The following is a 227376-nucleotide window of genomic DNA, read 5'->3' as shown; positions in this document are numbered from 1 at the left end:
GCCCTCCGCGACCAGGATGATGCCGGGGCGCCCGATGACCCGGTGCACGGCGTCGAGGTGGGTGGTGCCGGCGACGGCATTCGTCACGCGCCAGCGGCCGCGGATGTTCTCCAGCGCCCAGCCGGCGGCACCCGGCTGCCCGTCCGCGCGCTGGTAGACGGTGCGCTGGACGCGGCGGCCGAACACGATGACCGCGGCGAGGGCGCCGAAGGCGATGCCGACCGGCAGGAAGAACCATTGCAGCCCCAGCAGCAAGCCCAGGCCGAAGACGACGAGCGCGGTGCCGAGGAAGGCGACCAGCATCCACGGGATGAGCCGCTTGTCCTCGCGGCGCTGCATCTTGAACGCCTCGAAGATCTGCTTGCGGCGTTCCCTCGATGCCTGCCGCCGGGCGCTCTTCGCCGCCTTGGACGCTTCCTTGGCGGCCGCCTTGTCCGGCTTTCCAGCCGCTTTCTCCTGCTTGGGGGCCATACGACCAGGATACGGGGGAGGTCGCGGCCGGCCGCCCGTGGGGAGACGGCCGAGCCGGGACCGGAGCCTCGCCCTCAGCCGGCCCGGAACGGGCCGCCCCCGTGCGGCACGGGGGCGGCCAGGGTTCTCACCGCGCCAGCAGGGCGCTGGCCTCCTGCGCGGCGGGGCTCTCACTGAGCAGGTGGCTCAGGTTCTCGGGCAGTTCCTCGCCTCGGCGGCGCACCGCGCCCGCGTACAGCCGACCGGCGCGGTAGGAGGAGCGGACCAGCGGGCCGGCCATGACCCCGGTGAAGCCGATCTCCTCGGCGGTCCTGCTGTGCGCCACGAACTCCTCGGGCTTGACCCACCGCTCCACGGGGTGGTGGCGGACGCTGGGACGCAGGTACTGCGTGATGGTGATGATCTCGCAACCCGCGTCGTACAGCGACTGGAGCGCCTCGGTCACCTCGTCGGGCTCCTCGCCCATGCCGAGGATCAGGTTCGACTTGGTCACCAGACCCGCGTTCCTCGCCTCCGTGATGACCCGCAGCGACCGCTCGTAGCGGAAGCCCGGCCGGATGCGCTTGAAGATCCGAGGAACGGTCTCCACGTTGTGCGCGAGGACCTCCGGACGACTGGAGAAGACCTCGGCGAGCTGGTCCGGGTCGGCGTTGAAGTCCGGGATCAACAGCTCGACACCCGTCCCCGGGTTGAGCTCGTGGATCTGGCGCACGGTCTCGGCGTACAGCCAGGCGCCGCCGTCGGGCAGGTCGTCCCTGGCCACTCCGGTGACCGTGGAGTACCGCAGGCCCATCGCCTGGACCGACTCGGCGACCTTGCGCGGTTCGGTGCGGTCCAGTGCCGCCGGCCGCCCGGTGTCGATCTGGCAGAAGTCACATCGGCGGGTGCACTGGTCACCGCCGATGAGGAACGTGGCCTCCCTGTCCTCCCAGCACTCGTAGATGTTGGGACAGCCGGCCTCCTCGCAGACCGTGTGCAGGCCCTCGCGCCGCACCAGGCCCTTCAGTTCGCGGTACTCCGGACCCATGCGCGCGCGCGTCTTGATCCAGGATGGCTTCTTCTCGATGGGCGTCTGGCTGTTGCGGACCTCAAGTCGCAACAGCTTGCGCCCCTCCGGTGCGACCGTCACACGCCCACCCTACGCGTCGTCGTGCTGTGGTCCACGCCATCCGGTCGGGCATCCCGGCGGAGGACGTGGACCCGGCACCAGGCGTGCGCTCAGCGTGGATCGGGCGTCACTCCGGTGAGCGTCGCCGTGAGGTCCCACAACTCGGCCGCGACCCGCGTGTCCTGGGCCGCCGCCGTGGAGGACACCTTCTTCGGACCGCCCCTGGCCTCGCCGGGGCCGTCGGGCCCGTAGTAGTCACCGGACCGCACGTCCGGCATCGTCGCCGCGTACAGCTGCGGGCTGGCCCCGTCGGCGACGGGCTGGGTCATCACGCGGTTGACCAGCCCCCACCCCTTCTCCATCCAGGAGCTGCCCCGGGCCCTGGCCATGTTCCCGCCGAGCTCGGTGGCCGTCATGCCGGGGTGCGCGGCCACGCTGAGCAGGTCCAGGCCAGCCGCCCTGGCACGGCGGTCCAGCTCGAAGGCGAAGAGGAGGTTGGCGAGCTTCGACTGCCCGTAGGCCCGGCCCGCGTTGTACTTGCGGTACTCGTAGTTCAGGTCGCTCAGATCGAGGGAACCGGCGCGGTGGGCGATGGAGCTGAGGGTCACGACCCGCGCCCCCGGCCGCATGAGGCTGGGCATCAGCAACCAGGTCAACGCGGCGTGGCCCAGGTGGTTCACCCCCATCTGGAGTTCGAACCCGTCGAGGGTCCGCGTCAACGGCGGCGCCATCACGCCCGCGTTGTTCATCAGGATGTCGATGCCCTCCGGGCAGAGCGCCCTGGCCGTGCTGGCGGCCTGCCGCACCGAGGACAGGTCCGCGAGGTCTAGCTCGACCAGTTCGGCCTCACCGCCGGCGGCGCGGATCTCGTCCACCACCGGCCGCCCGCGTTCGGCCGAGCGGCAGGCCAACAACACTCGTGCGCCACGGCTGGCGAGGGTGACCGCCGAGTAGCGCCCCAACCCGGAGTTCGCTCCGGTGATCAGGACGTTGCGGCCGGTCTGGTCGGGGATCTGGGTTGCGCTCCATCTGGACATAGCTCACAACTACCGTGTGGCGATCCGTGGTGCCACGGCGGCCCGGCACCGGAGACCACCGCCGTGCCGGGACCGCGCCCTCCGCCGTGTCGAGGCCCCCGGTTGGCCCTCGCTCCGGTCGCCCTGCACCCTTGGAGCCCGTGAACGATCGCATCGAACTCCGGGTGTTCACCGAACCCCAGCAGGGCGCCACCTACACCGACCTGCTCCGCGTCGCGCGGTGCGCCGAGTCGGCCGGTTACGGCGCCTTCTTCCGTTCCGACCACTACCTGAAGATGGGCTCGGTCTCCGGCCTGCCCGGCCCCACCGACGCCTGGGTGACCCTGGGCGGCATCGCGCGGGAGACCAGCACGATCCGGCTGGGCACCCTCGTGACCGCCGGGACCTTCCGCCTGCCCGGTCCGCTCGCCATCACCGTCGCCCAGGTCGACGAGATGTCCGGCGGCCGGGTGGACCTGGGCCTGGGCACCGGCTGGTACGCCGAGGAGCACGCCGCCTACGGTGTTCCGTTCCCGCCGCTGGCCGAACGGTTCGACCGCTTCGAGGAGCAGCTGGAGATCATCACCGGTCTCTGGGGCACGCCGGAGGGTGAGACCTTCGACTACGAGGGACGGCACTACCAGATCAGCGACTCGCCGGCGCTGCCCAAGCCGGTGCAGCGGCCACGGCCGCCACTCGTGCTCGGCGGGAAGGGCAAGAAGCGCACGCCGGAGCTGGCCGCCCGGTTCGCCGACGAGTTCAACCTGCCCTTCGTCGACATGGAGACGGCGGCGGAGCAGTTCGAACGGGTGGACCGGGCCGCCGTCGCGGCCGGGCGGCGCGCGGGCGACATCCTCCGGTCGGCCGCGCTGGTGCTGTGCGTCGGCCGGGACGAGCCGGAGGTGGCCCGCCGCGCCGCCGCGATCGGCCGGGAGGTGCCGGAACTGCGGGAGAACGGGCTCGCCGGCACGCCGGGCGAGATCGTCGACCGGATCGGGCAGTGGCGCGAGCGGACCGGTGTCCGTCGGCTCTACCTCCAGGTGCTCGACCTGGCTGACCTCGACCACCTGGAGCTGGTCGCCTCGGAGGTGGCGCCCCAGCTCGGGTGATGGCCCGCCTCAGCCGGCGGACTGGATCCGGGAGTCGAGGGCGAAGGTGACCGCTCCGGCCCCGGCCGGTTCCGCCGGCTCCGGCCGGGCGGGTCGGTGGGTCACCGGCAGCGCGCCCTCCAGCGCGTCGAGCACCGCCCGCTCGACGAGCGGCAGGACCTCGGCGACGGTCACGGTCCGCCCGAGCTCCGCGGTCAGGGACGTGGTGCCCGCGTCGCTGATCCCGCAGGGCACGATGCGGTCCCACGCCGACATGTCGGGATCGCAGTTGATCTCCAGGCCGTGCATGGTCACGCCCCGCTGCACCCGGATGCCGAGCGCGGCGATCTTGCGTTCGCCACCCCGCTCGTCGGCGGGCACCCAGACGCCGCTGCGGCCCTCGACCCGCCCGGTGCGCACGCCCAGCTGGTCGCACACCGAGATCAGCGCCTGCTCCAACCTCCGGACGTAGTCCACGACGTCGACCGGTTCGGCGAGTTCGACGATCGGGTAGCCGACCAGCTGACCGGGGCCGTGCCAGGTGATCATCCCGCCCCGGTCGACGTCGATGACCGGGGTGCCGTCCTGCGGTTTGTCCGCCGGCCGGGTCCGCTTGCCCGCCGTGTACACGGAGGGGTGTTCGAGCAGGAGGAGGGTGTCGGGCCCGTCACCGGCCTGCCTGGCAGCGACCAGTTCGCGCTGGAGGTCCCAGGCCCGCTGGTACTCGATGAGCCCGAGATGCCGCACGACCACCTGGTCGCTCGCCGACCGGCACGAGGTGGACGGGGCGGAGCGGAGGGGTTCGTCGTTGCTGCGCACGGACCTGACCCTACGCCCGGCCGCGCGCGGGTCGCCGGCGTGGCCGGCGTGGTGCGCCCGACGCCACAGGCGAGGACGTGCGACCGCGTTCCCGGCTCAGTCGTTCAACGCGGCCACGAGGGCGGAGTTCAGCGCGGGGTGGTGGAAGTGGAACCCGTGTTCGGAGAGGGCCTTCGGCACGGCTCGCTGGCCGGTGAGCACCAACTCGTCGGCGATCTGGCCCAGGAGGGCGCGCAGCGCCACCCCGGGAACGACCCAGGGCGCCGGGCGCCCCAACGCGGTCGACATCACGCGGGTGAACTCGGCGTTGGTCACCGGCGCGGGCGCGGTGAGGTTCACGGGGCCGTCGAGGCCGTCGGTCTCCAGTACGAACCGGAGCGCCGCCAGCTCGTCGTCCATGCCGATCCACGACAGGTACTGGCCGCCGCTGCCCAGCCGGCCCCCCAGCATCAGGGAGAAGAGCGGCCGCAGCGTGCCGAGCAGTCCACCTCCGGAGCTGAGCACGATGCCGTTCCTGGCCAGGACGACGCGGGCGCCGGCCTCCCGCGCGGGGCGCACCGCGTCCTCCCAGTCGCGGCACAGCTCCGCGAGGAACCCCGACCCGAGCGGGGCGGTCTCGTCCACGGCGCGGTCCCCGGTGTCGCCGTAGTAGCCCACGGCGGAGGCGTTGACGAGCACCGGGATCCGGTGTTCGGCGACGGCGGTGCTGAGGACCTCGGTGGGCACGAGCCGGCTGTCACGCAGCACCTGTTTCCTGGCGTGGTTCCACCGGCGCCCGAAGATCGACGCCCCGCACAGGTTCACCACCGCGTCGGCGCCCTCCAGCGCGTCGTGGGGCACGTGGCCGGCGGGCGGGTCCCAACTCCGTTCGCTGGCCGCCCTCGCCGGTCGGCGGACGAGGCGCACCACCTCGTGACCGGTGTCCTCGAGAGCGGAGACCAGGGCGGAGCCGACAAGACCTGAGGAACCAGCGACCACGACGCGCATTCCTTGATCGTGACGCATCGGCGTCGTCGACGCGACTCCGTCCCGCTCCGGTCGGTCGCCCCGCCGGCGGGCACGGAGGGAGCGACGGGATCGTGGTGGGCAGGCGAACCGGTCGACCGCTGTCGGAGCACAGCGTCGGGGTGGCCCTCCCGCCGTCCCGGCATCGAACGGCGCCGGGCCCCGCCACCGGTGGTGGCGGGGCCCGGGGTCAGCGGGGTGGCGGCGTCAGAGACCGAGGTCGGACTCGAACGCGCCCTCCTCCAGCCGCTGCTTGATGGTCGCCAGGAACCGGGCGGCGTCGGCGCCGTCCACCAGGCGGTGGTCGTAGGACAGCGCGAGGTAGACCATCGACCGGATGGCGATGGTGTCGCCGCCGGACTCGTCGCTCACCACGACGGGCCGCTTCACGACGGCCCCGGTGCCGAGGATGCCGACCTGCGGCTGGGCGAAGATCGGCGTATCGAACAGCGCGCCCCGGCTGCCCGTGTTGGTCAGCGTGAAGGTGCCACCGCTGAGCTCGTCGGGCGTGATCTTGTTCGTCCTGGTCCGCTCGGCGACGTCCGCGATCTTGCGGGCGAGCCCGGCGAGGTTCAGGTCACCAGCGTTGTGCACCACCGGGACCATCAGGCCGCGATCGGTGTCCACCGCGATCACCAGGTGCTCGGCACCGTGGTAGGTGACCTCCTTCTTCTCCAGGTTCATGGAGGCGTTCAGCTGCGGGTGCTGCTTGAGCGCCTCCACCGTGGCCTTGGCGAAGAACGGGAGGAAGGACAGGCCCACGCCCTCACGGGCGGCGAAGGCCGCCTTGGCCCTGGCCCGCAGCCGGGCGATCCGGGTGACGTCGACCTCGACGACGGTGGTGAGCTGCGCGGCGGTCTGCAACGACTCGACCATGCGGGTGGCGAGCACCTGCCGCAGCCGCGACAGCTTCTCGGTCCGGCCCCGGAGCTCGCTCTCCCGCACGGGCTCCGGCGTGGGCGCGGAGCCCGTGGCCGGAGCGGGCGCCTGCTGCGCGGGGGCCTTCTTGGCCTCGACGGCGGCGAGCACGTCCTGCTTGCGGATCCGGCCACCGACACCCGAGCCCTGGAGGGTGTTCAGGTCGATGCCGTTCTCGTTGGCGAGCTTGCGCACCAGCGGGGTGACGTAGGGGTTCCCCCCGCCGTCCGCGCTCGGCTGCGCCTGCTGCGGCGCGGCCGGAGCGGGCGCCGGAGCGGGTTCCTCCGACGGGGCCGAGGGCCGAGGGGCGGGAGCCGGTGCCTCGGCGGGGGCCTCCTGGGCGGGGCCTCCTGAACGGGCGCCGGGGCGGGCTCCGGGGCGGCGGCCTGGGCCGGCGCGCCGGAACCGATGACCGCGAGTCGTCCGCCCACCTCGACGGTCTCGTCCTCGCCCGCCACGATCTCCAGCAGCGTGCCGGCGACCGGGGAGGGGATCTCGGTGTCGACCTTGTCGGTGGAGACCTCGAGCAGGGGCTCGTCGACCTCGACGCTGTCCCCGACGTTCTTCAGCCACCGGGTGACGGTGCCCTCGGTGACGCTCTCACCCAGTGCGGGCATCTCCACCGATGTGCCCTCGGCGGAGCCGCCGCCGTTGCCGGCCCCGGACGCCGCCGGCTGCGGGGCCGGGGCGGGCTGCTCGGCGGGCTGGGGAGTCGGCGCTGGGGACTCGGCCGGCTGCTCCTGGGCGGCGGGGGCGGAAGCCGGCTCCTCACCCGAACCGTCGTCGAGCTGGGCCAGTTCGGCGCCGACCTCGACGGTCTCGTCCTCCTGGGCGATGATCCGCCGCAGTACTCCGGCGGCGGGGGAGGGGATCTCGGTGTCGACCTTGTCGGTGGAGACCTCGAGCAGGGGCTCGTCGACCTCGACCCGGTCGCCTTCCTTCTTCAACCACCGTGTGACGGTGCCCTCGGTGACACTCTCACCGAGCGCCGGCATCTGGACGGAGAAGGCCATCTTTTCGCTGACTCCTCGTGCTAGTCGCTCGTGGGACTTAGTTCCTCGCTCCGGCTTCAGCCGTGCGCGTGCAGGGGCTTACCGGCCAAGGCGAGATGTGCCTCCCCGAGAGCCTCGTTCTGGGTGGGGTGGGCGTGCACCAGCTCGGCGACCTCGCCGGGGAACGCCTCCCAGTTGTAGATCAGTTGTGCCTCGCCGATCAGTTCGCCGACCCGGGCGCCGATCATGTGCACGCCGACCACGGGACCGTCCTGGCCCTTGGCGCCGGCCTTGACCAGCTTCACGGCCCCGGAGGTTTTCAGGATCTGGCTCTTGCCGTTGCCGCCGAGGTCGTAGACGAGGGTCTGGACCTCGCCGTACTTCTCCTTCGCGGCGGTCTCGGTCAGCCCGACGGACGCGACCTCGGGCTCGCAGTAGGTGACCCGGGGGATGCCGGCCTCGTCGATGGTGGACGGGTTCAGCCCGGCGATCTCCTCCGCGACGAAGATGCCCTGCTGGAAGCCCCGGTGCGCGAGCTGGAGACCGGGGACCAGGTCGCCGACGGCGAAGACGCCCGGCACGCTGGTCCGCAGGCGCTCGTCGGTCACCACGAAGCCCCGGTCGGTCGCGACGCCGACCTCCTCGAAGCCGTGACCCGCGCTGTTGGGGCCACGCCCCACGGCGACCAGCAGCAGGTCCGCGTCCAGCTGCTCCCCGGACTCCAGGTTCACCGACACCGAGGTGTCGTCCTGGGTGACCCCGGTGAAGCGCACCCCGGTCTTGAAGGTGATCCCCCGGCGGCGGAACGCGCGCTCCAACTGCTTGGAGAGGTACTCGTCCTCGTTGGGCACCAGGCGGGGCAGGGCCTCGACCACGGTGACCTCGGCGCCGAAGGACCGCCACACGCTGGCGAACTCCACGCCGATGACCCCGCCACCGAGCACGACGACCCGCTCCGGCACGAAGTCCAGGTTCAGCGCCTGGTCGCTGGTGACCACGCGGCCGCCGATGTCCAGGCCGGGCAGGCTGCGCGCGTAGGAACCGGTGGCGAGCACGACGTGGCGGCCGGTGTAGGTGACGCCCTCCGCCTCGACGGTGGTCGGGGAGGTCAGCGTGCCGGCGGCGTTGACGTAGGTGATGCCCCTCGACTTCACCAGGCCCTGGAGGCCCTTGAAGAGGCGGTTGACGACACCGTCCTTGTACGAGTTGACCCCGGCGATGTCGATGCCCTCCAGGGAGCTCTTCACGCCGAACTGATCACCATCCCGGGCCGAGTCGGCCACCTCGGCGGCGTGCAGCAGCGCCTTGGTCGGGATGCAGCCGCGGTGCAGGCAGGTTCCTCCGAGTTTGTCCTTCTCGACCAGGACAACGGACAGACCCAGCTCTGCCGCGCGCAGCGCGCACGCGTAGCCGCCGGAGCCGCCGCCGAGGATCACCAGATCGGCGGAGGTGTCAGTCACGGGATCTCCTTGACAGGCAGGTTGGCGAATCGCTTACGGATACACCCTAGGCCGGTCGGCGGGGTACCCGGTGCCATCTTGTCACCACGTATCGCCAGTTGGCGAAGGGGTCCGGCTGGGCGGCCCCCTCGGCGGGGTCAGATCACCCAGGGTGCACGCGCCGGGTCGTGCGCGTGGTGGTCGACGGGAACGGGCCGTCCGCCGAAACCGTTGCGGAGGAGGGACCCGTGGCCCGAGCCCTGCTGGCAGGATCGGGACAAGCGAACAGGAGGTGTCCGTTGTGGGTCTTTTCGATCGGTTCCGACGTCGTCGCCAGCGTCCCGGGACGCTGCGTACCTCGTCCAAAGCCGACACCAGCCACCTGGAGGAGTGGGCGGCGTCCCGGCGCGGCGTCGAGGCGTACGTGGAGCCGAGGACGGCGGTGACCGAGACGACCGTGGTCCTGATCGCGCACGACGGGGAGTGGACGCGGAGACGCATCGACGGCCCCGAGGGCGCGAAGCAGTTCGCCAGGAAGCTGAGCATGCCGGTCTACGACGTGGCCCTCGTCGGGTATCCGCAGCGGATGCGCGACTACACGGCCCGGCAGCGCGCCTTACGCAAGCGATCCGAGCGGGAGGGGCGGACCGACTGAACGCCCGGTCCGCCCTCCCGAACCCCGAGGGGACGACCACGCGGCGGGTGGCGGGGGTCGCGAAGTGATCTGGCTCAACTTCGCGACCCCGGGCGTGCCGCCGGCGGGTCGGGTCAGCCGTGTTCGGCGATGTCGGCGAGCACGGCGGCGATGGTGCGCACCGGCAGCCCGGTGCCGCCCTTGGGCGTGTAGCCCCAGGGGCCCTTGTCGTTGAAGGCCGGGCCGGCGATGTCGATGTGCGCCCAGGGCAGGCCGTCCTTCACGAACTCCCGGAGGAAGTGGCCGGCGGACAGCATCCCGCCCCAGCGGTGGCCGGTGACGTTCGCCAGGTCCGCGAGCTTGGAGTCGAGGTCCCCGCGCAGCTCCTCCGGCAGCGGCATCGCCCACCCGCCCTCACCGGTGGCCCTGGCGATCTCCGCGACCCGGTCGCGGAACTCGTCCTCGCCCATGACGCCCGGGGTGCGCTTGCCGAGGGCCACGACCTGCGCGCCGGTCAGGGTGGAGGTCTCGATCAGGTAGTCGGGGTCGTCCTCGGCGGCCCGGGTGATGGCGTCGGCGAGGACAAGGCGTCCCTCCGCGTCGGTGTTGAGCACCTCGACGGTCTTGCCGCCGTACATGGTGAGCACGTCACCGGGCCGGTAGGCGGTGCCGGAGGGGAGGTTCTCGGCGAGCGGGACGTGCGCGATGACCTCCAGCGGGTACCTCAACCGCGCCGCGAGCACGACGCTGGCCACCACGGCGGCGGCGCCGGACATGTCCGAGGTCATCTGGTCCATGTCCGCCGGCGGCTTGAGGGAGATGCCGCCGCTGTCGAAGGTGATGCCCTTCCCGACCAGCGCGACCTTCTTCACGGCCCGAGGGTGGGCGTAGCGCAGGCGCAGCAGCCTCGGCCCGCGCGTCGAGCCGCCGCCCACGCCGAGGATGCCGCCGTACCCGCCCTTGCGCAGGCCCTTCTCGTCGAGGACCTCGATGTCGACCCCGGCTTCCTTGGCCAGGTCGGCGGCCCGCTCGGCGAACGACTCGGGGAACAGGTCGTTCGGCGGGGTGTTCACCAGGTCCCTGGCGGTGTTCACGGCGGAGGCGATGGCGGTGGCCGCCTTCAGCGTGGCCTGCGGGTCACCCTCGACGCCCGGGGGGAGCGCGAACTCCACCCGCCCGACCGGGCCATCACCCGGTTCGGTGCGGTACCGGGTGAAGCGGTAGGCGCCGAGCAGCGTGCCCTGCGCCGCCGCCCCGAGGTCCAGCAGCGACAGCAGGCTGACCGCGTGGCCGGTGCCGGCCAGCGCGCGGGCGGCCGCCCCGGCCGCCCGCCGCACCTGCTCGGCGGTGACCTGCTCCTCGGGCCCCGACGACGACCCGAGACCGGTCGCCACCACCACCGTGGCCGGCACCGCGCCGCGCGCGGGGATCTTGACGACCTCGTCGGCCTTGCCCTTGGCGCCGACCGCGGCCAACAGGTCCACCAGTCCACCGCCGAAGGCCGAGTCCACCTCGGCGGAACCCGGGGCGAGCGTGAGCCCGTCCGGTCCGGCGAGCGTCCCGATGATCAGGGCGTCGGCACTGGCACCGATAGGGTCACTGTCGGTGATGGCGAGCGTGGGTGCGGTCACGGCGGCTCCTTCGCTTGTCGTCTTGGTCATCCGCCGTCGGCGCCGTGGGCGCCGGCCGGCGGATCTGCGAATGTTAGCGCCGGACCAGCCGTGAGCTGGTGAGACCGTTGCCGACGAGAACGGTGGGGGAGTGGGGAACATGGACCGCGAGGCGCGAGGGGGTGGGGCCGTGGACGCGGGGACGAGGTCGCGGCGTCGCTCCGGCCGGCGGTGGGGCTCGCCCGGAGTGGTCGCCGACCTCGTGGCGGCGTCGGTCGGGGCCGGTGCCCTGCTCGGTGTCGCCTCGCTGGCCGGCGCGGCCGGGTGGTGGGCGCTGGCCGGTCTGCCCGTCGCGTTCCTGGTGGCCCTGTGCTGCGCTTCCTCCGCCCTGGTCATGCGGGCCTCGGTGGCCCACTCCTCGGGGGACTACCTGTCGACCCGGGACCAGCTGGGGGAGGTGCCGTCCCGGCTGGGCAACGTCGCCTTCCTGGTCGGGTACGGCCTCGCCGGAGCCGCGGTGGCCGGCGCGGCGGGCCGGTACGTCTGGCCGGAGCGGCCGCTGATCGCGTCGGCGGGCCTCGTGGTGGCGGCCCTGTCGGGAGTCGCGGCCCGGCTCGAACGGCCCCGGGGGGTGCGTTGGGGTCTCCCGCTGTTCGTGGTCGGCGTCCTCGGCCTGGTGGTGGCCGCCGCCGTGGGGGTGGACCCGGTGGCGTCCGGTTCGGCCACGGTGGTCGGGAGGGACTACGACTCGCTGCTCGGCGGGGTGGCGGGCGCGGCGGGGCTGTGGTTCTTCGCCATCGCCGGCTTCGACCGGGTGGTTCCCTCCACCGAGCGGCGGGACGACGGCCCGTCCGGCCCCGAGGACGAGGGATCCGTCCTCGGCGGCGGGATGCCGGGCAGGGGCGCGGTCGCCCTCGGGTTGGGGGTGGTCGGGCTGGTCCAGGCGGCGGTGCTGGCCGGGGCGCTGCACCAGCTCGGCGCGGACCGGTTGGCGTTGGCGCCCGCTCCGCTGCTCGACCTGCTGGTCGCGTCCGACGCCACGCCCCTGTCCCGTCTCGTGCGGTTGGCCGCCGCGTTGGCGGCACTGGCCGTCCTGGTCCCGGTGCTGCGCCGGCTCCGGGACGGGGTGCGGGTGCTGGCCATCGAACGGGACCTCCCCCTGGTCCTGGCGGGGCGGGGGCGGGGTGGCGCCGCTCGGCCTCCCGAACTCGCCGTGGCGGTCCTGGTGTTACCGCCGCTGCTGGTCCTCGACCCGGCCATCTCGATGGCGGTGGCCGCGTGCCTCCTGCTCGTCCACTACGCCTTCGTCAACGCCGCGGCACGGGTGCTCATGGCCGATGAGCGGAACTGGCCGATGCGTCTCGCCTGCACCGGCATGTTCGGTTCGGTCATCCTCGCGCTGAGCCTTCCGGTGGTGGCGCTGGTGACGAGCGGGCTGGTGCTGCTGGGGGGATCGGCCGTCCTCGCCCTGTGGGCGAGGTGGCGGCACCGGAGCCCGTGACGCACCTCCGCGGTCACACGACCTTCGACTTTCCGGGGGAGGCGCCGCGTGGCGCGCCACGGGTAGCGTTCGGCCCGTGACTTCGCCAACACCATCGCCCGAGTCCCGTTCCGACGACACCGGCCAGCCCGCCGGGACGCACTCAGCGCGGGGGCCCAGGAGGGGGCCGCTGCACGCCAACCACGAGCGGCGGGGCGCGACCTTCGCCCCGTTCGGCGGATGGGAGATGCCCATCCAGTACGCCGACGGAGGGGTGGTCGCCGAACACACGGCGGTCCGCGAGGCGGTGGGCGTGTTCGACGTCTCCCACCTGGGCAAGGCCACCGTGGCCGGCGCGGGGGCCTCGGACTTCGTCAACGCGTGCCTGACCAACGACCTCGGCCGGATCGGACCGGGGCAGGCCCAGTACACCCTGTGCTGCGCCGAGGACGGCGGGGTCGTCGACGACCTGATCGCCTACCTGGTGAACGACGACGAGGTGTTCCTGGTGCCCAACGCCGCCAACACCGCCGAGGTCGCCGACCGGCTGCGCCGGGTCGCCCCCGACGGGATCAGCGTGACCGACCAGCACACCGACCTCGCCGTCCTCGCGGTGCAGGGGCCCCGTTCGCGGGCGGTGCTGGAGGCGACCGGCCTGCCGGCCGACCTGGACTACATGGCCTTCGTCGACGTCGAGCACGGGGGCCGGCGACTGCGGATCTGCCGCACCGGCTACACCGGGGAGCACGGCTACGAGCTGGTCGTCGACAGCGACGGGGCCTCCGACCTCTTCGAGGCCCTGCTGGCCGCCGCCGGCGAGGAGGGCGGCCGGGCCTGCGGGTTGGGCGCGCGGGACACGCTGCGGACCGAGATGGGCTACCCGCTGCACGGCCAGGACCTGTCCCGGGAGATCAGCCCGCTGCAGGGCGGTGCCCGGTGGGCGGTGGGCTGGCGGAAGGACGCGTTCTGGGGGCGGGAGGCGTTGCTCGGGGAGAAGGCCGAGGGGCCGAGGCGCCGGCTGCGGGCACTCCGGGCCACCGGTCGGGGCATCCCCCGCTCGGGGATGCCGGTGCTGGACGGGCAGGGCGCGGTGATCGGCCGCACGACGTCGGGGACCTTCTCCCCGTCCCTGCGGGTCGGTATCGCCCTGGCGTTGGTGGACTCCGCCGCCGGTGTCGACCTCGGTGCCGAGGTCGTGGTCGACGTTCGGGGCCGCCCGCTGCCGTGTGAGGTGGTCAAGCCTCCGTTCGTGCCGTCCCACGTCCGATGAGGACGAACGAGGGACGACCGGGGCCGGGTACGCGCTGGGCCGCCGGCGCGGAGATCCTGTTCCGTTTCCTGCGCCCCGACGGCACCGTCAGCGCGGTGCACCCGGCCCGGGTCGTCTCCGACGACGGTGCCGCCGTGCTCTGCTGGGTCCTCGGCGGCACCGAGATCGTCGCGACCCGCCTGCCGGACGGCCGGCTGGTGCGGGAGGCGCCGCTCGAGCAGCGCTTCGTGTTGGGTCGGCGTCCCTGCCGGTCGCACTGGACGGGCAGTTCCACCCTCCGCTGGGTACCGGAGGGCCAGTGGGCCTCGGTGTGGTGGTTCTTCGGCCCTGACGGCGACTTCCTCGGCTGGTACGTGAACCTGGAGATCCCGTGTGGTCGGACGCCGTTCGGCGTGGACCGCCTCGACGGGGTGCTCGACGTCTTCGTCCGACCGGATCGGACGTGGGAGTGGAAGGACGAGGACGAGCTGGTCGCCGCCCTCGCGGCGGGGCGGGTGACCGAGGAGCAGGCGGTGCTGCTGCGGGCGGAGGGCGAACGCATGATCGCGCTCGCCGAGGCCGGTGCGTTCCCCTTCGACGGCAGCCACCTCGATCCGCCCGACCCGGACTGGCCCCGTCCCGAGCTGCCGGCGTGGACGTGCCCCCCGGAGGTGGACCCGCTGCCGAGTTGAGCCGCACCAGGGCTGTGACCAGCGCCTTCGGGGCATGACGGGATACTCGGACCTCCGACACTCCGAGACTCGATTCTCGGAGAGGGGAGAAAGTACTAGTCTGCACGCCATGACGCCCGAGACGCCCTTCACCAGGACCCTCACCGACCGACCGGCCTCTGCCGCCGAGCGGGCGAAGGTACTGGAGAACCCGGGTTTCGGTCGGTTCTTCACCGATCACATGGTGCGCGTCGACTGGGACGAGGACCTCGGGTGGCACGACGCGGCGCTGCTGCCCTACCAGGACCTGGCCCTGGACCCCGCGAGCATGGTGCTGCACTACGGGCAGGCGGTCTTCGAGGGGCTCAAGGCCTACCACCAGCCCGACGGTTCGGTCGCCACCTTCCGCCCCGGGTTGAACGCCGAGCGGTTCCGGGCCTCGGCCCGCCGGCTCGCGATGCCCGAACTCCCCGACGAGCTGTTCCTCGGGTCGCTCACCGAACTCGTCACCGTGGACCGCGACTGGGTTCCCCTCGGCGGGGAGGAGTCGCTGTACCTGCGGCCGTTCATGATCTCCACCGAGGTGGGGCTCGGCGTGCGACCGGCGAACCGCTACTCCTACCTGCTGATCGCCTCGCCGGCGGGGGCGTACTTCACGGGTGGGGTGAAACCGGTCAGCGTCTGGTTGTCCACCGAGTACGTGCGGGCCGCCCCCGGGGGGACGGGCGCCGCGAAGTTCGCGGGGAACTACGCGGCCTCGCTGCTCGCGCAGGCCGAGGCGGCCGCGCAGGGCTGCGACCAGGTCGTCTGGTTGGACGCCGTGGAGCGCCGCTGGATCGAGGAGATGGGCGGCATGAACCTCGCCTTCGTCTTCGGCGAGGGGGCGGGGGCGCGACTCGTGACGCCGGCGCTGACCGGCACCCTGCTGCCGGGGATCACCCGCCGCTCGCTCCTCGAACTCGCCTCCGACCTGGGCCTTCCCGTCGAGGAGCGGCGGATCTCCACCGAGGAGTGGGAGGCAGGGGCGGCGTCGGGGGAGATCACCGAGGTCTTCGCGTGCGGCACCGCCGCTGTGATCACCCCGGTGGGCCGGGTGCGGCACGCTGGCGGTGAGTTCCTGGTCGGTGACGGGGGACCGGTCCGGTGACGGCTCGCCTGCGGGACCGGCTGACGTCGTTGCAGCGGGGGTTGTCGCCCGACCCGCACGGCTGGATGCGCACGCTGGCCTGACTTCGGGGAGCCAGGCTTCGGCCCCGCCTTGGACGGGTGGCGCGCGGACGACCGGCTGACGGCGGGTACCTCGTCGACGCGTTCTCCGCCGGTGTGGTCCTGGTCGTGGCCGGTCCCGGCGATCCCGCCGGACTCTGCGCGGTGCCGCCCTCCCGCCGGTCGAGGGGGCGTCACCGCCACGGCGACGCCGGCTGCGGGGACGTTCCCGGCGCGGCCGGCCCCGCGCCGTGCGGTCCTCGCCCCGCGACCCGCACCATGACGCGGTGGACTCTGGACAGTGGTTGGCGATCACCGGTCTCGTTCTCGCTACCGCGGCCGCCCTGGGGACGGGTGGCTGGTTGCTGGTCGACCAGCGGCCTCGGCGGCGGTGGCAGCCGCTGCTGGTCCTCTGCGGCCTCGGGTGGTTGGTGGCGGCGGTGCTGCTCCTGTCGACCGTCGACGGGCTGTGAGCGCGCGGCGCGGGGTCCGGCTGGGCCGGCCCCGCGCGGTCACGGGGAGGAACGCCTTGACGACCTCAGTCGCGGACGGCCCCCGGCAGTGGCGGGGGAGCGATGACGGGACCGGACACCCCGGCCTCCTCGTAGGTCGCCATCTCGCCGAGCGCCCGCCCGGCGAGGGTCAGCAGGGGTAACGCGGCCAACGCGCCGGTGCCCTCACCCAGCCGGAGACCCAGGTCGACCAGCGGTTCCTTGCCGAGCTGTCGGAGGACGGCGTCGTGCGCCGGTTCGGCCGACCGGTGCCCGGCGACCCACCACCGGGCCGCGCCGGGAGCGAGGTCCTCGGCGAGCAGGGCGGCCACGCCGGTGAGCAGGCCGTCCAGCACCACGGGGGTGCGGCGGACGGCGGCCTGGGCGAGGAATCCGGTCAGGGCCGCGACATCGGCCCCGCCGGAGACGCGCAGCAGGTTGAGCGGATCGTGGGCCACCGGGCGACCCCGGCGGAGCGCGTCGCGGATCGAGGTGGTCTTGCGCATCCATCCCCGGTCGTCGACGCCGCTGCCCCGGCCGACGGCCGCGACGGGCTCGATGCCGGTGAGCGCGGCGGCCAGGGTGGCGGCGACGGTGGTGTTGGCGATCCCCATGTCGCCGACGACCAGCAGGTCGGCGCCGCCGTCCACCTCCTCGTCGGCGATGGTCCGCCCCGCCTGGACCGCCGCCACGACCTCGGCTTCGGTCAGCGCGTCCTCCCGCCCGATCACCCCGGAGCCGCGACGGACCTTGTGGCCGGCGATGGGGCCCGGCGTGTCGGCGTCGACGGCGATGTCGGCCACCCGGACCCCGACGCCGGCGTTGGCCGCCGCCACGTTGGCCGCGGCTCCGCCGGTGAGGAGGTTGGTGACCATCTGCGCGGTGACCTCCGGCGGGTAGGCGGAGACCCCGTTGGCGGCCACGCCGTGGTCGGCGGCGAAGACCACGAGGCGGGGGCGGGCGAACGGCCGTGTCGGGCAGGTGCCCTGGCAGGCGGCGATCCACACTCCCAGCTCCTCGAGACGGCCGAGGGAACCGACGGGCTTGGTCAGGCTCTCCTGTCGTGCGACCGCCTGTCGCCGGGCCTGCTCGTCGGGCCGGGGGACCTCCGGGAACTCGACGTCCCGCATGCTGGGCTCCGCACTGGACACGTGTTTCCTCCGTTGGCCTCGACGCGTCGGCTGACCTGTCCGCGCCAAGCCTGCCAGAGGGGCGGGCGGGCCCGGACCAACGGGGACGGCCACCACCTCGCCGGGCGGCCAGCCGGCGCGGAGTAGCGGGCGGGAACTCCTCCCGGCGTCCGGACGGCGGGACGACCTGGTCCGGCCGGGGGTGTCCTGGCTACGGTCGCACCGTTCGCACGGGCGAGTGAGGGAGACGAGAGTGAGCTACCGCTGGCGCTACCAGGATGCGACGGGCTCCGAGGTGGCGGGCCCGGAGATGGTCTTCGGCGAGCAGGAGGACGCCGAGGAGTGGTTCCAGGACGAGTGGCCGGCGCTGCGCACGGCCGGGGTCGCCTCGGTCACGCTGCTCCGGGACGACGCCGAGGTCTACGGCCCGATGAGCCTGAGCCCGGAGTCCTGAGCGGGCGGGCCGGCCGGCGCCCCGGACGGCGCCGGTCGTTCCTCGGTCGGTGGCCGGGCGGCCTGGCCGGAGCGCCCGACCGTCCGGCGGGCTGCCGGTGCCTCAGGGCTGGCGGGGCGGGTCGGGCGCCAGCGAGCCGTCCGGTGCGATGTGTTCGAAGATCTGTTCGACCAGGGTGAGGACGTGCGGGTCCTCCACGGTGTAGATGTGCCGGCGGCCCTCGCGTCGTGAGGTGACGATGCCGGCCAGCCGGAGTTTGCCGAGCTGCTGGCTGACCGTGGCGATGTTCACCCCGACGCGCGCCGCGAGGGTTCCGACGTCGTGTTCTCCCTGGGACATCAGCCACACCAGGTGGAGCCTGGTCGGCGTGGACAGCAGGTCGAAGGTGCCGGCCGCCGAGGCGAGCTGAGCCGTCGTGGGTCCGGTGGACGCTTCTGGCGGTCTCGTGCGCGCCGCGGTCTTGTCGTTCATGGTCCTTCCCATTGTCCTCGTCGCGAGGTGGCGGCGCCTGGGCCGGTCGTGTCCGGTTTCGGATCGATGCCGGATCAAAACTTCCACACTTGCGAAAACGTCTAAACGTGTGCCAGGCTGTGGGCCTCCGAAGGGGAGTAGTTCGCAAGCTCGTCGTCGACAGACTGGGGCCCAGGCCTCCGGCGGCGAGGCCCTGACCAGGTCAGGGTGAACGAGACCTTCGGCCATGACTCACGTCTGGCCGGAGTTCTGTCCCCGTGGCGAACCGGCCGGACCCGCTGAGGGGAAGGGTTCGATGTTTGCCAGGTTGTTCCGGCCGCTGGGGATCTGCCTGTTGCTGGCGCTGCCCGCGCTCGTGGTGCGCTTCGGTGGTGTCGAGACACCCCCGGTGCTGTCCCTCGCGGTGTTCGGCGCCGCGGTCGTCGCGTCGGCCTTCGTGCTCGCCTGGGCCGCCGAGGCCGCCGAGGTCGACATCTCCGGTGGTCTCGCGATCGCCCTGCTGGCGCTCATCGCGGTGCTCCCGGAGTACGCCGTCGACCTCTACTTCGCCTACACCGCGGCCGAGAACCCCGAGCACGTCGCCTACGCGGCGGCGAACATGACCGGGTCCAACCGGCTGCTGCTCGGGCTCGGGTGGTCGGTGGTGGTGCTGGTGGCCCTGTTCGTCGCGCGCCGCAGGTCCGGGAAGCCGATCCGGGAACTCGTCCTCCACCCCGGCTACCGGGTGGAGCTGGGCTTCCTCGCGATCGCCTCGGTCGTCGCCCTCGTGATCCCGCTGACCGGGCAGATCCACCTCGTGCTGGGGATCGCGCTCCTGGCGTTCTTCCTCTTCTACCTCTGGCGGGTGTCCCGGGTGGACACCCCGGAGGCGGAGCTGGTCGGGCCGGCCGCGGTCATCGGCGCGCTCCCGGCCCGTCGACGCCGTCCGCTGGTGGTCAGCCTGTTCGTCGTGTCGGCGGCCGTCATCCTGCTGTGCGCGGAACCCTTCGCGAACGCCCTGGTCGCGACCGGTTCCGTTCTGGGGATCGACGAGTTCCTCCTGGTGCAGTGGCTCGCCCCCCTGGCCTCGGAGGCGCCGGAGTTCATCGTCGCCATCCTCTTCGCGCTCCGGGGCAAGGGGGCGATCGCGATCGGCACCCTGGTCTCGGCGAAGGTCAACCAGTGGACCCTCCTGGTGGGGAGCCTGCCCATCGCCTACCTGATCGGCGGCGGTCCCGCCGCGCTCCAGCTCGACGGGCGCCAGATCGAGGAGTTCGTGCTCACCGCGACGCAGACGATGCTCGGTGTCGCGGTGCTGTTGGCCCTCCGCTTCCCCCGGTGGGCGGCGTGGACGCTGCTCGGGCTCTTCCTGGTGCAGTTCCTCTTCCCCGGCCAGGAGGCCAGGTACGTGATCTCCGGGGTGTACGCGGTCCTCGCGACCATCGCCGTGGTCCGCAACCGGGCGCACCTGGTGGCCACCCTCCGGGCACCGTTCGTCCGGCGGCCCACGCCGGAACGGGAACTCGAGGACGCCAGGAACTGACGGCGCCCACGGCTGGTCAGCGGCGGTCCGCCTCGCTGACCAGCCGCCGGACCCGCTCGAGCACCGGGGCGACCTCCGAGGGGTGCTGGGCGTCGATCGCCAGGTTGAAGTAGAGGCCGTCCCCGACCAGCTGGACGATCCTGGCCAGCTCCGGGTCGTCGATCTCGGTGAGGAGCGCCCGCAGGTAGCGCTCGTTCAGTTCGACGATGACATCCCTGGCCTGCCCCCCGGTGGACTGGGCGAGGAGGGTGGCCGCGACGAAGGAGCGGTGCAGCGGATCGCCCTGCTCCACCATCGAGGTCTCCAGGTGGTAGCGGGTGGGGCCGCCCGGGGCCTGGAGCATGAGCTGGACGTCCTCGACGCCCCGCGCCCGCAGCCGCTCCAACATCCCGGTGAACAGGGCCTCCTTGCTGCCGAAGTGGTACAGCAGCCCGCCCTTGGACACCCCGGCCTCCGAAGCGACCGCGTCGAGCGTCGCGGCCAGCACCCCCTTGTCGATGAGGAGGCTCTCCAGGGCGTCGAGGATGCGGTCGCGGGCGGCGCTCATGGGCAGCACCTTACTCAGTGGCACGGCTCCCCCTTCGGGGTGTACCGTCCGGACGGTACAGTTGATGAGGAGGGAATCATGTCAGGCGCGGTGGAGCCGGCGATCCGCGAGGGCGGACCCGCCCCCAGGGCGGGGACCCGCCAGTGGGCGGCACTGGCGGTGCTGATGCTGCCCGTTCTGCTCGTCGCGGTGGACAACACCGTTCTCAGCTTCGCGGTGCCCGCGCTCAGCCTGGAACTCGCCCCCTCGGGCACCCAGTTGCTCTGGATCGTCGACATCTACTCCCTCATGCTGGCCGGGCTCCTGGTCACGATGGGCGGGCTCGGCGACCGGCTCGGCCGTCGCCGGCTCCTGCTCGTCGGCGGCGCCGGCTTCGGCCTGGTGTCGATCCTCGCCGCCTACGCGACCAGCCCGGAACTGCTGGTGGCGGCCAGGGCCCTGCTCGGCGTGTTCGGCGCGATGCTGATGCCCTCGACCCTCTCCCTGCTGCGGAGCATCTTCCTCGACCCCGGCCAGCGCAGGCTGGCCATCGCGGTCTGGTCCTCCGCCTTCGCCGGCGGCGCCGCGCTCGGCCCGATCCTCGGCGGCTGGCTGCTCGAGCACTTCTGGTGGGGCTCGGTGTTCCTGGTCAACGTGCCGGTCATGGTCCTGCTGCTCGTGTTCGGCCCGCTGCTGCTCCCCGAGTCCCGCGATCCCGCGCCCGGTCCCTTCGACCTCGTCAGCGTGGGGCTCTCCCTCGCGGCGATGCTGCCGGTCGTCTACGGCGTCAAGGCACTGGCCAAGTCCGGCGCCTCGCCGGAGGCCCTGCTCTGCCTCGCGGCGGGTGTGCTCTTCGCGGTGCTGTTCACGCGGCGGCAGCTGCGGCGGCCCACCCCGCTGCTCGACCTGAGGCTGTTCCGGGACCGGATGTTCAGCGTCGCGGTGGCCAGCAACCTCCTCAGCGTCTTCGCGCTGGTCGGATTCCTGTTCTTCGTCTCGCAGTACCTCCAGCTGGTGCTCGGTCTGAGCCCGGTCGAGGCCGGCGTCCGCCTGCTGCCAGGGCTGCTGGCCCAGGTGGCGGCGGCCCTGCTGGCCGTCCTGCTCGCCCGCCACATCCGGGTGCCGATCCTGATCAGCGCCGGACTCCTCGCCGCCGCGTTCGGCTACGTCATCGCCGTCGGGCTGCCGGTCGACGGCGGAGCCGCCCGGCTGGTGCTCGCCTTCGCGGTGCTGGGCGCCGGTGTCGGCCTGGCCGAGACGCTGACCAACGACGCCATCGTCGGCGCGGTACCGCCCGCCAGGGCGGGCGGCGCGGCGGCGATCTCGGAGACGGCCTACGAACTCGGTGCCGCCCTCGGCACGGCGGTGTTGGGCAGCGTGCTCATCGCCGTCTACCAACGCGACCTCGTCGTGCCGACCGGTGTGCCGGGGGAGGATGCCGAGTCCGCCCGCGAGACCATCGCCGGTGCCCAGAGCGCCGCGGCCGGCCTGCCCACCGAGCTGGCCACCACGCTGATGGACAACGCGAGGGCGGCCTTCGTGCACGGGATGTCGGTGACCTCGGCCATCGGCGTCGCGATCATGGCGATCACCGGGATCAGCGCGGCCGTGCTGCTGCGTCGCCGCCGGGGCTGACGTTCCGACGGGACTGGCCTCGGCGGCCGCGCCGTGCGGGTGGGGCCGGGCCTCAACGCGGTCCCGGCGGCGGCCGATAACTCGTCTGGTTGACGGCGGGCCGGCCCGCCGGATTAGCCGAGCGGGATCGGGGGAACCCGGCGACTGGTCAGGGCGCCCAGAGCGCGACCACGCCGCCCCGCGCGGCGCGTCCGCCGCTCCGCCCGTCGGCCGAAGCTGACTCCTGGGAGGGGACACGTCCGTGCGCGCGGCCCGAATGATGTTCGTGACCGGAATGATCAGCGTGCTCGCCAGCTCGCTCACCGGCGCGTGTGCCGAGCCGTCCGACCGGTGCCAGGAGGTGCCGGACGGGGTGATGGACCGCATCCGGTCCGTTCTCACCGAGGAGGCCTTCGTCGCCGGGCCGGGAGCCGCGGTGAAGTCCTCCTCCTACCGGCACGTCTACCTGGTCGCGGTGCCGATCGGGGTTCGCGGTGTGGGCAACGAGACGGGGATGTGGGCCACCACCAGCCTCGACGGCCGCGGAACGCTGACGGCGGCCGGCGAGGTCGCCGCCAGGCTCAGTTCGGTGAGCTGGGGGCCGGAGGACCCCAGGGAGGGGGACGACGGCTGGCAGGAGGCGGCGTCCTGCGTCTGAGGCGGTCCACTCGCCCCCGCCGTGGCGCCAGGCCGGGGGCGGGTGAACCGCGCGGCTGATCAGGGGGAGACGGTCAGCATCGGGTCGCGCTCGACGACGTCACCCAGGATCTCGTCGATCCGGTCGAGCAGTTCCCGCTCGAGGGTCACGCCGGCCGCCTTGACGTTCTCCGTCACCTGCTCGGGACGGGAAGCGCCGATGATGGCCGAGGCCACGTTCGTGTTCTGCAACACCCAGGCCACGGCCAGCTGGGCGAGGGACAGCCCCGCCTCCTCGGCCACCGGCCTGAGCCGCTGCACCCGCTCCAACACGTCGTCCCGCAGCCAGCGGGAGACCATGCTCTTGGTCGACTCGTGCGACCCGCGCGAGTCGGCGGGCGGCTGCTGCCCCGGCAGGTACTTGCCGGTCAGCACGCCCTGCGCGATCGGGGACCAGACGATCTGGCTGATGCCCTCCCGCTCGCAGGTCGGCACGACCTGCGACTCGATGACCCGGTAGAGCGCCGAGTACTGGGGCTGGTTGGAGATGAGCGGGACCCCGAGCTCGCGGGCGAGCTCGGCACCCCTGGCGATCTGCTCCGCGGTCCACTCGGACACCCCGACGTAGAGGACCTTGCCCTGGCGGACCAGGTCCGCGAACGCGAGGAAGGTCTCCTCCAGCGGCACCGTCCGGTCGAAGCGGTGGGCCTGGTACAGGTCGACGTAGTCCACCCGCAACCGGCGGAGCGACGCGTTCGCCGACTCGATGATGTGCTTGCGGCCGAGGCCGCGGTCGTTGGGGCCGTCCCCGGTCGGCCAGAAGACCTTGGTGAAGATCTCCAGGCCCTCGCGGCGCTGCCCGGCCAGCGCGCGCCCCAGGACGGACTCGGCCTTGGTGCCGGCGTAGACGTCGGCGGTGTCGAATGTCGTGATCCCGGCGTCCAGCGCCGCGTGCACGCAGGCCTTGGCCTGCTCCTCCTCGATCTGCGAGCCGTGGGTCAGCCAGTTGCCGTACGAGATCTCACTGACGGACAGGCCGCTTCGGCCCAGGCGACGGAACTCCATGCCGGGATCGTACCCGGGTCTTTTGCCTCGTTAACGAGTTCGTGGTCGCAACGGCTGGCCGGTGTCGGTCGCCCTCGACCGGCGCCGCGTCGTCAGCTCCAGATGCGCTTGGCGTCCTTGGGCGTGACCCGAGGGCGGGGCACCCGCAGCTTGCGGATCTGGGTCGCCCGGGTGAAGGCGTACCAACCGAGGCCGAACCCGCGGGCGGTGGAGTCGGGGAACTTCAGCCGGACCCGCTTGACGATCATCCGGCCCAGGCTCACGCCCTCGACGATCATCACGATCAGCATGGCGGAGGTGACCAGGCCGGAGTACTGCTGGACCTCCATCGGCATCGCGACCAGCGAGACGAACACCAGCAGGGCCAGTGGCATGAACAGGCCCATCAGGTTGCGGCGCGAGTCGACCAGGTCGCGCACGTAGGCGCGCACCGGCCCCCGGTCCCGGGGCAGCAGGTAGCGGTCGTCCCCCGACATCATCCGCTCCCGCCGCTCGGCGGTGGCGCGACGCCGTTCCTCCTTGTTGCCCCGCATCCTGCGGATCGCCTCGCGCTGGGTCTTCGGGGGAGGGGCCACCGGACCCCGGCGGCGTGCCTCCGCCTCCCGGCGCTTGGGAGTGGGCCGCCCCTTGCCCGGCGTGTAGCCGGCGGGCGTCGTCTCGGCAGCCTCCTCCGCCACCAGAACCGTCTGGCTGTCCTCGGTGGGGCTGTCAGCGTTCGTCTTGCGGCGAAGGAACCTCACACACACCAGCCTAAATGAGGCCGCGATGTCGCGGACGGGAGTGTCGGTCCCGTCCGCATCCTGCCGGAACGGGCCATCCGCCGTCGCCGGCGCTCCCCGGCCCCGTCGACCTTCGTAGGCTGGCCGCCATGCGGATCCTGGTTGCACCTGACTGCTTCGGCGGCACCCTCACCGCCCCGGAGGCCGCCGAGGCGATCGCCGAGGGATGGCGGCGCGGCAGCCCCGGCGACGAGCTGGTGGCCCGCCCGGTCGCGGACGGCGGCCCCGGCTTCGTCGACGTCCTGCGCGCCGCGCTCGGCGGCACCGTGCACCGGAGGCGGGTGAGCGGGCCACTCGGCGACCCGGTCGAGGCGGAGTGGCTCGAGGTGCGCTCGGAGCGGGCGACCACCGGCCGCCGCTCCGGCACCGCCTACCTGGAGTCGGCCCAGGCCTGCGGCCTGCACCTGGTGCCGCGGCGCACCCCGGAGAACGCGGGACGCGCCGGTACGAGAGGAGTCGGGGAGCTCCTCGCGGCCGCGAGGGACGCCGGCGTGGCCACGGCCGTGGTCGGCCTCGGAGGTTCGGGGAGCACCGACGGCGGCGCCGGGATGCTGTCCGCCCTCGGCGCCGTCCCGGTGGGGGACGACGGCGCTCCCCTCGAACCCGGTGGGCTCGCCCTCACCGGCTGCGCCGGGATCAGGGGCACCGCGGACCTGGACGGGATGCGCGTGGTCCTCGCCTCGGACGTCGAGCACACGCTGGTCGGCGAGCACGGCGCCGCCGCCGTCTTCGGCCCGCAGAAGGGCGCCGACGCCGGGACCGTCACCGCCCTGGACACCGCGCTGACCCGCTGGGCCGACGCCCTCACCGCCGCCACCGGGCTGGACGTCCGCGATGTCCCCGGCTCGGGTGCCGCCGGCGGGTTGGGAGCCGGGCTGCTGGCGCTCGGTGGGACGACCGAGTCTGGCGCCGGTCTGGTCCGAACGCTCACGGGCCTCGACGAGGCCCTCGACACCGCCGACCTGGTGCTCACCGGCGAGGGGAGCTTCGACTGGCAGTCCCTGCGCGGCAAGCTGGTCACCGTCGTCGCCCGGGCCGCCGCCGACCGGGGCGTCCCCTGCCTCGTCCTCGCCGGCCAGGTGGCCGTCGGCCGCCGTGAGGCGGCGGCCGTGGGAGTGGAACGCGCCTTCTCCGTCGCCGAGCACGCCGGATCGGTCGACGCCGCCCTCGCCGAGCCGGCGCCCACCCTCACGGCGCTGGCCGCCGACGTCGCCCGCCAGTGGGGAGGGCGCTGACGCCCCGAGCGGGTGCGCGCACGTGTCCCCCTCCCGCCCTCCTGTGTCAGTATGGACGCGGGAGCCCGATCGGCTCCCGCACGAGACACGGGGCCGAGCTCGCCCCGACCAGCAGGACTTTGAGGGAGAGCCATGACCGCCCAGGAGACTGCCACCCAGGAGCCCGCCACCCACGGCGTCACGCTGAGCGACTCGGCAGCCACGAAGGCCAAGGCGCTGCTGGCCCAGGAGGGCCGCGATGACATGCACCTGCGGATCGCCGTCCAGCCGGGTGGCTGCGCAGGGTTGCGCTACCAGCTGTTCTTCGACGAGCGGATGCTCGACGGCGACGCGAGCCGCGACTTCGACGGGCTCAAGGTGGTCGTCGACAGGATGAGCGCGCCCTACGTGCAGGAGGCGGTGATCGACTTCGTCGACACCATCGAGAAGCAGGGCTTCACCATCGACAACCCGAACGCGACCGGTTCCTGCGCCTGCGGCGACTCGTTCCACTGACGGGCGCCAGCGCGGGGCACCCAGGTAGCGGGAGGATTCGGCCCGTGTCCGGCTCGACCGGGCACGGGCCGTTCGTCGTCCCCTGGCGCGGTCCCCCCGGCGTCGGGCCAGGGGTGCGGCTCCGCGACACCTGACCGCCACCCCGCCTGACGTCCCGCCCCTGCCCGGCCCGTCCTCGTCCGGTCGGGGGCCTCACCCCAGCGCTCGTGAGGTGCCGGTGGCACCGGAACGGGAGTGCGCCGCCGCCCAGGCCGCCGCCAGTTCCGACAGCGCGGTGGGTTCGTACCAGCGCGCGGCCGGCGTGGGAATCGTCGCCAACCAACTGGCCTGGTCGTGCCCCGCCGTCTCGCCCGGTCGGTCCTGCACGGGGAACTGGCGGGAGTGCACCTGGATCACGGTGCTCCCCTCGTCGACGTAACCCCTCTTGACCACGACGAAGCCGTCGTTCTCGACCCAGCGGAAGGTCAGGCCGAAGGCCCAGTACCGGCGCACCGGTCGGCGGGAGGGATCGGTCATCGTCACCACGCCCGGCACGCCCGCCGCGCCGAAGGCTCGTCATCACCGGCCATCAGCCGGCCCGCCGCGTCGAACCAGCCGTTCCCGCCAGCCGGCGGGCCCGGGCCACCGGGCGCGATGCCAGGTCAACCCGAACCCTGCCCAACTCCCCGCCCAGCGGCGCCGCGGCATCCGTGATCCCGGCCAGCAGCGGAGGCCACCCCGTCAGGCCGAGCGGACCCGCCGCCCGCTCCCGGGCGCTCCTCGGCGGCGCGCTGCCCACCGGTCGTACCTCCTGGCACCGGTCCAGGATCGCCTGCACCGAGTAGCGCTCGCGGCGGAGCCGGACCCGACTCGCCCGCATCCGGTCCATCTCCCTGGCCGAGGGGTGCCGTGGTCGGGGGGACCGCCTGGTGTTCCACATCGTCCAGCCGCCGCTGACCACCCCGAGGACGCCCAGCACAGTCATGATCGACAACGGGTTACTCCACATGGCCTTGACCTTCCGTGCGAGGCGGGCGTCGGCTGACACGGGTCTGCGGTCGCACTTTCTCGTCGTTTCACCACCGTAGGGCGCGGAAAATGACCAAGGAAGTCGCACGAAGGGGTAGGTGAACCAGCCGCTCCGGCAGGCGCGCCGACGTCCACCGCCACCTCCGGTGCCCCGGAGCGCCCGACCGCGTCCGGTCGGTGGCCGGACGGCGACGGTCGCGAGGGGCGCGGGAACGCGAGCGAAGCTCCCCGCCCGACCGGGGCGGTTCCGCCCCTCGGGGGCGGCGGGCTGGCGTGGTGGGTCAGGGCGCCCGGTGGGGCGGCCGCTGGCTTCCGGGTGCCAGCGAGGCGGCACCAGCGGAGCGTGGCAGGCCCCAGCGCCACGGGGGACACGGGAACCAGGTCGTGGGTTCGTGCCGGAGCGCCGGTCGGGTCGTGCTCGCGGACGGGACCGTCCCTGCCACCCGGCCGGGGCCGGTGGCGGCTCGGCTGGGGAGCGGCGCGGGTCGCCGCGCGGTGGCACCCGGAGCACGAGGGACGGGTGGAGCGCGCCCGACCACCCCACCGGCGGTGCCGTCCGCCGCCCGGCCGGTGGCCCCTCGTCGTGGTGGTGGGGGCCGCGCGTACGGGTGGCTGGGCGGGACCAGGTGGTGCCCGTGGGGCCCCTGCCGGGCGTGGTGTTCCTCATCCGGGCGGTGAAGGCGTGCCGCTGCGTGGTCGCAGCCGGCCCGCCACCGCCTTCGGTCAGCCGCAGTCGCCCACGCTGGGGAACCCACCGACCTGGTCAACGCACTCGTCGTCGACCTCCCAGACGGGGGCGGGCCGTGGAGCGGGCACCTCCGCCTCGGATCTCAGCAGGTCAACGGGGACCTGGCCGCCGTCGACGATGAGTTCGCGCAGCGAGGCCGGATCAATCCTGCCTGGTGTGTCCACACCGCAGACGGTAGGCAGCCGCACGGGCCGTTCCCACTGCTACTGGCCAGTAACATCGCCCGCGAGGCCCCCCTGACCGGGTTTCACTCGACTGGGTGGGGTGCCGGTTATGGAGCGTGACCGACACCCCGCTCGCGGCCGGGGTCGCCCTACACCCGGACGGGGTAGTGCGGCTCGGGGATCTCGGGGTTGATCCGCCCCTCCACGAAGATGCCGTGCCACAGCATGAACACGACCAGCGCCCAGATCCGCCTGCTGTGGTCGATGGAGCCGTTCCGGTGCTCCTCCATCATGGCGAGCACCGCGTTCTTGTCGATCAGCTTGTCGGTGTCCGAACGCTGGACGACATCCCGCGACCAGGCGTACATCTCGTCCCGCAGCCAGTGCCGGAGGGGCACCGGGAAGCCCAGCTTGCGCCGGTTGAGCACGTGCGCCGGGACGATGTCCCGCAGGGCCTGCCGCAGCGCGTGCTTCGTGGTCTCGCGGGTGATCTTCTCCTCCAGCGGGATGCGGGAGGCCACCCGGAACACCTCGGGGTCGAGGAAGGGCACCCGCAGCTCCAGCGAGTTGGCCATCGTCACCTTGTCGGCCTTGACCAGGATGTCGCCCCGCAGCCAGGTGAACATGTCGACGTACTGCATCCTCGTGACCGGGTCCCAGCTCTCGGACTCCCGGTAGGCACGCGCGGTGATGTCACGATGGGAGAGCACCGGGTCGAAGGTGCGCAGCACCCGCCGCAACTGGTCGTCGCGGAAGATCCGGGCGTTGCCGTAGTAGCGCTCCTCCAACGACAGGGCACCCCGGCGCAGCAGGTCCTTGCCCCGGACGCCCTCCGGGATCTTCGCCGAGACCCGACCCATGACCTTGCGCAGCGTGCCGGGCACCTTCTCGAACGGCGCCAGCGACAGCGGTTCCCGGTAGATCGTGTAGCCGCCGAAGAGCTCGTCGCTGCCCTCGCCGGACAGCACGACCTTCACGTGCTGGCGAGCCTCCCTGGCGATGAACCACAGCGGGACGAGCGCCGGGTCGGCCACCGGGTCGTCGAGGTACCAGACGACCGAGGGCAGGTGCTCCATCATCTCGTCCGCCGACACCGTGCGGACGACGTGCTTGACGCCGATCGCCGCCGCGGACTCGGCCGCCACGTCGACCTCCGAGTAGCCCTGCCGCTCGAAGCCCGTCGTGAAGGTGATCAGCTGGGGGTTGTGCTGCTTGGCCAGCGCCGCGATGGCGGTGGAGTCGATGCCCCCCGAAAGGAAGGAACCCACCGTCACGTCCGCCCGCATGTGCTTGGCCACCGAGTCGCGCATCACGTCGGCGATCTCGTTGTACAGCCGGTTCGAGTCCGCCGGCCCCTTCGTCGGGCGGGGGGCGAAGGTGGGGGTGAAGTACCGCTCGGTCACCGGCTGGCTGCCCGGCTCGATCGTGAACGAGGTGCCGGACTCGATCCGCCGGATGCCGTGGTGCAGTGACGCGGGCTCGGGGACGTACTGGAGCGTCAGGTAGTACTGCAGCGCGCTCTGGTTCAGCGCGGGCTGGAGGCCCAGGGACGGCGCCAGGTGCAGCAGGCTCTTCTTCTCACTGGAGAAGGCCACCCCGTGCGGCCCGGTGATGTAGTACAGCGGCTTGATCCCGAACGGGTCACGGCCACCGAAGACGACCTGCCGTTCGGAGTCCCAGATCAGGAAGGCGAACATGCCGCGCAGGCGACCCACCGCCGACGGGCCGAGGTAGTGGTAGGCGGCCACGATCGACTCGGTGTCGCCGTCCGTGCCGAACCGGGCACCGAACTGCTCGACCAGCTCCGCGCGGAGCTCGAGGTAGTTGTAGATCTCGCCGTTGAAGATGATGGTGTAGCGCTCGGGGGACTCGGGTGGCCCCCAGGTGAGCGGTTGGTGTGAGCGCTCGACGTCGATGATCGACAGCCGGTTGAAGCCGAAGACCACCTCGTCCCGCTGGAGCGTCGCGGTCTCATCGGGACCGCGGTGACGCTGGCAGCGCATCGCTTCCGCGACGGAGGCGCGAGCCGCCGTGGCGTCGTTCTCAGTGGGGCAGACCAGACCCAGTAGGCCACACACGCCGTTCCGCACCTTCCCGCATCGGGTTGCAGTTCTGACGTCCGTCGGGACGTCTGGCCAGTATGCCGGGGGCGGCGGCCGTCCGTCGCGGCTCACCCCGGGACGGCGGTGCACAAGTTGCTGGGCTACGCTTCCGCACGAGATCCGGCGGCGTTGCTCGCGCGCTGGACGTGGCGGCGACGCGGTACCGCCACGGCGGAAAGTCTGAGCGAGGAGGCGTCGAGTAGTGGGTCCGAAGGCAGCACGGCTGACCAAGCTGAGCGGTTTGTTCGGCCTGGTCGCCATCGCGACCACCGGATGCTCAGCCGGGGACGTACTTCGTTTCGGGTGGCCCGAGGGCATCACCCCGCAGGCGACCGACATGCGCCAGCTCTGGACCTGGTCGGTGATCGCCGCCCTGGTCGTCGGTGTCATCGTCTGGGCCCTGATCCTGTGGCCCGTCATCTTCCACCGCAAGCGCGGTGACGAGATGCCGAGGCAGACGCAGTACAACGTTCCGCTGGAGATCGTCTACACGGTCATCCCGGTGGTCATGATCTCCGTGCTCTTCTACTTCACGGCGGTGACGCAGAACTACGTCACCAACACCGAGGATGATCCGGACGTCACCGTCGACGTGGTGGCCTTCCAGTGGAACTGGGAGTTCCGCTACCAGGGCTACACCACCCCGGACGGCGACGAGGTCAGCACGATCGGCACGAGCGACGAGATCCCGCTGCTGGTGTTGCCCACCGACCAGGTGATCCAGTACGAGCTGTACTCGAACGACGTGATCCACTCCTTCTGGGTTCCCGAGTTCCTCTTCAAGAGGGACAACATCCCGAACCCCGAGGCGAACAACCAGGACAACGTCTTCCAGAACACCATCGACCGCTCCGGTTCGTTCGTCGGGCGGTGCGCGGAGCTGTGCGGCTCGTACCACGCGATGATGAACTTCGAGGTCCGCGCGCTGCCGACCGACCTCTTCGACCAGTACATGGGTCTGCGGACGCAGGACAACCCGACCACGGGTGCGCCCTACACGGCCGCCGAGGCGCTGACCGAGATGGACTGCGGTGAGCTCTGCGCCCCGCAGGCAGTCACCACCTACCCGTTCGAGACCGACCGCACGGCCCGCGAGGCCAGCACGCGGGACGGCAACTGACCGCGTCGGCGCAGCGGAGTTTGGGAGCGAGGACTCGATGAAGGTCGAAGCCAGGATCTTCGAGCTGACGGCGGTGTTCTGCATCGTCGTGGCGGTTGTCTACCTGTTCTGGGCGGGCGAGCCCGTCGGCGTCACGGCGTTGTTCCTGACCGGACTGCTGTCGCTGATGATCGGCGTCTACTTCCGGTTCATCGCGCGGCGGCTGGACGAGCGCCCCGAGGACAACCCGGACGGCGAGATCAGCGACGGCGCCGGTGAGCTGGGCTTCTTCAGCCCCGGGAGCTACTGGCCGCTCGGCCTGGCCGGGGCGTGCGCCCTGACCGGCGTCGGGCTGGCGATGTTCCACATGTACCTGATCGTGGCCGGGACCGTCGCGGTGCTGCTGACGGTGGGCGGTCTGCTCTTCGAGTACCACCGGGGTCCCGAGCACGAGTGACGGTACCGCCCGCGACGCGCGGGCCCAGGTAGTCGATGGAGGCCCGGATCACCGATCCGGGCCTTCGTCGTGTTCTCGGTGCCGGTCCGTCCTCCCGCCTCCCACGGCGGGATGGTCGGGCCACGGGAACCGAGCGGCGCGCGAAGCCCCCTGGGGTCCAGCCCGAGGTGCCTCGCCCGTCCTCGGCACCACCTCGACGGACACGGGCCGAGCGCGGACCTCGGGCCGCGCCGGGGACGACGCGGCGGTGCCGGTCCCACCGGCGCGGTGGGGGATGCCAGGGGACGGGGGCCGAGGTCGGTTCGCTCGGCGCCGGCGCGGCTCCCTCGCGACGCGGATCCCGACGGGGGTGAGGATCCCCCTGGGGCCGGCCCGCGCGGCGCGCAGCGATCAGCTCAGCGGCGGTACGGGGTCGGTGAGGAACGCGTGAGGTCTCGATGGGCGCCGCCCGGCGGGCCCCCTGTGCGCCGCCCTCGGTCGGGAGCCGTCGCCGGGATGGCGGGCCGTCAGCGTCCGGCCGTCACCGGAACCGGGAGCGCAGCGCGGTCGAGTGGTCGATCCACCGGGACAGCAGTTCGGCGGCGGCACCGGAGTCGATCGCCGCGGCCGCGCGCTCGAGATTGCCCCGGATGCCGGACGCCAACGGCCCCCGGAAGCCGTCGTGCGCGGTCAGCGCGCCGGCGGCGTTGAGCAGGACGGCGTCGCGCACCGGCCCGGCGCGCCCCGCGACCAGTTCACGCACCACCTCGGCGTTGAAGTCGGCCTCACCGCCGCGCAGCGCCTCGGCCGTGCCCAGTGGCACGCCGAGCGCGTCCGGGTCGACGACGTCCTGCCGGACCTGGCCGTCGTGGATGACCCACACCGTCGAGGTGGTGGTCGTGGTCAACTCGTCGAGACCGTCGTCACCCCTGACCAGCAGCACCGAGTTCCCCCGGCCCGCCAGCACACGGGCGATCACCGGCGCCATCCTCGGGTCGGCGCAGCCGATGAGCCCGGCCGACGGCTGGGCGGGGTTGGTCAACGGACCGAGGACGTTGAAGGCGGTGGGGATGCCCAGTTCCCGACGGGCCGCGCCGGTGTACCGCATCGCCGGGTGGAAGGTCGGCGCGAAGCAGAAGCCGATGCCCAGGTCGCGGACGCACTGCTCGACGGCCTCGGGTGTGAGGTCGATCGCGACGCCGAGCCTCTCCAGCACGTCGGCGGTCCCGCACTTGGACGAGGCCGCCCGGTTGCCGTGCTTGACCACGCGGAGCCCGGCCGCGGCCACCACGATCGAGGTCATGGTGGAGATGTTGACGGTGTGCGCGCCGTCCCCGCCGGTGCCGACGACGTCGACCGCCCCGGCACCGACCTCGATCCGGCGGGCGTGCCCGAGCATGGCCTCGGCCAGCCCCTCGATCTCCTCGGCGACCTCGCCCTTGGCGCGCAACGCGGCGACGAAGCCGCCGATCTGCGCTCCGGTTGCCGTGCCGCTCATGATCTGGTCCATCGCCCACGCGGTGTCCGCTCGGGACAGGTCGACGCGCGCGGTCAGCCTCGACAGCAGACCGGGCCAGGTCTGGACGGTGTCGGACACGGCGGCTCCGTTCAGCCGTGCACGACCGGCAACGCCGTCGTGCGGAGGACTTCGGCGACCGTCTCGGCCGCCGCCAGCGGGTCGAGCGGGTGCACCAGCACCGCGTCAGCCTGGGACCAGGTGGCCAACCACCGGTCGTCCCGCCGGCGGACCACGATCACGACAGGGGGACAGGCCGCGATCTCGTTCTTGAGCTGCCGCGAGATGCCCATCCCACCGGTCGGCTGGGCCTCACCGTCGAGGATCAGCAGGTCGGCGCCACCCTCGTCGACGACGGACACGACCTCGTCGATGGTGGCCGCCTCCACGTACCTGACCCGGCCCAGGTCCGGGGCGGGGCGCCGGCCGACGGCGGTCATGATCGCGTCCCGCACCTCGGGGCGGTGGCTGAACACCAGGACGTTGGTGATGTTCGTGCTCATCTGCGCCTGAACCTCCAGCGGGATCGCGAGCGATGCCCGCTGATGCTATCCGTTAACCGACCTCGGGTTGGAGGGCCTCCCAGCCCCGGGCGTCGCCGCCGAGCCGCTGCGCGAGGCCCGCCATCCGCGACCGCTCCTGGGAGCAGTGCAGCGCGTCGAGCAGCTGGGTGCGCGTGGCGGTGAGCGTGACCCGCCCGTCCGGACCGGCCTCGGTCCCCGTGCGCGCCGCGTAGCCCTCGGCCGTCACCGACTCCACCGCGCGCGCGACGCGATCGGGTGGCAGCACGAGGTGGTGCCGGAGCAACGCGGGCTCGGTGGGCCGCCACCTCGTCCCCCTGGCGAGGCTCGCCGAGGCGGCCTCGGTGTCGTCGAAAGCCGTGACGACCACCACGAGCCGGGGGTCGTCGGGATCGAGGTCAGGGCTCGGACGACGGCGGCCGAACCCCAACCGCCGCCAGAACCCGCCGCGTTCGGTGGTCATGTCCCGGTGTCCTCTCCCCCCGCCGACCCCGGCCGGTGGCCGTGGCCGGTGCTGGCCCTTCGGCAGGTCACGCCCGAGATCGTCTCCCCGGGGGGCGACGGGCGTGAACCTGGTCCGCTCGCGGCAACCTCATGACCCGAACGGGGCCGCCCGAGCGGCTCGGCCGTCCACGATGGCGACCCGTCGCCGCGCCGGACCCGGGACCCGACCGGGCGAGCGGAGTTCCTCCAAGTAATAATGCGTCGCGTGACAACGGCATCGCCCTCCATCAGCCAACGCGTGCACACGCTGAACCGACCCAACATGGTCAGTGTCGGCACCATCGTCTGGTTGTCCAGCGAGCTGATGTTCTTCGCTGGGCTCTTCGCCATGTTCTTCACGGTGAAGGCACAGAACGATGGGCCGTGGCCGCCGCCTCCGGCGGAGTTGAACCTCGCCTACGCGGCGCCGTTCACCATCATCCTGATCCTGTCGTCGGTGACATGCCAGCTCGGTGTGTTCGCGGCGGAGCGGGGCGACGTCTTCGGACTGCGTCGGTGGTACATGGTGACCCTGATCATGGGCGCCATCTTCGTCGCGGGTCAGGCCGGCGAGTACTACACGATGATCGTCCACCACGACACCACGATCGCCTCCTCGGCCTACGGCACGGTCTTCTACATGACGACCGGCTTCCACGGGCTGCACGTGATCGGTGGACTCGTGGCGTTCGTGTACCTGCTCATGCGGACGAGGATGAGCAAGTTCACGCCTGCCCAGGCGACCTCGGCGATCGTCGTGTCGTACTACTGGCACTTCGTGGACATCGTGTGGATCGGGCTGTTCGCCTGCATCTACCTGGTCCCCTGATCTCTTCCGTCCGTGCCTGAACTCGACAGCAAGGGTTGCCGCACACATGACCACCACCGCTAAGCGGCGGAGCGGGTTCCGTTCCAAGCTGCGCCGCCGGATCTCCGGCGTACTCGTGCTGGGCGCCGCGCTGTTCGGAGCGGGTGCGCTCTACAGCGCCCTCGTGCCCACTCCGCACGTCGCGACCGCCAGCGAGCAGGCCTCACTGGTGGCCGAAGGCGAGCGGCTGTACAACAACGCGTGCATCACCTGCCACGGGAGCAACCTGGAGGGCGTCACCGACCGGGGGCCGAGCCTGATCGGCGTCGGTGAGGCCGCCGTCCACTTCCAGGTCTCCACCGGCCGGATGCCGATGGCGCGCCAGGAGGCGCAGGCCCAGCGCAAGCCGTCGAAGTACTCCCCGCAGGAGGTCGACGCCCTCGGCGCGTACATCCAGGCGAACGGGGGCGGCCCCGAGACGCCGGAGGCCACCGGCGAGGCGCTGCGAGGTGAGAACCCGGCTCGCGGTGGCGAGCTGTTCCGCCTGAACTGCGCGTCCTGCCACAACTTCACCGGTCGTGGTGGAGCGCTGTCCTCGGGCAAGTTCGCCCCCGCGTTGGACGGGGTGACCGAGGACGAGATCTACACCGCGATGCTCACGGGGCCGCAGAACATGCCGGTCTTCTCCGACCGGCAGCTCACCCCGGAGGAGAAGCAGGACATCATCGCGTACGTCAAGTCCGTGTCGGACGGCAACAACAGCCCGGGCGGACTCACCGCGCTCGGCGGCTTCGGCCCGGCGGTGGAGGGCGTCATCATCTTCGTCGTCGGAATCGGCGCGTTGGTGGGCATCACCATGTGGATCGGAGCCAAGCAATGAGCGGGCAGGAGAAGGGCGTCCCGAGCGACGCCGAGCTCGCGGACATGAGCCAGGACGAGCTGGTGCGCCTCGGCGTCCAACTGGACGACGTCGAGCTGGTCAAGTACAAGGACCGGTGGCCGGTCAAGGGGACCAGGGCGGAGAAGCGCGCCGAGCGGCAGGTGGCGGCGTGGTTCATCCTCGCCGCGGTCTCGGGCCTGGCCTTCATCGTCCTGTACGTCGTCTGGCCGTGGCAGTACGAGAGCCCCTTCTCCGAAGGGCACTTCCTGTACTCGCTGTACACGCCCCTGATCGGCATCACCCTCGGCCTGTCCATCCTCGCGGTCGGCATCGGCGTCATCTCCTACGCCAAGAAGTTCGTGCCCGAGGAGATGGCGGTGCAGCAGCGCCACGACGGCGGGTCCTCGGAGGTCGACAAGCGGACGACCGCCGCCCTGCTCGCGGACTCCGGTCAGCGCAGCGGCCTCGCCCGGCGTTCGCTGATCAAGCGCACCGGGCTCGCCGGGGCCGGCGTGTTCGGCGTCGGTCTGGGGGTCTTCGCCCTCGGCGGGCTGGTCAGGAACCCGTGGGCGCACAGCGACAGCCCCGACTCCCTCTGGCACACCGGGTGGCGCTCCTACGACGGCGAGAAGGTCTACCTCCGCCGGGACACCGGAGATCCGCACGAGATCTCGCTGGTCCGCCCCGAGGACCTCAAGGCCGGTGGTTTCGAGACGGTCTTCCCGTTCCGCGAGTCCGAGCGGGGTGACGACCACGCGCTCTTCAAGGCGCTGCGCAAGTCGGACAACCCGGTCATGCTGATCCGGCTGCGGCCGGGCTCGGAACCGACCAAGCGCAAGGGTCAGGAGACCTTCAACTACGGCGACTACTACGCCTACTCGAAGATCTGCACCCACCTCGGCTGCCCGACCTCGCTGTTCGAGCAGCAGACCGGCCGGCTGCTGTGCCCCTGCCACCAGTCGCAGTTCGACGTGGTGCACAGCTACGCCAAGCCCATCTTCGGCCCCGCGACCCGGTCGTTGCCCCAGCTGCCGATCATGGTCGACGAGGACGGGTTCCTGGTGACCAACCAGGACACGTCCAACCAGGGCGACTTCATCGAACCCGTCGGCCCCGGCTTCTGGGAGCGCAAGTCATGACGACGCTGAACACCAAGCCGACCCGTCCCCAGGGGGCAGCGGCTCGGGCGGCGGCAGCGGGCGCCACCTGGGCGGACGACCGCTTCCACATGGCCAAGGGCATGCGGCGGCAGCTGAACAAGGTCTTCCCGACGCACTGGTCGTTCATGCTCGGTGAGATCGCCCTCTACAGCTTCATCGTGCTGCTGCTGACGGGCACCTACCTGGCGCTGTTCTTCGACCCGTCGATGGAGCACGTCGAGTACCAGGGCGTGCTGGAGAACATGCGGGGCATCGAGATGTCCCGCGCCTACGCCTCGTCGCTGGACATCTCGTTCGAGGTGCGCGGTGGCCTCTTCGCCCGGCAGGTCCACCACTGGGCGGCCCTGCTGTTCATGGCGGCGATCGTGGTGCACATGCTCCGCGTGTTCTTCACCGGGGCGTTCCGGAAGCCGCGTGAGCTGAACTGGGTGATCGGCATCCTGCTGTTCGTCCTCGGCATGTTCGAGGGCTTCACCGGCTACTCGCTGCCGGACGACCTGCTCTCCGGCACCGGCCTCCGGATCGCCTCCGGGATCGTGCTGTCGATCCCCGTGATCGGTACCTGGGTCCACTGGGCGCTGTTCGGCGGGGAGTTCCCCGGCTACGAGATCATCCCGCGCTTCTACACCATCCACATCCTGGTGCTGCCCGGCATCATCCTCGCGTTGATCGCCATCCACCTCGGTCTGGTCTGGTACCAGAAGCACACCCAGTTCCCGGGCGTGGGGCGCAAGGAGACCAACGTCGTCGGCGTCCGCATCATGCCGGTGTTCGCGGTCAAGGCCGGTGGCTTCTTCGCGGTGGTCTTCGGTGTGCTGGCGCTGATGGGCGGCATCTTCCAGATCAACGCGATCTGGAACATCGGTCCGTACAACGCGTCGCAGGTGTCCGCGGGGTCCCAACCGGACTGGTACATGATCTGGACCGACGGCATGACGCGACTATGGCCGTCGTGGGAGATCTACCTCGGGAACTACATGATCCCGGCGGTGTTCTGGCCGACGGTCGTGGGCATGGGGCTGATCTTCACGGTGGCCGGGGCCTATCCCTGGATCGAGAAGAAGTTCACCAAGGACGACGCGCACCACAACCTGTTGCAGCGTCCGAGGGACGCCCCGGTCCGCACCGGGCTCGGGATGATGGCCATCACCTTCTTCATGGTGCTGCTCATCTCCGGTGCCAACGACATCGTCGCCGAGCAGTTCGACATCTCGTTGAACGCGATGACCTGGGCCGGTCGGATCGGGTTGCTGCTGCTGCCGCCGCTGGCCTACCTGATCACCTACCGGGTCTGCCTCGGCCTGCAGCACCACGACCGCGAGGTGTTGGAGCACGGCATCGAGACCGGCATCATCCGGCGGCTGCCGCACGGTGAGTTCATCGAGGTCCACCAGCCCCTGGGTGGGGTGGACGACCACGGTCACGCGGTCCCGCTGCCCTACCAGGGCGCCGCGGTTCCGAAGCGGATGAACCAGCTGGGCTCGGCGGGCCACCCGGTCGAGGGGAGCCTGCTGACCCCGGACCCGCCGGAGGAGACCCGGTCGTTGCGGGACGCGCACGGCGAGAACGTCAACCTGCTCGGCGGGGAGAACCGTCGGGCCGACGAGTCGGGCCAGGGCGAGGGCGACGACGAGGGCATCGGCGGCGCCACGAACGAGGAGTCGCCGAAGAAGCGGTGACGACGTGGCACCACGTCGGACGGGGGCGGTCACCCACGGGTGACCGCCCCCGTCGTCGTCTCCGGGCTGGCGGGGGAGCCGGGGGTGGGGCACCGGCGCGGTCCGGTGGGTTGGCGGCTCCTAGACTGCGGGACAGCAGTGGGGTGTGTCTCCGGGAGGTTCCGTGATTACCGCGATCGTGCTCATCCAGGCCGAGGCCGACCGGATCCCCGAGGCCGCGCAGGCCATCGCGGACCTCGACGGGGTGACCGAGGTGTACTCGTGCGCCGGGGACGTGGACCTGATCGCCATGATCCGCGTCGGGGAGCACGAGCGGCTCGCCGAGATCATCCCGGGTGGGATCGGCCGGGTTCCTGGCGTGGTCGACACGGACACGCACATCGCGTTCCGCAGCTACTCGCGCCAGGACATCGAGGCCACCTTCTCCCTTGGCCTCGAGAACGGCGACTGAGGGAGGCTCGCGCCCTGGCCTGGTCAGTCGGGCTGCGCCTGGGCGGCCCGGCCGGCGGCGGCCCTGCCGACCCACTCGCGCCACGCCCCCGCTGACCAGGCCGGTTCGGTCCACGGCCGGGAGCAGCGCACCATCCGGGTTCCCGGGGTGGACAACCACCGCCAGAGGGCGGCGACCTCCTCCGCGGGTGCTCCCCGCAGCGGGCCGTCCTCCGGGATGACCGTCTCAGCCGAGCGGACGAGCAGGTCGACCACCGGCATCGGTGGCACGCCCCGCGGTGCGGAGCCGGCCGAGGTGAGCCGACCGTGGCGCACGACGGCGAAGTGCCACCCGCCCGCTCCGTCCGGCGCCGCCGCGACGAGCTCCTCGACCTCGGCCAGCGCGGCGAACCGCTGGCCCCGGTCCAGTGACTCCGCCAACCGCGCGGTGAGGTCCCGGGCGCGTGCGGCGTCCTCGAAGCGCCGTTCCCCGGCGAGGTGGTCGATGCGTTCGGAGAGGGTGTCGAGGAGCCGCCGGTCCCGGCCGGCGAAGAGCTCCCGCAGCTCGTCGACGGCGGGGCGGTAGGCGTCGACGTCCTGGCGGCCGACGCAGGGTGCCGCGCACCGGCCGAGGTCGAGGAGCGGGCAGGCCTGTCCTCCTGGTTGCCCACCGGCGGGGATGCGTCGGGTGCACTGCCGCACGGGGGACACCCGCCACAGGGTCTCGACCGCCGTGACGGCGGCCCGGCGCGAGGGGAACGGGCCGAACGCCAGGGGTCTCGGCTGTCGGACGACGCTGAGCCGGGGGTAGGCCTCGTCGGTCAGCGCCAACCACCATGTGCTGTCCGGCCTGGTGGACCTCCGGTTGTACCGGGGGCGGTGTGCCGCGAGCAGCCGGAGTTCCCGGACCCTGGCCTCGAGGGGGTGGGAGCACTCCACGTGGTCCACCCTGGTCGCGAGTGCCGCCATCTCCCGGATCGGGGTCCTGGTCTCGGACGCGGTGAAGTACTGCCGGACCCGCCGGCGCAGGTCGCTCGCGGTCCCGACGTACAGGACCTCGTCGCGGGGGCCCCGGAAGAGGTAGACACCGGGCGCGTGCGGCAGGTGGGCGGCGAGTTCCCGGTTCCGCCGTCGCGCCGGGCTCACCTCGGGGGTGTAGTCGAGCAGTTCCTCCAGGGACCGCACCCCCAGTCCCCCGACCCGCTCCAGGAGTCCGTGCAACACGTCCACGGTGGCCCGCGCGTCGTCCAGGGCGCGGTGCGTGGGTGTGGTGGCGGCGTGGAAGTGCGCGGCGAGCGTGCCGAGCTTGTGGTCGCGGGTCTCGCCTCGGGTGAGCACCCGTCGAGCCAGGCGCAGGGTGCACACGACGGTGGGCCTCGGCCAGTCGTAGCCCTGGCGGCGGCACGCCGCCCGCAGGAAGCCGACGTCGAAGGAGGCGTTGTGGGCGACCAGGACGGCCCCCGACGCGAACTCGAGGAACGCGGGCAGCACCGTTCCCAGGCTCGGCGCGCCGGTCACCATGGCCTGGGTGATGCCGGTCAACACCGTGATGGCGGGCGGGATGGGATGTCCGGGGTCGACCAGCGTCCCGAACTCACCGAGCACCTCGCCGCCCCGCACCTTCACGGCCCCGATCTCGGTGACGTGGTCGGCCTCCGCGTTCCCCCCGGTCGTCTCGAAGTCGAGGACGACGAAGGTGACCTCGCGCAGCGGCGTCCCCAGTTCGTCGAAGGACAGTTGCGGGGCGGTGTTCGCCCCGGGGCCGGTGGGGGGTGCGCCGAGGAGCGGGTGCCTGGTGCTCACCGGCAGGAGGCTAACCGCCGCCCCTGATAGGGCGCGTCGGTCCGGTCAGGAGTTCCCCACCACCTCCTCGGGATTCCGGCGGACCTGACCGAGGTCCGGCGCACCCGGAGCCCGCCGCGACACCCCGGGAGGCGCGACCCGCCGTACGGCCGGTCACAAGGGGGCCGTGGAATTGGGGTGACTGGCCGGACGCCTTAGCCTGGTGTGATGCCGGCCGACACCGCAGGGACCGATCCACGCGATCCGTCCGACCCCGAGCAGCCCGCCGAGGCCGGCGCGCGTCAGCACGAGGACGGTGACGGGACAGCCGCCGAGGAGAACGGGGAGCCGGAGGTCGACTGGGAGGGTCTGCCCGAACCGGTGCGGCTCCGCCTCGCCGAGATCTCCGCATCGGCGCTCGGCGGGCTCTCCCTCGCCGATGTCCCCCACCAGCTCCGTCCGGTGGCGAGGTTCACCCCGGCCAAACGGGCGCGGCTGGGCGCCGTGCCCCTGCTCGCGACGGTGCGGGCCAGCCCCGCGTTCCGGGCGGCGGTCGCGAACTGGGCCCGCCGCAACCAACCCGAGTTGTTGGACGTGGGCCCGGAGGAACCAGCGGCCGCGGCCGCGGCCGGCCTGCTGGTGGGGGATCCCTCGGCGACCAGGCATGTCGAGGAGGTCGCGCGGCGGGTCGAGGACGCCCAGCTGCGGACCGAACGCGACGCGGCGTTGAACCAGATCGAACGTCTCACCGCCGAACTGGAGAGGGTGCGGGCAGCTCTCGACGAGGCGGAGGAAGCGGTTCGCGCGGCGCGGGCGACGAGCGAGTCGGATCTGGACCGGCTGCGTCGGCGGCTGCGGGAGCAGGGAACGCACCTGCGCGCGGCGAGGGACGAGGCCCTCGTGGCGCGGGAGGAGGCCGACCAGGCCCGCCGGGACGCCTCCGCGGCCGTGGAGCGGATGTCCGCGGAGCTGGAACGGGAACGGGAACGGACGGCGGCGGAACGGGTCCGCGCCGACCGGGCGGTGACCGACGCGGAGACCGCTCGTCAGGCCGCGCGGGAGGCCCGCCAGGCCGACGAGGTCCGACTGGCGCTCCTGGTGGACACCCTGGACGGTGCGGTCACCGGGTTGCGCAGGGAACTCGCGTTGGGTGGCAGCGGGCCGCGCCCCGCTGACCTGGTCGGCGGCGCGAGCCAGGCCCAGGGCGTCGGCCGGGTCGAGAACCCCGCCGCCCTGGACCGGCTCCTGGCGTTGCCGAGCGTGCACGTCGTGGTCGACGGCTACAACGTGACCAAGACCGGCTACCCCGACATCTCCCTGGCGCAACAACGGGATCGGCTCAACGGCCAGCTGGGGGCGCTGGCGGCCAGGACGGGAGCGGAGGTCACCGTCGTCTTCGACGGCGCGGGTGTGGTGGCGGTGCCGGTCGCCTCGGCGCGCGGGGTGCGGGTCCTCTTCAGCGACCCCGGTGTCCTGGCCGATGACGTGATCCGGGCACTGGTGGCGGCTGAGCCGGAGGGGCGCCCGGTGGTCGTGGTCACCTCCGACCGGGCCGTCGCCGACTCGGTGCGGCGTCGGGGCGCCCACCCGGTGCCCTCCTCGGTCCTGCTGGCCCGGTTGAACCGGATCTGACCCGCCCGCTCCGCCCACCCGTCCCAGGTGGACCGACCGACCGAGGGTTCGGCACCCGGCGGGGGTGGGCCGGTCGACCGGCACCGGGTTCCGGCGATCGGGTCGACGTGTCCGGAGCTGTCGTGCGTGGACGCGGGGGCCGGTGCCGTGAGGTGGCCGGCGTGGCCACCACACTCGCCGTACCCGTGGTCACCACGCTCGCCACGGTCCGTGTCGGGCGCGCGGGTTGCGTGCCGGTGACAATGCACACAGGGCGATCCGTCGTGGTCGTCGCCTGATGTGTGGAGCGACGCGGACGCCCAGGTCACGCTTCCAAGATCATCGGAACGGACCGTGGTCGATCTTCACCCGTTCCGGATCTTGTGCATGTTTTCACGATTTCCCTTGTCCGATGGTGGACTCAGGGCGCGGGGCCTCGTAGCCTATCCGAGACCTAGCGGCGGGCAGCCGCCCAGAAGGGCGGCTCTGCTGGTCACCGCCACATCAGCGAGTCGGGGAGCTGAGCCGGTCTCGCGCGTCGGCGGGTCCGACCGGGCATCGAGTGCCGGTCCGGGCCGGATGAGGACCGATGCCGCGGACATCTCCGGTCGGCGGTCAGACAACGTAAAGGAGTTGCGTGCGACGTGGCTTCGCATCGACGGAACCGCACGATGCGCGGTGCCTTAGCCGCCACCGCGGTCGCGGTGGCTCTGAGCCTCTTCCCCACGCCCGCTCTCGCCCAGGACTTCGACACCAAGGACGAGGCGGTAGCCAGGCTCCAGGAACTCCACGAGGAAGCGGTCGCCGTCACGGAGGAGCTGCACCAGGCCAACGACGAGTTGGAGGCCCGGCGCGAGGAGCTGCGTGAGGCGACCGAGGACGCCGAGCAGGCGACCCGGACGGCCGAGCAGGCGCTGGCCGAACAGGAGACCTTCCGCGACGAGGTGGACCAGCTGGCGAGCGCCTCCTACCAGGGCGCCCGGTTCAACAAGCTGTCGGCCCTGCTGGTGGCCGACGACCCGGAGGTCTTCCTCCAGCAGCTCTCCGCGCTCGACGTCCTCGCCAACGGCAACCGCAGGGCGATGGACCGCCTCTCCGCCGTGGTGACCCAGGCCAGCGACGCCGAGCAGGCGGCCGACGAAGCCAGGGCCGCCGCGGAGGAGGCCGAGGCCGAGGCGGTCCGGATCGAGTCAGAGCTGGGCGCCAAGCAGGAGGCGATGGACGCCAAGATCGCCGAGGTCCAGTCCTTCATCGACCAGAAGGAAGCCGAGGAGCTCCAGGTCCAGATGCCTGGCGTCGGCGAGGGCCAGACCGACTACGGGCAGGTGCCGCCGGGAAGCGGCACCGGGGCGCAGGCGGCGAACGTCGCGCTGGGCAAGCAGGGCACGCCGTACGTGTACGGCGCGACCGGCCCGGGCACCTTCGACTGCTCCGGTCTCGTCCAGTGGGCCTACGCCCAGGTGGGCATCGGCGTCCCCCGCAACAGCAGGGCGCAGGCGGCGGCCGGTGTTCCGGTGTCGCGGGCCCAGCTGGCCCCGGGCGACATCATCGCCTACGGCAGCCCCGTGCACCACGTCTCCATGTACGTGGGCGGCGGCAACGTCGTGCACGCCCCCACCACGGGCGACGTGGTGAAGGTCGTGCCGATCGACCGCGCGTCGAGCAGTCCCGTCACCGCGATGCGACGGGTCGCCTGAGCGCGAGCCGCTCCCGGCGGAGCGGCGGTGGAGTCCGGTGGGGCGCGGGAGGTCTTCCTCCCGCGCCCCACCGCCGTGCGGGGGCTGGGCATCCGGGGTGAGGTGGTCCTGGCCGCCCTCGAACCGCTGGGTCGGTAGGGAGTCGTGCCGGCCGGGGCCGGCGCTCCCGCCGGGCCGTCCCTCCTCCGGCGCCGTGCCCGCCCGCCCACGGGTCGGTTCGCTCCCGCGTCGTGCGCCCCCACGCCGTCCCTGGCGCGCGGCCGAACCCCTGATGATTCGGAGCCGAACGGAGCAGGGTTTGGTCCTACTGATCGACTGGGGAAGCACTTCGTCGCGCCAGATCGGCCGCCCACCGACAACCGGGCCGAAGTGACAGCGCAGAGGTACCTCAGTGTCACTGAGAGTCGCTACTCTCGGGGCGGCCTCGGCGTGGTCGGAGCGTTCCCCGGCGGCAGCGCGACCGGGGGTAGGGAGGGGCGCTGATGCTGATGTCGATGCTGCTCGCGATCATGTGCGGTCCGTGCAACGGTTCCGGCGTGATCCACACCAGGGAGGGCGCGGTCACGTGTCCCTGGTGCAAGGGTGACGGCGACCGGTGAGCCCGGGACGTCCCGCCGGGCGAGCCGCGAGGACTCAGTCGTCGTCCGCGTCGTCACCGAGGTACGGGGCCTGCGGCGGCGTCTCGTCCGCGTGGGCCAGTGCCCACCGCACGCAGGCGGCGCAGCGGGGGACGTGGGGACTGGCGTCCGATGGGGCGGGCCAGACCACGTCGCCGCACATCGCGCGGTAGCCCTCTGGCTCGGTCGGGCGTCCGATGTGGTGTGGCAGGATCCCGTGCCGCACCGGGCGGTCGTGCGGCCGTAGCCACCACAACGGGTACTCCCGCCTGGTTCGGCTCGGGGCGGTCCGCTCCGGCTTCCCCCACAGCCTCCGAAGCGCTCCCATGCACCAACGGTAGCCGATCTTCGCGGCGTGGCCTGGCGTTGTCACGCGGGTGAGGGGTGGGAGCGCGCGAACGTGGCGTGGCCCGGGCCGCTCCCGGACGTCCCGCCCGCCTTCCGCGCGCCGGCCCTGGCCGCCCGGCCCGCCGTGTACCCTCGCCCGGTGCGCCGCACGTTGCTGGTCACCAACGACTTCCCGCCCCGCCCCGGTGGCATCCAGGCCTACCTGCACGCCCTCGCCAGCGCGCTCCCCCCGGACGACCTCGTCGTCTACGCACCGGCGTGGCGCGGCCCGGGGGAGTCCGCCACCGAGTTCGACGCCCGCCAGCCCTTCGAGGTGGTGCGCCACCCCGGCGGGCTGATGTTGCCCACGCCGGACGTGTCGCGTCGGGCCAGGGACATCGCTCGTGCGCGGGGCTGCGAGGTGGCCTGGTTCGGAGCGGCGGCCCCGCTCGCCCTGTTGGGGCCGTCGTTGCGGGAGGCCGGGGTGCACCGTGTCCTGGCCAGCACGCACGGGCACGAGGTCGGCTGGTCCATGCTCCCGGGGAGCCGGCAGGCGCTCCGCCGCATCGGCGACGGCGCGGACGTGATCACCTATGTCAGCCGGTACACCAGGTCCCGGTTCGCCGCCGCGTTCGGGAGGTGGGCCGCGCTCGAACACCTCCCGTCCGGTGTGGACTCGACGGTGTTCCGCCCCGACCCGGCGGCCCGGGCCGAGATCCGCTCCCGTTACGGCCTGGGGGACCGCCCGGTCGTCGTCTGCGTCTCCCGCCTGGTGCGGCGCAAGGGGCAGGACGTGCTCGTCGGCGCGCTGCGCGGAATCCGGCGGCGCGTTCCCGGTGCGGCGTTGCTGATCGTCGGGGGTGGCCCCGACGAGGCCCGGCTGCGCGGGCTCGCCGCGCGGCACGGGGTGGACGAGCACGTGGTGCTGACCGGTTCGGTGCCCTGGGCGGAACTGCCCGCGCACTACGCGGCCGGCGACGTCTTCGCCATGCCCTGCCGCACCCGAGGTCGCGGCCTGGACGTCGAGGGGCTGGGCATCGTGTACCTGGAGGCGTCGGCGACCGGGCTGCCCGTGGTGGCCGGCGACTCCGGCGGCGCGCCCGAGACCGTGCGGGACGGAGTCACCGGGCACGTCGTCGACGGGCGCGACCTGGCGGCCGTCGAGGGCAGGGTCGGGGACCTGCTCGCCGACCCGGAGCGGGCCAGGGCGATGGGGGAGGCCGGTAGGCGGTGGACGGTCACCCACTGGCGGTGGGAGGCCCTGGCGGGACGGCTGACCTCGCTCATCCGGGGGTGATCGACCGTGACCGAGGCGGTCGCCGAGCTGTCGTGGCGCGGCGGGCGCGGTGCGCGGACGGGCACCGCCGGCCGGGGGAGCGCCGGGCGTCGACCCGCGGTGGGTGTCAGCGCCGGTACAGCTCCTCGATCTCGGCCGCGTAGCGTTCCGCCACCACGGCCCGCCGGACCTTGAGGCTCGGGGTGAGCTCACCGCCCTCCTCGGAGAAGTCGACGTCGAGCAGCGTGAACTTCTTGACGGACTCCGCGGCCGAGACCGCGCGGTTCGCCTCGTCCACCGCGCGTCCCACCTCCGCCCGCACCTTCGGGTCGGTGATGAGCCCGGCCCGGTCCTCCCCGGCCACGCCGTGCTCCTCGCACCAGGCGCGGAGCGCCTCGACGTCCAGGGTGAGCAGCGCTCCGACGAACGGGCGTCCCTCCCCGACCACCAGCGCCTCCGCGATGAGCGGGTGGGCGCGCAACCGGTCCTCCAGGACGGCGGGGGCCACGTTCTTGCCCGCGGCGGTGACGATGATGTCCTTCTTGCGGTCGGTGATCCGCAGGAACCCGTCCTGGTCCAGTTCGCCGAGATCCCCGGTGTGGAACCAGCCGTCGCCGAACGCCGTCCGCGTCGCCTCGGGGTCGTTCCAGTAGCGCTCGGCGACGATCTCGCCGCGCACCAGGATCTCGCCGGAGTCGTCCACCCGGATGGTCGTGCCAGGAAGCGGGCGGCCCACCGAGCCGACCCGGGTCGCCCCGAAGGTGTTGACGCTGGCCGCGGCCGAGGTCTCCGTCAGCCCGTAACCCTCCAACACGGGAAGGCCGACACCCCGGAAGAAGTGGACCAGCCGCTCGTTGAGGGGGGCTCCTCCCGAGATCGCGGCCAGGCACCGCCCCCCGGGGGCGGCGCGCAGCCTCCGGTACACCAGCCGGTCGAACACCGCGTGCCGCAGCCGGAGCCCCAGCGGGACCCCCGCGCGGTCCCGGGCCCGACTGTGGGCGACGGCCGTCTCCGCGGCCAGGTCGAAGATCCTGGTGCGGCCCGCCGCCCTGGCCCGCTCGCGGGCGCCCTGGTAGATCTTCTCGAAGACACGGGGGACCCCGACCATCACCGTCGGGCGGAAGGTGCGCAGGTCGCTCATGAGGTCCCTGGTGTCCGGGCTGTGCCCGAGCGTGGTCCTGGAGTGGATGGCGGCGATCGAGGTCGCTCGGGCCAGGACATGGGCGAGGGGGAGGAACATCAGCAGCGAGTTGCCCGGTCGCAGCAGTTCGGGAGCGCAGGCCATCTCGGCCCTGGCCTGGGCCAACAGGTTGCGGTGCGAGAGCACGGCCCCCTTCGGCCGCCCGGTCGTGCCCGAGGTGTAGATCACGGTGGCCGGGTCGTCGGCCCGCACCGCCCGAGCGCGGGCGTGGACCTCCGCCTCGGGGACCGCCCCGCCGCCGTCGACGAGGGCGGTGACGAGGCCGTCCACGCCGACCGCGGCCGTCGGAGATGGCGGGGCGGGGGCGTCGCCGGCCGCCGCCGGGTCATCGAACCGCCACACGGACACCAGCTGGGGCAGGTCGGCCCGTACCTCCTCCAACCGGTCCAGGTGGTCGTCGGACTCGACCACCACCAGTCGAGCCCCCGAGTCGGAGAGGATCCACCGGATCTGCTCGGGGGACGAGGTCTCGTACACGGGGACCACCACGCCCCGGCAGCCCACACCGCGAAGTCGAAGAGGGTCCACTCGTACCGGGTGCGGGACATCAGCGCGACCCGGTCACCGGGCTGGATGCCGGTGGCGACCAGCCCCCTCGCGGCGGCGAGCACCTCGGCCGCGAACTCGGCGGCGGTCACGTCCACCCACGCCCCCCGCACCCTGCGGCGCAGGCTGACCGCGCCGGCGAACCGGTCCGCGTTGGCCCACACCACGTCGGTGAGGTTCTCCTCCTCCTGCACGGTGGAGCTGGCGGGGACGGTGAACTCACGCACAGGTGCCTCCTCGCGGGCTCGTGCTCTCGCCCGTCAACCGCGACCCGACGGGAGTCGGCTCGCCCGGTTCCCCGCTCCGACCGAGGTCACCTCGTCCGGCGGGTGGGCCGCACGGCCATTCTGCCGTTCCGCCGAGGAGGGCCGATGCCGGGGCGAACCCCGCACCGGGCCCGCTTCTGCCACGCTGTCCGACTATGCCCGTGGTCGATATCGCCGACGACACCTTCCTCGCCGTGCCGCCCGAGGTGGCCGCCTCGACGCTCGGTGACGAGCGGCGCTGGGCCGGTTGGTGGCCCGGTCTCCTGCTGCGGGTGGAGGAGGACAGGGGGGCGGAGGGGGTGCGGTGGCGGGTCGACGGGCCGTTGGTCGGCACGATGGAGGTGTGGCTGGAACCCGTGCTCGACGGCACCGTGCTGCACTACTTCCTGCGGGCCGACCCGGTGGTGCCGTCCTGGTGGCCCACCGCACTGCTCCCACTGGCGCACGCCGTCGCCCGGAACCGGTGGCGGACCCGGGGGCGCGCGGTGGCCCTCGCCGTACGCGGTGAGCTCGACGGCACCCGGCCGCCCGGGGTCGACCCGGCCCGCCGGACCGGGGGCGGCGCCCAGCGGGAGCGGGGCTGAACGCGGGGGCGTTCCCACCGCCGGGACACCGAGGGTCGACGACATCCCGGGGTCACCCGACCAGCCAGTGGGTACCTTCGGGGCGTGCGGGTTCACGTGGTTTCGGACGTACACGGCAACGCCGAGGCACTCGCCAGGGCGAGTGCGGGGGCCGACGCGGTGGTCGTGCTCGGTGATCTGCTCGACATCGTCGACTACCACGACCACGAGCGTGGCGTGCTGGGCCGCCTCTTCGGACCGGACCGGGTCCGGACGTTCGCGCGCCTGCGGCGTGAGGACGGGCGCCGGGCCGCCGCCTACGTCCGTTCGCTGTGGGGGGAGCTGGCCGACCCGGCGGGGTCGGTCGACGAGCTGGTCCGGGAGCAGTACGACGTGCTCTTCGGCGCGCTGGACGCGCCCACCTACGCGACCCCGGGCAACGTCGACTCCCCCCGTCTCTGGCCCGAGTACGCCAGGGAGGGCCTGGTGATGCTCGACGGGCAGAGCGTGGACCTCGGCGGACTGCGGTTCGGGTTCGCCGGCGGCGCGGTGCTGCCCCCCGGGGTCCCGCCACTGACGGGGCCGGCCCCCTGGCGTGCCTACCTGCGCACCCCCGAGGACTTCGCCCTCGCCCTCGACGCCCTGGGCGAGGTGGACGTCTGGTGCACCCACGTGCCCCCCGCGCTCGACGAACTCTGCTACGACGTCGTGGCGCGCCGCGTCGAGATCGGTTCGGAGGGGCTGCTGGACCGGATCCGCGCCCAGCGGGCCCGGTGGGCGCTGTTCGGCCACGTGCACCAACCGTGGTCCGCCAGGGCGCGCATCGGCGTCACCGACTGCGTCAACGTGGGGCACTTCCAGCGCACGGCCAGCCCCTACGTCTTGCACTGGTGACCTCGGCTGGCACGGTAACCTGCCGAGCATGGCCGACCAGTCCACCCAGTCCATCCACATCGAGGCGGCGCCAGCCGAGGTCATGGCGGTGATCGCCGACTTCGCGGCGTACCCGGAGTGGGCCGGTGGGCTGAAGGAGACCAGTGTCCTGGCCGCCCGGGACGACGGGCGAGCCGAGCGGGTCCGGTTCACCCTGGACGCCGGGATCGTGAAGGACACCTACGTCCTCCAGTACGACTGGGCGGCCGACGGCCTGTCCGTCAGCTGGGAGCTGGTGGAGGGGCAGACCCAGAAGTCGCAGCGCGGGAGCTACCAGCTGCGGGCGGTGCCCGGTGGGACGGAGGTCGTCTACACGCTCGCCGTCGACCTGACCATCCCCATGATCGGGCTGTTCAAGCGGAAGGCCGAACGTGTCGTGATGGACACCGCCCTCAAGGGGCTCAGGCGCCGCGTGGAGGGCCGGGACTGACCGCGGCCCGGCCCCCCGGCACCCACCCGCTCCTTCTTCCCTGACGAGGTCCCCGTGCGACTCCTGCTGTTCACCGGCAAGGGCGGGGTGGGCAAGACCACCCTCGCCGCGGCCAGCGCCGCCCGCCTCGCCGCGCTCGGCGGCAAGGTGCTGGTGGTGTCGACCGACCCGGCCCACTCGCTCGGTGACGCGCTGGGCGTCCCGGTCGGGGACGGGGTGGCCGAACTCGACGACGGCCTCTCCGCCGCCCACATCGAGACCCGCTCGCTGGTCGACGGTGCGTGGGCCGGACTGCGCGAGCACCTGCGGACCCTGCTCTCCGGTGCCGGCCTCGACGAGTTCGACGCCGAGGAGCTGACCGTCCTGCCCGGGGTGGAGGAGATCCTGGCGTTGACCGAGGTCGCGAGGCTGGCCGCCTCCGGTCCGTGGGACACCGTCGTGGTGGACTGCGCGCCGACGGCGGAGACCCTCCGGCTGGTCGCCCTGCCGGAGGCGCTGGCCGGGTACCTCGAGCGGCTGTTCCCGGCGCACCGCCGAGCCGTCCGGGGCTGCTCGGCGGACTCGCGGGTGGCGGCCTGGAGCGCTGGGACAGCCTCGGGCGCGAGCTGGGGGCGCTGGCCGACCGGCTCGCCGAACTGCGGGAGTTGCTGCTCGACCAGGAACGGACGAGCGTGCGGCTCGTGCTCACCCCGGAGCGGGTGGTCGCGGCCGAGACCCGTCGGACACTGACGGCACTGGCCCTCCAGGGGGTGCGCGTCGACGGTGTCGTCGTGAACCGGCTCGTGCCCGACGTCGGCGACGAGACCGGAACGGCCGCCGACTGGTTGCGGCGGCGGCGTGCCGAGCAGGAGGCGGTCCTGACCGAGGTGCGCGAGTCGACGGACGTACCGGTGCGGGTGGTGCCGCACGTCGCCGACGAGCCGGTCGGCCTGCCCAGACTGGGTGAGCTGGCGCTCGCCCTGTACGGGGCGGACGACCCGCTGGCCGGCGCTCCACCGACCAGGCTGATCTCGGTGTGGCGTGAGGATGACGAGGGGGACTACCTGCTCCGCCTCGCCGTTCCCCTCGCCGCCGAGGCGGCGCTGGACCTCGCGAGGGTCGGAGACGAGCTGGTGGTCACCGTCGATGGTCGTCGTCGGCTCGTCGACCTGCCATCGGTGCTGCGGCGCTGCCAGGTGGTGTCGGCCTCGGCGGGGCCCGGTGGGCTGACCGTGCGTTTCCGCCCCGACCCCCGACTGTGGATGCGGTGAGAGATGAGTGACCCACGGCCGGACGACGGTCTTCCGGAGGCTGGCAGGCGGCTCCTCGACGAGCTCGGGCAGCTCCTCGACACCGTCCACCGGCGGGCGGAACCCTGGGCCGCTCAGCTGCGCGGGCGCGCGGAGGAGGGGGAGCGGCACGGCCCCTCCTGCGTGGGGTGCCCGGTCTGCGCCGTTTCCGGGCTGGTGCGCGGGGACCGCCCCGATCTCGGGGTGAAGGTGGCCGACCAGCTGCTCGGTCTGCTCGCGGTGGTGCGGAGCGCGCTGGACGAGACCAGCCCGGCCCCGGGCGCGACGGCCGGTGCCCGGGAGAACCGGACCGGGGACCGAACCGCCCAGGAACCGTCGACGGGCGGGCGGGACCGCGAGGACCCGCCAGCGGCACCGGACGGGCACGAGGACGTCCTGGACGTCGACCACGCCGACCCGGTGCCCGAGTCGGCGTGGACCAGTGGCGCCGTTCCGCGTCCCGACGAGGCGACGGCGGGCGACCCGGTCGCTCCCAGCCCCTCCCCGCCGGCGGACGCGCCACGCGTGCGCCCCATCGCCGTCCGCTGGGAGGACGGGTGCTGACCGTCGGTATCGACATCGGGGGTACCAGCATCCGCGCGGGCGTGGTCAACCCGACGGGCCGGGTGGTGGACCTCGCGACCACCCCGACTCCCCGGACCGAGGCGGAGCTGGACGCCGCGGTGGTCCGGGTGGTGCGCGAGCTGGGCGAACGGCACCCCGTCTCCGCCGTGGGACTCGCCGTGGCCGGGTTCATCAGCGAGGACCGCCGCCTCGTGCGCTTCTCCCCGCACCTCCCGTGGCAGGGGGCGGCGGTGGGGGACCGGCTGTCCGTCGCCCTGGGGACCCCCGTCGTGTTGGAGCACGACGTCAACGCGGCGGCACTGGCCGAGTACCGCTTCGGCTCGGCCCGGGACCGAGGGGTCGTCGCGATGGTCGCGGTCGGCACGGGTATCGGGGCCGCGCTGCTGGTCGACGGGCGGCTCTACCGGGGAGCGCACGGCGTCGCCCCCGAGCTCGGGCACCTCTCCCTGGTGCCGGGTGGGCGCCCCTGCCCGTGCGGCAAGACCGGGTGCTGGGAGCGCTACTGCAGCGGTACCGCACTCGTGGACACCGTCGTCGAGCTGGCCACCGACCGGTCGTGGCCCGGTTCCGGTCTCGCGGCCGAACTCGCGGCCGGGCGGGAACTGACCGGCGAGGGGGTGGCCGAGGCCGCCGTCGCCGGTGACCCGTTGGGGGCGGCCGGGCTCGACGAGTTCGCCGGGTGGCTCGGACGAGGCCTCGCCCTGGTGTCGGACGTCCTCGACCCGGAACTGATCGTCCTCGGCGGGGGTGTCGCCGCGTCGTCCGAGCTGTACCTGGCCTCGGCGGTCGACCACTACACCCGCGCGGCGACCGGGACCGGGCACCGCCCGCTGGCCAGCGTCGGGGTGAGCGCCCTGGGTGGTCGGGGAGGCATCGTGGGAGCGGCCGAGCTGGCCCGCGACGACCTGGTGGGGCGGGAGAGCACCCTCAGGGCGGCTCCGACCCGGTGAGCCGGGCGGGTCCGGGGGTGGTCCCCGTGCGCACCTCCGCCGGGCAGCCGCACCCGGCCGGACCGGTACGTGCCGGGTGCCACCGTCGTCCCGGCCGGGAGGCGCGCCCCTGGAGGGCCCGGTTCGGCAGGTCGGTCAGCGCGGCACGGGAGGCGTGGGCCGAGGGCGCCCGATGATCTCGGCATGCGGCCTACCGACGACCGGCTCCGTGGTCGACCGGCTCCGTGGTCGTGGAGCCCGGAGCCTCAGAGCCGGGCCCCGTCGTCCCAGCCCGAGTCCGGGGGCGGTCCCTGCCGCAGTTTGAGCAGGAGCAGCCCGACCGCTCCGCTGATCACCAGCAGCCCGAGGGGCAGCGCCACATCCCGGCTCAGGCCGAGCAGCGAGGGGAAGATCAGCAGCAACAGGCCCAGGCCCATCAGGGCGAGCGCCCCCACCGTGCTCCGCTTCGGGCGGGGCAGCGGCGGCGGTTCGGGGGGCTCGAAGTGCCCCTCGTCCTCCTCCGCCGCCTGGCGAGCGGCCCGTTCCCGTTCCTCCTCGGCGAGCGCTGCCGCGGCGGACTCCTCCCGGTCCTCCCGATCGCGGCGTTCGCGTTCCCGCTCCTCCTCGTCCGAGGTGGCGTCCCGGCGGCGCTGGCGGCCGTCCTCCTCCCCTGGCCAGGGTGGGCTGCCACCGGTGTCCCGGCGCAGCCCCTCGATGATCTCGGCGAACGCCGCGTCGATGTCCTCCGGGTTGTCCGCCCCACCCGGGCTTCGGGTCATGGCCGGTCTCCTGCCTGAGCTGCGTGCACCCGCCGCACGAAGTCGACACTCCGGTTGAAGATGATGTCCGCGTCGTAGTCGAGGGTGGCCACGTGGCCGCTGTCGGTCAGCACGACGTCGGTGACGTCGGTGCTCCGCACCGAGTCAAGCACGATTCGCGAGTTGACCGGTTCGACGACCTCGTCGACCACTGAGTGGAACAGTAGGACGGGTTGCCGAACTCTGCCGAGGTCCGCGCGGACGAGCCGCCACAGCTCGGCGAGGGTGGCCACCGACCGCAGCGGCAGGCGGTCGTAGCCCACCTCGCGCACCCCCGGTTTGGCGATGCCGCCCGCGATACCCCGGGTCGTGGGCATGACGTGCGCCAACCAGGGGGTGAGGGCCGCGAGCCGGCGCCGGGTCATCACCGACGGGTTGACCAGCATGAGCCCCGCGATGTCGGACTGGCGGAGCTCCGCCAGCCGCAGGGCCAGCGTGCCGCCCATCGACAGGCCGGCCACGAACACGGTGCGGCAGCGATCCCGCAACTCGTCCAGGGACCGTTCGACGCACTCGTACCAGTCCTGCCAGCGCGTCCTGGCGACCTCCCGCCAGTGGGTGCCGTGACCGGGCAACCGGGGGCAGCGCACCGAGTAGTCCTCGGCCGCCAACCGTTCGCCCCAGGGGCGGAGGCTGTGCGGGGAACCGGTCAGGCCGTGGCACAGCAGGACACCGACGTCGGCCGAGCCGTCGTGTTCGAACGGTTCGGCGCCGGGCAGCACGGGCACTGCGGCCTCCTCCGGGAGATCGGTCACGGGCGCACCCGGCACATCGTCGCACGCGGGACGGGCCACTGGCGGGGGGTGCGTCGCGGCCCGACTGGCTACGCTGGTGCTTGCTCCGGCCGCCGGTTCCCGGTCGCCGAGGGGGTTCCGGGTTCGTAGCTGAGGGAGGCGCAAGCCACAGTGATGTACTGGCTGATGAAGAATATCTTCATGGGCCCGCTGATGCGGTTGTTCTTCTGGCCGCGCATCGAGGGCGCGGAGAACATCCCCCGCACCGGCGGCGCCATCCTGGCCGGCAACCACGTCGCGGTGGCCGACTCCTTCTTCATGCCCCTCCGGGTACCGAGACGGGTCACCTTCCTCGCCAAGCGGGAGTACTTCACGGGGAAGGGCGTCAAGGGGTGGCTGAAGAAGGTGTTCTTCACCGGAGTCGGCCAGGTGCCCGTCGACCGTTCCGGTGGTTCGGCCGCGCAGGCGGCCCTGGACACCGCGGTGCGCCTGCTCAACGAGGGGAAGTTGCTCGGGGTCTACCCGGAGGGCACCCGGTCACCCGACGGGCGCCTGTACAAGGGCAAGACCGGTGTGGCCAGGATGGCGTTGGAGGCGAAGGTCCCGGTCATCCCGGTCGTGGTCTTCGGCACCGACAAGGCCAACCCCATCGGCTCCAAGATGTGGCGGCCGCACCCGATCCGCATCAAGGTCGGGAAGCCCCTCGACTTCTCCCGGTACGACGGACTGGCGGGTGACCGGTTCGTCGAACGGGCCATCACCGACGAGATCATGTACGCGCTCATGGAGCTGTCGGGGCAGGAGTACGTGGACATCTACGCGACCAAGGCGAAGGAGGAGCTGGCCAGCGGCACGCTCCCGGTTCCGCCCCGCGTCCCCGCGACCGAGGTCGACAGGCTCCCCCAGTCGAAGGCGAGCTGACCAGCCCGCCGCTGGTGCGCGGGCGGACGTCCCCGGCCCCCTCCACGCCTCGGGGTGGACCCCGAACCCGGCGTTCGAGGGGGCCCGGGCGTCTCCGCCCCCTCGCCCCGATCGGGTAAGGGCCCGCCTAGGGTGGGCGGGTGCGGTACTTCTACGACTGCGAGTTCATCGAGGACGGGGTCACCATCGACCTGGTGTCGATCGGGGTGGTCGATGAGAACGGTCGTGAGTTCTACGCCGTCTCCACCGAGTTCGACCCAGGACGGGCCGGTACCTGGGTCCGGAACAACGTCCTGTCGAAGCTGCCGCCTCCCGCCAGCCCGGTGTGGCGCGACCGCTCCCGCATCCGGGCCGAGCTGCTGGAGTTCCTGACCGGCCCGGAGTCCGGGCCGGGTGAGGTGGAGCTGTGGGCCTGGTACGCGGCCTACGACCACGTCGTCCTCGCCCAGCTCTGGGGTGCGATGCCGGCCCTGCCCCCTCAGCTCCCCCGTTTCACGAGGGACCTGCGGCAGCGGTGGGAGGACGTCGGCCGTCCCCGGCTGCCCGCACCCCCGGACGACGCGCACGACGCCCTCGCCGACGCCCGGCACAACCGGGAGCGGTGGCGGGTCATCGACGAGCGGTGGCGTTCGTTCGTGGGCCGCCGCGCGAGCTGACCGAGCCCCGGCCCACCCCTGACGGTCCGAAACCGACCAGGCACCGCCCGACACCGCCGTCCCCGCCCTGGGAGGCGGGCGTCCCGGCTCGCCGCCCGGGAGCGGGCGGTGTCCCCGTTGCGGCCCCGGTGGGCCCCGAGGACGTCGGCGGGGACCGGGAAGATCCCCAAGCCCCGTTGCTGCACCGATCCAGCGCATGGCAGTCTCTCTCCCGTAGTGATGTCAGCCACGCGGTAGCAGCGTGGCCGCACAGCTTCCGGCGACGGGCGTTCGAGCAGGAGACCGGGCGGGCCCGTCGCCGGGTCTTCAAGGGAGGCGAGTCGAGCAAATGCGCATCGGGGTGCTCACCGGAGGCGGCGACTGTCCGGGCCTGAACGCGGTCATCCGGGCCGTCGTCCGCAAGGGCGTCGAGGTCCACGGGCACGACTTCGTGGGCTTCCGCAACGGGTGGAAGGGTCCGATCGAGGGGCTGACCAAACCGCTCGGGCTGGACGAGGTCGAGGACATCCTCACGAGGGGCGGCACCATCCTCGGGTCGTCCAGGACCAACCCCTACAAGGTCGACGGCGGCGTCGAGGCGATCAAGCGCACCCTGGCCGAGGAGGGGGTGGACGCGTTGATCGCCATCGGGGGCGAGGACACCCTCGGGGTCGCCAAGAAGCTCACCGACGACGGTGTGGGCGTGGTCGGCGTGCCGAAGACGATCGACAACGACCTGAACGCCACGGATTACACCTTCGGTTTCGACACCGCCGTGCACATCGCGACCGAGGCGATCGACCGGCTCCGCACCACGGCCGAGTCCCACCACCGGGCGCTCGTCGTCGAGGTGATGGGCCGGCACGCCGGGTGGATCGCCCTGCACTCGGGGCTCGCCGGCGGGGCCAACGTCATCCTGGTGCCGGAGAAGCCGTTCAACGTCGACCAGGTCGTCGGCTGGGTCGAGCGCCGCTTCGAGCGGGAGTACGCGCCCATCATCGTGGTCGCCGAGGGCGCGATGCCCGAGGGCGGCGCCGAGGTGCTCCAGACCGGCGAGAAGGACGCCTTCGGGCACGTCCGGCTCGGCGGCGTCGGTACCTGGTTGGCCGACGAGATCGCGGCCAGGACCGGTAAGGAGTCCCGGGCGGTCGTGCTGGGCCACGTCCAGCGCGGCGGCACCCCGACGGCCTACGACCGGGTGCTCGCCACCCGGTTCGGCCTCCAGGCGGTGGACGCCGCCACCGACGGCGAGTTCGGCGTGATGGTCGCGCTGCGCGGGACCGACATCGTCAGGGTGAAGCTGTCTGAGGCGACCGAGAGCCTGAAGACGGTGCCCTCGGAGCGCTACGCCGAGGCCGAGGTGTTCTTCGGCTGATCCTGAAGGGCAACTAGCCCTTTCGGGTGGTATCGCCGAGCACGGGTGGGAGAGGCGACGTGGTCGTCCGGCTTCCGCCCGTGCTCGTGGTGCCTCCCGGGCCGGTTGGGCGTGGCCGGGCTCACCGACCGTTCCCCCCACCGCCGTCTCGGTCCGGACGGGCCACCGTCGGTAGCCGCTAAGCTGGCTGCCGTGAATTGGACCGTTGACGTGCCGGTGGAGACCCTGCCCGAGCTCCCGCCGCTGTCGGCCGAGCTGCGCGACCAGCTGGACGCCGCGTTGGCCAGGCCGGCCGCCCAGCAGCCGGAGTGGCCGGATCCCGAGGCCGTCCGCCAGGTGCGGGCGGTGCTGGAGAGTGTGCCGCCCATCACGGTTGCCGCCGAGGTCGACCTGTTGCACCAGCGCCTGGCCGAGGTGGCCAGGGGCGAGGCGTTCCTGCTCCAGGGCGGCGACTGCGCCGAGACCTTCGCGGACAACACCGAACCACACATCAAGGCCAACATCCGCACCCTGCTGCAGATGGCCGTCGTCCTCACCTACGGCGCGAGCCTGCCGGTCGTGAAGGTCGGCCGCATCGCCGGCCAGTACGCCAAGCCCAGGTCCTCGCCGACCGACGCGTTGGGCCTGCCCTCCTACCGGGGTGACATCGTCAACTCGCTCCGGGCCACGCCCGAGGCCCGGGTACCCGACCCGTCCAGGATGATCCGCGCCTACGCCAACGCCGGGGCGACGATGAACCTGGTCCGCGCCCTCACCTCCGCCGGAATGGGTGACCTGCACCGGGTGCACGACTGGAACAAGGACTTCGTGCTGAACTCCCCGGCCGGCGAGCGCTACGAGGCGCTGGCCGGCGAGATCGACCGGGGACTCCGGTTCATGTCCGCCTGCGGCGTCCGGGACACCAACCTGCACACGGTGGAGGTGTTCTCCAGCCACGAGGCGCTCCTGCTGGACTACGAGCGGGCGTTGCTCCGGCTGGACAACGGCAAGCTCTACGACCTGTCCTCCCACTTCCTCTGGATCGGTGAGCGCACCCGGCAGCTCGACGGCGCGCACATCGCCCTGGCCGAGCTGCTGGCGAACCCGATCGGCCTCAAGATCGGGCCGTCCACCACGCCGGAGATGGCGGTCGAGTACGTGGAGCGGCTCGACCCGGAGAACCAGCCCGGCCGGCTCACCCTGATCAGCAGGATGGGCAGCACGAAGGTGCGGGAGGTGCTGCCCGCGATCGTGGAGAAGGTCACCGCCACCGGTCACCAGGTGATCTGGCAGTGCGACCCGATGCACGGCAACACCGTCGAGTCCGTGACCGGGTACAAGACCCGGCACTTCGATCGGGTGGTCGACGAGGTGCAGGGCTTCTTCGAGGTGCACCGCGCGCTGGGCACCTACCCCGGGGGCGTCCACATCGAGCTGACCGGCGAGGACGTGACGGAATGCCTGGGCGGTGCCCAGGACATCTCCGACTCCGACCTGGCGGGCCGGTACGAGACGGCGTGCGACCCGCGCCTGAACACCCAGCAGTCACTGGAACTCGCGTTCCTGATCGCCGAGATGCTGCGCGCCTGATCCCGTGCCCTGGCGCCGGCGGTGCGGACGCCGGCGCGGCACCGCGAGGGGTGGGCACGTCGGTCCGACACGGACCGACGTCCCATCCCTCTTTCGTGTCTAAGCCCGTCGTGGCGCGTTTGCGGGAGCCCGCCGCTCGTCGTTGACTCTGATACCCGGGGTTCGGGACTGCTCGCCCGGACGAACGCCGTCCTGAGGAGAGTCATGGCCACACGACGTGATCTGCTGACCGGTGTGCTGCTCGGAGCGGGCGCGATGGCGCTGGGGGTACCGCGTGCCCTGGGCGCCACCGGTGGGGACGCGGCCCCACCACCCACGGCCCTGGCCGGGGTGGGTGACGGGCAGCGGGTGCCCCTCACCGAGGGCACGAGCCGGGTGGGCCTGCTCTTCGACAGGCCGTTGACCGGCACGGACGCCGGGGCCGTTCGCCCGCTCCCCTCGGGGGACTGGCGCCAGCTGGCCGTGGTGGAGGACGGGCGGGACGAGCTGCCACCCCGCACCTCCACGCTGGTGGCGGTGCCCCCGACGACCCGGTCGGTGGAGGTGCGGTTGCCCGCCGGTCACCACGCCGCGACGGTGCTGGCCTTCGAGGGTGGCGTCGAGGGGCGTGACGATCCGGTCGAGGACCTGACGCTGTCCGGGGAGGCGGGCCCGAGCCTGGGCGTGGTCAGCCGTGCCGGGTGGGGAGCGGACGAGAGCCTGCGGTTCGGCGCCGGCGGGGAGGAACTGTGGCAGCAGGAGTTCACCCGCCCGCAGGTGCTCACCGTGCACCACACCGCCATCGCGCCCTCCGCCGACCACGCCGCCGACATCCGGCACGTCTACCGGCTGCACGCCGTCAGCAACGGGTGGGGCGACATCGGCTACCACCTGTTGATCGACCCGAAGGGCCGGATCTACGAGGGACGGGTGTCCGGTACCGACGGCTTCCCCGTCTTCGACCGGGACCCCCAGCTCGGCGCGCCCCTGGCGGTGACGGCGGGCCACGTCGCCAGCTACAACAGGGGCAACGTCGGGGTCTGCCTGGTCGGGGACTTCTCCGCCTCGGCTCCCGCGCGCGACGCCGTCGACAGCCTCGTGCGGGTGCTCGCCGCCCTGTGCTCCTGGTGCGCGTTGGACCCGCTGGGCACCACGAACTGGACGGACCCGGTGACCGGCGCGGTGCGCGGGATGCCGGTGATCTCGGGTCACCGTGACTGGAAGGTGACGCAGTGCCCGGGAGATGCCTTCCTCCCGAGCTTCGACGAGTTGCGCCGCCTGGTCGCCGAGGCCTGAGACCGCCGCGCGGGAGCTCCCGCCCGGCGCGCCCTTCCGCCCGCCGAGTCCCCTCCGGCGAGTCCTGGACCGGCGTGCCCGATCCCGCCGACGGGCACGGCCAGACCCGACCACGCCCGAACGGCGCCGAGTTCGGTCCCCCGGCCGGGGGCCGGGTCCCCGTCGGGACCAGCCGGCCGGGTGCCGCCCGTGGGAGGGCGCACCCACCCGGCTCGGCGAGCACCCGCTGGAGGTGGGAGGCGATGGTCAACTGCCGGTAGGGTCGCGATCACTTTCCGGTTACCCCGGACGGTGACCATCCACCGAGACCACCGCACTCCTGGAGGGATCGCATGGCGTACTGGCTGTCCGAAGGCGACGACACCCGGCGGGACCGGGACTCCGCCGCGCCACGCCGCTCGACGGCGGGCCGTGGCGGGTTGGTCGCGGTCGCCGCGCTGGTCGGCGCGGCACTGCTCGCCCCCACCTCGGCCGCGGCGGCCGACCCGGCCCACCTCCCCGGCGGGACCGTGCCCGGCACGGCTGGCCCGGAGGTCGTCGCGCACCGGGGAGCGTCCGGGACGGCACCGGAGAACACCCTGGCCGCGATCCGCGCGGCCGACGAGATCGGCGCCGACCACGTGGAGATCGACGTCCAGCGCACCGCCGACGGGGAGATCGTGCTCATGCACGACTGCACGCTCGACCGCACCACCGACGCGGCGGACGTCTTCCCGGACCGCGACTCCTACGCCGTCGCCGACCTCACCCTGGCCGAGCTGTCCAGGCTCGACGCCGGCTCGTGGTTCGGGCCCGAGTTCGCGGGGAGCCGGTGCCCACACTGCGGGAGGCCGTCCGCGAACTGGACCCGGGCACCGGCCTGCTGCTGGAGGTCAAGGTCTGCGAGGGAGTGGAGGGGCTGGGCGCGGACATCGCCCGCGAGCTGCGGTCGATGCCCGACTACCTGTGGAGTGCGGTGCGCGGGGACACCCTGGTCGTGCAGTCCTTCGACCACGAGCAGATGCGGGCCTTCCACCAGCGGCTCGGTGTCGTCCCGGTGGGGCTGCTCTTCGGCTCGCGTCCCAGCGAGGCCGAGCTGGTCGCGGCCAGCAGGTGGGCCGAGCAGGCCAACCCCCGCTTCCGGGACACCGATCCCGCGTTGGTCGACCGGGTCCACGAACTGGGTATGGCGATCAACGTGTGGACCGTCAACGACGAGGCGGACATGCGCACCGCCGTCTCCCACGGGGTCGACGGCGTGATCACCGACCACCCCGAGGTGCTGCTCGAGGTGCTGGGCCGGAACTGAGCCCTGACACCACACCGGCTGGCGGCCGCTGGCCGCCAGCCGGTGCCCGGGGAGCCCGTCAGCTCGGCATGATCTCCCCACCGAGCGGCGCCAGGACCTCCCCCGTGTAGAACGAGGACAGCGCGGGGGCGGCGAAGAACACGTAGGACGGCGCGATCTCGTCAGGCTGCGCGGGTCGCCCCATCGGCACCTGCCCCCCGAAGGATCCCGTGCGCTCCGAACCGAGCGTGGCCGGGATCAGCGGCGTCCACACCGGGCCGGGCGCCACGCAGTTCACCCGGATGCCCCGGTCGACCAAGGACTGGGCCATCGACCGGGTCCAGGCGTGGATGGCCCCCTTGGTGGCGGCGTAGTCGATGAGCGTCGCGTTCCCCCGCAGCCCGTTGACCGACCCGGTGTTGATGATCGCGCTGCCCTCACGCAGGTGCGGTAGCGCCGCCTTCGTGACGTGGAAGTAGCTGTGCATGTTCGTGGCGAAGGTGCGCAGCCACGCCTCGTCCGAGATCTCCTCCAGGGAGTCCACCGGCTCCTGCTCGGCCACGTTGTTCACGAGCAGGTCGAGGCCACCCAGGTGCTGGACCGTCTGCTCGACGGTCTCCCGGCAGTGCGCCGGGTCGGCCAGATCCCCGGGGAACAGCACGCAGCGGCGTCCCTCGTCGGCGACGAGCTGGCGGGTCACCTCGGCGTCCTCGTGTTCCGAGAGGTAGGCCACCGCCACGTCGGCGCCCTCCTTGGCGAAGGCCACGGCGGTCGCCCGGCCGATCCCCGAGTCGCCGCCGGTGATCAGCGCCTTGCGCCCGGCGAGCAGGCCTCGTCCCACGTAGTCGGCCATGCGGTCCCTCGGCCCGGGCTCCATCGCCTCCGAGCTGCCGGGGAAGTCCTGTTCCTGCTCTGGCTGTCCGAGTCGGCTCACCTGCCACTCCCTCCCGGTCCTCACCCGCATCGCGCGCCACACCCGTCCGGGGGCGCCCGCCACGCCGGAGGACACTCGCGATGCGTTCCTCCACTTGTCCTTTCCTCGTACCCAGCGCGCCCACACCCACACCAGGGGCCCGGGGACGGGGCGCGCCTGGCCCTACTCCTCGGGCTCGACCCGGATGGCGCCCTCCTCGGTGGCGTCCGTCCGCTGCGCGGTCCGTCCGGTGACGTCCTCGGCGGCGAACCCGTTGTCGTCGACGACGTCCCCCTGGAGCACCACGCCTTCCCGCTGGGCGGGCTCGTCCGGGAACTCGTCGTCAGGGGGGAGCTCGTCCACCTCCTCCGCCGGTGTCTCCGCGCGGCCGCGGTCGGGCGCGTCGACCGGTTCGACGTCCGGCACCTCCTCGTTGAGCCGGGCGTCCAACCCCTCCCCGGCCCGCTGCTCACTCGGCGTCGTGCCGAAGCGGTTCGCCTCCGACCAGTCCTCCGGCGGTTCCACGCCCTCCTCCAGCGGGTCGACGTCGAGGTCGTCCTCGTCGAGTTGCTCGCTGACGCTCAGCGGCTCGTCGTTGTCCGGGCCCGGTTGGTGGACGTCGGGGATCTCCTGCCACGGCTCCTCCGAAGCGCTGGCGCTCATCATGTCTCCCTCTCGTGGTTCGTCAGGTCCGCCGGGCGCGACGAGTGGTGTCCTCCCGTCCAGCCGCGTCGGCCCGTTCGCCAGCGGGGTACCCAGCGGGCGGAACTGGCACGCTCCGCGACGGCTGGCCGGGCTCGGCACCGCCGTTCGGTCGGTTCTCCCCTGCTCAGGGCCCTCCCCTCGGGGCGGGGTGTCCCGGTGGCGCGGCAACCGGGCGTGTGAGTGGCGGCCGGACGGGGTAGGCGTCGGGAAAGGGGTGTGGGTCGGACCGGCGCGGTGTCGCACCGCGAACGGACCACCCCACTCGGCAGGACGAACGGACGCCCGCGCCGAGGAGGTTGTGAACATGGAGACAGGCCTGGTTCGCGAGTTGGCACAGGCCGAGGGGCCGGTCGCGTCGGTGTACCTGGACGTCACCAGGAGCACCGAGAACGCACGTCAGGAGATCGAACTGCGGTGGCGGGAGGCCCGGGAGGAGCTGGAGGACCAACTGGCCGACAGGCCCACGATCGACGCGTTGGAGGAGGCGCTGCGCACCGCCCAGCCGGCGGTCGGCGCCGCGGGCAGGGTGCTCGTGGCGGCGGACGGCGAGGTGCTGCTGGACGAGGAGGTCAGTGAGCCGCCGGCGTTGCCCTACGCGCGGTGGTCCCCGCTGCCCCAGGTGCTGCCCGTGCTCGCCGACTCCGCCCCCGGGGCCCCGCTCGTGGTGGCGGTGGTCGACCGGATCGGCGCGGACCTGCGGCTCTACGAGCGCAACGCGACGCTGCGGGCGGAGCACACGGTGGAGGGCGAGACCCATCCCGTGCACAAGGTGCGGGGCCTGGGGTGGTCGCACCACCGGGCCCAACAGCGGGTCGAGGACACCGCCGCCCGCAACGCCGGTGAGATCGCCGAGGAGATCGACCGCCTCGTGCGCCGGAGCGGCGCCGGGCTGGTCCTCGTCGCCGGCGAGGTGCGGGCCAGGAACGAGGTCCTCGCCGCGCTGCCCCCCAACAGCCAACAGCGCGCCGTCAGCACCGAGGTCGGCGGCCGAGCGGAGGGCACGGACACCGAGGCCCTGGAGGACGAGATCCGCGCACTGCTGCGGGAAAAGGTCGCCCAGGACACCCGGGACGCCCTGGAGGAGTTCCGCGCCGAGCTGGGCCGGGGGAGCGGCCGGGCGCTGTCCGGCCTCCGTCCCGTGCTCACCGCGTTGCGCGAGGGCCGGATGGACACGGTCCTGCTCCGGGCCACCGGGCTGGAGCAGCGGGTGTACGTGGGCCCCGAGCACAGCCAGGTCGCGGTGGACCGGGAGGAGCTCGGTCTGCCGGAGGAGGAGGTCACCACCGAACGCGCCGACGCGGCGCTGGTCGCGGCGGCGGCGTTGACCGGCGCCCACGTGCACCTGTTCGACGAGGACGAGACGGTACCGACGGAGGTGGGAGGACTGCTTCGCTACGCGGCGCGGTGAACGACCAGCGCCCGTCTCGCTCACCGACGTGGTGAGCGACCCCGACAAGGAGGACCACTGATGCAACGGGGCAGTGACCGGCACGGACCGAAGCGGGACGAGGAGTTGAAGGCGGAGACCAGGAGCATGATGCAGGCGAACCGCCCGACGAGGGCCGAGGAGGCACTGGAGGCGGAGCCGCCCGCCGACGACGACCCCGATGCCCTGACCGAGGTGCAGCGGACCGAGCGTCCCCGGCGGGACACGTCGGAGTGAGGACCGTCGACAACGGCGACGGGCGCCCCCGGGAGGTTCCGGGGGCGCCCGCGTGTGCTGCCCAGGTGGGACCGGCCGCGCCGGCCGACCCGGGAGGCCGACCCGCCGCTCGGGCCGGTGGCTGGGGCCACCGCCGGTGCGGGACGACCGGTGTGCTCAGGAGTCGGTGTGCCGAACCGGGCTCCGGTCCACCGGGATGTTCTGCACCGAACCGCCCGCCGTCGCGCCGTCGGAACCGACAACGGGGGTCTCGGCCTTGCCGTCCTCGTCCTGCATGGCGCGCATCAGCGTGCGGGCGAGCCCGAGACCGGTGCCGCCCAGCGACAGCGCCTTCCCGAACATGTCGCCGACGCCCTCGGCGCCGTTGAGCACCACCATGTGGTCCACGTTGCCGAAGGCGGTCGCCCCGGCCTGGACGATCTCCGGCCAGTTCTCCGCGAGCTGCTGCGCGACCACGGCTTCCTGGTTCTCCGCCAGGGCGGCGGCGCGTGCCTTGATCGCCTCGGCCTCCGCGAGCCCCTTGGCCTGCGCGGCCTCGGCGTCCGCGAGGCCCTTGGCGCGGGCGGCGGCCGCCTCCGCCTCACCGGTCGCCTTCGTCGCGGCGGCCTCCGCCTCACCCCGGGCCCTGGTCGCCTCGGCCTGCGCGGCGGCGGCGGTCTTCACCCTGGTGGCGTCCGCCGCGGCGCGGAGTTCGGTCTCCTTCGCCTCGGCCTGGGCCCGCGCGATCCGCGCGTCCCGCTCGGCGTCGGCGATCGTCCTGGTCTCGTAGGCCTTGGCGTCGGCCGGCTTGCTGATCTCGGAGAGCAACCGCTGCTCGGAGAGGTTCGCCTCCAGCTCGGCCGCCCGGGTCTCCTGGACGACGACCTCCTGGCGGGCGGTGGCCTCGGCCAGCGGGCCGGACTGCCCCGACTTCGCCCTCGCCTGGTCGACCTCCGCCTGGTACCCAGCCTGCTGGATCTGGCTTTCCCGCACGGCGGCGGCCTTGCGGGCCTGGGCGGCCTGCTCCGCCTCGGTGGCCTCCTGGTCCCGCTGCGCCTCGGCGATCCTCGCGGACGCCGCGACGGCCGCGGCGTGCGGCTTGCCCAGGTTCAGGATGTAGCCCGACTCGTCGTCGATCTCCTGGATCTGGAGGGAGTCGACCACGAGGCCGAGCTTGCTCATCTCGTCCGCGGAGGACTGGCGGACGGCTCCGGTGAGCGCGTCGCGGTTGTGGATCAGGTCCTCGATGGTGAGGCCGCCGCAGATGGAACGCAGGTGACCGGCGAACAGCTCGTGGATGGTGTTGTTCATCCCGCTCTGCTGGTCCAGGAACCGCCGCGCCGCGTTGGCGATCGAGACGAAGTCGTCACCCACCTTGTAGATGACGACCGCGCGCACGGTCACCGGGAGCCCCTGCTGGGTCACGCAGGACACCTGGAGGTTGGCGCCGTGGGTGTCCAGTGACAACCGGCGCGCGGTCTGGAAACCGGGGATGACCAGGGTCCCCTTGCCCGTGATGATCTTGAATCCCATGCTGTCCGGGCGCGACTTGGTGTTCCCCCCGGTCCCGAGGCCAGAGATGATCAGCGCCTCGTTCGGCTCCGCCACCTTCCACAGCACCCGGAACAGCACGAACAGCAGCAGCAGACCGATGACGACCGCGGCCACCGAATACAGGACCTGTTCCTGCACGACTGGCTCACCCCCATGTCTCGAACGACGATTCCCTGCCAAGCGGAGCACGGCGTGGATGAGACGTGGAGGCGCGGCGATCGGTTGCCGACATCGTGGGGTGGCCGGCAGGTCACCCTCAGCCGATCGACTGCCAGGGTTCCACGTACACGTTGCGTGGTGGCTGGAAGTCGACCACGAGGACCTGGTTCCCCGGCTCGATCACCGCGTCTGGCCGCGCGGGGTAGGCGTAGAAGGCCTCCACGCCACCCCGGACGTGGATCATGACCTCACCGACCAGTCCGGGACCGATCCTGCCCGTCACCCGACCACGGTTACCGATCATGCGCTCCCTGCCTCGAAACGCCGTGTGCTCTCGGTGAGCATACGGGGTGTACCTCCTGTCAACTGCCGTTTTCCACACCGATCCGGTCTCGATCAGAAGATCGGGAAGTTGTTCAGCGTGACGGTCGACCCGGGCTCGACCCACGCCCCACCGGGCGGGGACTGCCCGAAGACCCGGCCCCGTTCCTCGCCGAACCACGAGTCGACCTCCACCGCGAAGTCGGCGTCCTCCAGGTCCCGCCGTGCCTCGTCGACACGGCGCCCGGTCACGTCCGGTACCTGGACGGCGTTGGAGACCACCACCTCGACCCGGTTGTCCTCGCCCAACAGCATCTCGGTGCCCGGGTCCGGACTGGTGCGGATGACGCGCCCGGCCTCCACGCCCTCGGCGAACTCCTCCCGCACGTCCGGTTCGAAACCGGCCGAGGTGAGGGTGTCCACGGCTTCGTCCCTGGTCTGGCCGGTGACGTCGGGGACGGGCACCGGCGGGGGACCCTTGCTCAGCACGACCCGGACCTCGCCGCCGATCGCCATCTCGGTGCCCGCCTCGGGATCGAGGCCGAGGACATCCCCGGCGGCGATCTCCTCGCTGAACTGGTCGAGGCCCTCGTCCCTCACCGGTGTCAGCCGGGCGTCCTCCACCAGCTCGTTGGCCTCGTCGAGGGAGATCCCCACCGCCACCTCGGGAACCACCGGCAGCCCCTTGGACACCAGCACCCGCACCCGGCTGCCGCGCAACGCCTCGGCGCCGCCCTCCGGACCGGTGTCGAAGACCTGGCCCAACTCCACCGAGTCGTGGAACTGGTGGTCGAGACTGGGCACGAGATCGGCTTCCTCCAGGGCAGCGACCGCGTCGGCGTGGGACATCCCTCGCAGGTCGGGAACGCTGGTCCACCGCCCGCTCCCGAACCACCACGCCGTGACGCCGATGACGAGCGCCAGGACCGTGACGATCGCCATCCAGATCACGAAGGACCGCCGGGACCGGCGGCGCTGGGTCGAGTACGGGTCCTGGACCGGGCCGCGGCGCTGACCGCCGGGGGGAGTCGGTGGGGCGGTGGGGTGGCCGGCGTGCTCCGCGCCGTGCGGACGGCCGTACTGGCCGCTCGCGTACTCGTCCCGGCTCAGCGCCCGGGTCCCCTGGGGGCCGATCGGACCGCCGCCAGCCGGCCCGGGATGCGGCGGGGGAGGCGGGCCGGGCTGGGTGTGCTGACCGGCGGGAGGGGTGACGGGGATGCGTTCCGTGGGCGGGCCGTCGGGTGAGGGGGGCGCGCCACCGTCCGAGGAGGGGGTCGCCGTCGAGGTCGTCGGCGGGGGCGTCCACACGGCGGTGGGCACGGGCACGGGTACCCGCCGCACGCCCAGCGCGTCCCGCACCCGGAGCAGCTCGTCCCGGAACGCCGTCGCGTCCGCCGGTCGGCGGGCGGGATCCCGGCTGGTGGCCCGCAGGACCAGCTCGTCGAGCGCGGGAGGGATCCCGGGCACGGCCTCGCTCGGAGGTGGAACGTCGCTGTTGACGTGCCGGTAGGCCACCGACAGCGGACTGTCGCCGGTGTAGGGGGGCCGCCCCGTCAGCATCTCGTAGAGCACGATGCCCGCCGAGTAGACATCCCCCCGGGAGTCGGTGACCCCGGTCTCCACCTGTTCCGGCGAGAGGTAGGCGACGGTGCCGAGGATGGTGCTGTCGCTGGTGAGCTTCGCGTCCGACACGGCTCGCACCAGACCGAAGTCCGCGACCTTCACCGCGTCGTTCGGTCCGATGAGGATGTTCTCCGGCTTGACGTCCCGGTGCACCATCCCGGCCCCGTGGGCCGCTCCCAACGCGCTCAGCACGGGTTCCAGGACGCTCAACGCGAGGGGGACCGGGAGCTCCCCGTCCTGGCGGAGGAGTTCCCGCAGGGTGCCACCGTCGACCAGTTCCATCACGAGGAACACGTGGTCCTCGGTGGGGCTGTGGTCCACCCCCTGGTCGTGCACCGAGACGATGGCGGGGTGGTGCAGCCGCGCGGCCGCCCGCGCCTCCCGCACGAAGCGTTCGACGAAGGTCCGGTCCGCCGAGAAGCGGTGGTCCATGACCTTGATCGCCACCGGCCGCTCCAGCCGGGTGTCCACACCGCGGTAGACCACGGACATGCCACCGCGGGCCAGCACGCTCTCCACCCGGTAACGGCCCTCCAGGGTCGCCCCGGTGAGATCCACCCCCCGTTGGTTCACAACTCCCGATCGTACGGAGGGGACGGGAGCAACCAACGCAGGGCATCACGGTGGGGGTATGGCAGGGTTGCTCCCGTGAGTGAGTTCCCCACCGCCTCCGACGTTCTCGCGCCGGAGGTCGAAGCACTGCCGCTGCCCGACATCGCGGAGCGGCTGGGCGTACCGGTGACCCGGGTGCACCAGCTCCTGCGCGACGGTCACCTGCTCGCCCTGCGCCGAGACCGGATCGCCGTGGTACCCGCCGCCCTCGTCGACGACCAGGGCGTGGTGAAGGGGCTGCCCGGCACTGTCACGGTGCTCCGGGACGGCGGCTACTCCTCGGAGGAGATCCTCCGCTGGTTGTTCACCGAGGACGACACCCTGCCCGGCACCCCGATCGAGGCGTTGCGCGGCAACCGGGGCCGCGAGGTCAAGCGCCGGGCGCAGGCCATGGCGTTCTGACCGGTCCGCACCGCACCGGTGACCGGCCCCGCCACCCTGGCGGGGCTCCGGTCCGGTCAGGGGGTCCTGGGCATCGCGTCCGGCCGCTTCGTCGACAGCCGCAGGGGGTCGGGCCGTACCAGCGACACCGCGGCCAACACCGACACCGCCAGCGCTCCCAGCAGGTAGAGCCACGAGTACAGCGCGGTGTCACCGTCGGGGAAGGTCACGAGCAGCAGCCACACCGAGGCGCAGACCATGGCGACCATCCCCGCCCCGGTCCACGCCAGGCCCGCCGCCAGCACGAGTGGCCAGCTGAAGTACCACGGCAGGGTCGCCGGGGACAGCACCGCGACCGCCAGCATCGTCAGGGCCGCCCGGCGGATGGCCTCCGACCCGCCGACCCGCGCCTTCCACCACTGCCACACGACGACCGCCAACAGGGTCACCATGCCCACCGTCCGGGTGACGGCCAGGAACGGTCCCAGCGGCACCGAGACGAACCACCCCGTCACCAGGTGGGCGAGCTGCGCCACCGCCGTGGGGATCGACAACCAGTTCACGATGATCGACGAGGTCTGGAGCGCGCTGATCCAGCCCAGGTCCACCCCGGCGACCAGGGTGCAGACCGTGAACGTCGCGATCGAGGCGCTCGCGCCGGCCAGGGCGGTCTTGACGAAGTTGACCCGCAACGACCCCGACAGCCGCTGGGCCCAGACCCAGACGAGGAAGGGCAGCGCCATCGCCGCGGTGGCCTTGACCGCGGCCGCCAGCGTCACCACCACGATCCCGGTCAGGTGGCGCCGGTCGAGTACCAGCAGCACACCCGCCGCCAGGAGACCCACCATCAACAGGTCGTTGTGGGGTCCACCGACCAGGTGCACCAGCATGAGCGGGTTGGCCGCCACGATCCACAGCGCCACGGCGGTCCGCCCACCGAGGTGGCGGGACAACCCCGGGACCGCCCAACAGATCATGGCCAGGCCGACGATCATCGCGAGCCTCGTCGCGATGACACCCAGGATCAGGTTCCCGCCCGTGATGATGACGATGATCTTCGCGAGGAGGATGAACAGCGGACCGTAGGGCGCGGGCGTGTTCTGCCAGACCCAGCTGACGTTCTCCGCGAGTGGACCCGGCAGCGCGGAGGGGCCCTCCTGGTAGGGGTCGAGGCCGTGCGCGGCCAGGTTGCCCTGCGCCAGGTAGCTGTAGGCGTCGCGGCTGAACAGCGGTGGCGCGAAGACCAGCGGAAGTGTCCAGGCGATCACCGCCGCCAGGACACCGTGCGAGCCGACCCGTTCGATGCGGACCTCGCGGCCCAACCGGACCCAGGCCCACACCGCGAGGCCCAGGCCCACGTACAGGAGGGCGTTCGCCAGGTCCTGGCCGTGACCGAAGCGGACCCAGCTCCATCCGGAGTTGGCCAGCAGCGGGTCGTGGTGCAGCACGCCGGCCGCGCCGACGGCGCCGAGCGCCATCGCCACGGAGCCGAGCACTCCCAGGAGCACGATGCGCAGCGGCAGCAGCTTGCGGAAGGCGCGGAGCCGCCGACCCAGCGAACGCCGTTCGGGCCGGTCAGGGGAGTCACGCGTGGCCTCGGGATCCGGGCTCCGGCGCCGGAGTAGGGGAGGCTGGGCAGCCGCCGCGGAGGTGTCGGGCGCGGGGCTGGATCGGGGCAACGATGGCGTGGACATTTCGGCTTATGTTCCCACAGCGGGGTATCGCTCCGTTGCGCGATCTGACCGATATGTGATCGTTCCTGGTCGGCTCGCACGCACGCCCCCGAGGCAGGCCGCCGGGGCGCGGTGCCCGGGCGGTGCGGGCGCCGGCCTCCCGGGAAGGGCTCAGCCCCGGGTGACGAGCGGCGAACGGCCGGCCTCGTCCGGCCGTTCGCACTGGCAGTGCGGCTCCAGTTGGGTGATCATCCGGTCCACCGCGTGCAGCAGCGCTCCGGTGCCGGCCCACACCCGGGGCCGTGGCGGCTGGTCGTCGAGCCGCTCGGCCAGGGCGTGCGCGCGGTCCACCGCTCGCCGCACCGCGCACTCCTCGGTCCGGGTCCCGCAGGAGCCCCCGTCCGCGAGGTGGCGCACCGCCTCGGCGACACCCGCGACGGCGTCGCCCCACGGTTCCGCGAGCGCCGAACCGGGGCCCGGGTCCGCGTCCCGGTCCCCGACGGACGGGGCGATGTCCGCCAGCTCGCTCAGGGGGTACTCCAGGTGGCGGAGGGTGGACAGCACGGAGGTGAGGTCCGGTGGGACGGGCTCGGAGCGCCGTCGCCGACCGATCCTCGGCCGGGGGTTGAACCGGGTGCTCTCCCGTTGCCAGGAGACGGCCCGTTCGGCCCGGCGGATGCGGCGGTCCAGGCCGTCCACCCGGTGGCACCAGTCGTCCACCTGGCCGGACCGCCACCCGCCCTCGTGGAGGGTTCCGGCGAACTCCTCCAGGAGGTCGGCCATCGCGGAGGCGAGGGACTCGATGGCGGTCCTGGCGTCCCTGAGGTGGACGGGTGGGAGGATCAGTATGTTGATGAGCGCCCCCAGCGCGGCCCCGCCCGCCGTCTCCGCCAGCCGGATCCCCAACATCGTCGGGTCGGCGGCCATGCCGTAGGTGAAGACCAGGAGCGCGGTCGCCGCGACCCACTGGCCGTTCTCCCCGAACCCGCGCCAGCGGCCGAGCAGGACGCCGACGGCGACCATCACCGCGAGGGCCGCGAGTTCGGGGCCGACGAGCCGCACGACGACGAAGGCCAGGACCAGGCCGAGGCCCACGGCGGCCACCTGTTGGAGCGCGCCGGTCACCGAGCGGTAGACGGTGGCCGACACCATGAACATCGCGGCGTACGGGGCCAGGAACGACTGGGGGAGGTTCAGCCAGTGCTCGGCGATCACCCAGGCGAGGGTGGCGGCGAGCGCGGTCTTCGCCGCCTGGACGAGCACGTCCCGTTCCGGACCCGCCCCCCGGAGCGCGGCCCCCAGCCAGGTGGGCACCGCGCGGAGACGTCGCCGGATCCCGTACTGGCCCAGCCTGCTCGGCCGTCGGCCCGCGCCCATCGACTCCCTCCCCGTCGCGGTGTCCCCGGTGAGGGCGTCCCGGCGGCGGCCGGCCCGCCGACCACGGCAGGGGTGCCGCCGGCCGCACCAGCCGTGCCGGGTGCTCCTCACGTGCGGCGACGACGGTAGGCACCTCCCCTCGGCGCCGCAACCGTGCGGGCGAGGACCAGCCGCGTGGCGTTCCCCACGGCACCCCCGGGTGCGGGCCGAGCGAGCGGGAGCGGGGGCCGGCTACTGGTCCCGTTTGGTCACCGACACCGCCAGTTCCGTCAGCCGACCCCTGGCCTCCTCGGTGACGGAGGTGTCCGTCAGCGCCCGCAGGGCGGAGTCGGTGTACTGGTCGATGCGGGCCTCCACCTCGTCGACCGCGCCGAGTTCGAGGAGGAGGGCGCGGGTCGCCGCGACCCGGTCCGCGTCCAGTTCGGGGTCGCCGATGACGCCCCGCAGTTCGGCCAGCGCGTCCGTCCGCCCCTGTTCCTCCGCCAGCCGGAGGCCGGCGGAGGCGAGCAGGGTCCGCTTGCCCTCGCGGAGGTCGTCCCCGGCTGGTTTGCCGGTCACCTCGGGGTCCCCGAAGACCCCGAGCAGGTCGTCCCGCAGCTGGAAGGCGATGCCGATGTCGGCTCCGAACCGCCGCAACCCGTCCACGACCGGCTGCTCCGCGCCCGCGATCGCCGCGCCGAGGTGCAACGGCCGCTCGACCGTGTAAGCGGCGCACTTGAGCCGGTTGACGTGCAGGGCCGTCTCCGCGTCCTCGTCGCCGCGCACCTGGCTGAGCATGTCCAGGTACTGGCCGGCCAGCATCTCGCTGCGCATCGCGTGCCACACCGGCAGCGATCGGGCCAGGGCCTCCGCCGACAGGCCCGATCCGAAGAACATGTCGTCGGCCCAGGCGAGGGCGACGTCCCCCAGCAGCACGGCGCTGGCCATCCCGAACCGCTCGGGAGCCCCTCGCCAGCCCTCCCGGCGGTGGTGGTCGGCGAAGGACACGTGCACGGTCGGCCGGCCGCGACGCAGGGGGGAGTCGTCCATCAGGTCGTCGTGCACCAGCGCGCAGCCCTGGATGAGTTCGAGGCTGCTCACCGCCCTCACCACGGCCTCGGTGCCCGGTGAGGTGAGGTCGCCGCCCGCCGCCCGCCAGCCCCACCAGGCGAAGGTGGGGCGGACCCGTTTCCCGCCTCCGAGCACCAGCCCGGACAGCGCGTCCACCGCCTGGGCGAACTCCGCGGACGCCAGCGCGACCGTGGCCCTCCTGTCGTGGAGGAACTCCTCCAGCGCGCCGTGGACGGCGGTGATCAGGTCTCGACCGGACTCGTCCCGTCCGTTTCTGAAGTGCTGCACCCGGTCATCCTCCGCGAGGGGCCACGACGGTGACGAACCTGGGGGGTGGACCCGGGCGGCGCGTTCACCGCGCGCGGTGGCGGTGGGGCAGGGGAGTCCACGTACTGGTACGCGAGGGCCGTTCCCTCGTTCCACCGATCAGGGCCTTCGTGGCCCGCCAACAGGGCGCTCCCACCATGCGGACGAGCGCGACGACGGGTACCACGCCTAGTCGTGAATCCGTAACCTGAGAGTCATGACGGCGGTGGTGGATCGGCTCCGTACGGACAGGCCGGTGTTCTCGGTGGAGTTTTTCCCCCCAAGGGATGATGCCAGCGAGCGGCAGCTGTGGCGCGCCGTCCGGGAGCTGGAGCCACTCGACCCGGCGTTCGTGTCCATCACCTACGGGGCGGGCGGGTCCAGCAGGGACCGGACCATCCGCACCACCGGCCGCATCGCGCAGGAGACGACGCTGGTCCCGATGGCGCACCTCACCGGCGTCAACCACTCGCTGGCCGAGTTGCGGAACGTGGTCGGCTGGTACGCGGCGGTGGGGGTGCACAACGTCCTCGCCGTCCGAGGTGACCCGCCCGGTGATCCCCTCGGCGAGTGGGTCGCGCACCCGGAGGGCATCACCTACGCCTCGGAGCTGGTGCGGCTGGTGCGTTCGCTCGGCCCTTTCTGCGTCGGCGTCGCCGCCTTCCCCTACGGGCACCCGAGGTCCGGTGACCTCGACACCGACACCGACCACCTCGTGGGCAAGATCAGGGCGGGCGCCGACTTCGCCATCGCCCAGTTGTTCTTCGAGGCCGACGACTTCCTCCGGCTCCGCGACCGGCTGGCCAGCCGGGGCTGCGACGCCCCGCTGCTGCCGGGTGTCATGCCCCTGACCACCGTCCGGACCCTGGACAAGACCGTGGAGCTGTCCGGTGCGGGAGTCCCGCCGTCCCTGGAACGCCGGTTGGCCCCCCACCGGGATGACCCGAAGGCGTTCCGCGCCGCCGGGATCGACGTGGTGACGGAGCTGTCCGAACGACTGCTGGCCGAGGGGGTGCGGGGTCTGCACTTCTACACCCTGAACAGGTCCACGGCCACCCGTGAGGTGATCGGCCGACTCGGACTGGCGCCCACCCGGGTCTGAGGCGAAGTGCGCGCGAACCCGAACGGCCCGGGAGGGACGCCCCGGAGCCGGGGGCGGATCAGAACGGTGTCTCGCCGGCCGGGAGCATCCTGCTGCGGCGCCGGGAGATCAACGCCATCATCAGCACGAACACCGTCGCGCTCCCCGTGAGCCCGCCGATCATCACCACACCCTGGGTCCACACCGAGTCCTGGCCGGAGGAGCGCACTGAAGCGTTCAGGTTGTAGACGCGACCTGGTTCCGGCGACCAGCTGACCCGGGTGCCCTCCACGTCACCGTCGGTGCGGCCCACCTCGTAGGGGAACTCGGCGACCACCGCGAGGTCCGCCTCCTCCCGGGGGATCTGCGTCAGGTCGAGGGAGCCGTGCACGGAGAGGGTCTCGTTCACCTGCCGGACGGTCAGCCGGTACCGGTCGGCCCACGGGCCCCCTTCCACCAGTTGGCGGAACTCTTCGGTGGTCAGCTCGGAGAAGGTCAGTCGGGTTCCGACGTAACCGTCCGCGTCGTAGGGCTCCGACTCCACCTTGGCGTCCAGCTTGGCGGGCGCCTGGAGTTGCGGCCCGACGTCGCCGACCTGCACGGGACGCACGGCCACCACGGCGTGCCCAGAGACCCTGGCGTTCTCGGAGACCTCCAACGACACGTCAACCCGGAGACAACCGGTGAGAACCAGGCCAACCAGCGCCAACACCGCGGCGGTCAGCAGCCGTCCCGATCGGGCAAGCGAGGATCGAGGCACCGGGTTCATTGCGTCATCGTGCCAGCTACCCCCGGGGGTCCGCGCGCTGTGGACCGTCCCCCACAGGGTGCCGGCGGCGCGTCTCCCAATCCCGCCAGGGTGTCGCCTGAACGATGCTCGCCGCTCGCGGAGGGTGTTCGTCACGTGCAAACCGGATGGGGGAACGCCGGGGTCGCGCGGTAGCGTGCCAGCCATGTCTTCCAGCCCGCAGGGTGTGCACCGGCTCAGTGACAGGTACGTCGAGGACCACGCCGCGCTCGAACCGATCGAGGCGACCTTCATGGGCGTCGGCGGCCACGACGACAGGTTGACGGACTTCTCCCCCGAGGGCTACGAGCGGCGGGGCGAGCTGGCCAGGGCGGCGCTGGCCTCGGTGCGGGCGGCGGAACCGGTCGACGCGGGGGAACGGGTCGCCAAGGAGGCGTTCGAGGAGCGGGTCGGCCTCCAGGTCGAACTGCACGACGCCGGGCTGGACCTGTCCGCCCTCAACGTCACCGCGAGCCCGGTGCAGGACGTGCGGCAGGTGTTCGACCTGATGCCGACCGCGACGGCGGAGGACTGGGCGATGATCTCGGCGCGGCTGAGCGCGGTGCCGGAGACGCTGTCCGGGTTGCGGGCCTCGTTGACGAAGGCCGCCCAGGACGGCAGGGTGTCGGCGCTCCGGCAGGTGACCAGGACCGCCGAGCAGTGCGAGACCTGGGCCGGCCAGCGGGGAACGCCCTCCTTCTTCGGCTCGCTGGTGGCGGGTGCCGACGCGGTGCCGGGCACGAGCGACGCGCTGCGGTCCGACCTCGCCGAGGGAGCCCGCGCGGCCTCGGAGGCCTACGGCGAGCTGGCCCGCTTCCTGCGTGAGGACCTCGCCCCGCTCGCCCCGAGGAAGGACGCGGTGGGGCGGGACGTCTACCAGTTGTGGTCCCGCTACTTCATCGGAGCGGAGCTCGACCTGCTGGAGGCCTACCAGTGGGGCTGGGAGGAGTTCATCCGCATCGAGTCCGAGATGAAGGAGGTCGCTGGCCGCATCAAGGCGGGCGGCACCCTCGCCGAGGTGGCCGGGGCACTGGACAACGACCCCCGGTACCGGGTGCACGGGCAGGACGCGTTCCAGCGGTGGATGCAGCAGCTGTCGGACGCCGCGCTCGCGGAGCTGCGGGGCAAGCACTTCCACATCCCGGACCGGTTGATGGACCTCGAGTGCCGGATCGCTCCCCCCGGCGGGGGGAACGGCGCCTACTACACCGGTCCGAACGAGGACTTCAGCCGGCCAGGCCGGATGTGGTGGTCGGTTCCCGCCGACAAGGAGGAGTTCTCCACCTGGCGTGAGGTGACGACCGTCTACCACGAGGGCGTCCCCGGCCACCACCTCCAGGTCGCGACGGCGGTGGACCAGTCGGAGAACCTCAACCAGTGGCAGCGGTTGATGTGCTGGACCTCCGGCCACGGGGAGGGCTGGGCGCTGTACGCGGAGCGCCTGATGCGGGAGCTCGGCTACCTGTCCGACGACGGGGATCTGCTGGGGATGCTCAACGCGCAGCTGTTCCGGGCCGCCCGGGTCATCGTCGACATCGGGATGCACCTGGAGCTGGAGATCCCCGCCGGTCACGGCTTCCACGACGGCGAGCGGTGGACCCCGGAGCTGGGCCTGGAGTTCATGCTCACCCGGACCATCGAGGACCCGACGAACGTGCGGGACGAGATCGACCGTTACCTGGGGTGGCCGGGGCAGGCGCCCGCCTACAAGCTCGGTGAGCGGCTGTGGCTGCGGGCCAGGGACGAGGTCCGCCAGCGGCAGGGAGACCAGTTCGACCTCCAGGCCTTCCACCGCCGCGCGCTGGAGCTCGGAGGGCTGGGGCTGGACGTGCTCCGCCGGCAGCTGAGCTCGTTCTGACGCGGACGGCGGGCGCACCGGACCCGCGACGGGTCCGGTGCCTCGAACCGGGTGGTGCCTCAGATCGGCAGTGCGCGTCCCAGCACGGCGAAGGGACGCGGGTCGCCGGCGAACCGGTGGTGGCGCAACACGTCCTCGAAGCCCATCCGCCGGTAGAGCCGCCACGCGCGACTCGGCCCCTCTGGCGTGGACAGCAGGACGCGTGAGCAGGGCAGGTCGCCGAGCAGTGCCCGCAACAGACGTTCCCCGGTGCCCCGCCCCTGTGCCGCCGGGGACACGTGGAGTTCGGTGAGTTCGAAGTAGTCGGCCAGCCACTCGGCGGCCGCCTGGTGCTCCCCGGTCCCGGTGAGTCCGCGCAACACCTGCTCGTACCACCACTGGCCCGAACCACCCAGGTAGCCGTAGGCGACGCCCACCATGTCCTCGCCCCGCAGCGCGGCGACCGCCCGCCAGCCCGGCCGGCTGATGTGGGACATCCAGGTCGACGCCCGCTGGTGCACGGCGCTGGGCGGGTACCGCATGGCGGACACGTAGATGCCGAGGGCCTCGGTCAGCCTGGCCCGCATCCCCTCCGGGTCGAGGGCGACGATCCGATCCGGCCCGGAGGCCTCCGGGAGCACGGTCACCTCGGGGCGTCCTCCTGTTCGGGAGTCGGGGCGGCACTCGCCCGCGTGACGCTGACCTCCCTCCCCCCGGTGACCGCGACGAGTTGGTCGACCGTGATGGGGAACAGCGAACGGGGGTGCCCCGCCGCGGCCCAGACGACCGGGTGGCGGCGGAGGGACGTGTCGACGAGGGTGGCGACGCGGGTCGGGTGGCCGACGGGGGCGACCCCGCCGATGGCCTGACCGGTGTGACGTCGGACGAAGTCGGGCGTGGCGCGGCCCACCCGGGTGGCGCCGACGAGACCGGCCAACGTGGCCACGTCCGCGCGGTGCGCTCCGGAGGTCATCACCAGCAGCGGTGCCCCGTCGGCGTCGAACACGAGGCTGTTGGCGATCGCTCCCACCTCGACACCCACCTGGGCAGCGGCCTGGGCGGCCGTCCGGACGTCGGAGTCCAGGAACCGGAGCCCGTCGGCACAGCCGCTCATGCCGGTGGACCGGAGGATGTCGACCACGGCCATGACCCCTGGGTGCGTCACCGAGTTCACGGGGACCATCAGACCACGACTTGAGCGAGGGGGATCTGGCGGGCTAGGGTGGCCCTGTTCGAACATCTGTTCGATCAAGGGTTGGGGTCCGCCCCGGCCCTCTCCGTCCGCCCGGTGGTCGGGGTGGGGGAAGCACCCCGACCACCGGGACGGCGTTCTCGGAAGCCGTCACGGCACCACCCGGGAGGAGTCCGATGTCCACCTCTCCGCACCGGCCTACCGACCTCGTACCAGGATCGGCGCCGGGCACGTCGTCCGAGCGGGGCCTCCGGTCCGCCTCGCTCCCGGACACCCCGACCCCGTCCGAAGCCCCGACCTCCCTCGCGGCGGAGCAGCTCCTGCGCCGCGCGAGGTCCGCGCTGGGCGAGGCCGCCCGCGCGTCCGCTGCCGACCGCAGGTATTCCTCGGCGTACCTGGCGGCGGTGCAGGGCGCCGCGGCGCTGGTGGCGGCTCGGGCGCGGCCGTCGGCCGCACGAGGCCCCACCAGCGTCTGGGTGCTGCTCGCCGACGCGGCCCCCGAACTCGGGGAGTGGGCCACGTTCTTTCAGTCGTGCTCGGACCGGCGGGCGGCGGTGGACGCCGGCGTGCACCGCCTGGCCCACCAACGGGTCGCCGACGAACTCCTCCGCCGCACCGACCAGTTCCTCACCCTGATCGATTCCACACTGCGGCTTCGGCCGGGCACGGGGAAGGTGGGAGCGTGACGACGGCTCCACTCGTGGACTACGAGAACCTGTTCACCACCGTGGGCGCGGAGGGCGCCGCGCTGGTTCGCGCGCTGCCCGCCGCCGACCCGGGCGGGGAGGTCCCTGGCTGCCCGGGCCGCACCCTGGGGGACACGGCGCGGCACGTCGGCAGGGTGCACCGGGAGGTGGCCCGCTGCCTGCGCGGCGCCGGCGGCGACGGCGCCGCGCATCCGGTCCCCACCCGAGGTCCCGAGCTCGCCGAGTACGTCCACGGCGGCCTGGCCGAACTGATGGCGGTGCTCGCCACCAGGGAACCGGCGGAACCCTGCCCCACCCTGTGGCCCGCCGACCCGCGCTGCGGCTTCTGGTACCGGAGGATGGCCCACGAGACCACGGTGCACCGGGTCGACGTGGAGGCGGCCTCCCTCGTCGACGTCGGGCCCGTCGAGTCCCCGATCGCCGTGGACGGCATCGACGAGATCCTCTTCCTGTACTTCGGTCACCGGCTCGCCGAACTCGCGATCACGGCCTCCCGCGAGGCGGTGGTCGCGGTCCGCGCCGGCGGACGGACCTGGCACGCCTCGGCCGGGGCCCGAGGATCGAGGGTCCGCCGGGTCGGGCCTGGTCCGGGAGGCGCCGTGGACGCCACGGTGTCCGGTGACCCCTCCTCGGTCCTGCTCTGGCTGTGGGGCCGGCTCCCCGACCGGGCGGTCACGGTCGACGGGGACTTCGACGCCATCGCGCAACTGTGGGCGTTGCTGCGCGTCTGCACCCGCTGACCTCGGGCCTGGGCACGCGCGCCGCCGCCCTCCGAGCCGTGCCGGTGACCGTGGCCCGTCGAGTCGGGACCGGATCGAGGGCGGCATCGGCGGGGTGAACGCGGGGGCGCCACCCTGCGGGACCACCCGATGCGTGCCACGGTCGTCGGGTGGTTGACTTCGGGTACACGCTCTTCACCGAGCAGGCAGATCCTCGGCAGTTGGTCCGCGACTCGGTCGCGGCCGAACGAGCCGGCTTCGACTTCGCCGTCAGCAGTGACCACTACTTCCCGTGGCTGGACGAGCTGGGGCACTCCGCGTACTGCTGGGCCGTGCTCGGGGCGGTCGCGCACGCCACCGAGCGGATGCGGCTGATGACGTACGTGACCTGCCCGACCATCCGGTACCACCCGGCGGTCGTCGCGCAGAAGGCCGCGACCCTGCAACTGCTCTCCGAGGGCCGGTTCACCCTCGGGCTGGGAGCGGGGGAGAACCTCAACGAGCACGTGGTGGGCCTGGACTGGCCGCCGGTGAACGTGCGGCACGAGATGCTCGCCGAGGCCTGCGAGATCATCTCGGCGCTGTTCGACGGCGGTTACGTCAACTACGTCGGCGAGCACTACCGGGTCGACTCGGCCAAGCTGTGGGACCTGCCCGAGGAGCGGGTCCCGCTGGCGATGGCGGTGTCCGGCCCCCAGTCGTGCACCGTCTTCGGCCCGCTCGGTGACCACCTCGTGGCCACCGAGCCCAAGGCCGAGCTGGTGCGGATGTGGGACGAGGCCCGACCCGGGCGGGCCACGAGCCGCAAGATCGGCCAGCAGCCGCTCGCCTACGGGCCGGACCGCGAGGAGGCGGTGCGGCGGGCGCACCGGCTGTTCCGCTGGTTCGGCGGTGGGTGGAAGGTCAACTCGGAGATCCCCTCCACCGCCGGCTTCGCCGCGGCGAGCCAGTTCGTCCGCCCCGAGGACGTCGCGGCGACCATCCCCTGCGGGCCGGACGTCGCACGCCACGTGGACGCCGTCCGACCGTTCGTCGAGGCGGGCTTCACCGACGTCGCGCTCGTGCAGGCGGGCGCGGACCGGCAGGACGAGTTCTTCCGGTTCGCCGAGGGCGAGCTGTTGCCGGCGCTGCGCGCGGAGTTCGGCTGATCCCCTCCGGGAGGGAGCCGATCAGACGACGACCAGCGGGGAGTGCGGGGCGGTGGGCAGCTCGACGGTGATGGTGTCCCCAGGCCTGATCTCCCCGCCCTGGACGACCACACCCATGATCCCCGCCCGCCGCACCACCTCGCCGCGGTCGTCCCTGCCGATCACCTGGCCCAGCAGACCGGGGCGGAAGCGGTTGATCTGGTGGCAGGGGTTGCGGAGACCGGTCACCCGCACTGCGGCGCCCCCTGGGAAGACGAGCAGGGTGTCGGTCGGTAACGCCACCAGGTCGAGCCCTGAGGTGGTCACGTTCTCCCCGAGCTCGCCGGGCCCGACCCGGTAGCCGAGCTCCCCCAACTCCCCCAACAACTCCTGGCTGATCAGGTGGACCTGCCGCAGGTTCGGCCGGGTCGGGTCCTTCGCGACCCTCGACCGGTGGCGGACGGTGGTTCCGGCGTGCGCGTCGCCCTCCACCCCCAATCCGGTGAGGAGGCGGATGCTCCGCTGCGCGGGTTTGGTGAAGGTGTGGGTCGCACTGCGGCTGACGGCCACGACGGCGCTCATGGCGAAGTCCTCTCGACCAAGCCACCGCCGGGCGGCGGCGTCCTCTGTTCGGCCCCCGCACACTAGCCGGTGCGCCGTGCGGGCGGAGGTGGTCAGAACTCTCGTCGGCGGGGGTCGACGCCGCCGGGCGGCATCCCCGTGGCCCGAGCGCGGCGACGAGCCAGGCCCCGCCCCCCCCGGCGACGGTCACGGCCAACGGCGCGGCTCCCTCTCTGACCGGGTGCGCCGTCCTCAGGGCGGCGACGGGACGCGTGCGGGCGGGGGCTGGCCGCGGCCGGCACCAGCGGTGACCCCGCTGCCCGTCCACTCAGTCCTCGGTCAGCTGGGAGCCGCTGATCCGCAACCAGCCGCTCGGCGAGAAGCGCGACCCCTCCGGCAGTGCGAGGCTCACGGTCTCGGGGTCCCCGTGCGTCCACGCGCAGAGCTGGTAGGGCCGGTCGACCGTGAAGCGGTGCGCGTGGGCCTCCCGCTGCCAGCTCTCCACCGTCAGGTCACGCCCCACCGCGCCGAGGAAGGCGGCGAGCTCCGCCTCGGCCTGGTCCGGGGTGCTGACGGCGCAGCGCAGGACCCGGTTCACCGTGACGAGTTGCCGAATCCGCCGGGTGCGCGCCCGGTGGCCGTCGCACACCCCGTACCGGGTTCCTGGTGCCAGGGTCGCGAAGGGGGAGCCCGCCGGTACGGCGTCCAGCCACAGCTGCCAGCAGCGTTCCTCGGTGTGGTGCCTCGGCGGTAGCCACCGGCCGTGCCGGCGCACCCACAGCAGGTCGTCCCCCACGGGGGCCGCCCGGTGAGCGCGGTGGGAGACGATCGAGCCGGCGACGCGTTCCAGCGCGTCCGCCAGCAGACCGGCCTGGCTGCGTTCGACGCCGATCGGCTCCTCGTTCGTGTAAGGGCCGCGTACCGCCAGGCCCGTCAACATCCGCCATCGGGTGTGCTCGATCGTCAACCACCGTCGTCCGGTGAGGCAGGTGCCCTCCAACTCGGTGGTGGAGCCCAACCTGATCGCGTCCGCGGCCCTCCGCGCCAGTTCCGGCGTGAGCTGGATGAGGCCGGCGTGCGGAGTGGTCCCCACGTGCAGCAACACCCGGCTCCCCGCGCGGTCGGGGCGCACGGTCACCAGTCGCGAACGTTCGCACAGCAGTTCCCTGCCGTGGACGCGGACGTCCGGTTCGCCGGTCATGACCGCTCCGCCCGGAGACGACCGGCCCGATCGGGCGCCGGGATGGGCTGGGGGGTTGGGTTCCTGGTGGGGGAGGCCGGCTGCGGGGGGCAGGCGGTCGGTGTTCCGGCGACGGGGAGATGGTCGGTCGTCGGTGGGGCCATCACGTGTCTCCTGGTTCGTGGTCCTCGCGGGTGGGAGCGCCGGTCCGCTCCCCGCCGAGGAGCGCTGCTGACAACCACCTCATCGGCGGGAGACGACGTAAGGAGCAGCGGCGTCACTCCGGCGAGGGGGCCCGAGCGGAAGGCTTCGCGCCGACCTGTGTTCCCCCTGCGACGAGCGGCGCCTGAGTCCTCCGAACGGGGGACATTTGGCGGCGGGCACCGGGTGAGGGGCGCCGTACGGCGGGGCGGAGCCCAGACCGGGCTTCCGGGGCTTCGGAGCGGGCGGGCGCGGCACTCGGGGCGGAGTCCGGGGGCGACAACGGCGGGACGCCCGACGTGAGCGGGTGGCGGGCGTCCGTACCCGCCGCCGCCCCGGCATGACGGGCGGTGCGGCGCGCGTGCCGGGGCGGGGCCGAGGAGCGGGAGCCGCGGCCAGGGAGAGGGATCTCCACCGCCGGTCCCTCGGGGCGGGAGATCGGGCGGGTGGCCGTCAGCCGCCGGCGGGGTTCGTCCGGCCGGAGGTGTGCCAGCCCGCTGTCGGTTGACTAACGTCGGTGGCACTTCCCCGGACGGCCAGGAGGACAGGTGGGCGCGCTCGACGGTAGGACCGCGCTGGTGACGGGCGGGTCCCGGGGAATCGGTCGGGGCGTGGTGGAACGGCTGGCGGTGGACGGTGCGGAGGTCGTCCTCAGCTACCGGTCCGACGCCGCCGCGGCCGCCGACGTGGTCGACGGTGTGCGCTCCCAGGGGGGCCTGGCCCACGCCCTCCGCGCGGACCAGGCCAGGGTCACCGAGGTCCGCCTGCTCTTCGAACAGGCGGAGGAACGGCTCGGCGGACTGGACATCGTCGTGCTCAACGCCGCGACGATCCGCGCGCCGATCTTCGCTGACGCGACCGAGGACGACTACGAGCACGTGTTCGACACCAACGTGCGGGGCCCGTTCTTCGCCATCCAGGAAGCCGGCCGACGCCTGCGGGACGGCGGGCGGATCGTCACGGTGTCCTCGGTGAACACCGTGGTGCGATCACCGACCGTGGCCCTCTACGCCGGGAGCAAGGCGGCACTCGAACAGTTCACCGTGGTGGCGGCCAAGGAATTCGGCGAACGGGGCATCACCGTCAACACAGTCTCGCCGGGGGCCACCGAGACGGACATGCTCCGCCAGGCCAACTCGGCGGAGGCGCTGGGAGCCCTGGCCGCCTCCACGCCGCTGGGTCGGCTCGGCCGGCCCGAGGACATCGCCAACGTCGTCGCCTTCCTGGTGGGACCGGACGCCGCCTGGGTCACGGGGCAGAACCTGCGCGCCGAGGGCGGCATCATCCCCTGATCGTGGAACACGAGCAGGGTCAGCCCCGTGCCCACGACATCAGTCCCGGGCGCGGGCGGAGAAACGCACCATGTTCCCGGCCGGGTCCCGGAAGGCGCAGTCGCGCACGCCGTAGGCCTGGTCGGTCGGCTCCTGCATCACGTCGGCTCCCGAGGCGCGCACGCGCTCGAACGTGGCGTCGAGGTCGTCGGTGAGGAAGATGACCCCCGGCATCGCTCCCTTGGCCGTCAGGTCCTGGAGGACGCGGTTGTCCTCCTCGGAGACGAGGGCACTGCCGGCGTAGAGGTTGATCTCCAGGTCGGGCTGCCCGGCCGGGCCGACCGTCAGCCAGCGCATGTTGTCGAACTCGTCGTCGAAGGTGTGGTCCGAGCGCACCTCCAGGCCCAGGACGTCGCGGTAGAAGGCCAGCGCCGCGTCCTGGTCGTCGACGAAGAGGAAGGTGTGGGACAAGGTCAGATTCATACCGAGGACGGTAGGGCGAGGCGCCTCCGACGTGCTTCTCGGTTTCTGCTCGGCCTGGCGAGGGCGCGGAGGTGGCAGCCGGGGAGCACGAGGGCTGGACGTGGCCGTGCCCGGTAGGCGCTCGGGCTCTCCCCGACGAGTTCGGTGAACCTGCTGCTGAACGAGCCGAGTGAGGTGCAGCCGACGGCCACGCACACCTCGGTCACGGACAGGGCGCCCGTGCGGAGCAGCGCCTTCGCGCGTTCGATACGACGTGTCATCAGGTACTGGTACGGCGTTTCCCCGTAGACCTGCCGGAAGCGTCGGGAGAAGTGCGACGTGGACATCAGGGCGGTGCGGGCGAGCACGGGGACGTTCAGCGGCAGCCAGTACTCGCGGTCCATCCTGTCCCGAGCCCGCCGCAACAAGGTGAGATCAGTGGTCGTCACCGGCCGAGCCTGACAGCGACCGCCGACGGTTCCCCGGCCGCCGGGCCGCCCGTCTCACCGGCCGGCCAGCCCCGCCTCCTGGGCGGCGATCGCGGCCTGGACGCGGGACCGCAGCTCGAGCTTCGCCAGGACGCGGGACACGTGGGTCTTCACCGTGGTCTCCCCGATGTGCAGTCGGCGCGCGATCTCCTGGTTCGACATGCCCTCGCCCAGGCAAGCCAGCACGTCCCGTTCGCGGTCCGTGAGCTGGTCCAGGTTCCGGGTGGGGGGCGGTGCCGGGGCGGCGTCGGCGAAGGCGGTGAGCAACCGGCGGGTGACCTGGGGCGCCAGCACCGCCTCTCCCGCCGCGACCAGGCGCACCGCCTCGATCAGCGCCGGAGCCTCGACCGACTTGAGCAGGAAACCGGCCGCGCCGGCACGCAGCGCACCGTAGACGTACTCGTCCAGGTCGAAGGTGGTCAGGACCACCACCTCGCAGGTCCCGGCGCCGACCAGCCGCCTGGTCGCCTCGATGCCGTCGGTGCCCGGCATCCGGATGTCCATGAGCACGACGTCGGGCCGCAGGTCGACGGCCCGGCGGACGGCCGTGGCTCCGTCGCCGGCCTCTCCCACCACCTCGATCCCCGGTGCCCCGGAGAGGATGAGGACCAGTCCCGCCCGGATGGCGGCGTGGTCGTCGGCCACCAGAACCCTGATGCTCACCTGTCGTCTCCCCTCACCGGCAACGCCGCGCGCACCCGCCACCGGCCGTCGACCACCCCGGCCGTCACGGTGCCGCCCGTCGCCCTCGCTCGTTCTCGCATGCCCGTCAGGCCGTGCCCGGTTCCACCACTCGGTGGGAGGCGGTCGGGCAGGGTGTTGGTGACGGTCACCAGCACACCGTCCACCGTCCGCTCCAGCACCAGGTCGACCCGGCTCCCGGGGGCGTGCCGGACGGCGTTGGTCAACGCCTCCTGGATGATGCGGTAGGCGGCGAGTTCCACCGCCGCGGGCGGTCCAGCCGGGGGCCCGGGATCCCCCTCGCCCACGGCGGCCCCCAGGGCGTTCCGGACCGCCACCCGGAGACCGGAGGCCCGCGCCGAGTCCACCAGGCCATCGACCTCGGCCAGCCGGGGCGGGGCGGCGACCTCGCGGACGCCCTCCTCGTCGCCGCGCAACATGTCGATCATCGCCCGCATCTCCGTGAGGGAACGGACGCTGTTCTCCCTGATCGATCCGAGCACGGTGCGCACGGTGGCCTGGTCACCCCCGCCGGCCATCGACAGCACGGCCTCGGACTGGATCGCGATCGCCGAGAGGTGGCCGGCGACGACATCGTGCAGGTCCCTGGCCATCCTCGCGCGTTCGTTCGCGATCACCGCTCGCCGGTCGAGCTCGGCGATCCTGGTGGCCTGCTCCGCGCGCTCGCGTTCGGCCGCGGCCGCGTCCCGGTGTTGGCGCACGTTCATGCCCCACCACACGGGGATCAGGACGACCGCGGCCACCTGGACCGCGGTGAGGAACGCGAGGGCGAGCAGCCCGGTCGTGGCCACGGTGACCACGAGGGAACCCACCAACGCCACCGGGACCAACGCGACCATCGCGCGAGCCAACCGGCGGGATCCGTAGTGCACGGCGGCGAACATCAGGTCCGCGAGGACGAACAGGACCGGCGCGCTGAACCCGAGCACGAAGTCCACTCCGGCACCGGCCAGACCGATGGCCAGCGCCAGCGGGGGCCGGCGGGCGCGCAGGAGGGTCCCGGAGCAGCAGACCCCCAGCACCAGGAGGCGAGCCCACTGCTGCGGCTGGTCGACGACCCCCGGCAGTGCCGTCGGGTCCTGGAGTTCGTAGAGCACCGCACCGAAGGTGAACAGCGCCACCGCGATCAGCGGGTCGCGCCAGGGCGGGCGGGCCCAGGCGGCGAGGGAACGGAGCGGACCGGACACCGCCACATCACAGCACGGCGGGCCGCCCGGCACGTCATCCCGACGACGGACCCCGGCGCGGCGGAAGTCCTCCCCCGGGAGGACGAGGACCGGACCAGATCGCCGACGCGCGGCTGGGACCGCCTCGGCCAGGCTGGGTGCCGTGACCGACCTCTGGCAAGCGCTGCGGGAGAATCCGCTGGTCGCGGCGATCGCGGCCGCTGAGATCCTCTTCTGGTTGTTGATCCTGGCCGGCCTCGCGGTGCGGTACGTGCTGCGCCGACGACGTCTCAGCTGGCTGATGTTGTCGTCCGTCCCGCTGGTGGACGTCGTGATCCTCGTCCTGACCGTCGTGGACCTGCGGGGAGGCGGCGATCCCGGGGCGGTGCACGGCCTGGCGGCGGTGTACCTCGGCGTGAGCGTCGCCTTCGGTCCGAGCATGGTGCGGTGGGCGGACCAGCGCTTCGCCCACCGCTTCGCGGGTGGTCCCCCGCCGGTGCGTCCGCCGCGCCGTGGCCCGCTGCGGGTGCGGCACGAGTGGCGGGAGTGGCGGAAGCTCGTGCTCGCCTGGGGGATCTCCTGCCTGGTGCTGCTCCTGCTGATCGCGCTGTCCCCGCCGGGGGGCGATGTCGGCGCCCTGTGGGGGTGGGCCATCCGGTTCACCGTGGTGCTCGTGATCTGGTTGGTCGCCGGCCCGCTGTACTCCACCCTGTTCCAGTCCGAGCCCTCCGACGAGGACGTGCCCTCGGCCCGGCCGGCCGTCGGGGCACGGGGTGCGGAGACGGCCCCGGTGTCCCGGCCGGACGCGCCGAGTCCGGCCGGGCCGCGCGACGCACCCCCGTCGTCCGTGGGGAAGGCGGCACGGGAGATCGCCAGGGTGGTGGGGTTCCTGCTGCTGCTCCCCCAGGGCGCGGTGGCGCTGTTCCTGGTGGCACGTGGTGAGCCGTCCGGCTGGGTGCTCGTCAGCCACCTGCCGGCCCCGTTCCAGGCGCCGGCGGCGGTCGTGGTGGCGCTGGCCGGGGTGGCTCTGCTCCTGGCGCTCCGCCGTCAGGAGCACCGGGTGGGCAGGCCCTGACCGCTCCACCCCGGCCGGAACGGAGGCGAGGGCCGCCAACGGTGGCGGGACCTCAGAGGACCGGGCGGTGTTGTTCGCCCGGTCCTCCGGGCGGCACGTCCGCCCGGCCCCGCTCGGCCCACCCGGGCGCGGCGGAGGCCTACCGCGGGCCAGCCGCCGGGGGCTCGTCATCCCCGGCTGCGTGCGGGATCACTCCAGGAGGCTGATGACCCCGCACGGGCAGATCGCGGCGGCCTCGGCCACGGAGGCCCGCTCACCCTCGGGAGGGCGGTCCTCGAGTACCACCACCCTGCCGTCCTCGTCGTCCTGGGAGAAGGTCGCGGGGGCGACCAGCGCGCACATGCCCGCCGCGCAACACCGTTCCCGGTCGACCGCCACTCGCACGGGGCTCACCAGGCCACGGGGAGCTGGTGGACGCCGTAGATCCCCATGTCCGACCGCAGGGGGACCGCGTCGGGTTCGACCGCGAGCCGGAGGCCGGGGAACCTGCCGAGCAGGGAGCCGAACCCGATCCGCATCTCCACCCGGGCGAGTTGCTGGCCGAGGCACTGGTGGATCCCGTGGCCGAAGGCGAGGTGGCTGGTCGACCGCCGCGTGATGTCGAGCCGGTCCGGCTCGGGGAACCGGGTGGGGTCCCAGTTCGCGGCCGGTACCGAGACGGTGACGCTGTCGCCGGCTCGGATGAGCTGGCCGTTCAGCTCGATGTCGTCCAGGGCGGTTCGGATCGGACCCACGTGGATCACGCTCAGGTAGCGCAGCAGCTCCTCCACCGCGTTGGGCAGCAGGGCGGGGTCGGAGCGGAGGAGGGCGAGCTGGTCCGGGTGCCGGAGCAGCGCGAAGACGCCGTGGGCGAGCATGTTCGCCGTGGTCTCGTGGCCCGCGACCAGCAGCACCATGCCCATCGTCGCCAGCTCCTCGTCGTCGAGCTGGCCTCCCGCCACCAGGTCGCTGAGCAGGTCGTCCTCCGGGTTCGCGCGCTTGTCCGCCACGAGCCGGCCCAGGTAGGCGCCCAGGCTCCGGAGCGCGTCGTTGCGGTCCTCGACGGGGGTGTCGAGGCTGAACAGCGTCCTCGTCTCCCGTTCGAACAGGGGCCGGTCGGTGGTGGGGACCCCGAGCAGCGCGCAGATGACGAGGGAGGGGACGGGAAGCGCGAAGTCGGCGACCAGGTCGGCTGGTTGGTCACCGCCGGCCATCAGGTCCAACTGGTGGTCGACGATCCCCTGGATCATCGGCTCCAACAGGCGCATCCGGCGCACCGTGAACTCCCCGGTCAGCAAGCGGCGGTACCGGGTGTGCTCGGGAGGGTCCATCCGGGTGAGAGCTCCCCGGGGGATGAAGCGCCTCGTTCCCTCGGCCATCGGTCCCGTGGGGATCGGGGCCCTGGCGAGGTCGCCTCGGGAGCTGAACCGGGGGTTGGCCAGCACCTCCCTCGCCTGGGCGTGACCGGTGACCAGCCACCCCTCGTGGCCGTCGGGGTAGGTCATCCGGCTCACCGGTCGTTGGTCGCGCAGCTCGACCAGGCCGCGCGGTGGGCTGAAGGGGCACTGCCGTTCCATGGGGAGGCCCTGGGGGACGGGTGTCGCATCGGTCATCTCTCGGTCCCTTCCGAACGGGTGGATTCGGGGCGGAGCGTGCCGGGTCGGTGACGTGGGGGTGATCGTACCCAATTTTCACGAATTTCGTGAATTTTAAGAAGTGTTTTAGTGTCGTTAGGCTGTGCCGACCATCGGTGGCGGAAGGGTGTGCGGATGTCCCGGATCAACGAGCGCGGCGCCGAGTTCGACCGGTACGTCGAGCGGTTCGCGCGCCAGATGGGGGACCTCGGGATGCCCCGGATGGCCGCCCGGGTGTTGATCGTCCTGCTGGTGGCCGACCGGAGCCGGACCGCGGCGGAACTCGGGGAGGAGCTGGGGGCCAGCGCGCCGGCGATCTCCGGCGCGGTCAGCTACCTGGGGCGGGTCGGCATCCTCGAACGCGAGCGGGAGCCCGGTCAGCGCCGGGACCGCTACTGGGTCGACGAGAACGTCTGGTACCTGACCCTCGTGCGCCGGACCGATCTCCTGCGGCAGCTCGAGGACCTCCTCAACGAGGGCGTTCACGTGGTCGGGGACGGCACGCGAGCCGGGGGGCGGTTGCGGGAGAGCGCCCGCTTCTGGGAGTTCCTGCGCGGTGAGCTCCCGCAGATCACCAAGAAGTGGCAGGAGTCGGACACCCCGACCAGTCCCGGCGGCGAGGCGGCAACCGGGAGGTGACCCACCGGCCGCCGCCGCCGACCTCCCCGCCGCCGCGCCAGCGGACGGGCCCGGGCCGCTCGGCACGAGGCCGATGCGGACCCGTGTCCCGCCCTGACCTGGCGGCCCGTGCCCCTGCCGTCGCATCCCTGGCTAACCCGGCTCGGAGGGCGCACCATCGGGGAATGCCGGAGAACACGTTCGGGGACTTCCTGCGGCACCGTCGGGAACAGCTGCGTCCGGCCGACGTCGGCCTGACCTCCAGCGCTCGGCGCCGCACGCCCGGGCTGCGTCGTGAGGAGGTGGCCGGCCGAGCCGGCATCTCCGTCGACCACTACGCCCGACTGGAACAGGGCCGGGGACGACGACCCACCGTGGCCGTGCTGGCCGCGCTGGCCAGGGCGCTGCTGCTCACGGAGGCGGAGCACGGCTACCTGCACCGCCTGGTCCTCAAGGCCTCCGACGAGCCGGCGGAGAGCGAACCCCTCGACGACCGCGCCCGGCTGCTGCTCGGCACGATGGACCGGGCTCCCGCCGTCGTGGTCGACCGGCGCTACGACCTGCTGGCGTGGAACGGGCCGGCCGACACGCTCTTCGGCGGGTTGGTCGACCGTCCCGGCGAACAGCGCAACCTGCTCTGGCTGCTCTTCTGCGACCCCGGTCTGCGTCAGCTCCTGGACCCCGTCGACGCGGACCGGATGGGCACCGAACTCGTCGGAAGTCTGCGGGCCCACGCGGAACGGCTCGATCCGGCCCTCGAACGGGTGATTCGTCGGCTGGCGGGTTCGAGTGCGGTCTTCCGGAAGATCTGGCCGCGCCACCGCTTCGTCGAACCTGGGTGGGGATCGGTGCGGATCCGCCACCAGGGAGTGGAACGGCGTGGCGTGGGCGAGGTCGTCAGGCTCGCCGAGTCCGAGTCCGAGTTCGGCGAGCCGGGGGCTCGGCCCGACCCGCCTCCGGCCGCTCCCGACGAGCTGTTCGCCGATCTGGACCTGGAGGAGGGGGCGGACGACTTCGAGGTGGCCCCGGAGGATCCCGACGCCCCACCGCCTCCTCCCGACTCGGCACCGCCCCGGGAGCTGCTGGCGGAGGCGGGCCGGGTGAGTTACGCCGTCCTGGGCCTGCCCGAGTCCGGCCAGCGGATGATCACGTTCCTCGCTCCACCCGGCTGCCTCGCCCGCCGTGCCTTCGCCGCGATGACGGCCGGCTGTGATCCGCGCGTCGAGTCGTGGATCGGGGAGAGCGGACTGCTGCGCTGACGACCGTCCCCGCCTCGACGCGGGGACGGCTGGCGGCGGAAGTGCCGGCGGCGGGGCCGGTGGCTGGCTCGACCGGGGCGCCTGGCTGAGCCGAGGGCCGAACCGGTCCCCGGAGCGGTCCACGGCCTGCGGATCCGGGGCGCCGGACAGGCGTCCAGCGGTGCCGGTGGGCGGGGAAGCGGGCCGGCGGGGCCAGGGAAGGGCACCACTCTCGGGCGGGGAATGGGCGGGATGACCTGGGCTTCTCGGCGGCGTGGGTGATGCGCCACGGCGGGATCCGGTCGCTGGCCGGTTCTCCTCGGGTCGTCGTGGTGGGTGGCGCGGGCACCTCGTCCCGGCCGTTGCCCGGGGCGCCGTCGCGGGACCTGCCTGGAGCCGGGTGCTCGCCGGCGCCCTTGTCGTCGGGAAGTCACGTACGTGAATTCGGGGCTTTCCCCCGAGCGGACGAAAATGCTGCTCCCGGAATGCCCCGTTGACGGCGGTGCGCGGCGCTGACGGCCAGCGGAAGTCCTTCGTCGGCGTGATCCGCCGTGCCCCGGGGAGGGTTTCCGATCGGCGGTGTCGAATGCTCCGAACCAGTGCCTCCGATTGCTGATGGGCATTGGCGCGTCGCACGGCGGTAATGGCGCATCCCCGTACCTCGCATTCCGGTCGCACCGCGGGGGAGGGGTGTGGCACCACCGTTTCCCGGGTCGCCGGCGGGCGGTGGGGGTCGTGGCGGTCCGGCGTGCCGGGGGGTGCGACGAGCATGGCGACGGGGTGAATCCTACCTGGTCAGGGGCCTCGTGCCCTGGAGTGGGCTCCAGGATTCCGGCTCGGGGTCGGATCGGCCCCGAGCGTTCCAGGACGAGGCGGCACGGGGGCCTCGCGGGCCGCGCGGAAACGGTCGCGCGGAACCGCTCTCCAGGGTGTCCGCGTGACGATCGGCTGGCTCCGGTGGGCGAGAGGAATTCGTGTTCTCCTTGCCGACCCGTGCTCCCGCGCTCGCGATCGCTGGGGCGACGACGACGTCCACGTTTGTCGTTGAATTGTCCACTTGCGCTTCGGTGACCGCTCGCGGCCGAATCCTCACCCCGATGTGAACCAGGAATGGGGTACGGCACATGATGTGGGGCGTTCGGTGGGCACCACGACGAGCGCCGCCCGTTTCGCTCGGGCCCATGCGAACCGCGACCGTGATGCCGGTCCGGTGGGAGGTCCACGCGGGTCCCCGTCGGGCGCCGGCGACCGGTGTCCGCACACCTGGAGGTATCCCGTCGTGAGGTTCGAGGACATGCTCGCGGGCACGGAATGGGAGGAGAAGGGACTGCACTGGCACGCCTACCTCGGTGCGGGGTCCCTGTGCCTCGACCGTTCCGACCTGCCGCCCCGGGAGGTGCTCCGCAGCCCCGAGCAGGTGGCCGAGTGGATCCGGGATCGGGCGGCGGAGGGCGAACCCCAACTCGTCCGGTTCGGCGAACGGTGGGTTCGCACGACCGACACCGAGTTCCTCGACGTCGCGTGGTTCCGCGATCTCAAGGTCGCCGAGCGGGGGGACTCGATCATCTGCTCCTGGCCGGCGGTCGGAGGCGGGCGCACCACGGTGTACGTGGACGCGGTCGCCGCGGACCAGTGCCCCTTCGACCACTGAGGAGTGAGATGGATTCCGCTGAGCGCACCCCCTGCCCGTGCCCCGGCGGCGGTCACTGCCGCTGGCACGGCGACAGCCTCTGCCCCACCTGCGGTGGACCCATGATCCCCGTGCAGGGTGGCGGGGGCATGATCTGCCCTCGGTGCTGACCCGAGCGGGGCCGACGGCCTCCGGTGGGCTCCACGGTCGGCCCTGGCGCGGGTCCGGTGCCGCCCGCCTCAGCGGACCCCTCAGCGGACCGCGCTGCCCAGCCGCCGGGACAACTCGGTCGCACCGTCGCGGATCAGCTTCTCCCACCGCTGCCAGGCGGCCTCGCCGTGGCGGATGGTCGGCACCGACATGCTCATCGCGGCCACCCACTCGCCCGAGTAGTCGGTCACCGGCGCTGCCACGCATCCGACATCGGGGTTGGACTCGCACATCTCGTAGGCGACGCCGGTCCGGCGCACCTCGCCGAGCTGGGCGCGGAGCGCGGCGGCCGAGGTGATGCTCCTCGGCGTCAGGGCGACCAGCTCCTGCTCCCGCAGGAGCTGGTCGAGCCGGTCGGCCGGCAGTCCCGCGAGCAGCACCTTGCCGACGGCGGTGCAGTGCGCGGGCAGCCGCCGCCCGACGGCGGAGATCATCCGGACCGAGTGGGTCGAGTCGATCTTGCACACGTACACGACCTCCGCGCCGTCCAGCACGGCGACGTGCACGGTCTCGTCGCACTCCGCGGCGACGCGCCGGGTGACGGCCTCGCCTTCCACGGCCAGGTCCAGGTCCTGTTGGTAGCGGGCACCCAGTTCCAACAGTCGGGGCCCCAGCTTGTACACCCCGTCCTTGCCCGGTCGCCTGGCCAGGTAGCCACGGCTGACCAGGGTGTTGAGCAGTTCGTGCGCGGTGGACCTCGGCAGGCCGAGCCGGGCGGCGATGTCCGGCGCGGACAGCGAGCTTCGTTCTCCGAGGAACAGTTCGAGGACATCGGCGGCGCGCATGACCGCCGGTACGAGTCGGGGCATCGCCGCTGGTCTCCTCGTGGCTGTGGGGTGGGCCGGAGCGGGACCGCTCCGCCGGCGACCCGGGATCGAACGGTGGGCGGACCGGGGGTCCGGTGCCCGGACCGTCGGACCTCGGCCGCCGCCGGCCCCGGCACGGAACGGTTCGAGTGCCGGGAGCCAGCGGTGTTCGCGCGGGACAGGCTACTCGGCGGTCACCGGGTCCGTGGTGACCCGCCCGTTGACCAGCCGGACGATGCCGTCCGGGTTCTCGTTCCGCAGGGCGGAGGGGAGCACCGCCGCCGGCGCGGCCTGGTAGGCGACCGGTCGTTGGAAACGGCGGATGGCCGAGGTGCCGACCGAGGTCGACCAGGCGGCGGTCGTCGACGGGTACGGCCCGCCGTGCTGCTGGGCGAAGCTGACCGCCACTCCGGTGGGGAACCCGTTCCAGACCAGGCGACCGCTGAGCGCCACCAGCCGGGCGATCGGCTCGGCGAGCCGGTCCTCCTCGCCGGGTTCGGCGTGCACCGTCGCGGTGAGGCTGCCGGGCACCTCGGCCAGCGCGGCGAGGACGTCCTCCGTGGAGCCGTACTCCACGAGGACGACGACGGGCCCGAAGTGCTCCTCGCGCAGCTGCTCGTGGCGCAGGTAGCCGGCGACGTCGGTGCGCAGCACCACCACCGGGGAGCGCAGGCCCCCTCCGTCGGCGACCACCTCCGTCAGCACGTCCACCCCGTCGAGGTCCCGGGTCTCGGCGAGCTGGGCCGCCAGCCCCCGCTGGATCTGCGGGGAGAGCAGGGTGCCGGGGCTGACCTGCTGGGCGGCGGAGGTGAAGGCCGACTCGAACTCCGCCGCACCGGCGGGGAGCAGCACGATCCCCGGCTTGGTGCAGAACTGCCCGTTGCCCATCGTGAAGGACTGCGCCAGCCCGGCCGCGATCTCCTCGGCCCTCGCGGCGACGGCCGCCTCGCTGAGGAGGACGGGGTTGGTGCTGCCCATCTCGGCGTACACCGGGATCGGCTCCGGTCGCGCCGCCGCCGCGTCGTGCAGTGCCCGGCCGGCCCGGAGCGACCCGGTGAACCCGACGGCCTTGACGGCCGGATCGATGACCAGGGCCTGCCCGACCTCGGGACCCGCACCGTGCAGCAGGGCGAAGACACCGGCGGGGAGACCCGAGTCCGCGACGGCCTCGACGACGATCCGCCCGGTCAGCTCGGAGGTCGCCGGGTGCGCGGGATGCGCCTTGAGCACGACGGGGGAGCCCGCCGCCAACGCCGAGGCGGTGTCACCGCCGGCGACCGAGAAGGCGAACGGGAAGTTGCTGGCGCTGAAGACGGCCACCGGCCCGAGCGGGACCTGGAGGCGGCGCAGGTCGGGGCGCGGCGGGATCGCGGAGGGGTCAGGGGTGTCGATGGTGGCGTCCAGGTGGGCGCCGCTGGCGATCAGGTCAGCGAACATGCGGAGCTGGGCGTTCGTCCTGGCCAGTTCGCCGCGCAACCGGGTCTCGCCCAGCGCGGTCTCCTCGTCCGCCGCGGCGACCAGCTCGTCGGCGGCCCCCTCGATCCCGGTCGCGATCCGCCGCAGCAGCTCGGCCCGGGTCGTCGCCGGGGTCGCGGCGTACACCGGGGCGGCCAGGGCCGCGGCCGCGGTCGCGGCACGCACCTCGGCCACCGTCGCCTGGTGGAAGGCGGGGCCCTGCTCACCGGTGGCCGGGCGGGTCTGCCGCAGATCGGCCGGCCCCTCGGTGCTCTCCTCACCGGCGATGAGGTTGGCACCGGTGAGCGCGCGGGTGCTCGGCATCGTCGTCCTCCTCAGTTCGTGCGCTGTCGACATGGGTGCTCCGTGGCGGCTGTCCGGTCAGCCTGGAGTCGCCCGGCGCGGGGTTCCGCTCCGGGGCGGTGCGTCTGGTCGCGGATCAGGCCGTGGCGTCCGGCACGAGCAGGATCTTGCCCAGGCCCGGCGGTCGTCGTTGCAGCAGGTCCAGCGCGCGTTCGTATCCGCTGAGCGGCACGCGGTGCGAGACGAGGGGGGCCAGGTCGAGCACACCCGCCGCCAACAGGCCGATCGTGTGGGCCCAGGCTGCCGGGCTCGCACCGAACACGCCCAGGACCGTCAGCTGTTTCAACGCGAACACGTCCGGGTCCATCGCGATCTCGCCCGTGCCGGCGATGCCCTCCAACACCACGGTGCCGCCCCGACGAGCGAGGTCGAAGGCCGTCGGGACGACGCTCGCGGCCCCGGTGGCCTCGAAGACGAGGTCGGCGGTGCCGGCGGCGGAGGACACCTCCTCGCCCAGGAGGCAGCGGGTCGCGCCGAACCGCTCCGCGAGGGGGAACTGGTGGGCGCGGCGGCCGACGACGGTCAGCGAGGCCGGCCGGTGGGCGGCGAGCATCTGCACCGCCAGCAGGCTGAGGGTGCCGGTGCCCAGCACGGCGAAGTGGCCGCCGGCGAGCGGAGGTGCGGCGAGCAGCCCGGCGGCCACGCAGGCGGCGGGCTCCAGCAGCGCGCAGTGCTCGAGTTCGGTTCCCGGCGGCAAGGGGTCGGGCAGGCGGTGGACGAGCCGCGCGGGCACGAGCACCCGGTGACTGAAGGCGCCCGGGTGGGTGAAACCCGTCTCCGCGTACTCCGCGGTGCACAGGGTGGGTTCCGCCGCCCTGCACCGGGCGCAGACACCGCAGGACCTGAACCCCTCGGCGATCACCGGGTCGCCGGGGCGGACGTGCCGCACGTCGGGGCCGACCGCCAACACCGAACCGGCCCACTCGTGGCCGGGGATGACGGGGTAACGCACGATCTCGGCCGGTCGGCGGCCTTCGAAGAGTTCCACGTCGGATCCGCAGATGCCCGCGGCCGCCACCTCGACGAGCGCCTCCCCCGGCCCGGGCTCGGGCGGCGCGTGTTCGATCAGCCGGTGTTGGCCGGGCCCGAGCACCTCCACCGCGACGGTGGGGGGCCTCCCTCCTGGCCAGGTCGCCGACTCCGCCGTACTCGCCTCGGTCACCTCGGACTTCCTCCCTGCCGAGTCTGGCCACATCGTGTCGTTTCCCGCCGGACGATATCCGAAATGCTGGACGCTATCGGGAATCTCCGTTCACCCTAACACCGGGAGAGGGGGTGGAGGAGGGGGATCGACCGGCCACTTCCTGCCGAAATATCTGCTCGAACTCGCGAACTTCCCGACCCGGGCCACTCTTGACGGTACTGATAACGAGGCCGTAGTTTTTGTTCGTAGATACGGAGTGTGTACGTGATTTCGGACAACCGTCGAGTGTGGGCCGCCCGAAGAGGTCTCCCCGACGGGTCCGACGGGCGCCGGATCCTGCGGCGCGACCCGGCGTGCGAGGACGGCACAAGACCGACGGGATGGTGTGGTGGCAGCGAACGAGGGACAACCGGCAGATCACGGTTCGGCGGGGCGAGCGCTGGTCGCGGGGCTGGGTTTCGGTGCGGGTGAACCCGCACCGCCCGCCTCCCCGGTGCGGTTCCCCGATGGCGGCGCGTTCCGCGTGGAGATTCCCTCGGTGGAGGGACCGGGGCCGCTTGCCGCCGTGCTCGACGAGATCGAGGCACGAGGGCTGCTCGTCCACCGCGTCAGCCAGGGCAGCGGCGTGATGATGCTCAGCGACAACGAGATCACCGAGATGCTGGACATGTGCGACCGCGCCCAGGTCGAACTGTGCCTCTTCCTCGGCCCGAGGGCCAGTTGGGACACCGGAGCCGGCCGGTACACCTCGGCCGGAGGGCTGGGAACCCGGGCGCGCGGCGGCGACCAGCTCCGCTACTGCGTGGACGACGCCCTGCGAGCCGTGGAGCTCGGCGTCCGCTCGCTCCTGGTCGGCGACGAGGGGGTGTTGTGGACGCTGCACCGGCTGCGCCTGGCTGGCAGCCTCCCCGCCGACACCCGGTTCAAGGTGTCCGCCCTGATCGGACCGGCCAACCCGGCGTCCTTCGCCCTGTTCGAGGGCATCGGGGCCGACTCCATCAACGTGCCAGGTGACCTGAGCCTGGCGCAGCTGGCGTCGATCCGGGCCGCCGGACGCGCCGCCATCGACCTCTACGTGGAGTCCCCGGACAACCTCGGCGGCTTCGTCCGCCACTTCGAGGCGCCGGAACTCGTCCGCACCGTGGCGCCGGTGTACCTGAAGTTCGGGCTCCGCAACGCGCCCGACATCTACCCGGTCGGCGAACACCTGCGGGACGTGGCGGTGCGCAGCGGCAGGGAACGGGTCCGACGCGCGGAGCTCGGCATGGCCCTGCTGGACCGCCACGGGCTCCTGGCCGAGGCGTCACCGCGCGGCGCCCGCGACATCGGCCCGTTGACCCGTCTGCCCGCGCCCGAGTGATCCCGCGAGCAGGCGCGGACGGCGGGGTGAACCCCATGACAAGGACGGCAAGGATGACAGGGACGGCACAGTGAAGATCTCCAACATTCGCACCGTGGTACTGGGCACGCCGTGGCGGAACCTCACCTACGTGGTGGTCGAGACCGACGAGGGCCTCACCGGCGTCGGCGAGGCCCGGATGCTCAACCACACCGACGCGCTCATCGGCTACCTCACCGAGGCCGCGCCGAACCACGTGGTGGGCTCCGACCCCTTCGACATCGAGTCCCTGGTCCACCGGATGTACAACCTGGACTACGGGCGGGCCGGCGAGATCGTGATGTCCGGTATCGCCTGCGTCGAGATGGCGTGCTGGGACATCGTCGGCAAGGCCCTCGGCCAGCCCGTCTACCGGTTGCTGGGTGGAGCCGTGCGCGACCGGATCAAGGCCTACGCCAACGGCTGGTACACCGTCGAGCGTTCCCCCGAGGAGTTCCACGCCGCGGCGAGGACCGTGGTGGAGCGCGGGTACCGGGCGCTCAAGTTCGACCCGTTCGGCCCCGGGACCATGGAACTCGACCACGCCGAGACGATGCGGTCGGTCTCCCTGGTCGAGGCCGTCCGCGACGCAGTCGGCCCGGACGTGGAACTGCTGGTCGAGATGCACGGCCGCTTCACGGCGGCCACCGCCTCCCGGCTCGCCCGGCTCCTCGAGCCCTACGACCCGGCCTGGTTGGAGGAGCCGGTCCCGCCGGACGACATCGAGTCGCTCGCCAAGTTCGCCGCGCGGGCCAACGCCCCGGTGGCCACGGGCGAGCGGTTGCACACCCGCCACGAGTTCCGCCAGCTGTTCGCGCTCCAGGCCGCCGACATCGTGCAGCCGGACATCTCCCACTTCGGCGGGATCCTGGAGACCAAGAAGCTCGCCGCCACCGCGGAGACGCACCACGTGCTCATCGCCCCGCACAACGTCGGTGGAGCGGTGCTCACCGCCGCGAACCTGCACCTGGCGGCCTGCACCACCAACTTCAAGATCCAGGAACACTTCAACGACTTCGCCGACTCCTTCGTCAAGCAGGTCGCGCCGGGCAACCCCGAGGTGGTGGACGGCTACTTCGCCCTGCCCACCGGGCCCGGTCTCGGCGTGGAACTGGATCTGGACGCGGTGGCCGAACACCCGCGCCAGCAGGCCAACTTCAACCTGTTCAAGGAGGGCTGGGAGAAGCGGGACACCGCTGGCTGAGCGGGAGGCGTGGGCGGTGCCCCTCCTGGCCACCGCCCACGCGCCCCGGGTGCCGACCGCCCTCAGCCCGGCAGGACACCCTCGTCGAGGCCCGCGAAGGAGTGGACGGGCAGGCCTCGGACCCCGGTGTCGGCGAGGTGGAGCGCGCCAGCGGCCGGTTCCGGGTCCGCCAGCCCGTCGCGGGAGGTGGTGACGTACAACTGGTCGAGGTCCGGGCCGCCGAAGGCGCAGGCCGTCACCTGGCGGACCGGGACCTCGACGACGGCCTCCAGCTCGCCCTCCGGCGAGTAGCAACGCACCGCCGACCCGCCCCACATCGCCACCCACAACCGGCCGTGGGCGTCGATCGCCATGCCGTCCGGCGACCCGTGCTCCTCCGGGATCTCGACCAGCGGCCGGCGGTTCAGGAACTCACCTCGGGCGGCGTCGAAGTCGAAGACGTCGACCCGGCCGGTGGGCGTGTCGACGTAGTACACGAGCTGGCCGTCCGGGCTCCACACCAACCCGTTCGAGATCGTCACCGGGGTGAGCACCCGGTGCGTGCCGCCGTCCGGGTCCAGACGCCACAGCGTGCCCCGTTCCGGTGTGGCGTCGAAGGCCATCGAGCCGGCGTAGAAACGCCCCTGCGGGTCACAGCCCCCCTCGTTCATCCGCACTCCCGGGTCCGACCACAGCTCGGGCAGGCGCGACGGTTCGTCCGCCCCTTCGGGCAGCACGGCGAACCCCCGGTCGATGGCCAGCACGAGACCACCCGACCGGTTCGGGCGGACCACCGCCGCGACCGAGCCCACCCTCGTCCGGGTGATCCCGCCGTCGGCCGCCAGGGTCAGGACGTCGCCGGCGAGCATGTCCACGAAGTGGAGTCGGCCTGTCGCGGGGTTCCAGACGGGCCCCTCGCCGTGGTGGGTCACGGGGTCGGAGACGGCTTCGGCTCTCATCGGCACCCTTCGATCGTCAAGTGGGACAACGGGGGGACCGTAACCCGGGGCCGACGGTCGGACAACGCTCACCGGCCCGGCCTGCCAGTGCCCGGTCGCTCCTCGCCCCCGGGGGAGGCCCGAGGCCGCCGACCGGTCCCCGGCTCCAGCGGCGGGCGGTGCGTGGTGTGGCACCGCGCCGGTCGTGTCCCGGCACCGGGCGAGGGCCCTCGTGGCGGGAAGGGGTCAGCCCACCGACCGGGGTGGGGTGCTGTCCCGCAGGACGACCTCGCCACGTACCCGTCGAACCCGCGGCCGGTCCGTCTGCTGCTCGTCGAGCACCAGGTCCACGGCCGTGGCGCCGAGCCGCTCCAGGGGCACCCGGACGGTGGTCAGCGCCGGGGTCACGTCGCGGAGGGTGGCGATGTCGTCGAAACCGGCCACCCCGACCTCGATCGGGAGGCGCACACCGTGGTCCCGGAGCGCGACCATCGCGCCGACGGCCATCACGTCGTTGACCGCGAAGACGCAGTCGACCTCTGCCCTGGTGGCGAGGAGTTCCTCGGCTGCCGAGTACCCGCCGTCGCGGGTGAAGTCGCCGTGGATCACGTGGTCGGGAGCGAGCGGCGCCCCGACCCTGGTGAGGCCTTCCCGGAACCCGGTCAGCCTGTCGCGGGCCGTGACGAGGTTGCGAGGACCGGCGAGCACCGCGAACCGGCGGTAACCGCGTTCGTGCAGCGCCCCGGCCAGCGAGCGAGCACCCGCGCGGTTCTCCAACACCACGGTGTCGACCTGGAGGCGGGGCTGGCTGACCAGCGCGACGCGCCCACCGATGGCCTGGAACTTCTCCAGCTCGGCGGAGAGCCGCTCCACCAGGCCCCGGTCGGTCACCCGGCTGCCGGCCAGGACCACCGCCCTGGCGCGTTGGCCCCGGAGCGCGGAGAGGTACTGGATCTCCCGTTCCGGGCGCCGCATCGTGCTCGACATCGTCACGATCAGCTGATTCTCCTCCGCGCTGCGCATCACCCCGGCGGCGATGGAGGAGAAGTAGGGGTCGGCGATGTCGTGCACGATCAACCCGACGACGTCGGTGCGTCCTCGGGCCATCGCCTGGGCCTGGGCGTTCGCCGTGTAGTTCAGCTCGTGGGCGGCGCGCACCACGCTCTCCCGCAGGTCCTCCCGGACCTTGCGGGGGCTTCCGCTGAGGACCCTGGACGCGGTCGCCAAGGACACGCCCGCCGCCTTCGCGACGTCGACCAGGGTTGCCGACACGACGGCACGCTGCGACATGTGATGACCCCCTGTGGCCGCGTCGCGCTCGACAGCGCCACCCAAGGAACGGAACCGTATCCCGCGACCAGCGTACGGGCGCGAGTCTTGGCCGGTCAAGGCGGTGCCGGTGGACCGGGATGTCCAGGGTGGACGCTGGTCGACCGCCACCGTCCCCTGTGCCCGGTGCACGGAGGGTGGTGGTGACCCCTCCGTCCGCCGGCGGTGACCGCCACGGTGACCGACCACCGCCCCCGCCCCACCGGCCGCCGACCCTCCCGGAGGGCCGCGGCGTGCTTCCCCCGCCCGGCGGGGCCACACCCGGGGAGGCGTGCCGGCCGCCCCAGCGTCCGCCGGGTCCGCCACCGGGTCCGGCGGACGCCTTGCCGGTTCCCGTCGGGCCTCCCTAGGCTCGGTCGCGTTCCGGCCCCGGGCCGTCGCCGGAGGGCAGGGGGCGAACCGGAACCGACAACGATGTCAACGGCCTTCCCGAGGGCGACGGGGCGTGTCCGGAGGCCGCGAGCGAGGAGGCGACAACGGTGGGGGACACGCTGCTCGTCGCGGACGGGGACCGGCACGGCGGCGGGGAGGTGGCGCTGGCGCTCGACGTCGGAGGGACCAAGATCGCCGGTGGCCTGGTGACCGGCGACGGCGCGGTACTCGCCACCGACCGGGAGGACACCCCGGGGGCCAGGGCCGACGCCGACGACGTCTTCCAGGCGGTGGAGCGACTGGTGCGGCGGCTGCTCGCGCTTCCGGACGCCGACAGGGTGGAGGTCGTCGGAATCGGCAGCGCCGCGCCGGTCCACCTGGCGGAGGGAGCGGTCAGCCCGGTCAACATCCCGGCCTGGCGGCGGTTCCCCCTGGTCGACCGGGTGCGGTCACTGCTCGGCGGCCGCCGCCCGGTCCTGCTGTGCGGGGACGGCCCGGCCTACGCGGCCGCGGAGCACTGGCTCGGGGCCGCTCGAGGGTTCGACGACGCGATCTGCCTGGTGGTGTCGACCGGAGTCGGCGGCGGGCTGGTCTCGGGAGGGCGACTGCTCCCCGGCCCCTCGGGCAATGCCGGCCACCTGGGGCACGTCGTGGTGGACGTGGACGGCGACCCCTGTGCCTGCGGCTCGGTCGGCTGCGTCGAGTCGATCGCCAGTGGGCCGTCCATGGTGCGTTGGGCCCGGGACCAGGGGTGGTCCGGACCGGGGACGGCCACCGCCCAGGACCTCGCCGGAGCGGCGCGGTCCGGCGAGCCGATCCCGGTCGCGGCCTTCGACCGAGCCGCTCGCGCCCTCGCCGCCGGCATCGTGTCCGCCGCCGCGTTGACGGAGGTACGGGTCGCGGTGGTGGGAGGCGGCGTGGCCCAGGCCGGGCCGCTGCTGTTCGCCCCGCTGCGCGAGCACCTGGCGGGCTACGCCCGCCTGCCCTTCCTCCGGGGACTCCTGGTGCGTGCGGGTGAGGTCTCGCGCGACGGCGGCCTCCTCGGCGCCGCCCGGGTGGCCTTCGCCGCGCGGGGGGACGCCGATCCGCGTCGGAGGTCCGGTTCGGGCGAAATCCGGTCGCGGGAGCCGCGCCGGGGCGGTTAGGGTTCGCCCGTGCCAGCACACCTGCGCCTGAACCGCTCGTCCACCCTCTCCGACGTGGCCGAGTACGCCTACTCCACGACCGTCGCTCCAGGAACCGAACTGATCTACACGGCGGGCGCCTGCCCGCTCGACGCCGAGGGCCGCACCGTGGCCGTCGGCGACTACGCCGGGCAGGCCCGGCGGGTGATGGCGAACCTCGCCACCGCCCTCGGCGAGGCCGGAGCCGGGCTCGCCGACGTCGTGCGCACCACCGTCTACGTGGCCTCCACTCGGCAGGAGGACCTGGTGACCGCCTGGGAGGTGGTGCGGGACTCCTTCGCCGAACACCAGCACGACCCGCCGAGCACGCTGCTCGGGGTGGCGGTCCTGGGCTACGACGACCAACTCGTGGAGGTCGAGGCGGTCGCCGCAGTTCCTGCCGCCGAGTAGTCCGAACCGGGCCGTGACCACGACCAGCCCCGGGTTCCGCCGCGACCTCCGGGGGAGCGGGTCAGCGGGCGCGCTTGCGGAGGCCCCGGTCCACCTCACTGCGTTGCTTCCCCCGTTCGGGGGACCGCTGCCGCTCCGCGTGCCCGGTGTGGTGCGGCAGGTGCTCCGATGCCTTGGACGCCCCCAAGGTGACCTGGGCATGACTCGGCGTGGTGCCCTCGGCCCTGGCCTGGCGGGCCCGGTTCCGGCGTTGGGTGTTGTCGCCTTCCATCTGTTTGCCCATGCCCTCGGGGTTCCCGCCGCCCACCCCGGCTAATCGCCGGACACCGGGGGTGGCGTCCGCCCAGGGCGGGAACGCGCCCCGGCGGTGGCCACCGGGACCTCCCTCGCCCGTCACGGGCCGCCCGAGGCCGGGCAGGGGCGACCTCGGCGGGCCGGCCCCGGGCCGAGGGCCCCGGTGGTCCTCCCGCCCGACTCCCGGGTGCCCCTCCTGGTGGCGCGGTTCCGTCCGAGCAGGGGTCCGGGCGGAACCAGACGTGGTCCTGGTCCGTTGCCCCCGCAGGAGCGGCACGTCACGTGACGCGAGGACGTGGGACGGAGCGGACCATGATCGGTTTCCTGGTGGCGGGCCTCATCATCGGAGCCCTCGCCCGGCTCGTGAAGCCGGGCAGGCAGAACCTCGGGTTGTTGGCCACCCTCGGACTCGGACTGGTGGGCTCGGTCATCGGCGGCACCATCGCCAGCCTGCTGGGCACCGGCGACATCTTCGAACTCAACATCCTCGGCTTCATCGCCGCGGTCGTCGCGTCGGTGCTGCTGATCGGCGTGGCGGAGGCACTCGTCGGCAGGCGGAGCGGCTGAGGGGCCCCGCGCTCAGGGCGGTCAGCCCACGACGGTGGGGCTCGGGTTGCGGAGCAGGTGACGTGCCGCCGCGACGACGGCGTCCGCGTCGATGCCCGCGGCGTGCGTCAGCTCCGCCGGACTGCCTGAGACCGGCATGTCGCGCACACCGAGAACGCGGACCGGTGGCCGGTCGGCCACTCCCGCCAGTGCGCTGAGGACCGCCTCGCCCAGCCCGCCTTCCGGCCAGTGGTCCTCCACCGTGATCACCGCCCTGCTCTCCGATGCCGCCGCGGCCAGGGTGACCGTGTCGATCGGCTTCACCGAGTAGCAGTCGATGACCTTGGCGAGCACGCCCTCGGCTTCCAGCACGTCGGCGGCCCGTTCGGCCTCGTCGACGGTGATACCGCAGGCGACGATCGTCAGATCGTCGTGGTCGGTGGCCCTGACCACCCGACTACCGCCGATGCTGACCTCCTCGTCCGGCGGCGTCCGCACCGGTGTCTTCCCACGCAGGGTGCGCAGGTAGCTGATGCCGGGGCGGTCGGCCATCGCCTCCACCAGGCGGGCTGCCTGGTTGGCGTCGGAGGGGTGGAGGACGGCGCTCCCGTGGACGGCTCGCAGCGCGGCCATGTCCTCCAGCGCCATCTGCGAGGGACCGTCCTCCCCGATGGAGACGCCGGCGTGCGAGCCGCAGAGCCGCAGGTCGGCCCGTGAGACCGCGGCCATGCGGACGAAGTCGTACGCCCGGCTGAGGAAAGCGCCGAAGGTGGAGGCGAACGGCACCCAGTTCCGAGCCTGCATCCCCACGGCGGCGGCGATCATCTGCTGCTCGGCGATGAACATCTCGAAGTAGCGGTCGGGATGCGCGCGGGCGAACAGCTCGGAATGGGTGGAGTTGGAGACCTCGCCGTCGAGCGCGACGACGTCGCCCCTGGCCGCGCCGAGAGCCGTCAGCGCCTCCCCGTAGGCGAGCCTCGTCGCGACCTCCTCCCCCACCTCCCACCGAGGTGGGGTCGCCTCCCCGACGGGGAAGCGGTGCGGAGTCCCGGTGTTCTCCGGGGCCGCGACCCGGACGCCGAGGTTCCGCTCACCGCCCAGTTCCCGCACGGCACCCTCCGGATCGTCGAGGGGCTTGCCGTGCCGTCCGGGCTGGTCAGCCACCGCCCGGACGCCGTGGCCCTTCTCCGTGCGCGCGAGGACGGCGGTGGGACGCCCGGTGGTGGCCACCGCCTCGGCGAACGCCTCGTCCACGGCCGCGAGATCGTGGCCGTCCACGACGACGGCGTGCCAGCCGAAGGCGCGAGCGCGGGCCGCGTACCCGTCCATGTCCCAGCCGAGCATCGTCTCCCCGGTCTGCCCCAGCCGGTTGACGTCGACCAGCACGGTCAGGTTGTCGAGGCCGTACCAGGCGGCGTGCTGGAACGCCTCCCACACCGAGCCCTCCGCCATCTCCGAGTCACCGCACAGCGCCCACACGCGGTAGGGCAGCCGGTCCAACCGCGCCCCCGCCAGGGCGAGTCCCACCGCGACCGGGAGCCCCTGGCCCAGGGAGCCGGTGGCCACGTCGGTCGGCGGGATGCGCGGTGTCGGGTGGCCCTCGAGCCTGCTCCCGAACTCCCGGAAGGACAGCAGCTCCTCGTCGTCGATGGCTCCGGCGGCCTTGAGCAGCGAGTAGTACAGCGGGGACGCGTGGCCCTTGGAGAAGACGAGGTGGTCGTTGTGGGGGTTGCCGGGGTCGGTGAAGTCGAGCCGCAGGTAGCCGTCGAGCAGGACGGCCATCAGGTCGGCCGCCGACATGGACGAGGTCGGGTGGCCAGACCCGGCGGCGGCGCTGGAACGCACCGAGTCAACCCGGAGCTGTTGGGCGAGTTCGTGGCGGAATGTCTGGTCTGCCATGTCGGGTGCACCCTCCTGACGGGTCGTCACGGTCGTGTCTGGTGCCGGCCCGCGCGCCGCGCGGTGGTCAGGCCCGGGACGTGGCGTCGAGCGTCCAGGTGGTCGCCAGGCCGAAGGCCAGGTGCGGGAGCACGTCGCTCGCCCAGTCGCGCGGGCGCCAGCGGCGGGGATCGGACACCCCAAGGGCGGCCATCGGGACGTCCGAGGCGGTCATGGCCGCCGCCGTGGTCGTCAGGACGGCGGTCGTGCGGGATGGTCGCCAGCCGAACCGGCGCGCCGCGCCGGCGGCGGCACCCACCGCGACTCCGGTCAGGATCCCCAGCAGGGCGCCGGCACCGCTGAGGCGGTCGCGGCGGTTCGCCGGCCTCCCTGGCACGGCCACCCCGGCGTGGCCGAGCAGCCTTTCCGCCGTCTCCTCAGGCGCCGAGCTGGGGCCGCGTCCACGCAGGACCATGTCCAGGTACGTGACGCCGTTCAGCGCGGTCGTCCCGGCAGCGCCGGCCGCCGCGCCCCGCAGTACCGAAACCATCATCCCGTCGGGGTTCCCCGGCGAGGAGCCGGGAAACCGAGGGACGGGGCCGAGGTGCTCGCGCGTTTCACCAGGCAGGTGGACAGTTCGATGCGGTCCGCCTCGGCGGTCTCGCCCCGCATCAGGCGCACCAGCAGGCCGATGGCCGCCGAGGCCATCTCGTTCAGCGGCTGGCGCACGGTGGTCAGCGCCGGTCGTGCCCACCTGGCCTCGGGCAGGTCGTCGAAACCCACCACGCTGAGGTCCTCGGGTACGGTCAGTCCCCGTTCCCGGGCCGCGTCGCAGACGCCCAACGCCATCTGGTCCGTGCAGGCGAACACGGCGGTCGGTGGTTCGGGGAGGTCGAGCAGGTCGCCGGCCCGCCGTCGCCCGCTCTCCAGGGTGAAGTCCCCCACAGCGATCAGCTCGGGGAGGACGGGCAACCCCGCCGCCGCCATCGCCGACCGGTAGCCCGCCAGCCTGGCCTGGCCGCACAGCCTGTCCTCGGGCCCGCTGACCACGGCGATGCGCCGGTGACCGGCCCGCAGCAGGTGTTCGGTCGCGCTGACACCACCAGCCCAGTTGGTCGCTCCCACGGAGGGGACACCCGGTGGCGGTACGGACACGGGGTCGAGCACGACGTAGGGGATGCGGTGGTGGCGCAGCCACTCCCGTTGCGAGGGCGTGGGTTCGACGAGGACGAGCAGCACACCGGCGGTCCCCCGGTCGGCCACCCGGTCCAACCAGCCCCGGCCGGTATGCCCGGTGCCGGTCCGGGCGGCCGAGACGACGATGTCCAGCCCCACCCGGTAGGCGGCGTCCTCCACCCCGCTCAGGATCGTCGTCGCCCACGAGGCGCCCAGGCCGTGGATGACCACGTCGATGGGACCTCCGACCCGGTCCCGGGGAGCGCGGACCACCGGACGGCGCATGTAGCCGCGACGTTCCAGTACCTCGCTGACCCGCCGCCGGGTGTGCGGGGCGACGTCCTCGCGCCCGTTGACGACCTTCGAGACCGTGGGTACGGAGACCCCTGCCTCCCTGGCGATCACCGCGAGGGTGGGGCCTCCGTGTGCTGTGCCGGGCATGCGAGGTGCCACCTCCGTCGACGTTGACCTCGAGCTGGCGGAGCCGGGGGAGGGAGGTCCCGCCGGCGGTGTTGGAGCGGAACGGGGAGCGTCGGTATCCGAGTTGATGCGGAGTTTCTACGGACGTCATACGATATTTCGGATACGGTAATCAGGCTCGTTTCCCTGGTCAACGTCCCGGTGTCTCCCTCGCGTACCTGGTTCACCAGCCGAGGGCCCGCCCTTGACCAGCCCGCTGAAAACGCTTACCGTAGATGGTCGCCAAGCGCGGTGTCCGATATTTCGGACTACTCGTGGGTCGCTGTTCGCGACTCGTCGGTGGCGGCCCGACGACGCGGGCGAACGAACCAGCCCGCCTCCGCACCCGGCTCCTCGGCGGACACTGGAGGTCGGGAGGTGGTTCCGCCGCCCCCCTTCCACCGCATGGTTGGAGGCGAGAACGATGAGTGCGAACAGAGCGGTCGCCTACGTCGGACCCGGCCAGGTCGAGGTGCAGGACATCGACTTCCCCGCTCTCGAACTGCGTGACGGCCCCGGGGTGGACCCCGCGAACGTGGGCCGCCAGTGCCAGCACGGCGTGGTGCTCAAGGTCCTGGCGACCAACATCTGCGGCAGCGACCAGCACATGGTCCGAGGTCGGACCACCGCCCCCCGTGACCTGGTGCTCGGTCACGAGATCACGGGCGAGGTGATCGAGGCCGGCCGGGACGTGGAGTTCGTCCAACCGGGCGACATCGTCTCGGTCCCCTTCAACATCGCCTGCGGACGGTGCCGCAACTGCAAGGAACGCCAGACGGGCATCTGCCTGAACGTCAACCCCGCCCGCCCTGGAGGCGCCTACGGCTACGTGGACATGGGGGGATGGGTCGGGGGGCAGGCCGAGTACGTGATGGTGCCCTACGCCGACTTCAACCTGCTGCGTTTCCGCGACCGGGACCAGGCCCTGGCGAAGCTCCTGGACCTGACCATGCTCTCCGACATCTTCCCCACGGGTTTCCACGGAGCGGTGACCGCGGGCGTGGGTGTGGGCAGCACGGTGTACGTCGCCGGTGCGGGTCCGGTCGGCCTCGCCGCCGCCGCGTCCGCGCGGTTGCTGGGCGCGGCCGTCGTCATCGTCGGGGACCTCAACGCCGAGCGCCTGGCGCAGGCCCGCGGCTTCGGGTGCGAGACCGTGGACCTCACCCAGGGTGGACTCGGCGAAAGGATCGCCGAGCTCCTCGGCGTCCCCGAGGTCGACTCGGCGATCGACGCGGTGGGCTTCGAGGCGAAGGCGCAGGAAGCGGGAGCGGGTGAGGCACCGGCCACCGTGCTGAACTCGGTCATGGAGGTCACGAGGGCGGGCGGCAGCCTCGGCATCCCGGGTCTCTACGTCACCGAGGACCCCGGCGGCGTCGACAGCGAGGCACGGCACGGCTCGCTGCGCATCCGCCTCGGGCTCGGCTGGGCCAAGAGCCACACCCTGCACACCGGGCAGTGCCCGGTCATGAGGTACCACCGCCAACTGGCGATGGCGATCTTGCACGACCGGGTGCACATCGCGAAGGCGGTGAACGCCACCCCGATCCCGCTGGACGACGCACCGCGCGGCTACGCCGAGTTCGACCGGGGCGCCAGCCGCAAGTACGTGCTGGACCCGCACGGTGCCCTCGACGGGGTGCGGGCGGTCTGACCCCGCCGCGGCGCCCTCGGAGTCCCACCGAGGGACGCCGCCGAGGCGGTGGCCCCGCGAGGTGGTCGGTCAGCTCACCGTTCGGTGGGACGGGCGTCCCCGGCGAACTCGTCCTGGAGCCGGGTGGCCGCGTGGCCGACGATCTCGTCGAGCTCGGGGAGCGGAACGACGTCCGCGTTGAAGCACTGGTCCCCGCGAACCTCGATCGCTCGGATCGGATGCGAGCGGGACAGGTTGACGGCCGCGTGGGGCACGCCGGGAGCGATGAACAGGGTGTCGCCGGGGTCGTGGAAGACCACCCGTTCGAGGCGTTCGCCCAGCAGTGTCACGGCGTTGCCCTCGATCACGTGGACGATCAACTCCGCGTCCCGGTGCAGGTGGGCCCGCGAGTGGTGCCCGGGGGGCATGTGCACGAGGCCGGCGCCGAGCTGGCTGGCTCCGCAGATCTCCTGGCTGATCGTGGTCGTGAGCAGTTGACCCTGTGGACCCTGGGCGGCATCTCCGGTGCCCGCCCTGGCGAGGTGCCAACCGTCGTCGCCGATGACGCTCATCGTCTCCCCCAGATGCGGCTCCCGGTGCCGGCGACGCGCCGCGACCGATCACTCCCGGTGCCCGGGTTCGTCATCGGGGCGACCCTGCTGGGGGAGCGCTGGATCGTTGCGTGAAAAAGTGTCGTGAGCTGCTGTTTCCGTGGGTGCAGCGTAGCGTTCCGCTGTGTGGGCACGTTCGTGACCTCCTGGGTCGGACAGGACGGGAACGGGACGGGAACTGCGCTGTGTGACCACCGCGACCGCCGGGGCGCGTCGTCGCGCCGGGCGGCCCCCGCCGGGCCGGCGCGGGCCGCCCGGCGGCCGGTCCCGGATGTCGCGGGTAGCGGCATCAACCATGCGCCGGGGGCAGGGGGGCAGGACAGGGCCGTCCGGAGCAACGTGGTGCGCCGCTCCCGACGCTGGCCGGAACCGGCCGGGTGGCAGCGCCGGAACGGCCACTCCCACTGGCCACCACGCTCCCGGCGCGGAACGCCCGCCGGTCAGCCCCGCAACCGCATCCCCTGGGGCGTGGCCCGGAAACCGGCCTCCCCGAGGAGATCGGCGAGCCGGGTACCCCAGGGGGCCTCACCTCCCGCCCGTGACACGGTCACCTGGTCCAACCAGCCGGCGCGGACCGCCCCGGCCAGGCCACCCGCCGCGGCCCGCAGCGGGAACTCGTCCTCGGTGAAGGCCAACAGCGACCGCCCACCCCGCTCCAGGTAGAGCGTGGCCACCCCGTCGACGAGCACGACCAGGGCCCCGGCCTTGCGCCCTGGCCGGTGCCTGCCCTCCCCGACGACGGACGGCCACGGAAGAGCCGCGCCGTGCGGCTGCGCCGGGTCCGTGGCGGCGAGCACGACGACGGACCGGTCGGCGGGCTCCTCCCCGGCAGGACGGGAGAAGGAGCGCAACCGGTCGATGGCGCCGGGAACCGCGAACTGCGCCGCTCCCAGCCCTTCCACCACGTAACCCCGCCGGCACCGGCCCGCCTCCTCCATCGCGCGCAGCACCCGGTAGATGCCCCCGAAACCGCCCGGCATCCGCTCGGTGTCCAGCGCCCCCCTGGTCAGGACGCCGTGGCGTTCCAACAGCACCTCCGCCCTCGCATGGGCCCGACGAGTCGGATCGGCCTCCCTGACCGGCACCGGTGCCCACCGGCCCCCCACCGAAGGGGGCCCCGAGCGGGAGGGCAGTCCGGGCCTGGCCGGCACCGAGGAGCCGGCCAGGCCGGCCCGGAGGGAGGCGTACCGGCCACGGGGAGCCCGTCGCCGCTGCCGGTGCCGGGCCCCGCCACCGGACACCAGGGCGCGCACCGGCGCCAGGGTGTCGTTGCCCACCAACCCCGCCCACACCAGGTCCCACAGGGCCGAGACCAGGGTGGCCTCGTCGGGCAGCGGTTCTCCCTCGGCGAGCAGGATCTCCGCCGCCCGGTCCGCCACCTGCCGGAAGAACAACCCGCCCCCCGACAGGGCGGACAGCAGCGCCCGGTGCGCCGGAGCGTCGGGCGGTTCCTCGGCGACCGGTGGCAACACCAGGTCCGCGATCTCAGTGGGTGCCAACGCGACCCAGCCGTCACCACCAGCCAACGCACCGGCGCCACACCACGTGACCTCGCCCGAGGCCGTCAGCTCGTCCAACAGGGCGGGGACGTAACCGGGCAGCCGCGCGGGCAGGATCAGGGACTCCACGGCGCTGGCCGGCACCGGCACCCCCGCCAGCTGCTCCACGACGGCCAGCACGTCCTCGGCGCCGGCTGGCCGCCGACCCGGTCGGCTGGAGATGCCGTGCCAGTGCGGGAGGAAGCGCCCCAACGCGGCCGGTTCCACCGGCTCGACCTCCGCGCGCAGCCGCGCCAGCGACGCCCTGCGCAACCGGCGGAGCACCTCAGCGTCGCAGTACTCGGTTGGTTGGCCGTAGCCGCCCGCGTCCGGCGGTTCGAGCGAGACCGGGCGCAGCTCGCCCCGCACCAGGCGGCCCGTGCCGACCAGGCGCTCCAACACCCCCGTCACCACCGCCACCCCCAGCCCGAACCGGGTCGCGGCCGCGAGCGCGGTGAACGGACCCCTGGTCCGCGCGTAGCGGGACAACAGGTCGCCGACCGGATCGGCCACCGGTTCGGTGAAGGCGGTCGGGATCCCGACGGGAAGCGCGACACCCAGGCCGTCCCGGAGGCGGCCCGCGTCCTCCACCGGGGCGAACCGTTCCTCCCCGGCGAGGCGCACCCGGATCACCCGCCGCTGCTCCTCCAACTCCCGCAGCCACTCGGGCCGGGCACCCCGGGCGGCGGCCTCCGCCTCCGTCAGGTCGCCCAACGCCCGCACCAGGTCGGCGGTCTGCTCGACGTCGCGCACGTGGCGGTCCGGCGCGGTGCGCGCCAGGGTCGCCTCGACCTCGGCCAGGACGTCCGGGTCCAGCAGCTCCCGGATCGCCTCCGACCCGAGGAGCTCCGCGAGCAGACCGGAGTCCAGGCTCAACGCGGCGGCGCGCCGGTCCGCCAGCGGGGCGTCCGTCTCGTACAGGAACATGCCGACGTACCCGAAGAGGAGGCTGCGGGCGAACGGCGACGCCGAGGGCGTCTCCACCTCCACGACCCGGATCCGCCGGTCGCGCACACCCGTCAGCAGATCGGTCAGCCCCGGCAGGTCGTAGACGTCCCGCAGGCACTCCCGCATGGTCTCCAGCACGACGGGGAACCGCTCGTACGCCGACGCCACCCCCAGCAGCTGGGCGGCCCGCTGGCGTTGCTGCCACAAGGGGGTGCGGCGACGGGGGTCACGGCGCGGCAGCAACAGCGACCGCGCGGCGCACTCCCGGAACCGGGCGGCGAACAGGGCCGAACCACTTACCTCCGTCCGGACGACGTCGTCGATCTCGGCCGGGTCGAACAGGACGTCCTCCGCGGTGGGCAGGACCTCGGCGCCGTCCTCGGTGACCGCGTCCACGACCCGGAGCACGATGCCGTCGTCGGAGTGCGCGATCTGGGCGTCCGTGCCGTACCTCTCCCGCAGTCGGGCGCCGATCGCCAGTGCCCAGGGCGCGTTGACCTGACCTCCGAAGGGGGAGTGCACCACCAGCTGCCAGTCGCCGAGCTCGGTGCGGAACCGTTCCACGACGACGGTGCGGTCGTCCGGTACGTGCCCGGTGGCCTCCCGCTGTTCACGGAGGTAGGCGAGCAAGTTGTCCACGGCCCACCCGTCCAGCCCCGCCTCGGTGGCCCGCCGCCTGGCCCCCACCTCTCCGGCCGCCCCGAGTTCCCGGACGAAGGAGCCGATCGCCCGCCCCAGCTCCAGGGGGCGACCGGGCGTGTCGCCCTTCCAGAACGGCATCCGGGCCGGCTGGCCCGGCGCGGGCACCACGATCACCCGGTCGTGGGTGATGTCCTCCACCCGCCACGCGGAGGTCCCGAGCAGGAACGTGTCGCCCACCCGGGACTCGTAGACCATCTCCTCGTCCAGTTCGCCCACCCTCGACCCGCTGCCGTCCTCGCTGGGCGGGGTGGTGACGGTGAACAGCCCCCGATCGGGGATCGTGCCGCCGGAGGTCACGGCCAGCCTCCCCGCGCCGGGCCGTCCCCGGAGCTCGCCGTGGACGCGGTCCCACACGATCCGCGGCCGCAACTCGCCGAACTCCTCGCTCGGGTACCGGCCGGCGAGCATGTCCAGCACGGCGTGCAGGGCGGAGTCCGGGAGCGCGGAGAACGGGGCGGCACGGCGCACCACACCGGCCAGCGCCTCGACGGTCCACGGCTCCATCGCCACCATCGCCACCACCTGCTGGGCCAGCACGTCCAGCGGGTTGCGCGGATACCGCAGAGCCTCGATCAGCCCCGCCCGCATCCGCTCGGCGACCACCGCGCACGAGACCAGGTCACCCCGGAACTTCGGGAACACCACGCCCTCGGAGACGGCCCCCACCTGGTGGCCGGCCCGCCCCACCCGCTGCATGCCGGACGCGACGCTCGGCGGCGCCTCCACCTGGACGACCAGATCGACGGCGCCCATGTCGATGCCCAACTCCAACGAGCTGGTGGCCACCACGCACGGCAGCCGCCCCGCCTTCAGGTCCTCCTCCACCCCGGCCCGCTGCTCCTTCGACATCGACCCGTGGTGCGCGCGGGCCACCGTCGGTGGTGCCCCGCCGGTGATCCCGGACCCGCCCACCGCCTCGGCGGGGAACACCGGGGTCGTGGGCTGGGGCTCGACCGGACCGCCCGCCTCCGCCGCGCGGTCCGCCGCGAGTTCGTTGAGCCGCGCCGTCAACCTCTCGGCGAGCCGTCGGGAGTTCGTGAACACGATCGTCGATCGGTGCTCCTCCACCAGGTCCAGGACCCGCCGTTCCACCGAGGGCCAGATGGAGGTGCCGCGGACCGGCCCTGCGGCCCGGACGTCACCGGCGCCGGGGTAGTCGTCCCCCAGCCCGGGAAAACCCTCCACCGGGCCGGCTTCCCCCGCCTCGGGGGTGGAGCGGCCAGCCGGGGCTGGTCCGCCGCCGTCGAGCTCGGTCATGTCGGCGACCGGCACCTCGACCGTCACCGTGATCCGTTTCGGGTCGCCGGGCGTGACCACCTGGACCGGCCGCCCGCCCGCCAGGAAGGCCGCCACCTCCTCGGTGGGCCGGACCGTCGCGGAGAGGCCGATGCGCTGCGCCGGTTCCGGGAGCAGCTCGTCGAGGCGTTCCAGGGACAGCGCCAGGTGGGCGCCGCGCTTCGAACCAGCCAGGGCGTGCACCTCGTCGAGGATGACCGTGGTGACGCCGCGCAGCGACTCCCGGGCCTGCGAGGTGAGCAGCAGGAACAGGGACTCCGGGGTGGTGACCAGCACGTCGGGGGGACGGCGCGCGAAGGCCCGCCGCTCCGCCTGCGGCGTGTCCCCGGTCCGGATGCCCACCCTGATCTCCGGTGGGTCCTGACCCAACCGGCGGGCCGTCTGCCCGATCCCGGCCAGCGGGGTGCGCAGGTTGCGTTCCACGTCCACGGCCAGCGCCTTCAGCGGCGACACGTAGAGCACCCGGCAGGCCGCCCCCTCGTCGGCGGTGCCAGGCGAGGTGGCCAGCGTGTCCAATGCCCACAGGAAGGCGGCCAGGGTCTTCCCGGAACCGGTCGGGGCGACGACGAGCGTGTGCTCCCCCCGGGAGATCGCCGTCCACGCTTCCCGTTGCGCCGAGGTGGGGGTGGCGAACGCGGCGCGGAACCAGCCGGCCGTCGCCGGGGAGAAGACGTCCAGCACGTCCGCCCTCCCGCCCGGTCCGCCGCTGGCCCCCGGGTCGTTCCGTCCTCGCCGTCGCGCACGCTGCCATCCTGACCGACCCGACCGACACCAGCACCCCTGGACCGGGGGTCCGGCGCGGGGAGCGGGCACGGCACCCGTGGAGCGCGAATCCCGGCCACCAGCCCCGGGGACGGCTCGTGACATGGCAGCATGAGCCCGATCCGTCCCCTGGTCGAGTGATCTCAGGGGGTGGGTGACCAGACGCGGACCAGCCCGCGCTGGACCGGCTGGAACCCCGAGGAGAGTCGCAGTGCGAGTCCTGTCCGTGGACCTCGGCACCTCGAACACGGTCGCCGTGCTCTCGGCGCACGGCCGGGAACCGAGGGTCGTCGAACTCGACGGTTCCGCCACCATGCCCTCCGCCGTGTACGCGGACGAGGACGGGGCACTCGTGGTCGGACGGGACGCCGAGCGCCGCGCCCGGCTCGACCCGGCCCGGTTCGAACCCAACCCCAAACGGCGGGTCGACGAGGGCACCCTCCTGCTGGGCACGACCGTCGTCACCGTCACCGACGCGTTGGCCGCGGTGCTGCGCAGGGTGGCGGAGGAGGCCAGCCGCCAACTCGGCGGGGAGGAGCTCGACGAGGTGCGGCTCACGCATCCGGCGAGGTGGGGCACCAACCGGCGGACGGTGTTGCTCTCGGCGGCCCGGCTCGCCGGCTTCACGTGCCGGCTGGTGCTGGTCCCGGAGCCCGTGGCCGCCGCCGCGCACTTCACCTCGTTCCCCGGTCGTTCGCTCGCATCGGGGCAGGCGCTCGCCGTCTACGACCTGGGGGCGGGGACCTTCGACTGCGCGGTGGTGGCGGCGACCGAGGACGGGTTCGTCGTCCTCGCCGAGAACGGGCTGCCCAACCTCGGTGGTCTCGACGTGGACCAGGTGCTGCTCGACCACGTCGGGAGCCAGGTCTCCCATCAGGAACCGGCGCGGTGGCAGCGGCTGCTGCGCCCCGGGACGACGTCCGACCGACGAGCCCAGCGGATGCTCCGGGAGGACGTCCGGGCGGCGAAGGAGGCGCTGTCGCGGCATTCCCAGACCGAGGTCCCGCTCCCGGAGCCCTTCCCGGACGTCCTCGTCACCAGGGCGGAACTCGACGCGTTGATGCGGGCCAACCTCCTGCGCAGCGCGACCGTGCTCGTCGACACCGTGACAGCCAGCGGGCACACCGCCGGTGAGCTCGCCGGGATCTACCTGGTCGGAGGATCCAGCCGTATCCCGCTCGTCGCCACCCTCATCACCGAGCGGACCGGCGTCCTGCCGGTCAGCCTCGACCAGCCGGAGACAGCCGTCGCCCTCGGTGCCCGGGACGTGCCGGGCACCGAGGCACCAGCCCTCCGCGTCCGCCCCGCCGGGCAGGCCTCCGCGCCCCCACCCGTCGCCCCACCCGCCAGCACGGGTCTCCCGACCGCTCCCCACCCGGCCCCGGGACTGGGCCCGCCCACCGGTGGCTTCCCCGTCCCACCGCCGGCCGGTCCCGTCGGTCCCGTCGGGCCGGGACTCCCCGGGCCGCCCCCTCCGTTGGGCGCACCACCGCCCCCGAGACGTCGTGGCCGGGGCACCGTCCTCCTCGCGCTGGGTGCCGTGGTGGCCGTGGTCGGCGGAGCCACCGCCGCCGTCGTCCTCACCAGGGGCGAGGACCTGCCCTCGGCCGCCGACTGCCACCAGCCCGGTCCCGTTGACGACGACGGGTTCACCGAGTGCATGCGCCAACTGGCGGGCTCCGTACCCGACGACCACCCGGGCCGGTGCGAACCCGGGAGCGGGACCGACGAGGGCCAGCCGGACGGGGTCCTGGTGACCTGCCGGTTCGCCGAGGGGACGCGGAGCCACACCCTCGCCTACAACCACGCGCCCTCCACCGAGGACGCCGAGAACACCGCCACGCTCTGGCTCGGCGGCTCCGACGGGGACCTGGTCCAGGCGGACTGGACGGGCAACGGCCTGAGCGGGCGCTACCGGGCCACCGTCGAGGAGTCGGTCGGTCGGCTCGTGTTCACCGTCGACGACCGCCCGGTGGTCGGTGTGCTGCTCACCTCCAGCGCCGACCCGGGAACACTGTCGGCGGACGTGCTCGCCGACTACTTCGAGGACCACGTTCAACCAGGGTTGGAGCCCTGACCCGCCGGTCCGCCGGCAGTGGTCCCCACCATCGACGGTCGTGGTCGCTCGGAGTAGTCGCCGCCGCTCCGGGTGATCCCTCGGCTGGCCCCACCGCTTCGCACAGCCGGACGTGTTCCCAGCTCACGGCCGCTGACACGATCGAGTAGTACCACCTCATCCCCCGGGTGCGGTCGGTAGTCGTGTGTCGGTCGATGGCGGGTGGTGCGGGCTGATGAGCTGTCATCAGGGTTTTTCGCTCGGCGGCGACGAAGGAGGAGCCGTGCCCGCCGATCGGCGGATTCTGGTCGTGCTCGTGGTCACCCAGATCCTCTCCGGGGTCGGGGTCGCCATCGGGGTGACCACGAGTGGCGTCGCCACGCTGCGGCTCGCCGAGTCCGAGGCGTTGGCGGGGCTGGCGCAGGCCACCACCCTGCTGGGGGCAGCGCTCATCGCGTTGCCGTTGGGGCGGATGGCGACGCGGCGCGGACGCCGGTGGTCGCTGTCCACCGGGTACGGGGTGGGAACGCTCGGGGCGGTGGTGGCCGCGCTCGCCGTCGGAGTGGGCAGTTGGCCGCTCCTGGTGGGGGCCATGCTCCTGCTCGGGGCGGGAACGGCGGCGAACTTCGCCGCCCGCTACGCGGTCGTCGACCCCGGCGGTACCGCGTCACCCGGCAGCGGAGGTCGGCGACTGTCCGTCATGGTCTTCGCGACCGCGGGCGGCGTGGTGGTGGGACCCAACCTCGCCGTCCTCGGCGAGAACGCGGCCGCCGCCGGCGGCCTGCCCAGTGACGCCGGCCCCTTCCTGCTGGTCGCCGTGACCTTCGCCCTGGCGGGGCTCGGAGTGCTCCGCTGGCTGCGGCCCGACTCCCTCCCGGCGGGGGTGCGTCCCCTACCCGAGGGTGGGGGACAGGGGAGCGGAGGGGTGCGCGTCAGCTCGCGGCCACGCGCGGCGGACTGGGTGGTCGAGCTCCGGAGGCTGCCCACCGAAGGGTTGTTGGCCCTCGGCGCCGTCGTCGCGGCGCACGGCGCGATGACCGCGATGATGACGATGACCCCGGTGCACCTCTACCACGGCGGTGCCTCCCTGAGCGGGGTCGGAGCGGTGTTGAGCTCCCACTTCCTGGGGATGTACGCGTTCAGCCCGCTCTTCGGCTGGCTGGTGGACCGGCACGGCGCGGTGCCGGTGCTGGGGCTGGGGGCGGCGATGCTGGTCGCCGGGGTGGGCCTGTCGGGCATGGCACCGGACCACGAGGCGCCCCAGCTCGCGGCGGGGCTGACCGTGCTCGGGATGGGCTGGTCGGCGCTGCTGGTGTCGGCGTCGCTCGCGCTGACCCAGGCCACCAGGCGCGAGTTCCGCCCCCTGCTCCAGGGGCTGTCCGACACGATGATGAACATGTCGGGGGTGGTGGGTGCCGTCGTCGCGGGTCTGGTCGTGAGCGCGGCGTCCTTCGCGATGCTCGGCGTCCTCGTCGGGATCGCCACGCTGCCGCTGCTGGTCACGGCCGTCGTCGTCTCGTTGCGGCACACCTGAGGCTCGGTGGCGCGCCACACCCGGCGTTGGGGGTGGGATCCCCGGCGGTGGGTCAGCGCTTGCGCTGCTGCCACCACCACCGGGCGGCGAGCGTGATCGAGGTGACGAGCGCCCCGATGAGGAGCAACTGCGTCACCGGAGAGGACAGGCCGGTCGGGTCTCCCTGGAACAGTGCCAACACGGCCTCCAGGCTAGCCGCCGCCGGGCGGGAAGTCAGATCCGTCGTGTTCGTCCGGTCCGTCACCCGGTCCCGGGGGGAGGACCTGGCCCGGCGGTAACCTGGGCTGGATGAGACACACCGTCTTCCGCAGGCAGATGGCCGAGGAGTTCGGCCGGATCCGTGCCGAGATGCTGGCCCGCGACCACGTCCTGTCGGCCCTCGGGGGCCGCACCGTCGACGACGCGCTCGAAGCCGGCGTCAACCCCCGTGAGGCGTGGCGGGCGGTGTGCGACGCCTTCGACGTGCCGCCGGAGCGCCGTTGACCGCTCCGGCGGACCTCCGTCAGGTCAGCCCGGCCCGGTGTCGGCCGGTGCGGTGCGGCCCGTATCGGAGCAACCGCTGCCGTTCGACCCGTTCGTGTTCGAGGTAGTGCGAGTAGGCCTCCCGTCGGGCCTCCTCGGCCCGGTGCCGCGAGTCCTCGCGCACCATCGCCTCCTGCTCGGGGGAGGCGTGCCCGTTGGCCAGGGCGGCCTCGGCCCTGGCGATCTCGTCGATCTGGGCGAGGCGGTGGCGATCGGCCGCGATCTCGCTCGAGTGGTCGGCGTTCGGCGGCTCGTGGTGGCGGGCGCGGACGTACGGGTTGTCCTCGGGGAGACCGCCGCTGAGCCGACCGTAGAGCCCGAGCGAGAGCAGCAGGATCCCGCACACGACGCTGAAGAGGACGTTCGGGATCTTGAACGCCAGCAGGTTCAGCGAGGTGTTGAGCACCGCCAGGTTCAACAGCCCGGACAGCAGGAACAGGGCCCCGATGACCGCCGTGGTCGTGGACGCCACCGCTCCGCCGCGCACCGCGGCGCCGATGAGCACGGCGCCCACCACGAGGGAGATCAGCGACAACAGCCCGTTGTTGGACAGTCCCAGGAAGTCCTGGCCCTCCGTGGTGAACAGCGGTAGTCGGTTCACCAGGCCGAGGACACCGAACACGATGATCACCACTCCGACGAGCGCGGCCCCGAGCCGGTACACCTTGCTCAGGGGGTGGTTGGCCGGAAGGTACTGGCTCATTCTCACGGCGGCCTCCTCATGACGTGCGCGGACAGCGCCAGGCAGTGGTGGCTGCCCCCAGTGTCCGCCCGTCCGGGTGACGACGCATCCCGTGGGGGACGCGGGCGGGAGGCGGTGGCCGGCCGAGCGCACCGGGCCGGCGGGTTCGGGAGCGGCGGCGCGGTCCACGATCACTCGATGGCGTGTTCCTGTGGTTGATCGAACACCTGTTCGGCTAGGCTGGGCCGTGCTGGTCGGGCCGCTCGCCTCCACCGCGACCGTCACGGTTGTCGGACCCGGGAGCTAGCGTGGAACCCGCTCGGCCGCCGCTCGGCGCGACGCGGAGCGGAGCCGTCCAGCCGACCGCTGACCCATCCTGGCCGCCGACCGGCGGACAGCGGCGGCGCCAGCCTGGGACACGCCAGCCGGAAGCACGGAGGTTGGTTCCGGCAGCCGTGGCACGCCCCCAAGACGACCCCACGCACGACTCGACCCGAGGTGGATTCCCGATGGCACCAGCAGCACCCGACAGGGAGAAGGCGCTCGAGCTGGCCCTGGCGCAGATCGACAAGCAGTTCGGCAAGGGGTCGGTGATGCGTCTCGGGGACGAGGGCCGGGCCCCGATGGAGGTCATCCCCACCGGTTCCATCGCCCTCGACGTCGCCCTCGGCATCGGCGGCCTGCCCCGGGGCAGGGTCGTCGAGATCTACGGCCCGGAGAGCTCCGGTAAGACCACGGTCGCCCTGCACTCGGTGGCCAACGCCCAGCGGGCCGGCGGGGTCGCGGCCTTCATCGACGCCGAGCACGCCCTCGACCCCGAGTACGCCAAGGCCCTCGGCGTCGACACCGACTCGCTGCTGGTGTCCCAGCCGGACACCGGCGAGCAGGCGCTGGAGATCGCGGACATGCTGATCCGCTCCGGCGCGTTGGACATCCTGGTCATCGACTCGGTCGCGGCCCTGGTCCCCCGCGCCGAGATCGAGGGCGAGATGGGGGACAGCCACGTCGGCCTCCAGGCGCGCCTGATGAGCCAGGCCCTGCGGAAGTTGACCTCCGCGCTGCACACCGCCAAGACCACCGCCATCTTCATCAACCAGCTCCGGGAGAAGGTCGGCGTGATGTTCGGCTCCCCGGAGACCACCACCGGTGGGCGGGCGTTGAAGTTCTACTCCTCCGTCCGGTTGGACGTCCGGCGGATCGAGACCCTCAAGGACGGGTCCGACGCGGTCGGCAACCGCACCCGGGTCAAGGTCGTGAAGAACAAGGTCGCGCCTCCGTTCAAGCAGGCCGAGTTCGACATCCTCTACGGGCACGGCATCAGCCGGGAGGGCTCGCTCATCGACATGGGGGTGGAGCACGGCATCCTGCGGAAGTCGGGGGCCTGGTACACCTACGAGGGTGACCAGCTCGGCCAGGGCAAGGAGAACGCCCGCCGGTACCTGCGGGAGAACGGTGACGTCGCCAACGAGCTGGAGAAGCGCATCAAGGAGAAGCTGGGGATCGGTCCCAAGCTCGACGACCCTGAGGAAGCCCCCGTCTCGGCCGACTTCTGAGCATGGGTGGTCCCACGGTCGGCGGTCCCGACGCCGCTGACGAACCACCTACCGATCGCCAGGCCGAACCTCCCCCGGACGAGGCCCAGGCGCGGGAACTCTGCCTCCGGTTGCTCACGTCCAGGCCGCACAGCAAGGCCGAGCTCAGGAGCCGGCTCCTCCGGCGTGCCGTGCCGGAGGAGGTCGCGGACGCTGTCCTGGACAGGTTCGACGAGGTTGGCCTGGTGGACGACGCGGCCTTCGCCGAAGCCTGGGTGCACTCCCGGCACACCCAACGCGGGTTGGGCCGGCGGGCACTGCTCAGCGAGTTGCGGCGCAAGGGGGTCAACCCCGAGGTCGCCGAGGAGGCGCTGGTCACCGTGGACGGCGAGGCGGAGGAGGAGCGCGCCCGCCAGCTGGTGCGTCGGAAGATGCGATCCACGGGTGGCGTCGACGTCCAGGCCCGGGTCCGGAGGTTGGTCGGGATGCTGGCCAGGAAGGGCTACTCCCAGGGGCTGGCCTTCCGCGTGGTGCGCGAGGAGCTGGCTGAGGAGGGAACGGAGGAGGAGGCGCTCGACGAGCTGCGTGACCGCTTCTGATCGCCGCTCGTCCGGCTCCGCCCGGTGCTCCCGTCGTCCCGAGCACGGGCCACGAGGCCATGCCCCCGCTGCCGGGCATTTCCGGGCACGGCCAGCGGGCCGGCCAGGGCCGACGCGGCGGACGTCCCCCTCGTGGCTCGGCCTGGCCGGCGGCTCCGCGCCGTCGGAAGTCGGCGACGGCGAGAACACCGGCCCGGGGGGCGGCGAGCCGGACCGGTGGCGCTGCCCGCCGGCCGGCCGTCCCGGTGCCCTCCCCGGAGCCGGACGCGCCGAGCTCCGGTGACCCAGCGAGACGTGCCAGGTCGGCGGCCCGGACGAGCGGGCAGCCAGCTGCCTGGGTCGGGGCCGCCGGCGGGCGCTGTGAGACCGAACACCGGAACTGCTGGGGAGGGCCCGCGACCTGGCAGCGGCGCCGGCCAGCCCGGTAGCGTGCGGCCCGGCGCGTGGAACGCGGCTGGAACGCGCCTCGGCCGGGTCGCGTTCCGGGACAGCAGCAGGACGACGCCACGAGGAGGGCGGCAGTGACGCGGACGGTGGAGACGACCGGCACCCGGCACATCGTGTGGGACTGGAACGGCACCCTGCTCGACGACAACCACGCGGTGATGGCCGGCGTCAACGCGGTCTGCCGGCTCTACGGCCGGGACGAGATCGAACTGGACTACTGGCGTGACGTCTTCTCCCGGCCCCTCCAGGAGTGCTACGCGCGTCTGCTCGGTCGTGAGCTGTCGCCGGTGGAGTGGGCGGAACTCGACGCCCTCTACCACCGCTCCTACGACGAGTTGCTGCACACCTGCGAACTCGGTGCCGGAGCCCGGGACGTGCTCCGCTCCTGGGGTGACGCCGGGCGGAGCCAGTCGCTGCTGTCCATGTGGTTCCACACCGACCTGGTCCCGCTGATCACGAAGCTGGGGCTGGTCGAGCACTTCAGCCGGGTCGACGGGCTGCGGGTCGACGTCGGCGGCGGTTCGAAGGCCGAACACCTCGAACGCCACCTGCGGGAACTCGACCTGCCGCCTTCCGAGGTGGTGCTCGTCGGCGACGTCCTGGACGACGCGGCGGCCGCCGGGCAGGTGGGAACGGGGTGCGTGCTCGTGACCACCGGGATGACGGCGCCCGACCGGCTCCTGGCCACCGGCTACCCGGTCGCCGACACACTGGCGGAGGCCGCCGCGCTCGCGCGTACCCCGGGCGTGCGGCTCGTCCCCAGCTGAGCCGGCGGGGGAGGCCACCGAGAGCCGAGCGCTCGGCCAGCACCCTTCGCGACCTCTCCCTTCCGGGAAACCGGGTGCGCGTTCCGCGATCTCCCGGCTACCGTCCTACCGGCCCGGGTGCCCCGCGCAGCGCCGGTCCGGCTCCCCGTGGTGCCACCCCTGACGCCAGCCGTCTCCCGACGGCACGCGTCCCCGAGAGGAGATGGGTGATCCCTGGTGGAAGCCGCACCGGTGGCCAGCGCGATCCGCGCCCCGCGCCTCGACCTGGAACCGCTCACCAGCCGCCACGCGGACGAGCTGGCCGAGGCGCTCGCCGATGACCGGCTGCACGGAGTACACCGGGGGACAGCCCGCCGACGCCGCTCGGTGGCGACAACGGTGCCTCCGGATGAACGCCGGGCCGGAGGAACCGGGGGAGGCCTGGTGCAACTGGGCGGCCCGCCACCGGGGCACCGGGCGGATCGTCGGCTGGGCGCAGGCGACGGTGCGGTGGGAGACGGGTGGACCGGCGACCGCGCTGCTCGCCTGGACCACCGCCGTCCCCTGGCAGGGCCGGGGGCTGGCCACCGAGGCCGCCCGCGCGATGACCGGCTGGCTCGCCCGGCAGGGGGTGCCGCGCTTCTCCGCGACGATCCACCCCGCCCACCGCGCCTCCGAACGGGTGGCGATGGCGGCCGGTCTCACCCCCACCGAGGATGTCGTCGACGGTGAACGGGTGTGGACGGGGGCGGCGGAAGTCGACTGACCAGGGCTCCGGCGGGCGGGCACCGTCACCTGTCCTCGCGTCCGAACCAGGAGGCCGACCCGGAGGCGCCGGCGACGGTCAGCCGCCGCGAGCACGTCCGGCACCTGACCACGAGCGCGAGGACGGCCCGGCACGGTCGGGCGCGTTCCGCGCCCGGACCCCCGTTGCGGGACGGCCACCCCAACGGCCCGCGAGGTCCTGCCGGAGCCGGGGCGTCACCAGGGGCGTGGGCGTACCCAGCTCCGTACCACCGGACCCGGAGGCGGTGCGGGTCCGGTGGTCGGTTCCGTTCGTTCGTCGCCCGTCTAGGCGGTGCGCAGGCTGGCCGCGGCCCTGGCGAGGTCGGCGACGCCAGTCCAGTCGCCGGCGGCCAGCAGGTCCCTGGGCGTCAACCAGGAGCCTCCGACACACCCGACGTTGGGGAGGGCGAGGTAGTCGGCGGCCGTCCGCGTCGTGATGCCCCCGGTGGGGCAGAAGCGGAGTTCCGGGAGCGGCCCACCAAGGGACTTCAGGTAGGCGGCACCGCCGGCCGCCTCCGCCGGGAAGAACTTCATCGCCCGGTGCCCACGTTCCGCGAGGCGGAGGGCCTCCGACACGGTGCTCACCCCCGCGAGGAAGGGCAGCCCGGTGTCCTCGACGGCGTCGAGCAACCGTTCGGTGCCGCCGGGCGTGACGAGGAACCCGGCGCCCGACTCGGCGGCGAGCCGAGCCTGCTCCGGCGTGGTGACGGTGCCGACTCCGAGGGCGATCTCGGGTACCTCGTCGGCGATCCGCCGCACGCCCTCCAGCGCCGCCGGGGTGCGCAGCGTCAGCTCGATGACCGGCAACCCGCCCGCGAGCAGCGCGCGGGCCAGGGGAACGGCGTGCTCCACGTCCTCGAGCACCACGACGGGGACGACGGGCGCGACGGTCAGCAGGTCGGTCGCGGTGCCGGGCTGGCTCACTGGTGTGCCTCCACTTCGCTCGGAGCGGGGCTGGCCGCCTCCGCTCCCCACGGCGCGAAGACGCTCGCGCCGTGCTCGGCCTGGCCCACGGAACCCCGCAACGCGCCGAACAGTTCCCGTCCGGTGCCGGCCCATTCTGCCTGGGTCGGCGGCAGGTCGGTGACGGCCCTGGCCGCCAGCTCCTCGTCGGGGACGAGGACTTCGAGGCTGCCTCGTTCGCTGTCCACCCGCACCAGGTCACCGTCCCGGATCCGACCGAGCGGACCGCCGACGGCGGCCTCCGGGGACACCTGGATGGCGGCCGGGACCTTCCCGGAGGCACCGGACATGCGGCCGTCGGTGACCAGGGCGACCCGGTGGCCGTGGTCGAGCAGCGACCCGAGCGCGGGGGTCAGGCCGTGCAGTTCGGGCATGCCCTTGGCCCTCGGACCCTGGTTGGGCAGGACGGCCACCAGGTCGGTGTTGAGTTCGCCCGCGCGGAACGCCGAGGTGAACGCCTCCTGGCTGGCGAAGACCCTGGCCGGGGCGATGACGGTGCGGTGTTCGGCCGCCACGGCGGACACCTTGATGACGGCCCGACCGAGGTTGCCGCGCAGCACGCGGAGGCCTCCGTCGCCGGCGAAGGGATCCGTCGCCGGGCGGAGCACCTCGGGGTCCAGGCTGGTGTCGGTGCCGTCCCGCCAGACGAGTTCGCCGTCGACGAGGAACGGTTCCTGGCGGTAGCGCTCGAGGCCGTGCCCGGCCACGGTGGGAACGTCGGCGTGGAGCAGACCGGCCGCGAGGAGTTCGCGCACGAGGAAGGGGACGCCGCCCGCCGCGCTGAAGTGGTTGATGTCGGCCGGACCGTTGGGGTAGACCCGGGCGAGCAGCGGGACCACGGAGGACAGCTCGTCGAAGTCGTCCCAGGTGAGGGTGATCCCCGCGGCCGCCGCCATGGCGACCAGGTGCATGGTGTGGTTGGTGGACCCGCCCGTCGCCAGCAGGGCCACGACGCCGTTGACGATCGTGCGTTCGTTGACGACCTCGGCCATCGGTGTGTACTCGTCGCCCAGGGCGCTGAGCGCGACGGCGCGCCGGCCCGCGTACTCGGTCAGCGCCTGTCGCAGGGGGGTGCCGGGCTGCACGAAGCTGGACCCCGGGAGGTGGAGGCCCATGACCTCCATGAGCAGCTGGTTGGAGTTCGCGGTGCCGTAGAAGGTGCAGGTGCCGGGCGAGTGGTAGGACGCTGCCTCGGCGGCCAGCAGGTCATCGCGGCTGGCCTGCCCCTCCGCGTAGAGCTGGCGGACCCGTGCCTTCTCCTTGTTCGGGAGCCCGGAGGGCATGGGGCCCGCCGGTACCAGGATCACCGGCAGGTGTCCGAAGGACAACGCCCCGATGACCAGACCGGGGACGATCTTGTCGCACACCCCCAACAGCAGAGCGGCGTCGAACATGTCGTGGGAGAGCGCGATGCCGGTCGACATCGCGATGACGTCCCGGCTGAACAGCGACAGCTCCATGCCGTCCCTGCCCTGGGTGATGCCGTCGCACATGGCCGGCACCCCACCGGCGAACTGCGCCACCCCGCCGGCCTGGCGCACCGAGTCCTTGATCCACGCGGGGAACTCGTCCAGGGGCTGGTGGGCCGAGAGCATGTCGTTGTAGGCCGACACGATCGCCACGCCGGGCTTGACCGCACCGCGCAACGCCAGCAGGTCCGAGCCCGAGCACGCGGCGAAGCCGTGTGCCAGGTTGCTGCACGGCAACCCCATCCTGACCGGGCCCTGGCTCGCGGCCGCCCGCGTTCGGGCCAGGTAGGCGGCCCGGGACTGGCTGCTGCGTTCGACGATGCGGCGGGTCACCGCGGCGACCACGGGATGCGGAGTGGTGGTCCGATCGGCGGCTGCGCTGTCCACGCTGCTGGCTCCTTCTCCTAGTCGACGGCCACCCGTCCGACGTGGGCGCCCGCGTCGCTGAATTCGGGTGCAGCGTATGCGAAAGAAGCTCGGGAATCCATTATCGATCCAGGAATCGATTCAGAACCCGAATGGTTGATAACCGGGATCGGGCAGGTCAGGCCGGGTGGCGGTGCTCGTCCCCGGCCCGGTGTGCGTGCCCCGCCACCGCGAGGCCAGGAGGGGGTGAGTGCCGAGCCAGCCGCCCTGGCCCGGTGAGCGAGGCGCTCGGTCGCCGTCTCGTCCGGATCGTCGCGCGCGCACCCGCCTGCCGAGGGGATCACCCCGGCTGGGGTGGTGGTGCCGGCGCCCGAGCCGGCGACCGGGGGACGAACGCCGTACCGGGGAGCACGTCGCCGCGGCCGGGGTAGCTCGCGGGCTTCGGGGGCCAGCGGACTCCGGACCGCGCGGTGGGAACCCGATCCCGACGGGCGGACGGGGGCCTAGGGTGGCGGAATGCCCGACACCGCCTGGAACGCCGCCCTCTACGACGAGCGGCACGGGTTCGTCTCCTCTCACGGGAGGGAGCTGCTCGACCTGGTGGACCCCCAGCCAGGCGAGCACGTCCTCGACGTCGGCTGCGGTACGGGTGACCATGTCGCCGCGCTGACCGGGCGGGGAGCGCACGCGGTCGGTCTCGACAGCAGCCCCGAGATGGTCGGGCGTGCCAGGCGCAAGTACCCGGCCCTCCACTTCGTCACCGGGGACCTGCTCGGCGTCCGGCCCGAGGACCTCGCCCCGCTGCCGGGCTCCGGAGCGGAAGCGATCCTGAGCAACGCCACCCTGCACTGGATTCCCCAGGCCCCCCAGGCCGCGGCGGCGTTGTTCCGACTGCTGCGCCCGGCGGGACGGCTGGTGGCCGAGCTCGGAGGCGCCGGCAACGTCGCCACCATCGTGTCCGAGGCGGAACGCCTCCGCGCCGACGAACGACTGCCGCCCGCCGACTCCCCCTGGTACTTCCCCACGCTCGCGGGGTGGGCCCTCGTGCTGGAGACGGCCGGCTTCGAGGTCAGGGCCGCCTGGCACTTCGAGCGACCGACCCCCCTCGACGGGGACGACGGGCTCGCCACCTGGGTCCGCATGTTCGGCGGCCACCTGCTCGCCGGCGTGCCCGATCCCGACGCGTTCCTCCACGCCCTCCAGGGCCGCCTGCGGGGCACCCTGGGCCGCGAGGGCCGCTGGTACGCCGACTACCGGCGGCTGCGGGTGGTCGCGGTGCGCCCCTCCTGACCGCCATCCGCCGACGAGCGTCCCGTCGGTCGCCCGCGAGTGGCCGGGGCCGGGCACGGGAGTCGCTCGGCCGCCCGATCCAGCCGTCCCGCCGCCGGTGTCTCCGCCGGTGCCCGGCGCCGAACGGACGAAGGGGCACCCCGCGTGGCGGGATGCCCCTTCGTCGTCCCCGGTCCGTGGTCAGTCGCCCACGGCGCCGAGTTTCCCTGGACGGTCACCCGGTGCGGTTGGGCCAGCCAGCCCGTCCGGTTCCGCTTCGCCGTCCGCCTTCCCGGTCGCCGCCGGCATGGCGGCCTCCGGGCGCAGCTTGCTGCGCTGCTGGCGGCGGCCGAGGTAGTTGGCCAGCCAGGACAGCAGCAGGCACAGGGCGATGTAGATGATCGCCACGACGATCGCGGTCGGGATCTGCGGACGCCCGAAGTTCGGGTCACTCCCCATCACCCGCGCGTAGCGCAGCAGCTCGTTGTAGGTGATGAGGAAGCCCAGCGAGGTGTCCTTCAGCAACACCACGAGCTGGCTGACGATGGTCGGCAGCATCGCGCGCAACGACTGCGGGAGCAGCACGTTCGTCATCGCCTGCGTCTTGCGCATCCCGATCGCGTAGGCCGCCTCCGACTGCCCCTTGGGCAGCGCGAGCACCCCGGCCCTGAAGACCTCGGCCAACACCGAGCCGTTGTAGAGGGTCAGGCCGACCACCACCGCCACCAGGGAGCTCACCCCGGTGCCGAAGTAGAAGACGAACATCAGGATGACCAGCGGGATCGCCCGGAAGAACTCCACGACCACCGTCGCCGGGACCCGCAACCAGGCGTGCTCGGAGAGCCGCCCGGCGGCGAAGACGGCCCCGAACAGCAGGGCGCCCACCGCGCCCAGCGCGAAGGCCTGCATCGTGAACTGGAAGGCCTGCAACAGGTCCAGCTGGACCTGCTTGTACAGCAGCCACTCCCAGCGCCTCGGGTCGAACTGGCCGGTGTCGTAGAACCGGTACAGGACGTACCCGACCGCGGCGACCAGCGCCGCCACCCCGACGACGCCGAGGATGCGGTTGCGGGCCCTGGCGCGCGGGCCCGGGACGTCGAACAGGACAGAACTCATCGGGCCACGCTCCAGCGCTTCTCCAACGCGCGTTGCAGCAGCGTCAGCGGGATCACCAGCAGCACGAAGATGGCCGCCACCCAGAGCAGGCCCTCGAGGACCGGTTCACCCCGTTCGGACAGGTTCTGCCGGATGCCACCGGCCTCGAAGACGGAGAAGCCGGCCGCGATCGTGGTGTTCTTCAGCAATGCGATCAGGGTGCTGACCATCGGGGGGAACACCGAGCGGGTCGCCTGCGGGAGGATGATCTGCCCCAGCGTCTGCCCGAAGGTCAGCCCGATGGCCCGCGCGGCCTCGGCCTGGCCGACCGGAACGGTGTTGATGCCGGAGCGGAACACCTCGCAGACGAAGGCGGCCGTGTAGACGGTCAACGCGGTGACCGCCGCCGTGAAGAAGGAGATGCGCACGATCTCCAACAGGTTCCACGCGAACGCGAAGAACAGGAACACCAGGGTCAGCGGGGTGTTCCGCACGACCGTCACGTACAGCGACCCGGCCGACCGGAACACCGGGACGGGGCTCACCCGCAGCATCGCCAGGAACGCACCCAACACCAGCGACCCCACCGCGGAGAGCGCGAAGAGTTGGAGCGTGGTGACGAAGCCGCGAACGTAGAGATCGGAGTTGTCCAGCAGGACGTCCATACGATTCCTTACCAGCCTGTGACGACGGCCGGCGGCCCCGGAGCTGGGTGCCGCCGGCCGTCAGTCCCTGCTCAGTACCGGTCGACCTCGGGCTGCTCGGCCTCGTTGCCGCTCTTGCCCAGGGTGGCGTCGTAGATCTCCTGCCAGCCGCCGTTGTCCCGCGCCTCGTCCAGGATGTCGTTCACCCGCTCGCGGAGCGCGTCGTCGCCCTTGGGCAGGCCGATGCCGTAGGGCTCGTCGGAGAACGTCTCGCCGACGACCCGCAGCGAGCCCTCCTCCTCGACGGAGGCGTAGCCGAGCAGGATCGCGTCGTCGGTGGTGACCGCGTCGACGGAACCCTGGAGCAGCTGCGTCACGCAGTCGGAGTAGCCCTGGAACTCGACGATGTTGCTCTCCTCGGTCAGGCCCTCCTCCCGAACCCGCTGGATCGGGGTGGAGCCCTGCGCGGAGCAGACCTTCTTGCCCTCGAGGTCCTCCGGCCCGTTGATCGAGTCGTCGTCCCCGCGCACCAGCAGGTCCTGGCCGGCGATGTAGTACGGGCCGGCGAAGTCGATCTGCTCCTTGCGGCCGTCGTTGATCGTGTACGTGCCGACGTAGTAGTCGATGTTGCCGTTCGCGATCTCCTGCTCGCGGGCGGCGGAGGCGATCGGCTTGTACTCGATGTCCGACGCGGGGTCGAAACCGAGCTGGGCCGCGATCAACCGAGCGATCTCGATGTCGAAGCCGGAGTACTCGTCGGTCGTCGGGTCGCGGTAGCCCAGGCCGGGCTGGTCGTCCTTGACCCCGATGATCACGTTGCCGCGCTCGGTCATGCGGTCGAAGGTCGGCGAGCCCTCCAGCTCGACGTCGGCCTGCACCGACTGCTCGACCGAGTCCGGCTCGGCGTTCTCGTCGGCCGGGCCGCCCTCGCGTCCACACGCGGTCAGCGCGAGCGCGCCGACGAGCAGACTCGCGGCGAGGGAGCGGTTCCTCATCGTCGTCTCCTGTGTTCTGTTCGGTGCGGCGCCGCACGCGCCGCGGGCTGGTGCCGGCGGGCCGGTCAGTGGGTGAGGATCTTGCCGAGGAAGTCCCGGGCCCGGTCGGACTTCGGAGCCTTGAAGAAGTCCTCGGGCGTGGAGTCCTCCACGACCTCGCCGTCCGCCATGAAGATGACCCGGTCGGCGGCCTTGCGGGCGAAGCCCATCTCGTGGGTGACCACGAGCATGGTCATGCCCTCCTTGGCCAGGTCCGTCATCGTGTCCAGGACCTCCTGGACCATCTCCGGGTCCAGCGCCGAGGTCGGCTCGTCGAAGAGCATGACCTTCGGCTTCATCGCCAGTGCTCGGGCGATGGCCGCGCGCTGCTGCTGACCACCCGAGAGCTGGGCCGGGTACTTGTCTGCCTGGTTGGCGATGCCAACCCGCTCCAGCAGTTGCCGGGCGCGTTGCTCCGCCTCCGCCTTCTCGGTCCTCCTCACCTTGAGGGGGCCGAGCGTGACGTTCTCCAGGATCGTCTTGTGGGCGAACAGGTTGAACTGCTGGAACACCATGCCCACGTCGGCGCGCAGCCCGGCGAGGGCCTTGCCCTCGGCGGGCAGGTCCTTGCCGTCGATGGCGATGACACCGGAGTTGATCGGCTCCAGCCTGTTGATGGTCCGGCAGAGGGTCGACTTGCCGGAACCCGACGGCCCGAGGACGACAACCACCTGGCCCCGGGGGACCTCGAGATTGATGTCCTTGAGCACGTGCAGCGGACCGAAGAACTTGTCCACCGAGGACATCCTGATCATCGGTGGCTGCCCGGACGTTGCGCTCATGGCCGCACACCATAACCGCACGGAGGAGTGGCGTCCCCACCTCGGCGAGGTCTGTAACCGCACCGGTACCTGGGGGTATCAACCCGGTCATCACCGCCGGTGGCCCCGCCCCGATGAACCGGCCACGGACCAGCTCGTACCCTGGTCAGCGGAAAGGGGTGCAGGGTGCAGCGAAGCTACGAGGTCCGCACGTACGGATGTCAGATGAACGTGCACGACTCCGAGCGGCTCGCCGGGTTGCTGGAGGACGCCGGGTACGTGCGGTCGGGGGCCGAGGCCACGCCGGACGTCGTCGTGTTCAACACGTGCGCGGTCCGGGAGAACGCCGACAACCGCCTCTACGGCAACCTCGGCCGGCTGCGTCCCGTCAAGGACTCCCACCCGGGCATGCAGATCGCCGTGGGTGGGTGCCTCGCGCAGAAGGACCGGGGCGAGATCGTCCGCCGGGCCCCCTGGGTCGACGTCGTCTTCGGTACCCACAACATCGGCTCGTTGCCGACGCTGCTCGAACGGTCCCGGCACAACCGGGAGGCCCAGGTGGAGATCGAGGAGGCCCTGGAGGTCTTCCCCTCGACGCTGCCCGCCCGCCGGGACTCCGCCCACTCCGGCTGGGTGTCGATCTCGGTCGGCTGCAACAACACCTGCACGTTCTGCATCGTCCCGGCCCTGCGAGGCAAGGAACGGGACCGCCGTCCCGGTGAGATCCTCGCGGAGGTGTCGGCGCTCGTCGCGGAGGGTGTCAGCGAGGTGACGCTGCTGGGGCAGAACGTGAACGCCTACGGAGTCGAGTTCGGCGACCGGCACGCCTTCGGGAAGCTGCTGCGCGCCTGCGGCTCCGTCGAGGGCCTGGAGCGGGTGCGCTTCACCTCACCCCACCCGAGGGAGTTCACCGACGACGTCATCGAGGCGATGGCCGAGACCCCCAACGTCTGCCCCCAGCTGCACATGCCCCTCCAGTCCGGCTCCGACCGGGTGCTGCGGGCGATGCGGCGGTCCTACCGGGCCGAGCGGTTCCTGGGCATCGTGGAGCGGGTGCGGGCGGCCATCCCGGACGCCGCGATCACCACCGACATCATCGTCGGCTTCCCCGGGGAGACCGAGGAGGACTTCCAGGAGACGCTGGAGGTGGTGCGGCGGTCCCGGTTCTCCCAGGCGTTCACCTTCCAGTACTCCAAGCGTCCCGGTACCCCGGCCGCGGAGATGGACGACCAGGTGCCCAAGGAGGTCGTGCAGGAGCGGTACGACCGGTTGGTGCGGCTCCAGGACGACATCTCCTGGGACCTCAACAAGGAGCTGGTGGGCACCGAGGTCGAGGTGCTGGTCACCGAGGGAGCAGGGCGCAAGGACGCCGAGACCCGTCGCCTCAGCGGGCGGGCCAGGGACGGCCGGCTCGTCCATTTCTCCCCGGTCGGGGGAGGAGTGGACGGGGAGGTCCGGCCGGGCGACCTGGTGCGGACGCTCGTCACGCACGCGGCCCCGCACCACCTCGTCGCCGATGGTGAGCCGCTGGCGCACCGCCGCACTCGCGCCGGTGACCACTGGGAAGCGGGTGTGCGTCCCAAAACCTCTGGTGTGAGCCTCGGCCTGCCGTCCTTCGGCAGGCCAGCGACCGAGCCGGCCCCGGTCGGCGGATGTGAGGTCCGATGAGCGAGTCGAGCCCGACCGACCAGGAGAGCCCCGAGGTGGCCGCGCTCCGGACGGAGATCGACGAGGCCGGTCACCGGGCTCGTCGCAGTTTCGAGCCGGGGCACCGGGCGGCCGTGATCGGCGCCGGCATGTTGCTGCTGGTCCTGGGCGTGGTGTTGCCCTGGGCCGGTGACTCCAACGGCATCGACGTCCTGCTGAGCCGGGTGCCACCCGAGCTCGGGGTCGGGATCCTGCCGCAGGTCTTCGCCGTGACCGTGCTGCTGTTCGGCCTGGTCGTCAGCGGTGTGGCCCTGGCCGTGCGTCGCTGGGGGCTGGCGTGGCTCAGCCTCATCGGGTGCGGGCACTCGATCTTCGAGGGGATGCTGGCGATCTGGACCCGCCAGACCGCGCCGGGCGCCCCCGGCCCGGGGATCGGTCTGCTGATCACCGTGCTCGCGATCTTCGTCATCACCCTCCAGTGGGTGAAGATCGCCTGGTCGAGGGACTGATCGAGCCCGACCCCGCGACGCGGGCGGCAGGGCTGGCGTCCCACGACCCCCGGGTGCCCTGCGAGGGACCGGGGGCTGCCGCGCCCCGAATCGCGTGGCGGATGAACGGGCGACTCTCGGAGTTCGGACCGGGCGTGGCGGGACCCGGCGCGGAACGGATCAGAACGGATCCTCCCCTCCCGTGGCTGGACCCGGCTGCCGCCAGCGGGCGCGGAACACCCGGGACGGGGACGTGGGCCGGGCGCGCCGCCCGAGGGGGCGTCGGCCGGCCGGACACCTGATCCGGGTCAACGCCGGTGCGTGGCAGCCTGGTGGCCGCCACGCACCGACGGGTCCTCTCAGCGGGTGGCCAGCGCCTGCTCCGCGGCCGTCAGCCACTCCCGCCACTGCGCCGCCTGCCGGTCCGCCTCCTGCGCCTTGCGCTTGTCACCCGAGGCCCTGGCCTTCTCCGCCTGCGCCTCGAACTGGGAGACCCGGTCCCGGAACTGGGCGACCCTGGCCTCCGCCTCCGGGTCGGTGCGCCGCCACTTCGCGTCCGCCGCGTTGCGCACCCGCTCCTCCACGGCCCGCAGCCGCGACTCCAGGTCGCGGATGCGGTTGCGGGGCACCTTCCCGATCTCGTCCCACCGGTCCTGGATGCGGGACAGGTGCGCCCGAGCCGCCTTCAGGTTCGTGGCTGGATCGATCTGCTCGGCCTCCGCCAGCAGTTCCTCCTTCTTGACGGCGTTCTCGGCGAACTCGGCGTCCCGCTCCTCGAAGGCCTCGGACCGACGTCCGAAGAACGAGTCCTGCGCCGCCCGGAACTGCTGCCACAGCTTGTCGTCCGCGTCGCGGGGGGCACGACCCGCGGCCTTCCACTCCGCCATCAGGTGGCGGTACCGCTCGGCGGTACCGGACCAGTCGGTCGAGTCGGCCAACTTCTCCGCCTCGGCGACCAGCTCCTGCTTCCGCGACTTGGCGGTCAGCCGCTGCCGGTCCAGCTCCGCGAAGTGCGCACCGCGCCGGCGGTTGAACGAGTCCCGTGCCCTGGCGAAGCGTCGCCACAGCTGTTCGTCCGTCTTCCGGTCGACGCCACGGATCTGCTTCCACTCGTCGACGATGGCCCGGAGCCGGTCACCGGCCGGCTTCCACTGGGTGGACTCCTCGGCGATCTTCTCCGCCTCGGCCGCCAGCGCCTCCTTCTTGGCCACGGAGTCCGCTCTGGCCTGCTCGCGGTCGGCCTTGGACCGTTCCACCGCCCGTTCCGCGACCTCCACCAGGTGGTCGATCCGCGCGCCCAGCGCCGCCAGGTCCCCGACGACGGCGGCCTCGGCCAGGCCGTCCCGCAGCTGGGTGGCACTCCCCAGGCTCTGCCTCGGGTCGCCGGCCCGGGAGGCCACCCGTGCCTCCAACAGCTCGACCTCGGTCACGATGTCGTCGAACCGGCGGGCGTAGTGCGCCAGGCCGTCCCGCGCGGCCCCCGCCTGCCAGGAGCCCACGGCACGTTCGCCGTCCGCCGTCACCACGTAGACGGTGCCCTCGTCGTCGACCCGTCCCCACCGACCAGGATCGGCCGAGGCCGCCGGAACCGAAGGTCGCGGGCGCGGTTCCGGCTCGCCGGCGGGGCGCTCCGCTGCCACGGTCTCCGGTGTTGTCTCGTGCTCGGTCATCGCCGGCTCCTCCTTGAATGCCCGCCTGATGCCCGTGAAGGTCACGGGCGCCCCGGGTACTTCCGGGGCCGAAGCAACGCGAGCGTCCACCCCACGGTGAACACCCGTGGGCGCATTCAAACAGGTGAACGTGCCCAGTGGTACCGCGAGTGCCGTCCTGAGCGGAAGGATCTGCCAATCGGTAGGCGCTAACCTGGGCCGGATGATCGTCGCCGCCGCTGTCCTGCCGACACCCCCGTTGCTGGTCCCGGAGCTGGTGGGTGGTGCGGTGCGACGAACGGAGGAACTCCGGGCCACCTGCCAGTCGATCGCCGCCGGACTCGCCGGGATCACCCCGATCTGGTGGGCGGTGGCCGCTGATCCCACCGGCCCCCGCACGGTGCCGGCCGCCGCCACCGGGACCTTCGCGTCCTACGGCGTCGACGTCCCGGTCTCGCTCTCCTCACGACCCCCGAGGGATCCGGCCGACCCGATGCTGCCGCTCCCCGCGCTGATCGCCGGGTGGCTGCGCGGGGCCGTCGACGCGGAGGAGGCGGAAACCCTGCTGCTGCCGCCCGACCTGAGCCCGGAACGGAGCCGTGCCTTCGGCGTCGACCTGTGGCACGGGAGCCCGACGAACCCGGCCCCCTCGGAGGCGGCGGGGGACCGACCGGTGGGGTTGGTGGTCCTGGGGGACGGCTCCATCCGCCACGGTGAGCATTCGCCCGCGCCGCCCCACCCCGCCGCCTCCGACTTCGACGCCACCGTCGCCGCCGCGTTCGCGGCGGGCGACCACGAGGCGCTGCTCCGGATGACCTCCAGGGCGGCGGACGAGCAACAGGCCACCGGCAGGGTCGGCTGGCAGGTCCTGGCCGGGGTGGTGGCCGCCTCCGAGCGGCGCTGGCATGTGCTGGAGAGCCACACGGATCGTGGGTTGGGCGTGGGCTACCACCTGGCCCTGTGGCGCTCGGAGGACGCGAACCCCGGCCCGGCCCCGGCCCCGGCGCGGAACGGTGGGGGCGCACCAGCCGGTGGTCGGGCGTCCTAGGGTTGGCCGGTGACCACCTCCAGGCCCCGCCTCCTCGTCGTGGCGGGCCCGACCGCCACGGGAAAGTCGGATCTCGCGCTCGGGCTCGCGACCGCCCTCGACGGCGAGGTGATCAACGCCGACGCGATGCAGCTCTACCGGGGCATGGACATCGGAACGGCCAAACTTCCCGTCACCGAACGGGCCGGAGTCCCCCACCACCTCCTCGACGTGCTGGACGTGACGGAGACGGCCTCGGTGGCCGCCTACCAGCGGCGGGCCAGGGCGATCGTGGAGACGCTGCTCGCGGCGGGTCGCACCCCGATCCTGGTCGGGGGGTCAGGGCTCTACGTCAGTTCGGTGATCGACGACCTGGAGTTCCCCGGCACCGACCCCGCGATCCGCGGTCGACTGGAGACCGAGCTGGCCACGGCCGGCTCCTCGGTCCTCCACGAGCGCCTCGCCGCCCTCGACCCGGCGGCGGCTTCCTCGATCCTGCCCAGCAACGGCCGTCGCGTCGTCCGCGCGCTGGAGGTGATCGAACTGACCGGCCGCCCCTTCTCGGCGTCCATGCCCGTACCGGGCCCGGCCCGGTACGGGGCGGTCCTCGTCGGGCTCGACCGCGACCCGGCCGCACTGGACGAGCGGGTGAACCGGCGGGTGGACCACATGTTCGCCGCCGGCCTCGTCGACGAGGTCCGCGCCCTGGACGCGGTCGGCCTGCGCGAGGGGCGCACCGCCGCGCGCGCTCTCGGCTACCAGCAGGTCCTGGCGGCGCTGGACGCCGGCGGCGGTCGGGAAGCCCTGTCCAGGGCCGCCGAGGACACCGCACGGGCCACCCGGCGTTTCGTCCGACGTCAACGGTCCTGGTTCCGCCGCGACCGCCGCACGCACTGGGTCGACGCGGGGCGTTCCGACCCGCTGCCCGAGGTGCTCGCCCTGCTGCGCTGACCGCGGTCGTCGACCAGCGACGGGCCGCCAGGTCGAGGGGCGTTCCGATGGCTGGCGGGGCGGCCGAGGACGGCACCGCGTCGAGGCCCCCGGCTGCCGCTGGCCTAGGCTGGATGGGTGAGTGGAGTGGAGTTCACCAAGGGGCACGGCACCCAGAACGACTTCGTCGTGCTGCCCGACCGAGGTGACGCGCTGGAACTGACCTCCGCCCGGGTCCGCGCGCTGTGCGACCGACGCGAAGGGCTGGGCGCCGACGGCGTGCTACGGGTCGTCCGCTCCTCCCGAACCGACCAGCTCGTCCCCGCCGACACCGCGGACTCCTGCTGGTTCATGGACTACCGCAACGCCGACGGGTCCGCCGTGGAGATGTGCGGCAACGGGGTCCGAGTCTTCGCGAGCTACCTGGTCCACCACGGCCTCCAACCGCCCGGTGAGTTCGTCGTCGGCACTCGCGCCGGTGGCCGTCGCGTCGTCGTGCACGACGACGCGACGGTGACGGTCGACATGGGCCGCGCGGTGGTGACCGGGCGGTCGAGCGCGGTCGTCGGCGACGCCGTCTTCGACGGGGTCTGCGTGGACATGGGCAACCCGCACCTGGCGTGCGTGCTGGACGCGTCGGCCGGCGACCTGCTCGACGAGTTCGACCTGGGCGTCGCCCCCGGGTACGACGCCCAGGTCTTCCCCAACGGGGTGAACGTCGAGTTCGTCCGCACCCTCGCTCCGGGGCGGGTGCGGATGCGGGTCCACGAGCGGGGGGTCGGCGAGACCCGCTCGTGCGGGACGGGGACCGTCGCCGCCGTCGCGGCGGCACTGGGAGAGTCCCACCAGCGGACCGGAACGGTGCTGGTCGAGACGCCCGGGGGGCTGCTCACGGTGACCATCGAGGAGATGACGAGCACCCTCACCGGCCCCACCGTGCTCGTCGCGTCCGGCCGCCTGGCCGAGTCCTGGTGGCGGGAGGCGGGCCGGGAGCCGGCAGTGGCACGTTCCTCCTGACCCGCCTCCCAAGACAGACCTGCCGCGTCTCAGGACACCGGCCGGGGGTTGCCGGCCGGGCCCTGGGGGGAGTTGTCGTCCGACGTCCCTGGCCGGTCCTCCTCCACCGCGTCCCGACGCAGTTCCTGACCGACGAACTCCTCCGGGGCCTCCCGCAGGAGGCGCATCGGCGCCACCAGCAGGAACGACGTCGACAGGACCATCCCCACCCCGGCGACCCACATCGTCGGCCGCAGCCCGACCAGCTCCCCGAGCGCCCCGCCCGCGAGGGAGCCGAGGGGGATGACGCCCCAGGTCAGGAACCGGGCGGACGCGTTGACCCTGCCGAGCAGGTCGTCCGGGCACACGGTCTGCCGCAGGCTCACGGCCAGGACCTGGAACGCGATCGTGCCGTAACCGCCGCCGAGGACACCCAGCACGAACAGGGACAGCGCCCACCCGGTGTCCGCGAAGGGGACCAGCAGGCGGAAGGGCGTCGTCACCACCATGATGAGGATCAGCGCCCGCACCTTGCCGAAGCGGGTCGCCCAGCGCCGCACCGTCAGGCCGCCGAGGATCCCACCGGCGCCGGTGACGCTGATGAGCAGACCCACCACCCCCTCGGGGAGCTGGAGGTCGCGGACGAGGAACAGCACGCTGACGGCCACGTAGACGTTCAGGAAGAAGTTGTGCACCGTGACGCACAGCGAGGTCGGTCTGAGCAACCAGTGCTGGAAGAGGAACCGGAGCCCGGCCGCCACCTCGACGGACAACCGGCCGCCCCGAGCACGTTCCGGTGGCACCTCCTCGTCCCTGATCCTGCCGAGCAGGGTGGTGGACCCCACGAAGCCCAGCACGCACACCACCACGGCGTTGGTGGCGCCGAGGATCTGGGCGAGCAGCCCGCCGAGCGGACGACCCGAGAACTGGATGACCTGGCGGGTGGTCTGGAGTCGCGAGTTGGCGTCCGGCAGGAGGCGTCGGCCCACGAGAGCGGGCAGGTACGACTGGCTGGCCACCTCGAACAGGGTGAACAGGGCACCGCTGAGGACGGCCACCACGTACAGCTGGGCCATCGTCAGCATCTCGGCCCACCAGGCGAGGGGGACCGAGGCGAGCACCAGCGCCTGGCCGCGCTCGGTCCACCGCAGCAGGGGGCGGCGCCGCAGGCGATCGACCCAGACACCGGCCGGCAGGCCGATGACCAGGTTGGGCACCGTGCCAGCCGCGGCGAGGAGACCCATCTCCAGTGGGCCCGCCCCGAACACCGTCGCCGCGATCAGGGGTAAGGCGACGAACTGCACCGCGTTGCCGAGCTGGCTGGAGAAGTCCGCCGACCACAGCAGGCGGAAGTCCCTCGACAGTGCCGGCTTCGGGGCACCGGGTTCGACGATCACGAGGGAACGCTTTCCGAACCGCCGAGCACCGGTCAACGGTTCGCGCGGCGCAAGGACGGTGAGCGGTCAGATCGCACGTCGGAAGGTGGGGCTGCTTCGGCTGGGCTGATCGGTGCCGCCGATCGGCGTGGCGCGGCGTGGCGAACGGCCGGCCGCCTCAGCGCCCGGACCAGCGGAACCCCTGGGGACCAGGGCCCGGCCGGCCCATGCCCGGCGCGGGCGTCAGGTACGGGACGGCACACCCGGATCGCCGTCAGGCGGCTCGGTCGCGGTCAACTCGACCATCGCGCGCACCGACGCCGGGTCCCGGTAGAGGGGCGACAGGACCACCCAGGCGATCGCGAGGCACTGCCCGACCGCCGCGACCACGAGTGCCTCCCGCACGCCCAGCCATTCCCCGAGGACCCCGCCGAGGAGCCCGCCGAGGGGGATGAGCCCCCAGGCGAGGAACCGGAGCGAGGCGTTCATGCGGCCGAGGAGGTGGTCCGGGGTGATGGACTGCCGGAGGCTCACCTGGGCGACGTTGTAGACGATGACGCCGAAGCTGAAGACGAATTCGCCCAGGGCGAAGAGCCCGAGCCGCCAGTCCTTCTCGGCGAACGCGCACAGCAGCCCGAACGGAGTGGTCAGCAGCAGCGACAGCCAGCAGGTCCGGATCTGTCCGACCCGTGCCACCCACCAGCCCGCGCTGAGCGCGCCGAGGACACCGCCGAGGCTGCCCGCCGCCATCAGCAGTCCGAGGGGGCCAGGGGCGAGACCGACCTCCCGGACCAGGAACAGCATGACGACCGCCTGGAAGACCCCGCCGAAGAGGTTCGCGGTCCCGGTGCACAGGGCGAGCGCGCGCAGCACGGGATGCGCGAACACGAAGCGCACCCCCTCCATGACCTCGGTGCGCAGCCGTTGCCCCTGGGGCCGGGGACGAGGTTCCTCCACGACGCGCATCCTGCTCAGCGAGACCGCCGAGACCAGGTAGCAGGCCGCCGTCACGACCACCCCGCCGCCGGCCCCCACGAGGTGGGCGAGGCCGCCGGCCGCCGGTCTGCCGGAGACCTGGGCGACCGACTCACTCGCCTGGAGCTTGGTGTTGCCCTCCACGAGCCTGCTCCTGCCCACCAACGAGGGCAGGATCGACTGGTAGGAGACGTCGAAGAAGACCGTGCACACCCCGACGAGCAGCGCGACCACCAGCAGGTGACCGAAGGTCAGCGCGTCCCACCACCAGGCCAACGGCACGGTGGCCAGGAGCGCGGCCCGAGCGAGGTCGCAGCGGATCATCAGTGGCCGTCGCCGTACCCGGTCCACGATCGCACCAGCCGGGAGACCGAGCACGAGGAAGGCACTGGTGCTCGCCGCCGTCAGCAGGCCCATCTCGAAGGGGCTGGCTCCCAGGGCCGTGGCCGCGACCAGGGGTATCAGGACTGTCCCGATGACCTTGCCGAAGTGGGCCGTGGTCTCCCCGGCCCAGAGGAGCCGGAAGTCGTGGTGGTGCCGGAGGCTGCTCCCCTTCACGCGGGGCGATCTTTCCCCTCCTCCGGGTGACGGTCAACCACCTGTCCTCGCCTGGCACCTCGTCCGTTGGGCGGAGCGGCGGCTCCGTGGACGCGAGGTCGCGGCCAGGCTGTCGACAGGGCGGGCCGGCCGAGGTGGGCGCGGAATGCGCGGCGGGCGGGAAGCGGGCGGCCGCTCGCCCGCTCGGCGCCGCCGCACCGTCGGACCGCCCGCACGGGCGCGAGCTCACCGACGAGGAGCAGGCGGGAACGGCCCGTCGAGGACCCGACCTCGCTGCTCCACCCGCCCGGAGTCCCGCCGAGGCGGGTTCCCTGGTGCCGGCCTCGGCCGGGGGCGAGCGCGCCCGAGGCGGTGCCCACCGGCGTCCGCCCGGCCGTCGTGGGCCCGGAGCCGGGTCTTGGGGACCGGGAGCGGCTGTCGACATCGAGGTCGGCGGCCTTCCACTCGAAGGGCTGCGGGGAGGGGCTCCTCGGACTGGTTGACGAGTTCGCCCAGCGCCGACAGGGACCCGGTTCGCGCCGCCGCGACGGCTGCGTCGCCCGGGACGAGGACGACCGACCGACTGGCGGCGGCGAGGCCGGGCCGGGGCTGGTGTCGGCTGGGCCGCCGCCCGTCCGTCCCCGGCCCTGGGGCGCCGGCCCCCGAGCCCCTGCCGCGCCCTCCGGAGCCGTCCTCCCCGCGCCCGGTGGCACCAACCCTCCTCGGGAGCGGAAAAAGGGTGGCCAACCGTGGGATGATGGACGCGTATGACGAACTTCGAGTCCGACCCAGAACTGGTCGAAGAAGAGACTCCGTCGACGGGTGACCTGGCCCTCGCCGACCGGGTGGCCCTCCGCAGGGTCGCCGGCCTCTCCACGGAACTCACCGACGTCACCGAGGTCGAGTACCGGCAGCTCCGCCTGGAGCGGGTGGTGCTCGTCGGCGTGTGGACCGACGGTGACAGCGCCTACGCGGAGGCCTCGCTGGCCGAGCTGGCCCGGCTCGCCGAGACAGCCGGCTCCGAGGTGCTGGACGGGTTGGTGCAGCGGCGCCCCCGTCCCGACCCCGCCACCTACATCGGTTCGGGCAAGGTGCGCGAACTGCGCGACCTGGCGGTGTCGCAGGGCGCCGACACGATCATCTGCGACGGTGAGCTGTCCCCCAGCCAGCTGCGCCAGCTGGAGGAGCGCGTCAAGCTCAAGGTGATCGACCGCACCGCGCTGATCCTGGACATCTTCGCCCAGCACGCGAGTTCGCGGGAGGGCAAGGCGCAGGTCGAGCTCGCGCAGCTCCAGTACATGCTGCCCCGCCTGCGGGGCTGGGGTGAGGCGATGTCGCGGCAGGCCGGTGGACGGCTGGCGGGCGGCGGTATCGGCGGCAGGGGTCCGGGTGAGACCAAGCTGGAGACCGACCGGCGACGGATCCACAAGCGGATCGCCAAGCTGCGCCGGGAGATCAACCTGATGGGACAGGCCCGGCAGACGAAGCGGAGCAGGCGCCTGGGCAGCACCACCCCCAACGTGGCGATCGCCGGTTACACCAACGCCGGCAAGTCCAGCCTGCTCAACGCGGTCACCGACGCCGGGGTGCTGGTGGAGGACGCGCTGTTCGCGACCCTCGACCCGGCCACCCGTCGTGGTGTGACGCCCGATGGCCGGCCCCTGACCTTCACCGACACCGTCGGCTTCGTCCGCCACCTCCCGCACCAGCTGGTGGAGGCCTTCCGGTCGACGCTGGAGGAGGTGGCCGACGCCGACCTCCTGGTGCACGTGGTGGACGGTTCCGACGCGGTGCCCACCCGGCAGGTGTCCTCGGTTCGGGACGTGCTGCGGGAGATCACCGAGGACCGCGAGAACCCGATGCCACCCGAGCTGCTCGTCGTCAACAAGATCGACCAGGCGAGCGAGGTCGTGCTGGCGGAACTGCGGCACCTCTTCCCCGACGCGGTCTTCGTGTCAGCCCACACCCGAGAGGGCATCGAGGACCTGCGCCAGCGCATCTCCGACGCCCTGCCCCGCCCGGGCGACGTGGTGGACGCCCTGGTGCCCTACTCGCGTGGTGAGCTGGTCGCTCGCGTGCACGAGGAGGGGGAGGTGCTGGAGGAGGAGCACACCGACACCGGTACCCGGTTGCGGGCCCGCGTGTGGCCGAACCTCGCCGCCGCGCTGCGGGAGTTCGCCGTGGACGTGCCGGCGCGCCACTGATGGCCGTCTCGTCGGCCGTGCTGGGGGTCGTGGCGCTCACCGTCCTCGGTTCGGTTCCGGCGGCGGCGGAGGCGCGACCGCCGGAGCCGGTGGAGTTGTGCAGGATGAGCGACCCCCGGCTGACGATGGTCTCCGGCATCGCCTCGGACGGCACGCACTGGTACGTGGTCAACGACCACGACCCGCAGGTCCAGGTGTTCGTCCTCAACCGGGACTGCTCGGTGGCGAGGGTGATCACCACCGGCATCGACCACTACGACGTCGGGGACGTCGCGGTCGCCCCGGACGGCACGATCTGGGTGGCCGAGACCGGCGACAACCGCCGGCGGCGGGAGCACGTCGCCTTCGTCCGCATCACCCCGGACGGGGTGGCGTCGCTGCACCGGATGACCTACCCGCGTGGTCCGCACGACGCCGAGGCACTGCTGCTGGACCGCGACGGCGTACCCCACATCGTGACGAAGGAGATCTTCGGAACCGCCTACGTGTACCGACCGGCGGAGCCGCTGCGCACCCCGGGGCCGGTGCCCCTGGAGGAGGTGGGCTCGGTGCGGTTCCGGAGCACCACCACGCCAGGGGGGCCGATCCCGGAGATGGTGGGGTCGGTGGCGGTCACGGGCGGCTCGGTCAGCGCGGACGGCACCGTGGTCGCGCTGCGCACCTACACCGAGGCCTACCTGTTCAGCGCCCCCGACGGCGACGTGGTGGAGGCCCTGGCCGGAGAACCGGTCAACATCCCGATCCCGGACGAGCCGCAGGGGGAGGCCGTCGCCCTCGAGCCGGATGGCACCTTGCTCTCGACCTCGGAGGGTGAGAACCAGCCGATCCGGGCCTACCCGGGCGCCGTCGAGCTGCTCGCCGAGGCGGAACGTTCCCGGGGGTCCACGGCGAGCGGCGAGGTCCCGTCCGAGGAGGAGGACCGCGGCGAAGCCGGGCGGGACCACGGGGAGGACGCCGCCCTCAGTGCTGACGACGAGGGGATGCCGGGTTGGCAGGCCCTGGGGATCGCCGGCCTGCTCGCGGCGCTCCTGACCTGGGTCGTGAGCCGTTCGCGGCGGGCCACCTAGACCCCGGGGCGGCCGGGCGGGAGGCCGAGGGGCGCTGGAGCGGGACGGACAGGGCGCCCCAGCCGACCCGTCCGTTCCCAGTGCCGCGCGTCCGGGGGTCTCACCTCCTGCGGGATGCCCACACCCTGGCCGGGGAGTGGTGACCCGGCCCTGGCGCCCGTCGCCATGCCGAACTCCGGCCGAGGGCGGACGAGGGCCGTGGGGACCGGCGCGGGTGGGTGGTCCGCACTCCCGGCGCAGCCAGCGCCAGCTCCCGCCACTGCCGCTCCTCGCTCGGCACGGCCCGTCGTGGTGGCGGCCCCCCGCGCGGCGGTCCCAGCTCCGCGACCGGGGCGGGAGCCGAAGGGCACCCCCACGTCCTTCCGAGGCGACGTGCGGCCCCGCCTCCCTCCCCAGCGCGGCGGCGGGGTGGTCAGAGCCGGCGGAGGACCGCCACCACCTTGCCGAGGATGGTCGCGTCATCACCGAGGATCGGTTCGAAGGCGGGGTTGTGCGGCATCAACCAGACGTGGTCCTCGCGCCGGCGGAAGGTCTTGACCGTCGCCTCGCCCTCCAGCATCGCGGCGACGACGTCGCCGTTCTCGGCGTCGGGCTGCTGCCGGACCACCACCCAGTCGCCGTCGGTGATCGCCGCCTCCACCATCGAGTCACCCGTGACTCGGAGCAGGAACAGGGAACCCTCACCGACGATCTCCCTGGGGAGGGGGAAGACGTCCTCCACCGCCTCCTCCGCGAGAACGGGACCTCCCGCCGCGATGCGGCCCAGCAGGGGTACGTAGGCGGGCGCCGAGGGAGTGGGCTCCTCCGTGGCTGGCACGACCACGTCGACCGGGAGCACGCCGACCGCGCGCGGCCGGTTGGGATCCCGGCGCAGGTACCCCTTCCGCTCCAGTGTGCGCAGCTGGTGCGCCACCGAGGAGGTGGAGGTCAGCCCGACCGCCTCTCCGATCTCCCGGATGCTGGGTGGGTAGCCGTGCTCGTCCAACCACTGCCTGATGACCTCGAGCACCCGTTGTTGGCGGCTGGTCAGCGCGCCGTTCGGAGGGGACGCGGCGCCCGTCGAGGGCACCTCGGACACGGCCGCCGCGCGGTCGGGGCCCAGATCCGGCTCGGTCCTGCGTGCCATCTCCTGTCCTCCTGGGCTGTCGCCCTCGTCGCACCGACGTCGTGACGACGTTCGGCTCCGGTCACCGTCGTGATTCCCGCGCAACCAGATGATCCGTGATCATCGTGCCGTCCACGCGTGGATCACCCGGGACTGCCGCGGAGGGAGTGGCGGTATCGACATCGCGCCGACCGTCGTCCGCCCCACTCCGCCGGGACTGTCGAGATGTCCACGGTAACGCGAACATACGTGAAGATCAAACACCTGTTCGAATGGGCGAGTCCCCCCGTCGCCCCGGTTCCCCGAGTGCCGGAAAGGACGAAGGAAATCGAACGTCTGTTCGGTTCGGAACGCGTCGCAATTCCTTGTTCGACGTCCACCGCACGCCTCGTCCGCCCATTCCGATCGCCCCGTGGGCGGCTGCGCTCGGCGCGCGCTCGGGCCGGGTGTCGGGTGGGGTGCCCGCTCGGGGTGGGGGTGGTTCGGGCGGGGGCGGGTGGCACGTCACCTGGGGTGCGCGCGCCGTGACGGAGCGGCGTACGGCCAGGTCGGGCCCACCCGTCAGGGCGAAGTCGGGGTTCACCCGTGTCGTTGCTTGCACCCGCTTCGGCCGCGTGTCTAGGTTTGGACCCCAACATCTAGTGTCGGAGTGCCGGGAACGCTCTACAGATTGGGGTTCGGGTGAGCTTGGTGAACGATGCCCGAGTATCCTGGTCACCGGGCGCGGCGATGCCGGTCCCACCAGTGCGTACCGAGTTAAGGGGTGGATCGTGCGGTGTCCGTTCTGTCGACACTCTGACTCCCGCGTCGTCGACTCGCGGGAGGTCGACGAGGGACAGGCCATCCGGCGTCGGAGGTCGTGCACGGGCTGTGGTCGCCGGTTCACCACGGTTGAGGAAGCAGTGCTCGCCGTCGTGAAACGCTCCGGAGTGACGGAGCCGTTCAGCCGGAACAAGGTCGTCCGAGGCGTCCAGCGCGCCTGCCAGGGACGGCCGGTGGACGAGGACGCGCTGCAACAGCTCGCGCACCGCGTCGAGGAGGTCGTCCGGTCCACGGGCTCCGCCGAGATCGCCAGCCACGAGGTCGGTCTGGCCATCCTGGGACCACTCCGGGACCTCGACGAGGTCGCGTACCTGCGCTTCGCCAGCGTCTACCGGGCGTTCTCCTCCGTGGAGGACTTCGAAAAGGAGATCGCCGAGTTGCGGACCGTCCAGGCGGACGGGGAGGAGCCAGCCGAGGCCCCCTGAGGGCGTCAGCGGATCCGACTTCGGGGCCACGACGGCCCACACCCACACCCGGCAACGTGACGGGGCTGACGGCTGCCCGGAGGGCAGCCCCACCGCGGGTTGACCACGACCGGAACCGCCCGAGTGGCGGACGAACCACACCAGCAGGACGAGGAGAGAGCGGCATGACTGAAACCGTCGGGAGCGCCACCGGACGAGCCAGGGGCAAGGCGAAGTCCACCACTGGCGGATCCCGGTCGGCGGGAGCGAAGCTCCGGGTGGGCCGAGTGCACACCACGGAGGGCGTCCACCCCTACGACGCCGTGAACTGGCAGCACCGCGACGTGGTCATGACCAACTGGCGGGACGGGTCGGTCAACTTCGAGCAGCGGGGCGTCGAGTTCCCCGACTTCTGGTCGGTCAACGCCGTGAACATCGTCACCAGCAAGTACTTCCGGGGAGCGGTCGGTTCGGAGCACCGGGAGAACAGCCTCCGCCAGCTCATCGACCGGGTCGTGGGCACCTACGTCGCGGCCGGGGTCGAGCACGGCTACTTCGAGACCGACGCCGACGCGGAGATCTTCGAGCACGAGCTCACCCACATGCTGCTCCACCAGGTGTTCAGCTTCAACTCCCCGGTGTGGTTCAACGTCGGCACCTCCTCCCCGCAGCAGGTCAGCGCGTGCTTCATCCTGGCGGTCGACGACACGATGGAGTCGATCCTGAACTGGTACCGCGAGGAGGGGCTGATCTTCAAGGGCGGCTCCGGTGCGGGGCTGAACCTGTCCCGCATCCGGTCCTCCAAGGAGTTGTTGTCCTCCGGCGGCACCGCCTCGGGCCCGGTCTCGTTCATGCGCGGCGCGGACGCCTCCGCCGGCACCATCAAGTCCGGCGGCGCGACCAGGCGCGCGGCGAAGATGGTCGTCCTCGACGTCGACCACCCCGACATCGAGGAGTTCGTCGAGACCAAGGCCCGGGAGGAGCAGAAGATCCGGGCGCTGCGCGACGCCGGATTCGACATGGACCTGGGCGGCGACGACATCGTCAGCGTGCAGTACCAGAACGCCAACAACTCGGTCCGCGTCTCCGACGAGTTCATGCGGGCCGTGGAGTCGGGCACGAACTTCGGCCTGCGGTCCCGCACCACCGGCGAGACCGTGGAGGAGGTCGACGCGCGCCGGCTCTTCGACCGCATCGCCAGGGCAGCCTGGGAGTGCGCCGACCCCGGGATCCAGTACGACACGACCATCAACGACTGGCACACCTGCCCGGAGTCCGGCCGCATCACGGCCTCCAACCCGTGCTCCGAGTACATGCACCTCGACAACTCCAGCTGCAACCTGGCGTCGCTGAACCTGATGCGCTTCCTCGGCGAGGACGGTGTCTTCGACGCCGACCTGTTCGAGCGGTCGGTCGAGCTGGTCATCACCGCGATGGACATCTCCATCTGCTTCGCGGACTTCCCGACACCCGAGATCGGCGACACCACCAGGAAGTTCCGCCAGCTGGGCATCGGCTACGCCAACCTCGGCGCGCTGCTGATGGCGACGGGACACGCGTACAACTCCGACGGCGGACGTTCGCTCGCCGCGTCGATCACCTCGTTGATGACCGCGGTGTCCTACCGGCGGTCCGCCGAGCTCGCCGGCATCGTCGGCCCCTACGAGGGGTACGCGCGCAACGCGGACGCCCACCAGCGCGTCATGCGCAAGCACGCCGCGGCCAACGACCTGATCCGCACCCACAACCAGAACGACTCCGCCATCCAGGCCCGCGCCACCACCGCCTGGCAGCGCGGCCTGGAGGTCGGTGCCCGCCACGGGTGGCGGAACGCGCAGGCCAGCGTCCTCGCGCCGACCGGCACGATCGGCCTGATGATGGACTGCGACACCACGGGCATCGAACCCGACCTCGCCCTGGTGAAGTTCAAGAAGCTGGTCGGCGGCGGGTCCATGCAGATCGTCAACCAGACCGTTCCCCGCGCCCTGCGGGCGCTGGGCTACCAGCAGGAGCAGAGCGAGGCGATCGTCGAGTACATCGCCGAGCACGGGCACGTGGTGGACGCTCCCGGGCTGCGCCCGGAGCACTACGAGGTCTTCGACTGCGCCATGGGGGAGCGGGCCATCGCCCCGATGGGCCACGTCCGCATGATGGCCGCCGTCCAGCCCTTCATCTCCGGTGCCATCTCCAAGACCGTCAACCTGCCGGAACGGGCCACCGTCGAGGACGTCGCCGAGATCTACCGGGAGGGCTGGCGGCTGGGTCTGAAGGCCCTGGCCATCTACCGCGACAACTGCAAGGTCGGCCAGCCGCTGTCGGCGGGGAAGTCGAAGTCCGCCGCCGAGGAGGCCCCGGAACCGGTCGTCGAGTACCGGCCCGTCCGGAAGCGGCTGCCGAAGAAGCGGCCGAGTCAGACCGTGTCCTTCACGGTGGGAGGCGCCGAGGGCTACCTGCACGCCGGTTCCTACCCGGACGACGGCCTCGGCGAGATCTTCGTGAAACTGGGCAAGCAGGGTTCGACCCTGGCCGGCGTGATGGACGCTTTCTCCATGTCCATCTCGGTGGGCCTCCAGTACGGCATCCCCCTCGAGTTCTACGTGTCCAAGTTCCAGAACCTCCGCTTCGAACCGGCGGGGATGACCGACGACCCGGACGTGCGGATCGCCACCAGCGTCCTCGACTACCTGTTCCGCCGCCTCGCCCTGGACTACCTGCCGTTGGAGAAGCGCGCCGAGCTGGGCATCTTCAGCGTGGCCGAGCGGTCTGCGCAGGTCGCCGGGGAGAGCGGTGACGGGACCGAGCCGGTCGATCTGGAGGGGATGCGTTCCACCGTGGAGGCCGGGCAGGCCCCGGAGCGCCCGACGAGCGGTGCGGGCAGTTCGACCGAGCTCCTCGAACTGCGGCAGGGCAAGGAGGCGGACGCGCCGTTGTGCTTCACCTGCGGCACCAAGATGCGCCCCGCCGGGTCCTGCTACGTCTGCGAGGGCTGCGGCTCCACCTCCGGCTGCAGCTGACCAAGGGCACGAGCGGGCTCTCCCACCGGCCGTCGGCGGCAGGTGGGAGAGCCCGGTCCGCCGCGGACTCGGAACCCAGAAGTGCCGGGAGAAGTAGTCGTCAGGAACGGCACCCCTCCTGCCTCCTTTTCGACCTCGTCAGGTGCCGGTGGTGACGAGCTGGAAAAAGCGGTTGTTCATATGCCGCTCCGATGAGGCCGGTAGCGCCACGCCGTGCTGTGACGCGATCGCCCGTTCTATCTCCGCGATGAGGCAGGCGAGTGTGGCTGGGTTGAGGCGTCCTTGGCCGAAATGGGTGACAACGCGGTCGTATTCGCTTCGGAACAGGGTGCGGTACTGATCGTGCAACTCTTCCTCGTCGAGAGTGCTGGTGCCAACGACCCAGGAGAAGGGTTTTCTCCCGAACATCGTCTCGAATTCCTCGTAAGCTCGGTAGGTCCAGTAGGTGTCGTAGAACGACACGCAGGTTGCCCGGAGTCAGGCCCACAGGTACTGCGGATCCTGGTGGTTGGGCGCCTCGTGGTGGCAGCGTCCGCACAGCAGAACCAGGTTTTCAGCCGTGTTGGGGCCGCCGAGTGCGCCGGGGATGACATGGCATTTCTGCAACTTCGACCGGTAGCCGCAGCGCCAACAGCGTTCGTGCGCTTCACTCCAATCCACCGCGAGGTCGCTTTCGTCTTTCCGTGCCGACCAGTAGTCGACGATTTCGCGGATGGATGGGTTCGCTCTCGCTCTGTCCCTCATACGAGGGTTCCTCCTTCGTCGTGGGAGGGCGACAACGCCTGCGTTCATTCAGGATGCGGCCAGCTCAGTAGCCCCGGTCTGGCTTTCGAAGATCAATATAGACGTCTGTCGGTCGCCCGGCGGTGGTTCGGTGTGCTGATCCTTGTGCCTCGTCACACGTTCAGGGTGGCCGTCTGACGATGTTCCCCTGAATCAAGATGCCGGGCAAGGGGTTCGCCGACTGCCTGGCCGCGCCGGGCCGGCCCTGGTCGGCGAGGACTAAGCTCCGCTGAACGGGTGAGGCTGGGGGCGGCATGGGACGGCGACGGGCGAGTGGGGCACTGTTCGGCCTGGCGTACGGGGACGCGCTCGGAGCGGCAACCGAGTTCAGGACGGTCGCGGAGATCGTCGCGGAGCACGGCCCCGGCGGGCCGCGTGACCTGCGGGGCGACCCGGCCCTCGTCACCGACGACACCCAGATGACGCTGCCGGTGGGGGAGGCCCTGCTGCGCGTGACGACTCCTCCCGCCCTGAGCGCGGAGCGGGTGGAACCGCTGTTGCGGTCCGGGTTCGTGGAGTGGTCGCGCAGCCCCGAGAACAACAGGGCACCCGGGATGACCTGCCTGGAGGCGTGCGGGAGGTTGGCGGACGGGCTCCCGTGGCGTGAGGCCACCAACGACTGGTCCAAGGGGTGCGGCGCGAACATGCGCGTCGTGCCCGCGGGTCTCGCACCGGGACTGGCCGACCAGGAGCGAGCCGCTTTCGCCCAGTTCCAGGCGGCGCTGACCCACGGCCACCCCACCGCACTGGCGGCGAGTGAGCTCACCGCGCTGGCCGTGCGCTGGTTGGCCGACGGAATGCCGCCGGCCGACCTCCCGGCGGCACTGCGGGAACACTGCCGTCTCCAGCGGTCCGTCTACCACCACGACTGGCTCGGCGACCTCTGGGACCGGCCGGGCGTGCCCGACCCCGCGACGTACATGGCCCTCGGCTGGGACGAGTGCCGCTCGGCGATCGACCGGCTCGTCGAGGCGGTGGCCGCGCCGGATCCGTCTCGTGACCCCTGTGAGCGGACCGGGGCCGGTTGGGTGGCGGAGGAGGCACTGGCGACGGCCGTGCACTGCCTGTTGCTCCACCAGGGAAGTCCGGTGGACGCGTTGGCCAGGGCGGCCACGACCAGCGGGGACTCCGACTCGATCGCGTGCCTGACGGGTGCCTTCGCCGGTGCGGCGCTCGGGATGGACGCCTGGCCGGCGGACTGGGCCGGGCGCATCGAGTACCGGGACGAGCTGGCGCGCCTCGCCGCTGCCTGGGACTGAGGGCGCGGGCGCGTCCCCCGACCCGGGAGGTCCGCACCGCTCCTCCAGGCGGGTTCAGCGCCGAGGACCTCCTCCCGTGGTCGGTCGCTGGAAAAGGAGGTGCGGGGCGGTGCCGCCCCTTGCTACGGTCACCCTCGTGATCTGAGAGCGAGACCCGAGTGACCCGCTGTTCCAGCGTGGTACCGCCGCTTCGGTCGCCCTTCTGACGGGCGGCTTCCCCGCGCACCGTTGACGACCCCGTTCCCCGCCGGAACGTGGATCGGTCACCGTGCCGCGCACACCTTCCCGTGCGACGGGGTTCCGTCGCGCCCGCGTCCCCGAACCGCTCGCACGGTTCCCACCGGCGCGCCGGCGCCCCGTGACATCCCAGGAACGGAGGCCCCCCACATGGCCGCTTCCCACGACCAACCCGACCTGAGCGATACGGACCGAGACCGGGCGGTGCTGCCCGCCCGCCCGTCCGCACCCCTGGCCCTCCCCCCGGAGACGACCAACACCAGCTCGGAGGAACCCGTGACCGACGCCGACCAGCCCCGCAACCGCGCCGAGCGTCGACGTTCGGCGAAGAACCCGACCGAACGCGCTCAGCGAGGGGGGCAGGCGATGACCCGCCAGCCCCGGCGGTTCGAGGCCGCCAACCCCCGACAGCACGCTTTCCGCCGCCGGGGCTGACCTGGAGGTCAACGGTTCCACCTCGACATGGCCCACGAACCCGGATGCCGTTCAGCCATTCGGTCGGGTGAGTCGGGCTGGCCGCCCTGCCGGGAAGATGAACACGGGCCGAGCTCGTTGACGGCCCCACCGGCACGCATCAGGAGGGGCGGCATGGACGAGGGGACTCTGGTGATGACCGACATGGTCGCGGTTCGGGACGCTCTGGTGGACCAGTTGTCCCGGGTCGTGCAGAGCGCTCTTCTCGATCCGCTGGCCGCCCTCCTCGGCCGCCAGGAGGTCGACGAGCGGTTGGCGCCCCGGATGCGGGAGGAGGTGGACAGGTGGGCGGATGACTTACTCGGGGAGGACCAGCACACGGCGAGGTCCACGGCGGTGCGGCTGGTGTTCGCGCTGTACCCGGGGGCTGGCCCCTTCGACCCGCCCGCCACGTGGTGGCGGACGCCCTTCGGGCAGGCGGTGGCTCGCACGGTGGGGCACCCGACCGCGCTCGCCGTCTCCTACCCCGTGGCCGCGGCGATGATGGGCCTGGGGCGCCGGGAGGTGCACGACCTGGCGCTGCGGGGGGTACTCGACCGCCACCCGGACGGCGGGATCACGACCGCGTCGGTCCGGGCGATGCTCAACAGGCAGTCGCGGCGCTCCTCCTGACCCACCCGGTGCCCGGTCGATGCCCTGTCCCGCGCGCCCGCGCGGGAGGTGGCCGCCGCGGCATCGGTGCGCGTCCGGGGCCGGAGGGGGCCTCCGGCCCCGGTTCACCCCGCCGTGACGGATGCGGTACCGACCGGGCGACCCTGAGGTCAGGCCGTCGTCCGGGCCTCCCGCCCATGCACCGCGAGGGCGTAGATGACGAGGATGTCGAACGCGATGATCAGCGTCGTCCACAACGGGTAGGCGGCGAGGAACGCCAGGTTGACCAGCACGCTGAGACCGGCCAACACGATGCCGGTGATCCTCGCCCACTGGGCTCCGGTCATGATGCCGAGCCCGGCGAGGACGGCCACCACGCCGAGCACGAGGTGGATCCAGCCCCACGCGGTGAAGTTGAACTGGACCAGCAGGCCGTTCTCGGTGACCAGGAAGTAGTCGGACCGCAGTAGTGCCACCAGCCCCTGGATCACGTGGAACGCGCCGAGCAGGATCATGAAGATCCCCGCGAAGAGAACCCAGCCCTGGCCCGTGCCCTCCCGGCCGTCCCGGTGCAACACGGCGCCGCCGGCGGGCCGCCCGGCCGGCTGGTGTGACATGTGTGCCTCAGCCATAGCTCCTCCTCTCTCCGATGCCTTGGTGGTACCCCCGGGATCCCGCCTGAACCTCCCCCGCGCTGGGCGAACGGGGAATCCAGTGCGGCGCGGCGGGGAGCGCCGCCGGGCTTGGCGCGGTGCCCGCACCCACCCGGCGAAGTGAGCCGGAACACACTCGTTCGGCCGCTGGTGGTTGCGTGCCGTGATGGGTGCAAGCTGTCAGGATGACTGCTTCCCGGGGTGGCCTCTCCGTCTTCCTCAACGCCGTGGTCCGGCGGCCGGCCGTGATTGGCGCCCTCGTCCCCAGCTCCCCGCTGCTCGCCCGGCGGCTGGCCGCCGTCGTGCCTGGTCAGGGCGAGCCCGTCGTGGTGGAGCTCGGCCCGGGAACGGGGCCCGTGACCGAGACGATCAGCCGGCGGCTCGGGGACCGCGGTCGCCACCTCGCGATCGAGGTCGACACCCAGCTCGCCGACCACCTCGCACGCCGGTTCCCCCGCGTGGAGGTGGTCAACGCGGACGCGGCCCGACTGGACGAACTGCTCGCCGAGCGTGACATCGACCGGGTGGACGCGGTCGTCGGAGGACTGCCCTGGTCGCTCATCCCGCTCTCCGCGCAACGGGCGATCCTGCGACGCAGCGCGGAGAGCCTCGGGCAGCACGGAGTCTTCACGACCTTCGCCTACCTGCACGCCCTCCCGCTGGGGGGCGCCCGCCGGTTCCGGGCCCTGCTGGAGGCCACCTTCGACGAGGTGATGCCCACGCGCGTGGTGTGGCGCAACTTCCCGCCGGCGCTCACCTACGTCTGCCGGCGTCCCCGCGCCGGGCGCTGACGCCGCCCACCGGTTCCCGGGCGAGTCGCCGCCGACGCTCCGATCTTGACAGTGGCCACACCACTGGTGAAGGTTCTCCTGACAGGGAGCGCCGGCGTCGACACCGCACGTGATCGCACCGGCCGAGGTTCGGGAACGGGGAGCGCGCGTGGGGCTGGGAACATCGAGAACACTCGTTCGGCGTGGACGCGCCGTGCTGCTCGCGACGGCGGTCGCGCTTCCCCTGGCGGGAGCGTTACCAGCCAACGCGGGGCAGCGCCCGGACGCGGACGTCCCGGTCGCGGCGGGTGACGGGATCGTCCCGGTGTTCCGCGACGGCGTCGCCCAGCCGGTGTTCGACCCCGCGGACGCCCTTCGGGAGAGCCTCCACGTGCGGGCTCCGGTGGACAGCGACCGCGACGGGGTCGACGACGAGATGTACGTCGAGGTGGTGCGACCGGCTGGCACCGCCGACGGTCTCCAGGTCCCCGTCGTCTACTTCGTCAGCCCCTACTTCTCCGGCGGCAACCCGATGGAGTTCCACGACGTGGACGTGGAGCTGTACGTGCCGGACGCCGACGGCGCGGAGTCGGCGGGGGTGGCGCCGCGGACCGGTGGCGCCGCGCGCACCGCGGCCACCACTCCGAGGATCCGCTCGGCCTACGAGGATTTCCTGTTGGCCAGGGGGTACGGCGTGGTCTACGCGGAGTCCCTCGGCACGGGCCAGTCGACGGGGTGCCCCACCAGCGGGGGTGAGAACGAGACGGTGGGGGCGCGGGCGGTCGTCGACTGGCTGAACGGACGGGCCGAGGGTGTCGACGCCGGCGGGAACGCGGTGACGGCGGACTGGGCGACCGGGAGCGTCGGGATGATGGGCGTGTCCTACAACGGCACCCTGCCCAACGCGGTCGCGGCGACCGGGGTCGAGGGGCTCGACGCCATCGTCCCCATCGCCGCCATCTCCAACTGGTACGACTACTACCGCGCTGACGGCGCGGTGGTGGCGCCCGGCGGCTACCAGGGCGAGGATCTGGACTCGCTCGCCGAGTACGTGTACACGAGGAGCGACCGGGAGATCTGTCGCGAGGTCATCGCGGAGCTCACCGAACGGCAGGACCGGGTGACCGGTGACTACAGCGACTTCTGGGACGAGCGGAACTACGTGAACAACGCTCACCAGGTCGAGGCCGCCGTCCTCGCCGTCCACGGGCTCAACGACTGGAACGTGAAGACCAGGCACGTGGCCCAGTGGTACGAGGCCCTCGCCCGCCACGACGTCCCCCGCCAGATCTGGCTGCACCAGTCCGGGCACGTCGACCCACTCGGCCTCCGCCGGGAGGAGTGGCTGGACGCGCTCAACCGGTGGTTCACCAACTACCTGCACAAGGTGCCGAACGGGGTGGCGGACCAGCCCAGGGCCGTCCTGCAACGCGAGGACGGGAGCTGGGTGGAGGAGGCGGACTGGCCGGCCCCCGGCACCGAGCCGGTCGAGCTGCACCCGTGGCCGGGCGGCAGCGCGGTGGGGACCCTGACCGCCCGGGGAGCGGTGCCGGGCGGACCGACGGTCGAACGCCTGGTGGACGACGCGACCCGGCCGGCAGCCGAGCTCGTGGACGCGCCGAGGTCCGGGAACCGGCTTTCCTACACGAGCGCCCCCGTCAGGGAGCCGATGCGGCTGAGCGGAACACCCCGGGTCGAGCTGCGCGCGGCGTTCGCCCGTCCCGCGGCGAACCTGACGGTCGTCCTCGTCGACCGGGCGCCGGACGGCACGAACCGGGCGATCACCCGGGGCTGGGTCGACCCGCAGAACCGGGAGGACATCGCCAGCACGCTTCCGATCACCCCCGGGGAGTTCTACCGGGTCGATGTCCAACTCCAGGCGCACGACCACGTCCTGCCCACCGGGCACTCCCTGGGACTCGTCGTGCTCTCCAGCGACCGCGACTACACGTTGCGGCCCGCCCCGGGGGCGGGGATCGCCGTGGACCTCGCGGACACCAGGCTGGTCCTTCCCGTGGTGGGCGGAGCCGACGCGGTCGCGGCGGCGTTGCCGCGCTGAGCCCCGCGGAGCCGGGGCGCGGCCGGTCCGCGCCCCGGTTGTCCACAGCCACGTGGTTGTCCACAGGTCAGCGGGGCGGCGATGGCTGGTCGGGCATGCCGAGGTGAACAGTGGCGGCCATGACCCCGACACCGCCGCCCGCCCTGGCCTCCTGCGTCCGCCTGCACGACCCCGGTGAGGTCGTGGCCGCCGTCCCACACCTGCTCGGTTTCCATCCCCAGGAGTCCCTGGTGGTCATCTGCCTCACGGGTGAGCGGCGGTCCCGGGTCGGTCTCTGCCTCCGGTTGGACCTCCCACCCCGCGAGGACGAGACCGCCGTCCTCGACCACGTGCTGCCGCCGCTGCGCGGTCAGCGCGCCTCGGGCGTGCTGCTGGTCGTGGTCGGCGGCGGCGCCCGAGGTCGGCGCGGCGGACCGCCCCGCCGCGCCCTCGTCACGGCCGTCGAGCGGGCGGCAGCGGAGGCCGGGGTCGCCTGCCTGCACTCGGTGTGGGTGGCGGCGACCTCGGCGGACGAACGGTGGTTCTGCTACGACGAGGACGCCTGCTCCGGCCGCGTTCCCGATCCGGCGGGCACCGTGACGGCGGCGGCCAGCGCACTCGCCGGGTTCGTCACCTTCGCCGACCGCGCGGCGCTGGCCAGGCTCCTCGACCCCGATCCGCCGGCGGATCTCCACCGGAGATCGGAACTCCTCGGGCCGGTGGAGGAGACAGCGGACCTGGAGCGGGCCCTCGACGCCGGTCGTGCCGCCCGCGCTGACCTGTCCGCGGTGCACCGGGCGCTGGAACAGGTTGAGCGAGGCACGTTCGTCGTGACTGACGAGGACGTGGCGAGGATCGCCGTGGCGTTGTCCGAAACCCGGGTGCGGGACGCCTGCATGTCCTGGAGTTCGGGACCGCGTTCCGCGGCCGCCGAGCGGTTGTGGCTGGTCCTGACCAGGGCGACCCCGCCGCCGCACCGTGCGGAACCGGCCGCCCTGCTTGCGGTGACGGCCTACCTGCGTGGCGACGGGGCGCTCGCCGGGCTCGCCCTGGAGGCCAGCCGGGCCGCGGCGCCCGAGCATGCGCTGGCCCGGCTGCTCGGTCGGGCGCTCGCCGCCGGACTTCCACCCGACCGAGTGAGAAGGGTGGTCGCGGACGGAGCGGAGGAGGCCCGCCTGGCGATCGAGTCGGACGGCGAGGACGCCTGGTGACCAGGTCAGCGAGACGCGAAGGCCCACGCGTCGGCGACGATCCTGTCCAGGTCGGTGCGCTCCGGTGTCCACCCCAGCTCGGCGCGGGCCAAGGTGCTGGAGGCGATGAGCCGGTCCGGGTCACCGGGCCGGCGAGGGCCCACCACGGCCGGGATCGGGTGGCCGGTCACCCGCCGGCAGGCGTCGATCACCTCACGCACCGAGAAGCCGTGCCCGCTGCCCAGGTTGTAGATGCGGTGTTCACCGCCCACCGCATGGCTCAGGGCCAGCTCGTGCGCGTCGGCGAGATCGGTGACGTGGATGTAGTCGCGCACACAGGTGCCGTCCTCGGTGGGCCAGTCCTCCCCGGCGATCTGGATGTGCTCCCGGGTGCCCTGCGCGACCTGGAGCACGAGCGGGATCAGATGGGTCTCGACGGTGTGCCGCTCGCCGTACTGGCCGTGCGCCCCGGCGACGTTGAAGTACCTCAGGCTCACGGCGGCCAGCCCGTGCGCTCGCGCGTAGGAGGTGATGGCGTAGTCGATCGCGAGTTTGCTGGCGCCGTAGGTGTTGGTCGGCCGGGTCGGCGCGGACTCCGGGATCGGCACCTCCTCGGGTTGTCCGTAGGTCGCGGCGGTCGAGGAGAACACCAGCCGTGGCGTGCCGTGCTCCCGCATGGCCTCCAGCAGGCGGAGCGAGGTGACGACGTTGCCGTCCCAGTACTTGGCCGGGTCGGCCATCGACTCGGCGACGAGCGACTTGGCCGCGAAGTGCAGGACCCCGTCGTAGCCTTCGGAGAGCACGTCCCCGGCCACCTCGGCGAGGTCACCTCGCACGAACCGGCACCCGTCCGGCACCGCGTCGGCATGACCGGTGGACAGGTCGTCCAGCACGACGACCTCGTGTCCGCCCTCGACCAGGCGGGCGGCGCACACGCTTCCCACATAGCCCGCGCCACCCGTCACCAGCAGTTTCACGATGGTGTCTTCCCTTTCGCCGCGTCCCGCCCACGGCGGTCGGGACTGGGCGGCCCATTCTGCCCGGTCACGGCGGGTGGCCGAGGCCCCGGCACCCGGAGCCGCGGAGCTCCGGGTGCCGGCGCGGGGTCCCGCTCAGCGGTCGAGGTCCCGACCCGCGCCCGCCGCCGGTACGGCCGAGAAGAACCTGGGGTCCGCCAGTCCCTCAGCGCGGTAGGCGTCGGTGACGGCACGCCGCACCGCCGGACCGCGCTCGGTCTCGACGAGCGCGATGCCGGAGCCACCGAAACCGCCGCCCATCATGCGGGCCCCGGCGGCGCCGGCCTCCACCGCGACGTCCACCGCCAGGTCGAGTTCCGGGCACGACACGCGGTAGTCGTCGCGGAGGCTCACGTGGGATTCCGTCAGCAGCGCGCCGGCCTCCCACGTCCGGCCGGTCCGCAGCAACGCCACGGTGTCGCGGACCCGCTGGTTCTCCGTGACCACGTGGCGTGCCAGCGGACGCAGCGCGGGGTCGAGTTGGGACAGTCGTTCGGGCAGCTCGCGCGGCTCGATCGCGCTCAACGAGGTCACCCCGAGCTGCTTGACCGCCTGCTCGCAGCCGGCGCGGCGGTCGGCGTAACCCGACTCGCTGTGCTCGTGGCGGGTGCCCGAGTCGATGACGAGCACCTCGAGCCCCTCCGATGCGGGATCGAAGGGCACCTGTTCCCGTTCCTCCGTCGACACGTCGTACAGCAGCAGGTGGGCCTCCTGGCAGCACAGCGACGCCATCTGGTCCAACACGCCGGTCGGGGCACCGACGAAGTCGTTCTCGGCGAGCTGCGCCCAGCGAGCCACCTGGACGCGGTCGGAGTCGTCGGTGACGGGCCTGCCGGCAAGGTCCAACAGCGCCAGCGCGACCGCGCACTCCAGGGCGGCCGAGGACGACAACCCGGCTCCGCTGGGCACGTCGCCGGCGATGACGAGTTCCACGCCCTCCCGCTGGAGGCCCGCGTCCCGGAGGACCCAGGCGACCCCGGCCGGGTAGGCGGACCACCCGGTGACGTCACCGGGCTCCACCTCGGCCAACGGCACCGGAGCCGCCGCTCGCGCGTGCCCGGAATCATCGACGGTGGTCATCCCGACCAGCCCGTCCTCGCGGGGCGAGGCGGCCACCGCGATGCGGTAGGGCAACGCGAACGGCAGCACCAGACCACCGTTGTAGTCCGTGTGCTCCCCGATGAGGTTCGCCCGACCCGGGGCGGACCACACCACCTCCGGAGCCCGCCCGTGCAGCTCCTGGAAGGTGCGGGCCGCCCGTCTCCCCGGCGTCATCGGGTGCGTACCAACACGGCGTGGGCGATGCTGGAGACGATCTCCGCGCTGGCGACGCCCTCCACCTTCACCGGCTGGCCTGACGTGCTCGCCTCCACCCTGACGTCGTTGCCCGGCATCACGCCGGCCGCCTTCAGGTCGGCCATCAGGACCGGGTCGAGCTGCACGTGCTCGGCGATCCGGCTCACCCGGACCAGGCCCCCGCCCTGCCGGGCGACCTCATCGAGCCTGCGGAGGTCGGCGTCGGCCGGCGGGGCGGCGTCGCCGACCCCGAGTTTGTCCAGCCCCGGAATCGGGTTCCCGTAGGGGGAGGTGGTCGGGTGGTCCAACAGCGCTACCAGCTTGCGTTCGACGGCCTCGCTCATCACGTGCTCCCACCGACACGCCTCACTGTGCACGTGCTCCCACTCCAGGCCGATCACGTCCACGAGCAGCCGTTCCGCCAACCGGTGCTTCCGCATGACCGCGATCGCTCGTTCCCGGCCGGTCTCGGTCAGTTCCAGGTGCCGGTCGTCGGCCACCACCAACAGGCCGTCCCGCTCCATTCTCGCCACGGTCTGGCTGACGGTGGGCCCACTCTGCCCGAGGCGTTCGGCGATACGCGCGCGCAGCGGGACGACGCCTTCCTCTCCGAGCTCGTAGATCGTCCGGAGATACATCTCCGTGGTGTCGATTAGGTCGTTCACGCCAGCTCTCCTGTACGTTTTCGGAGCCAGAGGCATCAGAGGCGGACTAGCGGGGGCTGCCTGTTCGATGAGGTGCTTCCTCGACCGTCCTGATCGCGCGAGGCGATGCTGACCGGACTCCGGGTGACCCGACTCACGGTAACCAGCCCGCCGCCATTCTAGTCGTCTGTTCACACAGTGTTGTTCCCCCTGACAGCCGCCGGGGACGGACCGCGCGGAGTCTGGAACCGTATCGGACGGCAACGACATTCCCCGACCGTCGCGCGCCTCACCCCGCGCGCGGCGATCCGCGGACGAGAGAGGTGGGACATGGGGCCACTGGTCACCCCCGACGAACTGGCCGAACGGCTCGGCGCCGCCGGACCGACGACCCTGTTGGACGTCCGGTGGAGCCTGACCGGACCGCCCGGGCGGGAGGCGTATGACGCCGGCCACCTGCCTGGTGCCGTCTTCGTCGACCTCGACACCGAGCTCGCGGGACCGCCCGGTGCAGGAGGACGACACCCGCTGCCGGACGCGCAGCGCCTGGGCGCGACGCTCCGCGCGGCTGGGGTCGGCGCTGGTCGACCGGTGGTCGTGTACGACGCGGTGGACGGGTCCGCCGCCGCCAGGGCCTGGTGGCTGCTCCGCTGGGCCGGCCATCCCGAGGTGGCGGTGCTCGACGGGGGGTACGCCGCGTGGGTCGGCGCTGGTCACCCGGTCACCACCGAGGTGCCCGCGGCACGCCCTGGCGACTTCGAGGTCGTCCCCGGGGCGATGCCGGTGCTCGGCGCGACCGAGGCCGGCGCGTTGGCCGCGACGGGCCTGTTGCTCGACGCGCGCGCCCCGGAGCGGTACCGGGGGGAGGTGGAACCCGTCGACCCGAGGCCAGGCCACGTGCCCGGCGCGGTGAACGCGCCCTTCGGCGCCCACGTCACCGAGGAGGGGCGGTGGCGGAGCCGGGAGGAGCTGGCCGCCCACTTCGCCGGTCTCGGCGTGCGGCCGGGCCAGGAGGTGGGTGTCTACTGCGGGTCCGGTGTGACCGCGTGTTCGGTGGTGCTGGCCCTGGAAGCCGCCGGGGTCCGGGAGGCTGGCGCGCCGGCGGCGCTCTACCCGGGGTCCTGGTCGGAGTGGTCGTCCGACCCGGCCCGGCCGGCGGTGCTGGGGCCGGATCCGCGCTGAGCGGGACAGGCCCCGACACCGGTCAGCCCGCCGGCAGCCGCTCGACGGCGATGCTGATCGCGTTCTCCACCTGCGCGCAGTAGTCCCCGTCAAGCATCCCCAGAGAGTCCAGGTCGAACCGGAGGGCGTCCGGGGCGCCGTCCGTGGCGATCTGCACGGAGATGTCGCAGCGGCCGGGGTTGTACAGCTTGAAGGCGCTGTTGCCGGCGATGGTCATCGGCGCCACGTCGGAATAGGTGTAGTCCTCGACCACGCTCGGGCCGAACCCGGTGAACTGCATCTTCGTCCACGGGCTCGCGCCGTCGAGCGAGATCTCCCACTTGCACTCGTCCGGGAACTCGTCGCCACCCGCCTCGATCTCGACCGCGTCGGCGCCGAGCAGCTCGCGGAGTTCGTCAGAACTCAGCAGCTCGCACACCACGACGCCCTCGGAGGTCTTCACGGTGCTCACCTCGCCGGTGGGCACCTGGGGGACCCCGTCGAAGCCGAGGTCGGCCTCGTCGTCGGTGCCGGGGAACGCGGGTTCGGTGGCCGGCGGGGCCGGTGCGTCCGACGACCCGGTCTGCCCCTGGTCCGGTGCCGCGCCGAGGGGGATCGCGGTTCCGGACACCTCGGTGGCGCACGCGCTCAGCCCCGCGGCCAGCAGCAGAGCGCCGACGGCGTTCCAGGTTCGCCTCGTCATGAGGGCCCGCCTTTCCACGGCACGGGCCGTCGCGACGATCGCCGGCGGGCGTCGAAGGCGACGGCTGGGGTTGGACCGAGGGGCCTCGCCACGCGTGGCGTGGCACCACGCCCGTGTGCTTCCCGCGAGGTCCGCTTGACGGCAGAGGCTAACCCAGAGGAGTGATCATCGGCATCCGAATCGGTCAGGAGCACGCGAAGGGCGGTGCCGGTGGGGTGGAGGCGAAGGTGTCCCTCCTGCGGGAGGAGGTTGTCCGAGCGGTCCCGGTCCCGTCACCCCGTCGTGGAGCCGACCGCCCGAGTCGCCTCGTCCGGTCGGGCCGTAGCCACTACAGCGCGGTGCGCAGCCACTGCTCCACGCCCGCCACGTGAACGGTCGCCCAGGACCGCGCGACCTCCGCCTCGCGACTGATGATGGCCTCCGCGATCGCCCGGTGTTCGTCCAGAGTCCGGCGGACGGAGTCCTTCTGGGTCAACCCCCGCCACACGCGAGCCCGGTGCGTGGAGCTGGACAGGCTGTCGACGAGTGAGCAGAGCACCTGGTTCCCGGTGCCTTCCGCGACCCGCCGGTGGAACTCGATGTCGTTGGCGACCAGCTGCTCGATGTCGGTGTGGTCGGTGACCTCGTCGAGCAGGGGCAGCAGGCCCCTGGCGTCCTCGTCGGGCATCACCTGCGCCGCGATCGCCGCTGCCGCCGGTTCCAGGATGCGGCGCACCTCGAACAGCTGGAGAACGCTCTCGTCCTGGTGGAAGTCGACCACGAAGGCCACGGCGTCGAGCAACAACGCCGGGTCCAGGCTGGTGACGTAGGTGCCGTCGCCCTGCCGGACGTCGAGGACGTGGATCAGGGCCAGCGCGCGCACGGCCTCACGCAGGGAACTCCGGGAGAGGCCGAGGTGAGCGGCGAGGTCGGCCTCCCTGGGGAGCCGGTCGCCCGGCCGCAGCTCCCCGTCGATGATCATCTGTTTGATCTTCTCGATCGCCGAGTCCGTCAGCGCCACCCTGTCACCCACCGTCCACGTTCCGGCCGCCCCCAGGCGCGCGCCGTCACCAACAGTTTCCGTCACCACGCGGGGGTGCCGGCAGGCGCCCCAACCCCGTGGCCCAGGGGGGAGCCGCCGACCGGCCGGGCGTGGTCGGCGACGCGCGGGGCCCGCACATCGCGGACCGTGGGTGCTCGGGGGCCGGTGACCCGGCGTTCCACGTCGCCCCTCGACGGGACCTTCGCGGCGAGGAGTCACACCGCGACGGGGTACCCGAGCGGGTGGAGGACGCGAACCGCGCGGCGGCCCGGGTGGCCGGGCGCAGTCGCGGAGGACCACTGCAGGAGCAGGAGGAGCGGCCATGAGCACCGTGACGGACATGCTGAACACCTATCCGGCCGGTCTCGGCGCCGTCGACCGGACGGCCCTGGGGGAATGCGTCGAGGAGTGCCAGCGTTGCGCCCAGGCCTGCACCGCGTGCGCCGACGCCTGCCTGGCCGAACCCGACGACGAGTTGCCGATGCTGCGGAAGTGCGTGCGGACCTGCGCGGACTGCGCCGACGTCTGCGATGCCACCGCGCGTGTGCTCTCCCGGCACACCGGGTACGACGTGAACATCAGCCGCACCCTGGCGCGGGCGTGCGCGACGACCACGATCTCCTGCGCCGAGGAGTGCCAGCGGCACGCCGGCCGGCACGGGCACTGCCGGGTGTGCGCGGAGGCGTGCCGGCGGTGCGCCGACGCGTGCCAGCGCCTGCTCGCCAATCTCAGCTGACGTCGCGCGGCTGGCCGCCGGTCGCACCGGCGAGGGGCCGGTTCCGCCGCCCAGCCGGCGGACTCGCCGGTCGGCCAGGGAGGCGGCGCCGGTCCCGTCGCCCGTGCCGGTGGCATCCCCGACGCCCCGGGTGCGCCCAGCGCCCCTACCGGCGAGGACCGTGCCGGATCGTCGGTCAGCTGGCGGCCGGTGCGCCCCAGCCGTGACTGACCCGAACGGGCGACTCGGCGAGCGCCGTGCGGGGTACGGTCGGCCGCATGGACGCCGTGGTCGTGTGGGACGAGTCATATCTCGGTTACAACCTGGGGGAGCACCACCCGCTCAACCCGCGTCGACTCGACCTGACCATGCGCCTCGCCGGAGAGCTCGGGCTACTGACGGATGTCAGCGTCCTCCGGCCGCCCGAGGCGACGAGCGCGCAACTCACCCGGGTCCACGAGAGCGGGTACGTCGAGGCGGTGCGCGCCGGCCGTCGTTCGGTCGGCCTGCGTGGACTGGGGACGGTCGACAACCCCGTCTTCGACGGGATGCACGAGGCCGCGGCGCTGATCGCCGGAGGATCGTTGGCGGCGGCGCGCGCGATCCTGGACGGCGCCTCCCGTGCCATCAACATCGGTGGCGGCCTGCACCACGCCATGCCGGGGCACGCCGCCGGGTTCTGCGTGTACAACGACTGCGCCGTGGCGATCGCCTGGCTGCTCGACCACGGCGTGGAACGGATCGCCTACCTCGACGTCGACGTCCACCACGGAGACGGGGTCCAGACCGCCTTCTACGACGACCCCCGGGTGTTGACCGTGTCCGTCCACCAGCACCCCGCGACCCTGTGGCCGGGCACCGGACGTCCCGAGGAGCTGGGGACGGGCGCGGCCGAGGGGACGTCGGTGAACCTCGCGCTGCCCCCGGGTACCGGGGACGCCGGCTGGCGGCGTGCGTTCGAGGCCGTGGTCCCCGCGGCGCTCGCAGCCTTCCGCCCCCAGCTGCTGGTCACCCAGTGCGGCGCCGACACCCACCGGGAGGACCCGTTGGCGGACCTGCGGCTCACCGTCGACGGGCATCGGGCCCTCTACCGGCGGTTGCGGGAGTTGGCGGAGACGTACGCCGAGGGGCGTTGGCTCGCCCTGGGCGGGGGTGGGTACGCGCTCGCCCGGGTGGTGCCGCGCTCCTGGACCCACCTGATCGCGACGGTGCTCGACCGCGACCTCGCCCCGGGGACCGGCGTGCCGGGGGAGTGGGTTCGCTACGCCACCCCGTTCGCGGGGGGCGACGCCCTCCCCGCCACCCTGAGCGACGGGGTCGACCCCGGCTACCAGCCGTGGGACGGGACGGTCGACACCCCGGTGGACCACGCGCTGCTCGCCACGCGACGGGCGGTGTTCCCCCTGCTCGGGCTCGACGCGGATGACCGGCGGGACTGAGACCGGGGCGGACCCGGTGCGTGAGTGGCGCCACCCCCGGCCCGGGACGGGTAATCATGAGGCGGTTCGGAGCGACGTGTCAGGCAGGCGGCCCAGGGCGGAGTGATGACGGTGGACGACGGGCAGCGTGCGGGCGGCGACGATCCGGTCGAGGACCTCGGAGCAGGCGCGGCGGCGGACTACCCGAGGCACTGGCGGGCCGATGTCGTGCTCGCCGACGGCGGCACCGTGCACCTGCGGCCGCTGCGCCCGGCGGACGGGCCACGACTGGTCGAGCTGCACGCCAGGATGAGCGACCGGACACGGTACTTCCGGTACTTCGGGGCCTACCCGAGGATGCCCGAGGCGGACATGCGGCGGTTCAGCACCGTCGACCACCACGACCGGGTCGCCTTCGGCGCGTTCCTCGGCGACGACATCGTCGCCGTCGGCCGGTTCGACCGGCTGCCGTCGACCAGCTCCGCCGAGGTCGCCTTCGTCGTGGAGGACGCCCACCAGGGCCGGGGGCTGGGTTCGATCCTGCTGGAACACCTCGCCGCCGCGGCGCGGGAGCGTGGGCTGCGCCGCTTCGAGGCCGAGGTGTTGGCGGAGAACGGTCCGATGCTGCGCGTCTTCCGCGACGCCGGCTACTCGGTGCGGCGGGAGGTGGAGGAGGGCATCCTGCACCTGGAGTTCGACGTCGACCCCACCGAGCGCTCGGTGGCGGTGGCCAGGGCGCGGGAGCAGGCCGCCGAGGCCCGGAGCGTCCACAACGTCCTGCACCCCCGTTCGGTCGCGGTGGTGGGCGCCTCGGCGGACCAGGCCAAGGTCGGGCACGCCGTGCTGGCGAACCTGTTGGCGGCCAACTTCGCGGGGCCGGTCTACCCCGTCAACGCCGAACACCGGTCGGTGCGGGGTGTCCGCGCCTACGCCTCCGTGCTGGACATCCCCGACGAGGTCGACCTCGCCGTCATCGCCGTACCCGCGGCCCGCGTCGACGAGGTGCTTGACGCCTGCCTCGCCAAGGGCGTCAAGGCGTTGGTCGTCGTCACCTCCGGGTTCGGCGAGACCGGTGAGGACGGGCGTTCGCAGGAACGCCGCCTGGTCCGCGAGGCCCGCGCGCACGGGATGCGGGTGATCGGGCCGAACGCGCTCGGCGTGGTCAACACCGACCCCGAGGTGCGGCTGAACGCGACCCTGGCGCCGCGCCTGCCCGGCCGGGGGAGGGTGGGGTTCTTCTGCCAGTCGGGGGCGCTGGGAGTGGCGATCCTGGCGACCGCCGCCAACCGGGGACTCGGACTGTCCACCTTCGTGTCGGCGGGCAACCGGGCCGACCTGTCCGGGAACGACCTCCTCCAGTACTGGCAGACGGATCCGGCGACCGACGTCGTCCTCCTCTACCTGGAATCGTTCGGCAACCCCCGCAAGTTCGCCCGGTTGGCGCGCCGGCTGGGACGGACCAAACCCATCGTCGCGGTCAAGTCGGGTCGACACGCCGTCAGTCCCGCGCTGCGGGCCACCTCGGTCCCCGTGGACGAGGCCAGCGTGCAGGCGCTGTTCGAGCAGTCCGGGGTGATCAGGGTGGAGTCCCTAGCCCAGCTCTTCGACACCGCCCTCGTGCTGGCCAACCAACCGCTCCCCTCGGGCGACCGGGTCGCGGTGGTCGGCAACGCGTCGGCCCTGGGGGTGCTCGCCGCCGACGTCGCGCTCGCCCAGGGGATGAGGGTGGCCGGTGATCCCGTCGACGTCGGGGCGGGGGCGGGCCCGGAGGAGTTCGGTGCGGCCGTGCGCGACGCGGTGCGGCGGGAGGACGTCGACGCGGTGGTCGCGGTGTTCGTGCCCCCGCTGGCCGTGTCGGGAGCCGAGTACGCGCGCGCGCTGCGCGCGGTCGTCTTCGAGGACTCGCTCGCGGCCGCGAAACCCGTGGTGTCGACCTTCCTCGCCGCCGAGGGGGTCCCGGAGGAGCTCGCGGTGGGCGGAGCCGACGGCACGGCACCCGGCTGGGGTTCGGTGCCCTCCTACCCCAGCCCGGAACGGGCCGTTGGCTCCCTGGCGAGGATCGCCAGGTACGCGCGGTGGCGGTCGGCTCCGCAGGGTGACTTCGTCACCCCGGCCGGTGTCCGGACGGACCAGGCGAGGTCGGTGGTGGACGGGTGGATGGCGGATCCGCCGGAGGGCAGTGCCGAGGAGGCGGACGGCGGATGGCGGCTTCCCGACGAGGAGGCGGTGCGCCTGCTGCGCTGTTACGGGGTGGACGTCGTCGACTTCCGCCGGGTCCGCGGTTCTGGCGCGGCGGTGCGGGCGGCGGCCGAACTGGGGTACCCGGTGGTGCTGAAGTCACCGGACCGGCGGTTGCGGCACCGCAACGACCTCGTCGGGGTGCGGCTCGACCTCGACAGCGCCGACTCGGTGCGGGCCGCGCACCGGGCGCTGCGGGACCTGTCGGGTTCCTCCGAGGTCTACGTGCAGCGGATGGCGCCGAAGGGCATCTCCTGCGTGGTCGGGGTCCAGGACGACCCCTCCTTCGGCGCGGTGCTCTCGTTCGGGCTGTCGGGGATCGTCACCGACCTGTTGGGCGACCGTGCCTACCGCGCGGTGCCGCTCTCGGACGTCGACGCGTCGGAGCTGGTCCGAGCCCCGCGCGCCGCCCCGCTGCTCACCGGCTACGGCGGGGGTGAGCCGGCGCGGCTGGACGCGCTCGAGGACCTGGTGTTGCGGGTGGCGGCGTTGGCCGAGGACGTGCCCGAGCTCCGGGAACTGAGGTTGGAGCCCGTGTTGGCGTCCTCGGCGGGAGCGTTCGTGACCAGCGCGACCCTCACCATCGGGCCGCCTCCCACCCGGACCGACACCGGGCCCCGGCGGCTGCGCTGAGTTGAGGGGCCCGGAGTGGCCCCCGGGGACACCGTTCCGGGCGCGCTGGCGTCGGGGGTCCTCGGACCACGACACCCCGGGGACCGCGAGCCGGCGGTCACCGGCCGGGTCCCCGGGGTGGGGCCGAGTCCGTCAGGAGGAGGGCGGTCCGACGGTCTCGGTCTCGAGGACGACGGTTCGGTCGCCCAGGGGCTGGTCCAGGTCCACGCTGACCGCGCGGAACCGGATGTCCATCGTGCAGGGGCCGGAGGTCGGGATGTCCTCGGTGAGCAGGAGCGTCACCGACTCCTCGTCCTCGGTCGCGGAGGCGCTGACCGTGCCGCATCCGCCCTCCTGGCCCATCGCCCCGAGGACCGCTCCCTCATCGAGGGTCCAGACCTCGACCGGGTAGCCCTCGTCGATGGCAGCCGTGTCGACCTGTTCCTCGGGGACGTCGACCGCCTCGGCCGGGCGCGTCTCGGGTTCCTCCGCGCTGGGCGGGGCCTCCTGCTCGCTGCTGGTCGGAGGTGCCTGGGACGGTTGGCCACCCAGCCCGACACCACTGTCTTCGTTGGAGTCGGCGCAGGCGGAGATCCCCAGGAACAGGACGCCGGCGCCGACTGCGGTAGTAAGGCGTCTCATGCTCAGGAGACGGACCCGCTGGTCCGGCGGGTTGCCTCGGTGCCAGGTTTTTTCTCGTCCGTGGGGGCTGGGTGCTGGGGGCCCGCGCCGTCCCCGGGGCGGGAGCCGAGGTGGTGACGCCCCCGTCCCACGTCGGGACGGGCGCGGAGTTCCCGGACCGCGTGGACGCCCGGTGACGAGGTGGGGAGGCCCGGGACTCGGTACCGCGCGCGATGTCGCCCGCGGTCGCCGGCCTGGGTGCCCCGGCGCGGACGGCTCGGTGTTCGCGCCGCGTGCCCGCATGGCGGCCGCCACCGGAGCGGCCCGGCCTGGTCCGGTGCCGAGGTGGGTCCACCGTCGGCGTGGCGCCGGGGCGGTGGGAGGCCGACTCGTCCTGACCCCGGGTGGGTCCTCGGCGTCAGGACGCGTAGGCGCGCAGCCGCTCGGCCCGGTCGCCCTGCCGCAGCTTCGCCATCACCTCGCGCTCGATCTGGCGGACGCGTTCCCGGGAGAGCCCGAACGTGCGGCCGATCTGGTCGAGCGTTCGCGGCTGACCGTCCTCCAGCCCGTACCGCAGGCGGATGACGTTCTGTTCGCGCTCGTCAAGAGTGGCGAGAACCCGGCGGAGGTCGTCCTGGAGGAGGCCGGAGATCACCGCGTTCTCCGCGTCGGTTGCCTCGCCGTCCTCGATGAAGTCACCCAGTGGGGCGTCCTCCTCCGCGCCCACCGGCATGTCCAGGCTCACCGGGTCACGGGAGTGGTCGAGCAGGTCGGACACCTTGCCCACCGGGAGCCCCGACTCGTTGGCCAGCTCCTCGTGCGTGGCCTCCCGCCCCAGCTGCTGGTGCAGGTCACGCTTGATCCGCGCGAGCTTGTTCACCTGCTCGACGAGGTGCACCGGGAGGCGGATGGTCCGCCCCTGGTCGGCCATGCCCCGCGTGATGGCCTGCCGGATCCACCAGGTGGCGTAGGTCGAGAACTTGAAGCCCTTCGTGTAGTCGAACTTCTCGACGGCGCGGATCAGTCCGAGGTTGCCCTCCTGGATGAGGTCCAGCAGGGGCATGCCCCGGCCCGTGTAGCGCTTGGCCAGGCTGACCACGAGCCGGAGGTTCGCCTCCAGGAGGTGGTTCTTGGCCCGGTGCCCGTCCCGCACCAGTGCGCGCAGGTCAGAGCGACGACCAGGGGACAGCTCGGGGTCGGTGTCGAGCACGTGCTCGGCGAACACACCGGCTTCGATACGCTTGGCGAGGTCGACCTCTTGCTGAGCGGTCAACAGAGCGGTACGCCCGATCCCGTTGAGGTAGACCCGAACAAGATCAGCGGCCGGGCCCTGCGCATCGATGTCCGCCTCGGCGTAAGCTTCCGAAGTAGGGACGGTCTGCGGGACGGTCATTGACTTACCTCCCTGTCGGGATGCTGGAGCGCCGCGTCGGCGGGCGCGACGCGTCAGCGGAGGCCCGGGGATTCGCGCCACCGCTGCCGGGTTCCCAGGCCGTTTTCGACGTTTGCTACCCGCTCAACGCGGTGGATCGCGGATTCGTTCCCGTTCCGTTGCCAAAACGCGGTCGTGCACGTCACAGAAGTGGCGTTGTCACCCGAAGGGAGTAGTGGCGTTACTCGGGAGTGGGGTCTCGTGACGGGGACGGCTGGCCCATCCGACGACGTCAGACCTCCACGAGCACCGTGAAGGGGCCGTCGTTGACACTCTCGACCGCCATGTCAGCCCCGAACTGGCCAGTGGCGACGGTCGCTCCCCTCTCCCGCAGGTCGCGTACCACCTCCTCGACCAACGGCCGCGCGCGTTCCGGTGGTGCCGCCGCGGTCCAGGACGGCCGGCGCCCCTTCCGGGTGGCCCCGTAGAGGGTGAACTGGCTGACGACGAGCAGGGGTGCCCCGCTCGTCGCACAGGACTCCTCGTCCCGCAGCACCCGCAGTTCGTGCACCTTCCGCGCCAGCGCGCGCGCCTGGTCCGTGCCGTCCTCGTGCGTCACGCCGACCAGCACCAGCAGTCCTGGGCGCTCGATCTCGCCGACGGTCCTCCCGGCGACCCGCACCCGGGCCCGGGTGACCCTGGACACCACCGCTCGCATCCGGGCACCTCCCCACCACGAGGACCGTCCCCGAGGATGTCCGGACCGTACCCGGCGCCGGCAGGGGCGCCGTCGCCGACAGTGAGACGATGGGAGCGGAGGTGGTCTCGTGGCCGATTCACCGGCGCAGTCACGGCCCGTGCTCATCACGGAGGCCGCGCCGTCGCAGGACGACCAGCTCGCGGCGCGTCAACGCAAGTACATGATCATGATGTGTGTCCGAGGTGGCTGCGTGATCGCCGGCGTGCTCTGCTACCAGATCTGGTGGCTGGCGTTGCTGCTGGTCGCGCTGTCGGTGCCGTTGCCGTGGATGGCGGTGCTCATCGCCAACGACCGACCGCCGAAGAAGGCGGAGCGGGTGAGCCGGTTCAAGCGCGACCACCGGCGTCTCGAGTCGCGGGAGCACACCGTCATCGACCAGTAGCTCGCCGAGCCCGCCCCGCCGGGGCCGTCCGGCGCCATGCGGGGCGGGCGCTCCGGGTGGGGAGACGGGAACCGGTCCCCACCCGGCGGGACTCAGGCCGAACCGACGGCCTCGGGCAGCGACCGGATGACCGGCGGGGTCGCCGACGGGGGCTGCGCCCCGACGTGCCGCACCGCCTCCGTACCCGCGAGCACCCCGGCGGCCAACGCCTCCCGTGCCGAGGCGCCCCGCAGCCAGGCCGCGACGACGCCGGCGTCGAAGGCGTCGCCAGCCCCCGTGGAGTCCGCGCACTCCACCCGCGGCGCTGGCACCCCCCGCACACCGTCCCGGTCGACCCACCAGGCGCCCTCGGCGCCGCCGGTCACCGCCACCGCGCCCACCAGGTCCAGCAGCCCTTCGGCCGACGAGGGGTCGGCCGAACCGGTCAGGGCCAACAGCTCGTCCTGGTTGGGCAGCAGGAGGTCGACCCCGCGCACGGCCTCCAGGAAGTCCTCCGAGCCCTCCCTGGTGAGCAGCACGGCCGCCTGCGGGTCCACCGAGGTGGTGAGCCCGGCGGCCCTGGCCCCCCGCAACGCGGCCAGACCCGCGTCCCGGGAACTCGCGTCGAGCAGCACGTACCCCGAGAGGTGGAGGTGGCGGGGCGCGGACCACCCGGGCGTCCCGGCGAGGGCGGTGCCGTCGATGACGGCCGGGTCGACGTCCGACGGGGAGAACCGGGCGTTCGCCCCCCGGTCCGGCACCATCGTCCGTTGCCCCGTGCCATCGACCAGGACGATCACGCAGCACGTGGGCTCGTCGGGGTCGACGGCGAAGGCGCAGCGCACGCCGGCGGCCTCCAACTCCGTCTCGGTCTGCCGGCCCGCGGCGTCATCCCCGACGCGGGCGACCAGCACGGGGTGAACCCCCTCCCTGGCCAGCCAGGCGGCGGTGTTCGCACCGGCACCGCCGGCGGTCATCCTGATCCGAGCCCGGGTGTCCCCTCCGGTGACGAGCGGGTCGCGGTGCCTGGCCACGACGTCGAGACCGGCGTCGCCGACCACCACCACGGTCGGGGTGCCGTTCCCCGGCGGCGCGGTGCCCATCATGCCCGCACCGGTCCGGACCGCTCGGAGATGGCCACGGCGACGTCGGCGGCGACCTCGGCGTTGTGCACCACCAGGCCCTCGTTGGCGACGAGGCTCGCGCCACCGCTGCCCGAGTGGAAGTGCTCGAGGAGAACCGGTGTCACGTCCTTGCCCCGCACGTCCCGGCTCCTGAGCAGGTCGAGACCCTCGCGCAGCAGCCGGTCGTGGAGGTCCCGGTCCATCTCGACATCCGAGGGCACCGGGTTGGCCACCAGCACGCCGGAGTCGCCCGGGACCTCGGTCCGGTGGGCGAGCACGGTCGCCGCGACCTGGTCGGCGGTGTCCACCCGCCACGGGGCCGGCAGCCCGGAGTCCCGCAGGTAGAAGGCGGGGAACGCGTCCGTCCGGTACGCCAGCACCGGGACGGAGTAGGTTTCCAGCACCTCGAGGGTGGCGGGGATGTCCAGCACCGACTTGACCCCGGAACACACCACCACCACCGGGGTGCCGGCCAGGACCCCCAGGTCAGCCGACACGTCCCAGCTGGTCGCCGCCCCCCGGTGGACACCGCCCAGACCTCCGGTGGCGAAGACGCCCACGCCCACCGAGTGGGCCAGGGCGCAGGTGCTCGCCACGGTCGTCGCCCCGCTGAGCCCCAGCCCCAGCACGGGACCCAGGTCACGCTGGGACAGTTTCACGAGCCCGGCGTCGGGATCGCACACCCGGTCGAGCTCGTCGTCGGACAACCCGATCCGGGCGACCCCGTCGAGCACCGCGATGGTGGCGGGGACGGCGCCCCGCTCCCGGACCACGGCCTCCAGCCTGGCCGCCACCTTCCGGTTGTGACCTGGGGGAAGCCCGTGGGCGAGCAGTGTGCTCTCCAACGCCACCACCGGCCGGCCCTCCCGGACCGCGGTGGCGACCTCCTCGCTCGCCCGCGTGCGCATGGAGCTGACCACGCTCCGCCTCCTGTTCTCGTTCACCCCTGGTCGAACCATGGGGCATCATGGGTCATGTGAGTACGCCGACCCAGACTCTGCCTGATGTTGACACGCGGCCGGAGCACACCGAGGACACCGGTGGCGACGAGCCGAAGATGTTCCACTACGTGCGGAAGAACAAGATCGCCGAGAGCGCGGTCATGGGCACGCACGTGGTGGCGCTCTGCGGCGAGGTGTTCCCCGTCACGCGGTCGCCCAAGCCGGGCGCTCCGGTCTGCCCGGACTGCAAGAAGATCTACCAGTCGCTCCCGCCCGGCGGCGGTGACAGCTGATCCGGCGGCGGCCGCGCCGCTGAGCGCGGCCCCACCGACGGGCCCGGGCCACGAGCCGGGGGTGGTTCCGGTGGGGACAAGTCAGCCCCGGCGCCCTTCGTCCCCGTCGTCCTCCACCCGCCGGTGGCGTCCGCCGCCCATCCGTTCGGGCTGACCAGCCGCCTCCCCCGGTGGCGTGGCGGGCCGCGCGGCTCCGCCCGCGTCGACCGGCCGCCCCGCTTCCTCCTCCAGTTCCACCAGGTCGGCGGCTGGTCCCGCCTCGCCCGAGCCCGCCGGCGGGCCGTCCGCGTCGCCCGAGGTCCCGTGCTGGACCTGCCAACGGCGTTGGCTCTCCTCGCGGCGCAGCTGTTCGGCGACCCGTTCCATCCCGAGCCGCCGCCACCGGCGCCGTTCGCGGTGGGTCATCTTTGCCGGCCACATCTCCTGGATCGCCGCGTTGAAGTGGGCGCCCAACACGATGGCGAACCCGATGAAGAACGCGAACAGCAGGAACGCGATCGGCGTCGCGAGCGCCCCGTAGGTGTAGCCGGTGCCGGTGACCCAGGTGATGTACCAGCGGAGCCCGGCGCTCGAGACCAGGAAGACCGCCATCGCGAGCAGCGCTCCCGGCAGCCCCCGGTGCCACGGCAGTTTGTGCGGCAGCGCCACCTTGTAGAACATCGCCAGCGCGATGACCAGCAGGACACCGGTCACCGGGTAGTAGAAGTAACCGAGGACCTCCACGAGCGTCGGCCGCCAGCTCTCCGGGAACAGGTGCGGCAGCATGTCGGGGCCCAGCGCGACGACCGGGAGCCCGATGATGGCGACGACGAGGCCGGCGAGGTACAGCAGGAGCGAGAACAACCGCTGCCACACCGCGTTCCGCACGTCGTACTGCCGGTAGGCGACGGTGACCGCGTCCACGTAGGAGGAGATGGCCGAGGACCCGGCCCACAGCGAGATGACGAAGCCCAGGGAGACGATCTCCCCCCGGCCTCGCGTGAGCACGTCCTCCACCGTGGGAGCGATGATCTGCTGCACGACGTTGTCGCTGAAGATCGTCTCGCTGAACGTGATGATCTTCCCGTGGATGTTGTCCACGAGCTGTTGGCCGAACCACTCACCGAGGAAGCCCAGGCTCCCGAGCAGGCCGAGCAGCAGCGGGGGCAGCGACAGCGTCGTCCAGAAGGCCGCCTCGGCCGCCTCGGAGAAGATGTTGTCGTTCCAGGCACGTGACACGGTTCTGCCCATCAGCCGCAACGGCCCCCGCCGGGGGGTCGGGGTGCTGGTGGCGTCGTGACTGCTCTGAGGACCCATCGTCGGTCAAGGATGCGCTATGCGACGGTCCGCCCGCGTCGCGACCCCGGTCGAACGCCGCCCACCGCGTCGCGCCACGGCGGAGCCCGGGTCGGCCGGTAAGCTGTCCGGGCCCTCACCGCGTCCCTGGTGCGCACCGTCGTGTGAGGGCCTTTTGCGTGTCCGCGCCCGGCCTCGTGCCCGTCCACCGGAAGGGGTGCCAAACACTGGTGACCGAGTCGCAGATCGGGGTCGGTACTCCGGCCTCCACACCGGCGGCGGAGCAGCCACCGCCCGCCCGCCCGCTGCGGACCTGGCAGCGACGGGCACTGACCCGGTACCTGGCGACCGGGCCCGCCGACTACCTGGTGGTGGCCACCCCCGGGGCGGGCAAGACCACCTTCGGTCTGCGGGTGGCCTCCGAACTGCTGGCCGACCGCAAGGTGGAGGCGGTGACGATCGTCGCGCCCACCGAGCACCTGAAGCACCAGTGGGCGGAGGCCGCGGCGCGCACCGGCATCGCCATCGACTCCCACTTCCGCAACGCGGCGGGCGCCCACTCCCAGGACTTCCAGGGCGTCGCCGTTACCTACGCGCAGGTCGCCGCGCACCCCAACCTGCACCGGGTCCGGACCGAGCGCCGCAAGACGCTGGTGATCCTGGACGAGGTGCACCACGCGGGGGACGCGTTGTCCTGGGGGGACGCCGTGCGGGAGGCCTTCACCCCCGCCACCCGGCGGCTCGCCCTGACGGGGACGCCCTTCCGCAGCGACGACACGCCCATCCCGTTCATCCCCTACGAGCCGGACGGGGCCGGGGTGCTGCACAGCCGCGCCGACCACTCCTACGGCTACTCGGACGCGCTGAAGGACGGCGTGGTCCGGCCCGTGCTCTTCCTGGCCTACTCGGGGGAGGCCCGCTGGCGGACCAACGCCGGCGACGAGTACGTGGCCAGGCTGGGGCAGCCCCTCAGCAAGGAGGAGACGACCCGGGCGTGGCGCACGGCGCTGGACCCGTCCGGGGAGTGGATACCGTCGGTGCTCGCCGCCGCCAACACCCGACTTCACCAGCTCCGCGCGGCCGGGATGCCGGATGCCGGGGGGCTCGTCATCGCCTCGGACCACGTCACCGCGAAGGCCTACGCGAAGATCCTCGAACGGGACACCGGGAGCGCGCCCACCGTGGTGCTCTCCGACGACCCCACGGCCTCCAAGCGGATCTCCGAGTTCTCCGACTCCGACGAGCCGTGGATGGTGGCCGTCCGGATGGTCAGCGAGGGGGTCGACGTCCCCCGGCTGGCGGTGGGCGTCTACGCCACGAGCGCCTCGACACCGTTGTTCTTCGCGCAGGCCATCGGGCGTTTCGTCCGGTCGCGGCGACCGGGGGAGACGGCGAGCGTCTTCCTGCCCAGCGTGCCCGTCCTGCTGGAGCTCGCCAGCCAGCTGGAGGCGCAACGCGACCACGTCCTGGGCAAGCCGCACCGGGAGAAGGAGGGGTGGGACGACGAACTCCTCGCCGAGGCGAACCGGCAGCGCGACGAACCGGGCGAGGACGAACGCGCCTTCACCGCCCTGGAGGCCAGCGCGGAGCTCGACCAGCTCATCTACGACGGTTCCTCGTTCGGCACCGCCGCCTTCGCCGGGAACGGGGAGGAACAGGACTACCTGGGGTTGCCGGGACTGCTCGAACCCGACCAGGTGCGGGCCCTGCTCCGGCAACGACAGGACCAGCAACTCGCCGAGGCCTCCCGCAGGAAGGCCGCGGCGGACGCCGAGGCCGCGGCGAGACCACCCGAGCCCAAGGCACGGCCGAGGAACGTCTCCGAACACCTCACGGCGCTGCGCAAGGAGCTGAACACCCTCGTGGCGCTCCACCACCACCGGACCAGGAAACCCCACGGGGCGATCCACAACGCGCTGCGGAGCCACTGCGGCGGACCGCCCACCGCGATGGCCACCGTGGAACAGCTGGAGGAGCGGATCGCGACCCTGCGGTCCTGGTGAGCCTCGGGCGCCGGGCCCTACCGTCCCGGCGCCCGGCCAGCTCGGTGGAGCGGGTTCACGCCGAGGCGGCGGAGGGCGCCTTCAGCGCCTCGATGAGTTCGCCGAGCTGTTCGGCGCTGACATGGCCCACCAGGTCCGCCTCGCTGACGATCCCCACCAGCCGGTGGTCGTCGATGACGGGGAGGCGCTTCACCTGGTGCCGTTCCATCAGGTCGATCGCCTCCGACACGTCGGCCTCGGCGCGCACGCAGAAGGGCCGGCCCTCGGCCAGGTCCGACACACTGGCCCGCGTCGGGTCGTGCCCCTCGGCCACGCACTTCACGACGATGTCGCGGTCGGTCACCATGCCGTGGAGCTTGTCGTCGTTCCCGCACACCGGCATCGCGCCCACGCCGAGGTCCCGCATCCGCCGCGCCGCGTAGGACAGGGTCTGGTTCTCACCGACGCACTCGGCGCCCTGGTGCATCAGTTCGCGAACGGCAACCATCAGGGGCCTCCCTCTGTTCGTCACTGGTGCTGTTCAGCCTGACCTCCCAGGCGTACCCGGGTGGCGCGGCGGTCAACACGTCACCGGGCGGTCGAGTACGGCGGCCCGCCCCGCCCTCAGAGCCGCAGCAGCTCGGCGAGGGTCCCGAAGGAGTCGTCCCAACTCCAGTGTCGGCGCGCGAAGTCCCTGCCGGCCCGCCCCATCGCGGCGGCGCGCTCCGGGTCGACCAGCAGGTCCACCAACCGGCCCGCCACCTCGGACACGTCCCCACCGTCGACGAGGTGGCCGGTCCGGCCGTCCTCGAGCGTGTCCGGCGCCCCGCCGGAACGGCCGACCAGCACCGGCAGCCCACTGGCGGCGGCCTCCAGGAACACGATCCCCAGACCTTCCGGGTGCAGGCCCAGCCGGCGGGTGCGGCACGGCATCGCGAAAACGTCGGCGGCGGCGTAGTACGGCGCCACCGCGCCGTGGGGCACCGAGCCGGCGAGGACGACGGCGTCCTCCACTCCCCGAGCCGCCGCGATCGCGCGCAGGTGGGCCTCCTCCGGCCCGCCTCCCACCACCAGCAGGGTGGCCTCGGGCACCCGTTCGCGGACGAGCGGCAGCGCCTGGACGAGCGCGCGCTGGTTCTTGATCCGCACCAGCCGGGACACGCAGAGGACCACCGGGCGCTCGCCCAGCCCGTGGCGGTCCCGCACCACCCGGCCCTCGGGCGACGGGCGGAAGACTGTGGTGTCCACCCCGGGCCGCAGCCGGCGGGCGGCCGCCGCGGCCCGCGCGCTGAGCACCGGGACGATGCGCCGCCGGGTGTAGTCACCGAGGTAGGTCACCACGTCCACCCCGTCCCCGACGCGCCGCAGCGCGGAGCGGGCCCCTGGCAGCGAGGCCCACCACACCTCGTGCCCGTGGGTGGAGGCGACCAGTCGGCGGATCCCCGCAGCGCGCAGCGGGCCGGCCAGCAGCCCCAGGGGAGCGGCGGCGCCGAACCAGACCCGGTCGCAGCCGTGGGACGAGGCCACCTCCGCCGCGTGTCGGGCCACCGCCCGGGTGGGCAGCAACGTCCTCGCCGGCGAGCGGACCACGGGGAAGGGCAGTGCCCTGTCGAACTCCGCCGCACCCTCGGCGCGGGAGGTGAGCACCACCACCGACCCGCCGGGGAACCGCCGCACCACCTCGTACACGAAGGTCTCGATGCCACCCCGACGGGGCGGGAAGTCGTTCGTGACGACGAGTGTCCGGCCCATCAGCCCTCGCCCCCCAGCGAGCTCAGCGGCTGTCGAACGCCGGTCCCCGCACCGGGACGCGCGTGCGGCCCGGTGCCTCGGAGCTGGGCGGCGGCCGGAGCGGGTGGCCGCCGTGGCGCCGCGCGCATGACCTCCGGTCGGCAGGCGATCAGGAGGAACACCGCGAACCACCAGCGGGGATCACCCGCGACACCGGGACCGAGCAGCACCCGGGGCAGGCCGAAGACAGCCAGCGCGGGCAGGTACGGGTTGTGGTCGTACACCTCGGTGGGGTCGGACAGGTAGGGCGTGCCGGTCGTGACCAGCAGCCGCCCCGCGTCCTCGGTGACCCGGACCTCGGGCTGCGTCACCCCCGAGACGGTCAACACCAGAAGCGGCGCCACGACCGAGCCGAGGACGGCGCACCCCGTCGCGACACCCGGCACGCCCGGCCGGGGCCCCGCCGGGCCATCGGGTCCGCCGTACGTGCTCGCCGACCACCAGGTCCAGCCCGCCGTGACCAGGGCCGCCGTCCCGTACCCGAGCAGCGCCCCTGCCGCCCACACCCGGTGGGCGGGCGACGACGTGACCAGGAGCGTGGCCAGCGCGATGAGCGCGAACGAACCCCACACGACCGGTACCGACCACCGGGACCCCACCGCCGTCCACACCCAGCCCCGCGCCCGGACCAGCCAGCCCGGCCTCCCGCCGGCGCGCCCACTCGCCGCGTCCTCCCCGGCAGGAGCCAGCGAAGCAGGACCCCGCCCCGCCACCACGTCCCGCGTCGTCGCCACCGTCATCGCCCCTCCTCCTGGTCGGCACCGGACGCCGACCCGGCGGGACGCTAGGCACGGGGAGAGGTGGGAGTCGTCACGCCCGGGGACCAGGTCTCGGTGCTCCTCCAGGCGGAGCCGGGTGGTCGGGTAGGCATCCTCGGTGGGGACCGCTGTGCATCACCGCGGGTCACGCCCCTCCACCCCGGCGCAGACCCGGTCCAGTCCGGTTCGCCCTCGCGTCGCCCGCCGCCGGCAACCTCCGACCACGGGATGAGGAGCGGGCCCACCGCGAGGTGGACGCGCGCCGCCGCCGCTGGTCCCTAGCCTCGTCGCATGAAGCAGCGAGAGGACCCCCGCGACCAGCTGGCACGCTGGCGGACGGCGGCGGGTTCGCGGTTCCGGGAGTTCTGGACCGAGGAAAGGCCACCGCCACCGGGTCGCGCCGGGCGCGTCGTCTGGACGCTGTTGACCCTCCTGGCGGGGATCCTCGGGGTCACGGTGTTCTTCTACACGTCCGACCATTACAGCAAGGGCGCGCTCGAACTGCTCCACGGTCTTCCCCGGCTGCTCGTCGCGGCGCTCGTGTGCGCCCCCCTCGTCGTCAGCCGCTACCGACCCATGACGGCCTGGTCGCTCTCCCTGGTGGGCGTGGTCGTCCCCCTGCTGGCGCAACCCGTGAACGAGTACGCCGTCTGGCCGTGGCTACCGCAGGCCGTCGCCGTCTACCTCGTGGTCCAGTACCAGGTGGCCGCCCACCGACCCCCAAGAGTGGCCATCACGGCCTGGATGACCATGCTCGCGGTGGGGCCGCTGGTCGCCTGGGCGGTCGCGGGCGCCTTCACCGGCACCTCCGTCCCCTCCCTCGGATGGTTCTCCGTGCTCTCGGGAGTGGCCCTGCTGGTCGGGTACAACGTGCGGCTGCGCCGGCAGGCGAGCGCGGAGCTCCACCAGCAGGAGCGGCTCAGCGCGACCGAACGGGGCCGGCGGGAACTGCTGGAGGAACGGGCTCGTATCGCCAGGGAGCTGCACGACGTCGTCGCCCACCACATGTCGGTGATCGCCGTCCAGTCGGCCACGGTGTCCCGCCGGCGCAAGGGCATCAACGAGGAGGCCCGGGAGGAGTTCGACTCCATCGCCGCCGCCGCCCGGACCTCGCTCGGTGAGATGCGGCGGCTGCTCTCGGTGCTGCGCGCCGACGACAGCGAACCGGAGACGGAACCGCAGCCGCACCTGGACCGGCTCGGCGAGGTCGTCGACGCGACCCGGCGCGCGGGCACCCCGGTCTCGCTCGACCTCGGTGACCTGCCGGAGGACGTCCCGGATCTCGTGCAGCTCACCGCCTACCGGACCGTGCAGGAGGCGCTCAGCAACGTGGTGCGGCATGCCTCGGGTGCGACGAGCAGCGTGGAGGTGCGCGGGGACGGCCGAGGTCTCGTGGTGTCGGTGCGCAACGATCGACCGCCGGCCGACCGCCCCGGGGTGGCGAAGTCCGGCGACGGCTACGGCCTGCTCGGCATCCGCGAGCGCGTGGCCCTGCTCGGTGGGGAGACGATGATCGGTCCGACACCGGCCGGTGGTTTCCTGGTCACCGTGGTCCTACCGCTGGCGGAGCCGGGTAGTGGAGCCGACGAGGGGGAGAACAGGTGATTCGGGTCCTGATCGCGGACGACCAGTCGATGGTGCGCGCCGGCTTCGCCGCCCTCCTCGACGACGAGGAGGACATCGAGGTGGTCGGTGTCGCGGCGAACGGCGAGCAGGCGGTCCGCGAGGCCAGGGCGACCCGCCCCGACGTCGTCCTGATGGACGTGCGGATGCCGGAGATGAACGGCCTGGAGGCCACCCGGCGCATCCTCGACCCGCCGGCCGGTTCCCCCGCCGCCGCGCCCCTCCCCAGGGTGCTGATGCTGACCACCTTCGACATCGACGACTACGTGTACGAGGCCCTGCACTCCGGGGCGAGCGGTTTCCTGCTCAAGGACGCCGAACCCGAGGACCTCGTCGCGGCCGTCCGGATCGTCGCTGCGGGGGACGCGCTGCTCGCGCCCTCCGTCACCCGGCGGCTGGTCGAACGCTTCGCCGCGAACCCCCGCCCGGGGTCGCTTTCGCGGACCAGGCTCAACGACCTCACCGAGCGGGAGGTGGAGGTGCTCCGCCTCATCTCCCGAGGCAGGTCCAACCTGGAGATCGCCCAGGACCTCTTCGTCGCCGAGGCGACCGTCAAGACCCACGTGGGCCGGATCTTCGCCAAACTCGGCCTGCGGGACCGGGCACAGGCCGTCATCGTCGCCTACGAGACGGGGCTCGTCGCACCTGGGAGCGGGTGACCGGCCCCGCGCCGACGAGGGCTCCGGAGCCGCCGGCCCCGTCCGGGACACCGCGAGCGGCGCCGGCCGCCCGGCGCTGTCGAACGTCGTCGATGGTGTAGCGGACTCGTCCTGTCGGACGCGGCGAACGGCGGCGCCGTCCTGCCGCCGATCGCCGAATCGCGTCGGAGCTGACCAGCCCACCGGGTTGCTGCGGTCGTCGCAATCCGTGTCATTCACCGGACAGGATTCGAGCCATCCTCGTTCTCGCTGTTCCACCTCACTCCTTCCGGTGACTACCTTGTTGCCGTCAGCAACCAACGTGGGTCGCTGGGCTGGGCCACGCCCGGCGGGAAGTCGATAGGGGACGGCAATGCGCAGCAGGACCCTGCTCGTGATGGTCACCGGGGCCGCCCTGGCCCTCTCCGCGTGCGGAGCCAACCAGGCGGCCGACGCACCCGAGGAGGACAACGCCACCGGGGGCGACGGAGCGAGCGGACTGTCCGTCGGCGTGATCCTGCCCGACACGCGCAGCTCCGCGCGCTGGGAGGGCTTCGACAAGCCCTACCTCGAACAGGCCTTCGCGGAGGCCGGGGTGGACGCCGACATCCAGAACGCCCAGGGCGACATCCAACGCTTCTCGACCATCGCCGACCAGATGATCCAACGCGGCGTCGACGTCCTCGCCACCGTCAACCTGAGCAGCGAGAGCGGCGCGACCGTCCAGCGCAAGGCGACGGCCGCCGGCATCACCACGGTCGACTACGACCGGCTCACCCTCGGCGGGGAGGCCGACTACTACATCTCCTTCGACAACGTGCGGGTCGGCGAACTCCAGGCCGAAGGGCTCGTCGACTGCCTCGGTGACACCGAGGGCGCCGAGATCATCGAGATCCAGGGCTCCCCGACCGACAACAACGCCAGCCTCTTCCAGGAGGGGCAGCGGCAGGTGCTCCAGCCGCTCTACGACTCCGGGGAGTACGAGCTGGTCGACAGCCAACCCATCGACCAGTGGAACAACCAGCGTGGCGGCACGACCTTCCAGCAGATCCTGACCGCCAACGGCGGGAACGTCGACGGAGTCGTCGCCGCCAACGACGGGCTCGCCGGGGCGGTGATCAACGTCCTCCGGCAGAGCGGGCTCGCGGGGACGGTGCCCGTCACCGGGCAGGACGCCGACCCCGAGGCTCTCCGGTCGATCCTGCTGGGCGAACAGTGCATGACCGTCTACAAGCCGGTCTCCCTCGAAGCCCAGGCGCTGGTGGACCTCGCGCTCGCTCTCGCCGGAGGTGACGAGGGGGCGGCCGAGGAGCAGGTCAGTGGCACCGTCGCCGACGAGGTGGGCGAGCGCGAGGTGAACGCCGTGCTGCTCGAACCCGTCCTCGTGACCCGGGACAACGTCGCCGACGTGGTCGACGACGGCTGGGTCACCGCTGACCGGCTCTGCGACGGGGCGGTCGCTGAGCACTGCGCGGAACTCGGCATCAACTGATTCCCGTCAGGACGGCGGTGGAGGAGGACCCGGTGAATGACCAGCGGGCGGGGTCACCCGCCGACCCGACCGAGCCGGTGCGACCCGTGCTGCGGCTCAGCGGCGTCAACAAGAGTTTCGGGCCGGTGCACGTCCTCCACGACGTCGACCTCGCCGTGCGCCCCGGTGAGGTGACGGCGCTGGTCGGCGACAACGGAGCGGGGAAGTCCACCCTCGTCAAGTGCATCGCCGGCATCCACCCGGTGGACGGTGGGAGCATCCACTTCGACGGGGAGCCCGTCCGCATCACCAGCCCGAAGGACGCGGCGGACCTCGGCATCGAGGTCGTCTACCAGGACCTGGCGCTCGCCGACAACCTCGACATCGTGCAGAACATGTTCCTGGGACGCGAACGCACCAGGGGCGGTCTGCTGGACGAGACGGACATGGAGCGGGCGGCCAGGGACACCCTCGCCTCGCTGTCGGTCCGCACCGTGGCCTCGGTGCGGACCCCCGTCTCCGCCCTCTCCGGCGGGCAGCGCCAGACGGTCGCGATCGCCAAGGCCGTCCTGTGGAACAGCAGGGTCGTCCTCCTCGACGAGCCCACCGCCGCACTCGGCGTCGCCCAGACCAGGCAGGTCCTCGACCTCGTCCGGCGGCTCGCCGAACGCGGCCTGGGGGTGGTGCTCATCAGCCACAACATGAACGACGTGTTCGAGGTCGCCGACCGGATCGCGACCCTCTACCTCGGCCGGCTCGTCGCCGAACTCCCCACCCGCGACACCACCCATGCCCAGGTGGTGGAGCTCATCACCGCCGGCCGGTCCGGCGACCTCGGGCTTCCCCGAGCGGAGAACGTCGCGCTCTGAACCCGACGACCCCCCCACCAGTTCCGATGCCCAGGGGCTCCGGTGACCTCGGGCAGCCTCACCCAGCCCGCGAGGACGGCCATGACCCAGCTCTCCCCGAACTCCTCCTCCGGTGAGGAGCGAACGGAACCCACCGACGGGTTCGCCATCGACACCACCCGCCGCACCACCCGGGAGGCGCTCGGCGACTACGTGGCCCGGCTGCGTGGCGGGCAGCTGGGCGCGCTGCCGGCGCTCCTCGGCCTGCTCACCCTCTTCGTCGTGTTCACGGTCCTCTCCGATCGCTTCCTCACCCTGGGCAACCTCGCGAACCTGCTGGGCCAGGGCGCGGGGATCGTCGTCATCGCCATGGGCCTCGTCTTCGTGCTGCTGCTCGGCGACATCGACCTCTCCGCCGGCACGGCCTCCGGGGTGGCCGCGTCCGTGCTCGCCCTGCACCTGGTGAACAACGGCAACCTCCTCGGGGCGATGGGCACCGCGGTCTTCCTGCTCTTCTGCGGCGCCATCGTCCTCGCCGTCGTCCTGGCCCTGATGGCCAGGTTGTGGATCGGCGCGGGCCTGGCGACCCTGGGGCTGCTGCTCGTGGTGCTGGGTGTCCCGGCCAACCCGTGGCTGGAGATCCTGCTGGCCGTGTGCGTCGGTACGGCCATCGGGTGCCTGACCGGTTTCCTGGTAGCCCGGGTCGGGATACCCGCGTTCGTGGTGACGCTCGCCCTGTTCCTGGCCTGGGGCGGGGTCGTCCTCCAGTTCGTCGGCGTCGGCGGGACGCTGGGACTGCGGGACGACGTGCTCTTCGCCGTCGCCAACGGCAGCCTTCCCGTGTGGGGCAGCTGGCTGTTCGCGCTGGTCGCCGTCCTCGGCTACGTCGCGCTCGGGTGGGGACGTCACCTGCGCCAGGTGCGGGCCGGGGTCGTCACCGCGCCAACCCCGCTCGTGCTGGGCAAGCTGGGGGCGGTGGTCCTGCTGGCCCTGGTGGGCACCTGGCTGCTCACCCTGAACCGTTCGCCCAACGACCAGACCGTCATCGCCGGCGTCCCCTACGTGGTGCCGATCGTCCTGGTCCTGCTCGTCCTGGGGACCCTCGTCCTGGACCGCACCCGCTACGGCCGTCACATCTACGCCGTGGGCGGGAACCGGGAGGCGGCCAGGCGCGCCGGGATCGACGTCGTGAAGATCCGGATGAGCGTCTTCGTCGTGTGCTCCACCGTCGCCGCCATCGGCGCGGTGATCTACTCCTCGAAGGTGGGGTCGGTGGACCCCCAGGCCGGAGGCGGGAACACCCTCCTCTTCGCCGTCGGAGCGGCCGTCATCGGGGGCACCTCCCTGTTCGGAGGTCGCGGCCGGCTGCGGGACGCCGTCATCGGCGGCACCGTGATCGCCACCATCGACAACGGGCTAGGTCTCCTGGGGCAGCCGGCGGCCGTCGTGTCGATCGTCACCGGGGTCGTCCTGCTCCTCGCCGCCAGCGTCGACGCCGTCTCCCGCCGCCGGGCGGCGGCGGTCGGGCGCTGAGGGGAGCCAGCCGCCAACACGGCGGGTCCCCCGCCGCCCACACCACGCCACACACGCGGAAGCGGGTGGTCGGGAACTTCCCGGCCACCCGCTTCGCGGGTCTCACTGACGTCGTGGTGGTGCGTCTCGAGGCTGTCCGCCCAGATGATCAGCTCTGGAGGTCGGCAGCCAGCTCACGGAGTCTCGCCTCGTGCTCACGGGCGTGGTGAGCGCAGAAGAGGAGTTCTCCACCGGAAGGGAGTACGGCACGAACCTTCGCGGCGGCCCCGCAGCGGTCGCAGCGGTCTGAAGCGCGGAGCTCGGGGCGGGTGAGCGTTCCGGTCATCTTCCATCTCCCTCCGTCCCGGGGCCGGGGTATCCGACACCGTTGGGGCCTACCACGGTCCACCATCGTCCGGTCGAGGACCGGGCCGCGGTGTTCCGCGGTACCACTCTTTCAGACGTTCGAGCATCCGTCAGTGTTCCCGGTCCGAGTCGCGAGCCTCGTCACGCCCAACCACCCGGTTGCAGCAGTCGTCCCGACCCGGACGTCCCATCGGAGTACCGACGGCGACGGTGCCGTCCCCGCCCGTCCTCATCCCCTGGGTACCCCACCGGCGCGACACCCGCACAGGCACCATGGGGCGGTGTCGTTCCTGAGCCGATCACGTCCGCTCACCCCGCCGCCGGCGCCCGCGCTGTTCGTCGCGGGAGGGCTCTCCATGTACGTGGGGGCCGCGATCGCCGTCTGGCTGTTCGAGGAGATCTCCCCCTGGGCGGTGGCCTGGTTACGGGTGGTGGGAGCGGCGCTGGTGCTGCTGGCCTGGCGGCGTCCGGGACGGGAGGCGTGGCGGGGCCGCCGTCTGCTGCTGGCCGGGCTGTTCGGGACGGCGACCGCGTTGATGAACATCGCCTTCTACGAGGCGATCGCCCGGCTCCCGATGGGCACGGCGGTGGCCGTGGAGTTCATGGGGCCGGTGGTGGTCGCGGCGCTGGGGACGAGGACCCGGCGCGACGTGGGCGCGCTGGGCCTGGCGGTGCTCGGTGTGCTGCTCATCGCGGACGTCCGCCTGAGCGGTAGTCCCCTCGGCGTGCTCTTCGCCCTGCTGGCGGCGGCGTTCTGGGCGGCGTACATCGTGCTGGGCAAGCGGGTCGCCACCGGGGGCAACGGCTTCGACGACATGGCGGTGGGCTTCACCGTCGCGGCGGTGCTGCTCAGCCCGCTCGCGGTGGGCACCGGGCCGGTGTGGGGCTCACCGAGGCTGCTGGTGCTGGCCGTCGGGGTGGGGGTGCTCTCGACGCTGGTGCCGTACCTGCTGGACCAGATCGTCCTGCGCAGGGTCGGTCAGGCGCGGTTCGCGCTGCTGCTGGCGCTCCTGCCGGTCACCGCGACGGTGACCGGCCTCGTCGTGCTCGCCCAGGTGCCCGCACCGCTGGAGGCCGTCGGGATCCTCTGCGTGGTGGGAGCGGTGGCGCTGCGCACCCGGGACGACAAGCCGGCCGGCCCGCCACCCGAACCCGGCTGACCGGGCGCCACCCGAGGTGTGGAAGCGGTGTCGCCCCTGGCGGCCGCGCGAGACCCGAGCGAGTCTCCAGCGGGCCCGCCAGCGGCGCCGAGGGAGGCTGGCCGCCCGGGCCCGTCAGTTGCCCCCAGCGACCCGCAGGACCGCCCCGCTGGCGTAGGTGGCTCCGGGTGAGAGGAACCAGCTGATCGCGTGCGCGATCTCCTCGGGCTGCCCGGCGCGGCCCAGCGGGATGCGTGTCGCCACCCTGGTCGCGCGGTCCGGGTCCCCCGACGACGCGTGGATCTCGGTGTGCACGGTCCCGGGCGCCACCGCGTTCACGCGGATGCCCTCGGCGGCGACCTCCTTGGCCAGCCCCACCGTCATCGCGTCCACCGCGGCCTTGCTCGCCGCGTAGTGCACGTACTCGCCCGGGCTCCCCAGCGTGGCCGCCGCCGAGGACACGTTCACGATCACCCCGCCCCCGCCGCCCCGTGAGGTGGACATCGCGCGGACGGCCCGGCGGGCGCACAACAGGTAGCCGATCACCCCGACCTCGACGACCGACCGGAGGTCCGAGGTGTCGGAGTCGGCGAGCGGACCCAGCCTGCTGGTGATCGCGGCGTTGTTCACCAGGCCCGTCACCGGGCCCAACCGCTCCGAGGCCACCTCGAAGAGGCGGTCGACGGCGTCCTCGTCCGCGATGTCGACCGCGCAGGCGACCGCCCGTCCTCCGGCGGCCACGACGTCGGCCACGACCCGGTCGGCGGCGTCCCGATCCCGCCGGTACCCCACGACGAGGTGATGACCCTCGGCGCCGAGCAGGCGGGCCGTCGCGGCCCCGATGCCTCGGGAACCACCAGTGATGACCGTCACATTTCGCCTCATGTCCCGCCATCCTCCCCACGTCGGCCCAGGCGGCCGCCGAGGAGGGATGGTAGCCGGTGGGAGGGCTGGTCGGGAGGGCGCGAACAGGGCAGGGCAACCAGGTGGGAGGACGAGTGCCACCGCGCACCCGCCACTGTTCCCGACCCCGGACGGCATGGGCCTGGTTCACCGGGGAGGCGCGGGGACGCGCGAACGGGCGCCTCCACAGGGGAGACGCCCGTTCGCGTCGTCGTACCGCCGGGGCCGGCTCGGCTCAGTCCAGGTAGTCCCGCAGGACCTGGGAGCGAGAGGGGTGGCGGAGCTTCGACATCGTCTTGGACTCGATCTGCCGAATCCGTTCCCTGGTCACGCCGTACACCTGGCCGATCTCGTCCAGGGTGCGCGGCTGGCCGTCGGTGAGCCCGAAGCGGAGCCGCACGACGCCGGCCTCCCGCTCGGACAGGGTGGCCAGCACCGACTGGAGCTGGTCCTGGAGAAGGGTGAACGACACGGCGTCCACCGCCACCACGGCCTCCGAGTCCTCGATGAAGTCACCGAGCTGGGAGTCGCCCTCGTCACCGATCGTCTGGTCGAGCGAGATGGGCTCCCGGGCGTACTGCTGGATCTCCAGCACCTTCTCCGGGGTGATGTCCATCTCCTTCGCGAGCTCCTCGGGAGTGGGCTCGCGGCCCAGGTCCTGGAGCAGCTCACGCTGGATGCGACCGAGCTTGTTGATGACCTCCACCATGTGGACCGGAATCCGGATGGTCCTCGCCTGGTCGGCCATCGCACGGGTGATGGCCTGGCGGATCCACCAGGTCGCGTAGGTGGAGAACTTGTAGCCCTTGGTGTAGTCGAACTTCTCGACGGCGCGGATCAGGCCGAGGTTGCCCTCCTGGATGAGGTCCAGGAACGCCATGCCGCGGCCCGTGTAGCGCTTGGCCAGGCTGACCACGAGTCGGAGGTTCGCCTCCAGCAGGTGGCTCTTGGCCCGCTCGCCGTCCCGAACGATCCACCGCAGGTCCCGGCCGAGCTGGGGGGAGAGCTTCTCGCCCTCGTCCTCGGCCTTGCGGACGCGTTCGGCGGCGTAGAGACCCGCCTCGATCCGCTTGGCGAGCTCCACCTCCTCCTCGGCGTTGAGCAGGGCCACCTTGCCGATCTGCTTCAGGTAGGCCCGGACGGAGTCGGCCGACGCGGTCAGCTCCGCGTCCTTGCGCGCCTGGCGGAGCGCCTCCGACTCCTCCTCGTCCCAGACGAAGTCGCCACTAGCCTTGGCGGCTTCCTCCTCCTGCGTGTCCGTCTCGGCCAGCGTCTCCTCGGTCAGGTCGACCGCGACGTCGGCGAGGTCGTCGGAACCGGGGGCGGCGGCCTCCAGCTCCACCGCCTCGTCCAACTCGAGGCCCTTCTTGGCCTTGGTCTGAGACTTGCCCGCCGTGCCCTTCTCGCTCTTCCTGCCCCGGCCCTTGGCCGCCGGCTTCTTGGCGGAGGTCTTCCGCGGCGAGGCCGGTTTCTTCGCGGGTGTCTCTGCGTCAAGTTTGGCGGCCGCCTGAGCCGGGGTGGCCGTCGTCGACTTGGCGCCGCCCGCGGCGACGGAGCTGGAGCGTCGGGTTGCTGTGTTTGCGGCTGCCACGTACGCCCTTTCGCGACGATCGATCACGGCAAGCCGCAGGTCGCACACCTCGGCCGCCACGTGTTCGGGGAATTACCCGCCAGCCGATTTGGTCGATTGATCGGAGGGGGCGCGTTCCATTGTAACGACAGCCCGTGGGTGCGAACCCCCCGCGAGGCCCTCTCGGGGGAACGATCTCACCGGTACCGGCGTTCCCCGCCCGAGTGCGACGTGCCGCCCATCCCCGGCGGGTACCCGGCCGCCGCCCGGGGTTCACCCTGGTCAGCGGCCGGTGCGCCCCGTTCCTCATGTGCTCCCGACGGCCCGCGCGGCCGCGGCGGCACCGACGATCCCGGCGTCGTTGCGCAGCTTCGCCGCCACGATCTCCGTCCTGATGTCCAGGAGTGGGAGCCATTTGTCGGCCTTCTTGCTGACACCGCCGCCCGCGATGATGAGGTCCGGCCAGAACGCTCGTTCGAGCGCGTGGACGTACCGGTTGACCCGGACCACCCACTCCTCCCACGACAGCTTCTCGTCGTCCTTCACCGACGCCGCCGCCCGGCTCTCCGCGTCGTGACCGTCCACCTCCAGGTGACCCAGCTCGGAGTTGGGGATCAGCTTGCCGTCGAGGAACATCGCGCTGCCGATCCCGGTGCCGAAGGTGAGGACGACCACCAGCCCGCCACGGCCGGCGCCGGCCCCGTAGGTCATCTCGGCGGTGCCGGCGGCATCCGCGTCGTTGAGCACCACGACATCCTCGCGGCGGCGTCCCAACCTTTCCGCGAACAGGTTCTGAGCGTCGGTGCCGATCCACGCGTCGTCGACGTTGGCCGCGGTGTGCGCGACGCCCTGGCTCATCACGCAGGGCAGGGTGACGCCCACCGCTCCGTCCCACCCGAAGGACTTGGTGATCTCGGCCACGACGTCGGCGACCGCGTCGGGCCTGGAGGGTTGGGGGGTGGGAATACGCACCCGGTCGGCGGCGAGCTCTCCGGCCCCCAGATCGACCAGGCTCCCCTTGATGCCGGAACCGCCAATGTCGATGCCGAAGCCCCGGGTAGCGCCCATCCCGTGGTCCTTCCTACTCGATTCAGCTAATGGTGTGCAGAACCATAGGTCATCCCGGTGGGAAAGCGTGAGCTGTGTTACCCGCGCGATGGTCGGGACTCCCACCCTGTGATCCGATGGACGGGTGGCAGCAGACAAGTCGACGTCCCCCCTGTCCTCCCGACCCGCGCTCGCCGGTGAGGAGGTGGCCGAACTCCGTTCGACGGCGGTGGCGCTCGCCCGTGAGGCGGCCGAGCTGGTCCGGGAACGCCGGGGCTCGTTGGGGGACTACCAGGGCGGTGTCGACACCAAGAGCACGAGGACGGACGTCGTCACCGAGGCCGACCACGCGGCGGAGAGGCTGATCCGCCAGCGCCTCGCCGAGCTCCGGCCAGGGGACGCGGTCCTCGGCGAGGAGGGCGGCGGGGAGGAGGAGGCCGGGCCGGACGCCCCCCGTTGGGTCGTCGACCCGATCGACGGGACGGTGAACTACCTGTACGGCTACCCCTGGTACGGCGTCTCCGTGGCCGTCCAGTACGGCGGCACGTCCGTGGCGGGCGCGGTGGTCGAACCGGCGAGCGGGCGGGTGTGGAGCGCGGGGCAGGGCCTGGGGGCGACGCTGGACGACATGCCCCTCTCGGTGTCGGACCGGAGGGAGCTGGACACGACCCTGGTTGCGACCGGGTTCGCCTACGACCCAGCCCGCCGGAGCCGGCAGGCGTCCGCGGTCAGCTCGCTGCTGGGGGTGGTCCGGGACGTGCGCCGGGCCGGAGCGGCGTCACTGGACCTCTGCGCGGTCGCCGCCGGGTGGGTGGACGCCTACGCGGAGCACGGGCTGCACCGGTGGGACTGGGCAGCCGGTGCCCTGATCGCGGCCGAGGCTGGCGCCGTCGTCCGACTGCCGGGGTCGGAGCCCGGCGTGGCGGCCGACCTGGGCGGCTCTCCCGGGAGCCACGGGAGTGACCTCACGTTCGTCGCCGCCCCCGGCATCGCGGACGCGCTCTGGTCCGCGTTGCCGGGGGCGGGCTTCGGATCCGTCTGAGGGAGTGGTCGGCGCGGCCCCCGGGGCGGCGCGGGCGGCGACCCCGGAGGGGTCAGCAGCTCACGTCCCGGGCGGCCGCCAGCATCTCCTCGTCGAGGGCGGGGCCGGCGGTGTCGCCACCGTCGGACTGCTGGCCGCCCTGCTGGCTCGGCTGGTCGGTTCCCCAGGCCGCCAGTTGCTCCAGGATCTCCTTGGCGGCCGCGTTCGGTTTGACCTCGTCGAACTTGGAGCCGAGCGCGAGCGCGATCGTCGCCTCCTGCCGCTGGTCGCTGACCAGCTCAGCGCAGGGAACCGCCAGGCTCAGGGTCCTGGCCATCGCCGCGCTGTTCGGTCCGAACCGGATCTGGCCGTGGCAGTCCATGTCCTGGTCGGCGTACACGGGGTCGTTGTTCGGCCGGTAGGCCTGTTCGAACTCCAGCGCCGACAGTTCCTCGGCGATCATCGTCGCCTGGCCTCGGACGCCGTTGGCGTTCAGCACCGTCACCATCACCTGGGAGGGCGGGGCCGGGTCGGTGCGGTCCAGCGCGTCCCTCGGCATCGCCTCACCGGGCTCCGGTGGCGGTTCCTCGTCCGGGGCGGTGGTGCGCACCGAGGGCGGCGAGCACCTCGTGGCTTCCTCGATGGTCTCGATGTTGTCGAAGACGCCGGTCCACACCCAGCCGGCCACGCCCCCCAGCACGGCGATCAGGATTAACGCCGGTAGGGGCTTGCGGCGCCGGTACCTCGGCACGGTGTTCTGTGGTGTTCCTTTCCGGGCACCCACGTCCTGCAAGCCTCCCCCGACTCAAGCTTTGGATGACCCGGTTGACAGCCGGGCAGGTTGTTTTAGCCTATGCGGTCACCCAGCTTCGTGCTGGGCAGTGGCAGGCATGGTGGCGCCTTCGTGATCGTCGACCGGCCACTCCGGGCTCCCGGGGCGGGGTCGCCAGAGGTGATCGGGCGTCCTCGGCGGCCGGGACGACCGCCCTGGCTCGCCTCGGCGTCGACGAACAGGACTCCGGGTGGCCGGGAGGCACCCTGCCAGCCGGCGTACCCCGCACCTCTCCAGACGTCGGAATGATCACTCCGGGTTGCTAACTGTGATGTTTGTCACAACTCGTGGGTTGAGGTGGAGGTGAGGGAACAGCGTGTGCGAGCGGCCGTGTCCTCTCCGTTACGTCGACCGGGTGACCCGACGCTCATGGTCCGCGTTCGTGAGCTACCCTCGCCCCGCCCCGGACACGGTTACTGGCTCCCGCTGGTGGCCGGATCCGCGGCCCGAGGTGCGGACGAGACCTCCGTCACGTCGGGGATGGGCACAAACACGGGTGCTCGGACGTTGTCCAGCGGCACGAAACACAGTCTCCGTTGATCGCAGGGGTGAACACGATGGCGACCGACTACGACGCTCCGCGCAGAAGCGAGGCGGACGACCTCGCTGAGGATTCGCTAGAGGAGCTGAAGGCACGGCGGAACGAGGCCCAGGCTGCGGTCGTCGACGTCGACGAGGGTGAGAACGCAGAGAACTTCGAGCTGCCCGGGGCCGACCTGTCCGGCGAGGAGCTGACGGTCAAGGTGCTCCCGAAGCAGGCCGACGAGTTCACCTGCTCGCAGTGCTTCTTGGTGCACCACCGCAGCCGGCTGGCCGAGGAGCGCGGTGGGCGCTACGTCTGCCGCGACTGCGCTGCCTGAGAGCTCCGAGGACAGTGGGCCGGGGAGCCGGACGGGTGCCCGGCTCCGGCCACGACGACGCGGAACCCTCGGGACGGCTCCGTGCCCCCGCGTCCGTGCTCGGAGTGGGTGCCCGCGACGTCGGGTGACCGACCCGCCCAGCCGGGTCAGGCGTCGGCTGACGCCTCCTTCTCGGCGAGCAATGCGTCCCTGACCTCCTCCGGGCGGCGGGCGCTGAACAACCAGTAGGGCGTGGGGTCCTGGGGGTCGGTGATCTCCACCCACACCATCGGCCCGACCCAGGCGCGGTGGACGACGTAGGCCGCCGGGTCGAGTTCCCGTCCGAGCGCCCGGCCCTTCTCGGCCTTGTCGACGACCTCGACCTCTCCCACGAACCGGGTGGGAATCCGGGCGGGCCCCACGACCAGGTCGCCACCGCCGACCTCGACCCGTGCCCGGCCGAGCCACACCAGCACGGCGACCATCACCGTGGCGAGAACGACGTAGGGGATCCAGGCCCGGGGGCCCGGGTAGCCCATGTGGATCTGGACACCCAGCAGAACCGCCGCGCCGAGCGCTGGCGGCCACCCCCACCACGGCACGTAGAGGCGTTGCCGCGTGCGGGGGAGCCCCGACACGTCGCCCTGGGGACCGGCGGAGCCGGTGGTGACGTTCGGCGTGGGTGCCGTGCCCGTACTGTCAGTCACGTGGGTCAGAGTAGTCTCGCCGCTCGTGGTAGGCGTCGAGGTGTTGTTGACCCGGCTGGATCCGGCGGTTCCACTTCCCAGTTACGCGCGTGAGGGCGACGCTGGAGTGGATCTGGTCACGACCAGCAACGTGGAACTCGCTCCGGGAGAACGTGTGGTGGTGGGAACGGGGATCGCCGTGGCCCTCCCCCCCGGGTACGCGGGTTTCGTCCACCCGAGGTCCGGGCTGGCGGCCAGGGTGGGCCTGAGCGTCGTGAACACGCCGGGCACGATCGACTGCGGGTATCGCGGGGAGATCCGGGTCTGTCTGATCAACCACGATCCGAGGGAGCCCGTCCGACTGGAACGGATGGACCGCATCGCCCAGCTGGTGGTCCAACGGGTCGAAAAGGCGGAATTCCACGAGGTGGCCGAGTTGCCGCCGTCCGAGCGTGGTTCCGGTGGCTACGGTTCCACCGGAGGTCATGCCACTCTGGATCACACGGGGGCAGCGGTGGTGGGCTCCGGCCCGACCACGGTGGCGGGCGACACAGCAGGTGCGGCGGGCCCGGTGGGGTCGCTGGCGGCAGAGACGGAGGTGTGACGGATGTTCGGATGGGGCCGACGTCAGCGTTCCGAGCGGGACCGTGTTACCGAGGAGGAGGCCGCATCCGGCGGTGAGGTCGTCGGGCCGTTCGACGAGAACGAGGCCCCGGACGACAAGCTGAGCCGGCTCGACCTCGGTTCGGTCCGGTTGCCCGTGCCCAACGGGTCCCAGCTCCAGGTCGAGGTGGACCCCTCGGGGCCGGTCCGGGCCGTGCACCTGGTGACCCAGGTGGGGAGGCTGACCGTCAGCGCCTTCGCGGCTCCCCGGTCGAGCGGCCTGTGGGCTGACATCCGCACCGAGCTCGCCGAGCAGCTGGGCAAGGACGGGGCCCGCGTGCGGAAGGAACCGGGGGAGTGGGACACGGAACTGGTGTCCACCTCCCCGAAGGTCACGTTGCGCTTCCTCGGCGTCGACGGTCCCCGCTGGCTGCTGCGCGGCGTCGCCGCCGGGCCGAGTGAGCACAGCGAGGCGCTGGCCACCCTGCTGCGCGACGTCGTCCGGGACACGATCGTGGTGCGGGGTACCAACCCGCTGCCGGTGCGCACCCCACTGCCCATCAAGCTCCCCAAGCAGGTCGAGGCCCACCTCGAACAGGCTCGTGCCCAGCAGGAGGGCCAGGCGAAGGTGCGTGACGCCCAGGCGGCGATCACGCAGCGCAGGCAGACCGCGCGCTGACCCGTCGTCCGTGCCGTTGCCCGGTCTCCCGTCAGGGCGACGGCTCCTCCTCGACCAGTCATCCGCCCCGAACGGATGGGCGTCGTCGGGTGTGGGGAGGGAACGGACGACGGAGGGTGCCCGTCCTCACCGTTCCGAGAACGTTCGCCTCCGCTCAGTGATCGACCGTTCGGGGTGAACGGGTGCCGGGGCTACAGTGGTCGTGGGCGGACGGCGAGTTCCCGGCTGGTCGGCGCCCACGCGGAACGCTCGACGCGGTGGTGTCGACGGGCCGGGTCCTGACCCCACACGCCGAGGACGAGTTGCGGACGACGGCATGAGCGAACCCAGAACTACGCACACGGAACCCGAGCCGGAACCGACCGGTCCGGCGGTGTCGCCGACGGACGCCGCGGCACACGTCGCCGACCCAGCGGAACCGCCAGCACCCACCCTGCTCGAGCAGATGGGGGGCATCTCCGGGCTGATCGCGTCGGTGATCCCCGTGGTGCTCTTCGTCTCGGTCAGCGCGCTGACCGAGTGGCAGGTGGCGCTGTGGGCCGCCATCGGCGGCGCGGTGCTGATCGCGGTCTGGCGCCTGGTGCGCAAGGAGGCGCTCCAACCCGCGGTCTCCGGTGTGCTCGGCGTCCTGCTGTGCGCTTTCATCGCCTATCGCACCGGTTCCGAGCGGGGCTTCTACCTGTACGGGATCTGGGCGAGCCTCGTCTTCGGCATCGCCTTCCTGGTCTCGATGGTGGCGCGGTGGCCGCTGGTCGGGGTGATCTGGGCCGGGCTGAACGGCTCCGGCTTCGCCTGGCGGTCGGTACCGCGCGCGCGGGCGGCCTACCAGCTCGCCACCGCCCTGTGGACCGTGTTCTTCTTCTCCCGGTTCGTGGTCCAGCAGTGGCTCTACGACGCGGACGAGGCCGGCTGGCTCGGCGTGGCGCGCCTGAGCATGGGCACCCCGCTGACGGCGGTCGCGTTGTTGCTCACGATCTGGGCGGTGCGCCGCGCGAACCGGATCGTCGAGGAGGAGGCGGCGCGGGCGGCGCCCGAATCCCCGTCGCCGGCGGGAGCCGGGGGAACCGCCGACGTCCGGCCGTCCTCGGCTCCGGACGAGGTGGGTGCCGGCGGAGCGATGAGCGAACCGGAGGCCTCCCCCGCCTCCGCACGGGACAGCCGCTCACCTGGGAGTCCCTGAGCCGTCGTCCCCGAGGCGGCGGAGTTCGCCGACCCGGCCCCGCTGTCGGGCTGGATCGGCTGGATCACCCGGCGTGATCGCCGTCGCCGAGCGGCCGGCCCTGGATCGCTCCCCACCGCCCTGGTCATGTCCTGGTGGACGACGAGGGGCCAGCCACGGCTGGCCCCTCGTCGTCCGCGGCGGTGCTCAGCCGACGCGCGTCGTCGTGCCGTCCTCGACCGGACCCGCCGTTCCCCGCTGGTCCTCCTCGGCGTCCCGTTCGGGCGTGGTGGACGAGCCGGTGTCCTCGGGCCGTCGCTCCGCGTCCGGCGTCCGAGCCCACCAGGGCAGGTCCCAGCCGGCCGAGTTCTGCCACCACCGCCCGGGGGCGTCCTCCGGCAGGGTCGTGGTCTCCCCGGCCGTCGCGGGGTCGGTCCCCTCCGCCGTGCCGGAGTCGAGTTCCTGGCAGATCAGCGTGGTGAGGCCCGTGAGGAAGTCGGCCAGCGTCCACACTCCCTGGAGGAGGGAGAGGCGGCTGGTCGGTGACACCTCGTTGTCGCACTGCGCGGCGTCGTGCACGGGCCCGCCCACCACGACGTTGTCCTCGGTGGAGGAGATCGTCCAGTCGGAGGTTTCGCCCGTCTGCTCCCACACCACCTCGCCGTTGACGACGACCTGGGCGTGGAAGCGTTCCTGGGTCGTGTCGAGCAGTGAGTTCAGCGGTCGGGGCAGCAGCCGCGCGTTGCCCTCGTCCTGGTCGGCCGACGCCGTGGGAACGAGCAGGACGCCGGCGGCGACCGCGGCGCCGAGCACAGCCGCCGTCGCGCCGCGTGCGTGGCGGCGGACGGTCGAACAGGAGGTTTTCTCGTCAGGAGTCTTCACCTGGACAACCCTTCTCCATCGGTTACGAGGGGACTCCCCAGAAAGGGAGAGTGGGCGGCCCGCGCCGCCGGGAGTCGTTTTCCGTGTTCACCGCGTCGGACCGTATCAGCGGATCTTGCTGCGAAAGTGGACCCTTCCGCTCGACATTCCCGATATCACCTGTCAAGGCGTTGACCCTCCGTGCTCGAGCACCACCGAATGATAAAAGCGATCGCGATATGCGGGGTAATGCCTGTTCAGGTGGGGTCTGGTGTCGCGAAGTGGAGCTTTTTCCAGATCATTCCCCTGATTGTCGGAACAAAGGGTCAGGGATATCCTCCGCTGTCGGGTCCCCGTCGCCGATTTCCCCTGAAAGACTGGTGTGTCGTTGTCGGGGTGCCGGCGGTGGGGGCGTGGCCCCCTTCGCGGTGCGCGGGCCCGTCCGTCCGTTCTCGTCCCGCCAGGGGGCCGCGGCGACCGGGCGCCCCGCCGGCGCGGCACCTCCGCTGCCCGTTCGTCCGGCCCGGCTGGGGCTACGCTGGGTACGAGCGTTTCCCTGATGTCGGAAAGGACCCCGTCCCGCGGTGAGCACCTCTGCGCCGAGCCAGCGACCGGACTGGACAGGACATCGGATCGATCTGGAGGTCGGCCCTCCCGGACACGGTGGTTTCTGCGTTGCCCGGCACGAGGGCCGAGTGGTCTTCGTCCGGCACGCCCTGCCCGGGGAGCGGGTGACCGCCCTCGTGACCGAGGACAACGGCGGCGGCTACTGCCGCGCCGACGCCGTCACCGTGCACTCCGCCTCCCCGGACCGGGTCACCCCGAGCTGCCCGCTCTCCGGTCCGGGCGGGTGCGGCGGCTGTGACTGGCAGCACGTCCGCCCGGAGCGGCAGCGCGCGATCAAGGCCGGAGTGGTGGAGGAGCAGCTGCGCCGCATCGCCGGCGTCGACCGTTCCGTGGTCGTGGAGGAACTGCCCGGTGGTGTGCTCGGGTGGCGCAGCCGGGTACGGCTGGCCGTGGACGACGCCGGGGTCGCCGGGTTCCGGGCCCACCGCAGTCACCGGGTGGTCGCGGCGACCGGATGCCCGTTGTCCGTGCCGGGCATGGTCGACGGGCTGCTGGGACGGCGCTGGCGGCCGGGTATCGAACTCGACGTGACCGTCGACGCCAACGAGCAGGTGCACGTCAGCGAGCTCCGGCCGGGGCGCGGCTCGCGCCCGACCTCGCGCCGGATCGCCGGGGACGGAGTGGCCGTGCAGCGCGCCGCTGGTCGCGACTGGCGCGTCCACCCCCACGGCTTCTGGCAGGTGCACCCCGCCGCCGCCGACGTGCTGGCCGAGGCCGTCGGATCCTGGACTCGCGCCCCCAGGGGAGGGACGGCCTGGGACCTCTACGGGGGAGCGGGTCTGTTCGCCTCGGTGCTCGCCGAGCAGGTCGGCACCGGGGGAGCGGTGGTCGTCGTGGAGTCAGCTCCCCGCGCCGTCGCCGACGGCGAGCGGGAGCTCGCGGACCTCCCCCAGGTGAGCTTCGTGACGGGGCGGGTGGAGCGGGTGCTCGCCCGGGGCCTCGGTGGCGGCGCTCCCGACGTGGTCGTGCTGGACCCGCCCCGCAAGGGCGCCGGTCGTGAGGTGATCAGCCAGATCGGCGCAGCCCGCCCGGCAAGGGTCGTGCACGTGGCCTGCGACCCGGCTGCCTTCGCCCGAGACGTCGGGCTACTGAGGGAGCAGGGGTACCGGTTGGCCGAACTGCGTGCGTTCGACGCCTTCCCGATGACGCACCACGTGGAGTGCGTGGCACTCTTCGAGCAGGCGGACGGGAACGGGGATACCGCCACCACGACGCCGGCTGTTAGCCCCGAGGAGTGATTCCCTTCACGCTGGGTAAGTTCATTGGGGGGAACGCGCTCGAGTCTGTCCCGGCCCTCTACCCACTCCGGTGAGGCGCCGTCACGCCAGGCTCACACCCCGCAGCGACCGGGACGGTGCCCTCGGGTTACCCGTCCGTAGACTGGCGCGACGTAGTTGACCGGCCGCACCCTGTCCGTGGGAGTACGCCCTCGTACCTGGACGGGGCTGGCGAACGGCACTGAATTGAGGTGGAGTGGTGACCCTGCTCGAGTCCGTGCACAGCCCGGCTGATCTGAGGAGAATGGAGCTGGGTGAGCTCCAGCGACTGGCCGAGGAGATCCGCTCCTTCCTCATCGAGAAGGTCTCGCGGACCGGCGGGCACCTGGGGCCCAACCTCGGGGTCGTGGAGCTGACCCTCGCCGTCCACCGCGTCTTCGACTCACCCCACGACCCCGTCGTCTTCGACACCGGGCACCAGGCCTACGTGCACAAGATCATCACGGGTCGTCAGGGAGGGTTCGACCGGCTGAGGAAGCGGGACGGGCTGTCCGGCTACCCGTCGCGGGCCGAGAGCGAACACGACCTGGTGGAGAACAGCCACGCCTCGACCGCGCTCTCCTACGCCGACGGGCTCGCCAAGGCCTACCAGCTCCAGGGCGCCCGCCGGCACGTCGTGGCCGTGGTCGGTGACGGCGCGCTGACCGGTGGAATGTGCTGGGAGGCGTTGAACAACATCGCCGGCGACGGCAACCGCCCGCTCGTGATCGTGGTCAACGACAACGGCCGGTCCTACTCGCCCACCATCGGCGGCCTCGCGGACCACCTGGCGTCGCTGCGCCTGCGGCCCGGCTACGAACGCGCCCTGGAGAGCGGGAAGCGCACCCTCCAGAGCATCCCCATGGTCGGCCGTCCGATCTACGCGGGTCTGCACGCGGCGAAACGCGGGCTCAAGGACGCCATCAGCCCGCAGGCCATGTTCGAGGACCTCGGGCTGAAGTACTTCGGGCCGGTGGACGGACACGACCTGGGCGCCCTCGACGCCGCCCTCCGCCGGGCCAAGGCGTTCGGTGGCCCGGTCATCGTGCACGCGGTCACCAGGAAGGGCACGGGCTTCGCCCCGGCCGAGAACGACACGGCCGACCAGATGCACTCCACGGGTGTGATCGACCCGGTCACCGGGGAACCGGCCACGGCCTCCGGCGGGACGAGCTGGACCTCGGTGTTCTCCGACGAGCTCGTGCGGATCGGGGCGGAGCGCCAGGACCTCGTCGCGATCACCGCCGCGATGCTCGGGCCGACCGGCCTGGACAGGTTCGCCTCGGCCTACCCGAAGCGGTGCTTCGACGTCGGTATCGCCGAACAGCACGCGCTGACCTCGGCCGCCGGTCTGGCGATGGCGGGCATGCACCCCGTGGTGGCGGTGTACGCGACGTTCCTCAACCGCGCCTTCGACCAGCTGCTGATGGACGTCGCGCTGCACCGGCAGCCGGTGACGGTCGTGCTCGACCGCGCCGGGATCACCGGCTCGGACGGCGCGAGCCACAACGGCGTGTGGGACCTGTCGATCCTCGGTGTGGTGCCGGGCATCCGGGTCGCCGCCCCCCGGGACGCCGACACCCTCCGTGAGGCGCTGCGGGAGGCGGTGCGGATCACCGACGGGCCCGGGGTGATCCGGTTCGCCAAGGGCGACGTCGGCGACCGGATCGAGGCCGTCCGGCGCGTCGGCCCGGTGGACGTCCTCCGGGAGGACACCGAGGCGGACGTCCTCCTGGTCGGCGTCGGTAGCTTCGCCGAACTGGCCGTCCGCGCCGCGCACCGACTGGCCGACCAGGGAATCGGGGTCACCGTGGTGGATCCGAGGTGGGTCGTGCCAGTACCCGAGGAACTGGTGGCGCTCGCGGCGGACCACCGGATGGTCGTCACGGTCGAGGACGGTGGCCGGCACGGAGGCGTCGGCTGGGCGCTGGCGGCGGCGCTGCGGGACGCGGAGGTCGATGTCCCCCTCCGCGACATCGGCGTGCCCCAACGGTTCCTCGACCACGGTTCCCGGGGAGAGGTGCTCGCCGAGCTCGGGCTCACCGACCAGGACGTCGCGCGCCGGATCACCGAGTGGGCCGCCGGGATCCTGGGTGAGGCGAGTGACTCGCCCGAGGTCGACGTCGCGGACCCGCAGCGGGTGCGGGACAGCGAGCGGAAGTGACATCGGTGACGCTGCCGCGGGCCGGGAAAGCCCAGCCCGCTCTCAGGTTCGTGTGGGACGGTTGGTGACGTGCGCATACTGGTCGTAGAGGACGAGCAGCCCCTGGCAGACGCGATCGCCCGGGGTCTGCGCCGAGAGGGCATGGCCGTTGACATCGCCTATGACGGTGAGTCGGGGCACGAGAAGGCGTCGATCACCAGATACGACGTCGTGGTGCTCGACCGCGATCTTCCGGGGCTGTCCGGCGACGAGTTGTGCCGGGAGATCCTCCGGTCCGGGGCACTGACGCGGGTCATGATGCTCACGGCGAGCGGCGAGGTGGAGGACCGGGTCGAGGGCCTGTCGCTGGGCGCGGACGACTACCTGGCGAAGCCCTTCGCCTTCCCCGAGCTGGTCGCCAGGATCCGCGCGTTGGGCCGGCGGTCCACGCCCCCGGTGCCGCCCCGGCTCACGGCCGAGCAGCTGGTGCTCGATCCAGCCTCCCGCACCGTCACCCGCAACGGTGAACAGGTCGACCTGACCCGCAAGGAGTTCGGCGTCCTGGAGGTGCTGCTCTCCGCCGGTGGTTCGGTCGTCAGCAGCGAGGAGCTGCTGGAGCGCGTGTGGGACGAGAACGCGGACCCGTTCACCACCACCGTGCGGGTGACCGTCATGACCCTGCGGAAGAAGCTCGGGGAACCGGCGGTGGTGGAGACCGTCGTCGGGTCCGGGTACCGGGTGCCGACCGCGGGAGTCGTGGAACCGGAGACCGACAGCGTCGCGGGTGCGAACACTGAACGCTGACCACCGCCCCGGCCGTCGAGGTCTCGGCCTCCGGGTCCGCATCACCCTGCTCGCGACCGGGCTCGTCGCCGTCGTGAGCGCGCTGCTCCTGTGGTTGGGCTGGATGCAGATCGGGCAGGCCCTCGCCGACTCGCCCCGGTTGCCGCGCGGTATGCGGGTCCGGGTCGACGGCGTCGAGGTCGAGGCGACCGAACTGACGACGCTGCTGCACGACCAGGCGAGGGACCGGGTCCTGGAGGTGGGGCTGCTGGCCTACCTGTGCGTCATCGCGGCGGCCTTCCTGCTCGCCTGGTCCCTCACCGGGCGGGTGTTGGCCCCGTTGCACAGGGTCACCGGCACGGCTCGTCGGCTGTCCGCCGAATCGCTGGAGGAGCGCATCGAGTTCGTGGGCGCGCGCGACGAGGTGGCGGAACTCGCTGACACCTTCGACGAGATGCTCGACCGGCTCCAGGCCGCCTTCGAGGCCCAGCGCCGGTTCGTCGCCAACGCGAGCCACGAGCTGCGCACGCCGCTGGCGGTGATCCGCACCGAGCTGGACGTCACCCTGGCCGATCCGGACGCGGACGTGGCGGAGCTCCGCAGGATGGCCGACGTGGTGCGGGACGCCACACGACGGGCGGAGCACCTCGTCACCGCGTTGCTGTTGTTGGCCCGCACCGACGCCACGGGGCTCAACGCCCGGGAGCCGGTGGACCTCGCCACCATGGTGGAGAGCGCGTGGCGCGCGGTGCGCGCCGAGGCCGCCGACCGGAAGCTCTCCGTCACCTTCGACACGGAGCCCGGCCTGGTGACCGGAGACCCGGCCCTGGTCGAGCGGATCGCCGGGAACCTGGTCGAGAACGCGGTGCGGCACAACGTGGAGGGGGGCTGGATCAGCGTGCGCACGAGCGGGGACCAGTCGGGTTCGCGGCTGGTGGTGTCCTCGTCGGGGCCGGTGGTCCCGCCGGAACGGGCGGCGCAGCTGCTCGAGCCCTTCAGCAGGGGCGGCGGCAGGACCTCCCACTTCGGCGCCGGCCTCGGCCTCTCGATCGTCCGGTCGGCGGCGGCCGCCCACGGCGGTCGTGTCGAGGTGGAGCCGGTGGACGGCGGTGGCCTCACCGTGACGGTGGAGTTCCCCGCCGCGCCCTGAGCCCGAGGGGGCGGCGGGACACGGACCCGGTGTCCCGGTGGGGCCGACGGTTCCCCGCCGACCCCACCGGAGTTGTCGACCGGAGTTCTCAGCCGGCCGCCGGGGACGCGACGCCCCTCGGGAGGAAGCGTTCCCCGTTGACCCGCTCCGCCACGCCGGTGCGGTCGAGGTACGGGGTGATCCCACCCAGCCAGAACGGCCAGCCGGCGCCGAGGATCATGCACAGGTCGATGTCCGCCGGCTCCGCGACGACCTTCTCCTCCAGCATGACGCGGGCCTCCTCGGCGAGCGCGGCCAGCGCGCGCTCCCGCAGCTCCTCCTCGGTGAGCGGCGCGTCACCCTGGTGCCAGAGCTCCGCCACCTCCGGGTCGAGCCGCTGCACGTTCCGCTCGTCCCAGGTCCACACCGCGGTCTTGCCGGCCGCCACGAACCGGCGCAGGTTCTCGCTGACCCCGAACCGGTCCGGGAAGGCGTCGTGCAGGGTCTGCGCGACGTGCGAGGCGACGGCTGGCCCGACCAGCTGGAGCAGGATCAGCGGGCTCATGGGCAGCCCGAGCGGTTGGAGCGCGCGGTCGGCGACCTCGAAGGGGGTGCCCTCGTCGATCGCGCCGATCACCTCGCCGAGGAACCGGGTGAGCAGTCGGTTCACGACGAAGGCCGGCGCGTCGGCGACGAGCACGCAGGACTTCTTCAGCTCCTTGCCCGTGCGCAGGGCGGTGGCGACGGTGGCGTCGTCGGTGTGCTGCCCCCGCACGACCTCCAGCAGCGGGAGGACCGCGACCGGGTTGAAGAAGTGGAAGCCCACGACCCGCTCCGGGTGTCGCAGTTCCGCGGCCATGTCCGTGATGGACAGCGACGAGGTGTTCGTGGCGAGCACCGCCTCCGGGGAGACGTGCTCCTCCAGCTCGGCGAACACACGCCGCTTCAGCGACAGGTCCTCGAAGACGGCCTCGATGACGAAGTCGGCGTCGGCGAAGGCGGCCTTGTCCAGCGAACCCGTGACCAGGGCTCGGAGCCGGTTCGCCTCGTCCGGCGAGACGCGCCCCTTCGACAACAGCTTGTCCACCTCGGCGTGCACGTAGCCGACGCCCCGGTCGAGCCGTTCCTGGTCGACGTCGGTGAGCACCACGGGAACCCGCAGGCGGCGGACGAAGAGCAGTGCGAGCTGGCTCGCCATGAGCCCGGCGCCGACCACCCCCACCTTGGTGACGGGACGAGCGAGTGACTTGTCCGGGGCGCCGGCGGGGCGCCGAGCGCGCTTCTGCGTCAGGTCGAACGCGTACAGGCCCGCCCGCAGCTCGTCGGACATGAGCAGCTCGGTGAGGCCCTCGGTCTCGGCCGCGTACCCCTCGTCCAGGGTGGCGTGGCGGGCCAGTTCGAGGAGTTCCAACGCCTTCGTCGCGCCAGGCGCCGCTCCCTGCGTCTTGGCCGCGACGAAGGCCCGCCCCCGGTCGAGGGCGGCGGTCCAGGCCTGGTCCCGGTCGATCTCCGGACGTTCGGGCCGAATCCGCCCCTCGAGCACCCCGGCCGCCCACCGCAGGGACTGCTCCAGGTAGTCGGCGGAGTCCAGGACCACGTCGACGACGCCGAGCGCCGCGGCCTTGGCGGGGCTGAGCCGGCGGTTCTGGTTGAGGGCGTTCTCCAGGATGACCGTGACCGCCGCGTCCGGCCCGATCAGGTTGGGCAGCAGTTGGGTGCCGCCCCACCCGGGGAACAGCCCCAGGAAGGTCTCGGGCAGGGCGAGCATCGCCGCGTTCGCCGCGACCGTGCGGTAGTGGCAGGAGAGCGCGAGTTCCAGGCCGCCGCCGAGCGCCGCCCCGTTGACGAAGGCGAAGGTCGGGATGGTGGACTCGGTGAGGCGGCGGAAGACCGCGTGCCCCGTGTGGGCGATCCACCGGGCCTGCTCGGCCGAGGTCAGCCGGGTGACGCCGGAGAGGTCCGCGCCGACCGCGAAGACGAACGGCTTGCCGGTCACCGCGATCGCGGCGGGCTCCGCGGCGAAGGCCTCGTCGAGCGCCGCGTCCAGGCTGAGCAGCCCCTGGGGGCCGAGGGTGGAGGGGCGCGTGTGGTCGTGCCCGTTGTCCAGGGTCACCAGGGCGATCGGTCGTTCGACGCCGGGCACGCGGACGAGCCTGGTCACCGACCTGGTCACGACCTCGTCCGGCATCGCGTTCCGCATGTCCTCGGCGGTGACCCCGCCCGTCGTGTCACTCACTTCGCGTCCCCGTTCCGTTCCCGACCGTCCCAGTGCGGGTTCTCCCAGATGACCGTGCCGCCCATGCCGATGCCGATGCACATGGTGGTGATCCCGTAGCGGACCTCGGGGCGTTCGGCGAAGTGGCGGCTGAGCTGGGTCATCAGCCGGACGCCCGAGGCGGCGAGGGGGTGGCCGCACGCGATCGCGCCGCCCCACGGGTTGACCCTGGGGTCGTCGTCCGCGATGCCGAAGTGGTCGAGGAAGGCCAGGACCTGGACGGCGAAGGCCTCGTTGATCTCGAACAGGCCGATGTCGTCGATCGTCAGGCCAGCCCTGGCCAGCGCCTGCTCGGTGGCGGGTACCGGCCCGACTCCCATCACCTCCGGGTCGACACCGGCGAAGGAGTAGCCGACCAGCCGCATCCCCACCGGCAGCCCGAGTTCGGTGGCCGTGTCCTCGCCGGCGATCAGCGCGGCGGTGGCCCCGTCGTTCAGCCCGGCGGAGTTGCCGGCGGTGACCCGGCCGTGCGGGCGGAAGGGGGTCTTCAGCGCGGCGAGGGCCTCGACGGTGGTGCCGGGGCGGGGCGGCTCGTCCTCGGTCGCCAGCCCCCAGCCGAGCTCGGCGGACCTGGTGGCCACCGGGACGAGGTCGGCGCTGATCCGACCGGTCTTGACCGCCTCGGCGAAGCGCTCCTGGCTGGTCGCCGCGTAGGCGTCGACCCGACCCTTGTCCAGGTGGGGGAACCGGTCGTGCAGGTTCTCCGCCGTCTGGCCCATGACCAGCGCGGAGGGGTCCACGAGCTTGTCCGCGAGGAATCGGGGGTTGGGATCAACGCCCTCGCCCATCGGGTGCCGGCCCATGTGCTCCACACCGCCGGCCAGCGCGACGTCGTAGGCGCCGAAGGCGATGCCGCCGGCCACCGAGGTCACGGCCGTCATCGCTCCGGCGCACATCCGGTCGATGGCGAATCCGGGCACCGAACGGGGCAGCCCGGCCAGCAGTGCCGCCGTCCTGCCGATGGTCAGTCCCTGGTCCCCGATCTGGGTCGTCGCGGCGATGGCGACCTCACCGACCCGCTCGGGCGGCAGTTGGGGATGTCGCCGGAGGAGTTCCCTGAGCGTCTTGACGACCAGGTCGTCCGCGCGGGTCTCGGCGTAGATGCCCTTCGGGCCGGCCTTGCCGAACGGTGTCCTCACACCGTCGACGAAGACCACGTTCCGAAGCGCACGCGCTGCAACGGCGTCGGCCACGGCGTGCTCCTTCTCCTCGCTGAGTGGGCCTGGGCGCGCTGCTCCGCGCCCGCTGACCGCGATGCTACCCGTCAGTAACCCAAACGCCAGGGTGGGCGGCGAAAAGATCGGGAAGCGGAGTCGGGCGGGTCGTTGGAGCGCTCCCATCGCGGGGCCTCCCCGCGCCGTGCCGTAGTGTGGCGACCCCGCAACGCGATCAGGGTGGCGGCACACGCCGCCCGACATCAGCCCGCGTTCCGGAAAGGACAGACAGGGTGATCCTGCTCGACAACCGTTGGGCCGTCGCGGTGCCCGGCGACGACCTGGTGACCGGGACTCCATCGTTCACCGTGGTCACGGTCGACCGGCGGCAGTGGCGGGTCCTCCTGGTGCTGGGGGACAGCCCCGGGCGCGGGACGCTCAAGGTGACCACCCGCGCGGCGGAGACGGCCGCCCTGACCATCGGCAACGCCTTCCTCCCCGGAGCGCGCGGAGTGGGACCGCTGGGCCAGGTGGACGGCGTCACCGCCGACGCCCGACCACGCTCCCTGGTGGTGCACCGCGCGCTCCGACGGCAGGCCCCCCTGGCCGTGTTGCGGCTCAACGGCCACCAGGCCACCCCTGCGCGGTTGGCCTACCCGGGGGACACCGCCGCCCGGCTGGCCGCGGCGCTCCAGCACGCCGCGGCCCTGCTCGAGTGATCCGCTGTCAGGCGGTGACCCGCAGCGCCTCGGTGAGATGGGACGCCGTGAGTTCCACCTGCCATTCGCGGGCGTTGCCCGCCCGCAGCGCCGCGCTCACCGCCTGGACGTCCAGCTGCTCCGGGGGCGTCCAGCACGTCCGGCGGACGAGATCGGGTTGGATGAGGTTCTCGACCGGCAGCCGCAGCCGCTCGGCGGTCTCGGTCAGCACGGCCCTGGCGGCGGAGAGCCGTGCCGCGGCCTCCGGGTCCCGGTCCGCCCACCGGTTCGGGGGTGGCGGGCCGTCCGAGGGCTGCGCCGGGCTGGGGAGCTCATCCGTCGGCAGCTCGGCCGCCGCCCGCAGGGCCGCCAGCCAGGTGTGCGCCCGCCGCCGCTGAGCCCGGCCCCGGAATACCGGCAGCGCCAACAGCTCGCGTTCGGTCTTCGGAGCAGCCTGCGCGGCCTCGATCACGGCCTTGTCCGGCAGGACCCGACCGGGGGCGATGTCCCGCGACTCGGCGACGGCGTCCCGGGCCAGCCACAGCTCGCGAACGGCCGCGAGCTGCCTGGGGGCGTGCACCCGGTGGATGCCCGAGGTCCGGCGCCAGGGCTGTGCGCGGGGCGGGGGAGGTGGGGCCGTGCGGACCCACTCGAACTCCTGCAACGCCCAGTCGAGCTTCCCCTGCCGGCGGAGTTCCTCCTCCAGGGAGTCCCGCAACGGCACCAGCAGTTCCACGTCGAGGGCGGCGTAGTTCAGCCAGTCCGCGGGCAGGGGACGACGTGACCAGTCGGCCGCGCCGTGTCCCTTCTCCAGCTCGTACCCGAGCTGCTGCCGCACGAGCGCCGCGAGCGACACGCGGGGGAAGCCGGCGAGCCGGCCGGCGAGTTCGGTGTCGAACAACGACGTCGGCCGCAGTTCCAACTCCGCGAGGCACGGCAGGTCCTGCGAGGCGGCGTGTAAGACCCATTCCGGCCCGGTGAGCGCCTCCCTGAGCGGGCCAAGCGCGTCGGCGACGGGGATCGGGTCGATCAGCGCCGTCCCCGCGCCCTCGCGACGGAGCTGGACCAGGTAGGCGCGATTGGAGTACCGGTAGCCCGAGGCGCGTTCGGTGTCGACGGCCACCGGGCCGGTGGCACCGGCCATCGCGGTGGCGACGAGCTGGAGCGCGTTGCGGTCGACGACAACAGGAGGCACGCCGTCGGCCGGGCGGCGCAGCGGTACCGCCGCGTTCTCGTCCGTGCCCTGAGCGTGTTTCCGGTTCTCACCGCCGCGGTCGCCGGGTCCGACCTCATCCGGGTTGGCTGGTTGAGCGTCCACGGGCGATGACCCTACGTGCCTCCCCCGTCCCCGGGTCCCACAGGCACTGCTGGAAGGTGGGGATGGCACGGGTTCGTGCCATCCCCACTCCACTAGCGGATCACGCCCGCCCGCATGGCCAGCGCCACCATCTGCGCACGATCACCGGTACCGAGTTTGCGGCCGATGCGTGACAGGTGGCTCTTGACCGTGAGGGCGGACAGGTTGAGCGCCTCGCCGATCTCCTTGTTGGATCGGCCGTCAGCGACCAGCTGCAACACCTCGACCTCACGGGCGGACAACTCGCGAGGCGTGTTGTCGGTGCCCGGAACCCTGGTGCCCGCTGCGAGGACGGGCGCCACACTCGGGTCGGCGTACACCCCGCCGTCGAGGACCCGGCGAACCCCGTCGGTGACGACCATCGGCGAGGCGGACTTCAGCAGGTACGCCTGAGCGCCCGCCTGGAAGGCCGCCCGTACCGCGTACGGGTCGTCGGAGGATGCCAGGACCACGATCCGGGGCCAACCGTGGCCACGGAGTTCCGTGACCAGGTCGATGCCACTCCCGTCCGGGAGCCCGAGATCGAGGATCGCAAGGTCGCATGGTCCGGTGGCCAGAGCACGAGCTCTGGCTTCGGCCAGCGACGCCGCCTCGTGCACGGTGCCGGCGCCCATCTGCTGCAACCGGGCGGCGATCGCCTCCCGAAGCAGCGGATGGTCGTCCACCACCAGTACCGAGAACAGCTCTTCCCGCGGGTGCGGGACCATGTTGGCCGGCAACGCGCCGGCTGGCGTGGTTCGAACGGCCTGACCTAAGCCGACGGCAGCCACGTCACTACCTCCCTGGAGTCGGTCGTGCCCCCCGACCGGCACCGGGACTCTCGACCAATCAGCCGCGCCACTGATCGACCGAAAGTGGTGTCGACTCGGGCAGCGTAGCCGGCAAACTGTCCCAGCGGGACGATCGAGGCGGGATCTATCCCGATTGGGTTGTCACCTGGCCAGGAACTGATAACACGTTCGGGTGACGATGCGAGTGTTGGCTAACGCGAGCGGCCCGTGGGGCGACATTCCCTTTTTGATCGTGCGATAGGTGGACCTGGCGCCAGCGGATGGTGGTGCCTCGGCACCACCGAACAGCGCAGCCCGTCGGGGCGCGGCCACCACCGGGAATCCGGGACGATCACGGCGGGCCGGTGTCCCGCCGGGTTCCATTCTGAGATCCCGCCCACTTCTCCGCTCGAGCGGGGTGCCCTCGACCAACCAGTCCCCGCGGGTCGCTCGGGGCCGACCCCGCCGAAGCGCGTCGAACGCCGGCGCCCGAGTCGACCAACCACGAGTGCCCCACCCCGGTGGCGCGACGGCACGACGGGCTGGGGCGCCACCGCGCCCGCCGCCGCGCGCCGATCAGGCGTGCGTGTCACCCCGGCGCGGGCCGAGCGTGGTCACCCCCACCGGCGGCAGGCCCACCGCGCTGGCGAGCAACCCGCACAGGGCGTCGCCGTGCGGGGCGAGATCGCCGCTGCCCGCCGTCCACGACCCCCGCAACTCCAGTTCGTGGGAACGGGTGGGCCCGGAGATGTCCCCGAAACGGACGGAGGACGTGACCGTCACGGTCCCCCCCAACGCGGAGAAGTCGGCCCCTCGGACCTCCAGGGCCTCGGTCAGCCAGGACCACCCGACCTCGGTCAGCAGTGGATCGGCGGCGAACTCGGGGTCCAGCTCCGCCTGCAGGTACACGACGAGCCGGAGCTCACCGCCCCAACCGCCGCTCTTCTCCGGATCGTGCAGCACGATCAGTCGGCCGGTGGCGAACTCGCCGGTCGGTCCCGTGACCTCCGCCGTCAGCGCGTACGCCCACGGGGCCAGCCGCTGGGGCGGGCGCACTTCCTCGAAGGTCAACTCGGGCCGTGGCCTCACCGACCGCAGCGTGGTCACCGCCAGCCGGAACACCTCGGGTACACCCGCCATCCCGGTCACGGCTGGCGACTGTAGGTGCATCCGGCGACGGAATCCCGCAGGCGCGCCGAGAATCTCGCGGGCAGTCCGACACGACGTCCCGTTCGGAGCCCGGCACCCATCGAGGGCCGGTGCCGGGCGTGGCGGACGCATGGGACGATGGGGGTGCCATGACGAATCCCTCCACGGTCTCGACGCGTCGGGACCTCACCCAGAGCCCTTTGCTGGTCGCGGCCTCCGGCGGGGTTCCCGATCACACGCCCGTGTGGTTCATGCGTCAGGCCGGCAGGTCGCTGCCCGAGTACCGCGAACTGCGGGCGGGCGTTCCGATGCTCCAGGCGTGCCTGACACCGGACATGGCCTGCGAGATCACGCTCCAGCCGGTGCGCAGGCACCAGGTGGACGCGGCGATCCTGTTCAGCGACATCGTCGTCCCCCTGGCGGCGGCCGGCGTCGACCTGGACATCGTCCCCGGTACCGGACCGGTGATCGCCGAGCCCGTACGGGACGCCGCCGCGGTGTCCCGGCTGCCGCGCCTCGACCCGGACCAGATCGCGCCCGTGGCGGAGACGGTGCGGATGCTGCTCGGCGAACTCGGGCGGACACCGCTCATCGGTTTCGCCGGTGCCCCGTTCACCCTCGCCTCCTACCTCGTGGAGGGCGGCCCGAGCCGCAACCACGAGCGGACCAAGGCGATGATGCACGGCGACCCCGGCACCTGGCACGCGCTGCTGGCCCACCTCGCGGACCTGACCCTGCTGTTCCTCCGGGAGCAGGTGGCAGCCGGGGTGGACGCCGTGCAGCTCTTCGACTCCTGGGCCGGTGCCCTCTCGGTGCGCGAGTACCGCGAGTTCGTGCTCCCGCACAGCAGCAGGGTGCTGGCTGGCCTGGCCGGCATGGGCGTTCCCCGAATCCACTTCGGGGTGGGGACCGGTGAACTGCTGGGATCGATGCGGCAGGCCGGCGCCGACGTCGTCGGCGTGGACTGGCGCCTCCCGCTGGACGAGGCGGTGCGCCGGCTGCGGCTGGCCGACCCGGACGCCCCGCTCCCGGTGGTCCAGGGCAACCTCGACCCAGCCGTGCTGTTCGCCGGCGAGGAGGTGGCGCTGCGGGAGACCGATCGGGTGATCACCGAGGGCCGGGCCGCCGCGGGGCACATCTTCAACCTGGGGCACGGCGTCCTGCCGGACACCGATCCCGGCGTGCTGACCCGGGTGGTCGACCACGTGCACGAGACCACCCGCCGCGACCCGGGGGCATGACCGTGGAGGGTGCCACTCCCGGCGGGACGCGTCGACCGTGACCCACTCGTCCGCGTCGCCCCGCGTCGCCGTCGTCGGAGGCGGAGTCGCGGGGCTTACGGCCGCCCACCGGCTGCGGAAGCGCCTCGGCCCCGACGCCCGGATCACCGTGATCGACCAGGGACGCGCGGTCGGGGGCAAGCTGCGGGCGGTGCCGGTGGGTGGCGTCCGGTACGACCTGGGCGCCGAGGCGTACCTGGCCCGGCGTCCCGAGATCGCCGACCTGCTGGGCGAACTCGACGTGGACGTCGACCTCGTCCACCCTTCGGGGGCCGCCCCCACGGTGCGCGCTGGCGGGCGCACGGTTCCGCTGCCCCGCCGCACCTTCCAGGGCCTCCCGGAAACCCCCCAGGCCGTGCGGGACGTGCTGTCCCCGGCGTCGGTCGAGGTGGTGGCATCGGAGGCCGACCAGCCTCCCGTCGACCTCGGGGGCCGGGACGTCTCCCTCGGCCGTCTCGTCCGGGAGCGGCTCGGTGACGAGGTGGTCGACCGGCTGGTGGATCCCCTGCTCGGGGGCGTGTACGCGGGCCGCGCCGACGACCTGGGCCTGCGGGCCACGATGCCGGGGCTGGCCTCCCGCCTCGATGAGGAACCCAGCACGCTGTTGGCGGCCGTCAGCCACCTGATGCCACCACCCGTCGCGGAGGGCCAGTCCCGCCCTCCGGTGTTCGCGACCCTGCGGGAGGGCCTTGCCACCCTGCCCGAGCTGTTGCTCGAATCCTCGGCCGCCGACCTCCGCCTCGGCCTCCCGGTCCGCGCCGTCGAACCCGCCACGAACGGGTGGCGCCTGGAGATCGGCTCTGCCGCCCGCCCCGAGTCGCTCTCGGTGGACCTGGTCGTCCTCGCCGTTCCCGCCCCCGCCGCGGCCCGGCTGCTGGCCGACGTCGCGCCTGGGGCGGCCGCGGCGTACCGGGAGGTCGAGCTGGCCTCGTCGGTCGTGGTGGGGCTGGCACTGCCGCCGGGCACCGTGCTCCCCGACAGCAGCGGCGTCCTCGTGGCGGCGGGGGAGCGCCACGACGACGGCACTCCGTTCACGGCCAAGGCCTTCACCTACTCGAGCCGCAAGTGGCCGCACCTCGCCGGTGGCGGGGACGCTCCGGTGCTGGTGCGCGGCTCGGTGGGCCGGTTCGGGGAGGCCTCCGCCCTGCGGCGGGGCGACGAGGAGATCACGCGGGGCGTGCTCGCGGACCTGACCGAGCTCCTCGGCACCCCGGTGCGTCCCCTGGACACCGCTGTCGTGCGCTGGGGTGGGGCGCTGCCGCAGTACGGGGTCGGTCACCTGGACCGCGTAGCGCGGATCACCTCGGGGCTCGACCCCGTCGTGGGGATCGCGGCGGCGGGCGCGGCCCTGGGCGGGGTGGGGGTCCCCGCCTGTGTGGCCAGCGGGAACGCGGCGGCCGACAAGGTGCTGGACGACCTCGACCAGCTGCGGGCCGCCCGGCCAGCCGGTGCGAGGATGTAGCCATGTCGCGGCTTGACTACCACGAACTGAACTCCACGATCCGGTACACGATGTGGTCGGTGTTCCGAGTGCGGGGCGGGAGCCTGCCCGAGGACCGCGCGGACGCGGCCACCGAGGCCCACGACTACCTGGAGTCCCTGGGGCCCCGGGGCGTCGAGGTGCGCGGTGTGTACGACGTCGCGGGCCTCCGCGCCGACGCCGACTACATGATCTGGTGGCACGCCGAGGAGGTGGAGACCCTCCAGGCGGCCTACACCGGTCTGCGGCGGACCGCGCTGGGGCGGGCCTCGGAGCCGGTGTGGAGCAACGTCGCGCTGCACCGGCCGGCGGAGTTCAACAAGAGCCACATCCCGGCGTTCCTCGCCGGGGAGGAGCCGCGCCGATTCGTCTGCGTCTACCCCTTCGTCCGCTCCTACGAGTGGTACCTGCTCCCCGACGCCGACCGGCGCCGGATGCTCGCCGACCACGGCAAGGAAGCACGCGACTACCCTGATGTGCGGGCCAACACCGTCGCCTCCTTCGCATTGGGCGACTACGAGTGGATGCTCGCCTTCGAGGCCGACGAACTGCACCGGATCCTCGACCTGATGCGCCACCTCCGGGGGACGGAGGCGCGGCGGCACGTGCGCGAGGAGACCCCCTTCTACACCGGGACCCGGGTGCCGGTCGGTGACCTGGTGGCCGCGCTTCCCTGACCTCGCGGCGGGGTCGGGTCCTCACTCGGCGAAGAACCGGCCCCCGCCGTCGACCCGCAGCACCGCCCTCGCCCCGCTGTCCTGGCACTGCCCGTCCTCGGCCAGGTCCCACGGGGTCAGCTCGATCGTCTCGTTGAGCAGCACGCCACCCCCGTTCTCGGCCAGCAGGACGCTCACCTCGGTCGGCACTGCCGACAGCTCGGGGATCGGGACGAACCCGGTGAGCTCCGTCCGTGCGCGCGGGTCCTCGCAGTCGGTGAGCGCGTCGAGCCGCCCACCCGCGGTGACCTCGCCCTCGGACAGGACGGGGGGTTCGGGTGCCTGCCACGAGAAGCGCGGGGTGGTCTCGGCGCCATGACCGGGCGGGGACGCGTCGGCCGGCACGGGCGAAGGCGGTTCGTGACGGGCTTCCGGGGTGTCGGTCGGGCGGCCGGGAGGAGCGCAGTCTGTGGACGTGGTCGCGCTCCGCACGAGTCGTACGGACTCGGAGGTGCAGTAGTCCTGCCAGCACACGTCCAGTTCGGCGGCCGCGACCCTGGCTCCCAGGGGCGGGTTGATCCGCAGTTCCACCCCGGGGGCCGCCTCGGTCCGCGCGCACGAGAGGGCCCCCGTCGCGGGGGCGGTGGAGGCGCAGCCGGCGAGGACCGTGGCCCCGAGCACCACGAAGGCCGAGCGGAGAATCCCAACCATGGCCGTAGGACGACTGGTGGGGGGACCACCGTTGCCCGGTGTGGCCATGTTGTGATGTTGGGTGCGCCGGCGGGCCCGGCTACTCGTCCTCGACCAGGCGCAGCGAGATGCTGTTGATGCAGTACCGCTGGTCGGTGGGCGTGTCGTACCCCTCGCCCTCGAAGACGTGCCCGAGGTGGCTGTGGCAGGAGGCGCACAGGACCTCGGTGCGGAGCATCCCGTGCTTGCGGTCCTCGCGCAGGATGACCCGATCGCCCGCCATCGGGGAGAAGAACGACGGCCACCCGCAGTGGGAGTCGAACTTGGTCGAGCTGCGGAAGAGCTCGGCTCCGCAGGCGCGGCACTCGTACACGCCCGTGGCCTTCGTCTCGACGTACTCCCCGCTCCAGGGGGGCTCGGTTCCGGCCTGTCGCAGTACCGCGTACTCGACCGGACCCAGTTCCTCGCGCCACTCCCGCTCGGACTTCACGACCCGAGGGGTCGCACCGACCACCGGTTCCATGCCCCTAACGCTAGTCGCACGGGCAAGCGGACGCTGGTCGGAGGGCGGAGACCCCTGTCACGCCCCGCCGCCGAGCAGGAACCCGAGCAGGGTCCACGCGGCGAGCGCGAAGAACAGCAACATCAGCCACACCAGGGCCACCGCGAGGGCCCGCCGTCCACCTCGCGCCCTGTTCGCCGAGTCGGTGAACTCGGTGACAGCCCGGAGCGACCCCTCCACCGTCATCGTCGGACCCGGACGGGACATGCGGTCGAGGTGCTCGGCGAAAGCCCTGACCTCGGGGTCGTCCGGGTCGAGCCCCACGAGTTCGTCCCGGAGGCGGTCCGTGCCGTTGCCTGGCACGTCACGTCCCTCGTCGGGGTCCTCGGCACCGAACCAGGTGTCGCGCATACGTCCACGGTAGCGAGTGGCGGCCACCTGGCCACCCGTTCGGCGATGGCGGGGCGGACGGGCCGTCGTGCCCGGCCGGGCGGGCCAACTCCTCGTACGGTGGACCACATGGCGACCGAGGCTCGTGAACTGGCGGTCGGTGAGCGGACGGTTCGGGTGACCAACCCGGACCGGGTGCTGTTTCCCGAGGTCGGAGTGACCAAGCTCGACCTCGTCGAGTTCTACCTGGCGCTGGGTGATGCCGTGCTGCGCGCCGTCCACCACCGGCCCACCACCCTGCGCCGGTTCCCCTCGGGCGTCGACGGCGAGTCGTTCTTCCAGAAACGCGTGCCCCGAGGCGCCCCCGACTGGGTCGACACCGTCCGCATCCGCTTCCCCAGTGGTCGCAGCGCCGACGAGATCTGCCCGACCGAGGTCGCCGTGCTCGCATGGGTGGCCAACCTCGGGGCCATCGAGCTCCACCCCTGGCCCGTGCGCCGCGACCGGGTCGAGCAGCCGGACCAGCTGCGGGTGGACCTGGATCCCCAACCCGGAACGGGGTTCGCCGACGCCGTCAGGGCGGCCGAGCTCACCCGGGAGCTGCTCGCCGAGCTGGGGTACCCGGGCTTCGTCAAGACCTCCGGTGGCCGAGGCCTGCACGTCCTGGTCCCCATCGAGCCGGAGTGGGAGTTCGTGACCGTGCGGCGAGCCGTGATCGCCCTCGCCAGGGAACTCGCCCGCCGCGAACCGGAGCTGCTCACCACGGCGTGGTGGAAGGAGGAGCGGGGGCGGCGGGTGTTCGTCGACTACAACCAGGCCGCCCGCGACCGCACGATCGTCGCCGCCTACTCGGTACGGGCCAGCCCGACGGCGACGGTGTCGACCCCGGTGGAGTGGGACGAGCTCGGCGAGGTCGACCCCCGGGACCTGACCACCCGCACCGTGCCCGGCCTGGTGGCCCGGCGCGGCGACCCCCACGCCGACCTGCGCTCCCACCCGAGCCGACTCGAGACCCTCCTCGAACTGGCGGACAGGGACGAACGTGACCACGGCCTGGGCGACCTGCCCTATCCACCCGACCACCCCAAGATGCCGGGGGAACCGGCGCGGGTGCAGCCCTCCCGCGCGAGGGGGCGAGGAACCGCCGATCGGGAGGCCTGACGGGGACCGGTCCAGGTCATCACCGAAACGGTTCAGGCGACTACGTTGGGTATGACCGCCGGCGTGAAAATGACCTCCTCGGTTCATCCGAGCAGCGGTCCCCGACGGGGTGCGAGCCCGGCGACGATCGACGAGGTGGCATTTTCGCGTTCCCGTTAGGAGGCTGACATGGAGATCACGACCAGCCACGCGCCCAGCCAGGGTGGTTGCAGCTGCTGTTCCGGGTGCACCGGCCCCGGCTGCGGCTGCTGCGCGGGCTGCTGAGCCCGTTCACCCGGTCAGCACGGCGTTGGATGTGCCCACCTCACGGTGGGCACACGACGTCGTTCTCCGGTGCCTCGCCGTCCACCAGGAAGGAGACGGCGGCGTCGGTCACGCAGGACGACCGCGCCAGCCCGCCGTGGCCGGTGCCCTGCCAGTCGACCAGGACCGCGCTGTCGAACCGCCCGGCCATCCGACGGGTCGCCGGGCCCGGGGTCACCGGGTCCGTCGCCGTGCTGACCACCATCACCGGCGGCGCGCCCCGAACCGTGTCGCCCTCGGTCCCCTGGTACGGCACCGGCCAGGCGGTGCAGTGCAGCAGTTCCTGGGCGAACAGCCCGCCGAAGGTCGGGTAGTCGGCGTGCCACTCCTCGCTGAGCTCGGCCACCTGGTTCGGCGGTAGGCGCAGCGCGGAGGCATTGCACCTGGTCACCAACGAGGCATCGAACCTGGGCGGGTCCAGCGGACCCTCCCACAACGTGTCCCGCAGCCGGGTGCCCAGCGGCACTCCGTCCCCGTCCCGGGCGGCCGCGACCGCCTCGGCCACCTCGGGCCACTCCTCCGGCACCGCGAGCCCGTCGAGGAGCACCCGGGTCAGGGTCCCGGGAGTGATCATCGCGTCGGAGGTCAACAGCGGCTCCCGGCGCAGCACTTCCGCCAGTTCCGCCACCGCACCGCCCGGGTCGGGACCGAGCGGGCAGTCCGCCCGCGCCGCGCACGACGAGGTGAACGCCTCGAACGCGCGTTCCGCCGTGGCCGCCCGCTCCTCGGCCCGGGCCAGGGCGTCCGAGCTCAGGTCCGGGACCCCGTCCAGGACCACGCGCCCGACGTGGTCGGGGAACCGCTGGGCGTAGGAGACCAGCACCTCCGACCCGTCCCCCCGTGCGATCGCGTTGATCCGGGACATCCCCAGCTCCAACCGGAGGACCTCCAGGTCACCGGCGGTCCGCGCCGGGTCGAAGGCCCGTGCCCGGTACTCGAGCAACCAGGTGCACTCCTTCGCGGCCGACGACGAGGAGGAGTGCAGGGAGTCCTGGCCGGCCACGTCGGTGACGGCGGGGTCGAACCCGACCATGTTCTCCCGGTCGTCGCCCCTGACGCAGCTGATCGGGTCGGACATGCCCGTGCCGCGCCGGTCGACGCCGATGAGCGAGAAGGTCTCCAACAGCTCGGCCGGCAGCGCCTCGGCCAGGCGCGCCGCGTACAACGAGCCCGGCGCCCCGCCGACGTCGTTGAGCACGACGAGGGGGACGGCACCGGTACCCACGCGCAGGACGTGGGTCGTGGCGGTGCCGAAGTTCGGTTGCTCCGGTGAGTCCAGGGGGCCCGTCACGCTGCCGCACTCGTAGGACCTGGTCTCCGCTTCCTGGGGCAGCCCGAGCCGTTGCCGAGTGTGCTGGGTGCAGTCGGCCCAGTGGATGGTGTGGGCGCCCGGCTCCTCCAGCGGGGGCAGCGGTACGGGGTCGGTCCCGGGTTCGACGGTCACCGAGCGGTCCGGGTCGGCGGCCACCGCCACCGGGGGTGGCGTGGACGCACCCGCCGAACACGAGGTCGCCGCCACGACGGCTGCGAGCGTCAGCGCCAGACCCACCGCGTGGCTTCGGGTGCGCGGCACGTGTCCTCCCCCGATCGGAACCGTCCTCCGCTGGTCGCCGGGCTCGGGTGGTCGGGCATCCCGTGCCCGACCACGTCCCGGTTGACGCAGAGACTACGCAAGACGCTCCCAGCGACCGGGTAACAGGGCGGTGAGCGGTCCCGAGGCGACACCCGGATGTCCTCGACCGGTGCCCGCGCGGCGGCCGAGGTCAGGGGGAGCCACGAACCTCCCCCCGGAGCACGGAGGCCAGGTCGAACCGCACGGGTTCATCCAACTGGTCGTACCCGCAGGTCACCGGGTCCCGGTCGGGCCGCCAGCGCAGGAAGCTCGTGGTGTGCCGGAACCGAGCCGGGTGCGCCCCCTCCAGGTGGTCGTAGCCCACCTCGACGACCCGCTCCGGCCGGAGCGGCTGCCACGGCTGCTCGGTGGATCGCCACCGGCTGATCTGGCCGGGCACCCGGCGGCCCTCGCCCGCCTCCGACGACCACGGGTGGTCGGAGGGCTCGACTGCCAGCGGCATCAGCTCGGTCGCCAGCGCGCGTCGACGCGCGGCGGTGAACGTCGCGCACACCCCGACGTGGTGCAGCACAGCGTGTTCGTCGTACAGGCCGAGGAGCAGGGAGCCCACCGCCGTCCCCGGTTCGGTTCCCTTGTGCCAGCGCAGTCCCCCCACCACGCAGTCGGCGGTGCGCTGGTGCTTGACCTTGAGCATGACGCGCTGACCGGGCTGGTACCGGTCGGTCGCGGCCTTGGCGATCACCCCGTCCAGACCGGCTCCCTCGAAGAGCTCGAACCACCGCCGCGCCGTCCCCCTGTCCCGGGTGACCGGGGTGAGGCGCACCCCGCCGGTCGAGGCGGGCACCATCCGTTCCAGCGCGGCCCGGCGGGCCTCGAACGGTTCGTCCACCAGGAGCCCGTTCGCGTCGGCGAGCAGGTCGAAGGCGACGAAGGTGGCCGGCGTCCGTTCCGCCAGTGCCCGAACCCGGGACTCGGCGGGGTGAATGCGTTCCGACATCGCGTCGAAGTCCAGCCGGTCGCCGACCGCGACCACGAGCTCCCCGTCGACGACGGCCCCGGCCGGGAGCCGATCGCGGACCTCCCGCACCACCTCCGGGAAGTACCGGTCCAACGACTTGCCGGTGCGGGACTGGAGGACGACGTCCTCGCCGTCCCGGAACACCAGGCAGCGGAAGCCGTCCCACTTGGGTTCGAAGAGGTAGTCCCCGGCGGGCAGATCGGCGACCGGCCTGGCGAGCATGGGAGCGACGGGAGGAGCCAGCGGGAGCGCCATGTCCCCATCGTGGGACCGGCGGCTCCGTCCCGCATGTCGCCCCGTGCCCTGGGGCCCCGTCACCCGGCCCGGCTGGCCGCCTGGGGGCCGCGCGGTGGTGAGCGCGGACCCGGCCCTGCCCCTGCCCCTGGGGCGGACGGCCGCCACCACGTCAGCAGCGGGAGCGAGGTGGGGTCCGCCGGTCCTCCGATGCGGCGCGCGCCCGTCCTGGTGGCTCTGCCCGGCGACCGCTGCCGGGACCTCAGCGGACCCGGTGCCGCTCCGCCGCGTCCAGTTCCAGGTGGACCGCCGCCGGCAGCCGTTCCAGCCCGAGCGCATCCCTGGCCCGGGCGAGTACCCGGTTCTCCAGCGCGCTCCACACCATGCGGATGTCGGTGCCCCGGCGCAGGGCCAGCAGGAGCCGCAAGGCCGGCCGCTCCTGGCTGCCCACGAGGGTCACCCGAGCCCTGGACACCCCGTCGATCCCCCGCGCGTCGTCCTGGACCGCCTCCGTCACCGCGCGGGCCGACACCCGGAGCTCGCCCTCCGCGTCGTCGAATTCCACGTCCGGGTGGTGCTCCGGGCGCGACGCCCGCAGCGCCCAGCGCACGCCGAGCACCAGGAGGACGAGCCCGAGCAGGACGGCGAGCAACCGACCCAGGACCCCGGAGCCGCCGAGCCAGTCGACCGCGACCGGGTCGGCCACCGGTCGGGTGGCGCGGTCGGCGCCCAGCCAGCCGGCCCCCACGACGAGCGCGAGGAGCCCGGCCAGCAGGGCGAGGGTGCCCACGACCGCCGTCACGGTGCGTTCCGTGGTGGCGGGCCGGGCGACGGCGGCGTGGGAACTCCTGCTCATGACAACTCCTCGCGATGGGATGGGGGGCGGGTGTTCGCCGTCAGGACCCCGGCCGCAGCCCGGGCGCCGCCGGACGTGACCCCGACGGCTCGGGGTGGCGTTCCCGGCGTTCCCGGGAGGAATCGATGGTGACGGTGACGCGCGGCTTCTCCCGCAGGGGCAGGTCGTCCACCAGGTCCCGCACGATCTCCAGCAGCCGCGCGCGCAGGGTGTCGTCGCCGTCGGTCGGGGCGGCGGCCGCTCGGACCGTGACGTGCGCCCGGGTGGCGGTGACGGAGGCCGAGCGCACCCCGGTCTCGGCCCGCACGCGGTGGCCCACCACGCGGGCCAGGGAACGGGACGACGTCGTCACCGTGACGTCCGGTGCGGGGTCGTGCAGGGCGAGGTGGTGTCGCCGGGCGGCGGCCGAGAGCAGGACCAGGAGCAGACCGGCGAGTGCGACCAGGGCCGCGGTGACGCGTGGGCCCGTGCCCTGCCAGGTGAGGGTGGAGGCCTGGTCCAGCCACTGGGGCCAGGGGATCCACAGCGGCGCGGAGGCCGGCCGCCACCACGCCCACAACACCTCGATGACGGTCAGGGCGCCGACGACCGCGACGGCGACCCCGATGAGGGTGGTGAGGATCCGGATCAGTGCGCGCATGTCTACTCCACCCGTGCCGGGGACACGCCCCGCAGGGCGACGATCCTGACGTCCACCGTTCGCGTCTCCCTGCCGGTGGCCCGGAGCAGTCCCGCGCGCACCCGTTCCCGGATCTCCGCCACCGCTGACCGCACCCGGCACGGGTAGCGGAGGGCGACGTCGAGCCGCAGGTGGAGCCCGTCCCCCGGGTCGGTGATCCGGACCTTGGCGCCCCCGTGCCCGCCCCCGCCCGAGGGGAGCACGGTGGGCGACTCCCCGACGGCCTGGCGCGCCACCTTGCGGAGCACCTGGTCCTTGATGGTGAGGGTCCCGCGTTCCCCGGCGTCGTCGGGCGGCGTGCGCTCGACCCGCGAGGGGCGGTCCTCAACCCCGGGTCCGGCCCCCTCGGATCCGGTGGGCCGCCTCGGGCTCGCCCGGTCGAGTCGGTGCGCGCCCGGCGTCACCGGTCCCGCCCCCGGCCGCGTTCGAACATGCCGCCGAGGTCGAGTTCACCGTCGAGGACCCGGCCGATCACGAGACCGATCAACCCGACGACCAGGGCGGCGAGGAAGGCGGCGAAACCGCCGATGGCGCCGGCGGCGCCGAGGATCAGGCCGGCCAACAGGCCGGTTTGGGTGGCACTCATGCGGGTCTCCTTGCTGGTCGACTTCGGTGCGGCGCTTCGGTCGCCGCTCCGCGCTGCGGGCGCCTGGTGGAGGTCACCGCACCCTGGCGTGGTGGCGTCGCCACCACCACCGGCGGAGGCACCGTCCGCACCGGACCGGGAACGACCGGTGGCGGAACGCGGTGACCACCACGGGTGGGTGGGAACGCGGGTCGGTGCCGTCGAGCCGGGGCGGGAGTCCGGCGGAGAAGGCCGCCGGGTCACCACCGGCGTCGGGGTGGTGCGCGCGGACGAACGCTCGTCGTGCGGCCCGCCAGTCAGCGGACCGAGGCGTTGACCGTTCGGGCACGGTCACCTCCCGCTGGCGACGCGCGGCGCGGGTGGTTCCGTCGAGACCACGACGTCGGCGACGGTGACGTCCACCGGCACGTCCCCCACCACGGTCCGGGCCAGGGAACGCAACTCCCGGACCACCTGCGGGATCGAGGCTCCGAACCGCAGGACCACGGCGATGGCGACCGGTTCACCCGCCTCTCCCACGGCCACCCCGCGTATCCGGGCGCCGGGCAGGAGGGTGTCGACGGCGGAGGTCCGGCTCTCGTCCAACCGTTCCACCGCCGGGTGGGACAGCACCTCCTGGCGCAACCGCTCCGCGCGGCCGCGAGTGTCGTCGTGCTCGTGCCTGGCTGGTGTTGGCTGCATGGGTTCACGCCCCCGGTCCGGTGTCTCCCGAGGTCACCGCTCCGATCCGGTGACCGTCGGCACCGGGATCACCGGTGCCCCTCGGACCACGCCCTCCCGGTTCGAGGCTCCCGACCGGGCCGGCGCGTCCCGTGCTCACTCGACCCGGGGGGTGGAGGGTTCCTGCTGGTCCTGGTCGGGGAGTTGGATGTCGTTGACCGCGATGTTGACCTCGATCACGTCCAGGCCGGTCATCCGCTCCACCGAGGAGATCACGTTGCGGCGCACCGCGCGCGCCAGGTCCACGATCGAGACGCCGTACTCGACGATGAGGTCCAGGTCGATCGCGGCCTGCTTCTCCCCGACCTCCACCTGCACCCCCGTCGCCGCGGACGTGCCGCCGCCGGGGATCCGCTCCTTCAGCGCCCCGAACGCCCTCGACACCCCGCCACCCATCGCGTAGACGCCGCCGATCTCCCTGGCGGCGATCCCCGCGACCTTCTGGACGACGGCGCTGGAGATGGTCGTCTTGCCCTCGGTGGTCTCGTCGGCGGTGCGGACCGCCGTGGAGGAGGCCCGGGGGCTCGGTGGCTGGCCGCTGTCGGTTCCGGTGGTCTCCTTGCTGGTCCTGCTCTGCGTCATGGGGGCAACCTTCTTCCCTGTCAGACCGGGTACCACGGGCGCGAGCGGAAACGCTCCCGCGCCGTTCGATGGCGTTACCCACCCTGATGCCGGCAGCTGGCACCTTGTGCCGTCAAACCCCCCTAAGGAGTGAGCCTCAGGGCTCCAGGACGTCCGTGACCAGGACCCGGACCGCCGGCGCGGCCGTTCCGAAGTGCTCGTCCAGGCTGGCGACGAGGTGCCGGCGCAGCGCGTCGGCCGCCAGCGGGACGCGGACCCCGTACCTTGCGGCGACCTCCACGGTGACCCCGTCCGCCGACACCCGCACCGTCGGGCGGCCCACCGTCGAGGTGCCGGCCGCGAAGTCGGCCACCTCCTGCCTGACCAGCAGGACGAGGGCGCCCCGGGACACCCGGATGCTCCCGCCGGCTTCGACCACCTCGACGGAGGTCTCCCGTTGCCGCACCGTGGCCAGGCCGTGGAGGGCCTCCTCGACGAGGTTCGGTGGGACGGCGACCTCCCTGGCCGCCTCCCGCCGCACCGGTTCCCACCCCGACGCGAGCTCCCGGAGCCGCCGCTGGCAGCCGGCGCAGCCGGACACGTGGCGCGCCAGCGTCGACGAGTCCGCGTCCGGGCGCCGCGCGGCGCGGTCGGCCACCAGCGCGAGCAGGGAACCGACCGGCGTGCCGCACGCCAGGACCTGGTCGTCTCCCGACCGGTCGAGGTTCACTGGACCTCCCTGAGTCTCCCGAGCAGTACCACCCTGGCCCGGTGCAACCGGGCGCGGAGGGCAGGGACCCCGACGCCGAGGATGGCGGCGATCTCCTCGTAGTCGAGTCCCTCGAACTCCCGAAGCACCAGCGGGACGCGCTGGGAGGAGTCGAGCGTGGCGATCGCCCGCTGGACCTGGTCGCCACGTTCCTGCCGCAGCACTCCCGCCTCGGGGCCACCGCCGGGCGCGGGCATCGTGTCCAGGATGGCCGCGGCCGCGTCGGTCATCGGCTGCTCCGGCATCCGTCGACGCCGGCGCAACCGACCGAGAGCGGCGTTGGTGACCACCCGGTACAGCCAGGTCGACGGTTCGGCGTCGCCCCGGTAGCGGGGCAGGGCGCGCCAGGCCGAGATCCAGGCGTCCTGGACGACGTCCTCGGCGTCCGCGCGGTCACCGACGATGCGCAGCGCCACCCGGTAGAGCCGGGGGGTGTGACGTCGGACCAGCTCGTCGAACGCGCCGTCCGCGCCGCCGACGGCGGCCTCCACGAGCTCGCGGTCCCCGTGCCCGACCAGGCGTTCCACTACGCCCGCCTGCCGTACCGGAGGAAGAGCATGCCGTCCTCCTCCAAGGTCGACAGCAGGGTCATGTCCCGCCGGACCGGCGGGTGTGACCCGAGCGCTGCCCGGCCGGTGGCGCCGCCGGCGAGAACCGGGGACACCGTGAGGCAGAACTCGTCCACCAGTTCGTCCTCGATGAGGGCTCCGAGGAGCTGAGGGCCCCCTTCGCAGCACACCCGACGCAGGCCACGGCGGCCCAGTTCCGCGACGAGGGTCCGAGGGTCCACCCGCGCGTCACCGGCGAGCACCACCTCCGCTCCGTCGTCCTCGGCCCGGCGGCGGCGTTCCTCCGGCGCGGCGGCGCAGGTCACGACGATGGTCTTGGCCACGACATCGGTGAGGAGGGGCGCACCGGGCGGTACGTCACAGGAATTGGTCACGACGGCGAGCGGCGGGACGCCGGCCAGCCCCCACCTCGCTCGGCGGGCCGTTCGCCTCTCGGTGGCGGTGATACCCCGGTAGCCCTCGGCCAGCGCCGTGCCCAATCCGACGAGCACGACGTCGGCGAGGTCGCGGAACAGGGAGAGCATCCGGCGGTCGGCGGGACCGGACAGCCCACCGGACGCCCCGTCCAGGCTGATGGCCCCGTCGAGACTGGCCACCATGTTCGTCCGGACCCAGGGCCGTTCGAGGGTCGGCGGATACGCGTGTAGCCGTTCCACCTCGTCCTCGGGAAGCTCGGGGAGGCCCTCGGCGGGCGGCGGGAAGAGCCTGCGCACCGGCTCATCCCACCACGTTAGGCTGGTGGCCATGCCCGGCACCTGCCTGACCGATCGGACACCGCAGGTCGGCGCGGACGAGTTGATCGCTGCGATGAGCCCGCCTCCGCAGTTCGACTCGGTGCGGTACGACACCTACCTCCCCAACCCCGACGAACCGAGCCAGGCCGAGGCGTTGCGGCGGTGCCGCGACTTCGCCGCCCGGGTCGCCGGGGGACGGCGTCGGTCCCGGTGGTCGCTGTTCGGGAGCCGGCGCCCCGACCCGGGGCCGAGGGGGATCTACCTCGACGGCGGGTTCGGTGTCGGCAAG

The 227376-nt window shown here is 72.7% G+C and carries 214 protein-coding genes and 4 pseudogenes (2 of these 218 running past the window's edge); 107 read left to right on the top strand and 111 right to left on the bottom strand.

The genetic code is table 11. From position 1 onward, the window contains the following. The 3 genes from G443_RS10985 to G443_RS10975 all read right to left on the bottom strand — a co-directional run. A protein-coding gene (locus tag G443_RS10985) for a DUF4191 domain-containing protein (RefSeq protein ID WP_026418191.1) crosses the window boundary here: on the bottom strand, window positions 1-471 show its 5' portion. 291 nt of this gene lie to the left of the window's left edge; the window shows 471 of its 762 coding nt (coding positions 1-471); it begins with the start codon at window positions 469-471; its stop codon lies off the left edge, out of view. Between the two features lie 127 nt (window positions 472-598). After that, window positions 599-1600 carry a lipoyl synthase gene (gene lipA / locus G443_RS10980; RefSeq protein WP_026418192.1) on the bottom strand — a complete coding sequence of 334 codons (1002 nt, stop codon included), beginning with the start codon at window positions 1598-1600 and terminating at the stop codon, window positions 599-601. 89 nt (window positions 1601-1689) lie between these two features. After that, the gene (locus tag G443_RS10975) at window positions 1690-2616 is read right to left on the bottom strand and encodes an oxidoreductase (RefSeq protein WP_026418193.1); all 927 of its coding nucleotides are present in this window, start codon (window positions 2614-2616) and stop codon (window positions 1690-1692) included. Window positions 2617-2768: 152 nt separating this feature from the next. On the opposite strand from G443_RS10975, the gene G443_RS10970 reads away from it, so the two are divergent. After that, window positions 2769-3704 carry an LLM class F420-dependent oxidoreductase gene (locus G443_RS10970; protein WP_026418194.1) on the top strand — a complete coding sequence of 312 codons (936 nt, stop codon included), beginning with the start codon at window positions 2769-2771 and terminating at the stop codon, window positions 3702-3704. 9 nt (window positions 3705-3713) lie between these two features. On the opposite strand, the gene lipB is transcribed toward G443_RS10970, so the two are convergent. The 4 genes and pseudogenes from lipB to lpdA all read right to left on the bottom strand — a co-directional run bounded on the left by lipB (window position 3714) and on the right by lpdA (window position 8877). Next, window positions 3714-4502, bottom strand: coding sequence for a lipoyl(octanoyl) transferase LipB (gene lipB / locus G443_RS10965; protein ID WP_026418195.1), 789 nt, complete (start codon window positions 4500-4502; stop codon window positions 3714-3716). 96 nt (window positions 4503-4598) lie between these two features. Next, window positions 4599-5489, bottom strand: coding sequence for a TIGR01777 family oxidoreductase (locus G443_RS10960; RefSeq protein ID WP_026418196.1), 891 nt, complete (start codon window positions 5487-5489; stop codon window positions 4599-4601). 225 nt (window positions 5490-5714) lie between these two features. Further along, a pseudogene (sucB, locus tag G443_RS10955) lies at window positions 5715-7438 on the bottom strand (2-oxoglutarate dehydrogenase, E2 component, dihydrolipoamide succinyltransferase). Between the two features lie 56 nt (window positions 7439-7494). Then, window positions 7495-8877 carry a dihydrolipoyl dehydrogenase gene (gene lpdA / locus G443_RS10950; RefSeq protein WP_026418198.1) on the bottom strand — a complete coding sequence of 461 codons (1383 nt, stop codon included), beginning with the start codon at window positions 8875-8877 and terminating at the stop codon, window positions 7495-7497. A 280-nt stretch (window positions 8878-9157) separates the two neighbouring features. Between lpdA and G443_RS10945 the strand changes: the two genes are divergently transcribed. Continuing rightward, window positions 9158-9511, top strand: coding sequence for an oxidoreductase (locus tag G443_RS10945; RefSeq protein WP_026418199.1), 354 nt, complete (start codon window positions 9158-9160; stop codon window positions 9509-9511). A 113-nt stretch (window positions 9512-9624) separates the two neighbouring features. Here G443_RS10945 and G443_RS10940 read toward each other — a convergent pair whose 3' ends face one another. After that, window positions 9625-11121: a leucyl aminopeptidase gene (locus G443_RS10940; protein ID WP_026418200.1), complete on the bottom strand. Its 1497-nt coding sequence runs from the start codon at window positions 11119-11121 to the stop codon at window positions 9625-9627. Between the two features lie 139 nt (window positions 11122-11260). On the opposite strand from G443_RS10940, the gene G443_RS10935 reads away from it, so the two are divergent. From G443_RS10935 to G443_RS10915, 5 genes and pseudogenes are all read left to right on the top strand, one after another. Then, complete coding sequence (locus G443_RS10935; RefSeq protein ID WP_155886077.1) at window positions 11261-12601, top strand: hypothetical protein; 1341 nt, start codon at window positions 11261-11263, stop codon at window positions 12599-12601. Between the two features lie 76 nt (window positions 12602-12677). Continuing rightward, window positions 12678-13850 (top strand): glycine cleavage system aminomethyltransferase GcvT, encoded by a 1173-nt coding sequence (gcvT, locus tag G443_RS10930; RefSeq protein ID WP_081715337.1) that lies wholly within the window; start codon window positions 12678-12680, stop codon window positions 13848-13850. Beyond that, window positions 13847-14521: a DUF402 domain-containing protein gene (locus G443_RS10925; RefSeq protein ID WP_026418202.1), complete on the top strand. Its 675-nt coding sequence runs from the start codon at window positions 13847-13849 to the stop codon at window positions 14519-14521. Before gcvT ends, G443_RS10925 begins: the two co-directional genes overlap by 4 nt. A gap of 109 nt (window positions 14522-14630) precedes the next feature. Next, window positions 14631-15730: pseudogene (locus G443_RS10920) on the top strand (branched-chain amino acid aminotransferase). A gap of 263 nt (window positions 15731-15993) precedes the next feature. Next, window positions 15994-16179 (top strand): hypothetical protein, encoded by a 186-nt coding sequence (locus tag G443_RS10915; RefSeq protein ID WP_155886078.1) that lies wholly within the window; start codon window positions 15994-15996, stop codon window positions 16177-16179. Window positions 16180-16244: 65 nt separating this feature from the next. On the opposite strand, the gene cobT is transcribed toward G443_RS10915, so the two are convergent. Beyond that, a complete protein-coding gene (gene cobT, locus G443_RS10910) occupies window positions 16245-17327 on the bottom strand; it encodes a nicotinate-nucleotide--dimethylbenzimidazole phosphoribosyltransferase (RefSeq protein ID WP_026418204.1) in 1083 nt (360 codons plus the stop codon). 253 nt (window positions 17328-17580) lie between these two features. On the opposite strand from cobT, the gene G443_RS10905 reads away from it, so the two are divergent. Next, entirely contained in the window at window positions 17581-17781 is a 201-nt protein-coding gene (locus tag G443_RS10905; RefSeq protein ID WP_026418205.1) for a hypothetical protein, read from the top strand. Window positions 17782-17883: 102 nt separating this feature from the next. Here G443_RS10905 and G443_RS10900 read toward each other — a convergent pair whose 3' ends face one another. Next, entirely contained in the window at window positions 17884-18252 is a 369-nt protein-coding gene (locus G443_RS10900; protein WP_026418206.1) for an ArsR/SmtB family transcription factor, read from the bottom strand. Between the two features lie 295 nt (window positions 18253-18547). Between G443_RS10900 and G443_RS10895 the strand changes: the two genes are divergently transcribed. Continuing rightward, the gene (locus G443_RS10895) at window positions 18548-19774 is read left to right on the top strand and encodes a sodium:calcium antiporter (protein ID WP_035272957.1); all 1227 of its coding nucleotides are present in this window, start codon (window positions 18548-18550) and stop codon (window positions 19772-19774) included. A gap of 16 nt (window positions 19775-19790) precedes the next feature. Here the strand turns inward: G443_RS10895 and G443_RS24995 are convergent, their stop codons facing one another. Continuing rightward, window positions 19791-20345, bottom strand: coding sequence for a TetR/AcrR family transcriptional regulator (locus G443_RS24995; protein WP_211237493.1), 555 nt, complete (start codon window positions 20343-20345; stop codon window positions 19791-19793). A 54-nt stretch (window positions 20346-20399) separates the two neighbouring features. On the opposite strand from G443_RS24995, the gene G443_RS10880 reads away from it, so the two are divergent. After that, window positions 20400-21935 carry an MFS transporter gene (locus G443_RS10880; protein WP_026418209.1) on the top strand — a complete coding sequence of 512 codons (1536 nt, stop codon included), beginning with the start codon at window positions 20400-20402 and terminating at the stop codon, window positions 21933-21935. A 241-nt stretch (window positions 21936-22176) separates the two neighbouring features. Continuing rightward, complete coding sequence (locus G443_RS10875; protein ID WP_155886079.1) at window positions 22177-22572, top strand: hypothetical protein; 396 nt, start codon at window positions 22177-22179, stop codon at window positions 22570-22572. A 59-nt stretch (window positions 22573-22631) separates the two neighbouring features. On the opposite strand, the gene G443_RS10870 is transcribed toward G443_RS10875, so the two are convergent. Both G443_RS10870 and G443_RS10865 read right to left on the bottom strand, forming a co-directional pair. Further along, complete coding sequence (locus G443_RS10870; protein WP_026418211.1) at window positions 22632-23615, bottom strand: aldo/keto reductase family protein; 984 nt, start codon at window positions 23613-23615, stop codon at window positions 22632-22634. A gap of 92 nt (window positions 23616-23707) precedes the next feature. Beyond that, window positions 23708-24355 (bottom strand): DUF3043 domain-containing protein, encoded by a 648-nt coding sequence (locus G443_RS10865; protein WP_026418212.1) that lies wholly within the window; start codon window positions 24353-24355, stop codon window positions 23708-23710. A 128-nt stretch (window positions 24356-24483) separates the two neighbouring features. Here G443_RS10865 and G443_RS10860 point away from each other — a divergent pair, with 128 nt between their 5' ends. Both G443_RS10860 and G443_RS10855 read left to right on the top strand, forming a co-directional pair. Further along, window positions 24484-25629: a glycerate kinase family protein gene (locus tag G443_RS10860; protein ID WP_026418213.1), complete on the top strand. Its 1146-nt coding sequence runs from the start codon at window positions 24484-24486 to the stop codon at window positions 25627-25629. 132 nt (window positions 25630-25761) lie between these two features. Next, window positions 25762-26124 (top strand): HesB/IscA family protein, encoded by a 363-nt coding sequence (locus G443_RS10855; protein WP_026418214.1) that lies wholly within the window; start codon window positions 25762-25764, stop codon window positions 26122-26124. Between the two features lie 192 nt (window positions 26125-26316). Here the strand turns inward: G443_RS10855 and G443_RS10850 are convergent, their stop codons facing one another. From G443_RS10850 to asnB, 4 genes are all read right to left on the bottom strand, one after another. Beyond that, complete coding sequence (locus tag G443_RS10850; protein ID WP_030103837.1) at window positions 26317-26640, bottom strand: hypothetical protein; 324 nt, start codon at window positions 26638-26640, stop codon at window positions 26317-26319. A gap of 52 nt (window positions 26641-26692) precedes the next feature. Next, complete coding sequence (locus tag G443_RS10845) at window positions 26693-27097, bottom strand: hypothetical protein (protein ID WP_155886080.1); 405 nt, start codon at window positions 27095-27097, stop codon at window positions 26693-26695. A gap of 758 nt (window positions 27098-27855) precedes the next feature. After that, on the bottom strand, window positions 27856-28044 hold the full coding sequence (locus G443_RS10840; protein ID WP_026418217.1) for a hypothetical protein: 189 nt from the start codon (window positions 28042-28044) through the stop codon (window positions 27856-27858). Window positions 28045-28193: 149 nt separating this feature from the next. Continuing rightward, window positions 28194-30122: an asparagine synthase (glutamine-hydrolyzing) gene (asnB, locus tag G443_RS10835; protein ID WP_026418218.1), complete on the bottom strand. Its 1929-nt coding sequence runs from the start codon at window positions 30120-30122 to the stop codon at window positions 28194-28196. Window positions 30123-30348: 226 nt separating this feature from the next. Between asnB and ctaC the strand changes: the two genes are divergently transcribed. Further along, the gene (ctaC, locus tag G443_RS10830) at window positions 30349-31266 is read left to right on the top strand and encodes an aa3-type cytochrome oxidase subunit II (RefSeq protein WP_026418219.1); all 918 of its coding nucleotides are present in this window, start codon (window positions 30349-30351) and stop codon (window positions 31264-31266) included. Window positions 31267-31303: 37 nt separating this feature from the next. Beyond that, a complete protein-coding gene (locus G443_RS10825; RefSeq protein ID WP_026418220.1) occupies window positions 31304-31702 on the top strand; it encodes a cytochrome c oxidase subunit 4 in 399 nt (132 codons plus the stop codon). Window positions 31703-32222: 520 nt separating this feature from the next. Here the strand turns inward: G443_RS10825 and trpD are convergent. From trpD to G443_RS10810, 3 genes are read right to left on the bottom strand one after another with little or no spacing between them, the layout of a single operon-like run. Continuing rightward, entirely contained in the window at window positions 32223-33278 is a 1056-nt protein-coding gene (gene trpD / locus G443_RS10820) for an anthranilate phosphoribosyltransferase (protein ID WP_026418221.1), read from the bottom strand. Window positions 33279-33289: 11 nt separating this feature from the next. Then, window positions 33290-33700, bottom strand: a complete 411-nt coding sequence (locus G443_RS10815) for a hypothetical protein (protein ID WP_026418222.1) — start codon at window positions 33698-33700, stop codon at window positions 33290-33292. Between the two features lie 52 nt (window positions 33701-33752). Continuing rightward, window positions 33753-34181 carry a ribonuclease E inhibitor RraB gene (locus G443_RS10810; protein ID WP_051313783.1) on the bottom strand — a complete coding sequence of 143 codons (429 nt, stop codon included), beginning with the start codon at window positions 34179-34181 and terminating at the stop codon, window positions 33753-33755. A 237-nt stretch (window positions 34182-34418) separates the two neighbouring features. Between G443_RS10810 and ctaE the strand changes: the two genes are divergently transcribed. The 5 genes from ctaE to G443_RS10785 all read left to right on the top strand — a co-directional run bounded on the left by ctaE (window position 34419) and on the right by G443_RS10785 (window position 39179). Continuing rightward, entirely contained in the window at window positions 34419-35030 is a 612-nt protein-coding gene (ctaE, locus tag G443_RS10805) for an aa3-type cytochrome oxidase subunit III (protein WP_081715338.1), read from the top strand. A 46-nt stretch (window positions 35031-35076) separates the two neighbouring features. Then, a complete protein-coding gene (gene qcrC, locus G443_RS10800; protein WP_026418225.1) occupies window positions 35077-35889 on the top strand; it encodes a cytochrome bc1 complex diheme cytochrome c subunit in 813 nt (270 codons plus the stop codon). After that, entirely contained in the window at window positions 35886-37028 is a 1143-nt protein-coding gene (gene qcrA / locus G443_RS10795; RefSeq protein ID WP_026418226.1) for a cytochrome bc1 complex Rieske iron-sulfur subunit, read from the top strand. Before qcrC ends, qcrA begins: the two co-directional genes overlap by 4 nt. After that, window positions 37025-38728: a cytochrome bc1 complex cytochrome b subunit gene (gene qcrB, locus G443_RS10790; RefSeq protein WP_026418227.1), complete on the top strand. Its 1704-nt coding sequence runs from the start codon at window positions 37025-37027 to the stop codon at window positions 38726-38728. Before qcrA ends, qcrB begins: the two co-directional genes overlap by 4 nt. Window positions 38729-38891: 163 nt before the next feature. Continuing rightward, window positions 38892-39179, top strand: coding sequence for an Lrp/AsnC family transcriptional regulator (locus tag G443_RS10785; RefSeq protein ID WP_026418228.1), 288 nt, complete (start codon window positions 38892-38894; stop codon window positions 39177-39179). A gap of 23 nt (window positions 39180-39202) precedes the next feature. On the opposite strand, the gene G443_RS10780 is transcribed toward G443_RS10785, so the two are convergent. Then, window positions 39203-40960, bottom strand: a complete 1758-nt coding sequence (locus tag G443_RS10780) for a DEDD exonuclease domain-containing protein (RefSeq protein WP_026418229.1) — start codon at window positions 40958-40960, stop codon at window positions 39203-39205. Between the two features lie 207 nt (window positions 40961-41167). On the opposite strand from G443_RS10780, the gene G443_RS10775 reads away from it, so the two are divergent. Both G443_RS10775 and G443_RS25455 read left to right on the top strand, forming a co-directional pair. Beyond that, window positions 41168-42571 carry an NYN domain-containing protein gene (locus G443_RS10775; protein ID WP_245588743.1) on the top strand — a complete coding sequence of 468 codons (1404 nt, stop codon included), beginning with the start codon at window positions 41168-41170 and terminating at the stop codon, window positions 42569-42571. Between the two features lie 623 nt (window positions 42572-43194). Continuing rightward, window positions 43195-44247 (top strand): C40 family peptidase, encoded by a 1053-nt coding sequence (locus G443_RS25455; RefSeq protein ID WP_026418231.1) that lies wholly within the window; start codon window positions 43195-43197, stop codon window positions 44245-44247. 633 nt (window positions 44248-44880) lie between these two features. On the opposite strand, the gene G443_RS10765 is transcribed toward G443_RS25455, so the two are convergent. Beyond that, window positions 44881-45192, bottom strand: a complete 312-nt coding sequence (locus tag G443_RS10765; protein ID WP_155886081.1) for a hypothetical protein — start codon at window positions 45190-45192, stop codon at window positions 44881-44883. Between the two features lie 159 nt (window positions 45193-45351). Here G443_RS10765 and G443_RS10760 point away from each other — a divergent pair, with 159 nt between their 5' ends. Then, complete coding sequence (locus tag G443_RS10760; RefSeq protein ID WP_026418233.1) at window positions 45352-46488, top strand: glycosyltransferase family 4 protein; 1137 nt, start codon at window positions 45352-45354, stop codon at window positions 46486-46488. Window positions 46489-46594: 106 nt separating this feature from the next. Here the strand turns inward: G443_RS10760 and G443_RS10755 are convergent. Continuing rightward, window positions 46595-48441 (bottom strand): annotated as a pseudogene (locus G443_RS10755) (AMP-dependent synthetase/ligase). Between the two features lie 194 nt (window positions 48442-48635). Between G443_RS10755 and G443_RS10750 the strand changes: the two are divergent. From G443_RS10750 to G443_RS10725, 7 genes are all read left to right on the top strand, one after another. Next, a complete protein-coding gene (locus tag G443_RS10750) occupies window positions 48636-49064 on the top strand; it encodes a hypothetical protein (protein WP_035291800.1) in 429 nt (142 codons plus the stop codon). Window positions 49065-49148: 84 nt separating this feature from the next. After that, window positions 49149-49937: a metallophosphoesterase family protein gene (locus G443_RS10745; RefSeq protein WP_026418235.1), complete on the top strand. Its 789-nt coding sequence runs from the start codon at window positions 49149-49151 to the stop codon at window positions 49935-49937. 28 nt (window positions 49938-49965) lie between these two features. Continuing rightward, window positions 49966-50406, top strand: coding sequence for an SRPBCC family protein (locus tag G443_RS10740; RefSeq protein ID WP_026418236.1), 441 nt, complete (start codon window positions 49966-49968; stop codon window positions 50404-50406). Window positions 50407-50460: 54 nt separating this feature from the next. Next, the gene (locus G443_RS25450; RefSeq protein ID WP_308208849.1) at window positions 50461-51135 is read left to right on the top strand and encodes an ArsA family ATPase; all 675 of its coding nucleotides are present in this window, start codon (window positions 50461-50463) and stop codon (window positions 51133-51135) included. After that, window positions 51051-51656, top strand: coding sequence for an ArsA family ATPase (locus G443_RS25445; protein ID WP_308208848.1), 606 nt, complete (start codon window positions 51051-51053; stop codon window positions 51654-51656). Before G443_RS25450 ends, G443_RS25445 begins: the two co-directional genes overlap by 85 nt. Before the next feature lie 3 nt (window positions 51657-51659). Beyond that, window positions 51660-52238, top strand: coding sequence for a hypothetical protein (locus G443_RS10730; RefSeq protein WP_051313785.1), 579 nt, complete (start codon window positions 51660-51662; stop codon window positions 52236-52238). Next, window positions 52232-53209, top strand: a complete 978-nt coding sequence (locus tag G443_RS10725) for an ROK family protein (RefSeq protein WP_081715361.1) — start codon at window positions 52232-52234, stop codon at window positions 53207-53209. Before G443_RS10730 ends, G443_RS10725 begins: the two co-directional genes overlap by 7 nt. Window positions 53210-53454: 245 nt before the next feature. On the opposite strand, the gene G443_RS10720 is transcribed toward G443_RS10725, so the two are convergent. Then, window positions 53455-53967, bottom strand: a complete 513-nt coding sequence (locus G443_RS10720; protein ID WP_026418238.1) for a hypothetical protein — start codon at window positions 53965-53967, stop codon at window positions 53455-53457. Then, window positions 53964-54734, bottom strand: a complete 771-nt coding sequence (locus tag G443_RS10715) for an alpha/beta hydrolase (protein ID WP_026418239.1) — start codon at window positions 54732-54734, stop codon at window positions 53964-53966. The genes G443_RS10720 and G443_RS10715 overlap by 4 nt, the downstream gene beginning before the upstream one ends. 177 nt (window positions 54735-54911) lie before the next feature. Between G443_RS10715 and G443_RS10710 the strand changes: the two genes are divergently transcribed. From G443_RS10710 to G443_RS10690, 5 genes are all read left to right on the top strand, one after another. After that, the gene (locus tag G443_RS10710) at window positions 54912-55661 is read left to right on the top strand and encodes a lysophospholipid acyltransferase family protein (protein ID WP_026418240.1); all 750 of its coding nucleotides are present in this window, start codon (window positions 54912-54914) and stop codon (window positions 55659-55661) included. 140 nt (window positions 55662-55801) lie between these two features. Further along, window positions 55802-56317 carry a polyadenylate-specific 3'-exoribonuclease AS gene (locus G443_RS10705; protein WP_026418241.1) on the top strand — a complete coding sequence of 172 codons (516 nt, stop codon included), beginning with the start codon at window positions 55802-55804 and terminating at the stop codon, window positions 56315-56317. A gap of 328 nt (window positions 56318-56645) precedes the next feature. Continuing rightward, window positions 56646-57671 (top strand): 6-phosphofructokinase, encoded by a 1026-nt coding sequence (locus G443_RS10700; RefSeq protein ID WP_026418242.1) that lies wholly within the window; start codon window positions 56646-56648, stop codon window positions 57669-57671. Window positions 57672-57863: 192 nt separating this feature from the next. Beyond that, complete coding sequence (locus G443_RS10695; protein WP_026418243.1) at window positions 57864-59240, top strand: class II 3-deoxy-7-phosphoheptulonate synthase; 1377 nt, start codon at window positions 57864-57866, stop codon at window positions 59238-59240. A gap of 204 nt (window positions 59241-59444) precedes the next feature. Further along, window positions 59445-60515, top strand: coding sequence for a peptidoglycan recognition protein family protein (locus tag G443_RS10690; protein ID WP_051313787.1), 1071 nt, complete (start codon window positions 59445-59447; stop codon window positions 60513-60515). Window positions 60516-60783: 268 nt separating this feature from the next. On the opposite strand, the gene G443_RS10685 is transcribed toward G443_RS10690, so the two are convergent. Further along, window positions 60784-61182, bottom strand: a complete 399-nt coding sequence (locus G443_RS10685; protein ID WP_253860317.1) for a hypothetical protein — start codon at window positions 61180-61182, stop codon at window positions 60784-60786. Between G443_RS10685 and G443_RS10680 the strand changes: the two are divergent. Then, a pseudogene (locus tag G443_RS10680) lies at window positions 61094-61713 on the top strand (glycerophosphodiester phosphodiesterase); the annotation flags it as partial. The gene G443_RS10685 and the pseudogene G443_RS10680 overlap by 89 nt on opposite strands. Window positions 61714-61719: 6 nt before the next feature. Then, on the top strand, window positions 61720-61803 hold the full coding sequence (locus tag G443_RS25855) for a hypothetical protein (protein WP_372493014.1): 84 nt from the start codon (window positions 61720-61722) through the stop codon (window positions 61801-61803). 58 nt (window positions 61804-61861) lie between these two features. On the opposite strand, the gene G443_RS10675 is transcribed toward G443_RS25855, so the two are convergent. Both G443_RS10675 and G443_RS10670 read right to left on the bottom strand, forming a co-directional pair. After that, a complete protein-coding gene (locus G443_RS10675; RefSeq protein ID WP_051313832.1) occupies window positions 61862-62746 on the bottom strand; it encodes an SDR family oxidoreductase in 885 nt (294 codons plus the stop codon). Between the two features lie 132 nt (window positions 62747-62878). Beyond that, entirely contained in the window at window positions 62879-63358 is a 480-nt protein-coding gene (locus tag G443_RS10670; protein WP_155886082.1) for a hypothetical protein, read from the bottom strand. 346 nt (window positions 63359-63704) lie between these two features. Between G443_RS10670 and G443_RS10665 the strand changes: the two genes are divergently transcribed. Further along, window positions 63705-64808 carry an Rv2629 family ribosome hibernation factor gene (locus tag G443_RS10665; protein ID WP_026418247.1) on the top strand — a complete coding sequence of 368 codons (1104 nt, stop codon included), beginning with the start codon at window positions 63705-63707 and terminating at the stop codon, window positions 64806-64808. A 60-nt stretch (window positions 64809-64868) separates the two neighbouring features. Next, complete coding sequence (locus G443_RS10660; RefSeq protein WP_035272859.1) at window positions 64869-65063, top strand: hypothetical protein; 195 nt, start codon at window positions 64869-64871, stop codon at window positions 65061-65063. Between the two features lie 156 nt (window positions 65064-65219). Here G443_RS10660 and G443_RS10655 read toward each other — a convergent pair whose 3' ends face one another. The 3 genes from G443_RS10655 to G443_RS10645 form a co-directional block, all read right to left on the bottom strand. Next, window positions 65220-66734: an SPFH domain-containing protein gene (locus G443_RS10655; RefSeq protein WP_026418248.1), complete on the bottom strand. Its 1515-nt coding sequence runs from the start codon at window positions 66732-66734 to the stop codon at window positions 65220-65222. Between the two features lie 118 nt (window positions 66735-66852). Beyond that, complete coding sequence (locus tag G443_RS10650; RefSeq protein ID WP_026418249.1) at window positions 66853-67059, bottom strand: NfeD C-terminal domain-containing protein; 207 nt, start codon at window positions 67057-67059, stop codon at window positions 66853-66855. A gap of 92 nt (window positions 67060-67151) precedes the next feature. Beyond that, a complete protein-coding gene (locus G443_RS10645; protein WP_035291803.1) occupies window positions 67152-69272 on the bottom strand; it encodes a Stk1 family PASTA domain-containing Ser/Thr kinase in 2121 nt (706 codons plus the stop codon). Window positions 69273-69347: 75 nt separating this feature from the next. Between G443_RS10645 and G443_RS10640 the strand changes: the two genes are divergently transcribed. Beyond that, window positions 69348-69713 (top strand): Rv2175c family DNA-binding protein, encoded by a 366-nt coding sequence (locus G443_RS10640; protein ID WP_026418251.1) that lies wholly within the window; start codon window positions 69348-69350, stop codon window positions 69711-69713. Window positions 69714-69769: 56 nt separating this feature from the next. Here G443_RS10640 and mptB read toward each other — a convergent pair whose 3' ends face one another. From mptB to G443_RS10625, 3 genes are all read right to left on the bottom strand, one after another. Next, window positions 69770-71386, bottom strand: coding sequence for a polyprenol phosphomannose-dependent alpha 1,6 mannosyltransferase MptB (mptB, locus tag G443_RS10635; RefSeq protein ID WP_026418252.1), 1617 nt, complete (start codon window positions 71384-71386; stop codon window positions 69770-69772). Between the two features lie 150 nt (window positions 71387-71536). Beyond that, complete coding sequence (locus tag G443_RS10630) at window positions 71537-72742, bottom strand: FUSC family protein (RefSeq protein WP_155886083.1); 1206 nt, start codon at window positions 72740-72742, stop codon at window positions 71537-71539. Between the two features lie 231 nt (window positions 72743-72973). Further along, window positions 72974-74080 carry a polyprenyl synthetase family protein gene (locus G443_RS10625; protein ID WP_051313795.1) on the bottom strand — a complete coding sequence of 369 codons (1107 nt, stop codon included), beginning with the start codon at window positions 74078-74080 and terminating at the stop codon, window positions 72974-72976. Between the two features lie 235 nt (window positions 74081-74315). On the opposite strand from G443_RS10625, the gene G443_RS10620 reads away from it, so the two are divergent. After that, entirely contained in the window at window positions 74316-75200 is an 885-nt protein-coding gene (locus G443_RS10620; RefSeq protein WP_026418254.1) for a methylenetetrahydrofolate reductase, read from the top strand. A gap of 58 nt (window positions 75201-75258) precedes the next feature. Here the strand turns inward: G443_RS10620 and G443_RS10615 are convergent, their stop codons facing one another. After that, window positions 75259-75948: an LppM family (lipo)protein gene (locus tag G443_RS10615; RefSeq protein ID WP_051313796.1), complete on the bottom strand. Its 690-nt coding sequence runs from the start codon at window positions 75946-75948 to the stop codon at window positions 75259-75261. 184 nt (window positions 75949-76132) lie between these two features. Here G443_RS10615 and G443_RS10610 point away from each other — a divergent pair, with 184 nt between their 5' ends. After that, on the top strand, window positions 76133-77824 hold the full coding sequence (locus G443_RS10610) for a DUF885 domain-containing protein (protein WP_026418255.1): 1692 nt from the start codon (window positions 76133-76135) through the stop codon (window positions 77822-77824). Window positions 77825-77883: 59 nt separating this feature from the next. On the opposite strand, the gene G443_RS10605 is transcribed toward G443_RS10610, so the two are convergent. After that, entirely contained in the window at window positions 77884-78450 is a 567-nt protein-coding gene (locus tag G443_RS10605; protein ID WP_026418256.1) for a GNAT family N-acetyltransferase, read from the bottom strand. Further along, window positions 78447-78986 (bottom strand): YbaK/EbsC family protein, encoded by a 540-nt coding sequence (locus tag G443_RS10600; protein WP_026418257.1) that lies wholly within the window; start codon window positions 78984-78986, stop codon window positions 78447-78449. Before G443_RS10600 ends, G443_RS10605 begins: the two co-directional genes overlap by 4 nt. Before the next feature lie 185 nt (window positions 78987-79171). On the opposite strand from G443_RS10600, the gene G443_RS10595 reads away from it, so the two are divergent. The 3 genes from G443_RS10595 (at window position 79172) to G443_RS10585 (ending at window position 81569) form a co-directional block, all read left to right on the top strand. After that, entirely contained in the window at window positions 79172-79681 is a 510-nt protein-coding gene (locus G443_RS10595; RefSeq protein WP_162147291.1) for an SAV_6107 family HEPN domain-containing protein, read from the top strand. Further along, window positions 79678-80442, top strand: a complete 765-nt coding sequence (locus tag G443_RS10590; RefSeq protein WP_026418258.1) for a maleylpyruvate isomerase N-terminal domain-containing protein — start codon at window positions 79678-79680, stop codon at window positions 80440-80442. Before G443_RS10595 ends, G443_RS10590 begins: the two co-directional genes overlap by 4 nt. 149 nt (window positions 80443-80591) lie before the next feature. Beyond that, complete coding sequence (locus tag G443_RS10585; RefSeq protein WP_026418259.1) at window positions 80592-81569, top strand: TIGR03557 family F420-dependent LLM class oxidoreductase; 978 nt, start codon at window positions 80592-80594, stop codon at window positions 81567-81569. Between the two features lie 21 nt (window positions 81570-81590). Here G443_RS10585 and G443_RS10580 read toward each other — a convergent pair whose 3' ends face one another. Together G443_RS10580 and G443_RS10575 are read right to left on the bottom strand one after the other, a co-directional pair. Further along, window positions 81591-82130, bottom strand: a complete 540-nt coding sequence (locus G443_RS10580; protein ID WP_026418260.1) for an MOSC domain-containing protein — start codon at window positions 82128-82130, stop codon at window positions 81591-81593. Window positions 82131-82437: 307 nt separating this feature from the next. Next, window positions 82438-83310 (bottom strand): hypothetical protein, encoded by an 873-nt coding sequence (locus G443_RS10575; protein WP_026418261.1) that lies wholly within the window; start codon window positions 83308-83310, stop codon window positions 82438-82440. A 728-nt stretch (window positions 83311-84038) separates the two neighbouring features. Between G443_RS10575 and G443_RS10570 the strand changes: the two genes are divergently transcribed. Then, window positions 84039-84782 carry an SDR family oxidoreductase gene (locus G443_RS10570; protein WP_026418262.1) on the top strand — a complete coding sequence of 248 codons (744 nt, stop codon included), beginning with the start codon at window positions 84039-84041 and terminating at the stop codon, window positions 84780-84782. 39 nt (window positions 84783-84821) lie between these two features. Here G443_RS10570 and G443_RS10565 read toward each other — a convergent pair whose 3' ends face one another. Genes G443_RS10565 through G443_RS10550 form a run of 4 tightly spaced genes read right to left on the bottom strand, consistent with a single transcriptional unit; the run spans window position 84822 to window position 87600 of the window. After that, a complete protein-coding gene (locus G443_RS10565) occupies window positions 84822-85244 on the bottom strand; it encodes a VOC family protein (protein WP_026418263.1) in 423 nt (140 codons plus the stop codon). Beyond that, complete coding sequence (locus tag G443_RS10560) at window positions 85241-85672, bottom strand: helix-turn-helix transcriptional regulator (RefSeq protein ID WP_026418264.1); 432 nt, start codon at window positions 85670-85672, stop codon at window positions 85241-85243. The genes G443_RS10565 and G443_RS10560 overlap by 4 nt, the downstream gene beginning before the upstream one ends. A gap of 54 nt (window positions 85673-85726) precedes the next feature. Further along, window positions 85727-86374, bottom strand: coding sequence for a response regulator (locus G443_RS10555; protein WP_026418265.1), 648 nt, complete (start codon window positions 86372-86374; stop codon window positions 85727-85729). After that, window positions 86371-87600 carry a sensor histidine kinase gene (locus G443_RS10550; protein ID WP_081715364.1) on the bottom strand — a complete coding sequence of 410 codons (1230 nt, stop codon included), beginning with the start codon at window positions 87598-87600 and terminating at the stop codon, window positions 86371-86373. Before G443_RS10550 ends, G443_RS10555 begins: the two co-directional genes overlap by 4 nt. 142 nt (window positions 87601-87742) lie before the next feature. On the opposite strand from G443_RS10550, the gene G443_RS25440 reads away from it, so the two are divergent. Then, a complete protein-coding gene (locus G443_RS25440; RefSeq protein WP_308208847.1) occupies window positions 87743-88654 on the top strand; it encodes a hypothetical protein in 912 nt (303 codons plus the stop codon). A gap of 189 nt (window positions 88655-88843) precedes the next feature. On the opposite strand, the gene G443_RS10540 is transcribed toward G443_RS25440, so the two are convergent. Together G443_RS10540 and G443_RS10535 are read right to left on the bottom strand one after the other, a co-directional pair. Beyond that, window positions 88844-89047: a ferredoxin gene (locus tag G443_RS10540; protein ID WP_308208846.1), complete on the bottom strand. Its 204-nt coding sequence runs from the start codon at window positions 89045-89047 to the stop codon at window positions 88844-88846. Further along, window positions 89044-90246: a cytochrome P450 gene (locus G443_RS10535; RefSeq protein WP_026418267.1), complete on the bottom strand. Its 1203-nt coding sequence runs from the start codon at window positions 90244-90246 to the stop codon at window positions 89044-89046. Before G443_RS10535 ends, G443_RS10540 begins: the two co-directional genes overlap by 4 nt. A gap of 156 nt (window positions 90247-90402) precedes the next feature. On the opposite strand from G443_RS10535, the gene G443_RS10530 reads away from it, so the two are divergent. The 3 genes from G443_RS10530 to G443_RS10520 all read left to right on the top strand — a co-directional run bounded on the left by G443_RS10530 (window position 90403) and on the right by G443_RS10520 (window position 93774). Then, on the top strand, window positions 90403-90906 hold the full coding sequence (locus tag G443_RS10530; RefSeq protein ID WP_030103877.1) for a GbsR/MarR family transcriptional regulator: 504 nt from the start codon (window positions 90403-90405) through the stop codon (window positions 90904-90906). A gap of 164 nt (window positions 90907-91070) precedes the next feature. Next, a complete protein-coding gene (locus tag G443_RS10525) occupies window positions 91071-92144 on the top strand; it encodes a helix-turn-helix domain-containing protein (protein ID WP_051313799.1) in 1074 nt (357 codons plus the stop codon). 1258 nt (window positions 92145-93402) lie between these two features. Next, complete coding sequence (locus G443_RS10520) at window positions 93403-93774, top strand: hypothetical protein (RefSeq protein ID WP_026418269.1); 372 nt, start codon at window positions 93403-93405, stop codon at window positions 93772-93774. A gap of 230 nt (window positions 93775-94004) precedes the next feature. Here the strand turns inward: G443_RS10520 and G443_RS10515 are convergent, their stop codons facing one another. The 3 genes from G443_RS10515 to G443_RS10505 form a co-directional block, all read right to left on the bottom strand. After that, a complete protein-coding gene (locus G443_RS10515) occupies window positions 94005-94772 on the bottom strand; it encodes an IclR family transcriptional regulator (protein ID WP_026418270.1) in 768 nt (255 codons plus the stop codon). 180 nt (window positions 94773-94952) lie between these two features. Then, window positions 94953-96581: an aldehyde dehydrogenase (NADP(+)) gene (locus G443_RS10510; protein ID WP_211237494.1), complete on the bottom strand. Its 1629-nt coding sequence runs from the start codon at window positions 96579-96581 to the stop codon at window positions 94953-94955. Window positions 96582-96663: 82 nt separating this feature from the next. After that, entirely contained in the window at window positions 96664-97749 is a 1086-nt protein-coding gene (locus tag G443_RS10505; protein WP_051313800.1) for a zinc-dependent alcohol dehydrogenase, read from the bottom strand. A gap of 367 nt (window positions 97750-98116) precedes the next feature. Between G443_RS10505 and G443_RS10500 the strand changes: the two genes are divergently transcribed. Next, the gene (locus tag G443_RS10500; protein WP_026418273.1) at window positions 98117-99091 is read left to right on the top strand and encodes a hypothetical protein; all 975 of its coding nucleotides are present in this window, start codon (window positions 98117-98119) and stop codon (window positions 99089-99091) included. Between the two features lie 70 nt (window positions 99092-99161). Continuing rightward, window positions 99162-100313 (top strand): mandelate racemase/muconate lactonizing enzyme family protein, encoded by a 1152-nt coding sequence (locus G443_RS10495; RefSeq protein WP_026418274.1) that lies wholly within the window; start codon window positions 99162-99164, stop codon window positions 100311-100313. A 62-nt stretch (window positions 100314-100375) separates the two neighbouring features. On the opposite strand, the gene G443_RS10490 is transcribed toward G443_RS10495, so the two are convergent. Next, entirely contained in the window at window positions 100376-101251 is an 876-nt protein-coding gene (locus tag G443_RS10490) for an SMP-30/gluconolactonase/LRE family protein (protein WP_030103883.1), read from the bottom strand. Between the two features lie 225 nt (window positions 101252-101476). Continuing rightward, window positions 101477-102520 (bottom strand): LacI family DNA-binding transcriptional regulator, encoded by a 1044-nt coding sequence (locus G443_RS10485; RefSeq protein ID WP_026418276.1) that lies wholly within the window; start codon window positions 102518-102520, stop codon window positions 101477-101479. A 518-nt stretch (window positions 102521-103038) separates the two neighbouring features. Here G443_RS10485 and G443_RS10480 point away from each other — a divergent pair. Continuing rightward, complete coding sequence (locus G443_RS10480) at window positions 103039-104076, top strand: ROK family protein (protein WP_081715343.1); 1038 nt, start codon at window positions 103039-103041, stop codon at window positions 104074-104076. 9 nt (window positions 104077-104085) lie between these two features. Further along, the gene (locus G443_RS10475) at window positions 104086-104505 is read left to right on the top strand and encodes a RidA family protein (RefSeq protein WP_026418277.1); all 420 of its coding nucleotides are present in this window, start codon (window positions 104086-104088) and stop codon (window positions 104503-104505) included. A 61-nt stretch (window positions 104506-104566) separates the two neighbouring features. On the opposite strand, the gene G443_RS10470 is transcribed toward G443_RS10475, so the two are convergent. Continuing rightward, complete coding sequence (locus G443_RS10470; protein WP_155886085.1) at window positions 104567-104788, bottom strand: hypothetical protein; 222 nt, start codon at window positions 104786-104788, stop codon at window positions 104567-104569. A gap of 323 nt (window positions 104789-105111) precedes the next feature. Here G443_RS10470 and G443_RS10465 point away from each other — a divergent pair, with 323 nt between their 5' ends. Beyond that, the gene (locus tag G443_RS10465) at window positions 105112-105366 is read left to right on the top strand and encodes a GlsB/YeaQ/YmgE family stress response membrane protein (RefSeq protein ID WP_026418278.1); all 255 of its coding nucleotides are present in this window, start codon (window positions 105112-105114) and stop codon (window positions 105364-105366) included. A 21-nt stretch (window positions 105367-105387) separates the two neighbouring features. Here the strand turns inward: G443_RS10465 and G443_RS10460 are convergent, their stop codons facing one another. The 3 genes from G443_RS10460 to G443_RS10450 form a co-directional block, all read right to left on the bottom strand. Further along, a complete protein-coding gene (locus tag G443_RS10460; protein ID WP_026418279.1) occupies window positions 105388-107244 on the bottom strand; it encodes a transketolase in 1857 nt (618 codons plus the stop codon). A 67-nt stretch (window positions 107245-107311) separates the two neighbouring features. Further along, entirely contained in the window at window positions 107312-107776 is a 465-nt protein-coding gene (locus tag G443_RS10455) for a hypothetical protein (RefSeq protein WP_026418280.1), read from the bottom strand. Next, complete coding sequence (locus G443_RS10450; RefSeq protein WP_051313801.1) at window positions 107773-108840, bottom strand: LacI family DNA-binding transcriptional regulator; 1068 nt, start codon at window positions 108838-108840, stop codon at window positions 107773-107775. The genes G443_RS10455 and G443_RS10450 overlap by 4 nt, the downstream gene beginning before the upstream one ends. Before the next feature lie 442 nt (window positions 108841-109282). Here G443_RS10450 and fdhA point away from each other — a divergent pair, with 442 nt between their 5' ends. Beyond that, window positions 109283-110509, top strand: coding sequence for a formaldehyde dehydrogenase, glutathione-independent (fdhA, locus tag G443_RS10445; protein ID WP_026418281.1), 1227 nt, complete (start codon window positions 109283-109285; stop codon window positions 110507-110509). 74 nt (window positions 110510-110583) lie between these two features. Here the strand turns inward: fdhA and G443_RS10440 are convergent, their stop codons facing one another. Further along, entirely contained in the window at window positions 110584-111060 is a 477-nt protein-coding gene (locus G443_RS10440; RefSeq protein WP_051313802.1) for a cupin domain-containing protein, read from the bottom strand. A 479-nt stretch (window positions 111061-111539) separates the two neighbouring features. After that, window positions 111540-116264: an Lhr family helicase gene (locus G443_RS10435; protein WP_026418282.1), complete on the bottom strand. Its 4725-nt coding sequence runs from the start codon at window positions 116262-116264 to the stop codon at window positions 111540-111542. A 292-nt stretch (window positions 116265-116556) separates the two neighbouring features. Between G443_RS10435 and G443_RS10430 the strand changes: the two genes are divergently transcribed. Further along, window positions 116557-118422 carry an Hsp70 family protein gene (locus G443_RS10430; protein WP_026418283.1) on the top strand — a complete coding sequence of 622 codons (1866 nt, stop codon included), beginning with the start codon at window positions 116557-116559 and terminating at the stop codon, window positions 118420-118422. Between the two features lie 262 nt (window positions 118423-118684). Further along, on the top strand, window positions 118685-119935 hold the full coding sequence (locus G443_RS10425; protein WP_026418284.1) for an MFS transporter: 1251 nt from the start codon (window positions 118685-118687) through the stop codon (window positions 119933-119935). Between the two features lie 52 nt (window positions 119936-119987). On the opposite strand, the gene G443_RS24985 is transcribed toward G443_RS10425, so the two are convergent. Then, the gene (locus tag G443_RS24985; protein ID WP_269808353.1) at window positions 119988-120116 is read right to left on the bottom strand and encodes a hypothetical protein; all 129 of its coding nucleotides are present in this window, start codon (window positions 120114-120116) and stop codon (window positions 119988-119990) included. Window positions 120117-120223: 107 nt separating this feature from the next. Here G443_RS24985 and G443_RS10420 point away from each other — a divergent pair, with 107 nt between their 5' ends. Beyond that, the gene (locus G443_RS10420; protein WP_026418285.1) at window positions 120224-120418 is read left to right on the top strand and encodes a DUF3046 domain-containing protein; all 195 of its coding nucleotides are present in this window, start codon (window positions 120224-120226) and stop codon (window positions 120416-120418) included. Window positions 120419-120437: 19 nt separating this feature from the next. Here the strand turns inward: G443_RS10420 and G443_RS10415 are convergent, their stop codons facing one another. After that, window positions 120438-121160 (bottom strand): DUF4383 domain-containing protein, encoded by a 723-nt coding sequence (locus tag G443_RS10415; RefSeq protein ID WP_026418286.1) that lies wholly within the window; start codon window positions 121158-121160, stop codon window positions 120438-120440. Between the two features lie 488 nt (window positions 121161-121648). On the opposite strand from G443_RS10415, the gene recA reads away from it, so the two are divergent. The 4 genes from recA to G443_RS10395 all read left to right on the top strand — a co-directional run bounded on the left by recA (window position 121649) and on the right by G443_RS10395 (window position 125229). Then, window positions 121649-122692, top strand: coding sequence for a recombinase RecA (gene recA / locus G443_RS10410; RefSeq protein ID WP_026418287.1), 1044 nt, complete (start codon window positions 121649-121651; stop codon window positions 122690-122692). A 2-nt stretch (window positions 122693-122694) separates the two neighbouring features. Then, a complete protein-coding gene (recX, locus tag G443_RS10405; protein ID WP_026418288.1) occupies window positions 122695-123270 on the top strand; it encodes a recombination regulator RecX in 576 nt (191 codons plus the stop codon). Window positions 123271-123791: 521 nt separating this feature from the next. After that, window positions 123792-124484 (top strand): HAD family hydrolase, encoded by a 693-nt coding sequence (locus G443_RS10400; RefSeq protein WP_026418289.1) that lies wholly within the window; start codon window positions 123792-123794, stop codon window positions 124482-124484. A gap of 316 nt (window positions 124485-124800) precedes the next feature. Then, entirely contained in the window at window positions 124801-125229 is a 429-nt protein-coding gene (locus G443_RS10395; protein ID WP_211237495.1) for a GNAT family N-acetyltransferase, read from the top strand. A gap of 305 nt (window positions 125230-125534) precedes the next feature. Here G443_RS10395 and eda read toward each other — a convergent pair whose 3' ends face one another. Then, the gene (gene eda, locus G443_RS10390; RefSeq protein ID WP_026418290.1) at window positions 125535-126173 is read right to left on the bottom strand and encodes a bifunctional 4-hydroxy-2-oxoglutarate aldolase/2-dehydro-3-deoxy-phosphogluconate aldolase; all 639 of its coding nucleotides are present in this window, start codon (window positions 126171-126173) and stop codon (window positions 125535-125537) included. Beyond that, a complete protein-coding gene (gene edd, locus G443_RS10385) occupies window positions 126170-128068 on the bottom strand; it encodes a phosphogluconate dehydratase (RefSeq protein ID WP_030103896.1) in 1899 nt (632 codons plus the stop codon). Before edd ends, eda begins: the two co-directional genes overlap by 4 nt. 495 nt (window positions 128069-128563) lie before the next feature. Between edd and G443_RS10380 the strand changes: the two genes are divergently transcribed. Further along, entirely contained in the window at window positions 128564-129337 is a 774-nt protein-coding gene (locus G443_RS10380) for a class I SAM-dependent methyltransferase (RefSeq protein WP_026418292.1), read from the top strand. A gap of 180 nt (window positions 129338-129517) precedes the next feature. On the opposite strand, the gene G443_RS10375 is transcribed toward G443_RS10380, so the two are convergent. From G443_RS10375 to G443_RS10360, 4 genes are all read right to left on the bottom strand, one after another. Beyond that, entirely contained in the window at window positions 129518-130432 is a 915-nt protein-coding gene (locus tag G443_RS10375) for an amino acid ABC transporter permease (protein ID WP_026418293.1), read from the bottom strand. Further along, window positions 130429-131076 (bottom strand): amino acid ABC transporter permease, encoded by a 648-nt coding sequence (locus G443_RS10370; RefSeq protein WP_026418294.1) that lies wholly within the window; start codon window positions 131074-131076, stop codon window positions 130429-130431. The genes G443_RS10375 and G443_RS10370 overlap by 4 nt, the downstream gene beginning before the upstream one ends. 71 nt (window positions 131077-131147) lie before the next feature. Then, complete coding sequence (locus G443_RS10365; protein ID WP_026418295.1) at window positions 131148-132050, bottom strand: glutamate ABC transporter substrate-binding protein; 903 nt, start codon at window positions 132048-132050, stop codon at window positions 131148-131150. A 65-nt stretch (window positions 132051-132115) separates the two neighbouring features. Beyond that, the gene (locus G443_RS10360; protein ID WP_162147296.1) at window positions 132116-132844 is read right to left on the bottom strand and encodes an amino acid ABC transporter ATP-binding protein; all 729 of its coding nucleotides are present in this window, start codon (window positions 132842-132844) and stop codon (window positions 132116-132118) included. A gap of 192 nt (window positions 132845-133036) precedes the next feature. Between G443_RS10360 and miaB the strand changes: the two genes are divergently transcribed. Both miaB and G443_RS10350 read left to right on the top strand, forming a co-directional pair. After that, window positions 133037-134518, top strand: a complete 1482-nt coding sequence (miaB, locus tag G443_RS10355; RefSeq protein WP_026418297.1) for a tRNA (N6-isopentenyl adenosine(37)-C2)-methylthiotransferase MiaB — start codon at window positions 133037-133039, stop codon at window positions 134516-134518. Next, window positions 134515-135006, top strand: a complete 492-nt coding sequence (locus G443_RS10350; RefSeq protein WP_030103900.1) for an Rv2732c family membrane protein — start codon at window positions 134515-134517, stop codon at window positions 135004-135006. Before miaB ends, G443_RS10350 begins: the two co-directional genes overlap by 4 nt. 338 nt (window positions 135007-135344) lie before the next feature. On the opposite strand, the gene G443_RS10345 is transcribed toward G443_RS10350, so the two are convergent. Beyond that, window positions 135345-136655, bottom strand: coding sequence for a DUF349 domain-containing protein (locus G443_RS10345; protein ID WP_026418299.1), 1311 nt, complete (start codon window positions 136653-136655; stop codon window positions 135345-135347). A 202-nt stretch (window positions 136656-136857) separates the two neighbouring features. On the opposite strand from G443_RS10345, the gene G443_RS10340 reads away from it, so the two are divergent. The 3 genes from G443_RS10340 (at window position 136858) to dapF (ending at window position 139608) form a co-directional block, all read left to right on the top strand. After that, entirely contained in the window at window positions 136858-137682 is an 825-nt protein-coding gene (locus G443_RS10340; protein WP_051313805.1) for a class III extradiol ring-cleavage dioxygenase family protein, read from the top strand. 9 nt (window positions 137683-137691) lie between these two features. Beyond that, window positions 137692-138612, top strand: a complete 921-nt coding sequence (miaA, locus tag G443_RS10335; RefSeq protein ID WP_026418300.1) for a tRNA (adenosine(37)-N6)-dimethylallyltransferase MiaA — start codon at window positions 137692-137694, stop codon at window positions 138610-138612. Between the two features lie 117 nt (window positions 138613-138729). Further along, the gene (gene dapF, locus G443_RS10330) at window positions 138730-139608 is read left to right on the top strand and encodes a diaminopimelate epimerase (RefSeq protein WP_081715345.1); all 879 of its coding nucleotides are present in this window, start codon (window positions 138730-138732) and stop codon (window positions 139606-139608) included. Window positions 139609-139637: 29 nt separating this feature from the next. Here dapF and G443_RS10325 read toward each other — a convergent pair whose 3' ends face one another. Both G443_RS10325 and G443_RS10320 read right to left on the bottom strand, forming a co-directional pair. Then, on the bottom strand, window positions 139638-140984 hold the full coding sequence (locus tag G443_RS10325; protein ID WP_051313806.1) for an MFS transporter: 1347 nt from the start codon (window positions 140982-140984) through the stop codon (window positions 139638-139640). Window positions 140985-141206: 222 nt separating this feature from the next. Then, on the bottom strand, window positions 141207-142496 hold the full coding sequence (locus G443_RS10320) for an MFS transporter (protein WP_026418303.1): 1290 nt from the start codon (window positions 142494-142496) through the stop codon (window positions 141207-141209). 746 nt (window positions 142497-143242) lie between these two features. On the opposite strand from G443_RS10320, the gene hflX reads away from it, so the two are divergent. Both hflX and G443_RS10310 read left to right on the top strand, forming a co-directional pair. After that, complete coding sequence (hflX, locus tag G443_RS10315; RefSeq protein ID WP_026418304.1) at window positions 143243-144679, top strand: GTPase HflX; 1437 nt, start codon at window positions 143243-143245, stop codon at window positions 144677-144679. Continuing rightward, window positions 144679-145746 (top strand): NHL repeat-containing protein, encoded by a 1068-nt coding sequence (locus tag G443_RS10310; RefSeq protein WP_026418305.1) that lies wholly within the window; start codon window positions 144679-144681, stop codon window positions 145744-145746. The genes hflX and G443_RS10310 overlap by 1 nt, the downstream gene beginning before the upstream one ends. A 412-nt stretch (window positions 145747-146158) precedes the next feature. On the opposite strand, the gene lexA is transcribed toward G443_RS10310, so the two are convergent. After that, window positions 146159-146872 (bottom strand): transcriptional repressor LexA, encoded by a 714-nt coding sequence (gene lexA / locus G443_RS10305; RefSeq protein ID WP_026418306.1) that lies wholly within the window; start codon window positions 146870-146872, stop codon window positions 146159-146161. A 749-nt stretch (window positions 146873-147621) separates the two neighbouring features. On the opposite strand from lexA, the gene nrdR reads away from it, so the two are divergent. Next, window positions 147622-148098 carry a transcriptional regulator NrdR gene (nrdR, locus tag G443_RS10300; RefSeq protein ID WP_026418307.1) on the top strand — a complete coding sequence of 159 codons (477 nt, stop codon included), beginning with the start codon at window positions 147622-147624 and terminating at the stop codon, window positions 148096-148098. Between the two features lie 164 nt (window positions 148099-148262). After that, entirely contained in the window at window positions 148263-151091 is a 2829-nt protein-coding gene (locus G443_RS10295; RefSeq protein WP_026418308.1) for a vitamin B12-dependent ribonucleotide reductase, read from the top strand. A 138-nt stretch (window positions 151092-151229) separates the two neighbouring features. Here G443_RS10295 and G443_RS10290 read toward each other — a convergent pair whose 3' ends face one another. Beyond that, entirely contained in the window at window positions 151230-151553 is a 324-nt protein-coding gene (locus tag G443_RS10290) for a hypothetical protein (RefSeq protein WP_026418309.1), read from the bottom strand. Window positions 151554-151568: 15 nt separating this feature from the next. Beyond that, the gene (locus G443_RS10285; RefSeq protein WP_162147292.1) at window positions 151569-151835 is read right to left on the bottom strand and encodes an HNH endonuclease signature motif containing protein; all 267 of its coding nucleotides are present in this window, start codon (window positions 151833-151835) and stop codon (window positions 151569-151571) included. A 293-nt stretch (window positions 151836-152128) separates the two neighbouring features. On the opposite strand from G443_RS10285, the gene G443_RS10280 reads away from it, so the two are divergent. From G443_RS10280 to G443_RS10270, 3 genes are all read left to right on the top strand, one after another. After that, window positions 152129-153133 carry an ADP-ribosylglycohydrolase family protein gene (locus G443_RS10280; RefSeq protein ID WP_026418310.1) on the top strand — a complete coding sequence of 335 codons (1005 nt, stop codon included), beginning with the start codon at window positions 152129-152131 and terminating at the stop codon, window positions 153131-153133. A gap of 387 nt (window positions 153134-153520) precedes the next feature. Beyond that, entirely contained in the window at window positions 153521-153805 is a 285-nt protein-coding gene (locus G443_RS10275; RefSeq protein ID WP_030103911.1) for a hypothetical protein, read from the top strand. A gap of 153 nt (window positions 153806-153958) precedes the next feature. After that, entirely contained in the window at window positions 153959-154456 is a 498-nt protein-coding gene (locus G443_RS10270; RefSeq protein ID WP_026418311.1) for a hypothetical protein, read from the top strand. Between the two features lie 149 nt (window positions 154457-154605). Here the strand turns inward: G443_RS10270 and G443_RS10265 are convergent, their stop codons facing one another. Beyond that, a complete protein-coding gene (locus G443_RS10265; RefSeq protein ID WP_245588745.1) occupies window positions 154606-155067 on the bottom strand; it encodes a DUF7144 family membrane protein in 462 nt (153 codons plus the stop codon). Between the two features lie 206 nt (window positions 155068-155273). Between G443_RS10265 and G443_RS10260 the strand changes: the two genes are divergently transcribed. The 3 genes from G443_RS10260 (at window position 155274) to G443_RS10250 (ending at window position 159107) form a co-directional block, all read left to right on the top strand. Further along, the gene (locus tag G443_RS10260; RefSeq protein WP_026418313.1) at window positions 155274-155879 is read left to right on the top strand and encodes a class I SAM-dependent methyltransferase; all 606 of its coding nucleotides are present in this window, start codon (window positions 155274-155276) and stop codon (window positions 155877-155879) included. A 193-nt stretch (window positions 155880-156072) separates the two neighbouring features. Continuing rightward, window positions 156073-157917, top strand: coding sequence for a Xaa-Pro dipeptidyl-peptidase (locus tag G443_RS10255; RefSeq protein ID WP_245588746.1), 1845 nt, complete (start codon window positions 156073-156075; stop codon window positions 157915-157917). A gap of 119 nt (window positions 157918-158036) precedes the next feature. Continuing rightward, window positions 158037-159107, top strand: coding sequence for a DUF4192 family protein (locus G443_RS10250; protein ID WP_035272898.1), 1071 nt, complete (start codon window positions 158037-158039; stop codon window positions 159105-159107). A 5-nt stretch (window positions 159108-159112) separates the two neighbouring features. Here the strand turns inward: G443_RS10250 and galE are convergent, their stop codons facing one another. The 3 genes from galE to G443_RS10235 form a co-directional block, all read right to left on the bottom strand. Next, on the bottom strand, window positions 159113-160063 hold the full coding sequence (gene galE / locus G443_RS10245; RefSeq protein WP_026418315.1) for a UDP-glucose 4-epimerase GalE: 951 nt from the start codon (window positions 160061-160063) through the stop codon (window positions 159113-159115). 135 nt (window positions 160064-160198) lie between these two features. After that, window positions 160199-161377 (bottom strand): galactokinase, encoded by a 1179-nt coding sequence (gene galK, locus G443_RS10240; RefSeq protein ID WP_026418316.1) that lies wholly within the window; start codon window positions 161375-161377, stop codon window positions 160199-160201. After that, a complete protein-coding gene (locus G443_RS10235) occupies window positions 161374-162063 on the bottom strand; it encodes an iron-dependent transcriptional repressor DtxR (protein ID WP_026418317.1) in 690 nt (229 codons plus the stop codon). The genes galK and G443_RS10235 overlap by 4 nt, the downstream gene beginning before the upstream one ends. A gap of 309 nt (window positions 162064-162372) precedes the next feature. On the opposite strand from G443_RS10235, the gene G443_RS10230 reads away from it, so the two are divergent. Beyond that, window positions 162373-163224 (top strand): sulfurtransferase, encoded by an 852-nt coding sequence (locus G443_RS10230; protein WP_026418318.1) that lies wholly within the window; start codon window positions 162373-162375, stop codon window positions 163222-163224. Window positions 163225-163246: 22 nt separating this feature from the next. Here the strand turns inward: G443_RS10230 and G443_RS10225 are convergent, their stop codons facing one another. Together G443_RS10225 and G443_RS10220 are read right to left on the bottom strand one after the other, a co-directional pair. Beyond that, window positions 163247-163906 carry a DUF3558 family protein gene (locus G443_RS10225; protein ID WP_026418319.1) on the bottom strand — a complete coding sequence of 220 codons (660 nt, stop codon included), beginning with the start codon at window positions 163904-163906 and terminating at the stop codon, window positions 163247-163249. A 328-nt stretch (window positions 163907-164234) separates the two neighbouring features. Continuing rightward, window positions 164235-164906 carry a FadR/GntR family transcriptional regulator gene (locus tag G443_RS10220; protein ID WP_026418320.1) on the bottom strand — a complete coding sequence of 224 codons (672 nt, stop codon included), beginning with the start codon at window positions 164904-164906 and terminating at the stop codon, window positions 164235-164237. 343 nt (window positions 164907-165249) lie between these two features. Here G443_RS10220 and G443_RS10215 point away from each other — a divergent pair, with 343 nt between their 5' ends. The 3 genes from G443_RS10215 (at window position 165250) to G443_RS10205 (ending at window position 169931) form a co-directional block, all read left to right on the top strand. Beyond that, entirely contained in the window at window positions 165250-165663 is a 414-nt protein-coding gene (locus G443_RS10215; RefSeq protein ID WP_026418322.1) for a four-helix bundle copper-binding protein, read from the top strand. Window positions 165664-165920: 257 nt separating this feature from the next. Continuing rightward, window positions 165921-167081, top strand: a complete 1161-nt coding sequence (locus tag G443_RS10210; protein WP_026418323.1) for an acetoin utilization protein AcuC — start codon at window positions 165921-165923, stop codon at window positions 167079-167081. 105 nt (window positions 167082-167186) lie between these two features. After that, window positions 167187-169931: a bifunctional acetate--CoA ligase family protein/GNAT family N-acetyltransferase gene (locus tag G443_RS10205; RefSeq protein ID WP_026418324.1), complete on the top strand. Its 2745-nt coding sequence runs from the start codon at window positions 167187-167189 to the stop codon at window positions 169929-169931. Between the two features lie 132 nt (window positions 169932-170063). Here the strand turns inward: G443_RS10205 and G443_RS10200 are convergent, their stop codons facing one another. From G443_RS10200 to dtd, 3 genes are all read right to left on the bottom strand, one after another. After that, window positions 170064-170552, bottom strand: coding sequence for a hypothetical protein (locus tag G443_RS10200; RefSeq protein WP_026418325.1), 489 nt, complete (start codon window positions 170550-170552; stop codon window positions 170064-170066). 397 nt (window positions 170553-170949) lie between these two features. Further along, window positions 170950-171924, bottom strand: coding sequence for a sigma-70 family RNA polymerase sigma factor (locus G443_RS10195; protein WP_026418326.1), 975 nt, complete (start codon window positions 171922-171924; stop codon window positions 170950-170952). Between the two features lie 271 nt (window positions 171925-172195). Next, complete coding sequence (gene dtd / locus G443_RS10190) at window positions 172196-172621, bottom strand: D-aminoacyl-tRNA deacylase (protein ID WP_026418327.1); 426 nt, start codon at window positions 172619-172621, stop codon at window positions 172196-172198. A 109-nt stretch (window positions 172622-172730) separates the two neighbouring features. Between dtd and G443_RS10185 the strand changes: the two genes are divergently transcribed. Continuing rightward, window positions 172731-173045, top strand: coding sequence for a DUF3099 domain-containing protein (locus G443_RS10185; protein WP_026418328.1), 315 nt, complete (start codon window positions 172731-172733; stop codon window positions 173043-173045). 92 nt (window positions 173046-173137) lie between these two features. Here G443_RS10185 and G443_RS10180 read toward each other — a convergent pair whose 3' ends face one another. After that, entirely contained in the window at window positions 173138-174130 is a 993-nt protein-coding gene (locus tag G443_RS10180) for a carbohydrate kinase family protein (protein WP_081715348.1), read from the bottom strand. Next, window positions 174127-175056, bottom strand: coding sequence for a pseudouridine-5'-phosphate glycosidase (locus G443_RS10175; protein WP_026418329.1), 930 nt, complete (start codon window positions 175054-175056; stop codon window positions 174127-174129). The genes G443_RS10180 and G443_RS10175 overlap by 4 nt, the downstream gene beginning before the upstream one ends. Window positions 175057-175115: 59 nt before the next feature. On the opposite strand from G443_RS10175, the gene G443_RS10170 reads away from it, so the two are divergent. Next, window positions 175116-175382, top strand: coding sequence for a DUF3039 domain-containing protein (locus G443_RS10170; RefSeq protein ID WP_026066095.1), 267 nt, complete (start codon window positions 175116-175118; stop codon window positions 175380-175382). 81 nt (window positions 175383-175463) lie between these two features. Here G443_RS10170 and G443_RS10165 read toward each other — a convergent pair whose 3' ends face one another. Then, window positions 175464-176678, bottom strand: a complete 1215-nt coding sequence (locus G443_RS10165) for a YihY/virulence factor BrkB family protein (RefSeq protein ID WP_026418330.1) — start codon at window positions 176676-176678, stop codon at window positions 175464-175466. Window positions 176679-176902: 224 nt separating this feature from the next. Between G443_RS10165 and G443_RS10160 the strand changes: the two genes are divergently transcribed. Continuing rightward, window positions 176903-178660, top strand: a complete 1758-nt coding sequence (locus G443_RS10160; protein WP_051313837.1) for a DEAD/DEAH box helicase — start codon at window positions 176903-176905, stop codon at window positions 178658-178660. Between the two features lie 55 nt (window positions 178661-178715). Here G443_RS10160 and G443_RS10155 read toward each other — a convergent pair whose 3' ends face one another. From G443_RS10155 to G443_RS10145, 3 genes are all read right to left on the bottom strand, one after another. Then, window positions 178716-179147 carry a CBS domain-containing protein gene (locus tag G443_RS10155; RefSeq protein WP_026418332.1) on the bottom strand — a complete coding sequence of 144 codons (432 nt, stop codon included), beginning with the start codon at window positions 179145-179147 and terminating at the stop codon, window positions 178716-178718. 116 nt (window positions 179148-179263) lie between these two features. Continuing rightward, complete coding sequence (locus tag G443_RS10150) at window positions 179264-180391, bottom strand: glycosyltransferase family 4 protein (protein ID WP_016699383.1); 1128 nt, start codon at window positions 180389-180391, stop codon at window positions 179264-179266. Further along, window positions 180391-181170, bottom strand: a complete 780-nt coding sequence (locus tag G443_RS10145; RefSeq protein WP_026418333.1) for a hypothetical protein — start codon at window positions 181168-181170, stop codon at window positions 180391-180393. The genes G443_RS10150 and G443_RS10145 overlap by 1 nt, the downstream gene beginning before the upstream one ends. Window positions 181171-181479: 309 nt before the next feature. Here G443_RS10145 and G443_RS10140 point away from each other — a divergent pair, with 309 nt between their 5' ends. The 5 genes from G443_RS10140 (at window position 181480) to G443_RS10120 (ending at window position 187301) form a co-directional block, all read left to right on the top strand. After that, complete coding sequence (locus G443_RS10140; protein WP_051313809.1) at window positions 181480-182793, top strand: sensor histidine kinase; 1314 nt, start codon at window positions 181480-181482, stop codon at window positions 182791-182793. Continuing rightward, window positions 182790-183470, top strand: a complete 681-nt coding sequence (locus tag G443_RS10135; RefSeq protein WP_026418334.1) for a response regulator — start codon at window positions 182790-182792, stop codon at window positions 183468-183470. The genes G443_RS10140 and G443_RS10135 overlap by 4 nt, the downstream gene beginning before the upstream one ends. Before the next feature lie 352 nt (window positions 183471-183822). Beyond that, complete coding sequence (locus tag G443_RS10130) at window positions 183823-184941, top strand: sugar ABC transporter substrate-binding protein (protein WP_026418335.1); 1119 nt, start codon at window positions 183823-183825, stop codon at window positions 184939-184941. Between the two features lie 77 nt (window positions 184942-185018). Beyond that, window positions 185019-185789, top strand: coding sequence for an ATP-binding cassette domain-containing protein (locus G443_RS10125; protein WP_026418336.1), 771 nt, complete (start codon window positions 185019-185021; stop codon window positions 185787-185789). Window positions 185790-185870: 81 nt separating this feature from the next. Continuing rightward, a complete protein-coding gene (locus tag G443_RS10120; protein ID WP_026418337.1) occupies window positions 185871-187301 on the top strand; it encodes a sugar ABC transporter permease in 1431 nt (476 codons plus the stop codon). A gap of 148 nt (window positions 187302-187449) precedes the next feature. Here the strand turns inward: G443_RS10120 and G443_RS25995 are convergent, their stop codons facing one another. Continuing rightward, window positions 187450-187626: a DUF7455 domain-containing protein gene (locus tag G443_RS25995; RefSeq protein ID WP_085944855.1), complete on the bottom strand. Its 177-nt coding sequence runs from the start codon at window positions 187624-187626 to the stop codon at window positions 187450-187452. A gap of 376 nt (window positions 187627-188002) precedes the next feature. On the opposite strand from G443_RS25995, the gene G443_RS10115 reads away from it, so the two are divergent. Further along, window positions 188003-188806 (top strand): EamA family transporter, encoded by an 804-nt coding sequence (locus G443_RS10115; protein WP_035272908.1) that lies wholly within the window; start codon window positions 188003-188005, stop codon window positions 188804-188806. A 114-nt stretch (window positions 188807-188920) separates the two neighbouring features. On the opposite strand, the gene G443_RS10110 is transcribed toward G443_RS10115, so the two are convergent. The 3 genes from G443_RS10110 to ppgK form a co-directional block, all read right to left on the bottom strand. Beyond that, window positions 188921-189670: an SDR family oxidoreductase gene (locus G443_RS10110; protein ID WP_026418338.1), complete on the bottom strand. Its 750-nt coding sequence runs from the start codon at window positions 189668-189670 to the stop codon at window positions 188921-188923. Between the two features lie 253 nt (window positions 189671-189923). Continuing rightward, window positions 189924-191279 carry an RNA polymerase sigma factor gene (locus tag G443_RS10105; protein WP_026065630.1) on the bottom strand — a complete coding sequence of 452 codons (1356 nt, stop codon included), beginning with the start codon at window positions 191277-191279 and terminating at the stop codon, window positions 189924-189926. A 285-nt stretch (window positions 191280-191564) separates the two neighbouring features. After that, a complete protein-coding gene (gene ppgK, locus G443_RS10100) occupies window positions 191565-192326 on the bottom strand; it encodes a polyphosphate--glucose phosphotransferase (protein ID WP_026418339.1) in 762 nt (253 codons plus the stop codon). 124 nt (window positions 192327-192450) lie between these two features. Between ppgK and G443_RS10095 the strand changes: the two genes are divergently transcribed. Beyond that, window positions 192451-193347, top strand: coding sequence for an inositol monophosphatase family protein (locus G443_RS10095; protein ID WP_372492968.1), 897 nt, complete (start codon window positions 192451-192453; stop codon window positions 193345-193347). A 52-nt stretch (window positions 193348-193399) separates the two neighbouring features. Here the strand turns inward: G443_RS10095 and cei are convergent, their stop codons facing one another. After that, window positions 193400-194077 (bottom strand): envelope integrity protein Cei, encoded by a 678-nt coding sequence (gene cei, locus G443_RS10090; RefSeq protein ID WP_026418341.1) that lies wholly within the window; start codon window positions 194075-194077, stop codon window positions 193400-193402. A 638-nt stretch (window positions 194078-194715) separates the two neighbouring features. Between cei and G443_RS10085 the strand changes: the two genes are divergently transcribed. After that, window positions 194716-195018: a DUF4193 domain-containing protein gene (locus G443_RS10085; protein ID WP_026065628.1), complete on the top strand. Its 303-nt coding sequence runs from the start codon at window positions 194716-194718 to the stop codon at window positions 195016-195018. 146 nt (window positions 195019-195164) lie between these two features. Here G443_RS10085 and G443_RS10080 read toward each other — a convergent pair whose 3' ends face one another. After that, a complete protein-coding gene (locus G443_RS10080; RefSeq protein WP_155886086.1) occupies window positions 195165-195704 on the bottom strand; it encodes a DUF3093 domain-containing protein in 540 nt (179 codons plus the stop codon). A 25-nt stretch (window positions 195705-195729) separates the two neighbouring features. Between G443_RS10080 and dut the strand changes: the two genes are divergently transcribed. From dut to G443_RS10065, 3 genes are all read left to right on the top strand, one after another. Beyond that, window positions 195730-196287, top strand: a complete 558-nt coding sequence (gene dut, locus G443_RS10075) for a dUTP diphosphatase (protein ID WP_162147293.1) — start codon at window positions 195730-195732, stop codon at window positions 196285-196287. A 3-nt stretch (window positions 196288-196290) separates the two neighbouring features. Then, window positions 196291-196965, top strand: coding sequence for a DUF3710 domain-containing protein (locus tag G443_RS10070; protein ID WP_026418343.1), 675 nt, complete (start codon window positions 196291-196293; stop codon window positions 196963-196965). A 316-nt stretch (window positions 196966-197281) separates the two neighbouring features. Then, window positions 197282-198145: a DUF3159 domain-containing protein gene (locus G443_RS10065; RefSeq protein ID WP_026418344.1), complete on the top strand. Its 864-nt coding sequence runs from the start codon at window positions 197282-197284 to the stop codon at window positions 198143-198145. Window positions 198146-198331: 186 nt separating this feature from the next. Here the strand turns inward: G443_RS10065 and G443_RS10060 are convergent, their stop codons facing one another. Next, window positions 198332-199006, bottom strand: coding sequence for a hypothetical protein (locus tag G443_RS10060; protein ID WP_155886087.1), 675 nt, complete (start codon window positions 199004-199006; stop codon window positions 198332-198334). A gap of 563 nt (window positions 199007-199569) precedes the next feature. Here G443_RS10060 and G443_RS10055 point away from each other — a divergent pair. The 4 genes from G443_RS10055 to G443_RS10040 all read left to right on the top strand — a co-directional run bounded on the left by G443_RS10055 (window position 199570) and on the right by G443_RS10040 (window position 204944). Further along, on the top strand, window positions 199570-200850 hold the full coding sequence (locus G443_RS10055; RefSeq protein WP_051313810.1) for a class I SAM-dependent RNA methyltransferase: 1281 nt from the start codon (window positions 199570-199572) through the stop codon (window positions 200848-200850). A 238-nt stretch (window positions 200851-201088) separates the two neighbouring features. After that, window positions 201089-203032 (top strand): 1-deoxy-D-xylulose-5-phosphate synthase, encoded by a 1944-nt coding sequence (gene dxs, locus G443_RS10050; protein WP_026418346.1) that lies wholly within the window; start codon window positions 201089-201091, stop codon window positions 203030-203032. A 69-nt stretch (window positions 203033-203101) separates the two neighbouring features. Then, window positions 203102-203815, top strand: coding sequence for a response regulator transcription factor (locus tag G443_RS10045; protein ID WP_035273061.1), 714 nt, complete (start codon window positions 203102-203104; stop codon window positions 203813-203815). Further along, complete coding sequence (locus tag G443_RS10040; protein WP_026418347.1) at window positions 203796-204944, top strand: sensor histidine kinase; 1149 nt, start codon at window positions 203796-203798, stop codon at window positions 204942-204944. Before G443_RS10045 ends, G443_RS10040 begins: the two co-directional genes overlap by 20 nt. A gap of 88 nt (window positions 204945-205032) precedes the next feature. Here G443_RS10040 and G443_RS10035 read toward each other — a convergent pair whose 3' ends face one another. After that, window positions 205033-207123, bottom strand: coding sequence for a 3-hydroxyacyl-CoA dehydrogenase NAD-binding domain-containing protein (locus G443_RS10035; RefSeq protein ID WP_026418348.1), 2091 nt, complete (start codon window positions 207121-207123; stop codon window positions 205033-205035). A gap of 32 nt (window positions 207124-207155) precedes the next feature. Further along, complete coding sequence (locus G443_RS10030; RefSeq protein WP_026418349.1) at window positions 207156-208391, bottom strand: thiolase family protein; 1236 nt, start codon at window positions 208389-208391, stop codon at window positions 207156-207158. A 254-nt stretch (window positions 208392-208645) separates the two neighbouring features. Between G443_RS10030 and G443_RS10025 the strand changes: the two genes are divergently transcribed. Then, window positions 208646-209071 (top strand): hypothetical protein, encoded by a 426-nt coding sequence (locus G443_RS10025; RefSeq protein ID WP_026418350.1) that lies wholly within the window; start codon window positions 208646-208648, stop codon window positions 209069-209071. A 7-nt stretch (window positions 209072-209078) separates the two neighbouring features. Here G443_RS10025 and G443_RS10020 read toward each other — a convergent pair whose 3' ends face one another. The 3 genes from G443_RS10020 to G443_RS10010 all read right to left on the bottom strand — a co-directional run bounded on the left by G443_RS10020 (window position 209079) and on the right by G443_RS10010 (window position 212326). Then, window positions 209079-210368, bottom strand: a complete 1290-nt coding sequence (locus tag G443_RS10020) for a ribonuclease D (RefSeq protein WP_103055605.1) — start codon at window positions 210366-210368, stop codon at window positions 209079-209081. Between the two features lie 92 nt (window positions 210369-210460). Further along, window positions 210461-211177 (bottom strand): response regulator, encoded by a 717-nt coding sequence (locus tag G443_RS10015; RefSeq protein WP_035272912.1) that lies wholly within the window; start codon window positions 211175-211177, stop codon window positions 210461-210463. A 576-nt stretch (window positions 211178-211753) separates the two neighbouring features. After that, window positions 211754-212326, bottom strand: a complete 573-nt coding sequence (locus G443_RS10010; RefSeq protein WP_026418352.1) for a DUF3000 domain-containing protein — start codon at window positions 212324-212326, stop codon at window positions 211754-211756. Between the two features lie 149 nt (window positions 212327-212475). On the opposite strand from G443_RS10010, the gene hemE reads away from it, so the two are divergent. The 3 genes from hemE to hemQ are packed head-to-tail and all read left to right on the top strand — an operon-like array spanning window position 212476 to window position 215763. Beyond that, window positions 212476-213567: a uroporphyrinogen decarboxylase gene (gene hemE / locus G443_RS10005; protein ID WP_026418353.1), complete on the top strand. Its 1092-nt coding sequence runs from the start codon at window positions 212476-212478 to the stop codon at window positions 213565-213567. A 37-nt stretch (window positions 213568-213604) separates the two neighbouring features. Then, a complete protein-coding gene (gene hemG, locus G443_RS10000) occupies window positions 213605-215068 on the top strand; it encodes a protoporphyrinogen oxidase (RefSeq protein WP_026418354.1) in 1464 nt (487 codons plus the stop codon). A gap of 2 nt (window positions 215069-215070) precedes the next feature. Next, on the top strand, window positions 215071-215763 hold the full coding sequence (gene hemQ / locus G443_RS09995) for a hydrogen peroxide-dependent heme synthase (protein WP_026418355.1): 693 nt from the start codon (window positions 215071-215073) through the stop codon (window positions 215761-215763). 21 nt (window positions 215764-215784) lie between these two features. Here the strand turns inward: hemQ and G443_RS09990 are convergent, their stop codons facing one another. The 3 genes from G443_RS09990 to G443_RS09980 form a co-directional block, all read right to left on the bottom strand. Beyond that, window positions 215785-216453, bottom strand: a complete 669-nt coding sequence (locus G443_RS09990; RefSeq protein WP_026418356.1) for a hypothetical protein — start codon at window positions 216451-216453, stop codon at window positions 215785-215787. Between the two features lie 79 nt (window positions 216454-216532). Then, window positions 216533-216955, bottom strand: coding sequence for a peptide-methionine (R)-S-oxide reductase MsrB (gene msrB / locus G443_RS09985; RefSeq protein WP_026418357.1), 423 nt, complete (start codon window positions 216953-216955; stop codon window positions 216533-216535). 57 nt (window positions 216956-217012) lie between these two features. Beyond that, window positions 217013-217345 (bottom strand): hypothetical protein, encoded by a 333-nt coding sequence (locus tag G443_RS09980; RefSeq protein ID WP_081715350.1) that lies wholly within the window; start codon window positions 217343-217345, stop codon window positions 217013-217015. A gap of 108 nt (window positions 217346-217453) precedes the next feature. Here G443_RS09980 and ligD point away from each other — a divergent pair, with 108 nt between their 5' ends. Further along, window positions 217454-218485, top strand: a complete 1032-nt coding sequence (gene ligD, locus G443_RS09975; RefSeq protein WP_026418359.1) for a non-homologous end-joining DNA ligase — start codon at window positions 217454-217456, stop codon at window positions 218483-218485. 304 nt (window positions 218486-218789) lie between these two features. Here ligD and G443_RS09970 read toward each other — a convergent pair whose 3' ends face one another. The 11 genes from G443_RS09970 to G443_RS09920 form a co-directional block, all read right to left on the bottom strand. Further along, window positions 218790-220361 (bottom strand): alpha/beta hydrolase, encoded by a 1572-nt coding sequence (locus G443_RS09970; protein WP_026418360.1) that lies wholly within the window; start codon window positions 220359-220361, stop codon window positions 218790-218792. Window positions 220362-220551: 190 nt separating this feature from the next. Continuing rightward, complete coding sequence (locus G443_RS09965; protein WP_026418361.1) at window positions 220552-221634, bottom strand: ATP-dependent DNA ligase; 1083 nt, start codon at window positions 221632-221634, stop codon at window positions 220552-220554. Window positions 221635-221875: 241 nt separating this feature from the next. Continuing rightward, entirely contained in the window at window positions 221876-222469 is a 594-nt protein-coding gene (locus G443_RS09960; protein WP_026418362.1) for a hypothetical protein, read from the bottom strand. A 40-nt stretch (window positions 222470-222509) separates the two neighbouring features. Then, window positions 222510-223109 (bottom strand): DUF6286 domain-containing protein, encoded by a 600-nt coding sequence (locus G443_RS09955; RefSeq protein WP_211237496.1) that lies wholly within the window; start codon window positions 223107-223109, stop codon window positions 222510-222512. Between the two features lie 2 nt (window positions 223110-223111). After that, complete coding sequence (locus tag G443_RS09950) at window positions 223112-223552, bottom strand: Asp23/Gls24 family envelope stress response protein (RefSeq protein ID WP_051313812.1); 441 nt, start codon at window positions 223550-223552, stop codon at window positions 223112-223114. Further along, entirely contained in the window at window positions 223549-223734 is a 186-nt protein-coding gene (locus G443_RS09945; protein ID WP_016697177.1) for a hypothetical protein, read from the bottom strand. Before G443_RS09945 ends, G443_RS09950 begins: the two co-directional genes overlap by 4 nt. Before the next feature lie 330 nt (window positions 223735-224064). Next, window positions 224065-224415 (bottom strand): hypothetical protein, encoded by a 351-nt coding sequence (locus G443_RS09940; RefSeq protein ID WP_026418363.1) that lies wholly within the window; start codon window positions 224413-224415, stop codon window positions 224065-224067. Window positions 224416-224550: 135 nt separating this feature from the next. Then, a complete protein-coding gene (locus tag G443_RS09935; protein ID WP_026418364.1) occupies window positions 224551-225036 on the bottom strand; it encodes an Asp23/Gls24 family envelope stress response protein in 486 nt (161 codons plus the stop codon). A gap of 136 nt (window positions 225037-225172) precedes the next feature. After that, the gene (locus G443_RS09930) at window positions 225173-225745 is read right to left on the bottom strand and encodes a hypothetical protein (protein WP_026418365.1); all 573 of its coding nucleotides are present in this window, start codon (window positions 225743-225745) and stop codon (window positions 225173-225175) included. Further along, window positions 225742-226311 (bottom strand): RNA polymerase sigma factor, encoded by a 570-nt coding sequence (locus tag G443_RS09925; protein WP_026418366.1) that lies wholly within the window; start codon window positions 226309-226311, stop codon window positions 225742-225744. The genes G443_RS09930 and G443_RS09925 overlap by 4 nt, the downstream gene beginning before the upstream one ends. Continuing rightward, window positions 226311-227099, bottom strand: coding sequence for a pyrimidine reductase family protein (locus G443_RS09920; RefSeq protein ID WP_245588747.1), 789 nt, complete (start codon window positions 227097-227099; stop codon window positions 226311-226313). The genes G443_RS09925 and G443_RS09920 overlap by 1 nt, the downstream gene beginning before the upstream one ends. On the opposite strand from G443_RS09920, the gene zapE reads away from it, so the two are divergent. Beyond that, window positions 227098-227376 carry the beginning of a cell division protein ZapE gene (gene zapE, locus G443_RS09915; RefSeq protein WP_035273079.1) on the top strand. Its footprint extends 771 nt past the window's final position, so the window shows 279 of its 1050 coding nt (coding positions 1-279); it begins with the start codon at window positions 227098-227100; the stop codon falls past the right edge of the window. The genes G443_RS09920 and zapE overlap by 2 nt on opposite strands.

The organism is Actinoalloteichus caeruleus DSM 43889, from assembly GCF_000429185.2.
Lineage (GTDB): Bacteria > Actinomycetota > Actinomycetes > Mycobacteriales > Pseudonocardiaceae > Actinoalloteichus_B > Actinoalloteichus_B caeruleus.
The sequence above is the reverse complement of the archived record's forward strand: the minus strand, read 5'-3'. Positions and strand labels throughout refer to the sequence as shown.

What these genes read in the sequence shown, in the direction of transcription:
- G443_RS10310 (WP_026418305.1), top strand. Translation starts at nt 144,679, where the DNA reads ATGGCCGTCTCGTCGGCCGTGCTGGGGGTCGTGGCGCTCACCGTCCTC.
- G443_RS10275 (WP_030103911.1), top strand. Translation starts at nt 153,521, where the DNA reads ATGGCCGCTTCCCACGACCAACCCGACCTGAGCGATACGGACCGAGAC.
- G443_RS10700 (WP_026418242.1), top strand. Translation starts at nt 56,646, where the DNA reads ATGCGCATCGGGGTGCTCACCGGAGGCGGCGACTGTCCGGGCCTGAAC.
- G443_RS10810 (WP_051313783.1), bottom strand. Translation starts at nt 34,181, where the DNA reads ATGACCACCGAACGCGGCGGGTTCTGGCGGCGGTTGGGGTTCGGCCGC.
- hflX (WP_026418304.1), top strand. Translation starts at nt 143,243, where the DNA reads ATGACGAACTTCGAGTCCGACCCAGAACTGGTCGAAGAAGAGACTCCG.
- G443_RS10380 (WP_026418292.1), top strand. Translation starts at nt 128,564, where the DNA reads ATGCCCGACACCGCCTGGAACGCCGCCCTCTACGACGAGCGGCACGGG.
- G443_RS10515 (WP_026418270.1), bottom strand. Translation starts at nt 94,772, where the DNA reads ATGCCCCGACTCGTACCGGCGGTCATGCGCGCCGCCGATGTCCTCGAA.
- dtd (WP_026418327.1), bottom strand. Translation starts at nt 172,621, where the DNA reads ATGCGAGCGGTGGTGTCCAGGGTCACCCGGGCCCGGGTGCGGGTCGCC.
- G443_RS10580 (WP_026418260.1), bottom strand. Translation starts at nt 82,130, where the DNA reads ATGAGCGCCGTCGTGGCCGTCAGCCGCAGTGCGACCCACACCTTCACC.
- G443_RS09920 (WP_245588747.1), bottom strand. Translation starts at nt 227,099, where the DNA reads ATGGCCACCAGCCTAACGTGGTGGGATGAGCCGGTGCGCAGGCTCTTC.
- G443_RS10470 (WP_155886085.1), bottom strand. Translation starts at nt 104,788, where the DNA reads ATGGGCAAACAGATGGAAGGCGACAACACCCAACGCCGGAACCGGGCC.
- hemE (WP_026418353.1), top strand. Translation starts at nt 212,476, where the DNA reads ATGACGAATCCCTCCACGGTCTCGACGCGTCGGGACCTCACCCAGAGC.
- G443_RS10720 (WP_026418238.1), bottom strand. Translation starts at nt 53,967, where the DNA reads ATGACCCGAAGCCCGGGTGGGGCGGACAACCCGGAGGACATCGACGCG.
- qcrA (WP_026418226.1), top strand. Translation starts at nt 35,886, where the DNA reads ATGAGCGGGCAGGAGAAGGGCGTCCCGAGCGACGCCGAGCTCGCGGAC.
- recX (WP_026418288.1), top strand. Translation starts at nt 122,695, where the DNA reads ATGGGTGGTCCCACGGTCGGCGGTCCCGACGCCGCTGACGAACCACCT.
- G443_RS10210 (WP_026418323.1), top strand. Translation starts at nt 165,921, where the DNA reads ATGGACGCCGTGGTCGTGTGGGACGAGTCATATCTCGGTTACAACCTG.
- G443_RS10450 (WP_051313801.1), bottom strand. Translation starts at nt 108,840, where the DNA reads ATGCCCGGCACAGCACACGGAGGCCCCACCCTCGCGGTGATCGCCAGG.
- G443_RS10110 (WP_026418338.1), bottom strand. Translation starts at nt 189,670, where the DNA reads ATGAGGCGAAATGTGACGGTCATCACTGGTGGTTCCCGAGGCATCGGG.
- G443_RS10535 (WP_026418267.1), bottom strand. Translation starts at nt 90,246, where the DNA reads ATGACCGATGCGACACCCGTCCCCCAGGGCCTCCCCATGGAACGGCAG.
- G443_RS10860 (WP_026418213.1), top strand. Translation starts at nt 24,484, where the DNA reads ATGCGGATCCTGGTTGCACCTGACTGCTTCGGCGGCACCCTCACCGCC.
- G443_RS10730 (WP_051313785.1), top strand. Translation starts at nt 51,660, where the DNA reads ATGAGTGACCCACGGCCGGACGACGGTCTTCCGGAGGCTGGCAGGCGG.
- G443_RS10870 (WP_026418211.1), bottom strand. Translation starts at nt 23,615, where the DNA reads ATGGAGTTCCGTCGCCTGGGCCGAAGCGGCCTGTCCGTCAGTGAGATC.
- G443_RS10750 (WP_035291800.1), top strand. Translation starts at nt 48,636, where the DNA reads ATGCCCGTGGTCGATATCGCCGACGACACCTTCCTCGCCGTGCCGCCC.
- G443_RS10825 (WP_026418220.1), top strand. Translation starts at nt 31,304, where the DNA reads ATGAAGGTCGAAGCCAGGATCTTCGAGCTGACGGCGGTGTTCTGCATC.
- G443_RS10440 (WP_051313802.1), bottom strand. Translation starts at nt 111,060, where the DNA reads ATGAGCGTCATCGGCGACGACGGTTGGCACCTCGCCAGGGCGGGCACC.
- G443_RS10485 (WP_026418276.1), bottom strand. Translation starts at nt 102,520, where the DNA reads ATGTCGCAGCGTGCCGTCGTGTCGGCAACCCTGGTCGACGTCGCGAAG.
- galK (WP_026418316.1), bottom strand. Translation starts at nt 161,377, where the DNA reads ATGACGCCGGGGAGACGGGCGGCCCGCACCTTCCAGGAGCTGCACGGG.
- G443_RS10200 (WP_026418325.1), bottom strand. Translation starts at nt 170,552, where the DNA reads ATGAGACGCCTTACTACCGCAGTCGGCGCCGGCGTCCTGTTCCTGGGG.
- G443_RS10195 (WP_026418326.1), bottom strand. Translation starts at nt 171,924, where the DNA reads ATGACCGTCCCGCAGACCGTCCCTACTTCGGAAGCTTACGCCGAGGCG.
- G443_RS10340 (WP_051313805.1), top strand. Translation starts at nt 136,858, where the DNA reads ATGATCGTCGCCGCCGCTGTCCTGCCGACACCCCCGTTGCTGGTCCCG.
- G443_RS10900 (WP_026418206.1), bottom strand. Translation starts at nt 18,252, where the DNA reads ATGAACGACAAGACCGCGGCGCGCACGAGACCGCCAGAAGCGTCCACC.
- mptB (WP_026418252.1), bottom strand. Translation starts at nt 71,386, where the DNA reads ATGTCCACGCCATCGTTGCCCCGATCCAGCCCCGCGCCCGACACCTCC.
- G443_RS10120 (WP_026418337.1), top strand. Translation starts at nt 185,871, where the DNA reads ATGACCCAGCTCTCCCCGAACTCCTCCTCCGGTGAGGAGCGAACGGAA.
- G443_RS10230 (WP_026418318.1), top strand. Translation starts at nt 162,373, where the DNA reads ATGGGGCCACTGGTCACCCCCGACGAACTGGCCGAACGGCTCGGCGCC.
- G443_RS10880 (WP_026418209.1), top strand. Translation starts at nt 20,400, where the DNA reads ATGTCAGGCGCGGTGGAGCCGGCGATCCGCGAGGGCGGACCCGCCCCC.
- qcrB (WP_026418227.1), top strand. Translation starts at nt 37,025, where the DNA reads ATGACGACGCTGAACACCAAGCCGACCCGTCCCCAGGGGGCAGCGGCT.
- G443_RS10145 (WP_026418333.1), bottom strand. Translation starts at nt 181,170, where the DNA reads ATGACGGTGGCGACGACGCGGGACGTGGTGGCGGGGCGGGGTCCTGCT.
- G443_RS10285 (WP_162147292.1), bottom strand. Translation starts at nt 151,835, where the DNA reads ATGAGGGACAGAGCGAGAGCGAACCCATCCATCCGCGAAATCGTCGAC.
- G443_RS10960 (WP_026418196.1), bottom strand. Translation starts at nt 5,489, where the DNA reads ATGCGCGTCGTGGTCGCTGGTTCCTCAGGTCTTGTCGGCTCCGCCCTG.
- G443_RS09960 (WP_026418362.1), bottom strand. Translation starts at nt 222,469, where the DNA reads ATGAGCAGGAGTTCCCACGCCGCCGTCGCCCGGCCCGCCACCACGGAA.
- ligD (WP_026418359.1), top strand. Translation starts at nt 217,454, where the DNA reads ATGGCGACCGAGGCTCGTGAACTGGCGGTCGGTGAGCGGACGGTTCGG.
- G443_RS10685 (WP_253860317.1), bottom strand. Translation starts at nt 61,182, where the DNA reads ATGAGCACGATCTCCCCGTCGGCGGTGCGCTGGACGTCGATCTCCACG.
- G443_RS10115 (WP_035272908.1), top strand. Translation starts at nt 188,003, where the DNA reads ATGTACGTGGGGGCCGCGATCGCCGTCTGGCTGTTCGAGGAGATCTCC.
- G443_RS10415 (WP_026418286.1), bottom strand. Translation starts at nt 121,160, where the DNA reads ATGAGCCAGTACCTTCCGGCCAACCACCCCCTGAGCAAGGTGTACCGG.
- G443_RS10895 (WP_035272957.1), top strand. Translation starts at nt 18,548, where the DNA reads ATGTTTGCCAGGTTGTTCCGGCCGCTGGGGATCTGCCTGTTGCTGGCG.
- G443_RS10690 (WP_051313787.1), top strand. Translation starts at nt 59,445, where the DNA reads ATGGCCACACGACGTGATCTGCTGACCGGTGTGCTGCTCGGAGCGGGC.
- G443_RS10670 (WP_155886082.1), bottom strand. Translation starts at nt 63,358, where the DNA reads ATGAGCGCCAGCGCTTCGGAGGAGCCGTGGCAGGAGATCCCCGACGTC.
- G443_RS10855 (WP_026418214.1), top strand. Translation starts at nt 25,762, where the DNA reads ATGACCGCCCAGGAGACTGCCACCCAGGAGCCCGCCACCCACGGCGTC.
- G443_RS10925 (WP_026418202.1), top strand. Translation starts at nt 13,847, where the DNA reads ATGAGGACGAACGAGGGACGACCGGGGCCGGGTACGCGCTGGGCCGCC.
- G443_RS10530 (WP_030103877.1), top strand. Translation starts at nt 90,403, where the DNA reads ATGTCCCGGATCAACGAGCGCGGCGCCGAGTTCGACCGGTACGTCGAG.
- hemQ (WP_026418355.1), top strand. Translation starts at nt 215,071, where the DNA reads ATGTCGCGGCTTGACTACCACGAACTGAACTCCACGATCCGGTACACG.
- G443_RS10370 (WP_026418294.1), bottom strand. Translation starts at nt 131,076, where the DNA reads ATGGACGTCCTGCTGGACAACTCCGATCTCTACGTTCGCGGCTTCGTC.
- G443_RS10610 (WP_026418255.1), top strand. Translation starts at nt 76,133, where the DNA reads ATGTCTTCCAGCCCGCAGGGTGTGCACCGGCTCAGTGACAGGTACGTC.
- G443_RS10615 (WP_051313796.1), bottom strand. Translation starts at nt 75,948, where the DNA reads ATGAACCCGGTGCCTCGATCCTCGCTTGCCCGATCGGGACGGCTGCTG.
- lexA (WP_026418306.1), bottom strand. Translation starts at nt 146,872, where the DNA reads ATGGCACGCAGGACCGAGCCGGATCTGGGCCCCGACCGCGCGGCGGCC.
- G443_RS10260 (WP_026418313.1), top strand. Translation starts at nt 155,274, where the DNA reads ATGACTGCTTCCCGGGGTGGCCTCTCCGTCTTCCTCAACGCCGTGGTC.
- G443_RS10660 (WP_035272859.1), top strand. Translation starts at nt 64,869, where the DNA reads ATGCAACGGGGCAGTGACCGGCACGGACCGAAGCGGGACGAGGAGTTG.
- G443_RS10565 (WP_026418263.1), bottom strand. Translation starts at nt 85,244, where the DNA reads ATGAATCTGACCTTGTCCCACACCTTCCTCTTCGTCGACGACCAGGAC.
- recA (WP_026418287.1), top strand. Translation starts at nt 121,649, where the DNA reads ATGGCACCAGCAGCACCCGACAGGGAGAAGGCGCTCGAGCTGGCCCTG.
- G443_RS09935 (WP_026418364.1), bottom strand. Translation starts at nt 225,036, where the DNA reads ATGACGCAGAGCAGGACCAGCAAGGAGACCACCGGAACCGACAGCGGC.
- G443_RS10130 (WP_026418335.1), top strand. Translation starts at nt 183,823, where the DNA reads ATGCGCAGCAGGACCCTGCTCGTGATGGTCACCGGGGCCGCCCTGGCC.
- G443_RS10740 (WP_026418236.1), top strand. Translation starts at nt 49,966, where the DNA reads ATGGCCGACCAGTCCACCCAGTCCATCCACATCGAGGCGGCGCCAGCC.
- G443_RS09990 (WP_026418356.1), bottom strand. Translation starts at nt 216,453, where the DNA reads ATGGTTGGGATTCTCCGCTCGGCCTTCGTGGTGCTCGGGGCCACGGTC.
- G443_RS10765 (WP_155886081.1), bottom strand. Translation starts at nt 45,192, where the DNA reads ATGGGAGCGCTTCGGAGGCTGTGGGGGAAGCCGGAGCGGACCGCCCCG.
- ctaE (WP_081715338.1), top strand. Translation starts at nt 34,419, where the DNA reads ATGCGTCGCGTGACAACGGCATCGCCCTCCATCAGCCAACGCGTGCAC.
- G443_RS10070 (WP_026418343.1), top strand. Translation starts at nt 196,291, where the DNA reads ATGTTCGGATGGGGCCGACGTCAGCGTTCCGAGCGGGACCGTGTTACC.
- G443_RS25995 (WP_085944855.1), bottom strand. Translation starts at nt 187,626, where the DNA reads ATGACCGGAACGCTCACCCGCCCCGAGCTCCGCGCTTCAGACCGCTGC.
- G443_RS10775 (WP_245588743.1), top strand. Translation starts at nt 41,168, where the DNA reads ATGCCGGCCGACACCGCAGGGACCGATCCACGCGATCCGTCCGACCCC.
- G443_RS10365 (WP_026418295.1), bottom strand. Translation starts at nt 132,050, where the DNA reads ATGAGGAACCGCTCCCTCGCCGCGAGTCTGCTCGTCGGCGCGCTCGCG.
- G443_RS10620 (WP_026418254.1), top strand. Translation starts at nt 74,316, where the DNA reads ATGACGGCGGTGGTGGATCGGCTCCGTACGGACAGGCCGGTGTTCTCG.
- G443_RS10035 (WP_026418348.1), bottom strand. Translation starts at nt 207,123, where the DNA reads ATGCGGAACGCGATGCCGGACGAGGTCGTGACCAGGTCGGTGACCAGG.
- G443_RS10170 (WP_026066095.1), top strand. Translation starts at nt 175,116, where the DNA reads ATGGGTCATGTGAGTACGCCGACCCAGACTCTGCCTGATGTTGACACG.
- G443_RS10280 (WP_026418310.1), top strand. Translation starts at nt 152,129, where the DNA reads ATGGGACGGCGACGGGCGAGTGGGGCACTGTTCGGCCTGGCGTACGGG.
- G443_RS10935 (WP_155886077.1), top strand. Translation starts at nt 11,261, where the DNA reads ATGGACCGCGAGGCGCGAGGGGGTGGGGCCGTGGACGCGGGGACGAGG.
- G443_RS10180 (WP_081715348.1), bottom strand. Translation starts at nt 174,130, where the DNA reads ATGATGGGCACCGCGCCGCCGGGGAACGGCACCCCGACCGTGGTGGTG.
- G443_RS10490 (WP_030103883.1), bottom strand. Translation starts at nt 101,251, where the DNA reads ATGAGAGCCGAAGCCGTCTCCGACCCCGTGACCCACCACGGCGAGGGG.
- msrB (WP_026418357.1), bottom strand. Translation starts at nt 216,955, where the DNA reads ATGGAACCGGTGGTCGGTGCGACCCCTCGGGTCGTGAAGTCCGAGCGG.
- G443_RS10165 (WP_026418330.1), bottom strand. Translation starts at nt 176,678, where the DNA reads ATGGGTCCTCAGAGCAGTCACGACGCCACCAGCACCCCGACCCCCCGG.
- G443_RS10250 (WP_035272898.1), top strand. Translation starts at nt 158,037, where the DNA reads ATGACCCCGACACCGCCGCCCGCCCTGGCCTCCTGCGTCCGCCTGCAC.
- G443_RS25855 (WP_372493014.1), top strand. Translation starts at nt 61,720, where the DNA reads ATGCGCACCGCCGTCTCCCACGGGGTCGACGGCGTGATCACCGACCAC.
- qcrC (WP_026418225.1), top strand. Translation starts at nt 35,077, where the DNA reads ATGACCACCACCGCTAAGCGGCGGAGCGGGTTCCGTTCCAAGCTGCGC.
- G443_RS10395 (WP_211237495.1), top strand. Translation starts at nt 124,801, where the DNA reads ATGACCGGCTGCACGGAGTACACCGGGGGACAGCCCGCCGACGCCGCT.
- G443_RS10850 (WP_030103837.1), bottom strand. Translation starts at nt 26,640, where the DNA reads ATGACCGATCCCTCCCGCCGACCGGTGCGCCGGTACTGGGCCTTCGGC.
- G443_RS10510 (WP_211237494.1), bottom strand. Translation starts at nt 96,581, where the DNA reads ATGTCGACAGCGCACGAACTGAGGAGGACGACGATGCCGAGCACCCGC.
- G443_RS10270 (WP_026418311.1), top strand. Translation starts at nt 153,959, where the DNA reads ATGGACGAGGGGACTCTGGTGATGACCGACATGGTCGCGGTTCGGGAC.
- G443_RS10155 (WP_026418332.1), bottom strand. Translation starts at nt 179,147, where the DNA reads ATGGTTGCCGTTCGCGAACTGATGCACCAGGGCGCCGAGTGCGTCGGT.
- G443_RS10205 (WP_026418324.1), top strand. Translation starts at nt 167,187, where the DNA reads ATGACGGTGGACGACGGGCAGCGTGCGGGCGGCGACGATCCGGTCGAG.
- G443_RS10460 (WP_026418279.1), bottom strand. Translation starts at nt 107,244, where the DNA reads ATGGCAGACCAGACATTCCGCCACGAACTCGCCCAACAGCTCCGGGTT.
- G443_RS10665 (WP_026418247.1), top strand. Translation starts at nt 63,705, where the DNA reads ATGGAGACAGGCCTGGTTCGCGAGTTGGCACAGGCCGAGGGGCCGGTC.
- cobT (WP_026418204.1), bottom strand. Translation starts at nt 17,327, where the DNA reads ATGCGGGACGTCGAGTTCCCGGAGGTCCCCCGGCCCGACGAGCAGGCC.
- G443_RS10650 (WP_026418249.1), bottom strand. Translation starts at nt 67,059, where the DNA reads ATGATCGGTAACCGTGGTCGGGTGACGGGCAGGATCGGTCCCGGACTG.
- G443_RS10420 (WP_026418285.1), top strand. Translation starts at nt 120,224, where the DNA reads ATGAGACACACCGTCTTCCGCAGGCAGATGGCCGAGGAGTTCGGCCGG.
- ppgK (WP_026418339.1), bottom strand. Translation starts at nt 192,326, where the DNA reads ATGGGCGCTACCCGGGGCTTCGGCATCGACATTGGCGGTTCCGGCATC.
- G443_RS10975 (WP_026418193.1), bottom strand. Translation starts at nt 2,616, where the DNA reads ATGTCCAGATGGAGCGCAACCCAGATCCCCGACCAGACCGGCCGCAAC.
- G443_RS10465 (WP_026418278.1), top strand. Translation starts at nt 105,112, where the DNA reads ATGATCGGTTTCCTGGTGGCGGGCCTCATCATCGGAGCCCTCGCCCGG.
- G443_RS10360 (WP_162147296.1), bottom strand. Translation starts at nt 132,844, where the DNA reads ATGATCAGGATGTCCTCGGTGGACAAGTTCTTCGGTCCGCTGCACGTG.
- G443_RS10085 (WP_026065628.1), top strand. Translation starts at nt 194,716, where the DNA reads ATGGCGACCGACTACGACGCTCCGCGCAGAAGCGAGGCGGACGACCTC.
- G443_RS10675 (WP_051313832.1), bottom strand. Translation starts at nt 62,746, where the DNA reads ATGCGGGTGAGGACCGGGAGGGAGTGGCAGGTGAGCCGACTCGGACAG.
- G443_RS10630 (WP_155886083.1), bottom strand. Translation starts at nt 72,742, where the DNA reads ATGGGCGCGGGCCGACGGCCGAGCAGGCTGGGCCAGTACGGGATCCGG.
- G443_RS10140 (WP_051313809.1), top strand. Translation starts at nt 181,480, where the DNA reads ATGAAGCAGCGAGAGGACCCCCGCGACCAGCTGGCACGCTGGCGGACG.
- G443_RS09980 (WP_081715350.1), bottom strand. Translation starts at nt 217,345, where the DNA reads ATGCGCGACACCTGGTTCGGTGCCGAGGACCCCGACGAGGGACGTGAC.
- G443_RS09965 (WP_026418361.1), bottom strand. Translation starts at nt 221,634, where the DNA reads ATGGCGCTCCCGCTGGCTCCTCCCGTCGCTCCCATGCTCGCCAGGCCG.
- G443_RS09945 (WP_016697177.1), bottom strand. Translation starts at nt 223,734, where the DNA reads ATGAGTGCCACCCAAACCGGCCTGTTGGCCGGCCTGATCCTCGGCGCC.
- G443_RS10350 (WP_030103900.1), top strand. Translation starts at nt 134,515, where the DNA reads ATGAGCGAGTCGAGCCCGACCGACCAGGAGAGCCCCGAGGTGGCCGCG.
- G443_RS10455 (WP_026418280.1), bottom strand. Translation starts at nt 107,776, where the DNA reads ATGATGGTTTCGGTACTGCGGGGCGCGGCGGCCGGCGCTGCCGGGACG.
- G443_RS10375 (WP_026418293.1), bottom strand. Translation starts at nt 130,432, where the DNA reads ATGAGTTCTGTCCTGTTCGACGTCCCGGGCCCGCGCGCCAGGGCCCGC.
- G443_RS10150 (WP_016699383.1), bottom strand. Translation starts at nt 180,391, where the DNA reads ATGGGCCGGACACTCGTCGTCACGAACGACTTCCCGCCCCGTCGGGGT.
- G443_RS10600 (WP_026418257.1), bottom strand. Translation starts at nt 78,986, where the DNA reads ATGGTCCCCGTGAACTCGGTGACGCACCCAGGGGTCATGGCCGTGGTC.
- G443_RS10225 (WP_026418319.1), bottom strand. Translation starts at nt 163,906, where the DNA reads ATGACGAGGCGAACCTGGAACGCCGTCGGCGCTCTGCTGCTGGCCGCG.
- G443_RS10525 (WP_051313799.1), top strand. Translation starts at nt 91,071, where the DNA reads ATGCCGGAGAACACGTTCGGGGACTTCCTGCGGCACCGTCGGGAACAG.
- G443_RS09940 (WP_026418363.1), bottom strand. Translation starts at nt 224,415, where the DNA reads ATGCAGCCAACACCAGCCAGGCACGAGCACGACGACACTCGCGGCCGC.
- G443_RS10575 (WP_026418261.1), bottom strand. Translation starts at nt 83,310, where the DNA reads ATGACCGGCGAACCGGACGTCCGCGTCCACGGCAGGGAACTGCTGTGC.
- G443_RS10065 (WP_026418344.1), top strand. Translation starts at nt 197,282, where the DNA reads ATGAGCGAACCCAGAACTACGCACACGGAACCCGAGCCGGAACCGACC.
- G443_RS10295 (WP_026418308.1), top strand. Translation starts at nt 148,263, where the DNA reads ATGACTGAAACCGTCGGGAGCGCCACCGGACGAGCCAGGGGCAAGGCG.
- G443_RS09955 (WP_211237496.1), bottom strand. Translation starts at nt 223,109, where the DNA reads ATGCGCGCACTGATCCGGATCCTCACCACCCTCATCGGGGTCGCCGTC.
- fdhA (WP_026418281.1), top strand. Translation starts at nt 109,283, where the DNA reads ATGAGTGCGAACAGAGCGGTCGCCTACGTCGGACCCGGCCAGGTCGAG.
- G443_RS10345 (WP_026418299.1), bottom strand. Translation starts at nt 136,655, where the DNA reads ATGACCGAGCACGAGACAACACCGGAGACCGTGGCAGCGGAGCGCCCC.
- G443_RS10215 (WP_026418322.1), top strand. Translation starts at nt 165,250, where the DNA reads ATGAGCACCGTGACGGACATGCTGAACACCTATCCGGCCGGTCTCGGC.
- G443_RS10265 (WP_245588745.1), bottom strand. Translation starts at nt 155,067, where the DNA reads ATGGCTGAGGCACACATGTCACACCAGCCGGCCGGGCGGCCCGCCGGC.
- G443_RS10175 (WP_026418329.1), bottom strand. Translation starts at nt 175,056, where the DNA reads ATGCGCACGCGGGCGAGCGAGGAGGTCGCCACCGCGGTCCGGGAGGGC.
- G443_RS10815 (WP_026418222.1), bottom strand. Translation starts at nt 33,700, where the DNA reads ATGAGCACGAACATCACCAACGTCCTGGTGTTCAGCCACCGCCCCGAG.
- G443_RS10595 (WP_162147291.1), top strand. Translation starts at nt 79,172, where the DNA reads ATGTCCACCTCTCCGCACCGGCCTACCGACCTCGTACCAGGATCGGCG.